This is a genomic window from Gordonia aquimaris (genome assembly GCF_026262595.1).
GTDB classification, from domain to species: domain Bacteria; phylum Actinomycetota; class Actinomycetes; order Mycobacteriales; family Mycobacteriaceae; genus Gordonia; species Gordonia tangerina.
This window is the reverse complement of record NZ_JAPKFM010000005.1, coordinates 1-230,686: the sequence shown is the minus strand read 5'-3', so window position 1 is coordinate 230,686 and position 230,686 is coordinate 1. Positions and strand designations below refer to the sequence as shown.

At 67.0% G+C, this 230,686-nt stretch carries 207 protein-coding genes, 1 tRNA gene, 1 other RNA gene, 3 pseudogenes and 1 riboswitch (1 of these 213 cut by a window edge); of the genes and pseudogenes, 63 read left to right on the top strand and 149 right to left on the bottom strand.

Annotation, left to right across the window (positions count from 1 at the left end; all coding sequences use genetic code 11):
• The 4 genes from OSB52_RS07795 to aztD form a co-directional block, all read right to left on the bottom strand.
• Window positions 1–374: the 5' portion of a hypothetical protein gene (locus OSB52_RS07795; protein WP_266061097.1), read on the bottom strand. It extends 121 nt beyond the left edge of the window; only the first 374 of its 495 coding nucleotides appear in the window; the start codon lies at window positions 372–374; its stop codon lies beyond the left edge, outside the window.
• A 150-nt stretch (window positions 375–524) separates the two neighbouring features.
• Entirely contained in the window at window positions 525–938 is a 414-nt protein-coding gene (locus OSB52_RS07790; protein ID WP_266061095.1) for a hypothetical protein, read from the bottom strand.
• A gap of 256 nt (window positions 939–1,194) precedes the next feature.
• The gene (gene coaE, locus OSB52_RS07785; protein ID WP_266061093.1) at window positions 1,195–2,382 is read right to left on the bottom strand and encodes a dephospho-CoA kinase; all 1,188 of its coding nucleotides are present in this window, start codon (window positions 2,380–2,382) and stop codon (window positions 1,195–1,197) included.
• Between the two features lie 116 nt (window positions 2,383–2,498).
• Window positions 2,499–3,740, bottom strand: a complete 1,242-nt coding sequence (gene aztD, locus OSB52_RS07780; protein ID WP_372512365.1) for a zinc metallochaperone AztD — start codon at window positions 3,738–3,740, stop codon at window positions 2,499–2,501.
• A gap of 135 nt (window positions 3,741–3,875) precedes the next feature.
• On the opposite strand from aztD, the gene OSB52_RS07775 reads away from it, so the two are divergent.
• The gene (locus OSB52_RS07775) at window positions 3,876–4,316 is read left to right on the top strand and encodes an Rv1443c family protein (protein ID WP_235723092.1); all 441 of its coding nucleotides are present in this window, start codon (window positions 3,876–3,878) and stop codon (window positions 4,314–4,316) included.
• 140 nt (window positions 4,317–4,456) lie between these two features.
• Here OSB52_RS07775 and rpsA read toward each other — a convergent pair whose 3' ends face one another.
• A complete protein-coding gene (gene rpsA / locus OSB52_RS07770; protein WP_235723093.1) occupies window positions 4,457–5,920 on the bottom strand; it encodes a 30S ribosomal protein S1 in 1,464 nt (487 codons plus the stop codon).
• Between the two features lie 384 nt (window positions 5,921–6,304).
• Between rpsA and OSB52_RS07765 the strand changes: the two genes are divergently transcribed.
• Together OSB52_RS07765 and OSB52_RS07760 are read left to right on the top strand one after the other, a co-directional pair.
• Entirely contained in the window at window positions 6,305–6,862 is a 558-nt protein-coding gene (locus OSB52_RS07765; RefSeq protein WP_266061090.1) for a 2'-5' RNA ligase family protein, read from the top strand.
• A gap of 57 nt (window positions 6,863–6,919) precedes the next feature.
• Window positions 6,920–8,074, top strand: coding sequence for a class I SAM-dependent methyltransferase (locus OSB52_RS07760; RefSeq protein WP_266061088.1), 1,155 nt, complete (start codon window positions 6,920–6,922; stop codon window positions 8,072–8,074).
• Here the strand turns inward: OSB52_RS07760 and OSB52_RS07755 are convergent.
• Window positions 8,061–11,015 carry an ATP-binding protein gene (locus OSB52_RS07755; RefSeq protein ID WP_266061086.1) on the bottom strand — a complete coding sequence of 985 codons (2,955 nt, stop codon included), beginning with the start codon at window positions 11,013–11,015 and terminating at the stop codon, window positions 8,061–8,063. The genes OSB52_RS07760 and OSB52_RS07755 overlap by 14 nt on opposite strands.
• A 71-nt stretch (window positions 11,016–11,086) precedes the next feature.
• Between OSB52_RS07755 and OSB52_RS07750 the strand changes: the two genes are divergently transcribed.
• Window positions 11,087–11,929: a class I SAM-dependent methyltransferase gene (locus OSB52_RS07750; protein ID WP_266061085.1), complete on the top strand. Its 843-nt coding sequence runs from the start codon at window positions 11,087–11,089 to the stop codon at window positions 11,927–11,929.
• Between the two features lie 89 nt (window positions 11,930–12,018).
• Here OSB52_RS07750 and OSB52_RS07745 read toward each other — a convergent pair whose 3' ends face one another.
• From OSB52_RS07745 to OSB52_RS07690, 12 genes are all read right to left on the bottom strand, one after another.
• Window positions 12,019–12,792, bottom strand: a complete 774-nt coding sequence (locus tag OSB52_RS07745; protein WP_272492741.1) for an amino acid ABC transporter ATP-binding protein — start codon at window positions 12,790–12,792, stop codon at window positions 12,019–12,021.
• A complete protein-coding gene (locus tag OSB52_RS07740) occupies window positions 12,779–13,741 on the bottom strand; it encodes an amino acid ABC transporter permease (protein ID WP_235723098.1) in 963 nt (320 codons plus the stop codon). The genes OSB52_RS07745 and OSB52_RS07740 overlap by 14 nt, the downstream gene beginning before the upstream one ends.
• Before the next feature lie 3 nt (window positions 13,742–13,744).
• Complete coding sequence (locus tag OSB52_RS07735) at window positions 13,745–14,659, bottom strand: ABC transporter substrate-binding protein (RefSeq protein ID WP_235723258.1); 915 nt, start codon at window positions 14,657–14,659, stop codon at window positions 13,745–13,747.
• Between the two features lie 164 nt (window positions 14,660–14,823).
• Complete coding sequence (polA, locus tag OSB52_RS07730; RefSeq protein ID WP_266061084.1) at window positions 14,824–17,571, bottom strand: DNA polymerase I; 2,748 nt, start codon at window positions 17,569–17,571, stop codon at window positions 14,824–14,826.
• 80 nt (window positions 17,572–17,651) lie between these two features.
• Window positions 17,652–18,221: a GNAT family N-acetyltransferase gene (locus OSB52_RS07725; RefSeq protein ID WP_235723100.1), complete on the bottom strand. Its 570-nt coding sequence runs from the start codon at window positions 18,219–18,221 to the stop codon at window positions 17,652–17,654.
• Window positions 18,222–18,246: 25 nt separating this feature from the next.
• Window positions 18,247–19,137 (bottom strand): DUF5995 family protein, encoded by an 891-nt coding sequence (locus OSB52_RS07720; protein WP_266061083.1) that lies wholly within the window; start codon window positions 19,135–19,137, stop codon window positions 18,247–18,249.
• Window positions 19,137–19,886 carry an ABC transporter ATP-binding protein gene (locus OSB52_RS07715; protein ID WP_266061082.1) on the bottom strand — a complete coding sequence of 250 codons (750 nt, stop codon included), beginning with the start codon at window positions 19,884–19,886 and terminating at the stop codon, window positions 19,137–19,139. The genes OSB52_RS07720 and OSB52_RS07715 overlap by 1 nt, the downstream gene beginning before the upstream one ends.
• A complete protein-coding gene (locus tag OSB52_RS07710; protein WP_266061081.1) occupies window positions 19,870–20,865 on the bottom strand; it encodes an ABC transporter ATP-binding protein in 996 nt (331 codons plus the stop codon). Before OSB52_RS07710 ends, OSB52_RS07715 begins: the two co-directional genes overlap by 17 nt.
• Complete coding sequence (locus tag OSB52_RS07705; RefSeq protein ID WP_266061079.1) at window positions 20,862–22,085, bottom strand: branched-chain amino acid ABC transporter permease; 1,224 nt, start codon at window positions 22,083–22,085, stop codon at window positions 20,862–20,864. Before OSB52_RS07705 ends, OSB52_RS07710 begins: the two co-directional genes overlap by 4 nt.
• The gene (locus tag OSB52_RS07700; protein WP_266061078.1) at window positions 22,082–23,122 is read right to left on the bottom strand and encodes a branched-chain amino acid ABC transporter permease; all 1,041 of its coding nucleotides are present in this window, start codon (window positions 23,120–23,122) and stop codon (window positions 22,082–22,084) included. Before OSB52_RS07700 ends, OSB52_RS07705 begins: the two co-directional genes overlap by 4 nt.
• 86 nt (window positions 23,123–23,208) lie before the next feature.
• Window positions 23,209–24,438: a branched-chain amino acid ABC transporter substrate-binding protein gene (locus OSB52_RS07695; protein WP_266061077.1), complete on the bottom strand. Its 1,230-nt coding sequence runs from the start codon at window positions 24,436–24,438 to the stop codon at window positions 23,209–23,211.
• Between the two features lie 184 nt (window positions 24,439–24,622).
• A complete protein-coding gene (locus OSB52_RS07690) occupies window positions 24,623–25,243 on the bottom strand; it encodes an ANTAR domain-containing response regulator (RefSeq protein WP_235723107.1) in 621 nt (206 codons plus the stop codon).
• A 138-nt stretch (window positions 25,244–25,381) separates the two neighbouring features.
• Between OSB52_RS07690 and OSB52_RS07685 the strand changes: the two genes are divergently transcribed.
• Window positions 25,382–25,458 (top strand) — tRNA-Leu (locus tag OSB52_RS07685).
• Window positions 25,459–25,559: 101 nt separating this feature from the next.
• Here OSB52_RS07685 and OSB52_RS07680 read toward each other — a convergent pair.
• The 6 genes from OSB52_RS07680 to OSB52_RS07655 form a co-directional block, all read right to left on the bottom strand.
• Window positions 25,560–25,778, bottom strand: a complete 219-nt coding sequence (locus tag OSB52_RS07680) for a hypothetical protein (RefSeq protein WP_235723108.1) — start codon at window positions 25,776–25,778, stop codon at window positions 25,560–25,562.
• Complete coding sequence (locus tag OSB52_RS07675) at window positions 25,779–27,149, bottom strand: ammonium transporter (protein ID WP_235723109.1); 1,371 nt, start codon at window positions 27,147–27,149, stop codon at window positions 25,779–25,781.
• Window positions 27,150–27,398: 249 nt separating this feature from the next.
• Window positions 27,399–28,148: a succinate dehydrogenase/fumarate reductase iron-sulfur subunit gene (locus OSB52_RS07670; RefSeq protein WP_266061075.1), complete on the bottom strand. Its 750-nt coding sequence runs from the start codon at window positions 28,146–28,148 to the stop codon at window positions 27,399–27,401.
• Between the two features lie 20 nt (window positions 28,149–28,168).
• Window positions 28,169–30,097 (bottom strand): fumarate reductase/succinate dehydrogenase flavoprotein subunit, encoded by a 1,929-nt coding sequence (locus OSB52_RS07665; protein ID WP_266061074.1) that lies wholly within the window; start codon window positions 30,095–30,097, stop codon window positions 28,169–28,171.
• Between the two features lie 58 nt (window positions 30,098–30,155).
• On the bottom strand, window positions 30,156–30,980 hold the full coding sequence (sdhC, locus tag OSB52_RS07660) for a succinate dehydrogenase subunit SdhC (RefSeq protein WP_266061073.1): 825 nt from the start codon (window positions 30,978–30,980) through the stop codon (window positions 30,156–30,158).
• Window positions 30,977–31,267: an Rv0250c family protein gene (locus OSB52_RS07655; protein ID WP_235723113.1), complete on the bottom strand. Its 291-nt coding sequence runs from the start codon at window positions 31,265–31,267 to the stop codon at window positions 30,977–30,979. Before OSB52_RS07655 ends, sdhC begins: the two co-directional genes overlap by 4 nt.
• Window positions 31,268–31,384: 117 nt before the next feature.
• On the opposite strand from OSB52_RS07655, the gene OSB52_RS07650 reads away from it, so the two are divergent.
• Window positions 31,385–31,807, top strand: a complete 423-nt coding sequence (locus tag OSB52_RS07650; protein WP_266061071.1) for a DUF1801 domain-containing protein — start codon at window positions 31,385–31,387, stop codon at window positions 31,805–31,807.
• A gap of 41 nt (window positions 31,808–31,848) precedes the next feature.
• On the opposite strand, the gene OSB52_RS07645 is transcribed toward OSB52_RS07650, so the two are convergent.
• Window positions 31,849–32,616, bottom strand: coding sequence for a glutamine amidotransferase (locus OSB52_RS07645; RefSeq protein WP_266061068.1), 768 nt, complete (start codon window positions 32,614–32,616; stop codon window positions 31,849–31,851).
• Window positions 32,617–32,750: 134 nt separating this feature from the next.
• Here OSB52_RS07645 and OSB52_RS07640 point away from each other — a divergent pair, with 134 nt between their 5' ends.
• Window positions 32,751–33,404, top strand: coding sequence for an MBL fold metallo-hydrolase (locus OSB52_RS07640; RefSeq protein ID WP_266061066.1), 654 nt, complete (start codon window positions 32,751–32,753; stop codon window positions 33,402–33,404).
• On the opposite strand, the gene OSB52_RS07635 is transcribed toward OSB52_RS07640, so the two are convergent.
• The 3 genes and pseudogenes from OSB52_RS07635 to OSB52_RS07625 all read right to left on the bottom strand — a co-directional run bounded on the left by OSB52_RS07635 (window position 33,388) and on the right by OSB52_RS07625 (window position 36,376).
• Window positions 33,388–33,837 carry a DoxX family protein gene (locus OSB52_RS07635; RefSeq protein ID WP_235723117.1) on the bottom strand — a complete coding sequence of 150 codons (450 nt, stop codon included), beginning with the start codon at window positions 33,835–33,837 and terminating at the stop codon, window positions 33,388–33,390. The two genes, OSB52_RS07640 and OSB52_RS07635, sit on opposite strands and share 17 nt — an antisense overlap.
• Window positions 33,838–33,942: 105 nt before the next feature.
• Window positions 33,943–35,555: pseudogene (locus OSB52_RS07630) on the bottom strand (SLC13 family permease).
• A gap of 143 nt (window positions 35,556–35,698) precedes the next feature.
• Complete coding sequence (locus OSB52_RS07625; protein ID WP_266061064.1) at window positions 35,699–36,376, bottom strand: phosphoribosyltransferase; 678 nt, start codon at window positions 36,374–36,376, stop codon at window positions 35,699–35,701.
• A gap of 114 nt (window positions 36,377–36,490) precedes the next feature.
• Between OSB52_RS07625 and OSB52_RS07620 the strand changes: the two genes are divergently transcribed.
• Complete coding sequence (locus OSB52_RS07620) at window positions 36,491–37,117, top strand: DUF2461 domain-containing protein (RefSeq protein WP_266061150.1); 627 nt, start codon at window positions 36,491–36,493, stop codon at window positions 37,115–37,117.
• Between the two features lie 3 nt (window positions 37,118–37,120).
• Here OSB52_RS07620 and OSB52_RS07615 read toward each other — a convergent pair whose 3' ends face one another.
• On the bottom strand, window positions 37,121–37,531 hold the full coding sequence (locus tag OSB52_RS07615) for a YchJ family protein (RefSeq protein ID WP_266061063.1): 411 nt from the start codon (window positions 37,529–37,531) through the stop codon (window positions 37,121–37,123).
• Window positions 37,532–37,666: 135 nt separating this feature from the next.
• On the opposite strand from OSB52_RS07615, the gene OSB52_RS07610 reads away from it, so the two are divergent.
• The 3 genes from OSB52_RS07610 (at window position 37,667) to OSB52_RS07600 (ending at window position 41,270) form a co-directional block, all read left to right on the top strand.
• Window positions 37,667–38,008, top strand: a complete 342-nt coding sequence (locus OSB52_RS07610) for a Rossmann-fold NAD(P)-binding domain-containing protein (protein ID WP_235723136.1) — start codon at window positions 37,667–37,669, stop codon at window positions 38,006–38,008.
• A gap of 137 nt (window positions 38,009–38,145) precedes the next feature.
• Window positions 38,146–38,964: an SDR family oxidoreductase gene (locus OSB52_RS07605; RefSeq protein WP_266061061.1), complete on the top strand. Its 819-nt coding sequence runs from the start codon at window positions 38,146–38,148 to the stop codon at window positions 38,962–38,964.
• Window positions 38,965–39,155: 191 nt separating this feature from the next.
• The gene (locus tag OSB52_RS07600; protein ID WP_266061059.1) at window positions 39,156–41,270 is read left to right on the top strand and encodes a glucose PTS transporter subunit IIA; all 2,115 of its coding nucleotides are present in this window, start codon (window positions 39,156–39,158) and stop codon (window positions 41,268–41,270) included.
• Between the two features lie 21 nt (window positions 41,271–41,291).
• On the opposite strand, the gene OSB52_RS07595 is transcribed toward OSB52_RS07600, so the two are convergent.
• From OSB52_RS07595 to OSB52_RS07585, 3 genes are read right to left on the bottom strand one after another with little or no spacing between them, the layout of a single operon-like run.
• Window positions 41,292–42,182 carry a ferredoxin family protein gene (locus tag OSB52_RS07595; RefSeq protein ID WP_266061058.1) on the bottom strand — a complete coding sequence of 297 codons (891 nt, stop codon included), beginning with the start codon at window positions 42,180–42,182 and terminating at the stop codon, window positions 41,292–41,294.
• Window positions 42,175–43,431 carry a cupin domain-containing protein gene (locus OSB52_RS07590; protein WP_266061056.1) on the bottom strand — a complete coding sequence of 419 codons (1,257 nt, stop codon included), beginning with the start codon at window positions 43,429–43,431 and terminating at the stop codon, window positions 42,175–42,177. The genes OSB52_RS07595 and OSB52_RS07590 overlap by 8 nt, the downstream gene beginning before the upstream one ends.
• A gap of 8 nt (window positions 43,432–43,439) precedes the next feature.
• Window positions 43,440–43,694: a BatC protein gene (locus OSB52_RS07585; protein WP_235723141.1), complete on the bottom strand. Its 255-nt coding sequence runs from the start codon at window positions 43,692–43,694 to the stop codon at window positions 43,440–43,442.
• 210 nt (window positions 43,695–43,904) lie between these two features.
• Between OSB52_RS07585 and OSB52_RS07580 the strand changes: the two genes are divergently transcribed.
• Window positions 43,905–45,542: an MFS transporter gene (locus tag OSB52_RS07580; RefSeq protein ID WP_266061055.1), complete on the top strand. Its 1,638-nt coding sequence runs from the start codon at window positions 43,905–43,907 to the stop codon at window positions 45,540–45,542.
• A 7-nt stretch (window positions 45,543–45,549) separates the two neighbouring features.
• Here OSB52_RS07580 and OSB52_RS07575 read toward each other — a convergent pair whose 3' ends face one another.
• The 27 genes and pseudogenes from OSB52_RS07575 to nadA all read right to left on the bottom strand — a co-directional run bounded on the left by OSB52_RS07575 (window position 45,550) and on the right by nadA (window position 75,956).
• Entirely contained in the window at window positions 45,550–45,858 is a 309-nt protein-coding gene (locus OSB52_RS07575; protein ID WP_235723143.1) for an SHOCT domain-containing protein, read from the bottom strand.
• 44 nt (window positions 45,859–45,902) lie between these two features.
• Entirely contained in the window at window positions 45,903–46,340 is a 438-nt protein-coding gene (locus OSB52_RS07570; protein ID WP_235723144.1) for a DUF6325 family protein, read from the bottom strand.
• A 115-nt stretch (window positions 46,341–46,455) separates the two neighbouring features.
• Window positions 46,456–48,272 (bottom strand): annotated as a pseudogene (locus OSB52_RS07565) (AMP-dependent synthetase/ligase).
• A gap of 160 nt (window positions 48,273–48,432) precedes the next feature.
• On the bottom strand, window positions 48,433–50,286 hold the full coding sequence (locus OSB52_RS07560; RefSeq protein WP_235723146.1) for an ABC transporter ATP-binding protein/permease: 1,854 nt from the start codon (window positions 50,284–50,286) through the stop codon (window positions 48,433–48,435).
• A 127-nt stretch (window positions 50,287–50,413) separates the two neighbouring features.
• The gene (locus OSB52_RS07555; RefSeq protein WP_266061053.1) at window positions 50,414–50,890 is read right to left on the bottom strand and encodes a hypothetical protein; all 477 of its coding nucleotides are present in this window, start codon (window positions 50,888–50,890) and stop codon (window positions 50,414–50,416) included.
• A 25-nt stretch (window positions 50,891–50,915) separates the two neighbouring features.
• Window positions 50,916–51,791 carry an acyl-CoA thioesterase gene (locus OSB52_RS07550; RefSeq protein ID WP_266061051.1) on the bottom strand — a complete coding sequence of 292 codons (876 nt, stop codon included), beginning with the start codon at window positions 51,789–51,791 and terminating at the stop codon, window positions 50,916–50,918.
• A 227-nt stretch (window positions 51,792–52,018) separates the two neighbouring features.
• On the bottom strand, window positions 52,019–53,452 hold the full coding sequence (pyk, locus tag OSB52_RS07545; RefSeq protein WP_266061050.1) for a pyruvate kinase: 1,434 nt from the start codon (window positions 53,450–53,452) through the stop codon (window positions 52,019–52,021).
• 104 nt (window positions 53,453–53,556) lie between these two features.
• Window positions 53,557–55,062 (bottom strand): glutamate synthase subunit beta, encoded by a 1,506-nt coding sequence (locus OSB52_RS07540; RefSeq protein WP_266061049.1) that lies wholly within the window; start codon window positions 55,060–55,062, stop codon window positions 53,557–53,559.
• Window positions 55,055–59,626, bottom strand: a complete 4,572-nt coding sequence (gltB, locus tag OSB52_RS07535; protein WP_266061048.1) for a glutamate synthase large subunit — start codon at window positions 59,624–59,626, stop codon at window positions 55,055–55,057. The genes OSB52_RS07540 and gltB overlap by 8 nt, the downstream gene beginning before the upstream one ends.
• A gap of 208 nt (window positions 59,627–59,834) precedes the next feature.
• Entirely contained in the window at window positions 59,835–61,172 is a 1,338-nt protein-coding gene (lgt, locus tag OSB52_RS07530; protein ID WP_308203658.1) for a prolipoprotein diacylglyceryl transferase, read from the bottom strand.
• A gap of 34 nt (window positions 61,173–61,206) precedes the next feature.
• The gene (gene trpA / locus OSB52_RS07525) at window positions 61,207–62,028 is read right to left on the bottom strand and encodes a tryptophan synthase subunit alpha (RefSeq protein WP_235723152.1); all 822 of its coding nucleotides are present in this window, start codon (window positions 62,026–62,028) and stop codon (window positions 61,207–61,209) included.
• Window positions 62,025–63,341 carry a tryptophan synthase subunit beta gene (gene trpB / locus OSB52_RS07520; protein WP_235723153.1) on the bottom strand — a complete coding sequence of 439 codons (1,317 nt, stop codon included), beginning with the start codon at window positions 63,339–63,341 and terminating at the stop codon, window positions 62,025–62,027. The genes trpA and trpB overlap by 4 nt, the downstream gene beginning before the upstream one ends.
• Window positions 63,342–63,402: 61 nt before the next feature.
• Complete coding sequence (gene trpC / locus OSB52_RS07515; protein ID WP_235723154.1) at window positions 63,403–64,221, bottom strand: indole-3-glycerol phosphate synthase TrpC; 819 nt, start codon at window positions 64,219–64,221, stop codon at window positions 63,403–63,405.
• 93 nt (window positions 64,222–64,314) lie between these two features.
• The gene (locus OSB52_RS07510) at window positions 64,315–65,196 is read right to left on the bottom strand and encodes a TIGR02234 family membrane protein (RefSeq protein ID WP_235723155.1); all 882 of its coding nucleotides are present in this window, start codon (window positions 65,194–65,196) and stop codon (window positions 64,315–64,317) included.
• Complete coding sequence (locus OSB52_RS07505) at window positions 65,193–66,746, bottom strand: anthranilate synthase component I (protein WP_266061046.1); 1,554 nt, start codon at window positions 66,744–66,746, stop codon at window positions 65,193–65,195. Before OSB52_RS07505 ends, OSB52_RS07510 begins: the two co-directional genes overlap by 4 nt.
• On the bottom strand, window positions 66,743–66,922 hold the full coding sequence (locus OSB52_RS07500; protein WP_066162994.1) for a tautomerase family protein: 180 nt from the start codon (window positions 66,920–66,922) through the stop codon (window positions 66,743–66,745). Before OSB52_RS07500 ends, OSB52_RS07505 begins: the two co-directional genes overlap by 4 nt.
• A gap of 82 nt (window positions 66,923–67,004) precedes the next feature.
• Window positions 67,005–67,352, bottom strand: a complete 348-nt coding sequence (hisI, locus tag OSB52_RS07495) for a phosphoribosyl-AMP cyclohydrolase (protein WP_235723157.1) — start codon at window positions 67,350–67,352, stop codon at window positions 67,005–67,007.
• The gene (gene hisF / locus OSB52_RS07490; protein ID WP_235723158.1) at window positions 67,352–68,125 is read right to left on the bottom strand and encodes an imidazole glycerol phosphate synthase subunit HisF; all 774 of its coding nucleotides are present in this window, start codon (window positions 68,123–68,125) and stop codon (window positions 67,352–67,354) included. The genes hisI and hisF overlap by 1 nt, the downstream gene beginning before the upstream one ends.
• Entirely contained in the window at window positions 68,122–68,982 is an 861-nt protein-coding gene (locus tag OSB52_RS07485) for an inositol monophosphatase family protein (protein WP_235723159.1), read from the bottom strand. The genes hisF and OSB52_RS07485 overlap by 4 nt, the downstream gene beginning before the upstream one ends.
• Before the next feature lie 14 nt (window positions 68,983–68,996).
• Window positions 68,997–69,740: a bifunctional 1-(5-phosphoribosyl)-5-((5-phosphoribosylamino)methylideneamino)imidazole-4-carboxamide isomerase/phosphoribosylanthranilate isomerase PriA gene (priA, locus tag OSB52_RS07480; protein WP_235723160.1), complete on the bottom strand. Its 744-nt coding sequence runs from the start codon at window positions 69,738–69,740 to the stop codon at window positions 68,997–68,999.
• A complete protein-coding gene (locus tag OSB52_RS07475) occupies window positions 69,733–70,086 on the bottom strand; it encodes a hypothetical protein (protein ID WP_235723161.1) in 354 nt (117 codons plus the stop codon). The genes priA and OSB52_RS07475 overlap by 8 nt, the downstream gene beginning before the upstream one ends.
• Window positions 70,083–70,727: an imidazole glycerol phosphate synthase subunit HisH gene (gene hisH, locus OSB52_RS07470; protein ID WP_235723162.1), complete on the bottom strand. Its 645-nt coding sequence runs from the start codon at window positions 70,725–70,727 to the stop codon at window positions 70,083–70,085. The genes OSB52_RS07475 and hisH overlap by 4 nt, the downstream gene beginning before the upstream one ends.
• On the bottom strand, window positions 70,727–71,353 hold the full coding sequence (hisB, locus tag OSB52_RS07465; RefSeq protein ID WP_235723163.1) for an imidazoleglycerol-phosphate dehydratase HisB: 627 nt from the start codon (window positions 71,351–71,353) through the stop codon (window positions 70,727–70,729). The genes hisH and hisB overlap by 1 nt, the downstream gene beginning before the upstream one ends.
• Window positions 71,350–72,489 carry a histidinol-phosphate transaminase gene (locus OSB52_RS07460; RefSeq protein ID WP_266061042.1) on the bottom strand — a complete coding sequence of 380 codons (1,140 nt, stop codon included), beginning with the start codon at window positions 72,487–72,489 and terminating at the stop codon, window positions 71,350–71,352. The genes hisB and OSB52_RS07460 overlap by 4 nt, the downstream gene beginning before the upstream one ends.
• Window positions 72,486–73,826 carry a histidinol dehydrogenase gene (gene hisD / locus OSB52_RS07455; protein WP_266061041.1) on the bottom strand — a complete coding sequence of 447 codons (1,341 nt, stop codon included), beginning with the start codon at window positions 73,824–73,826 and terminating at the stop codon, window positions 72,486–72,488. The genes OSB52_RS07460 and hisD overlap by 4 nt, the downstream gene beginning before the upstream one ends.
• Before the next feature lie 158 nt (window positions 73,827–73,984).
• Window positions 73,985–74,899: a carboxylating nicotinate-nucleotide diphosphorylase gene (gene nadC, locus OSB52_RS07450; RefSeq protein WP_235723166.1), complete on the bottom strand. Its 915-nt coding sequence runs from the start codon at window positions 74,897–74,899 to the stop codon at window positions 73,985–73,987.
• Entirely contained in the window at window positions 74,892–75,956 is a 1,065-nt protein-coding gene (nadA, locus tag OSB52_RS07445; protein ID WP_266061038.1) for a quinolinate synthase NadA, read from the bottom strand. Before nadA ends, nadC begins: the two co-directional genes overlap by 8 nt.
• Window positions 75,957–76,206: 250 nt before the next feature.
• Here nadA and OSB52_RS07440 point away from each other — a divergent pair, with 250 nt between their 5' ends.
• Together OSB52_RS07440 and OSB52_RS07435 are read left to right on the top strand one after the other, a co-directional pair.
• Window positions 76,207–76,770 (top strand): response regulator transcription factor, encoded by a 564-nt coding sequence (locus tag OSB52_RS07440; RefSeq protein ID WP_266061037.1) that lies wholly within the window; start codon window positions 76,207–76,209, stop codon window positions 76,768–76,770.
• A gap of 54 nt (window positions 76,771–76,824) precedes the next feature.
• Entirely contained in the window at window positions 76,825–77,538 is a 714-nt protein-coding gene (locus OSB52_RS07435) for an NUDIX hydrolase (protein WP_266061036.1), read from the top strand.
• Window positions 77,539–77,591: 53 nt separating this feature from the next.
• On the opposite strand, the gene map is transcribed toward OSB52_RS07435, so the two are convergent.
• Complete coding sequence (map, locus tag OSB52_RS07430; protein ID WP_266061035.1) at window positions 77,592–78,365, bottom strand: type I methionyl aminopeptidase; 774 nt, start codon at window positions 78,363–78,365, stop codon at window positions 77,592–77,594.
• A gap of 126 nt (window positions 78,366–78,491) precedes the next feature.
• Between map and OSB52_RS07425 the strand changes: the two genes are divergently transcribed.
• Entirely contained in the window at window positions 78,492–78,767 is a 276-nt protein-coding gene (locus OSB52_RS07425; protein WP_266061034.1) for a helix-turn-helix domain-containing protein, read from the top strand.
• An 86-nt stretch (window positions 78,768–78,853) separates the two neighbouring features.
• On the opposite strand, the gene OSB52_RS07420 is transcribed toward OSB52_RS07425, so the two are convergent.
• From OSB52_RS07420 to OSB52_RS07395, 6 genes are all read right to left on the bottom strand, one after another.
• The gene (locus OSB52_RS07420) at window positions 78,854–79,492 is read right to left on the bottom strand and encodes a DUF2567 domain-containing protein (RefSeq protein ID WP_266061032.1); all 639 of its coding nucleotides are present in this window, start codon (window positions 79,490–79,492) and stop codon (window positions 78,854–78,856) included.
• Window positions 79,489–79,776 (bottom strand): biotin synthase auxiliary protein BsaP, encoded by a 288-nt coding sequence (bsaP, locus tag OSB52_RS07415; RefSeq protein ID WP_266061149.1) that lies wholly within the window; start codon window positions 79,774–79,776, stop codon window positions 79,489–79,491. Before bsaP ends, OSB52_RS07420 begins: the two co-directional genes overlap by 4 nt.
• Window positions 79,777–79,792: 16 nt before the next feature.
• A complete protein-coding gene (gene bioB, locus OSB52_RS07410) occupies window positions 79,793–80,833 on the bottom strand; it encodes a biotin synthase BioB (RefSeq protein WP_266061031.1) in 1,041 nt (346 codons plus the stop codon).
• Window positions 80,834–80,935: 102 nt separating this feature from the next.
• Window positions 80,936–81,679 carry a dethiobiotin synthase gene (bioD, locus tag OSB52_RS07405; RefSeq protein WP_266061028.1) on the bottom strand — a complete coding sequence of 248 codons (744 nt, stop codon included), beginning with the start codon at window positions 81,677–81,679 and terminating at the stop codon, window positions 80,936–80,938.
• Entirely contained in the window at window positions 81,676–82,887 is a 1,212-nt protein-coding gene (locus OSB52_RS07400) for an 8-amino-7-oxononanoate synthase (protein ID WP_266061026.1), read from the bottom strand. The genes bioD and OSB52_RS07400 overlap by 4 nt, the downstream gene beginning before the upstream one ends.
• Entirely contained in the window at window positions 82,887–84,188 is a 1,302-nt protein-coding gene (locus tag OSB52_RS07395) for an adenosylmethionine--8-amino-7-oxononanoate transaminase (protein WP_266061024.1), read from the bottom strand. Before OSB52_RS07395 ends, OSB52_RS07400 begins: the two co-directional genes overlap by 1 nt.
• Before the next feature lie 136 nt (window positions 84,189–84,324).
• On the opposite strand from OSB52_RS07395, the gene OSB52_RS07390 reads away from it, so the two are divergent.
• The 4 genes from OSB52_RS07390 to treY all read left to right on the top strand — a co-directional run bounded on the left by OSB52_RS07390 (window position 84,325) and on the right by treY (window position 92,205).
• Entirely contained in the window at window positions 84,325–84,921 is a 597-nt protein-coding gene (locus OSB52_RS07390) for a TetR family transcriptional regulator (protein WP_266061022.1), read from the top strand.
• Window positions 84,922–85,099: 178 nt separating this feature from the next.
• The gene (locus OSB52_RS07385) at window positions 85,100–87,295 is read left to right on the top strand and encodes an acyltransferase family protein (RefSeq protein WP_235723178.1); all 2,196 of its coding nucleotides are present in this window, start codon (window positions 85,100–85,102) and stop codon (window positions 87,293–87,295) included.
• Between the two features lie 148 nt (window positions 87,296–87,443).
• Complete coding sequence (gene glgX, locus OSB52_RS07380) at window positions 87,444–89,849, top strand: glycogen debranching protein GlgX (protein ID WP_372512374.1); 2,406 nt, start codon at window positions 87,444–87,446, stop codon at window positions 89,847–89,849.
• Window positions 89,850–89,859: 10 nt separating this feature from the next.
• Window positions 89,860–92,205, top strand: coding sequence for a malto-oligosyltrehalose synthase (treY, locus tag OSB52_RS07375; RefSeq protein WP_266061019.1), 2,346 nt, complete (start codon window positions 89,860–89,862; stop codon window positions 92,203–92,205).
• Window positions 92,206–92,257: 52 nt separating this feature from the next.
• On the opposite strand, the gene OSB52_RS07370 is transcribed toward treY, so the two are convergent.
• The 9 genes from OSB52_RS07370 to OSB52_RS07330 are packed head-to-tail and all read right to left on the bottom strand — an operon-like array spanning window position 92,258 to window position 101,658.
• Window positions 92,258–93,106 carry a hypothetical protein gene (locus OSB52_RS07370; protein WP_266061018.1) on the bottom strand — a complete coding sequence of 283 codons (849 nt, stop codon included), beginning with the start codon at window positions 93,104–93,106 and terminating at the stop codon, window positions 92,258–92,260.
• 14 nt (window positions 93,107–93,120) lie between these two features.
• Window positions 93,121–94,305 carry an MlaD family protein gene (locus OSB52_RS07365; RefSeq protein ID WP_266061017.1) on the bottom strand — a complete coding sequence of 395 codons (1,185 nt, stop codon included), beginning with the start codon at window positions 94,303–94,305 and terminating at the stop codon, window positions 93,121–93,123.
• On the bottom strand, window positions 94,302–95,438 hold the full coding sequence (locus OSB52_RS07360) for an MlaD family protein (RefSeq protein ID WP_372512373.1): 1,137 nt from the start codon (window positions 95,436–95,438) through the stop codon (window positions 94,302–94,304). The genes OSB52_RS07365 and OSB52_RS07360 overlap by 4 nt, the downstream gene beginning before the upstream one ends.
• A 14-nt stretch (window positions 95,439–95,452) precedes the next feature.
• A complete protein-coding gene (locus tag OSB52_RS07355; RefSeq protein WP_266061016.1) occupies window positions 95,453–96,574 on the bottom strand; it encodes an MlaD family protein in 1,122 nt (373 codons plus the stop codon).
• Window positions 96,568–97,557, bottom strand: coding sequence for an MCE family protein (locus OSB52_RS07350; RefSeq protein ID WP_266061015.1), 990 nt, complete (start codon window positions 97,555–97,557; stop codon window positions 96,568–96,570). The genes OSB52_RS07355 and OSB52_RS07350 overlap by 7 nt, the downstream gene beginning before the upstream one ends.
• On the bottom strand, window positions 97,554–98,588 hold the full coding sequence (locus OSB52_RS07345; RefSeq protein WP_266061013.1) for an MCE family protein: 1,035 nt from the start codon (window positions 98,586–98,588) through the stop codon (window positions 97,554–97,556). Before OSB52_RS07345 ends, OSB52_RS07350 begins: the two co-directional genes overlap by 4 nt.
• Window positions 98,585–99,925, bottom strand: a complete 1,341-nt coding sequence (locus OSB52_RS07340; protein WP_266061011.1) for an MlaD family protein — start codon at window positions 99,923–99,925, stop codon at window positions 98,585–98,587. The genes OSB52_RS07345 and OSB52_RS07340 overlap by 4 nt, the downstream gene beginning before the upstream one ends.
• Before the next feature lie 10 nt (window positions 99,926–99,935).
• Entirely contained in the window at window positions 99,936–100,802 is an 867-nt protein-coding gene (locus OSB52_RS07335; RefSeq protein WP_266061009.1) for an MlaE family ABC transporter permease, read from the bottom strand.
• Window position 100,803: 1 nt separating this feature from the next.
• Entirely contained in the window at window positions 100,804–101,658 is an 855-nt protein-coding gene (locus tag OSB52_RS07330; RefSeq protein WP_266061008.1) for an MlaE family ABC transporter permease, read from the bottom strand.
• Between the two features lie 290 nt (window positions 101,659–101,948).
• On the opposite strand from OSB52_RS07330, the gene treZ reads away from it, so the two are divergent.
• Window positions 101,949–103,766 (top strand): malto-oligosyltrehalose trehalohydrolase, encoded by a 1,818-nt coding sequence (gene treZ, locus OSB52_RS07325; protein WP_235723189.1) that lies wholly within the window; start codon window positions 101,949–101,951, stop codon window positions 103,764–103,766.
• On the opposite strand, the gene ilvA is transcribed toward treZ, so the two are convergent.
• Complete coding sequence (ilvA, locus tag OSB52_RS07320) at window positions 103,754–105,139, bottom strand: threonine ammonia-lyase IlvA (RefSeq protein WP_235723190.1); 1,386 nt, start codon at window positions 105,137–105,139, stop codon at window positions 103,754–103,756. The genes treZ and ilvA overlap by 13 nt on opposite strands.
• Before the next feature lie 246 nt (window positions 105,140–105,385).
• On the opposite strand from ilvA, the gene OSB52_RS07315 reads away from it, so the two are divergent.
• Window positions 105,386–106,327: an SMP-30/gluconolactonase/LRE family protein gene (locus OSB52_RS07315; protein WP_266061145.1), complete on the top strand. Its 942-nt coding sequence runs from the start codon at window positions 105,386–105,388 to the stop codon at window positions 106,325–106,327.
• 15 nt (window positions 106,328–106,342) lie between these two features.
• Here OSB52_RS07315 and OSB52_RS07310 read toward each other — a convergent pair whose 3' ends face one another.
• From OSB52_RS07310 to lspA, 4 genes are all read right to left on the bottom strand, one after another.
• Window positions 106,343–106,597 (bottom strand): hypothetical protein, encoded by a 255-nt coding sequence (locus tag OSB52_RS07310; RefSeq protein ID WP_235723192.1) that lies wholly within the window; start codon window positions 106,595–106,597, stop codon window positions 106,343–106,345.
• 112 nt (window positions 106,598–106,709) lie between these two features.
• On the bottom strand, window positions 106,710–110,255 hold the full coding sequence (dnaE, locus tag OSB52_RS07305) for a DNA polymerase III subunit alpha (protein ID WP_266061005.1): 3,546 nt from the start codon (window positions 110,253–110,255) through the stop codon (window positions 106,710–106,712).
• A gap of 250 nt (window positions 110,256–110,505) precedes the next feature.
• Entirely contained in the window at window positions 110,506–111,432 is a 927-nt protein-coding gene (locus OSB52_RS07300; RefSeq protein WP_235723194.1) for an RluA family pseudouridine synthase, read from the bottom strand.
• On the bottom strand, window positions 111,425–112,021 hold the full coding sequence (lspA, locus tag OSB52_RS07295) for a signal peptidase II (RefSeq protein ID WP_235723195.1): 597 nt from the start codon (window positions 112,019–112,021) through the stop codon (window positions 111,425–111,427). Before lspA ends, OSB52_RS07300 begins: the two co-directional genes overlap by 8 nt.
• Window positions 112,022–112,075: 54 nt before the next feature.
• Between lspA and OSB52_RS07290 the strand changes: the two genes are divergently transcribed.
• Window positions 112,076–113,002, top strand: coding sequence for a hypothetical protein (locus tag OSB52_RS07290; RefSeq protein ID WP_235723196.1), 927 nt, complete (start codon window positions 112,076–112,078; stop codon window positions 113,000–113,002).
• A 98-nt stretch (window positions 113,003–113,100) separates the two neighbouring features.
• Here the strand turns inward: OSB52_RS07290 and OSB52_RS07285 are convergent, their stop codons facing one another.
• A complete protein-coding gene (locus OSB52_RS07285) occupies window positions 113,101–113,643 on the bottom strand; it encodes a WKL family lipoprotein (protein ID WP_235723197.1) in 543 nt (180 codons plus the stop codon).
• Between the two features lie 240 nt (window positions 113,644–113,883).
• Here OSB52_RS07285 and OSB52_RS07280 point away from each other — a divergent pair, with 240 nt between their 5' ends.
• Window positions 113,884–114,840 (top strand): asparaginase, encoded by a 957-nt coding sequence (locus OSB52_RS07280; protein WP_266061003.1) that lies wholly within the window; start codon window positions 113,884–113,886, stop codon window positions 114,838–114,840.
• A 25-nt stretch (window positions 114,841–114,865) separates the two neighbouring features.
• Here the strand turns inward: OSB52_RS07280 and OSB52_RS07275 are convergent, their stop codons facing one another.
• Together OSB52_RS07275 and OSB52_RS07270 are read right to left on the bottom strand one after the other, a co-directional pair.
• The gene (locus OSB52_RS07275) at window positions 114,866–116,260 is read right to left on the bottom strand and encodes a DNA polymerase IV (RefSeq protein ID WP_372512371.1); all 1,395 of its coding nucleotides are present in this window, start codon (window positions 116,258–116,260) and stop codon (window positions 114,866–114,868) included.
• 104 nt (window positions 116,261–116,364) lie between these two features.
• On the bottom strand, window positions 116,365–116,814 hold the full coding sequence (locus tag OSB52_RS07270) for a nitroreductase/quinone reductase family protein (RefSeq protein ID WP_266061000.1): 450 nt from the start codon (window positions 116,812–116,814) through the stop codon (window positions 116,365–116,367).
• Window positions 116,815–116,926: 112 nt separating this feature from the next.
• Between OSB52_RS07270 and OSB52_RS07265 the strand changes: the two genes are divergently transcribed.
• A complete protein-coding gene (locus tag OSB52_RS07265) occupies window positions 116,927–117,628 on the top strand; it encodes a TetR/AcrR family transcriptional regulator (RefSeq protein ID WP_266060999.1) in 702 nt (233 codons plus the stop codon).
• A gap of 13 nt (window positions 117,629–117,641) precedes the next feature.
• Here OSB52_RS07265 and sigJ read toward each other — a convergent pair whose 3' ends face one another.
• The 24 genes from sigJ to OSB52_RS07145 form a co-directional block, all read right to left on the bottom strand.
• Window positions 117,642–118,544: an RNA polymerase sigma factor SigJ gene (sigJ, locus tag OSB52_RS07260; RefSeq protein ID WP_266060998.1), complete on the bottom strand. Its 903-nt coding sequence runs from the start codon at window positions 118,542–118,544 to the stop codon at window positions 117,642–117,644.
• Window positions 118,541–119,734: an NAD(P)/FAD-dependent oxidoreductase gene (locus OSB52_RS07255; RefSeq protein WP_266060997.1), complete on the bottom strand. Its 1,194-nt coding sequence runs from the start codon at window positions 119,732–119,734 to the stop codon at window positions 118,541–118,543. The genes sigJ and OSB52_RS07255 overlap by 4 nt, the downstream gene beginning before the upstream one ends.
• 83 nt (window positions 119,735–119,817) lie before the next feature.
• A complete protein-coding gene (gene ileS, locus OSB52_RS07250; protein ID WP_266060995.1) occupies window positions 119,818–123,045 on the bottom strand; it encodes an isoleucine--tRNA ligase in 3,228 nt (1,075 codons plus the stop codon).
• Between the two features lie 364 nt (window positions 123,046–123,409).
• A complete protein-coding gene (locus tag OSB52_RS07245; RefSeq protein WP_266060993.1) occupies window positions 123,410–124,204 on the bottom strand; it encodes a hypothetical protein in 795 nt (264 codons plus the stop codon).
• Between the two features lie 24 nt (window positions 124,205–124,228).
• A complete protein-coding gene (gene wag31, locus OSB52_RS07240) occupies window positions 124,229–125,059 on the bottom strand; it encodes a DivIVA-like cell division protein Wag31 (RefSeq protein ID WP_266060991.1) in 831 nt (276 codons plus the stop codon).
• Between the two features lie 381 nt (window positions 125,060–125,440).
• Window positions 125,441–125,761, bottom strand: coding sequence for a YggT family protein (locus OSB52_RS07235; RefSeq protein ID WP_235723206.1), 321 nt, complete (start codon window positions 125,759–125,761; stop codon window positions 125,441–125,443).
• Between the two features lie 90 nt (window positions 125,762–125,851).
• Window positions 125,852–126,589, bottom strand: coding sequence for a cell division protein SepF (locus OSB52_RS07230; protein WP_235723207.1), 738 nt, complete (start codon window positions 126,587–126,589; stop codon window positions 125,852–125,854).
• A 93-nt stretch (window positions 126,590–126,682) separates the two neighbouring features.
• On the bottom strand, window positions 126,683–127,438 hold the full coding sequence (locus tag OSB52_RS07225) for a YggS family pyridoxal phosphate-dependent enzyme (RefSeq protein ID WP_266060990.1): 756 nt from the start codon (window positions 127,436–127,438) through the stop codon (window positions 126,683–126,685).
• Window positions 127,425–128,159 (bottom strand): peptidoglycan editing factor PgeF, encoded by a 735-nt coding sequence (pgeF, locus tag OSB52_RS07220; RefSeq protein WP_266060989.1) that lies wholly within the window; start codon window positions 128,157–128,159, stop codon window positions 127,425–127,427. Before pgeF ends, OSB52_RS07225 begins: the two co-directional genes overlap by 14 nt.
• 8 nt (window positions 128,160–128,167) lie before the next feature.
• Window positions 128,168–129,340, bottom strand: coding sequence for a cell division protein FtsZ (gene ftsZ / locus OSB52_RS07215; RefSeq protein WP_235723210.1), 1,173 nt, complete (start codon window positions 129,338–129,340; stop codon window positions 128,168–128,170).
• A gap of 190 nt (window positions 129,341–129,530) precedes the next feature.
• A complete protein-coding gene (locus tag OSB52_RS07210; protein WP_266060988.1) occupies window positions 129,531–130,247 on the bottom strand; it encodes a cell division protein FtsQ/DivIB in 717 nt (238 codons plus the stop codon).
• Complete coding sequence (murC, locus tag OSB52_RS07205; protein WP_266060986.1) at window positions 130,244–131,830, bottom strand: UDP-N-acetylmuramate--L-alanine ligase; 1,587 nt, start codon at window positions 131,828–131,830, stop codon at window positions 130,244–130,246. The genes OSB52_RS07210 and murC overlap by 4 nt, the downstream gene beginning before the upstream one ends.
• A 64-nt stretch (window positions 131,831–131,894) precedes the next feature.
• Window positions 131,895–133,154 (bottom strand): undecaprenyldiphospho-muramoylpentapeptide beta-N-acetylglucosaminyltransferase, encoded by a 1,260-nt coding sequence (gene murG / locus OSB52_RS07200; RefSeq protein WP_372512360.1) that lies wholly within the window; start codon window positions 133,152–133,154, stop codon window positions 131,895–131,897.
• A 67-nt stretch (window positions 133,155–133,221) separates the two neighbouring features.
• Window positions 133,222–134,898, bottom strand: coding sequence for a putative lipid II flippase FtsW (gene ftsW / locus OSB52_RS07195; protein WP_372512359.1), 1,677 nt, complete (start codon window positions 134,896–134,898; stop codon window positions 133,222–133,224).
• Window positions 134,895–136,466, bottom strand: coding sequence for a UDP-N-acetylmuramoyl-L-alanine--D-glutamate ligase (gene murD / locus OSB52_RS07190; protein WP_235723215.1), 1,572 nt, complete (start codon window positions 136,464–136,466; stop codon window positions 134,895–134,897). The genes ftsW and murD overlap by 4 nt, the downstream gene beginning before the upstream one ends.
• Window positions 136,459–137,553 carry a phospho-N-acetylmuramoyl-pentapeptide-transferase gene (mraY, locus tag OSB52_RS07185; protein WP_235723216.1) on the bottom strand — a complete coding sequence of 365 codons (1,095 nt, stop codon included), beginning with the start codon at window positions 137,551–137,553 and terminating at the stop codon, window positions 136,459–136,461. The genes murD and mraY overlap by 8 nt, the downstream gene beginning before the upstream one ends.
• A 168-nt stretch (window positions 137,554–137,721) precedes the next feature.
• The gene (locus OSB52_RS07180; protein ID WP_266060982.1) at window positions 137,722–138,177 is read right to left on the bottom strand and encodes a UDP-N-acetylmuramoyl-tripeptide--D-alanyl-D-alanine ligase; all 456 of its coding nucleotides are present in this window, start codon (window positions 138,175–138,177) and stop codon (window positions 137,722–137,724) included.
• Window positions 138,177–139,811 carry a UDP-N-acetylmuramoyl-L-alanyl-D-glutamate--2,6-diaminopimelate ligase gene (locus OSB52_RS07175; RefSeq protein WP_266060981.1) on the bottom strand — a complete coding sequence of 545 codons (1,635 nt, stop codon included), beginning with the start codon at window positions 139,809–139,811 and terminating at the stop codon, window positions 138,177–138,179. The genes OSB52_RS07180 and OSB52_RS07175 overlap by 1 nt, the downstream gene beginning before the upstream one ends.
• 150 nt (window positions 139,812–139,961) lie before the next feature.
• A complete protein-coding gene (locus OSB52_RS07170; protein ID WP_235723219.1) occupies window positions 139,962–141,866 on the bottom strand; it encodes a peptidoglycan D,D-transpeptidase FtsI family protein in 1,905 nt (634 codons plus the stop codon).
• 21 nt (window positions 141,867–141,887) lie between these two features.
• Window positions 141,888–142,784, bottom strand: coding sequence for a cell division protein FtsL (gene ftsL / locus OSB52_RS07165; RefSeq protein WP_266060979.1), 897 nt, complete (start codon window positions 142,782–142,784; stop codon window positions 141,888–141,890).
• A complete protein-coding gene (gene rsmH / locus OSB52_RS07160; protein ID WP_266061141.1) occupies window positions 142,781–143,728 on the bottom strand; it encodes a 16S rRNA (cytosine(1402)-N(4))-methyltransferase RsmH in 948 nt (315 codons plus the stop codon). The genes ftsL and rsmH overlap by 4 nt, the downstream gene beginning before the upstream one ends.
• A gap of 312 nt (window positions 143,729–144,040) precedes the next feature.
• A complete protein-coding gene (gene mraZ / locus OSB52_RS07155) occupies window positions 144,041–144,481 on the bottom strand; it encodes a division/cell wall cluster transcriptional repressor MraZ (RefSeq protein ID WP_235723221.1) in 441 nt (146 codons plus the stop codon).
• A 511-nt stretch (window positions 144,482–144,992) separates the two neighbouring features.
• Window positions 144,993–145,397 (bottom strand): SCO2097 family morphological protein, encoded by a 405-nt coding sequence (locus tag OSB52_RS07150; protein ID WP_235723222.1) that lies wholly within the window; start codon window positions 145,395–145,397, stop codon window positions 144,993–144,995.
• Between the two features lie 162 nt (window positions 145,398–145,559).
• On the bottom strand, window positions 145,560–146,033 hold the full coding sequence (locus OSB52_RS07145; protein ID WP_266060978.1) for an SAV_6107 family HEPN domain-containing protein: 474 nt from the start codon (window positions 146,031–146,033) through the stop codon (window positions 145,560–145,562).
• A 314-nt stretch (window positions 146,034–146,347) separates the two neighbouring features.
• Here OSB52_RS07145 and OSB52_RS07140 point away from each other — a divergent pair, with 314 nt between their 5' ends.
• The 3 genes from OSB52_RS07140 to OSB52_RS07130 all read left to right on the top strand — a co-directional run bounded on the left by OSB52_RS07140 (window position 146,348) and on the right by OSB52_RS07130 (window position 149,603).
• On the top strand, window positions 146,348–147,022 hold the full coding sequence (locus OSB52_RS07140) for a GNAT family N-acetyltransferase (RefSeq protein WP_235723224.1): 675 nt from the start codon (window positions 146,348–146,350) through the stop codon (window positions 147,020–147,022).
• Complete coding sequence (locus OSB52_RS07135) at window positions 147,019–148,659, top strand: phytoene desaturase family protein (protein WP_266060977.1); 1,641 nt, start codon at window positions 147,019–147,021, stop codon at window positions 148,657–148,659. Before OSB52_RS07140 ends, OSB52_RS07135 begins: the two co-directional genes overlap by 4 nt.
• A 62-nt stretch (window positions 148,660–148,721) precedes the next feature.
• The gene (locus OSB52_RS07130) at window positions 148,722–149,603 is read left to right on the top strand and encodes an LppM family (lipo)protein (RefSeq protein ID WP_266060976.1); all 882 of its coding nucleotides are present in this window, start codon (window positions 148,722–148,724) and stop codon (window positions 149,601–149,603) included.
• A gap of 24 nt (window positions 149,604–149,627) precedes the next feature.
• Here OSB52_RS07130 and metF read toward each other — a convergent pair whose 3' ends face one another.
• Window positions 149,628–150,584 (bottom strand): methylenetetrahydrofolate reductase [NAD(P)H], encoded by a 957-nt coding sequence (gene metF, locus OSB52_RS07125; RefSeq protein ID WP_266060975.1) that lies wholly within the window; start codon window positions 150,582–150,584, stop codon window positions 149,628–149,630.
• Window positions 150,585–150,687: 103 nt separating this feature from the next.
• Here metF and OSB52_RS07120 point away from each other — a divergent pair, with 103 nt between their 5' ends.
• Together OSB52_RS07120 and OSB52_RS07115 are read left to right on the top strand one after the other, a co-directional pair.
• A complete protein-coding gene (locus tag OSB52_RS07120) occupies window positions 150,688–151,827 on the top strand; it encodes a polyprenyl synthetase family protein (protein ID WP_266060974.1) in 1,140 nt (379 codons plus the stop codon).
• 68 nt (window positions 151,828–151,895) lie between these two features.
• Complete coding sequence (locus tag OSB52_RS07115; protein ID WP_266060972.1) at window positions 151,896–153,446, top strand: alpha-(1->6)-mannopyranosyltransferase A; 1,551 nt, start codon at window positions 151,896–151,898, stop codon at window positions 153,444–153,446.
• 10 nt (window positions 153,447–153,456) lie between these two features.
• Here the strand turns inward: OSB52_RS07115 and OSB52_RS07110 are convergent, their stop codons facing one another.
• Complete coding sequence (locus tag OSB52_RS07110; RefSeq protein WP_235723230.1) at window positions 153,457–153,822, bottom strand: Rv2175c family DNA-binding protein; 366 nt, start codon at window positions 153,820–153,822, stop codon at window positions 153,457–153,459.
• Between the two features lie 73 nt (window positions 153,823–153,895).
• Between OSB52_RS07110 and OSB52_RS07105 the strand changes: the two genes are divergently transcribed.
• The gene (locus OSB52_RS07105) at window positions 153,896–155,059 is read left to right on the top strand and encodes a protein kinase domain-containing protein (protein ID WP_266060971.1); all 1,164 of its coding nucleotides are present in this window, start codon (window positions 153,896–153,898) and stop codon (window positions 155,057–155,059) included.
• 55 nt (window positions 155,060–155,114) lie between these two features.
• Here OSB52_RS07105 and OSB52_RS07100 read toward each other — a convergent pair whose 3' ends face one another.
• Window positions 155,115–156,509 (bottom strand): class II 3-deoxy-7-phosphoheptulonate synthase, encoded by a 1,395-nt coding sequence (locus tag OSB52_RS07100; RefSeq protein WP_235723263.1) that lies wholly within the window; start codon window positions 156,507–156,509, stop codon window positions 155,115–155,117.
• Window positions 156,510–156,576: 67 nt separating this feature from the next.
• Window positions 156,577–157,059: a polyadenylate-specific 3'-exoribonuclease AS gene (locus OSB52_RS07095; RefSeq protein WP_235723232.1), complete on the bottom strand. Its 483-nt coding sequence runs from the start codon at window positions 157,057–157,059 to the stop codon at window positions 156,577–156,579.
• Window positions 157,060–157,105: 46 nt separating this feature from the next.
• Here OSB52_RS07095 and OSB52_RS07090 point away from each other — a divergent pair, with 46 nt between their 5' ends.
• Entirely contained in the window at window positions 157,106–158,479 is a 1,374-nt protein-coding gene (locus OSB52_RS07090) for a glycosyltransferase 87 family protein (protein WP_266060970.1), read from the top strand.
• Window positions 158,480–158,539: 60 nt separating this feature from the next.
• Here OSB52_RS07090 and OSB52_RS07085 read toward each other — a convergent pair whose 3' ends face one another.
• The 6 genes from OSB52_RS07085 to OSB52_RS07060 all read right to left on the bottom strand — a co-directional run bounded on the left by OSB52_RS07085 (window position 158,540) and on the right by OSB52_RS07060 (window position 163,022).
• Window positions 158,540–159,241: a lysophospholipid acyltransferase family protein gene (locus OSB52_RS07085; RefSeq protein ID WP_266060968.1), complete on the bottom strand. Its 702-nt coding sequence runs from the start codon at window positions 159,239–159,241 to the stop codon at window positions 158,540–158,542.
• Between the two features lie 137 nt (window positions 159,242–159,378).
• A complete protein-coding gene (locus OSB52_RS07080; RefSeq protein ID WP_266060967.1) occupies window positions 159,379–160,359 on the bottom strand; it encodes an ROK family protein in 981 nt (326 codons plus the stop codon).
• Window positions 160,359–160,799 carry a hypothetical protein gene (locus OSB52_RS07075; RefSeq protein WP_235723236.1) on the bottom strand — a complete coding sequence of 147 codons (441 nt, stop codon included), beginning with the start codon at window positions 160,797–160,799 and terminating at the stop codon, window positions 160,359–160,361. The genes OSB52_RS07080 and OSB52_RS07075 overlap by 1 nt, the downstream gene beginning before the upstream one ends.
• An 80-nt stretch (window positions 160,800–160,879) precedes the next feature.
• A complete protein-coding gene (locus OSB52_RS07070) occupies window positions 160,880–162,106 on the bottom strand; it encodes an ArsA family ATPase (RefSeq protein ID WP_235723237.1) in 1,227 nt (408 codons plus the stop codon).
• Between the two features lie 20 nt (window positions 162,107–162,126).
• Window positions 162,127–162,564 (bottom strand): SRPBCC family protein, encoded by a 438-nt coding sequence (locus OSB52_RS07065; protein ID WP_235723238.1) that lies wholly within the window; start codon window positions 162,562–162,564, stop codon window positions 162,127–162,129.
• Entirely contained in the window at window positions 162,564–163,022 is a 459-nt protein-coding gene (locus tag OSB52_RS07060; RefSeq protein ID WP_235723239.1) for a hypothetical protein, read from the bottom strand. Before OSB52_RS07060 ends, OSB52_RS07065 begins: the two co-directional genes overlap by 1 nt.
• Window positions 163,023–163,127: 105 nt before the next feature.
• On the opposite strand from OSB52_RS07060, the gene OSB52_RS07055 reads away from it, so the two are divergent.
• The gene (locus OSB52_RS07055) at window positions 163,128–164,927 is read left to right on the top strand and encodes an AMP-dependent synthetase/ligase (RefSeq protein ID WP_266060965.1); all 1,800 of its coding nucleotides are present in this window, start codon (window positions 163,128–163,130) and stop codon (window positions 164,925–164,927) included.
• Between the two features lie 34 nt (window positions 164,928–164,961).
• Here the strand turns inward: OSB52_RS07055 and OSB52_RS07050 are convergent, their stop codons facing one another.
• The 5 genes from OSB52_RS07050 to OSB52_RS07030 all read right to left on the bottom strand — a co-directional run bounded on the left by OSB52_RS07050 (window position 164,962) and on the right by OSB52_RS07030 (window position 170,322).
• Window positions 164,962–166,080, bottom strand: a complete 1,119-nt coding sequence (locus tag OSB52_RS07050; protein ID WP_235723241.1) for a glycosyltransferase family 4 protein — start codon at window positions 166,078–166,080, stop codon at window positions 164,962–164,964.
• Complete coding sequence (locus OSB52_RS07045; protein WP_266060964.1) at window positions 166,080–167,615, bottom strand: gluzincin family metallopeptidase; 1,536 nt, start codon at window positions 167,613–167,615, stop codon at window positions 166,080–166,082. The genes OSB52_RS07050 and OSB52_RS07045 overlap by 1 nt, the downstream gene beginning before the upstream one ends.
• A 27-nt stretch (window positions 167,616–167,642) precedes the next feature.
• Window positions 167,643–168,635 carry a C40 family peptidase gene (locus OSB52_RS07040; protein ID WP_266061138.1) on the bottom strand — a complete coding sequence of 331 codons (993 nt, stop codon included), beginning with the start codon at window positions 168,633–168,635 and terminating at the stop codon, window positions 167,643–167,645.
• A 220-nt stretch (window positions 168,636–168,855) separates the two neighbouring features.
• Window positions 168,856–169,563, bottom strand: a complete 708-nt coding sequence (locus OSB52_RS07035; protein WP_266060963.1) for a C40 family peptidase — start codon at window positions 169,561–169,563, stop codon at window positions 168,856–168,858.
• Window positions 169,564–169,577: 14 nt separating this feature from the next.
• Window positions 169,578–169,758, bottom strand: a riboswitch (cyclic di-AMP (ydaO/yuaA leader).
• A 108-nt stretch (window positions 169,759–169,866) separates the two neighbouring features.
• The gene (locus OSB52_RS07030; protein WP_266061152.1) at window positions 169,867–170,322 is read right to left on the bottom strand and encodes a hypothetical protein; all 456 of its coding nucleotides are present in this window, start codon (window positions 170,320–170,322) and stop codon (window positions 169,867–169,869) included.
• Here OSB52_RS07030 and OSB52_RS07025 point away from each other — a divergent pair.
• Both OSB52_RS07025 and OSB52_RS07020 read left to right on the top strand, forming a co-directional pair.
• On the top strand, window positions 170,263–172,101 hold the full coding sequence (locus OSB52_RS07025; RefSeq protein WP_266060961.1) for a DEDD exonuclease domain-containing protein: 1,839 nt from the start codon (window positions 170,263–170,265) through the stop codon (window positions 172,099–172,101). The genes OSB52_RS07030 and OSB52_RS07025 overlap by 60 nt on opposite strands.
• Window positions 172,102–172,129: 28 nt before the next feature.
• The gene (locus OSB52_RS07020; RefSeq protein ID WP_160901131.1) at window positions 172,130–172,408 is read left to right on the top strand and encodes an Lrp/AsnC family transcriptional regulator; all 279 of its coding nucleotides are present in this window, start codon (window positions 172,130–172,132) and stop codon (window positions 172,406–172,408) included.
• 46 nt (window positions 172,409–172,454) lie between these two features.
• On the opposite strand, the gene trpD is transcribed toward OSB52_RS07020, so the two are convergent.
• A complete protein-coding gene (trpD, locus tag OSB52_RS07015) occupies window positions 172,455–173,528 on the bottom strand; it encodes an anthranilate phosphoribosyltransferase (protein ID WP_266060958.1) in 1,074 nt (357 codons plus the stop codon).
• A 25-nt stretch (window positions 173,529–173,553) separates the two neighbouring features.
• Window positions 173,554–174,066, bottom strand: a complete 513-nt coding sequence (locus OSB52_RS07010) for a hypothetical protein (protein WP_266060957.1) — start codon at window positions 174,064–174,066, stop codon at window positions 173,554–173,556.
• 143 nt (window positions 174,067–174,209) lie between these two features.
• On the opposite strand from OSB52_RS07010, the gene ctaE reads away from it, so the two are divergent.
• The 5 genes from ctaE (at window position 174,210) to OSB52_RS06985 (ending at window position 180,166) form a co-directional block, all read left to right on the top strand.
• Window positions 174,210–174,821: an aa3-type cytochrome oxidase subunit III gene (gene ctaE / locus OSB52_RS07005; protein WP_266060955.1), complete on the top strand. Its 612-nt coding sequence runs from the start codon at window positions 174,210–174,212 to the stop codon at window positions 174,819–174,821.
• A 52-nt stretch (window positions 174,822–174,873) separates the two neighbouring features.
• A complete protein-coding gene (gene qcrC, locus OSB52_RS07000; protein WP_235723249.1) occupies window positions 174,874–175,794 on the top strand; it encodes a cytochrome bc1 complex diheme cytochrome c subunit in 921 nt (306 codons plus the stop codon).
• Window positions 175,791–176,951, top strand: a complete 1,161-nt coding sequence (gene qcrA, locus OSB52_RS06995) for a cytochrome bc1 complex Rieske iron-sulfur subunit (protein WP_235723250.1) — start codon at window positions 175,791–175,793, stop codon at window positions 176,949–176,951. The genes qcrC and qcrA overlap by 4 nt, the downstream gene beginning before the upstream one ends.
• On the top strand, window positions 176,948–178,567 hold the full coding sequence (gene qcrB, locus OSB52_RS06990) for a cytochrome bc1 complex cytochrome b subunit (RefSeq protein ID WP_235723251.1): 1,620 nt from the start codon (window positions 176,948–176,950) through the stop codon (window positions 178,565–178,567). The genes qcrA and qcrB overlap by 4 nt, the downstream gene beginning before the upstream one ends.
• 75 nt (window positions 178,568–178,642) lie before the next feature.
• Window positions 178,643–180,166: a bifunctional phosphatase PAP2/diacylglycerol kinase family protein gene (locus OSB52_RS06985; RefSeq protein WP_266060954.1), complete on the top strand. Its 1,524-nt coding sequence runs from the start codon at window positions 178,643–178,645 to the stop codon at window positions 180,164–180,166.
• Window positions 180,167–180,262: 96 nt separating this feature from the next.
• Here OSB52_RS06985 and OSB52_RS06980 read toward each other — a convergent pair whose 3' ends face one another.
• Both OSB52_RS06980 and ctaC read right to left on the bottom strand, forming a co-directional pair.
• A complete protein-coding gene (locus OSB52_RS06980; protein WP_235723253.1) occupies window positions 180,263–180,679 on the bottom strand; it encodes a cytochrome c oxidase subunit 4 in 417 nt (138 codons plus the stop codon).
• Window positions 180,676–181,803, bottom strand: a complete 1,128-nt coding sequence (ctaC, locus tag OSB52_RS06975) for an aa3-type cytochrome oxidase subunit II (protein WP_372512357.1) — start codon at window positions 181,801–181,803, stop codon at window positions 180,676–180,678. Before ctaC ends, OSB52_RS06980 begins: the two co-directional genes overlap by 4 nt.
• Window positions 181,804–182,106: 303 nt before the next feature.
• Here ctaC and asnB point away from each other — a divergent pair, with 303 nt between their 5' ends.
• Complete coding sequence (gene asnB, locus OSB52_RS06970; RefSeq protein WP_266060948.1) at window positions 182,107–184,032, top strand: asparagine synthase (glutamine-hydrolyzing); 1,926 nt, start codon at window positions 182,107–182,109, stop codon at window positions 184,030–184,032.
• 150 nt (window positions 184,033–184,182) lie between these two features.
• On the opposite strand, the gene OSB52_RS06965 is transcribed toward asnB, so the two are convergent.
• The 4 genes from OSB52_RS06965 to OSB52_RS06950 all read right to left on the bottom strand — a co-directional run bounded on the left by OSB52_RS06965 (window position 184,183) and on the right by OSB52_RS06950 (window position 187,823).
• The gene (locus OSB52_RS06965; protein WP_372512356.1) at window positions 184,183–185,172 is read right to left on the bottom strand and encodes a carbohydrate kinase family protein; all 990 of its coding nucleotides are present in this window, start codon (window positions 185,170–185,172) and stop codon (window positions 184,183–184,185) included.
• 105 nt (window positions 185,173–185,277) lie between these two features.
• On the bottom strand, window positions 185,278–185,637 hold the full coding sequence (locus OSB52_RS06960; protein WP_235722770.1) for a HesB/IscA family protein: 360 nt from the start codon (window positions 185,635–185,637) through the stop codon (window positions 185,278–185,280).
• 116 nt (window positions 185,638–185,753) lie between these two features.
• On the bottom strand, window positions 185,754–186,725 hold the full coding sequence (rarD, locus tag OSB52_RS06955; protein ID WP_266060944.1) for an EamA family transporter RarD: 972 nt from the start codon (window positions 186,723–186,725) through the stop codon (window positions 185,754–185,756).
• Between the two features lie 6 nt (window positions 186,726–186,731).
• Window positions 186,732–187,823 carry a glycerate kinase family protein gene (locus OSB52_RS06950; RefSeq protein ID WP_235722768.1) on the bottom strand — a complete coding sequence of 364 codons (1,092 nt, stop codon included), beginning with the start codon at window positions 187,821–187,823 and terminating at the stop codon, window positions 186,732–186,734.
• Between the two features lie 103 nt (window positions 187,824–187,926).
• Between OSB52_RS06950 and OSB52_RS06945 the strand changes: the two genes are divergently transcribed.
• Genes OSB52_RS06945 through OSB52_RS06935 form a run of 3 tightly spaced genes read left to right on the top strand, consistent with a single transcriptional unit; the run spans window position 187,927 to window position 191,278 of the window.
• The gene (locus OSB52_RS06945) at window positions 187,927–188,616 is read left to right on the top strand and encodes a DUF3043 domain-containing protein (protein ID WP_235722767.1); all 690 of its coding nucleotides are present in this window, start codon (window positions 187,927–187,929) and stop codon (window positions 188,614–188,616) included.
• Between the two features lie 3 nt (window positions 188,617–188,619).
• On the top strand, window positions 188,620–190,491 hold the full coding sequence (gene cobT / locus OSB52_RS06940; protein ID WP_266060941.1) for a nicotinate-nucleotide--dimethylbenzimidazole phosphoribosyltransferase: 1,872 nt from the start codon (window positions 188,620–188,622) through the stop codon (window positions 190,489–190,491).
• Window positions 190,492–190,501: 10 nt separating this feature from the next.
• On the top strand, window positions 190,502–191,278 hold the full coding sequence (locus OSB52_RS06935; RefSeq protein WP_266060939.1) for an adenosylcobinamide-GDP ribazoletransferase: 777 nt from the start codon (window positions 190,502–190,504) through the stop codon (window positions 191,276–191,278).
• Between the two features lie 21 nt (window positions 191,279–191,299).
• Here the strand turns inward: OSB52_RS06935 and OSB52_RS06930 are convergent, their stop codons facing one another.
• Together OSB52_RS06930 and gcvT are read right to left on the bottom strand one after the other, a co-directional pair.
• A complete protein-coding gene (locus OSB52_RS06930) occupies window positions 191,300–192,406 on the bottom strand; it encodes a branched-chain amino acid aminotransferase (protein WP_266060937.1) in 1,107 nt (368 codons plus the stop codon).
• A gap of 62 nt (window positions 192,407–192,468) precedes the next feature.
• Window positions 192,469–193,578, bottom strand: coding sequence for a glycine cleavage system aminomethyltransferase GcvT (gene gcvT, locus OSB52_RS06925; protein ID WP_266060935.1), 1,110 nt, complete (start codon window positions 193,576–193,578; stop codon window positions 192,469–192,471).
• 95 nt (window positions 193,579–193,673) lie between these two features.
• Here gcvT and OSB52_RS06920 point away from each other — a divergent pair, with 95 nt between their 5' ends.
• From OSB52_RS06920 to OSB52_RS06895, 6 genes are all read left to right on the top strand, one after another.
• Window positions 193,674–195,200, top strand: coding sequence for a leucyl aminopeptidase (locus tag OSB52_RS06920; protein ID WP_235722759.1), 1,527 nt, complete (start codon window positions 193,674–193,676; stop codon window positions 195,198–195,200).
• Between the two features lie 166 nt (window positions 195,201–195,366).
• Complete coding sequence (sucB, locus tag OSB52_RS06915) at window positions 195,367–197,145, top strand: 2-oxoglutarate dehydrogenase, E2 component, dihydrolipoamide succinyltransferase (RefSeq protein WP_235722758.1); 1,779 nt, start codon at window positions 195,367–195,369, stop codon at window positions 197,143–197,145.
• Window positions 197,146–197,151: 6 nt separating this feature from the next.
• The gene (locus OSB52_RS06910) at window positions 197,152–198,036 is read left to right on the top strand and encodes a TIGR01777 family oxidoreductase (protein WP_266060932.1); all 885 of its coding nucleotides are present in this window, start codon (window positions 197,152–197,154) and stop codon (window positions 198,034–198,036) included.
• On the top strand, window positions 198,029–198,754 hold the full coding sequence (gene lipB, locus OSB52_RS06905) for a lipoyl(octanoyl) transferase LipB (protein ID WP_266060930.1): 726 nt from the start codon (window positions 198,029–198,031) through the stop codon (window positions 198,752–198,754). The genes OSB52_RS06910 and lipB overlap by 8 nt, the downstream gene beginning before the upstream one ends.
• A 2-nt stretch (window positions 198,755–198,756) precedes the next feature.
• Entirely contained in the window at window positions 198,757–199,815 is a 1,059-nt protein-coding gene (lipA, locus tag OSB52_RS06900) for a lipoyl synthase (protein WP_372512370.1), read from the top strand.
• Between the two features lie 131 nt (window positions 199,816–199,946).
• The gene (locus tag OSB52_RS06895) at window positions 199,947–200,687 is read left to right on the top strand and encodes a DUF4191 domain-containing protein (protein WP_266060928.1); all 741 of its coding nucleotides are present in this window, start codon (window positions 199,947–199,949) and stop codon (window positions 200,685–200,687) included.
• A gap of 30 nt (window positions 200,688–200,717) precedes the next feature.
• Here the strand turns inward: OSB52_RS06895 and OSB52_RS06890 are convergent, their stop codons facing one another.
• Window positions 200,718–200,957: a hypothetical protein gene (locus OSB52_RS06890; protein ID WP_266060926.1), complete on the bottom strand. Its 240-nt coding sequence runs from the start codon at window positions 200,955–200,957 to the stop codon at window positions 200,718–200,720.
• Window positions 200,958–201,098: 141 nt separating this feature from the next.
• Between OSB52_RS06890 and OSB52_RS06885 the strand changes: the two genes are divergently transcribed.
• Window positions 201,099–201,554, top strand: a complete 456-nt coding sequence (locus OSB52_RS06885; RefSeq protein ID WP_266060925.1) for a TetR/AcrR family transcriptional regulator — start codon at window positions 201,099–201,101, stop codon at window positions 201,552–201,554.
• A gap of 50 nt (window positions 201,555–201,604) precedes the next feature.
• Here OSB52_RS06885 and OSB52_RS06880 read toward each other — a convergent pair whose 3' ends face one another.
• Window positions 201,605–202,102, bottom strand: coding sequence for an RDD family protein (locus tag OSB52_RS06880; RefSeq protein WP_235722751.1), 498 nt, complete (start codon window positions 202,100–202,102; stop codon window positions 201,605–201,607).
• A gap of 346 nt (window positions 202,103–202,448) precedes the next feature.
• On the opposite strand from OSB52_RS06880, the gene glnA (OSB52_RS06875) reads away from it, so the two are divergent.
• From glnA (OSB52_RS06875) to OSB52_RS06860, 4 genes are all read left to right on the top strand, one after another.
• A complete protein-coding gene (gene glnA, locus OSB52_RS06875; RefSeq protein WP_235722750.1) occupies window positions 202,449–203,882 on the top strand; it encodes a type I glutamate--ammonia ligase in 1,434 nt (477 codons plus the stop codon).
• A 155-nt stretch (window positions 203,883–204,037) separates the two neighbouring features.
• Window positions 204,038–204,229 (top strand): hypothetical protein, encoded by a 192-nt coding sequence (locus OSB52_RS06870; protein ID WP_235722748.1) that lies wholly within the window; start codon window positions 204,038–204,040, stop codon window positions 204,227–204,229.
• 58 nt (window positions 204,230–204,287) lie between these two features.
• Window positions 204,288–204,590 carry a GlsB/YeaQ/YmgE family stress response membrane protein gene (locus tag OSB52_RS06865; RefSeq protein WP_235722747.1) on the top strand — a complete coding sequence of 101 codons (303 nt, stop codon included), beginning with the start codon at window positions 204,288–204,290 and terminating at the stop codon, window positions 204,588–204,590.
• 129 nt (window positions 204,591–204,719) lie between these two features.
• The gene (locus OSB52_RS06860; protein WP_266060922.1) at window positions 204,720–205,130 is read left to right on the top strand and encodes a phage holin family protein; all 411 of its coding nucleotides are present in this window, start codon (window positions 204,720–204,722) and stop codon (window positions 205,128–205,130) included.
• Here the strand turns inward: OSB52_RS06860 and OSB52_RS06855 are convergent.
• The 4 genes from OSB52_RS06855 to OSB52_RS06840 form a co-directional block, all read right to left on the bottom strand.
• Window positions 205,127–205,759 (bottom strand): biliverdin-producing heme oxygenase, encoded by a 633-nt coding sequence (locus OSB52_RS06855; RefSeq protein WP_266060921.1) that lies wholly within the window; start codon window positions 205,757–205,759, stop codon window positions 205,127–205,129. The two genes, OSB52_RS06860 and OSB52_RS06855, sit on opposite strands and share 4 nt — an antisense overlap.
• Window positions 205,756–208,770 (bottom strand): bifunctional [glutamine synthetase] adenylyltransferase/[glutamine synthetase]-adenylyl-L-tyrosine phosphorylase, encoded by a 3,015-nt coding sequence (locus tag OSB52_RS06850; protein WP_266060920.1) that lies wholly within the window; start codon window positions 208,768–208,770, stop codon window positions 205,756–205,758. Before OSB52_RS06850 ends, OSB52_RS06855 begins: the two co-directional genes overlap by 4 nt.
• A gap of 49 nt (window positions 208,771–208,819) precedes the next feature.
• Window positions 208,820–210,160 carry a type I glutamate--ammonia ligase gene (gene glnA / locus OSB52_RS06845; protein WP_235722742.1) on the bottom strand — a complete coding sequence of 447 codons (1,341 nt, stop codon included), beginning with the start codon at window positions 210,158–210,160 and terminating at the stop codon, window positions 208,820–208,822.
• 84 nt (window positions 210,161–210,244) lie between these two features.
• On the bottom strand, window positions 210,245–211,780 hold the full coding sequence (locus tag OSB52_RS06840) for an alpha/beta fold hydrolase (protein ID WP_266060919.1): 1,536 nt from the start codon (window positions 211,778–211,780) through the stop codon (window positions 210,245–210,247).
• 163 nt (window positions 211,781–211,943) lie between these two features.
• Between OSB52_RS06840 and panB the strand changes: the two genes are divergently transcribed.
• From panB to OSB52_RS06825, 3 genes are all read left to right on the top strand, one after another.
• Window positions 211,944–212,807 (top strand): 3-methyl-2-oxobutanoate hydroxymethyltransferase, encoded by an 864-nt coding sequence (gene panB / locus OSB52_RS06835; RefSeq protein WP_235722740.1) that lies wholly within the window; start codon window positions 211,944–211,946, stop codon window positions 212,805–212,807.
• 59 nt (window positions 212,808–212,866) lie between these two features.
• Complete coding sequence (gene pip / locus OSB52_RS06830; protein WP_235722739.1) at window positions 212,867–213,841, top strand: prolyl aminopeptidase; 975 nt, start codon at window positions 212,867–212,869, stop codon at window positions 213,839–213,841.
• Window positions 213,842–213,930: 89 nt separating this feature from the next.
• A complete protein-coding gene (locus OSB52_RS06825) occupies window positions 213,931–215,427 on the top strand; it encodes a CYTH and CHAD domain-containing protein (RefSeq protein WP_266060917.1) in 1,497 nt (498 codons plus the stop codon).
• Window positions 215,428–215,459: 32 nt separating this feature from the next.
• Here OSB52_RS06825 and OSB52_RS06820 read toward each other — a convergent pair whose 3' ends face one another.
• The 6 genes from OSB52_RS06820 to cobC all read right to left on the bottom strand — a co-directional run bounded on the left by OSB52_RS06820 (window position 215,460) and on the right by cobC (window position 221,145).
• Window positions 215,460–216,887, bottom strand: a complete 1,428-nt coding sequence (locus tag OSB52_RS06820; protein ID WP_235722737.1) for an RNB domain-containing ribonuclease — start codon at window positions 216,885–216,887, stop codon at window positions 215,460–215,462.
• Window positions 216,888–216,939: 52 nt separating this feature from the next.
• Window positions 216,940–217,368, bottom strand: an RNA gene (rnpB, locus tag OSB52_RS06815) — RNase P RNA component class A.
• Between the two features lie 35 nt (window positions 217,369–217,403).
• Window positions 217,404–218,072 (bottom strand): bifunctional RNase H/acid phosphatase, encoded by a 669-nt coding sequence (locus OSB52_RS06810; RefSeq protein ID WP_266060915.1) that lies wholly within the window; start codon window positions 218,070–218,072, stop codon window positions 217,404–217,406.
• Between the two features lie 3 nt (window positions 218,073–218,075).
• A complete protein-coding gene (locus tag OSB52_RS06805; RefSeq protein WP_235722733.1) occupies window positions 218,076–218,813 on the bottom strand; it encodes a zinc ribbon domain-containing protein in 738 nt (245 codons plus the stop codon).
• A 161-nt stretch (window positions 218,814–218,974) separates the two neighbouring features.
• Window positions 218,975–220,093 (bottom strand): Nif3-like dinuclear metal center hexameric protein, encoded by a 1,119-nt coding sequence (locus OSB52_RS06800; RefSeq protein WP_266060914.1) that lies wholly within the window; start codon window positions 220,091–220,093, stop codon window positions 218,975–218,977.
• Window positions 220,069–221,145, bottom strand: coding sequence for an Rv2231c family histidinol phosphate aminotransferase CobC (gene cobC / locus OSB52_RS06795; RefSeq protein WP_266060913.1), 1,077 nt, complete (start codon window positions 221,143–221,145; stop codon window positions 220,069–220,071). The genes OSB52_RS06800 and cobC overlap by 25 nt, the downstream gene beginning before the upstream one ends.
• 30 nt (window positions 221,146–221,175) lie before the next feature.
• On the opposite strand from cobC, the gene OSB52_RS06790 reads away from it, so the two are divergent.
• On the top strand, window positions 221,176–221,892 hold the full coding sequence (locus OSB52_RS06790) for an HAD hydrolase-like protein (protein WP_266060912.1): 717 nt from the start codon (window positions 221,176–221,178) through the stop codon (window positions 221,890–221,892).
• Window positions 221,885–222,364 (top strand): low molecular weight protein-tyrosine-phosphatase, encoded by a 480-nt coding sequence (locus OSB52_RS06785; protein WP_235722728.1) that lies wholly within the window; start codon window positions 221,885–221,887, stop codon window positions 222,362–222,364. Before OSB52_RS06790 ends, OSB52_RS06785 begins: the two co-directional genes overlap by 8 nt.
• 8 nt (window positions 222,365–222,372) lie before the next feature.
• Here OSB52_RS06785 and OSB52_RS06780 read toward each other — a convergent pair.
• A pseudogene (locus tag OSB52_RS06780) lies at window positions 222,373–222,908 on the bottom strand (putative zinc-binding metallopeptidase); the annotation flags it as partial.
• A 103-nt stretch (window positions 222,909–223,011) separates the two neighbouring features.
• On the opposite strand from OSB52_RS06780, the gene OSB52_RS06775 reads away from it, so the two are divergent.
• Complete coding sequence (locus OSB52_RS06775; RefSeq protein ID WP_235722727.1) at window positions 223,012–223,977, top strand: SURF1 family cytochrome oxidase biogenesis protein; 966 nt, start codon at window positions 223,012–223,014, stop codon at window positions 223,975–223,977.
• On the opposite strand, the gene OSB52_RS06770 is transcribed toward OSB52_RS06775, so the two are convergent.
• On the bottom strand, window positions 223,955–224,929 hold the full coding sequence (locus OSB52_RS06770; protein WP_266060911.1) for a cobalamin biosynthesis protein: 975 nt from the start codon (window positions 224,927–224,929) through the stop codon (window positions 223,955–223,957). The genes OSB52_RS06775 and OSB52_RS06770 overlap by 23 nt on opposite strands.
• A 60-nt stretch (window positions 224,930–224,989) precedes the next feature.
• Between OSB52_RS06770 and OSB52_RS06765 the strand changes: the two genes are divergently transcribed.
• Window positions 224,990–225,805: a spermidine synthase gene (locus OSB52_RS06765; protein ID WP_266060910.1), complete on the top strand. Its 816-nt coding sequence runs from the start codon at window positions 224,990–224,992 to the stop codon at window positions 225,803–225,805.
• Between the two features lie 127 nt (window positions 225,806–225,932).
• Here the strand turns inward: OSB52_RS06765 and OSB52_RS06760 are convergent, their stop codons facing one another.
• Entirely contained in the window at window positions 225,933–226,757 is an 825-nt protein-coding gene (locus tag OSB52_RS06760) for a maleylpyruvate isomerase family mycothiol-dependent enzyme (protein ID WP_266060909.1), read from the bottom strand.
• A gap of 45 nt (window positions 226,758–226,802) precedes the next feature.
• Window positions 226,803–228,137 (bottom strand): family 1 glycosylhydrolase, encoded by a 1,335-nt coding sequence (locus OSB52_RS06755; RefSeq protein ID WP_372512354.1) that lies wholly within the window; start codon window positions 228,135–228,137, stop codon window positions 226,803–226,805.
• A gap of 96 nt (window positions 228,138–228,233) precedes the next feature.
• On the opposite strand from OSB52_RS06755, the gene OSB52_RS06750 reads away from it, so the two are divergent.
• Window positions 228,234–229,250, top strand: coding sequence for a CE1 family esterase (locus OSB52_RS06750; protein ID WP_266060908.1), 1,017 nt, complete (start codon window positions 228,234–228,236; stop codon window positions 229,248–229,250).
• Between the two features lie 50 nt (window positions 229,251–229,300).
• Window positions 229,301–230,179: an aldo/keto reductase gene (locus tag OSB52_RS06745; RefSeq protein ID WP_235722722.1), complete on the top strand. Its 879-nt coding sequence runs from the start codon at window positions 229,301–229,303 to the stop codon at window positions 230,177–230,179.
• Between the two features lie 11 nt (window positions 230,180–230,190).
• Here OSB52_RS06745 and OSB52_RS06740 read toward each other — a convergent pair.
• A partial coding sequence (locus OSB52_RS06740; RefSeq protein ID WP_277614988.1) for an IclR family transcriptional regulator occupies window positions 230,191–230,686 on the bottom strand: 496 nt, incomplete at its 5' end.

Sequence of the window (230,686 nt, the reverse complement as noted above, 5' to 3'; positions counted from 1 at the left end):
GTCCAATCCGGTGTTCCAGTGGACTGAATCGCTTGCAGCGTATACGTGCCCGGCACCTCCGGCGCAAAGGTGAAGCCAGCCGTGTTTCCGCTGGGAACCTTGCTGGTAGCGGTACCGGGGACCACGACGTCTTCGCCGTCAAGCACTCGATAGTAGACCGGATCGCCCGGTGTGGCGTTATTGACGCTCACTTCCACTGCGTAGGAGCAGCTAGCACCATAGCGATCGGCGACCGACCCATATCCAGCGGGCGTCGTGATCTCAACACCGGTGACGGCAGCGTTTGCCGGTGCCGCCATCAACATTCCGGCGGCACCAACGCCAACAAAGGCAGCAGCGGCGCCGAACGCGCGGCGGGTCTTACTAACAGCCATGTGCTTCTCTCCCTCGGTAAATCCTGGGTTCACGATCGCATCCCGACGATTGCGATCAGTTCAGGTATTCCACAGAAATCACGATTCGGCAACTTTCAAGAGGCAGAATCGCCGTTTTGTTCCTGACTGTTCACGCAAGCTGCTAGCGCATCAGTAGAGGATGATGCATGAACTGCCGGTGTAGACACCGACTCCGACGTTGAGTGGGCCGATCGACTCGCCCTCATCGCCCGCGCCCTGAGTCGCCTTGATCGTGTATTGCCCCGGATTGAATGGGAACCAGGGATACACCGCCTTGCCGCCGTCGGGCTTGATTGAACCGACCTGGTTGCCGTTGATCCTGAACACGACGTTTTCAGTGCTGTCCTCGGGCACGGTGGCAATTACGCCGTACCCGCAGCTCGCTCCATACCGCTGATCGAGCGACCCGAGTAGCGCAGAGTTGTCGATCTCGAGCTTGCTGACGTCCGCACTCGCAGGCGCGGCCATCACCGCCCCCGCGGCCGCAACACTGGCAAACGCTACGGTCGCCGCCGCGGCGCGCCCCTTCGTGCGTGCACCCATGGCTGTTCTCCCTCGACTAGAGCAGTGATGTAGGTCGCACCCGTGGGTGCGGCTTCACGCTAGCAAAGGTTCACGTCATGCACGATGCCGAAATGGGTTTCTGCGCACACCCGTTGCCAGAGTTCATCCGATTGTGTGAATCGGTGCAGGTGCGAGCCCTTCGTGACGCTCGGCTGGCGCCTCGCTCCTCAGGGATCAGGAACAACACGCGGTAGGTTCCCCGGTCCGCAAGCAACACGAACAACGCACACCGGCGTCAAGACTTTGTGGCCTTCCAGGCGGTGACCCGCCGGTAGGCATCGTCGAACCACTGCTCTTTGGCCGCGACATAGCGACCGAGATCGCCCTCGGCCGCCTGCAGCGCCACCCGCTTGACCTCGGCGTACTCCGCTCGGGCCGCGGCGTCGTCACGGAGCCAATCGCGGAAATCCAGCGCAAACGCGCGGCCCGGCGAGTCCGCCGCACGCAGGTGTACATTCACCGGTCGCCCCGGGTCGGCCGATCCGTGCAGCCGCCTTCCCCAATCCCCCTCGTCCACCGACCCGGTCGCCGGATCGGGTTTCGGATTGTCGCCGTCGATACCGGGCACTCGGGGAAATCCGCCGTCGGCGAGCACTTCGGCCAGTTGATCCGCGACACCAAGGTCGGCGACAGTGATCTGCAGATCGATCGTGGGCTTGGCGGCCAGACCCGGAATCGCGGTCGATCCGATGTGATCAACGGCCGACACCTTGTCGCCGACCACCGCCCACAGTCGGTTCACCAGGCGGATGCCCTCGGCGGCCCAGCCGGGATCGGGATCGGCCAACTCCAACGGACCTGCTACCACCGTCCGCGACCGGACGTTCTGCTCGAAGGGAACCAGACGTTCCTCCCAGAGCGCTGCCGCCGCAGCGGCGAGATCCTCGGGACTACCGGAGTTGTCGAGCCACACATCGGCCACCGCTCGGCGCTGCTCGTCGCTGGCCTGCGCCGCAATTCGCGCACGCGCGTCATCTTCTGGCATGCCGCGCGCCGTGGTCAGACGCTGCACACGTGTCTCGGCGTCGGCGTGCACGATCAGCACGAGATGGAAGAACGGAGCCATGTTGCCCTCTACGAGCAACGGGATGTCCTGCACCACGATGGCGTCGTCCGGCGCGGCCTCGAGTAACTCCTGGGTGCGCGCACCCACCAGCGGATGGGTGATCGAATTCAGCTTCTGGCGCTGTTCGTCGTCCACGAAGGCCCGGGCGGCCAACGCGGGTCGATCCAGGCTGCCGTCATCGGCCAGGACCTCGTCGCCGAATGCCTCCACCAGGGCGGCCAGTCCCGGTGTCCCCGGTTCCACCACTTCACGCGCGATCTTGTCGGCGTCGATGTGGTAGCCACCGCGGTGGATGAATGTCGTGGCCACGGTTGATTTGCCGGCCCCGATTCCGCCGGACAGCCCCAGTCTGATCACCCGACCAGTCTGACAAATCCTCCGCGAACCGATCACCGCTCCCTCGTTTCGTTCGCGCTGCATCGTTCCGAGCAGGTGGAACGAAAGGAGGGGGCGACGATCAGCGCTGCTCGAGCTCAGCCGGTGACACCGGTGAGTTCGATGGTCGGCTGCGGCAGTTCGGCCTGCGCCGTCTGCTCTCCGGTGGCCAGATCGACCGCGGTCACGGTCCTCGCATTCGGGTCGGTGACGTAGGCGACGCCCTCCTGCACATGAACGTTCGGCATCGGCGACTGCCATTCATCGGGCTCGGTCCACGCGTCGATGACGTCGATCTTGCGCACCTGATCCCCGGTCATCGGGTCATAGACGTACAGTGCACCATCGGTGCCGAGGATCACGGCTTCACCATCGGGTCCGCGTTCGATCGACCGGAAGCTGTAGCTGGCCGGGAAGTCGACGATGCGAAGATCGCCGGTCCGAGTGTCGGTGAGAGTGAACCGGTTCGGCCGCTCGAGTTCGGCGTCCTCGTCGGTCTTGTAGTCACCCAGGACGATCGGCGATGTTGCCGAGCCGGCCTGGTTGCCGATGCGTCCGTAGCCGTCGGGGCTGGCCACCTTCTCGATCTCGTTGCCGCGCACGACGAGAATGCCGTCCTGGCAGCCGAAGGTGAGGACACCGTCGGCGGCGGCGGCCTCACCGTGGACCCCGGGGCACTCGTCGGTGCTCGCGATCTCGTTGCGCTCCTTGTCGAGGATCGCGATGCCGCTGCGCTCAGCCTCGTTTCCTCGTGTCACCACCAGGCTGCCGTCCGCGCGGAAGACCGCCACGCCATGATGAGGCTCAGGCACCGTGTACTCGGTCGATTTCGCATTGCCGCGCAGCAGCTCCGCCGGTTCGACGATGTCGACCTCCCCCGTGCCGTCGCTGAACAGCGTGATGCGGGAATCGTGCGGCACCACATGGCCCGGTTCCTCGCCACCGAAGGTCATGTCGGTCAGCTCGGGTTCTGATGTGTAGTAGTGCCCGTGGTCGCCGTGCTGGACGGTCCAGGTCCCCATGTCCAGAACGCGGAAACCGCCCGATTCCGAGACGAATACGTTGCGTCCGTTATCGGCGCTGTTGAGTCGGATGAACCCCTCGGTGGGGATGTCGGCCACCTGCTCCAGGTTTTCCGCGTCCAGCACCAGAATGCCGCCGTCGTAGCTGAGCGCCAGACGCGGTGTGGCGCTGTGCTGTTCAACTCGTTCACCAGAAGCGTCGGCAGTGCTGCTCGGCGCAGCATCGTCGGTGCTATCGGTGCCACACGCGACCAGCGCGAACGATGCGGCAGCACACAGCGCCGCCACCCTTGTCAGATTTGTCTTCTTCACATGCACGGGAGACAGTCAACGTGTTAATGAAAATTATTGTCAACTGCTAATGGTTCGATTCCGCTGACCCAGGTCGACCAGCATTGGCAGGCTGGTCGAGTGGGTAGCGATGCTCCGCTCCGGTCACTAACTCAGCGGTCCGTGATACCGGCACCGATCGACGCGGTGTGGGATCGCGTCAGCCGAATGGAGGGCATCAACGATGAGCTGATGCCCTACCTCAAGATGATGCTGCCGCGCCGGCATCGCGGGAAAACACTGGCCGACATCGAGGTCGGCACGAGCGTGGGCAAGGTGCGCTTGCTGTTCGGCGGTTTGTTGCCGCTCGACTACGACGAACTGACCATCGTCGAACTCACACCTGGGCGCGGATTTCGCGAAGAGTCCTCGATGGCCTCCATGCGGGTGTGGCATCACGCCAGAACACTGACACCGCTCACTCTCGAGCGCACCGAGGTTGTCGACACCGTCGCGTTACGCCCACGTCTGCTGCTGAGGCCGGCCGCACCCCTGCTCGCCCGGTTCGTCGAGCATCTGTTCCGGCACCGACACCGGCGGTTGGCCGCGCACTTTGGCGGTTGAGTGCGTCGGGTACAGACGCGACCACCATCAGGGTCATCTCCGCTGCTGCCGACGACACCTGGGCTCAGGACGATCAGCACGAAGAACAGAACTCCCCGACTCGTGATGAGCCGGGGAGTTCTGTGTCAGTGAGATTCGAATCAGGCGTTGCCCGACAGCTTCTCGCGCAGTGCGGCGAGCTGCTCGTCGCTGGCCAGCGAGCCACCCGACGATGCCGGAGCGCTGCTGCCGGTGCTGCGGCTCTCCGATGCCGACGAGTAATCCGACGGGGCGTTGGCGGCCTCGGCGGCGGCAGCGGCGAACTTCTCCATCTGAGCGGTGTGCATCTTGTGGCGACGCTCGGCCTCGGCGTACCGGGCCTCCCATGCCTCACGCTGCTGCTCGAAGCCCTCGAGCCACTCGTTGGTCTCCGCGTCGAAGCCCTCGGGGAAGATGTAGTTGCCCTGCTCGTCGTAGCTGTCGGCCATGCCGTACTTCGACGGGTCGAACTCCTCGGTGTAGTCCTCGTTGGCCTGCTTGAGGCTCAGCGAGATCCGGCGACGCTCCAGGTCGATGTCGATGACCTTGACCATCGCGTCGTCGCCGACGGAGACGACCTGATCGGGCACCTCGACGTGGCGCTCGGCCAGCTCGGAGATGTGGACCAGGCCCTCGATGCCCTCGTCGACACGGACGAACGCACCGAACGGCACCAGCTTGGTGACCTTGCCCGGCACGATCTGACCGATCGCGTGGGTGCGGGCGAACTGACGCCACGGATCTTCCTGGGTGGCCTTGAGCGACAGCGACACACGCTCGCGGTCCAGGTCGACGTCGAGGACCTCGACGGTGACCTCATCGCCCACGGCGACGACCTCGGACGGGTGATCGATGTGCTTCCAGGACAGCTCGGAGACGTGGACCAGACCGTCGACGCCGCCGAGATCGACGAACGCACCGAAGTTGACGATCGAGGACACGACGCCCTTGCGGACCTGTCCCTTCTGCAGCTGGTGCAGGAACTCGCTGCGGACCTCGGACTGGGTCTGCTCGAGCCATGCACGACGCGACAGGACCACGTTGTTGCGGTTCTTGTCGAGCTCGATGATCTTGGCCTCGATCTCCTTGCCGATGTACGGCTGCAGATCGCGGACGCGACGCATCTCCACCAGCGACGCCGGGAGGAAGCCGCGCAGACCGATGTCCAGGATCAGGCCGCCCTTGACGACCTCGATGACGGTGCCCTTGACGGCCTCGTCCTTCTCCTTGAGCTCCTCGATCGTGCCCCAGGCGCGCTCGTACTGCGCACGCTTCTTGGACAGGATCAGGCGGCCTTCTTTGTCCTCTTTGGTGAGAACCAGGGCCTCGACCTCGTCACCGACGTTGACGACCTCGTTGGGGTCGACGTCGTGCTTGATCGACAGTTCGCGCGACGGGATCACGCCTTCGGTCTTGTAACCGATGTCGAGCAGAACCTCGTCCCGATCGACCTTGACGATGGTGCCTTCGACGATGTCGCCATCGTTGAAGTACTTGATCGTGGAGTCGATGGCGGCGAGGAAGTCCTCAGCCGAGCCGATGTCATTGACGGCTACTTGCGGCGAGGTGATCGTGGGGGACGACATATTTGTGAGTTGCTCCGGACAGGTGTGTTGTAGGTACAGTTCAGTTGCCGCCGTCGGTGAACGGATGCTGAACTCCGGGCACGACGGCCGCACGCGCCGAGGGCGCATGCGCGTAGAAGGTTACGCCAGTCCGCTTGCCCTGGGCAAATACGCTCTCCCCGGCCGGTCCGGTGACGCCCGACGACCCGGTGCCGCGGGGTCTTCTCGCGGGCGAAGGGTCACCGTCCTCGAGGTGGGCGGTCCCTCATTTCGGCTGGTCAGCAGCTATCGGGCGCGGCTGAGAACACTCACCGGCCACGACGAACCGCTCACCGGCACTGCCTGCTCCCTCACCTCGATACCCACTCGATACCCAGGTGCTCGCCATTCTGGTTGACTGGCGCCGTGGCGCATTCCATCGAGCTCCTGCCCGATGAGTCGATCGACGCCCGTGTCCGCGCCGAATGGCAGGCGCTGGCCGACGCCGGGCTGCCCAGCGCCGCCTGTATCCGCGCCTCGACCAATCGCCCACACGTCACATTGATCGCGGCCGGGCACATCGACGGCGGTGTCGATGACGCACTCGGGGCCTGTGCGAAAGACCTGCCTCTGCCGTGCCGGATCGGCGCTCCGGTGCTGTTCGGCCACGGGACCCGCCGCACGTTGGCTCGAGTGGTGGTGCCGAGCGCCGCGCTGTTGGCGCTGCACCGCCGGGTGTGCGACATCGCCACACCTTTCCTCGGTGACAACGGCGCCTTCGCTCATGCCGCCCCGGGCGACTGGACCCCGCACATCACACTCGCCCGGCGCGTCGACACCACGCAGCTCGCCGCGGTCCTCGACGTCCTCGACGCCGTCGGCTCGCTCGAGGATTCCGGCTCGTTCACCACGGTGCGTCGTTGGGATCCCGACAACCGTCGCGACCACATCGTCGCCGGCGGACCGGCCGCGTCGACACCGTGAGAGAACCTCACCACCGCGTGAGAGCGAACTGAGAGCGAGGAGACGCATCGTTGCCCCATGAGCACAACAACACCTTCGACAACGACACCCTCCACATCAACGACCACGACTTCCCCCTCCCCCGGACCGACGCACTCCGACGACCGGCCGGTCACGGCCGACGCCTTCGCCGAGCGCATCTTCACCTCAGCACTGGCGACCGCCGAGACGATGAGTATTTATCTCGGCGAACGCCTCGGGTGGTACGACTGCCTCGTCCAACACGGCCCGGTGTCGGCTGACGAGTTGGCCGACCGCACCGGCACTCATCGGCGCTACGCCAGAGAATGGCTGGAGATGCAGTCGGCCTTCGGGATACTCGACGCCGACCTGGATGCCGACCCGATCCGCTTCGGCATCCAACCGGGGGTGGCCGAAGCCCTCACCGACACCGCCAGCCTCGCGTATTTGGGCACGCTGCCGCGGATGTTCGCCGCATCGTTCGGCCAGCTTCCGGCCCTGCTCGACGCCTACCGCACCGGCGGCGGTGTCAGCTGGGCAGAACTGGGCGCCGACGCCCGCGAATGCCAGGCGGCACTCAACCGCCCGTGGTTCGACCGTCAACTCGCGCCTGCGCTCGCCGGCGTCGACGGCCTGCACGCGCGGCTCTCCCGTTCCGGCGCCCGCATCGCCGACGTCGGATTCGGCGCCGGTTACTCGACCATCGCGCTGGCCAAGGCCTATCCGGAGGCGACATTCGTGGGCCTCGATGTCGACGAGGCGTCGGTGCAGATGGCGCGTCACGCAGCAGCGGAGGCCGGCGTCGACGATCGGGTGGAGTTCGTGCTGGCCGACGCCTCCGACGCAGGGCAGCGCGGACCGTTCGACGTGGTGTTCGCCTTCGAGTGCGTCCACGACATGCCCCGCCCGGTGGAGGTGTTGGCCGCGGCGCGGGCGGCGCTGGCGCCCGACGGTGTCATGGTGATCATGGACGAGGCGGTCTCCGATGAGTTCGCCGGCCCCGCCGACGATCTGGACAAGATCATGTACGCCTTCTCGCTGTTCGTCTGTTTGCCCGACGGAATGAGTTCGACACCCTCGGCAGGCACCGGAACGGTGATGCGCGCGTCGACACTGCGCGCCTACGCCCAGCAGGCCGGGTTCGCCGAGGTGGAGGTACTGCCGATCGAGGAGTTCAGCTTCTTCCGGTTCTACCAACTCACGCCGGGCTGAGCGCTGCCAGCGCCGCGGCCACCACATCGACCCGCGGTCGATCGGCGCCGCGCATCATCGCCTCGTCGAGCGTCGGGTCCCCGAGACGCTCCCGCAACCGACGATGCGCGGCGTCGAGCCGTTGCGCGTCGCTGCCGTAGGCCCCCGCCCCGGTGATCTCATCGGCCCGGCGCATCGCACCCAGCAACTCGGCCGCCGCCTCAGGCCGATCGAGTTGTAGCAGTACGTCGACAACGGTGCGCAGCGACACCCACTGGTGTGTCCAGTTGCCGGCGTCGCGCCAGTGGTTGAGCACATCGGTGAACAGACGAGCGGCCACCTCCGGTGTCCCGCAACGGGCTTCGATGGATGCCCGGGACACCAGTGCCACACCCATCAGATAGCGGTCACCCGTGTGCGCAGCAGAAGCGATCGCATCGTCGAGCAGCTCGCCGGCTCGACTCGGATCGTCGTCGAGAATGCACTCACCGGCACCGTAGCGCGCCCATCCTTCGACGACGGTCTCCCCTGTCGCGGTGCATAAATCGGCGATCCGCAGCGAAGCCCGATGCGCGGCGGGCCCGTCGCCGGCGTAGGCGTTCATCAGCAGCACGCAGAGGTCGGCCATGCGGCCCGCGCCGGCCATCCCCGCGACCGTTCCCGCTGCCCGGAAATCGCGGGCCAATCGCGACGTCGCCGTCACATCCCCTTGGAACAGGCCGACCTCCACGAGCATCATCCGCAGGTAGACCTCCACGGCGGGTGCGGGGCTGCACGCCAGCCCACACCGAACATACTCCTTGGCGGTCAACAGATTCCCGTCGAAGCGGGCCCCGGCGGCGGCCACCGCCCACGCCGCGGGCAACTTCGGAGGATCTTCCACCGACACATCGGCGGCTGCGCGAAGCCGGCGTGACCAGGCGGTGGCCTCGGTGCTCATGGTCAGCTCCAGGAATGGGATCACCCCCGCCATCATCCGGTCGCCGAGCGTCGGATCGACCTCGCAGGCATGGTCGACCGCCTGTCTCACATCGTCGAGGCGCGCCGCGACCAGACCGGCTGCCGCGACGTGGCCGGGGCCGAAGAGATCCCGGACGAGTGGCGCGATCCGATCGGCCACCAGGTGCGCATGCGCCGCTCGCGCCGATGTGCGGCGACCGTTCTCGTCGAGTCGTCGAAGTCCGAAGGCGCGCAGGGTCTCGAGCATTCGGTAGCCGGAGTCGTCGGCCGAGAGCATCGAATTGTCGACGAGCTCACTGACGATATCGGCCACGTCGTCACGCGGTACCACCTCACTGTGCCCCGCGAGCGCTTCCGCGTCGTCGAGGTCGAAGCGCGCCGGAAACACCGCCAAGACATCGAACAAAGCGCGACCCGCATCACTCAACAGCGCATACGACCAGTCGACCAGCGCATGCAGACTCCGGTGCCGGGGGTCGGTGTCCCGGGGACTGTGCAGAATCCGGAATCGCCACTGAAGGCGGTCCACCAGCGCCGCCGGAGCAATGGCGCGGGCTCTGGTCGCGGCGAGTTCCACGCCGAGCGGCAGCCCGTCGAGTCGTCGGCAGATCTCGGCCACTGCTGCGGCGTTCTCCTCGGTGAGCACGAATCGATCGTTGCGGGCGTGCGCACGAGTACAGAAGAGCTGCACCGACGGGCTCTCGGCGATGGCGGCCGACGACGCGTTCGCCGCCGGCACCGTCAGCGGCTCCAGCACGCTGACCTGCTCGGCGGTCAACCCCAACGGAACACGCGACGTCGCCACCACCGATAGGTCGGCACATCGACTGATCACCGATTCGACCAGCTCGGCGGCCGCGTCGACCACGTGCTCGCAGTTGTCGAGGACAAGCAAACCGACTCGGCCCGAGAGTGTTTCGACGAGCGCCTCGAGATCGCCGAGATCCCGCCGCGGAGCGGCCCCGGTTGCCGACACGACGCTGTGTACCACGTCGGCCGGCGACGCCACGCCCGACAGCTCTGCGATCCAGGTGGCCCCTTGGTGACGAGCATGTTCGCGCACCAGCGCGGTCTTGCCCACTCCGCCTGGCCCCACTACCGTGACCACCGTTCCCGGGCGGATTCGAGCCGCGAGATCGGCCAGCTCGACATCACGGCCGATGACTCTCACGGACGCCTCCGGTGTGGGTCTGCGGCGTGTCGGCGGCGCGGTGCCCGTGGGCGTTGCAGGGGCGGTGGGTGTCGGCGCCCGTTCGCCGGCGAGGATACGTTGGTGCAGGTCACCGAGCCGAATGGTGGGTTCGGTGCCGAGGTCGGTCGCCAGCCGTGCCCGCAGTCGTCGGAACACCGCGAGCGCCTCGGCGGGGCGGTCGGCTTGCCAGAGGGCGAGCATCCGCGCCTGGTGCACACTTTCCCGGTACGGGTGTGCCGCGGCGGCGGGCTCGAGTCGACTCGCGGCATCTGCCGGTCGTCCCGAACGCAGCAGCGCATCGGCGGTCGCCTCGACGATCCGTACCCGGGTTTCCTGCAGCGCCTCGACATCGCCACGCACCCATGGCTCATCGGCGAACTCGCCGAATGGTCTTCCACGCCAGAGACTCTCCGCAGAATCGAACAGCGCCACCGCAGCGCCCGGGTCGGCCTCGGTCACCGCACACCCGGCATGGAAGCGGTCGGCGAACGCGAGGAGGTCCAGTTCGTCGCGGTCGACCCGAAGCGAGTAGCCGGGAGCGGCGGTGACGATCGCCAGTTTGTCGGTCACGCCGTGCTCGCGCAGTTGCGCACGCAAGCGGAACACCAGGTTGTGCAGCGCAGCCTCCGGATTGGTCGGCGGACTCTGCCCCCAGAGGATCTCCGCGAGCCAGTCGGCGTCGGCAGCGGCATTGGCACGGGCGCCGAGCGCGGCCAACAGGCACCGCAGCCGTGGACTACCGAATTGAGCAGCGCGCGCTTCCGTCGGTCCCGACACATCGATCGGGCCCAGGAGCAGGAGGCTGACCACGCGCGATTTTATCACCGTGTGCGCTGCTGGCGGCTCCGATCCAGCCGATACCAGTCGCTAGACTCACCGGCATGAGTGAGGAGCGCACCGACGATGCCGGCTCGACGCATCGACCTCCGCGCATTCTCGGGCCCGTCGACTCACCGACGAGTGACCGCGCCAACCGATGGTGGTGGGACCACGACGCCGACAACTATCACGCCGAACACGGCGCCTTCCTGGGAACCCATGCCGCCGGCGGGGACTTCGTGTGGTGCCCGGAAGGCCTGCGAGAAGCTGACATCGGCCTGCTCGGTGACATCGCAGACCGCGACATCCTGGAGGTCGGCTGCGGCTCGGCACCGTGTGCCCGGTGGCTGGCCGGACAGGGCGCTCGTGCGGTCGGCGTCGATCTGTCGCGTCGCATGCTCGGCATCGGACTCGCCGCGATGGAGCAAGACCGCAGCCGGGTCCCGCTGGTGCAGGCGACCGCCGAGGCACTTCCCTTCGCGGACAGTTCGTTCGACGTGGCGTGCTCGGCCTTCGGCGCGGTACCGTTTGTAGCCGACTCGGCGCATGTGATGGCCGAGGTGGCCCGGGTCCTGCGCCCCGAAGGACGCTGGGTCTTCGCGGTCAATCATCCGATGCGCTGGATGTTCCTCGACGACCCTGGACCCGACGGCCTCATCGTGCAGATCCCCTACTTCGACCGCACCCCTTACACCGAGGTCGACGACGCCGGCGCCATCACCTACGTGGAACACCATCGGACCATCGGCGATCGCGTCCGGGAGATCCGCGCGGCCGGGTTGGTGCTCGACGACATCGTGGAACCGGAGTGGCCGGAGGGTTTCGAGGAGGTGTGGGGGCAGTGGAGTCCTTTTCGCGGACAATACTTCCCGGGCACCGCGATCTTCTGCTGCCGAAAGGTGTGAGGTCGGGGCCCTTCGTGACACTCGGCTGGCGCCTCGTTCCTCAGGCAACAGTTGGTGACACTCACAGGACGCGCTCGGAAGCAGTTTCCTCACAACAACTTTGACAGGAAACCCTGAGTACGTTCGTGTTGCGGGTTGGCCAGCACCTCACGCGGATCACCCTGCTCCACCACCACACCGCCGTCCATGAACACCAGTTGGTCGGCGACCTCACGGGCGAAGCCCATCTCGTGGGTGACGACCACCATCGTCATCCCGCTGGCCGCGAGTTCACGCATCACGCCGAGCACCTCCCCGACGAGCTCCGGATCCAGCGCGGACGTCGGCTCGTCGAACAGCATCAGCTTGGGTTCCATCGCCAGCGCACGGGCGATGGCGACACGTTGCTGCTGTCCGCCCGACAGTTGGGCGGGGTAGGTGTCGGCCTTGTCGGCCAAGCCCACCCGAGCCAACAACGTGCGGGCACTCTCGGTGGCCTCCCGTTTGCTCTTCCGTTTGACCTGTGTCGGCGCCTCGATCACATTCTCCAACGCGGTGCGATGCGGGAACAGGTTGAAGTGCTGGAACACCATGCCGATGTCGCGGCGCTGTTTGGCTGCGTCCTTCGGGCTCATCTCGTGGAGCTTGTCACCACGTTCGCGGTAGCCGATTAGATCACCATCCACGTAAAGCCGTCCCGCATTGACCACTTCGAGATGGTTGACGCAGCGCAGGAACGTCGACTTCCCGGAACCAGACGGCCCGATGAGGCACAGCACCTCGCCACGGCCCACCTCGAGAGTGATGCCCTTGAGCACCCGCAGGGAGCCGAAGTTCTTGCAGACCCGGTCGGCGTAGACCATGGGGCGTTCAGCGACGCTCATCGCTCTCCCCTTCCGCGATCGTTGTGTTCGGTTTGGCAGCCATGGCCTTGAGCTGTCGGGCGGTCATCTGCCGGCTGGCACCCTTCGAGTAGTACCGCTCGAGGTAGTACTGGCCGACCATCAGGATGCTGGTGATCGCCAGGTACCAGGTGGACGCCACCAGCAGCAGCGGAATCGGCTCGAAATTCACCCCGGAGATGTCCCGCGCACGCCCGTACAGATCCCCGGTGAAGGGCACCGCAGCCACGAGGCTCGTCGTCTTGAGCATGCTGATCACCTCGTTGCCGGTCGGCGGGATGATCACGCGCATGGCCTGCGGTAGCACCGTGCGCCGCATGGCAAGCGACCATGACATACCCAATGCGACGGAGGCCTCCATCTGACCCTCACCGACCGACGAGACACCCGCCCGCACGATCTCGGCCATGTAGGCCGCCTCGTTGAGCGCGAGGCCGATCATCGCGAAGATGAACGCCGAATACAGTGCCTGGATATCGAAATGCGCGAACTGCACGACGAACGGGATGCCGAGGTCGATCTGCTTGTAGATCGCCGGCAACAGCCCCCAGAACACCAACTGCACATACACCGGTGTGCCGCGGAAAACCCAGAGATAGACCCACGCGGTCGACCGCAACACCGGATTCGACGACAGTCGCATCACGGCGAGCAGCACGCCCAGCACGATCGCGATGATCATCGACAGCACGGTGAGCACGAGCGTGTACCACATGCCCGTGAGGATGCGGGTGTCGAAGAGATAGTTGGCGTAGGTGTTCCACGCGTACGCGCTGTTGGTGGCCGCGCCGTAGACGAACAGCACCACCAGCACGAGCACGATGGCGGCGGCGAACCACTGGCCCGGGTGACGCAGTGGCACCGCCTTGATGGGTTCGGGCTCAGCGGAGACGCGGTCGGCCCCGCTCGGGCCAGTCGCTGGTGCCGTCACCGGTCAGCTGACCGCACCGTTGATGACCGACGTCGGGATCGTGCCCGCTCCGAGACCCCAGTGCTCGGCGATCGTCTGGTACTGGCCGTTGTCGATCAGGTACTGGACCGCCTGCTGCAGCGCCTGCGCCAGCTGCGATCCCTTCTGCACGGGATAGCCGTACGGCGCCGAGTCGAACACACCACCGGCCGGCTCGAGCTCGCCGTTGGACCGCTCGATCGCGTACGAGGTGACCGGCGAGTCCGCCGACATCGCGTCGACGCGGCCCAGCATCAGTGCGTTGGTCGCCTCGTCCTGGCTGTCGTAACGCACCTTCTCGATGGCGGGCTGACCGGCGTCGGTGCAGGCCTGGCTCTTCGCCGGGATCTCGTCGGTGTCCTCATAAGTGGTGGACTGCACCGCAACCCGCTTGCCGCAGGCATTGTTGGGATCGATACCCGCGCCGACCTGCTGGGCCCACTGCACACCCGCGCTGTAATAGGTGACGAAGTCGACCTGTGCTTCGCGCTCCTTGGTGTCGGTGAACGACGACATGCCCACGTTGTAGGTTCCGGCCTGGACCGACGGAATGATGGTGTCGAACTGAGCTTCTCGGTATTGCGGCGTCAGGCCGAGCACGCTGCCTACCGCGTTCATCAAATCGACGTCGAAGCCGATGATGTCGCCATTGGCGTCCTTGAACTCGTTCGGCGCGTACGGCACATTGACGCCGACGATCAGCTGTCCGGACTCACGGATCGGGGCGGGCACCAGGTCGGCGATCTCGGCCACCGGTTCCACCTCGACGCTGGTCGGCGAGATGTCGGCACCCAGGCCCTCACTCTCCTCGTTGTTCGAACAACCCGCCAGTGCGAGGACCAGGATCGACAACAGTGCGATGAGCACACCGACCGGTCGCGACGATCGCAGAAAACGCATCAGATACCCCATCTGTTCTCTTCCCCACCATGCAAGCGCATGATCGGGCGCGCACTCGAGACGCCGGCGGCAGCCATCGACGCACTGTTCGAACACTAGTGGCTGGCAAGCCGTTCCACCTGACGGTTACGAGAGATTTACGCCGCGGCGACCAGACGCATCGGTCAGTGCGCTGCGTCGTCCCATGACCGGCCGAAGCCCACCGACACCTCCAGCGGCACCGACAGGGTGATCGCGCTACCCATCTCGTCGCGGACGACGGCCTCCACCGCTTCGCGTTCCCCGGCCGCGACCTCGATGACGAGTTCGTCATGTACCTGTAGCAGCATGCGCGACTGTAGCCCCTCCCGCCGGAGCCTGCCGTACACATTGATCATCGCAACCTTGATGATGTCGGCCGCGGTGCCCTGGATCGGCGCGTTGAGAGCCATCCGTTCCGCGGACTGGCGACGCTGCCAGTTGTCGCTGTTGAGGTCGGGTAGGTAGCGGCGCCGACCGAACAGGGTCGCGGTGTATTCGTTTCGGCGTGCCTCGTCCACGACGTTGTGCAGGTAATCACGCACTCCGCCGAACCGCGCGAAGTAGGCCTCCATCTGTCCCTTGGCCTCGTCGCGACTGATCTTGAGTTGGGCGGCCAGCCCGAAGGCGCTCAACCCGTAGGCGAGCCCGTATGACATGGCCTTCACGCGATGACGCATCTCGGTGGTGACCGCGTCGATGGGCACGCCGAACGCCCGCGAGCCGACGAAATTGTGCAGATCCTCGCCGGTGTTGAACGCCTCGATCAACCCGGCGTCCTCGGACAGGTGCGCCATGATGCGCATCTCGATCTGGCTGTAGTCGGCGGTCATCAGACATTCGTGGTCCGATGCCACCACGAAACCCTCGCGGATCTGTCGGCCGGCCTGCGTGCGCACCGGGATGTTCTGCAGGTTGGGCTCGGTCGACGAGAGCCGACCGGTGGCCGCGATCGTCTGATTGAACGTGGTGTGCACCCGCCCGTCGTCGGCCACCGATTTGAGCAATCCATCAACGGTGACCTTGAGCCGGGTGGCGTCACGGTGCTCGAGCAGATGCGCCAGGAACGGATGCTCGGTTTTCTCGTAAAGGCTCTGCAGCGCATCGGCATCGGTGGTGTAGCCGGTTTTGGTCTTCTTGGTCTTCGGCATGTCCAGTTTGTCGAAGAGCACGGTCTGCAACTGCTTGGGTGAACCCAGGTTGATCTGTTCGCCGATCACCTCGTAGGCGGAGTCTGCCGCGGTGCGGATGCGTTGGGCGAAGTCGGCTTCCAGTTCGCGGAAGTGCTCGACGTCGACAGCGATGCCGGCGGCCTCGAGTTCGGCCAGGACGAAGGCCAGCGGCAGCTCCATCTCGGTCAACAGGGCCAGCGAGTCGATGCGCTCGAGCTCGGTGTCGAGGGTGTCGGCCAGCTCAGCCACCGCCCGGGCCTCCAGCATCTGCTGCTCGGCGTGCTTGGCGTCACCGCCGTCGTCGTCCAGCAACGACATCTGACCGTCGTCGGGCGCGGCGTCGTCGCGTAGTTCACGCCGCAGATATCGCAACGTGAGGTCGTCGAGGTTGAACGTCCGTTGCCCGGGTCGCACCAGGTAGGCCGCCAGCGACGTGTCACTGGTGACCCCTCCCAGGGTCCAGCCGCGCGCTCGGACCGCGTGCACGCCCCATTTCGATTCATGCATGGCCTTCGGTCGCTCGGTGTCGGCCAGCCACCCCGCCAAGGCCTGCTCGTCGTCGGCGTCGACGGACGTGACGTCGATGTAGGCCGAGACGCCGTCGGCAGCGGCAATCGCGATCCCGGTCGCATCGGCGCCGACGACCTGATGGGGTGAGGTGACCGCGATGCCGCTGCGGCCCGTCGTCGTGTGGTCGGCCAGCCAGGCGCGGACCTCGCCCGGTTGCAGTACCGCGCCATCGAGGTCGAAGCCGGCTTCGGCTTCCGGTTCCACCGACGTCAACGTCGAGAACAACCGATCACGCAGGACACGGAACTCGAGATCGTCGAAGAGCACGTGGATGCGGTCGCGGTCCCAGCCCACCATCGCGAGGTCGTCCGGCACGGACGGAAGCTGCATGTCCCGGACGAGCTCGGTGAGCTGCCGGTTGGTCTGGACCGACGCCAGATGCGTGCGTAAGGCATCGCCCACCTTGCCCCGGACCTCGTCGACATGATCGACCAGGCCGGCGAGCGACCCGTACTCCCGAATCCACTTGGATGCGGTCTTCTCCCCCACTCCGGGAATCCCGGGCAGGTTGTCGCTCGGGTCGCCGCGCAGAGCGGCGTAGTCGGGATACTGCGCGGGCGTCAATCCGTACTTCTTCTCGACCTCGGCCGGGGTGAAACGGGTGAGGTCGGAGACACCTTTGCGGGGATAGAGGACGGTGATCGAGTCGTTGACCAGCTGCAATGAATCGCGGTCGCCGGTGACGACCACCACCCGGTAACCCGCGGCGTCTGCCTGTGTCGCCAGGGTGGCAATGATGTCGTCGGCCTCATAGCCCTCGATGGCCATCACCGGGATGCCCAGCGCGTCGAGCACCTCTTTGGTCAGATCGACCTGACCGTTGAACTCGTCCGGTGACTTCGAGCGCTGCGCCTTGTACTCCGGGAACATCTCCGACCGGAAGGTCTTGCGGGAGACGTCGAAGGCCGCCGCGATGTGGGTGGGCTCCTCATCACGCAACAGATTGATAAGCATGGAGGTGAAGCCGTACACCGCATTCGTGGTCTGGCCGGTCGCGGTCTTGAAGTTCTCGGCCGGCAGCGCGAAGAACGCCCGGTAGGCCAGCGAATGCCCGTCGAGCAGCATCAGCAGCGGGCGTCCGTCCGAACCCGACTTGCCGGCGGCGCTGGCGGACTTCTTCGCGGGCACGGTGGAACTCTTGGCAGGACTCACGGTGCTGAGTCTAGTGACCCGGCCTGACAGGTCGGCGGGGCCCGCAGGCGTGCGGGGCCACCTGAACACTCCCGTACAGCTCAGCCCCGGCGAAACATCGGCCAGACCGTCGGCCCATCCATCGGCAGCGTGATCTCGCCGGTCACCGCGAAGCCGTACCGCTCGTATAGCGGCACGTTGGCCTCATTGGAACTCTCCAGGTAGGCCGGTCCGTCGACGCGGTCGATGCCGGTGCTCAACAATGCGCTACCCACGCCCGCTCCCTTGATGGTGGCACCCACCTGCCCCAGGTACCAATGCGGCTCGCGGGGCCTCACCTTCGCGAATTCACGTTCCAGGGCTGCGCCGCGAGCCACCCGACCACGCAGAACACGAACGAACCCCACCATCGAGCCCACCTGTTGAACCGTCGACAGCTTGTGCCCCGGTCGATCCCAGACCGCGGTGCCCACGGGAACGCCGTCGCGAACGGCCAGGTCGATCGACGCGGCCTCGCCATGTGCCCACCGCAGTAACGTGTGGAAGATCTGTTTGTCCCGCGCCGGGTCGGGATTCATCCAGCGCACCACCGGGTCGTCGGCGAAGGCCTGCGCGAGCAACGCACTCACGAGGCCGAGGTCCCGGGAGCTCGTCACGGCAATCGACGTCATGCCCCCACGGTAGAGCCCGGTCCGGTCAGAAGAGCCCGATCGCATCAGAGGTGTCCAGGACGCCTTCAGCGGTCAGCCATTCCGCCCACATCGCGGCATGGGTGGCTGCGGTGGTGGCGGGTTCGGCGAGGCCACGGCCGCTGACCCAGGCGGCCGCCCGGACACTCTGGAAGAACAGGCCGGTCGCACGTTCCTCGCCGATCGTGTCGCCGACGATGGACGCGGTGAACAACTCGCTGAGGTCCGTGCCGTAGTCGGCCTTGATCGACGCGACGATCTGCGGGGTCGCTTTCCCGAGGATCTCGCCATAGAGGTTGAAATCGGCCCACCGTTGCCGGCTGGTGTCGACGGCGTCGAGCGCGGTCGGCAGGTCCAGTATCAGATGCGAGTTCATGCCGGAGGTTGCAACGCGTCCGCCGCTGTGGCGGCAGTCGGTCGCGTACTGATAATACCGCTGCCATTCACGAGGGACATCGGCGCCCGTCGCGTGCGCGTGAACCAAGGCGAGGTAGCGATTGACGAAGTTCAGCGCGAGCCGGCGAGCCCACTCCGAATTTGTATAGACCCCTTGGCGGATAGACGGCACGGTGGTGTCCAGGATCGGCGCGTACACGTCGGCGAAAGCGCCGCGCGGATCACCCTGGTCACCCCAGATGTCCGCGATCTGATGCACGTTGGACTGGGCATCGACCAACGTCCGGTTGGCGGATGGAGCCGACAGCGCGGCGATGTGCTGCGCTTCGACGCCGGGTAGCTGCGGGCGGCACGTGGTGGTGCCGTCGGCGGCGTGGGCGGGCACGAGAACCCCGGTGACCGTGAGCAACACGAGCCCGAGGACGACGGTGGATCTGCGTAACAAGGTCTTGGTGTGCGGACTGTAACGAGCAGCACCTCGCGTCTCAACCCGAGCGGACATCAGGCGACCCCGAGGTACGCCTCGCGCACGGCGTCGTCGACGAGAAGGTCTGCGCCCGCGCCTTCTTTGGTGATCGATCCGGTCTCCAGGATGTAACCGCGAGTCGACCGACTCAGGGCCTGTTGGGCGTTCTGCTCCACCAGCAAGATGGTGGTGCCCTCGGAATTGATCGTGGTGATGATCCGGAAGATCTGTTGGATCACCATGGGGGCCAGACCCATCGACGGTTCGTCGAGGAGCAGTAGTCGAGGCCGGGCCATCAAAGCCCGCCCGATGGCCAGCATCTGCTGCTCGCCACCCGACATCGTTCCGCCGAACTGCTTGCGCCGCTCACCGAGCCGCGGGAACAGCTCGAAAACATGGTCGATCGATTCGCGGTAGGCGGATTTGGACGAGAATCTCCTTCCGTAGCAGCCCATGTCGAGGTTCTCCAGAACCGTCATCCCGGGGAAGATGCGCCGCCCCTCCGGAACCTGGATGATGCCGCGTTTCACCCGCTCGTGCGGCGCGAGACCGGCGATGGACTCGCCGTCGAACAGAATGTCGCCCGACGACAGGCGGTTGAGTCCGGATATCCCCCGCATCGTGGTCGACTTGCCGGCGCCGTTGGCCCCCAACAGCGTCACCAACTCGCCGGGCGCCACGTGCAGGGAGATACCGTGCAGCGCACGGATCCGACCGTAGTAAATCTCCACATCCCGCAGTTCCAGGACCGCTGTGGCCGAGGTGGTCTCAGGCGAGTTCGTCATCGGGCACTCCCAGGTAGGCGGCGATCACGGCAGGGTCGTTACGCACCCGTTCCGGGCTGCCCTCGGCGATCTTGCGACCGAACTCGAGCACCACGATCCGGTCCGTGACCCCCATCACCAACCGCATGTCGTGTTCGATGAGCAGCACCGTGTAGCCGTCGTCGCGGATCTTCTGGATCAACTCCATGAGTGCGGTCTTCTCGATCGGGTTGAATCCGGCGGCTGGTTCGTCGAGGCACAGCAGTTTCGGTTCGGTGGCCAACGCGCGCGCGATCTCCAGCCGACGCTGGTCTCCGTAGGGCAGGTTGGCCGCCTTCTCTGCGGCGCGCGGTCCGATTCCGACGAACTCGAGCAGGGCCATGCCCCGGTCCACCGCGTCGCGTTCTTCGCGGTAGTGGCGAGGGGTGCGCACGATCCCGCCGAACACCGACGTCTTGTGTCGCGCGTCGGTGCCGACGCACACGTTCTCGAGCGCCGTCATCTCACCCCAGAGGCGTACGTTCTGGAAAGTCCGAGCGATTCCGAGCCGGGTGATCTTGTGGCGCTTGATTTTCCCCAGCGGAGAGCCGTCGAACAAGACGCGTCCCCGGGTGGGCCGATAGACGCCCGTGATCGCGTTGAAACACGTCGTCTTGCCGGCCCCGTTGGGCCCGATCAGCCCGAGGATCTCCCCGCGCCTGATGTCGAAAGTGACGTCGTCGAGTGCGGCGAGACCACCGAAGTCCACCGTCAGTCCCGACACCTCGAGCAGGACATCTCCGGCGGCAGTGTGGATGTCGCGCTGGGGAGCGACCGCGTCGGCGACCGCATCGGGATCGGCGAGTTCGGGATCGATCGCGGCCGGGTCGACGATCGCCCGGGCCTGCGGGTCGGCCACGGCGTCGGCCAACTGTTCCTCGTTTTCCGACCTCGCGACGGTATCCGGGCGTCGGGCCGGGGCTTTCGGTGTCGAATCGTCGTCGCGCCGATGGCGGCTCATGCCTCGGTCTCCTGCCGCTGGGACTGCGCGGCGATCGGGGCGCGGGTGACCGCACCATAGATCCGACGGCCGAAGGTGACCAGTCGCGCTCGCGCCGGGAAGAGCCCCTGAGGTCGGAAGATCATCAGGACCACCAGAGCGAGCCCGAAGAACAAGTACTTGAACTCACTCAACGATTGTCCCCCGATCTCGACGCCCTGCACACGAGCAGGGAGGTAGACGATGATGAACGCGCCGGCGATCACACCCAACTTGTTGCCTTGTCCGCCGAGCACCACGGCGCACAGGAACAGCATCGAGTTGATGACGGTGAACGCTTTCGGGTCCACATACTGCACCTGCCCGGCGTACACCGCTCCGGACAGACCGCCGATGCCGGCCCCGATGACGAAGGCCCACAGCTTGTATTTGAACGTCGGCACACCCATGATCTCGGCGGCGTCCTCATCCTCGCGGATGGCCACCCAGGACCGACCGACGCGGCTGCGCTCGAGGTTGCCGACCACGATGAGGACACCGATCACCAAGACGATGCCCAGCCAATACCACCACACCCCGTAGTTGAGGGTGCCGGCGTTGTTGGCGGTTGAGAACACGCCGTTCGGGTACTCGGCGGTGCGCGCGATCTCGGGGTACAGCACACCTTGCAGTCCGGATGCTCCATTGGTGATGTCGCTGAGGTTGTCGGCCAGCAATCGGACGATCTCACCGAAGCCCAGGGTCACGATCGCGAGGTAGTCGCCGCGAACACGCAGCGTGGGAGTGCCGAGGATGACACCGGTGACGCCGGTGAGAACGATGGCCAGCGGTACGCACGCAAGCCAACCCCAAGGACCCGAGAAGATACCGTGGTCGGCCGTGTCCCACAACGGGCTGGCCGGGCTCGTCAGCAAGGCGACGACGTATGCACCGACAGCGTAGAAGCCGACATAGCCCAGATCGAGGAGGCCGGTTTGCCCGACCACCACGTTGAGCCCGATCGCGATGAGTGCCGTCATCGCGAAAGTCGCCATGACGACGCCGAAATCTGTTGCCGTGGTGGTGATCAACGGTGGATTGAGGACCGGAAGCAAGGCGATCAGGATGATAGCGGGAACACCGACCAACCACTGCATCACGCGAGGCAGGCCGTTCCACCATTGGCGGATGACGTCACCGATGCCGCGCGGCGGCGTGGCATGTGAGGGCTCCGGAGCGGACGGTGGTTGCGCTGAGGTCATACCCGTGCCTTCCCGAGTTTCTCGCCGAGGATGCCGGTGGGGCGGAACATGAGCACCAGGATCAGCAGGACGAAGGCCACGACGTCGCGCCACTGGTTGCCGAGCACCACCGACCCATAGTTCTCCATCACGCCGAGCAGCAGGCCGCCCAACAGCGCACCCCGGACATTGCCGATGCCACCGAGGACCGCCGCGCAGAACGCCTTGATACCGAGGATGAATCCGCCGTAGTAGACGATGTTGGTGGGGACACGCAAGGTGTAGAGCAAGGCTGCGGCGCCGGCGAGCAGACCACCGATCAAGAACGTGACCATGATGATCCGCTCTCGCGAGACCCCCATGAGCAGCGCCGCGTCCGGGTCTTGGGCCACCGACTGGATACCGCGGCCCAGGCGCGTCCGGTTGATCAGGAAATCGGTCCCCAACGCGAGGACAAGCGCGGAGATGATGATGATCAGCGTCAGGTTGTAGACCGGCGCGCCGAAGATGTTGAACTCCTGCACGGGCTGGACCAGCCGGATGGTCGGTTGGGCGCTCGATCCGCCCAACGGCGGATCCACCGGCACCTTGGGCAGCAGGTAGTGCACGAATTCCTGCAGGACGAACGACATGCCGATCGCCGTGATCAGGAAGGCCAACGGCTTCGCCTTGCGTTTGCGCAGCGGGCGGTAGGCGACGAACTCCAAACCGACTGCGGCACTGCCTGACACCGCCATGCCGCACAAACCCGCCAGCAGCAGGTAGAGCACGGTCATGACCGTGCCTTCGGAATAGGTGTTGCCCGACGGTGTGAAGCCGAGCAACAGCAGGCCGATGTACTGCCCGAACATGCCAAGCATGAACACCTCGGAGTGGGCGAAGTTGATCAGCCGCAGAACTCCGTAGACGAGGGTGTACCCCACGGCGACGAGCGCATAGATCGCGCCATAGGTGAGTCCCTCGATGGTGAGTCCCCAGAACCCTTCCCGGAGTGGGCCGAGATCGAACCCGATGGTCGAGGCCACCGCGGCCGTCTCGGCCATCGAGTACACGATCATACGTGCCTTTCAGCCACGAAACACCACAGAGACCACGGTGCGCCCGGGCCCGACCACCGCCCGGACGCACCGTGTTGTGCTGTGTCTTATTTGACCTCGTACACCCAGATCAGCGAGGACGTCAGCTCGCCGGTGGGACTCCACTCGTATTGACGCGCCAGGCCGGGGCCCTGGTAGTCGCTGACGTAGGAGAGGAGCTCGGGACGGGTGCGATTGCCCTCGGCGATGCCCTTCATCAGGATCGAGGCGAGGTCGTAGGCCTCCACCGAGTACACGCCAGGCGCCTGGTTGAACGCCGCCTCGTATTCGGACTTGAACTGATCCGGCGCCGGACCACACGGGCACGACAGAATCGCGCCCTTGGCGCTGTCGCCGGCCTGGGCGGTGAACTGCGGATCGTTGGCGCCGTCGCCGGAGACGAACGTCTCCTGGAATCCGGCCGTCTTCAGCTGCTGAGCGAGCGGCGCGGCCTCGGCGTAATACCCGGAGTAGAACACCGCATCCGGGTCGGCGGCGGTGACCTTCGAGATGATCGCCGAGAACTCGCGGTCGCCCTTCTTGACGTCACCGGAACAGTTCGCGTCAGCGGCCGGACCGAGCGACTCGGTCATCGCCTGGGCGAGGCCCACACCGTAATCGGTGTCATCCTTGATCACACAGACCTTCTTCTTGCCCATCGTGCCGGTGAGGTACTTGGCGACGGCGGGACCCTGCACGTCGTCGTTGGCGAGGCCGCGGAAGAAGGTCTTCCAGCCGTTGTCGGTCAAGGTGGGGTTGGTGGCCGAGGCGGTGACCGACACCAGGCCGGCCTGGTTGAAGATGCCACCGGTGGCCTTGGTCTCGCCCGAGAACGCCGGCCCGATCAGGCCGACGATCGAATCGTCGTTGACGATCTGCGGGGCCACCTGGGTGGCCTTCTGCGGGTCCCCCTCGGTGTCGAAGGTCCGTAGGACGATCTGGCAGTTCGGGTTCGCTTCGTTGTGTTGGTCCACGGCGAGTTGCGCGCCGTTTTTGATGTTGATGCCGAGCGCGGCGTCCGCACCGGTCAGTGCGCCGGCCATCGCGATGGTGGTCTCGAGGCAGTCGGCGTTGCCGTCACCCGCCGGTGTGAGCGCGTCGGCTTCCGAGGCCACCGGCACCTCGTTGCCCTGAGTATCGATCTGAGCGAGCGGAGCGATCGTCAAACCGGAACTCGCAGCAGCTGATCCGCTGGCCCCGCCCGATCCGGAGTCGCTCGATTTGTCGCTACACGCGGATACGGCGAGCACGCCCGCCAGCGCCACCGCGAGGGCACCTGTCGTCACACGACGATGCATTTCGTACCTTCTTCACTTTTCCCACCCTTCCGGCACAGGACGTTTCGCCCGTGCCGGCCGATCTGCTGAGGAGACCTTGAGAAAACATAGACCCAAACCCGGCAACGCGCGCTGGATTGAGAAGGAAGCCGCATGACACCGACGGCGGATTTTCACAGATTTAACGACGACCCCGCCCCAACCGTCAGTTGGTGGCTCCCAACGTCTCCACGACCACCTGCGCGACGGCCTTCATGGTGGTGCGACGGTCCATCGCGGCACGCTGAATCCATTTGAACGCTTCGGGTTCGGTCATCGAATGCTTCTCCATCAGCAAACCTTTGGCGCGTTCGACCAGTTTGCGCGTTTCGAGACGATCGGTGATGGTGGCGACTTCCTTCTCGAGCGCGACCACCTCCTGATACCGGCTCACGGCGAGCTCGATGGCAGGCACCAGGTCGGCTTTGGTGAACGGCTTGACCAGGTAGGCCATCGCACCGGCGTCACGCGCCTTCTCGATGAACTCGCGCTGACTAAAGGCGGTCAGCATCACCACCGCGGCGAGCTTGCGGCTCGCGATCTCCGATGCCGCATCAATGCCATCACGTACGGGCATCTTCACGTCCATGATCACCAGGTCCGGGGTGAGGCTCTCGGTCAGTTCGACGGCGACCTGGCCGTTGGGGGCCTCCCCCACAACGTCGTAACCCTCTTCGCGGAGCATCTCGATCAGATCCATCCGGATCAGCGAGTCATCCTCGGCCACGAGCACCCGGTGCGTCGTCTGTTCGCCGGTCCGAGCCGCAGCCCTGTCTGCCACCGTCACATCCCCTCCTCGGAACGCCTACCCCTGACCAGCATTATTCGTCAGAGCTGATGCGTGCAGAGTACCGGTTGGCCCGCGCATGGGCTGATCATCTAGAGTGGACTGTCGCGGCTGCCACACAGTGGCAGCGCAGCACACGCCCTCGTAGCCCAATTGGCAGAGGCAACGGATTCAAAACCCGTCCAGTGTGAGTTCGAGTCTCACCGAGGGCACCACGAAACCCCTGGTAACAGGGTTTTGTGCCGTTGATCGGAGTCACATGTTGACTCGGATCAACGGCACAATTTCACCAGGGACCGACCGTCGTCGGCTGCGTTCAGTAGACGGGCGGCTCCCCCTCCGCCGCAGGTCCCTTCTCGATCGGTTCGTGTTCGATGATCGCCTGGTACGCGTGGTTCTCGTGGCGGACCATTGCGACGAAGAAACCGATGAACAGCGCCACCGCGAGGATGAAGACGATCCACACACCCACCGAGAAGCCGCCGAAGGTGAACACCACTCCGGGGTCGTCGTAGGAATCGATCGGACTGAACATCTACTTCACCTCTTCTTTGGGAATCGTGACGACTTCGCCCGCATCGTCGGCCGGCACGGCGACGATGTCACCGGTGTCGCCGCGCATGACGGTCACCGGAATGCCTTCGGGGTAGGGCGTGGCCGGGACCTCGGCGAGGTCGAGGCCCTGCGCTTCGACCTCCGGCGGGATACGCAGCATGCCGATCTTCTTCATACCCAGGGACACCAGGTAGGCCGGGATGAAACCGAGCGCCATGAAGACCACGGCGCCGACGAGCTGGCCCCACAGCGAGATCGACGGGTTGCCATCGGTGTTGGGATACCCGGACAGGAAGACTCCCACCATGACGACCGAGTACAGACCGACACCGCCGTGGACCGCCACCGCGCCCACCACATCGTCGATCTTGAACTTCTCCAACAACTTTCCGATGTACGGGATGAGGCCGCCGGCACCGAGCGCGATGATGAACGCCAGGGCGGGATGGTAGAGGTCCAACCCGGCAGCGACGCCGATGACACCGGCCAGGCCACCCGAGATGGTCCAGAACGGCTCACCACGCGACATCAGGTAAGCACCGATGATGCCTCCCGCCAGACCCATCAGCGTGTTGAATGCGAAGGCGGACAGGGTCGTCGGACTCCCGTAGATGGTGGCGTAGCCCTCGTTGCTGTAGATGACGCAGCCCATCAGGAAGCCGAAGAAGCCGGTGAAGATCAGCATCAGTCCGACCATGGTCAGCGGCAGGTTATGCGGCCGGATCGTGACCGGGGTGCCGTCAGCCTTGAACCGACCCAGCCGTGGGCCGAGGTTGATCAGGATGCCGAGGGCGGCGAATCCGGCGATCATGTGGACGCAACCGGCGGCGCCCACGTCGTGGAAGCCGAGTTCGGTCAACATCCAGCCGGCGCCGTGCCAGCCCCACGCCGCGCCGATGATCCACACGACCGAGCCGACGAGCACGGTCAGCACGAGGAAGGCGCTGGTGCGAATCCGCTCCAGTACGGCACCGGACATGATGGAGCCGGTGGTGGCCGCGAACAGCGCAAAAGCGCCCCAGAAGATGCCGCTGGCGGAGTCCGCGGTGTTGGGCCCCATGTTGTCACTCCAGGGCAGGGCCGCCTGTGCGGCGTCTGTCATCTCGATGAACCCGCTGGGCATCGCATTGTACAGGAACCAGCCGACGAAGAAGAATGAGGCGATGATCGTCGCGAAGGCAAGCAGGTTCTTCATCGCCGTGGCGAGCACATTCTTCGAGCGTGATGCACCCACCTCATAAGCGAGGAACCCCGCGTGGATGAGCATCATCAGCGCGATGGACATCCAGTAGAAGAATTCGTTGTTGACCGACCCCATCGTGGTGATGGCGCCCTCTACATCTGGCGGCAATGCAGGACCTCCGCAGGCAAGGAGTGGGAAAAGGAGCGTTTCGCATCAGTGTTCGGTGCGCACTACCGGTGTACGCACGATTGACCATAAATTAGCGAACGTTCCTGTGCAGTCCTCGATGGTAAAACCGACGTAAACGGCGCGGCGCGGCAGAAGTTGCTGTTGCACAACCAGACCTGCGGATCGCCCGTGGCTATGTGCAACCCCGTGTTCACCAGAACAAAGTGCCGGGTTTCGCAGCGGCTACGCCTACTTGCGCCGGAAGAGTTTGTTGCCCAACCACACGAGTGGATCGTAATGACGATCGGCGACTCGTTCTTTCATCGGAATCAGGGCGTTGTCGGTGATCTTGATGTGCTCGGGACAGACCTCTGTACAGCATTTGGTGATATTGCACAGCCCCAATCCGTGCTCGTACTGGGCCGAATCCCGCCGTTCGGCCACATCGAGGGGATGCATGTCGAGTTCGGCCACCCGCATCAGGAAGCGTGGCCCGGCAAAGGCCTGCTTGTTCTCCTCGTGGTCACGGACGACATGACAGGTGTCCTGACACAGGAAGCACTCGATGCATTTACGGAACTCCTGCGAGCGTTGCACATCGACCTGTTTCATGCGGTACTCCCCCGGCGCCAGACCTTCCGGGGGTGTGAACGCCTGGACCTCACGAGCTTTCGCATAGTTGAACGACACGTCGGTGACCAGGTCACGGATGACCGGGAAAGTTCGCATCGGTGTCACGGTGATGACCTCGTCCTCGGTGAAGGTCGACATCCGGGTCATGCACAGCAGTTTGGGGCGGCCGTTCACCTCTGCAGAACACGATCCACACTTGCCGGCCTTGCAGTTCCAGCGCACCGCCAGATCGGGCGCCTGGGTGGCCTGCAACCGGTGGATGATGTCGAGAACCACCTCGCCTTCGTTGACGGGCACGGTGAAATCCTGGAGGTCACCGTCGTCGGCGTCCCCACGCCATACCCGGAACTTCGCGTCATAGCCCATATCGGTTCTCCTCGTTGCGGTCAGTTCTCCCTGGCGCCTCCGGCGTCTGGATGACCGGCGATCTCGTCGGCCGTGTAGTACTTCACGATCTCGTCGAACTCGAACACCTTCAACAGATCCGGACGCATCGGGACCTGTTGCTCGGTGACCACGGTGACCTCTGGGACCGGCGAATCGTCGCCGGTCACGGTCCTACAGACCAACAACGTGTTGCGCCATGCCGGGTCCATGTCCGGATAGTCGTCGCGGGTGTGCCCGCCGCGGCTCTCGGTGCGCATGAGCGCCGCCTTGGCAACGCACTCGCACACCAGCAGCATGTTGCGGAGGTCGACGGCCAGGTGCCAGCCCGGATTGAACTGACGATGCCCCTCCACCTGCATGCCGCCCAGGCGGGCGCGCATCTCCTCGAGCGCGGTGATCGCCTGCTGTACCTCCGCCTCCTTTCGGATGATGCCGACCAGATCGTTCATGAACTGCTGGAGCTCGGTATGCAACGTGTACGGGTTCTCCGGCGTCCCGTCGACGGGCGGATCGAAGGGCGCCAATGCGTACGCCGCCGCTCGCTCAATGTCATCGGCAGCGACCGTCGGGCGGTTGTGCAGCGACTCCACATACGACGCCGCACCCAGCCCCGCCCGGCGACCGAAGACCAGGAGATCCGACAGCGAGTTGCCGCCCAATCGGTTCGACCCGTGCATGCCGCCGGAGCACTCTCCGGCGGCGAACAACCCTGGGACGCGGGACGCCCCGGTGTCCGGATCGACCTCGATACCGCCCATCACGTAGTGACAGGTGGGCCCCACTTCCATCGGTTCGGCGGTGATGTCGACGTCGGCGAGCTCCTTGAACTGGTGATGCATCGACGGCAGCCGGCGAATGATCTCCTCGGCGGGCATACGAGATGCGATGTCGAGGTACACACCGCCGTGTTCGGTGCCGCGCCCGGCCTTGACCTCTTCGTTGATCGCGCGGGCGACCTCGTCGCGCGGTAGGAGATCCGGTGTGCGCCGGGCGCTGTCGTTGTCGGCCAGCCATTTGTCGGCCTCGTCTTCGGTTTCGGCGTATTGGCCTTTGAAGACGGGCGGGATGTAGTCGAACATGAAACGTTTGCCGTCGGTGTTCTTCAGGACGCCACCATCGCCGCGCACCCCCTCGGTGACCAGGATCCCTTTGACGCTCGGTGGCCACACCATCCCGGTCGGATGGAACTGGACGAACTCCATGTTGATCAGGCTGGCACCGGCTCGCAGGGCGAGTGCATGACCATCGCCGGTGTATTCCCAGGAGTTCGACGTCACCTTGAAGGATTTGCCGATACCGCCGGTCGCGAGCACCACCGCGGGCGCCTCGAACAGCACAAACCGACCCGACTCGCGCCAGTACCCGAAAGCCCCGGAGATGGCGTCACCGTCCTTGAGCAGTTCGGTGATGGTGCACTCGGCGAACACCTTGATGCGTGACTCGTAATCTCCGGTTGCCGCATGGTCTTCCTGCTGCAATGAGACGATCTTCTGCTGCATGGTCCGGATCAGTTCCAAGCCGGTCCGGTCGCCGACGTGGGCCAGCCTCGGATAGGTGTGGCCGCCGAAGTTGCGCTGGGCTATCCGCCCGTCCTCGGTTCTATCGAACAGCGCACCATAGGTTTCCAGCTCCCAGACCCGATCGGGCGCTTCTTTGGCGTGCAGTTCGGCCATGCGCCAGTTGTTGAGGAACTTGCCGCCCCGCATCGTGTCCTTGAAATGCGTCTGCCAATTGTCCTTGGAGTTGGCGTTGCCCATCGACGCGGCACACCCGCCCTCGGCCATCACCGTATGGGCCTTGCCGAACAGCGACTTGCACACCACTGCGACCGAATAGCCCTTCTGACGGGCTTCGATAACCGCACGCAGACCGGCACCGCCGGCACCGATCACGACGACGTCATACTTGTGGCGTTCCGGTTCGGTCATCTGGCAGAAACTCCCAACGTCAGATCGATTGCGCAGCAAACGCTGCGCGTCAAGCGAATCACCCCACGAACCTCAGGTCCGAGATGGTGTTGCTGGCGACCAACATGATGTAGAAATCGGTGAGCACCAGGGTGCCGAGGGTGATCCAGGCGAACATCATGTGCCGGGTGTTGAGCCGAGTCACCTGAGTCCACATCCAGTACCGAACCGGATGTGCGGAAAAGTGTTTGAGCCGACCACCGGTGGCGTGACGACACGAATGACACGACACCGTGTAGGCCCACAGCAGGATCACGTTGACCACCAAGATCACGTTGCCCAGGCCGAAGCCGAACCCCCCGTCCTTGCCGTGGAATGCGGTGATGGCGTCGTAGGTGTTGATCACCGTGACGATCAACGCGACATAGAAGAAGTAGCGGTGCGCGTTCTGCAGGATCAGCGGCAGCCGCGTCTCACCGGTGTACCCGCGGTGAGGTTCGGCGACCGCGCACGCCGGCGGGGACTGCCAGAACGACCGGTAGTAGGCCTTGCGGTAGTAGTAGCAGGTCAGGCGAAAGCCGAGCAGAAACGGCAGCACCACGAAGCCGAGGGGAATCCACATCGGCAGTTCCGGAAACGGTGTGCCGAAATGACTTGATCCCGGCACGCACGAGTCGCTCAGGCATGGCGAATAGAAGGGTGTCAGGTAGTGATAGTCGGCCACCCAATAGGCGCTGCGAACAAACGACCGGACCGTCGCGTAGACGACGAATGCCGAGAGGCCCAGGACAGTAAGCAGCGGCGACAGCCACCATCTGTCCGATCGAAGAGTACGCGCTGCGATGCGCGCCCGACCCGGGGAGAAAACCCCGGCAGTGTCCCGCTCAGCTGCGGGCGCGCTCACTTCGTCCGCTCACGCGAGTGGAAGCCCAGCCCTTCATCCTGCGCGCCGAGCCACGCGGCTTCGTCCGACTTGCTGTCCGGGACGTAGATGACGTCGTCCTTGCCTTTCGCGCGAATCCGCGGTGGTAGTGCGTGCTCGAACTCATGCAGGTCGATCTCGAGTCGGTCGAGGTCGTTGGCCATCCGTCGCACGGCATCGACATCCCCGTAATGCGCCTTCAGCGTGACGAGGTGATGCCGCAGCGCCCCGATGCTGCGATGGAGATCCTTCATGTCGGCCGCTACCATGGTTTTCCCTCCAGAATGATGTGACAAACACCACACTACTGGGTGGGTCGGCCGAGTCAACGGCTTTGCCCGAACGTGTCCCGTGACTTCTCGACCGGCGCACAATACGTTGTTGCCATGACGATCAAGACCCAGCCGACCGATGCGTCGGTGCAGGAGTTCCTCGATCGCGCCACACCCGCCCACCGGGTCACCGAAGGGCACCGCGTCGACGAGATCATGCGTACGGAGACCGGCGTGGAACCGGTGATGTGGGGGCCTTCGATCGTCGGGTACGGCTCGTATCACTATGTCTCACCGTCGAAAACCTCTCGTACGGAAGGAGACTGGCCCAAGGTTGGTTTCTCCCCCCGCAAGTCGGCACTATCCTTCTACGGCCTGAAGGATCTCCCCGAAGGAGCTGCGCTGCTTCCCGACCTCGGCACCTACACCGAAGGCGCCGGGTGCGTGTACGTCAAACGCCTGGAGCAGATCGACCTTGATGTGCTACGCCGACTGATCCGCATCGCCTACAGCCGAGGCGACGATCCACGTAGCTGACCACCGAGGTGTATGTGTCCGATTCACTTGCGGCGTGCCACTCAACGCCGGTAGCGCTCGGTGAAGCGCTTCAGAATGGTGGGCGGGTGCTGTGCGTCGGTCGCCCGCGCGGTGGCCTGTAGCGCGCTCGCCTCGCTCGGGTCGAAGTAGCCGAAGTCGCGGTAGACGTCGATGCGCGTGCACAGACTCTCCGCGTCGAGTTCAGGGTGGAACTGGGTGGCATAGACATTGGTCCCTACCCGAAAGGCTTGCACCGGACAGTCAGGTGAGGAAGCGAGGTGTACCGCGTGCTCAGGTAGCCGCGTCGCTGCTTCTTTGTGCCCGCCGTAGGCCGCGAAGCCGGCCGGTAGATCGGCGAACAGCGGATCGTGGTGCGCAGCGTCGGTCAGGGTGACCATCAGCGGCCCGACCGGCTCGCCGTGGGTGCGGTCGATTGCGGCACCGATCGCCGAGCCCAGTGTGCCCACGCCGTAGCAGCAGCCCAAGAAAGGGAAATCCGCGGCGACGATCCGTTCGGTCAGCTCAGACAGCTCCGCCTCCACGCGACGCTGGGTCGCGTTCTTCGCCGCGATGGGGTCGCTCACGTTGTACGGTCCGCCGCCGAGGATGATGCCCGACCAGTCGTCGAGATCGACGTGTCCCAACGGCCGCTGGGTCAGATTGATCGCGCGTAGTTCGTTCTCGGCCAAGGCACCCAACCGCAACACAGACCGATGCTCGTCCACGGCGGCCGCCGGCTCGGCGCGGATGGACAACAGCAGGAAAGGGCGCGCACCAGCTGTCGGCGGCGGATCCTCTCGTCTGGGCACGAACAATCATTGTGCCCTGACCGATCATCGTTGCCGCCCGAATTGCCAACGGCAGACCCGAATTGTCTCCGGCAGACTTTGTAGAGTCGGTTATGACAGTCAACCGACGATTCAACCCTCACGCCGGAGGAATCATGCGCCTCACCAAGCACACTCACGCGACCGTCACCCTCGACAAGGGTGCGGGCGTGCTGCTGATCGATCCGGGGGCGTTCACACCGAATGCGGCAGAGCTGCTGAGTCAGGCCGACACCGTACTGATCACCCACGAGCACTTCGATCATTTCGACGGTGACGCGATCGTGGCGGAGATGCAGCGCCGACCTGAGTTGCAGCTGTACGGGCCCGCCGCCGTCACCCGCACGCTCACCGACGTCGCCGACCGCGCGCATGCGGTCTCGAGCGGGGATACGTTCACCACAGCCGGATTCGACGTCGTCGCCTTCGTCGCCGATCATGCCGTGATCCACCCGGAGATCCCGATGGTCGACAACGCGGGCTTCCTCATCGACGGGCACGTCTTCCATCCCGGCGATGCGTACCTCAACCCCCACTGCGCGGTCGAGGTGTTGCTTCTGCCCATCAGCGGTCCGTGGATCTCGACGGAGCAGGCGATCGACTATGTACGAACGCTCGCCCCGAAACGCACGATCGCGATTCATGACCTCATGCTCAGTGACACCGGCAAGACCAGTTCGGAGATGTTCCTCGGCGAGAACTCGCTGACGAAGACGCCGATGGAGATCATGGGTGTCGGCGAGGTCACCACACTTATCGTGTCGGGCTGATCTGCTCGACTCGTCGATCACCTCGCCTGCCGTCGGACCCGGCGATCAGCGCCCACAGGACCAGTACCGGCTGGAAGAAGAGACGCACCAGTCGCTTGGTGTCGGTGTCGAGCCCGAATGCGTCGATGTGCTCGAGGTATTGATATACGTTGCCCGGGAACACGGCGACGAAGAACGCGGCCGCGATCCAGGACACGAGCTTGCGATACCTGGGCAACGCGATCAGCGCCAGACCCAGCACGATCTCGACACCACCCGACGCGAGCACGACGAAGTCCTTGTCCAACGGCACCCAGTCGGGCACCTGCGCCTGGAACTCGGCCCGTTGGGCCGTGAGATGCCCCACGCCGGCGACCACCAGCACGACGCCGAGCGCCACGCGTGCGATCGCTCGTCCGAGTGACTGACGAGTGGTGTTCGGTGACAACAACATTGATCCCCCAGACGCTCGTTCTCGGACGTCGCGACACCGTCCCGGCACGTCATCGACGGTAGCCGAGATTTATGTGGTGCACAACAATGTTGCACACCATAGAGATCAGAAGGAGATTCCTAGCGACCAGGCGAACAGCGTGTACCCGGCAAGCGTGATCAACACGATCCCGATGAGGTTGAGCCAGACCCCACCGCGGATCATCTGACCGATCGTGACGTATCCGCTGCCGTAGGCGACCGCATTGGGTGGGGTGGCCACCGGCAGCATGAACGCACACGTCGCCGCGAGGGCGACCGGCACCGTCAACGCCAGTGGGTCGATCCCCATCCCCATCGCCACCCCGCCCGCCACCGGCAGGAAGGTCGCCGCTGTCGCGGTGTTGCTGGTGATCTCGGTGAGAAAGATGATCGCCGCGGTCACCACGATGATCAGGACGATCACCGGGATGGCGTCGAGGCGTGCGGCGACGTCACCGATCCATGTGGTCAGGCCGCTGGAATCGAACTGTTCCGACAAGGCCAACCCACCGCCGAACAGCAACAGGACACCCCACGGCAGCCGCACCGCCGTCTCCCAGTCGAGTAGCCGGACTCCTGGTGTGACGCCACTGGGGAGCAGAAACAACAGGACCGCGGCCGTCATGGCGATCCCGGTGTCGGAGATGGGTGGGTCCTCATCCCAGATCAGCGGAACCGCAATCCACGAGGCAGCGGCGAGGGCGAAGATCACCGCCACCCGGATCTCGCCCTGTGACATCGGTCCGAGGTCGTCGAGTTCACCTCGGATCAGCTTCCGACCTCCGGGAATGTCATCGATCTCCGGCCGGAACAGGACGTGCGACAACAGAAACCAGGCGATGACGAGGAACACCACGGCCAGCGGCACCCCGGCGATCATCCACTCCAGGAAACCGATGTCGATGCCCTCACCCTCCAGGTACCCCACCAACAGTGTGTTCGGCGGGGTACCGATGATGGTGCCCAGCGATCCGATCGATGCGGCATACGCGATGCCCAACATGAGTGCGGTGCCGAAGTTGCTGGTGATCACAGCCTGGGTGATCGCGTGCTGATCGCTTGCTGTCGCCGCATCGGTGTCCTCCGTCGAGTTCGACGTCTCGGTGTTCGACCGCAGATCGAGGACCAGGATGAGCACCGACACCCCGATCGGGATCATCATCACCGCGGTGGCCGTGTTCGAAACCCACATCGACAGGAATGCGGTGGCGATCATGAAGCCCGCGATCACCATCGTGGGCTTGGTTCCATAGCGCTCACCGTGAGCAGGGCGATGCGGCGGTGCAGGTTCCACCGTTGCATCGCCAGCGCGAGGATGAAACCGCCCATGAACAGGAAGATGATGTTGTTCCCGTAGGAGGCGCCGACGTCGTTGACCGAGACGTCGGAATCGAACACCGGGAAGATGACCAGCGGAAGCAGCGCCGTAGCCGGGATCGGGATCGCCTCGGTCATCCACAGCACGCCCATCAGCACGGCCGTGGCAGCGGTCAGTCGCGCCGGATGTTCGACGTCTGCGGGCAACACGAGGTAGACGATGACCGCGAGGAGTACGCCGGCCCCGACTCCGAGCCACTGACGTCTGCGCCGGCCCGGCTTCACCTCCTCGGCCCGCTCGCCGGCGGATCGGCGGTCGACCTCGTCGAACTGATCCGCCGATCGCTGACCGTTGTGATCGCCACCGCCAGCCTGTGCCATGCGACCTCCTCGTCTGCGGTCACCATGGCACGTTTCCTGTCCGCAGCACGCGGGAATGGCCATAACATCGTTGCCAACCAGGTGGCGAGATCGCTCCTACCAGCCGGTACGAGGTGCGATCGACGCGTCGGGCACGACCGTGCTCAACGGGTGCCGGCGTAGCTCAGCAATTCCCGGATGTCCGCATCGGTGATCGGCTCGAATTCGTCGTAGGCCGCGCACGCACCGCGGAAGGACTCCAACAGAGTCGGGCAGATGACGTGGTCGACATCGCCGAACCTCTCCGACATTCCCGGCGGCCCCACGGGGACCGCAACAGTCACCTGTGCCGCACCGAGACGGCGTAGCGCGCCGACCGCCGCGCGCATCGTCGCTCCCGTCGACACCCCGTCATCGACCACGACGACGTGGGTGTCACGGACCGCAATCCCGGCACGTCCATGACGATGGACTCGGGTGCAGCGTTCGAGTTCGGCCCGCGTAAGACGTACCAGCGTGTCCCATTCATCCGGAGTGATGCCGAGGCCGCCGATGATCTCGTCATTGATCACCATCACCCCCGGGTACGCGATCGCACCAGCCGCGAGCTCCGGTTGATCCGGTACACCGATGGTGCGCACGGGCAAGACGTCGAGGGGGGCGTCGAGGTGTTCGGCAACTTGTCGAGCCACCGGCACTCCCCCGCACGGCAGCGCAATCACGGACGTCTCGGCGGCCGGTGCGGGCAGAGCGGAGAGGTGCCGCTCGACGTACTCGGCGAGGATTCGCCCGGCATGCACCCGATTGCGGTACGCCCGCCCGGCGAAGATGTGGCTCGTCATGACAACCTCGTTTCAGCTCAATGCCACGCGACCGGTTGTCTGAAGCCGCACCAACGCAAATGAGACTACCCGCGACGAACGGTCCGAAACATGACTGCGCGTAGGCTGCCGGTCATGGCCTTCACCGGTTTCCCCGAGGCTGCACTCGACTTCTACGACGACCTGGAAATCGACAACTCCAAGGTGTATTGGGAGCTCCACAAAGGCACCTATCGCACTGCGGTCGCCGTGCCGATGGCTGAACTCACCGACGAGTTGGCCGCCGAGTTCGGCTCAGCCAAGATCTTTCGCCCCTACCGCGATGTTCGGTTCTCCAAGGACAAAGCCCCTTATAAGACCCATCAGGGAGCGTTCGTCGCGGTCGGTCCGGCGACCGGCTACTACGTCCAGATCGGAGCGCCCGGCGTGCGGGTGGGCGCCGGGTTCTACGAGGCTTCCGGCGAACGTCTCGCCGCTCTGCGATCGGCTATCGACAATGCGATTCACGGCGCCGAACTCGAGCAACTGGTCAACAAGTACACCCGAACCGGATGGGAACTCGGCGGTGACGTGCTCAAGACCGCGCCGCGGGGTTGGTCAACCGATCATCCGCGTATCGAACTGTTGCGACACAAATCGTTGACGATCGCCCGCGACTACGGCTTCGACGAGATCATCCACTCGGCGGCCCTGGTCAAGCAGATACGCAAGGACTGGCGTGCCGCAACGCCGCTCATCGACTGGGTGTGCCGGCACGGGTGACGCTCAGCCTTCGACGGTTCCGTCCAGGTAGACCCACCGACCGTCGCGCCGTTCGAACCGGCTGCGCTGGTGCAGCGCTCTGCGCTCGCCGTCCGCCCGATAGTGCGCGGTGAACGTCACCTCGCCGGTGTTGTCGAAAGGCGTTCCCCCCGAGGCGGACTCGACATCGAGTCGATACCACTGGATGCCGTCGTCGACGACGAGCCGACGCGGACGGGTCCGCGGGTGCCAACTGTCGAGGATGTGGTCACGATCGCCGATGGCGAAAGCGCTGAACCGCGACCGCATCAATGCCTCGGCGGTCGGCGCGCGGCGTGCGCCACTCAGGATCGGACCACAGCATTCGCCGAACGTGAGACCCGAGGTACAGGGGCAGCGTCGATCTCCATCCGCAGCACCGGTCACGTCACTCATGTCGGCGAGGATAGCGTCGACCGCCGGGGTCGCCCGCCCCAGGTGCTCGCACAGACGTCCCCGGCCGGGCAGTGCGCAGCGAACTGACAGCCACGCCACACGTCCATCGCAGGGCGCGACGATGACATGGGTGCCATGAACAACACACGACAGCTCCATACGACCACTCCCACCGCCACCACAGACAGCATGCTGGTCGTGATGGACGGCAGTACCCGGGCGCAGTCGGTGGTGCACGAGATCCTGCGGTCTGGCCGTCGAGTCGTGTTGACCTCCGCCATCTCCCACGACCTCGTTCCGTTCATTGACGCGTCGGTCAGCGGCCGGGTGTGGGCGGTGGTGTCCGACCCGTCCGATCCGGTCCAGATCGAGTCGATCATCGAGCGCGCCGAGGACCGGATCGGTCCGGTGGTGATGATCGTCGATCCGGGTGGTCTGCTCACAGACGTGGCGGCCGCCGATCGTCGCGTGGCCTGACCGCGAGTCGTCTGACCGCGAGTCATCTGACCGGCTCACCGGCCCCGTACGAGGACATAGCGGGACCATCGACTCTGGTGCCACACATGCGAGATGACAGACTGTCGAAGGTGATTCGTCGACAGTGAGGAAGCGACATGCCGGACAGCATCGTGGTGGTCATCGGTTCGGGCGGCATGGGTCTGGCCATCGCCCGACGTCAGGCCTGCGGGCGTAAGGTCGTCCTCGCCGACGTCGACGACGCCCGCCTCGAACGGGACGTCGCCGCCCTCGGCGACGAGGGCTTCGATGCGGTCGGACGCACGGTTGATGTCGGATCGGCGGACTCGGTGACAGCGCTGGCGGAGTTCTCGGCGTCACTGGGCAACGTCGACCAGGTGATCCACACGGCTGGGCTCTCCCCGGTGCAGGCACCGGTGGAGGCGATCCTGCGGGTCGACCTGCTGGGCGTGGCGTTGTCGCTCGACGCGTTCGGCGCCGTGGTCGCCCAACGCGGTGCCGGGGTCGTCGTAGCCAGCATGGCGGGCCACATCTATCCCCCACTCGCGGCCGACCACGCCGCCGCGCTCGCCATCACCCCGAGTTCCGAGCTGCTGTCGCTTGACTTCCTGACCGAACGGGCCGGGGACCCGGGAAGCGCCTACGCGATTGCCAAACAAGCCAACCATGTCCGGGTGCGTGCCGCGGCCGGCGTATGGGGTGCGCGTGGCGCCCGCGTCAACAGCATCAGCCCCGGGGTCATCGCGACCGCCATGGGGCAAGCCGAGCTCGGCGGCGACAGCGGTGATGCCATGCGTGCCATGATCGCGATGTCGGGAACCGGCCGACTCGGAACCGCCGCCGACATCGCCGACGCCACCGCTTTCCTGTTGAGTCCGGCGGCCTCCTTCATCACCGGGACAGATCTGTTGGTCGACGGTGGCGCCGTGGCAGCGATCGCCACACCACGCGAGTGAGTCGATTCGCGTCGCAACAGCACTGAACTGCGCCACGGATGGTCACTGTTGGCCATCTCCTTTCCGATCCGCCCTCGCAGGTCCGGTGCCACGGGATAGCATCCAGAACGCCGTCGATGCCGCTCCGGACATGACTGCCGGCGGGCTTCGCGGTCGCCCACACCTGCAGACTGGACAGCTCAAGGAGAGTCATGTCTACCTCGACCAACACGGCATCCGAGATCGTCACGGGCGTCGGCGGCGCCGGCAACATCGAGAGTCTGACGCACTGCGCGACCCGTCTGCGTTTCCAATTGCGCGATGCCTCCGAGGTCGAGCAGGGCACCCTGGAAGCGATCGACGGCGTCATGGGCGCGGTACCCCAGGCAGGCAACCGCTACCAGATCGTCATCGGCGGTGCCGTACAAACGGTCTACAACGAGATCATGGCGCTGCCACAGATGGCCAACGCCGGCGGTGACGCGGCGGCCATCAAGGCGGCCGCACGGGCGAAGGGACCGCGCGGCAAGAACGCGTGGTTGGATTCCCTGTTCGAATACCTGTCGGATTCCTTCCGACCGATCCTGGGCGCTTTGCTCGGCGCCTCCTTGTTCATCACGTTCATGTCGCTGATGAGCACCCTGGACATCATCGGCAACTGGGCCGACCCCCGCACCGACCTGTCCCCGTCGTGGCAGTTCGTGAACCTCTGTTGGCAGTGCGTGTTCGTGTTCCTGCCACTGATGATCGCCTACAACGCGTCGAAGAAGCTGGACGCGGATCCGTGGGTGGGATTCGCCATCATGGCCGTACTCATGCTGCCCGGCTTCACCGCGTTCATGGATCAGGCGACCACCAACACCGTCTTCGGCTTCGAAGTCCAGACCATCGATATCTTCGGCATACCGCTGACGGTCTTCGACTACAGCTCCCAGGTGTTCCCGCCGCTGCTGATGGCAGCCGTTCTGGGCCCGCTGTACAAGTACCTCAAGAAGATCATCCCGGAGAACGTGCAGCTCATCTTCGTGCCGTTCCTCGCCATGCTCATCATGATCCCGTTGACGGCGTTCATCATCGGGCCGATCGGCGTCTACGTCGGTGCGGGTCTGGCCGACGTCCTCAAGTCGATCAACGACTTCTCCCCGTTCATCTTCGCGATCGTGATCCCGCTCGCCTACCCGTTCATGGTCCCGCTGGGTCTGCACTGGCCGATCAACGCGATCATGCTGCTCAACATCCAGACCATCGGCTACGACTTCATCCAGGGACCCATGGGCGCCTGGAACTTCGCGTGCTTCGGGGCCACTGCCGGTGTGCTGCTCATCGCGTGGCGCGAACGCGACATGCAGATGCGGCAGACCGCCACCGGCGCGCTGGCCGCCGGACTCCTGGGCGGCATCTCCGAACCCTCGCTCTACGGTATCCATCTACGCTTCAAACGGATTTATCCGAGAATGTTGGTCGGTTGCTTCGTCGGCGGACTGATCATCGGAATCGGCGGCGGCGTGACCACGAACGCCTTCGTGTTCACATCGCTGCTGACGATTCCCGCATTCGACAGCATCGTGCTCTACGGCATCGCGGTCGCCGCCGCATTCGCCGTGGCGATGATCCTGGTGGTGTTGTCCGGGTACCGCACTGCCGAACAGCAGGCGCAGTTCGAGGCCGCCCGCGACGCCGGGCTCGAACGTGCCGGCGCGATCCCGATCGACGATTCCGCTGAGGGGGTGGCCGCGGCCGCCGCAGCCGCCGCGGTGCCGAGCGGAAGTACCGCCACCGCCGTCAGCACCGCACCCACCGCGACCGCCGCCGCGGCGACCACAGCGGAGTCGGCCGCCCCCACCGAGCGCCGCGTCGTCACCGAGATCGGCGCTCCGCTCGACGGAACCGTAGTGGCGCTGTCCGATGTACCCGATCCGGTGTTCGCCAAGGGCACCATGGGGGGCGGCGTGGCGATCGAACCGTCCGGCGATACCGTCTACGCTCCCGCAGCGGCGATGGTCGTCGCCGCGCAGCCCACCGGTCACGCCTTCGGCCTGGTACTCGACGGTGACATCGAACTGCTCATCCATGTCGGCATCGACACCGTGCAACTCAAAGGCGAAGGGTTCGACGTCAAGGTGAAGGCGGGACAGAAGGTCGATGCGGGCACCCCGCTGGTGACCTTCGACCGAGCGGTGATCGAGAGAGCAGGCTACCCGCTGATCACACCCGTGGTGGTGATGAACACCAAGAAGTTCGCGTCCGTCGATCAGATCGCCGAGGGCACCGCCACCGTGGGCACCCCGGTGATCGCAGTCGAGGCCAAGCCCCGGCCGCCGGCCTGAGCCGCCGCCCGACCGGACGGCTCAGCTTGTCACCCGGTTCATCCTCACCATCACGAACTGCCGGACGCGCCCGGCCACCGATGCCGCACACGTCGAGTGCAGCGGATCAGACATGTGCTCTGCCAGGGTCACTCCGATGGGTCCATCCGGCCCCGACAGCACGACCTCGATCTGGTGGTCGCCTCGGCGGACGTCGACCGGACTGAGCGCATCGATGCGGTCGTCGCCGGTTGCGCGACGCACGAAATACTGGGCGGCCTGCACCGCGTGTGGCAACGACGTACGGCCGCGAAGGAACTCGTTGTCGAGCCGACCATGCGTGTAGCGACGCACGATGGCCGACGGTTCGTCAGCGGAATCGACTGCGCCATAGCAGAGCCCATGCGGAAACAGGATCATCGTCGCGGCAAATCGATCCCCACCTAGGTGGGAGCATTCCCACGTCCACTCCGGGTACTCCGCCGCTATTGCCGCGGTGGCGGCGCGCCCCCGCACCGCGCAGCACTGGTCATGTTTGCCGTGCGCGCACACGGCCACGAGCGGATCATCGGACCGTTCGCCGTCCGTCCCATCGAGCGCCAAGTCGAGATACTCCGCCGGTGAGGCGACCTCACCGTGGTGCACCGTTTCTGATCCAGGACGCGCGTCGACGATGAACCACCGCCACCGGGGCACCGATGGGCGCCGACCGGGACGACGAATCGCGACGATCCGCATTCGCTCGGTCTCCACGCGCCGCACGATCGCGCGGCCGAGCCGGGGGTCGACGATCCGCGGGGATTCCAGGAACGCTGACGGACCCCACGCACCGCTCATCTCGAGGAGCACCCACTTGTTCCCGGCCGACGCGGTGCCGAACATCGGATCACCGCGGTCGCGGGCGGAGTCGCTGCACGGGAGACGATCACCCATCGGACTCAGTGCTGTCGTGGGGCGTCGGCTCGATCGGGCACGGCTCGACGGGCACCAGCACGGCCTCACGCAATAGTCTGCGCACCAGCACACATCCGTCGGAACCGTCAAGCCCGGGCAGGTTTCCTGCCATCAAGGGTTGCCCGGACCGGATCGCCACGAGCGCGTCGGCGCATGAGGCCGGAAAGGTGATGCTACGGTCCGGAAGCCGAAGTGTGACAGAGCTGTTGGAATGCCGGAGGGAACCGATCAAACCGGGTCGCCAGCGGAACGCCGTCGTCGTGTCCACTCGTCCGATCGCGTCGAGCGTCGCCAACGGTGCCACCGCCACCGCACGGGTTCGTTCGGCGTGGCGTCGTGACAGACGGGTCGCTGCTGCATCGGCGAGTTCGTCGGTTTCCTCGCGCAGCACGTCGATCACCGAGGTGAGTACCGAGCGGGCGGTGACCGCGGCCTGATCGTGATCGGCCAAATCCAGTGGAATGGCCAGTGATTCGCGAAGCATGTCGTTGTCGCCGAGCGCGTCGACGATGGCTCGGACGACGTCGTGTCGGGTCACTGCGGAGACGCCCACGGTGAGGTGAATCGAGGTCTCCCCCATCGCCTGCGCCGAATGCACCCAACCGCGCGGCAGGTACACCGCATCGCCGGGCTCGAGGACCGTGTCGATCACCGGCTGTTCGCGCGCCCGCGCTTCGATGGCGGGCCGGTGATCGGTCCACGGCTGGGTGTCGAGCGGATCGCGGTGCACCGGATCGTGCACCAACCACCGTTTGCGGCCGGAAACCTGAAGGACGAACACGTCGTGGACGTCGTAGTGCGGGTCGAATCCACGATTGGCGGGTGGGGTGATGTAGGCGTTGGTCTGCACCGGGTGGCCGAGATCGTCGACCATGCCCCGCGCGAAGTCGATCACCGGCGGCCACAACCGGTGCAGTCCCTGCAACACGATCGTGGCACCCTCGGCAAAACGCGACAGCACCTTCGCCGAATCCACCTGATCGCCGATCTCCGCTCCGAAGCCTGCCGGACCGACATAGCAGTCCCGAGCCAGCAACCCGCCGTCCTTGGCCATCCGGATGAAAGGGGCACGCACCCCGCGTGCGGTGAGCAGTTCGTCGACGGTCGCCGGCGAGAGCAGATCACCGAAGTCACGCGGGAGCGTGTCGGCCCGGCTGAGCAACGGGCGCCGGCCCCAATGATCGCGTGCGAAATCCGCGGCACCGATCGAGATACAGCGGCTCAGCATTCCGTCGTTCAGGCGGTGCCGTCGGCGCCGCCGTCATGACCGTCCGGGTTGGAGCCGCCGTCGGCAGGACCCTCACCGGCATTCGCGGTGCCATCGGCCCCACCGTCGTGTCCACCCGGATTGGAGCCACCATCGGCAGGACCCTCACCGGCATTCGCGGTGCCATCGGCCCCACCGTCATGTCCACCCGGATTGGAGCCACCATCGGCGACGCCTTCGCCGCCGGAGTCGGATGTCGTGATGTCATCGTCGTCGAGGGCCATCGATCGTCCTTTCGTCGGCGGAGCCGTGGCTGTCACGACTCCTCTTCCACTATGGGCACTGCCTCGGGCGCGCGGGTCCGGTTCACGAGATCGCCTCCGGGCCGACGCATCGACCTACCGGCGTACCGGGCTCACCCGTTTTGGATGATTCCCCGCGGCCAGCCGCGACAAACATCCGGCGCGCGCGAAACCGGGCGTAGCGTGAACGCGGTGCGAAAGTGGAGCGTTCTCATCATCTTGTGCGCCGCACAGTTCATCATGGTGCTCGACACGACCGTGATGAACGTGTCGGTGTCCAGCGTGGTGGAGGACCTCGACACCACGCTGACGCAGGTTCAGTTGGCAATCACCCTGTACACGCTGGTGATGGGCTCGTTCATGTTGTTCGGCGGACGGCTCGGCGATCTGTTCGGCCGGCGGAGGGTGTTCGCGATCGGGTTGCTGGTCTACGGGACCGGTTCACTCATCACCGCCTTCAGCCCCAACATCGGTGTGCTGCTGTTCGGTTGGTCGTTTGTCGAGGGCGCCGGTGCGGTGCTGGTGATGCCGGCGATCATCTCGTTGACCGCCGCCAACTACGAGGGGCGCGAGCGTGCCACCGCCTACAGTGCCCTCGGCGGGATCGCGGCCGCAGGCGCCGCCGCCGGCCCGCTCATCGGTGGATGGGTGACCGAGACGTTGACCTGGCGGGTCGTTTTCGCCGCCGAGACGGTGGTCTGCATCGTCGTCATCGCATGCGTGAGGGTCATCGCCGACACCAAAGTGTCGGGCTCGCGTCGCCTCGACTGGGGCGGCACGGCGCTGTCGGCACTCGGGCTGGGTCTGATCGTGATCGCCCTGTTGCAGGCCGGTTCGTGGGGCTTCATCCGTCCCTCCGGCGCATTGACCGTCGCGGGGACCGAGATCACGCCGTTCGGTTTCTCGGTGGTGCCGTTCATGATCGCGGCAGGCGTCTTCGTCTTGATCGGGTTCGTCGGTTGGGAGAACCATGTCATCTCGCGCGACGGCACACCGCTGATGCATCCTCGGCTGCTGCGAACACTGCATCTGCGCAACGGATTGGTGATGCTCATCGCCCAGCAGACCATCATCGGCGGCATGTTCTTCGTCATCCCGATCTATTTGCAGTATGTGCTGCTGAAGGACGCGTTCGACACCGGCCTGGAGTTGGCTCCCATGTCGGTGGCGATGCTCATCGCCGCCTTCGCCAGCCCGAAACTCGCTGCGACACAGTCGCCGCGGCGAATGGTCCGGATCGGTTTGGTACTGGTGATAACCGGATCGTTCACCTTGGTGAGCACCATCGAACCGCAACTCCAGGGTGTGCCCTTCGCCATCGGGATGGCGGTATTCGGCGCCGGTTTCGGCTTCATCGCATCGCAGTTGGGCAATGTGATCATGTCGTCGGCGAGTGAACGTGACCGCGGTGAGGCAGGGGGATTGCAAGGGACCGCGCAGAACATCGGAACCTCGGTGGGGGTCGCGATGCTGGGTGCGCTGCTGATCGCCTCCCTCAGTAGCGGCTTCAACCAAATGGCACAAGCCGACCCCGACTTGTCCGAAACGACCAAGAGCCAGATCGCCGACGCATCTACCGACGGTATCGAGATCATCAGCAGAGATCAGCTCGATGATGTCGCGGCGGCGAACGCGATCCCGGAGCAGGAGGTCGCAACGCTCATCGACAGTTATGTCGACGCGCAACTCACCGCGATCAAGGGAGCGATCCTGTTGGTGATCTTCCTCGCTGCGCTCGGCCTGGTGATAGCGCGACGACTGCCGCGGATTCCAGGGGCCGAACTCGGCGCCCCGGATACCGACGACAGTCGTCGCGTCTCGAACGGCTGAGGACCCGTCAACTCCCGAGGATCTTGGCCTTCTGGGCAGCGAATTCCTGCTCGGTCAAGATGCCCTGCTGATAAAGCGCACCGAGTTCTTTGAGTTGTTCGATGGTGTCCTGTTGCGGTGCCGCTGCCGGGGCGGGTGCAGGAGCCGGGGCGGGTGCGGGAGCGGGAGCCGGCGCGGGCTGTGTGTAACGCTGCTGGTTCTCGTACTCCTGTTGCGCCCAGCGGTTTGCCTGGCGACGTGAGACACGATTGCTGACCGAGGTTGCGGTACCGGCGATGACCGCGGTGCGTGCGGCCGCGCGGATGAGTCCGGGCATGAGGTTCTCCTTGCTGTGAGTGGTCAGGGGGGACGGCCGAAGCGTCAGGCGTCCGCGGCGTCGGCAGCCTCGACGGCTTCGACGAAGGCATCCATCGGGATGCGACCGGACGCCACCATCTGGGCACCGTTTCGGCGTAGGGCACCGGCAAACGGTGCGGCCCAGGCATTCTCGTAGACCATGATCGCCGCGGCGGTCCCAGGTTGCAGGACCGATGCGGCCTCGGCGATGTCGTCCTCGCCGATCAGATCGCTCGCCGCACCGTCGAGAACCTCGAAATCGACGCCGAGTTGGTCGATCTCGAGGTGCGTCAGGGTCCCGTCCTCACCCTTCTGCACGAACGCGAGATCGATGACGCGGATGATGCCGCGGTCGACCAGTTCGACGAGGTACGGGATGGCTTCTCCGGTCGGCTGCTGCCCACTCCACTCCAGAACTATGTAATCGATGGGTCCGATGTCGGGAACGACTTCTTCGGTCATGACGACTTCCTCGCTGCGTCGCGATTGACAGGGCAGTGTCCGGTCGCGGCATGACGCACCTACCCCGACCGTCCTCCACGATCCTAGTGTCCCGCGCGACGCGCGTGGGTACTTCTCAGCGCAGGTCGATCACGTCGGCGTCGCCGGCATCGTCGTACAGCTTGCCGATCCGCTCGGCGTACTTGGTCGCAATCGGCTTACGACGCAGCTTCATCGTCGGGGTGAGTTCGTCCCCACCCGGGTCCCATGCCGCCGGGACGATCGTGAACCGCTTGACCTGCTCGACCCGAGAGAGTTTGCCATTGCCCTGCCGTACCGCCGCGTGACCTCGTCGATCACCTCAGTCCTGCTCGACAGGGTCGCCATGTCGGCGTCGGGGATGTTGAGCATCTTCGCCCGGGCAGCCGCCGCGTCGGGGTCGAGCACCACCAAAGCCGAGATGTAGGGCCGCCCATCGCCGATCGCCACCACCTGGCCGATGAGTGACGAGGCGGCCTTCATGGCGTTCTCGATGTTGGTCGGCGACATGTTCTTGCCCGACTCGTTGATGATCAATTCTTTCTTGCGATCGACGATGGTCACGTTGCCCTCGTCGTCGATCTTTGCGATGTCGCCGGTCGCAAGCCACCCGTCCGCGTCGATGGTCTCCGCGGTCTTCTCGGGTTGCTTGCGGTAACCCCGCATCACCACGGGCCCTCGGATGAGCAGCTCGCCGTCGTCGGCGATCTTTGCCTCCACCCCGGTGACCGTCTTGCCGACGGTACCGATCCTGAGGTTCTCCGAGGTCGTCATGGTCGAGACACCGGTGGTCTCCGACATCCCCCACACCTCCAGGACGGGGACGCCGAGGCCGAGAAAGAACTCCAGCACCTCTGCGGGGATGGCCGCGGCACCGGAGCCGGCGAAGTGGACCTGGTCCATGCCGATCGCCTCACGCACCTTGTGCAGGACCAGCTTGTCGGCCAGGCCGTGTTGCAGCCCGCCGACCCGCCCCGGGTCGCGGCCTTCGAGGTGGGCACGTGCGGCCGAGGCGCCGGCACCCAGAGCCCATGCCGCCAAGTTCTTTTTCACGGGGCTGGATTCCTCGGACATCTTCGCCTCGATACCGGCGCGGATCTTCTGCCACACACGCGGCACGCCGAAGAAGAACGTGGGACGCACTTCTGGCAGCGCAGCGGCGATCTCGCGCGGATCGGGCACCGTGGTGATCTGGATACCGCGCACCATGTTGGCGGCGTGCGACGATACGCGATCGGCGATGTGCGCGGCGGGGAGATACGAGATCACCCGGTCGTCGAAGCCTGCCTGGACATGCTCGGCGAGTGCCGCGAGTTCGGCGATGATGTTGCGGTGGGTGATCTCGACACCCTTGGGCGGCCCGGTGGTTCCCGACGTGTAGATCAGGGTGGCGAGGTCGTCGGGTTGCACCGCGCGCCACGACGCCTCGAAGTCGAAACCCTCAGGTGCGGTGGCCTGTTCGAGGTCGGCAAGCGACATCGCATCACTGGCCGTGCCGTCGACGACGATCGTCGTGGTGACATTCGTGTTCGCCGCGCGAAGCGCCGGCAGGAACACCTGTTCGGTGACCACGACTGAGTTCTCCGCGTTGCCGAACAGGTACTCGATCTGGTCCGACGCGCTGGTGTTGTAAATGGAGAACGGAATTGCACCCAGGTGCAGGGCGGCCGTGTCGACGAGATGGAATTCGGGGCGGTTGGTCAGCATGATGCCGACGGTGTCGCCGTGGCCAACACCGAGTGTCGCGAGCCCACGGGCGATCGCCTCCACCCGCCGCCCGTACTCCGCCCACGTGATCTCCTGGATTCCGCCGACTGTGCGCAGGGCTACTGCGTCGGGGCGGACGGTGATCGACTGTTGGAACGCCTCGGGCAATGTGGCCACCTGGGCCCCCGTCTCGTGGGGAAAGGTGATCTGTTCTGTCTACGTCATGACCGATGTCCTCGCTCGCCTGGTCAGAGTGGTCGACATCACAGTACCGAGCACTGTGCGGCGCCGACAGACTTCCGTGAGATTAGTAATCAGAAAGTAAAACGACGTCGTCAGACGAACATTCGCGATCGGCCGAGCAGACTCAGGTGGTCACCGGGCGCAGCTCCCACTCGCCACCGCCGGTGAGTTCAAGGACCTCTGTGTGGTGCTGATCGGTGGTACTGCGATGACTCACCGACACCAGGATCGTCTCCGGCAGTTCCGCCCGGATCAGCGAGTACAGCGAGTACTCGAGCCCCTCGTCGACCGCCGAGGTCGCCTCGTCCATGAACACCACCTCCGGACGGGTCAGCAAGATGCGCGCGAATGCCACCCGCTGCTGCTCCCCCGGTGACAGCACCTTCGACCAGTCCTCTTCCTCGTCGAGGCGGTCGACGAGATGCGGAAGGAAGACCCGCTGCAAGGCGGAGCGGATCGCGTCGTCGCCGACGTCGTCGGGCGCGGCCGGGTAGGCGACCGCGGTGCGTAGGTCGCCGAGCGGGATGTACGGGATCTGGGACAGGAACAGGGTGCGTCGTCCGAGCGGACGATCGACCTCGCCGTCGACGAACGGCCACATCTCGGCAATGCCGCGCAGCAGCGTCGTCTTTCCCGAACCGGAACTGCCCTTGACCACCAGTGCGTCTCCAGGTGTCATCGACAGCGACAACGACCTCACCAACGGACGGTCATCAGGTGTGGTGATGTCCACGTTCTGCAGCGCAAGACGCCGCTCTTGGCTCTCCTCCGTCGGTATCCGCCTCAGCTCGCGTGACTTGTTGTTCGCGTCGTGCAGACCGTCGAGACGGATCAGCGACGCTCGCAGTTCGGTGAACTCGTCATAGGACTCGCGGAAGAACGAAAGCGAGTCATGCATGTTGCCGAAGGCTGTCGACGACTGCATCACCGCTCCGAGGGTGATCTCGCCGGCGATGAACCGAGGAGCCTGAACTATCAGCGGGAAGACGACAGCGGTCTGATTGACCGTGAGGTTCCACCCGTTGAACTTCAACGTCCGGAAGACAATTCGCCAGAAGTTCCGAATGACCTCAGCAAAGCGAGAGAGCAGGCCCGCACGCTCCACCCCCTCCCCGCGATAGAACGCCACGTTCTCGGCGCCATCGCGAATGCGGACCAACGCGTAGCGGAAATTGGCGGTGAGACGTTCGTTCAAGAAGTTCAGTCGAATCAACGGTCGGCCGATATAGAACGCGATCACTGTGGTCACCAAGACGTAGCTGAGGACGATCCACATCATCGCGCGCGGGAACGTGACACCGAGGATCGTCAACGGTCCCGAAAGGTCCCATAAGATCTTGGTGAACGACACGATCGAAACGACGGCGGAGACGGCACCAAACGCGAGGCCTCGCGAATACGTGACGAAGTTGGTGATGTCTGCTTCGATACGCTGATCCGGGTTGTCGATGTTGGCCTCGCCGACGAAACGGTTGCGGTAGTAGGCCTGTCCGTCGAGCCAATCGGCCGTCATCCGGTCGGTCATCCACGTTCGCCATCGAATATCAAAGGCCTGACCGGCATAAAAGTCGACGAGAGAACGAATGACGTGGAGGGTGGCCAACAAGCCAAAGATCCCGATCGCACGCCAGAACGCGGACGCGGCGGAGTCGCGCGCAGCGAGATCGCCCTGGACGAGTCCCTCGGCGATACCCTGCATTGCGGTGTACATGTCGTTGTACTGGTAGGAAATCAGAACGTTGAGGCGCACGCTGAGCAGGGTCAACAACAGCAGCCCGGCAAGGATGGTCCACGTGAGCCACTTGCCTGGGCCGGTGAAAAAGCCCCGAGACAGACGCCAGAATTGACGGCCCCACTTCGTGTATCGCGCAAGCGCGGCGCAGATGGCGATTCCGGCGGCAGCCGAGATCGCGAACGCGATGGCCAGCCAGATCGTCGAGGCAAGCCACTCGTGGCTCCAGTCGATGCTCTCGTCCACGCATCCCCTCCATGCACACGTCAGCGCAAGCCGACGACCGACAGATCGCCGAAGTCTAACCCGGGTGAACGCCACGCACCGGACAACGGCACATGGGACAAGGGCACATGGGACAAGGGCACACGCGTCACGACACGGGGCGCAGCACTGCCCCTTCGCTGAGTGCGGACTCAGAAACGGTCTCCTGGAACGAATCTCCGATGCGTACAACGTAGCCACCCCGCGCGGCGGGCACATCGTCTGCGGTGAACGGCATCTCGCAGCGCCCGTCCTCGGTTCGCGGGGCGCCGAGTCGGGTGGACGCGAGTTCTTCGCCGGTCTCGTCATAGATCCGCACCGGCGATCGCGGTGCCATCTCGGTGGCACCGGTCGCGCACAGCACCACGCCGCGCGCTTCGAAGGAGGCCGCGGCGACCGAACCCACCATCAACGCGATGACGGCGACCGCTGCCAGCACCAATCCTGCGAGCGCACTGACCAGAATGATCGGCGAGCGTGTGCGGCGCTGCCAGGTGCGCTGCGGAAGCATCGGTCCGGGCTGCAGCCAGTATTCCGGCTGTGTATGCGGCCACCCATCCGAACGGGGCGGCGGGGCTGAGGTCATGGCGACCAGTGTGCCATCCGGGGGTTCAGCTTTTCGGTGGGAAGTATTTGATCAGCGCTTCTTGCACCACCGAGGTAGCCAGAGTGCCGTCGCGCATCCAGAAGCGTCCCGATCCCATGCCGCGCGAGCCCGATGCCACCGGAGAACGGGTGGCATAGAGCAGCCAATCATCGAAACGGAACTCGCGGTGAAACCACATCGAATGGTTCACCGTGGCGGCGAAAAGACGGTCGATCCCCCACGACAACCCGTGCGTGGTGATGATCGAGTCGAGGACGGTGGTATCCGAGGCATAACACATGGCGGCCACATGCATGATCGGATCGTCGGGCATCTCACCGTCAGTCTTCATCCAGACCCGATTGTCCTTGAGCTTCTCCCCTGCGTCGCGCACCTTCCAGGTCGGGTCGTTCGCGAAGCGGATATCGATCGGGTGCATAGCGTTCACGAAGGTCGCGATCCGATCCTCGTAACCCTTGAAATGCTCACCCAACGGTGGCAATTCCTCCGGGTAGGGCACCTGCGGGATCTCCACCGCGTGCTCGAGCCCGGCCGCATTGTCCTGAAAGGCCACCAGCATCGTGAACACCTCGGCACCGTCCTGCATGGCGGTGACCTGACGGTTTGCGAAGGCTTTCCCATCGCGGAACCGCGCGACGTGGTATTCGAGCGGCTTGTTCACGTCACCACCGCGGATGAAATGCGCGTGCAACGCGTGGATCGGCGGGTTGCCCCGGGTGAGGGTGCGCGATGCCGCGACCACACCCTGCCCAAGGAGCTGTCCGCCGAACGTGCGAGCCGTCTTCTGCTCGGGGTGCTGCCCGATGAAGATGTCGTCGTCGCGCTGTTCGACGTCGAGCAGGGCGAGCAGTTTACCGAGGTCCTCGGATTGTGCGGTCATGAGAGCACACCCTATGTGTTGAGGGTGCGGGGTCTCGATACGCCTCCTCGCTGCCGCTCGTCGGCTACTCGACCAGCGGAAAGGGCGCGCACTCCTCGGCTACCCGACCAGCGGAAAGGGTGCGCACTCCTCGGCTACCCGACCAGCGGAAAGGGCGCGCACTCCTCGGCTACCCGACCAGCGAAAAGGGCGCGCGCTCCTCGGCTACTCGACCTGCGGGAGGTGGGTCAGTGATCCTGTTCGCCGATGCGGTGGACGTGGATCATGTTGGTGGAGCCGACGGTGCCGGGCGGTGCGCCCGCGACGATCACCACCACGTCACCCTCCTTGAGGCGACCGATCTTCAGGAGCTGATGATCCACCTGGTCGATCATGTGGTCGGTGGTGTCGACGTGATCGACGATGAACGTCTCCGTGCCCCAACTCAATGCGAGCTGACTGCGCACCGCCTGGGTCGGGGTGAACGCGAGCAACGGCAGCCGTGAATGCAGCCGGGCCAGGCGCCGCACGGTGTCACCGGACTGGGTGAACGCCACGAGCGCCTTGACCTCCAGCCGCTCGCCGATGTCGCGGGCAGCATAGGAGATGATGCCCCGCTTGGTTCGCGGCACATGCGACAGCGGCGGCACATCACGCGAGCCGCCCTCGACGGCGCGGGCGATCTTGTCCATGGTCAGCACCGCATCGATCGGCCACTTGCCCACCGAGGTCTCACCGGAGAGCATTACCGCGTCTGCACCGTCGAGCACGGCGTTGGCGACATCAGAAGCCTCAGCGCGGGTCGGGCGCGAGTTCTCGATCATCGAGTCGAGCATCTGGGTCGCCACGATGACCGGCTTGGCGTTCTCGCGCGCCATCTGAATGGCCCGCTTCTGCACCAGCGGCACTTCTTCGAGGGGCAACTCGACACCGAGATCGCCGCGGGCGACCATGATGGCGTCGAAAGCCAGGACAATCGCCTCGAGGTTGTCGATCGCTTCCGGCTTCTCGAGCTTCGCGATCACCGGCACGCGCCGCCCGACACGGTCCATCACCTCGTGCACGATCTCGATGTCGGCCGGGCTGCGCACGAACGACAGAGCGATCATGTCGACGCCGAGTTTCAGGGCGAATTCCAGGTCGGCAATGTCCTTTTCCGACATCGCGGGCACCGAGACGTTCATCCCGGGCAGTGATAAACCCTTGTTGTTACTGACCGGACCGCCTTCGGTGACCCGGCAGACGACGTCGTTGCCGTCGATCGCGGTCGCGGTCAGCCCGACCTTGCCGTCATCGACCAGCAGGCGATCGCCCACCGATGCATCCTCGGCAAGCTGTTTGTAGGTGGTCGACACCCGATCCTGGGTACCTTCGATGTCGTCGACGGTGATCCGCACTTCGTCGCCGGTGTCCCACATGACCTCGCCGTTGAGCGTCCCTTCGTCGCGGAACTTCCCCAGCCGGATCTTGGGTCCCTGCAGGTCAGCCAGCACACCCACCGCTTTGCCTGCGGCGTCGCTGGCCTTGCGCACACGCGCATAGACCTCTCGATGGACATCGTGGGTGCCGTGGCTCATGTTCATCCGAGCCACATCCATGCCCGCCTCGACGAGCTCTTTCAGTTTCTCGTCCGAGCTTGTGGCCGGTCCGAGGGTGCAAACGATCTTTGTACGACGTGTCACTGTGATCACCTTAGTCCCGTTGCCACGCCATCTCTATCCCGGTGACGATTGGTCATCCGCTCGCCATGTCGGGTTGTCGAAATCACCATCGGACGAGTGAACACTCATCGCACTGACAGCGGCAAGGCCGACGGCCGGACCGGTGACGGCAGGTCCGATTCACCCATCAGGAACTCATCGACGGCCCGGGCGGTGGACCGTCCCTCCGCGATCGCCCACACCACCAGCGATGCCCCACGATGCGCATCCCCACACACGAACACCCCGGGCGCGTCGGTTTGCCAGTCGCTTCCACACGAGAGCGCCCCGCGCCGATTCGGCTCGATACCGAGGTCGTCGAGCAACTGACCCCTACGCACACCGGCAAAACCGATAGCGAAAAGGGCCAATTCACAAGGGATCTCGAACTCCTCACTGACCGGTGTCACCACTCGGCGACCATCGGGTTCCCGGGTGACCTCGACTTCCGCGAGGACCATCGCCGCAACGTTGCCGTTGGCATCGCCGACGAAACGCTGCACTGCCACCTCGTACTTGCGCACACCGCCCTCGGCGTGGGCCGAGGATGTGCGCATCACCAGTGGCCAGGTGGGCCACGGTGATCGGTCGTCGTCGCGGTCCTCGGGCAGCGCCGGATTGTAGTCGAGCTGCACCACCGATGCGGCACCTTGGCGATGTGCCGTACCCAAACAGTCCGCACCGGTGTCACCGCCGCCGATGATGACCACGTGTTTACCGGCCGCGGTGACCGGCGAGAGCCCGTCACCTTCGCATTCCTTGTTGGCCGGCACCAGATGCTCCATGGCCAGATGTACGCCGGCCAGGTCGCGTCCGGGGACAGGGTTGTCGCGTGCCTCCATCGCACCGATGGCCAAGACCACCGCGTCGTGCTTCGCCTGCAGATCGGCGACAGACAGATCAACACCCACATCACAATTGACGACGAATTCGGTACCTTCGGCTCGCATCTGCGCGACCCGGCGATCGATGTCGGACTTCGGCAGTTTGTACTCCGGGATGCCGTAGCGCAGCAATCCGCCGATCCGATCGTCCCGCTCGTAGACGGTCACGTCGTGACCGGCCCGGGTGAGCTGCTGAGCGGCCGCCAGACCCGCCGGCCCCGACCCCACCACACCGACCGACTTGCCCGATCGCGATGCCGGCGGCTCGGGCCCGATGATCGCCTCCGCCCACGATTCGTAGGCGATGGTCTTCTCGATGCGTTTGATGGTGACGCTGCCGCCGGTGGTGGCCTCCGAGATCGACAACACGCATGCGGCCTCACACGGTGCCGGACACACCAACCCGGTGAACTCGGGAAAATTGTTGGTGGCGTGCAACCTTGCGCTGGCCGCATCCCATCGTCCGCGACGCACCAGATCGTTCCACTCTGGGATCAGATTCCCCAGCGGACAACCGGCAGTGCCGGAGTGACAGAACGGGATCCCGCAGTCCATGCACCGGCGGGCCTGTTCGGACACATCAGTGAGCTCGAGCATCGGGTTGTCGGGATGGGCGTACACGTCGCCCCAGTCCTGCACCCGCTCGGCGACGGGACGGTACTTCGATTCCTTCTTCGGAACCTCCAGAAATCCGCGCGGATCAGCCACGTGCCGCCTCCATGATCGCTGAATCGACGTCGCGGCCTTCGGCTTCGGCCATCCGCGCCGCATCGAGAACCCGTTTGTAGTCGGTCGGCATCACCTTGGTGAAGCCCAGGCATCGCCGCGGCCAGTCGGCCAGCATCGACGCACCGATCGCCGAGCCGGTCAGTTCGGTGTGTCTGGTGATCGTGTCGTGCAGGAACTGTAGGTCGTCGGGATCCGGGCGAAGCAATTCGACCATGGCCATGTTCACCTTGGACTCGTCGAGGTCGTAGACGTATGCAATGCCGCCGGACATACCCGCCGCCAGATTGCGCCCGGTGGGTCCGAGGATCACCACCCGACCGCCCGTCATGTATTCGCAGGCATGGTCACCCACACCCTCGACCACCGCTGTGGCACCCGAATTGCGGACGGAGAACCGCTCGCCGACCCGTCCGCGCAGGTACACCTGACCCGACGTCGCGCCGTACAGGATGGTGTTTCCCGCGATCACCTGGTCTTCGGCGATGAACCACGCGTCGGGATTGGGCCGGACGATGATCTTGCCGCCACACAGCCCCTTGCCGACGTAGTCGTTGGTGTCGCCGGCAAGGCTGATGGTGACGCCCGGGGGCAGGAATGCGCCCAGCGACTGTCCGGCCGAACCGGTCAGGTTCACCGTGATGGTGTCCTCGGCCAGCCCCTCGGCACCGTAGCGGCGGGTCACCGCCGATCCGAGCAGGGTGCCGACTGTGCGGTTGACGTTGCGCACCGGCAGCTCCAGGGTGACCGGGTGGGCGTCCTCGAGCGCTCCTTCGGCGAGCTGGATGAAGGTCTGATCGAGCGCGCGGTCCAGGCCGTGATCCTGGCCGCGCAACCGGCGGGTGGGACCTTTGTCCTCGAACTTACGGAAGATAGGAGCGAGGTCGAGGCCCTTACTCTTCCAATGCGCGACGGCCTCATCGGTGTGCAGCCGCTGCGACTGCCCGATCGCTTCATCAAGAGTCCGATAACCCAACTGCGCCAGATACTTCCGGACGTCCTCGGCGACGAAGCGGAAGAAGTTGACCAGATGTTCGGCCTGACCGGTGAAACGTGAACGCAACACCGGGTTCTGCGTTGCGACACCTACCGGGCAGGTGTCGAGATGACAGACCCGCATCATGATGCAGCCGGCCACGATCAACGGTGCGGTGGAGAATCCGTACTCTTCGGCACCGAGCAGCGCCGCCATGATGACGTCGCGGCCGGTCCGCAGCGCACCATCACACTGCACGGTGATGCGGTCGCGTAACCCGTTGAGCATCAATGTCTGTTGAGCATCGGCGAGACCGATCTCCCAGGGGGTGCCGGCGTGTTTGAGCGACGTCAGCGGCGACGCGCCGGTGCCTCCGTCGTGACCGGAGATCAGCACCACGTCCGCGTGTGCCTTCGATACACCGGTGGCCACCGTGCCGACTCCGACCGCGCTCACCAGTTTCACGTGGATCCTCGCGTCGGCGTTGGCGTTCTTGAGGTCGTGGATGAGCTGGGCGAGATCCTCGATCGAGTAGATGTCATGATGCGGCGGCGGTGAGATGAGTGCAACGCCGGGCGTGGAATGACGGGTCTTGGCAATCCACGGATACACCTTGTAGGCGGGAAGCTGGCCGCCCTCACCGGGTTTCGCACCTTGGGCCATCTTGATCTGGATGTCGGTGGCGTTGGTCAGATAGTCGCTGGTAACGCCGAAACGCCCAGAAGCGACCTGCTTGACCGCACTGCGCCGCTCCGGGTCGTAGAGCCGGTCGACGTCTTCGCCGCCCTCACCGGAGTTGGATCGGCCGCCGATCCGGTTCATCGCGATGGCGATCGTCTCATGCGCCTCGGCCGAGATCGATCCATAGCTCATCGCGCCGGTGTTGAACCGCGTCATGATGGCTTCGGCCGGCTCGACCTCTTCGAGCGGGATAGGGTCGCGGGCACCGAGGTCGAAGTCGAACAGCCCGCGCAGTGTGCCACCTTCGCGGGACAGTTTGTCGACCTCGTCGGAGTACTTCTGGAAGACCTCCGCCTGGCCGGTCTTCGTCGCATGCTGCAGGAGGAAGATCGTCTCGGGGGTGAACAGATGCAGTTCACCCTCGCGGCGGTACTGGTATTCACCACCGACGTCGAGGCGCCGGTACACCTGTTCGGTCGGGTTCTCCGGGAACGCGCGGTGATGCCGCATACGTACTTCTTCGGCGAGTTCGTCGAGGCCCACACCCTCGATGCGCGACACGGTCCGCGTGAAGTACTCCTTGACCACCGCCGACGACAGGCCGACGGCCTCGAAAGCCTGTGCCCCGGTATATGAGCTGATGGTGGAGATACCCATCTTGCTCATCACCTTCAGCACGCCCTTGCCGAGCGCTTCGAGATAGTTGCGGGAAGCCTTCGACGGCGACACACCGATGAGTTCACCCTCGGCGATGAGGTCGTCGATCGTCTCCAACGCGAGGTACGGATTGACTGCGGCGGCACCGAAGCCGATGAGGGTGGCGATGTGGTGGACCTCGCGGGCATCGCCGGATTCGATCACCAGCGCGACCTTCGTGCGCTCCTTGGTGCGCACCAGATGGTGATGCACCGCCGATGTCGCCAGCAGCGACGGGATGGGGGCATGGTCGCGGTCGGTGTGGCGATCGGAGATCACCAATGTGGAGTGCCCCTCGGCGATCGCCTGACTCGCCCGGGTACGCAGATCTTCGAGGCCGGCGGCCAACCCGGCACCGCCGTCGTCGACGTCGTACAGGCTGTGCAGCACCTTCGCCGACAAACCGGGGTTGTCGCCGTCGTCATTGATGTGCACCAGTTTGGCGAGGTCGTCGTTGCCGATCACCGGCCAACGCAGCAGGATCTGGCGGCATGAGGCCGCGGTCGGGTTCAGCAGATTCTGTTCGGGTCCCATCACCCGTGCCATCGAGGTGACGATCTCCTCGCGGATGGCGTCCAATGGTGGGTTGGTGACCTGCGCGAACAGTTCGACGAAATAGTCGTAGAGCAGCCGGGAACGTTGGGACAACACGGCGACGGGGGTGTCGGTACCCATCGAACCGAGCGGCTCGTAGCCCGACGCGGCCATCGGTGTGAGCAGGACACGGAGATCTTCTTCGGTGTACCCGAACGACAGTTGCCGGCGGACCACGGTGTCGTGGTTGGGTTTGTACACCGGTCGCGCCGGCAGCGTTGCGATGTCGAGAAGTCCGGCGTGCAGCCACTCGTCGTAGGGTTCGGCGTCGATGAGGTCGGCCTTGATCTCCTCGTCGGGGACGATCCGGCCCTGCCGGGTGTCGACCAGAAACATCCGGCCGGGTTCGAGTCGCCCCTTGGCGATCACGTCGTCGACCGGGACGTCGAGGACGCCGGCCTCCGATGCCAAGATGACGCGGCCGTCGCGGGTCTGCCACCAGCGTCCGGGGCGCAGTCCGTTTCGGTCGAGGACGGCGCCCACCACCGCGCCGTCGGTGAAGGTGACACACGCGGGACCGTCCCATGCCTCCATCATCGAGGCGTTGAACTGCAGGAACGCGCGGCGCTTGGACTCCATGTGGGGCACGTTCTCCCATGCCTCGGGCACCATCAACATCACCGCGTGATGCACGCTGCGACCGCCGAGGTGTAGCAGTTCGAGTACCTCGTCGAGGGACGCCGAGTCCGACGCCTCCGGTGTGCAGATCGGGAATGCCCGCTTCAGGTCTCCGGGGATGAGGTCGGTCTCGAGCAGCGCCTCGCGCGCCCGCATTCGGTTGCGATTACCGCGCACGGTGTTGATCTCACCGTTGTGGGCAACGAACCGGAACGGGTGGGCCAGCGGCCACGAGGGAAAGGTGTTGGTGGAGAAGCGCGAGTGCACGATCGCGATGGCGCTGTGGCAGCGATCGTCGCGTAGGTCGTCGTAGTACAGCGGCAGCTGCATCGTGGTGAGCATGCCCTTGTAGACCATGGTCCGACTCGACAGCGACGGGAAGTACAGCCCGGTCCCGGCTTCGTCGATCTCGGCGGTGACACGTTCGGCCTGTTTGCGGAAGGGGTAGATGAAGCGGTCGAGTTCGAGGCCGCCAATGCGGCCGGCGCCGGCGGCGGGCTCGACGGTGACGAACAGCTGCATCATGTAGGGCATGCAGCCCAGTGCGGTTTCACCGATGTCGGCGCCGTCCGGGTCGACGGGCAGGTCGCGCCAACCGAGGATCGTGATGCCCTCGTCGGCGGCGAGTCCGGTCACCCGCTCGATCGCGCGTTCCCGCAACGCCGGGTCGACCGGCAGGAAGCAATTCCCGGCGGCGTAGGTGTTGTCGCCGGCGGCGGTGGGTGCGGGCAGGTCGAAGTCGACCACTGCCCGCAGCAACTCGTCTGGCAGCTGGATGAGGATGCCCGCACCGTCGCCCGAGTTGACCTCCGCGCCGGCAGCGCCGCGATGCTCGAGATTCTCAAGGGCGAGCAACCCGTCGGCGACGATCGAATGGGACCGACGGCCGTACACGTCGGTCACCATGGCAACGCCACAGGAATCGACTTCTGCTGCGGGGTCATACAACCCCTGTTTGGCCGGCAGCGCAGAAAACAACATCTCGAACCTCCACTCGACTCGTGACGAATCGCAATGCTCGATTGTCCTCAGGGACAACGCTGGCCCGTGGAGCAACATCGGCGACCGAGTCGGATGGGCTGATCCGGGACGCCGTGAAAAACCACTCTATCCGACCGAAACCAGCGGTGCCGATTTCCGCGCTGTGATCGATGCCGGATCGTCGTCCGGACGTGTGCCGGGCGGGCTGCTACTTGGCGTCGGTGTCGTCGGCGGTGTTGGCGGCGGTGTTGTCGGCGCCGTCCGAGGTTCCCTCGACGACATCCGGGGTTCCGTCGGCGTCGTCGGGGGTTCCGTCGGCGTCGTCGGGGGTTCCGTCGGCATCCTCGGGGGTTCCGTGGGCGTCGTCGGGGGCTCCCTCGGCCTGCTCGGCGGTGTCGCGGTCGGACTCGAGGACCCACGCGTCGCTGCTGCTCGACGACGTGATCGGTTCACCTTCCGCGTCCCGTGGGGTGTGCCGGGCGATCGCGGCAGCCAGCGCGTCCTGCGCAGAGCTCGGTTGTCGGTCGGCGGCGCGCGCTTGTTCGTCGACCTCATGATCGGGGCCGTCGGCGCGGTCATCGATGTAGCCGACCGCACCCATCGCCTCGAGTTCCTCGGCGCGGTCGGCGTGGTAGATCTCGAGCCCCTGCTCGCGACCCTTCGGCGCGACCAGGAAGTAGGCGGCCGCACAGGCGAACACCAGCACGGCGGTGAACACGTTGATGCGGGTGCCGAAGATATGGGTCGCGGGGTCCGAGCGCATCAGTTCGATGCCGAATCGGCCAACGCAGTAGCCCGCTACGTACAACGCGAACAGGCGCCCGTGGCCGATCCGGAACCTCCGGTCCACGGCGACGAGCACGATCACCACCGCGACGTTCCACAGCAATTCGTAGAGGAACGTCGGGTGCACCACTGCGACGACGGTCCCGTTCGACGTGCCCGAGATCAGGCCGGGGTCGGCGAAGCCGTTGGCGTCGACCCGCTCGTAGATCTCCAGTCCCCACGGCACGGTGGTCTCGCGGCCGTACAGTTCCTGGTTGAAGTAGTTGCCGAGTCGACCGATGGCTTGGGCCAGCAGGATCGCCGGGGCCAGTGCGTCGCCGAACGGCGGCAATTTGATGCCGTGGTGGCGCGCGCCGATCCAGGCCCCCAGCGCACCGAGCAGGACCGCACCCCAAATGCCGAGTCCGCCGTCCCAGATCTTGAGGGCGTCGATCGGGTCCTTGGGCCCGTCCCCGAAGTAGGTCTGCCAGTCGGTGGCGACGTGATAGAGCCGTCCGCCGATCAGGCCGAACGGCACCGCCCAGATCGCGACGTCGAGGACCTCACCATCCTGGCCGCCGCGGGCGATCCAACGCCGGTTGCCCCACCACACGGCGACGATGATCCCGACGATGATGCACAACGCGTACGCCCGGATCGGCACCGGACCGAGATGCCAGACACCCTCAGGAGGGCTCGGGATGTAGGCCAGGATCGTCGATGTCGGATGCGTCGATCCGGTGATCGTCGTCGGCCCAGCGAGGAGTGTCGGCACCGTCACGCTGCCACCCTAGCCGACCCGTGGTCGGCCCAGATCAGGGTGCCGTCGAGACCGGGGAACGCACCCCGTCGGCCAATTCGGAGACAAGAGATGCGAGGGCGTCGACACCTGTCTTCGCCGCGCTGACCAACGCCGACCCGACGATCACGCCGTCCGCGTAGCCCGCAATCTGCGCCGCCTGCACCCCGCTGCGCACACCGAGACCCACGCCGATCGGGATGTCGGAGTGGGTGCGAACCCGCGCGCACAGTTCCGGTGCCGCGTCGGACACGGCGTCGCGCGCCCCCGTGACACCCATCGTGGACGCGGCGTAGATGAATCCGCGCGAGGCGTCGACCGTCATGGCCAGGCGCTCGGCCGTCGAGGACGGGGCGACCAGATAGATCCGGTCGAGGTCGTGCTCATCGGAGGCGGCATGCCATTCGGCGCCCTCTTCGGGAATGAGGTTCGGGGTGATCATTCCGGCCCCACCGGCCGCAGCCAGGTCGCGCGCGAACCGATCCACCCCGTACTGCAGAACTGGATTCCAGTAGCTCATCACCACGGCCTGCCCACCGGCATCGGCAATGGCCTGCACGGCGGTGAACACGTCTCGGACGCGGACCCCGCTGCTCAGGGCGGTGTCGGCAGCCTCTTGGATGGTCGGTCCGTCCATCACCGGGTCGGAGTACGGGACGCCGACCTCGATGATGTCGCAGCCGGCGGCCACCATCGTGCGGAAGGACTCCAGCGACGTCTCCACGGTGGGATAACCAACCGGAAGATAGCCGATCAGGGCGCCGCGGCCTTCGTCACGGCACCTCGCGAAAGTGGCGCCGAGCCGGGACGGAGCGGTGTGTCGGATCGTGGCGGTCATACCGTCTCCCCCGTCTGTTCGCCGCCCGCGGACGCCTCGTCCTGTGACGGCGGTTTGTCGAACAGCTCGAACCAGCGGGCAGCCGTGTCGACGTCCTTGTCTCCGCGACCGGACAGACTCACCACGATGATCGCGCCGTCACCGAGCTCACGGCCCAGCTTCAGCGCACCGGCCACCGCGTGCGCGGACTCGATCGCGGGGATGATCCCCTCCCGACGACTCAACAGGGCCAACGCATCCATCGCTTCGGCATCGGTGATCGGCCGGTACGTGGCCCGCCCGATGTCTTTGAGGTAGGCGTGCTCGGGTCCGACCCCGGGATAGTCGAGTCCGGCCGAGATCGAGTGCGACTCGGTGGTCTGCCCGTCTTCGTCCTGCAACAGATAGGAGTACGCGCCCTGAAACGCGCCCGGGGTGCCGCCGGTGAACGTGGCCGCATGCCGACCGGTCTCGACGCCGTCGCCGGCCGCTTCGAACCCCACCAGGCGGACGTCGGTGTCGTCGATGAACGGGTGGAAGATGCCGATGGCGTTGGACCCGCCACCGACACAAGCGGTCACCGCGTCGGGGAGCCGCCCGGCCTGCTCCAGGATCTGTGCGCGTGCCTCCAACCCGACCACCCGCTGCAGATCGCGCACCATCATCGGGAACGGGTGCGGGCCGGCGGCGGTGCCGAAGCAGTAATAGGTGTTGTGCGCGTTGGTGACCCAGTCACGCATGGCCTCGTTGATGGCGTCCTTGAGGGTCGCCGAGCCGTTGTCCACCGCGATCACGTCCGCGCCGAGCAGCCGCATCCGCGCCACGTTCAGGGCCTGCCGGTCGGTGTCCACGCGGCCCATGTAGACCACGCACTCCAGGCCGAGCAGTGCACACGCGGTCGCCGTCGCCACCCCGTGCTGTCCGGCACCGGTTTCGGCGATGACCCGGGTCTTGCCCATCCGCTGCGCGAGCAGCGCCTGACCCAGCACGTTGTTGATCTTGTGGGATCCGGTGTGGTTGAGGTCTTCGCGCTTGAGGAAGATCCGCGCCCCACCGGCCGCCTCACGCAGCCGCTTCGCCTCGTACATCGGAGACGGCCGTCCGGTGTAGTCACGCTGTAACCGGTCGAGTTCGGCGAGGAAGTCGTCGTCGGACCGGACCTTCTCGTAGGTGGTGGTGACCTCGTCGATCACCGCCATCAGGGCTTCGGGTACATGACGGCCGCCGTACACACCGAAATGCCCGCCCTGATCGGGTTCGATGGAGGTGCGCGATGCCAAGCCGGCGCTCGCTGTCGGATACCTGACGTCTGAGCTGTGGGTGTTGGCGGTCACTGTTCTCTCGTCGTACTGGCAGGGGTGGGAAGCAAGGGTTTCGCCGGGACCGAACCGCCGGTCAGCGAACCGGTTTCGGGCAGGACGGATGCGTACCGGCGGTAACCAACTCCGAGACGGCGGCCCGCGGATCACCACTGGTGACGAGTCCCTCGCCGACCAGCACGGCGTCCGCGCCGGCACCGGCGTAGGCGAGCAGGTCTGCCGTGCCGCGTACACCCGACTCCGCTATCCGGATCACCTGGGTGGGCAAGCCGGGGGCGATCCTGGCGAAACTGTCGCGATCGACCTCGAGGGTCTTGAGATTGCGGGCGTTGACGCCGACCACCGATGCTCCGGCCTCCAGCGCGCGGTCGGCCTCTTCTTCGGTGTGCACCTCCACCAGAGCGGTCATGCCCAGACTCTCGGTGCGGTCCAGCAGTGCGGCGAGAACATTCTGTTCCAAGGCCGCCACGATCAGCAGGATCACATCGGCGCCGTGCGCGCGGGCCTCGTGAATCTGGTAGGGCCCGACGATGAAGTCCTTGCGCAACACCGGGATGTTCACCGCGGCGCGCACACTGTCGAGGTCGGCCAGCGACCCGCGGAAGCGCCGTTCCTCGGTGAGCACGCTGATGATGCGCGCACCACCGGCTTCATAGGCGCTCGCGAGATCCGCCGGATCACCGATGGCGGCCAGATCACCCTTCGATGGGCTGGCCCGCTTGACCTCGGCGATCACGCCGATGCCGGGCTGACGCAATGCGGCCATCGCGTCCTTGGCTTCTGGAGCCTTGGCCGAGGCCGCCTTGATCGCGGCATAGTCGATGACGGCCTCGCGTGCGGCCACGTCGGCTCGCACTCCTTCGATGATGGAGTCGAGGACAGTTGGCGTACTCACGCGGGTGGCCCCCTTTCGGTGTTCGTGTGCTCTCAGCGTAAACCGGTGCCGGATCTGCGTTGTGCCCGGGTTGGCCGATCAGCCGCGGTCGGATCATCGGTTGTCGGGCTCGTCGGATCGACCGTCCGATGGCGCCTGTGGCGGGTCCGCGCGGGGCCCGGCCTCGGGACCGGTGGCCGAGGTGTCGCCGTCGACGTCGGTGGGGTCGATCCCGGTGTCCAACGCGTCCCACATCATGCGTTCGTTCGCGGGCGGTGCGTCGTTACCTCCCGCAGGGTCGTCGGCACGCGCGGGGCGGCTCGCGGGCGCCACACCACCGTCCTGGCCGTCCGGCTGGTGTCGGCGCTGCTCGTGCTCGGCGAAGATCTGGCGTTCCAACTCTTCCCGACGCGCGCCCGGCGTCTGGTACTTCGATGACATGCCCGACGCCCCGCCGGCAACCCGCAGCAGCAGGACCCCGGCCAGCACCGAGCACAACGACCCCACCAGAACGACAGCCGCAGCCCAGTCGACAGTGGTGATGAGCAGCACCTGAAAGCGCCCGGGGATGTCGGCGGCGCTCGCGGCGTAGTCGGAATCGGCGCCGCCGGTGATCAGGGAGAGCGCCGGTACCGCCGAGAGCACTCCGGCCGCCGCCACAAGGATCGCGATCACGCGCAATCCCCAACCACGCAGCGAGAAGGCGGCCAGGATAGCCGCCAGCAAGACCAGCGCGAGCGGGGTCAGCCAGGGACTCCAGTCCGAGCCTTTGACCTCGAATGTCCGCGGCGGCGCCAACCCGTCGGAGGCGAGCACCCGACACCACACCAGCCGCGACGCCGACCACAGCGCGAGCGCCGACACCGCCAGCAGAACGGCGGCCAGCACCTGGCGCCGACGCAGATACGCCTTGGTCGACTCGGCCGGATCGAGACGCGAGGGCGCCGAGCCCGACGGCGTCCGCCCGGCGGATTCGGCCGGCTCCGGGGTGCTCATTGCGACGCCTTCCCGGTGCCGGACCCGACCCGCTCCATCGTCGCGGCCGCCGCCACCGCATTGAGGACCGCGGTGGCCTTGTTGCGCGCCTCGTTGTATTCGTATTCGGGTTCGCTGTCAGCGACCACACCGCCGCCGGCCTGCACGAAGGCCCGACCGTCGGCCATCAGGGCGGTACGGATCGCGATGGCCGTGTCCGCGTCGCCGGCAAAGTCGAGATAGCCGACGATGCCGCCATACAGTCCGCGGCGCGTCAGTTCGTGCTCATCGATCAGTTCCATCGCGCGCACCTTGGGCGCCCCGGTGAGTGTGCCCGCCGGAAAGCATGCGGTGACCGCGTCGAGCGCATGCTGATCGTCGCGCAGTTCGCCCGAGACCGTGGACACCAGGTGCATGACGTGGCTGTAGCGCTCGACGTGACGGTAGTCGCCGACCTTGACGGTGCCCGGGCGGCAGACCCGGCCGAGGTCGTTGCGCCCGAGGTCGACGAGCATGAGGTGTTCGGCGTTCTCCTTCTCGTCCTCCACGAGTCCCTTGGCGAGCAGGTGGTCCTCTTCCTCGGTGGCACCCCGCCACCGGGTGCCGGCGATCGGGTGGGTGGTGGCGACGCGGTCCTGCACCGTCACCAACGCTTCCGGGCTGCTGCCGACGATGGTGAACGGCCCTCCGCCCACGGGTCCGCTGCCGAGCGCACCGGGCATGCGCAGCAAATACATGTAGGGACTCGGATTCGATGCCCGCAACACCCGGTAGACGTCGATCGGGTCGGCGTCGGTGGCCATCTCGAAGCGCTGGGACGGCACGATCTGGAAGGCTTCGCCTGCCTCGATCTCGCCGACCAGGTCGGTGACGATCTCGCTGTACTCCGCGAGGGTGCGCTGCGCCGAGTACTCCGGGGTGGGCCGATCGTAGTGCGACACGGTCGACGGAGCCGGCGCGGCGAGTGCCTCGGTCATCCGGTCGAGCCGGGCGACCGCGTCGACGTAGGCCTCGTGGACCCGGTCGTCGGACCCGTCCCAGTTCACCGCGTTGGCGATCAGGGTGATGGTGCCCTCGTGGTGATCGACTGCGGCGAGGTCGGTGGCCAGCAGCATCATCATGTCCGGTAGGCCGAGATCGTCGACGGTGGTCTCGGGGAGGCGCTCGAGTCGTCGCACCATGTCGTAGGCGAAGAATCCGACGAAGCCGCCGGTGAGCGGTGGCATGTCCGGGAACCGGTCGGTGGCCAGCAGTCGCAGCGACTCGGCGAGCACCGCCAGCGGATCGCCACCGTCAGGCGCGCCGTTGGGCACTTCGCCCCACCAGCGCGCTTCGCCATCGACGACGGTGAGCGCGGACGGCGACCGCACCCCGATGAACGACCACCGCGACCACGAGCGGCCGTTCTCCGCCGACTCGAGCAGGAAGGTGCCCTCCCGGTCACCGGCGAGTTTGGCATATGCCGACAACGGGGTCTCGGAGTCGGCGAGGACCTTTCGGGTAACCGGCACCACTCGATGATCGGCGGCCAGATCCAGGAACTCGTCGAGGGTGGTGGTCGCGGCGCTCATCCCAGCGGCTCGCCGCCGACGCCCCACTGCTGGCGGGGTACCTCGGTGATGGTCACCCACACCGAGTCGGGGTTCTTCCCGGTCGCCTTGGCATACGCCTCGGTCACCGCCGCGATGGTCTCGCGCTTGACCCGGTCGGACAGGCCCGGGGTCTGCGAGATCTGGATCAGTGGCATGGACGCCGTCACCGCCTTTCTGGTGGAGGACAGGGCTCGTTCATTCTCCCGCGGTGCCGGACTGCCGACCGGCAGGGGTGGTTCAGTCGGTCGACGTCAACAGCGAAGGGGTGTCGAAACAGCTGTGATTGCCGGTGTGGCACGCCGCGCCCACCTGGTCGACGACCAGCAACACGGTGTCGCCGTCACAGTCGAGGCGGACATCGTGCACGTACTGGGTGTGTCCGCTCGTCTCCCCCTTGACCCAGTACTGCCGGCGCGAGCGCGAGTAGTAGGTCGCGCGCCGGGTGGTCAGGGTCTGTTCGAGGGCGGCGTCGTCCATCCACGCCATCATCAGCACGGTGCCGGTGCCACGTTCCTGGGCGATGGCGGCGAACAGCCCATCGTCGTTGCGCTTGAGCTGTGCGGCGAGGTCGGGGTCGAGGGCCATCACCGCACCGTGATTCCCTCGGCGTTCATCGCGGCCTTGACCTCACCGATGCCGAGTTCACCGAAGTGGAAGACCGACGCCGCCAGAACGGCGTCGGCTCCGGCCTGGACTGCGGGGGCGAAGTCGGCGACAGCGCCGGCACCGCCGCTGGCGATCACCGGGACCTCGACGGCTGCCCGCACCGCGGCCAGCATCCGGAGGTCGAATCCCCGTTTGGTCCCGTCGGCGTCCATGGAGTTGAGCAGGATCTCCCCCACGCCCAGTTCCTGACCGCGTCGCGCCCACTGCACCGCGTCGATCCCGGTCCCGCGCCGGCCACCGTGAGTGGTGACCTCCCAGCCCGACGGTGTGGGCTGTTCCCCGGCCGGGACCGTGCGGGCATCCACCGACAAGACTATGCACTGGGAGCCGTAGCGTCGGCTCATCTCGCCGAGCACCTCCGGCCGGGCGATGGCCGCGGTGTTGACGCTGACCTTGTCGGCACCGGCGCGCAGCATCGCATCCACGTCGTCGACGGTGCGGATGCCGCCGCCGACGGTGAGCGGGATGAAGATCTGGTCGGCGGTGCGCTTGACCACGTCGATCATCGTCGCGCGACCGGAACTCGATGCGGTGACGTCGAGGAAGGTCAGTTCGTCTGCCCCCTCGGTGTCGTACCGGGCGGCGAGCTCCACCGGATCACCCGCATCGCGCAGGTTCTGGAAGTTGACCCCTTTGACCACACGGCCGTCGTCCACGTCCAGGCACGGGATCACACGGATCGCGACAGTCATGAGGCTCCTCCGGTTGTGTCGGGTCGGGCACTGTGCGGCTGCGCGCCCCATTCGTCTCCGACGACCTCGGCGATCACCGCCATCAGTTCGGTGTGCAGGCGCGGCGCCGCGCACACCAGCGACGGCGACGAAGCGGTCCAAGGCGCTCCGCTGAGATCTGTGGCGACCCCACCTGCGGCGCGTACGAGTGCCGCTCCGGCGGCGTTGTCCCACGCGTGCCGGCCGAATGCGATCGCACCGCCGAAGACGCCCGCCGCGGTGTAGGCCATGTCCACGCCGGTGCTGCCGGTCATCCGCAGTCGGGACACCCGTGAGCTGAGCGCGCTCAACACATCGGCGCGACGCGCACCCGGGTAGCGGCCGTGGCCCGCCACGTTGAACGGGCCGTAGGAGACCACCGAAGACGCCAGTTCGGTGGGCTCCAGCGGTGCGACGGGGTGGCCGTCGACGTACAGCGGGCCGTCGACGTGTCCGGCGTAACGACGGCCCAACAACGGTAGCCAGGTCAGCCCGAGCACGGGTTCGCCGTCGACGAGCAACCCGAGCAGTATGCCGGTCAACGGCATCCCGGACGAATAGTTGTAGGTGCCGTCCACCGGGTCCAGCACCCAGACGGCGCCCTCGGTGACCGGCGGTCCACCGAACTCTTCGCCGTGCACCGGGATTGCGGTGCGTTCGGTGAGGTCGGCGGCGATCCGGCGTTCGAGATCGAGGTCGACCTGGGTGGCGAAGTCCGTCGCCCCCTTCTCGACCGCGCTGGGCGCCCCGAGGCCGTCGACGAAGTACTCGGCCACCGAGTCCAGGATCTCGCCCGCGGTGTGGAGCAGGGCCGTGTGGTCGGTCACGCTGCCATCCATCGCGCTGTCATCCATCACGCCCCGGCGACGGCGGTCAGTGCGTCGGGCAGGGTGAAGCGGCCGGCATAGAGGGCCTTGCCGACGATCGCGCCCTCCACCCCCTGCTCGACGAGACCCGAGATCGCGACGAGGTCGTCGAGTGCGGACACACCGCCCGAGGCGACGATGGGTGCGGACGTGGCAGCGGCAACCTCCGCGAGCAGGTCGAGGTTCGGTCCGCCGAGAGTGCCGTCCTTGGAGACGTCGGTGACCACGTAGCGGGCGCAACCGTCGCGGTCGAGTCGGGTCAACACCTCCCAAAGGTCACCCCCGTCGGTGACCCAGCCGCGGCCACGCAACCGATACGACTCGCCGTCCCGGATGACATCGAGACCGACGGCGATGCGGTCGCCGTGGCGGTCGATCGCTCGCGCGCACCAGTCCGGGTTCTCCAGCGCGGCGGTCCCGAGATTCACCCGCGCACACCCGGTGGCCAACGCGGCGTCCAGCGAATCGTCGTCGCGGATACCGCCGGAGAGCTCCACCTTGACGTCGAGCTCGCCGACGACCCCGGCGAGGAGCTCACGATTGTTACCCCGGCCGAAGGCCGCGTCGAGGTCGACCAGGTGGATCCACTCGGCTCCGTCGGTCTGCCAGGCCAGTGCCGCGTCTCGTGGCGACCCGTACGACGTCTCGGTGCCTGCGGCACCCTGGACGAGGCGGACGGCCTGACCGTCGGCGACGTCGACGGCCGGGAGGAGTTCAAGGGTCTTACCCATCGGTGGCGGAGTTCCTGTCTGTCGGTTCGGTGCGGCCCGGGTTCGGGTTGGGCGGTATCTGGGGCGAGGTGGGCGGCGCCTGAGGCGGTCGGGCGGTGGGCTGTTCGGTGGCCGCGCGCGCCGCAAGGATCTCGCGTTCGGCCGTGGCGATGATCCGGCGAGACACCGTACCGATCGCCGCGATCATCGCCAACACGGCGATCAGCGCGACGACCAGGCCGGCGACGGGTGACCACTGCGCGATGAGCAGGATGATCGGGATCGACACCAGTAGCACCAGCACCCCGGCACCCAGGGAGTACAGCACCATCTTGCCGAAGGAGAAGTGCGTGTCGTGAAGGCTCATCGGAGCGATTGCACCCAATTGCGGAGCAGATGGGCCCCGGCGTCTCCAGATTTCTCGGGATGGAACTGTGTGGCTGCGAGCGCACCGTTCTCGACTGCGGCGAGGAAACGGCCGCCGTGGTGGGCCCAGGTCAGTTTCGGCGCAGCCAACGGGGTGCCCTCGTTGTCCATCTCCCAGCTCTGTGCGGCGTAGGAATGCACGAAGTAGAAGCGGGCGTCGTCGTCGAGGCCGTCGAACAGCAGCGAGTCGGCCGGGGCGTCGACGGTGTTCCAGCCCATATGGGGCAGCACCGGGGCGGGCAGTCGGCTGACTGTGCCGGGCCACTCGCCGCAGCCGTCGGCCTCCACCCCGAACTCGACGCCGCGTTCGAACAGGATCTGCATACCCACGCAGATACCCAGAACGGGCCGTCCGCCTGCGAGGCGCTGGTCGATGATCCAGTCGCCCTTGACCTCCACCAGGCCCTCCATGCAGGCGGCGAACGCACCCACACCGGGTACCACCAGGCCATCGCAACCGATGGCGGTGTCGCGGTCGTCGGTGACCGTGACGTCGGCGCCGGCGCGTTCGAGCGCCCGCTGGGCCGACCGCAGATTGCCCGAGCCGTAGTCGAGGATCGTCACCGCGGGGGCGCCGGCCATCACAGCGCTCCCTTCGTCGACGGCACACCGGTAACGCGGGAGTCGTACTCGGTGGCCGCGCGTAACGCGCGGGCGACCGCCTTGAACTCGGCCTCGGTGATGTGATGCTGATCGCGTCCGTAGAGCACGCGGACGTGCAGTGCAATCCGTGCGTTGAGCGCGATCGACTCGAAGACGTGGCGGTTGATGACCGTCGAATACGGCACGCCCGGGTAGCCGCCGATCACCGCGGTCAGCAGGTGATCGGGTTCGCCGGTGTGCACGCAGTACGGCCGGCCGGAGACGTCGACGACGGCGTGCGCAAGCGTCTCGTCCATCGGGATGAAGCAGTCACCGAAGCGGCGGATGCCCTTCTTGTCACCCAGCGCCTCCCCCAGAGCCTGCCCCAGCACGATGGCGGTGTCCTCGATGGTGTGGTGACCCTCCACCTCGACGTCGCCGGTGGCCTCGACAGTCAGGTCGAAGCTGCCGTGCTGACCGAAGGCGGTCAGCATGTGGTCGAAGAACGCGATCCCGGTCGACACGTTGGTGATGCCGGTGCCATCGAGGTTGAGCTCGACGACGATCGACGACTCCTTGGTGGCGCGTTCGACGCGCGCGATCCGCGGTGCGGGCGTGGTGGTCACTCGGTTCTCTCCAGGTCGGTGGCTGCCAGGGTGCGGCTGACGGCGAGAAACGCGTCGTTCTCGGCTGCCAGTCCGATGGTGACACGCAGGTGTCCGGCGATGCCGACGTCACGGATCAACACGCCGTCGTCCAGGTAACGCTGCCAGCTCGCCGGGGCATCCCGGAACGGGCCGAACAGCAAGAAGTTCGCGTCGGAGTCGATCACCCGGTACCCGGCGGCCTCGAGTTCGGCCGCGACCCGCTTGCGTTCGACGATGATCGCCGCGACACCGGCGAGGGTGTCGTCGCGGTGGCGGAGTGCGGCGCGCGCGGCCGCCTGGGTGAGCACCGACAAGTGATATGGGAGCCGCACCAACTGCAACGCGTCGACGATGGCCGGCGACGCCGCGAGGTAGCCCAGACGTCCGCCGGCGAAGGCGAACGCCTTGCTCATCGTGCGGCTGACGACCACCTTGGTCGGGTACTCGTCGATCAACGCCACGGCACTGGGTTGTTCGGAGAATTCGCCGTAGGCCTCGTCGACGACGACGATGCCGGGTGCCACCCCGACGATGGCGCGCAGTTGGTCGTTGTCGATCGATCCCCCGGTGGGGTTGTTCGGCGAGGTCACGAAGACGACGTCGGGGCGCCGATTGGTCACCTCGGCGACCGCGTAGTCGACGTCGAGCGAGAAATCGGACGCGCGCACCGCGTGCAGCCAGGTGGTGTCGGTGCCGTCGGAGATGATCGGGTGCATCGAGTAAGAAGGGACGAACCCGAGTGCGCTGCGGCCCGGCCCGGCGAAGGCCTGCAACAGCTGCTGCAGGATTTCGTTGGAACCGTTTGCCGCCCAAAGATTCTCGGTGGTGAGCGCAACCCCGGTCGCCTCCGTGAGGTACTGGGCCAGGTCTGCGCGCAACGCGACGGCGTCACGGTCGGGGTAGCGGTGCAGTTCCGCGGCCGCCGTGCGTACCGATTCGGCGACGTCGGCGATCAGGGCGTCCGACGGCGGGTGCGGGTTCTCATTGGTGTTGAGCACCACGGACACCTTGAGTTGCGGTGCGCCGTAGGGGCTCTTGCCGCGCAGATTGTCGCGCAACGGCAGGTCGTCGATGGTCACGCCGAGCCCGGGAACCACCGTCTGCGGAGTGCTCACGCCTGCCCTCCGACGAATCGCTGCTTGATCGCATCACCGTGCCCGGGAAGATCTTCCGCATCGGCCAGGGTCACGACGTGGTCGGCGACATCGCGCAGCGCAGCTTCGTCGTAGTCGATGACGTGCACGCCTTTGAGGAAGGTCTGCACCGACAGCCCGGAGGCGAATCGAGCCGAGCCCGACGTCGGCAGAACGTGATTGGACCCGGCACAGTAGTCGCCGAGGCTCACCGGAGCGTAGGGCCCGACGAAGATCGCGCCCGCGTTGTGCACCCGGTCGGCGACTGCGGCGGCCTCACGGGTCTGGATCTCGAGGTGTTCGGCAGCATAGGCGTCGACCACGGCGAGGCCCGCCTCGAGGTCGTCGACGAGCACGATGCCGGACTGCTTGCCCGACAGCGCGGTGGTGACCCGTTCCCGGTGCTTGGTCGCGGCCACCTGCGCATCGAGCGCCTCGTCAACGGCGTCGGCGAGTTCGGCACTGTCGGTGACGAGCACCGAGGCCGCGAGCACATCGTGCTCGGCCTGACTGATCAGATCGGAGGCGAGGATGCCCGGATCGGCGCTGTCGTCGGCGAGGATCGCGATCTCGGTGGGTCCTGCCTCCGAGTCGATGCCGACCACACCTCGGCAGAGCCGCTTGGCGGCGGTGACATAGATGTTGCCCGGACCGGTGATGAGGTCGACCGGGTCGAGAACCGAGCGCGGGTCGTCGGCCGCATCGGTGTCGATGCCGCCATAGGTGAGCAGTGCGACACCCTGCGCACCACCGACCGCCCACACCTCGTCGACGCCGAGCAACGCGCACGCGGCGAGGATCGTCGGATGCGGCCAGCCACCGAACTCCTTCTGCGGCGGCGAGGCGATGACGAGCGAACCCACCCCCGCTTCTTGTGCGGGGACGACGTTCATGATCACCGACGACGGGTACACGGCGTTTCCGCCGGGCACATAGAGCCCGACCCGACGGACCGGAATCCACTTCTCGCTGACCACACCCCCGTCGACGACCTGTGTGCGCGTGGTCTCACGGCGTTGATCGGCGTGCACCATCCGGGCGCGGCCGATCGACTCGCGCAGCGCGTCGGCGACCGCCGGATCGAGCCGGTCGAGGGCGTCGGCGACAACGGCCGCGGGCACCCGCACCGACGTCGGACGCACACCGTCGAACTTCTCGCCGAAGCCGAGCGCCGCGTCGGCGCCCTGCTCAGAGACCGCGTGCACCACCGGCGCCACCGTATCGAGGACGGCGTTGACATCGGTGCCCCCGCGCGGCAGCGCACGTCGCAGCTCGGCGAGCGTGGGCGCGGTGCCGCGCAGGTCGGTTCGGGCGAGCATGATCATCTCCTGTTGTGCTGGGATTTCCCGTCCAGGATATGGGGTGACGCCACCCGGTTTCGAATCCGGTCGGTGGCGCCAACGCAATTGCGCAGCCGCCGAGTTCCCGCGCATGTCGCGAGGTGCGCCCGAACGCGATGGCGGCGCGGATGATCCGGTCAGTTCACCGGCGTCGGCGCGGCGATGTCGAGCCCGAGATCGAGTGCGGTCACCGAATGCGTGAGTGCACCGACCGCCAGGTAGTCCACACCGGTGCGGGCGTAGTCGGCGGCCATGTCCAGCGTCAGGCCACCGGAGCTCTCCAGTTTGGTCTGCGGCGAACGCGTGTTGCGTCGCTGCACGGCCATCTGCGTCTCCCAGAGAGCGAAGTTGTCGAGCAGAACCAACTGCGGTTCGAGTGCCAACACCTCGTCGAGCTGGGCCAACGAGTCGACCTCGACCTCGACGGGGAGGCCCGGCGCGGCCGCCCGGACCGCGGACAGGGCCGCGCTGACCGATCCGGCCGCGGCGACGTGGTTGTCCTTGATGAGTGCCGCATCGCCGAGCCCCATGCGGTGGTTGACTCCCCCGCCCGAGCGGACCGCGTACTTCTGCAGGTGCCGAAGCCCCGGCAGGGTCTTGCGCGAGTCGCGGACCTGCGCTGCGGTGCCGTCAACAGCCGCCACCCACCGGGCAGTGGCGGTCGCGATTCCCGACAGGTGGCAGATGATGTTGAGCGCAGTCCGTTCCGCGGTGAGCAACGAACCAGTGGGTGCATGTACGCCGAGCACCACCTCACCGGGCCCGACGTGCGTACCGTCCACGACTGCCGAGGTGACCTCATAGGCACCGGCACCGATGACCTCATCGAAGACGGCCAGCACCACCGGAAGCCCCGCGATGACACCGGCGCCACGGCTCGCGATGGCGGCATCGGTCATCGCGTCGGCGGGCACGGTCGCCGCAGTCGTCACATCCGGCCCGTGACGCAGGTCCTCGTCGAGGGCCGTCCGGATCAGCGTGCGGACCTCGTCGGTGATCTCCAGACCGAGTTCATCGACGGCACCGAGTTGTCCGACGAATCCCTCACTCACCGGAACCCGGATTTCCGATGGCGATCATCCGTTCCACGCTCTTACGCGCTCGCTCGGCCACATCGTCGGCGACGAACACCTCGTCGCGCCCCTCGCGCAGTGACCGCAGTAGCGCGGCGGGCGTGATCATCTTCATGTACGGGCAGGATGCGCGGTCGTTGACGGCCTGGAAGTCCACCCCCGGCGCCGCCTTGCGCAGCTGGTGCAGCATGCCGATCTCGGTCGCCACCAGCACCTGCTTTGCGCCGGTTTCGCGAGCAGCGTCCAGCATGCCGCCGGTGGACAGGATCTTGACCTTGTCGGCGGGCACCGCACCTTCGCCGGCGAGGTACAGGGCCGAAGTGGCGCAACCGCATTCGGGATGGATGAACAGGTCGGCGTCCGGATGACTGCCGGCCTGGTCGGCCAGTTCGTCACCGTTGATGCCCGCGTGCACGTGGCATTCACCGGCCCAGATGTGGATGTTGTCGCGCCCGGTCACGCGCTTGACGTGCGCGCCGAGGAACTGATCTGGCAGGAACAGCACCTCGCGGTCGGGATCGATCGACGCGACCACGTCGACGGCATTGGACGAGGTGCAGCAGATGTCGGTGAGCCCCTTCACCTCGGCGGTCGTGTTGACGTAGGAGACGACGACGGCGTCGGGGTGCTCGGCCTTCCACTCGCGCAACTCGTCGGCGGTGATCGAGTCGGCCAGCGAACATCCGGCGCGCTCGTCGGGGATCAGCACCCGCTTGCGGGGGCTGAGGATCTTGGCGGTCTCGGCCATGAAGTGCACACCGCAGAAGATGATCTCGTCGGCGTCGACCTCGGCGGCGATGCGAGACAGCGCCAACGAGTCGCCCACGTGGTCGGCGACGTCCTGGATCGCCGGCAGTTGATAGTTGTGCGCCAGCAGCTTCGCATTGCGCGCTCGGGCGAGACGGCGCACCTCGTCGGCCCATTCCGGTGTGGGCTCCACTCCGGTGTATCCGCCCGGACCGTCGGTCCAGTGCGCATCGGGCAGTCCCACGGTCTGCGTCTCGACCATGACGGGGCGGTCGCTGGTGATGCTCATCTGACACTCCTCACACGTGCGGGTTCCGGGTGGCTGTTCCCGGCACCAGAGTTTTCGACTGGCAATCGAAAACGCTGCCCATGGTAACACCGGTCACAGCTGCGGCATTCCCGTGCACGATTCGAGTAGTCGACTACGCGTTTGCTTCGCACGAGCGAAACCTAGCGTCGGGGATGTACCACTCATCCGCCCAGGTCCGGCCGCAACAACCCTGGCCAGGCGGGCCGTAAAGAAGATTGCGAGCAGCGTGATGACCGTTTCCCCGTACGACGACGCACTGTCCACTCCGCCGCGCACCATCCTGCCGCCACGGACATCGAATCCCGCGGATCGCCGCGCCGACGCCGCCGTCGCGCGCCGTGAGGCGGCGCTGGCGCGGCTGGCCGCTCGCCGGATGCCGTTGCCCGGACAGCCCGCACCACCGCACGCCCAGCATCGCCCGACGGTACGGCGCCCCCTCGACGACGCACGTGGTCGAGGACATGTGCGGCTGGTCGTCGAGCCGCGCGACATCGTCGAGCAGTCGGCTGCCATCCCGGCCGCCACACCCCGCTCGGCCACAGCCGTGCCCGAGGCGGCGCCCCGACGCCGACCGGGGCTGACCGAGCGCGAGATCCAGGTGTTGCGGACCTGGTTGCTCACCGACTCCAAGATCGTGGTCGCCGAGGAACTGTCGATCTCGATCGGCACCGTCAACACCCACCTGACGCGTATCCGCGCCAAATACACCGCGGTGGGACGGACAGCACGAACCAAGGCCTCGCTCGCGGCACGCGCGATCCAGGACGGCATCATCGCTCTCGAAGATCTCTGAGACCCGGATGGTCGGTGCGGGTCGGCGCGACGTCGCCGCCATACAATCGACGCCATGCCGACGCCCCCGCCGAGTGCGCCATCTACCGGCGGGCCGCCCGTCGAAGTCGAGACGCTGACCGCTGTGTTCCAGGTCCGCGACATCGGTGCGGGCGCCGAGCCGGCGCTGTGTGTCCTACTCGCCGATGACGGGAACTCGGCTTGGCGCCTGCCCGGCGGCGCCGTGGCGGCCGAGGAACCACTGGACGTCAGCGCACGCCGGGCCGTGGCCGACACGGTGGAGATCACCACCATCGCCCACCTCGAACAGCTCGCCGTGTTCTCCGATCCCGCCCGGGTCCCCGGCATCCGCACGATCGCCTCGACCTACCTGGGCCTGGTGCCCAGCGATGCCCCGACCGAGCTCGCCGTCGACTCGGCGTGGCACGCCGTCGATCACCTCCCTGCCCTGGCCTATGACCACGATCGGATCGTGGACGCCGCGCGCCACCGGCTGGCCGCAAAGCTCTCCTACACCAACATCGCCTTCGCCCTGGCCCCCGCTCGCTTCCCGATGTCACAGCTTTCGGAGATCTACTGCGCCGCTTTGGGTTATCCAGTGGACACCACCAACCTGCTCCGCATCCTGAGCCGCCGCGCCGTAGTGGTGGCCACCGGCACCGTCGGCAAGACCGGACGCACCGGCGGGCGGCCGCCGGCGCTGTATGCGTTCGCCGACGCACAGTTGCGCGTCACCGACGAGTTCGCGACGCTGCGGCCGCCGATGTGACCGGACGTGCGACCACACGTCCCGCTGATCACCCGCGCACAAGCCCTATCTCCTCACCGACCGCTGGACCGCGTCAGTATCTCGGCGGCCCCGTCGGTGACGGCGATCGTGTGCTCGCTGTGCGAGGTACGGGACCCATCGGCCGACCGGATCGTCCAGCCGTCCGGGTCATAGATGATCCGCGAGGTGGATTGGGCCAGCCACGGTTCGAGCGCCAGGGTGAGCCCGGGCCGCAGCGCCAGCCCTTTGCCTCGACGTCCGAGGTTGGGCACATGCGGGTCCTCGTGCATGGTGCGACCGAGGCCGTGGCCGCCGAACTCGGTGTTGACCCGAAAGCCACGCGAGGTGCAGACCTTGCCGATCGCCGCCGAGATGTCGCCGAGCCGATTACCCGGGCGTGCCGCGTCGATTCCGGCGGCCAATGCCAGCTCGGTGGTCTGCACGAGAAACTCATCCTCGTCGCGGGCGGCGCCCACGATCACGGTACGAGCCGAATCGGCCACCCAGCCATCAATCGAGACGGCGATGTCCATACTCAGCACGTCGCCGTCGGCGAGCGCGCAATCAAACGGAAGGCCATGCAGCACAGCATCATTGAGGGATAGGCAGATCACATTGCGAAACGGCCCACGCCCGAAGGACGGCGCATAATCCCAATAGCAGGACACCGCACCACGCCGACGGATGAGCTCGCGGGCCCGCATCTCGAGGTCGAGCAGATTGACCCCGGGAGCCGCCAGACCAGACAGGTCATCGAGCAGGTCCGCGATGAACCCACCGGTGGTTCGCATCGCGGCGATTTCGTCACGCGACTTCAGTTCGATCACAACGCCCTCTCCAAGTCACCCGCCCATGGTCACCCGATGGCGGTCGGTATTTAAATACCACAGTAGAAGAGGTGGTGGTATTTTCATACCGGTGCAGCTCAGCGGCTGGGCCACTAAGGTGAATGCATGGTTCGCGCACCACTGACCCCAGAGCAGATCGCCGCCGGACGCCGGCTCGGCGCGGTGCTGCGGGAATGGCGCGGCCCGCGCACCGTGGCCGAGGTCGCTGAAGGCGCCGGCATCTCACCCGAGACGCTGCGCAAGATCGAGAGTGGGCGGTTGCTGACCCCGTCGTTCGCCACCGTCGTCGCACTGGGCCGTTCACTCGATGTACCGGTGGAACTGCTCGCCGACGCGGTTGCCGGGGCCGCCCCGATGCCGAGTGCCCGGTCGACCGTCTAACGGGTACTACTTGCCCCTTCGTGACGCCCTCCGCAAGCTCCGGGCTCCTCGGGAACAGTAATCACGCTCGGCCAATGCCCCGCTACTCAGGGAGCGGGTGCCGACAGCGTGTTTTCTGGTATCGAGGGCAGATCTCCGACGCCGAGATCGGCCCGACGAGCCGCGAGCGTGACGCCCAGATACACCAGCGCGGCGGCCAGCGGCGCGCACACGAACAAAACCCAGGGACCGCCCGCACCGCCACGGACCGCACCGTCGAGCCAGAGGTCGGGCACCACGTCGAAGGTCGAGCCGACCGGCAGGGCACGCGGGTCGTCGAAACGCCAGTCCGCCACCCAGGTGCCGACGGCGGCCGCGATGAGCGACCCGATGGTGGTGGCCACCGCGAGCACCCCGAACCCCACCGGCCCGCGCCATGATCGAGCAGTTGTCCACCCGATGATCACCGACACCACGCCGTAACCGAAGAGCAGGAGGGCAAAAGTACCGACAGCCGCGAACTCGGACCCGAATGCGCTGGCCGGTACCACGGCGGAGCCCTCCGACACCACGCGCCCACTGAGCGCCGGGGTCACCGCCGCCCAGAGCGCGCCGAGCACGACTCCGAGTAACATCACCGTCACGGCCACCGCCACGAGCCCGGACACCGACCGGTGGACACCGCGGCGTGCATCCGCACCGCCAGACAGATCGTCGTCGGAGACGACCGGTGCCGGATCGGTCATCGTTGTCCCAGCTCGGTCGAGTCGACCGTCCCGTGCCGCGAACATCGTGCTCCCCAGCCGTCCGGGCGTACCTGCACCACCATGCGCCGGCCGCATTGCCCGCAGAAGCGCGGTGGCTCCAGACCGAGGCGGGCGGCCGCCGGTATCGCGTCGGCCGACTGCAGCTCCAGTTTCAGTCCCGTGTACACACCGAAGCGGCAGGGCTGCGCAAGCGGGCCGGGGACCTCGAGCGTGGAGTGCAACGGTCGGGGCGTTGCACCCGAACCCGGATTCGTCATCGACATGGTCACCTGTTCGAGCCTAGATGCTGTCGTTGAGTGCCTTGATGGGCATCGACAGATCGGTCAGCAGGTCGAGGTCTTCCTCGGCGGGCCGCCCCAGGGTGGTCAGGTAGTTGCCGACGATGACGGCGTTGATGCCGCCCAGGATGCCCTGCTTGGCGCCGAGGTCACCGAGGGTGATCTCGCGTCCGCCCGCGAAACGCAGGATGGTGCGCGGCAGCGCCAGACGGAACGCGGCCACCGACTTCAGCGCCTCGGCCGCCGGGAGCACGTCGAGGTCGCCGAACGGGGTGCCGGGACGCGGGTTGAGGAAGTTCAACGGCACCTCGTCGGGCTCCAACGCCGCCAGGTCGGCGGCGAACTCGGCTCGCTGCTCGAGACTCTCACCCATCCCCAGAATGCCGCCACAACACACCTCCATGCCGGCTTCACGCACCATGCGCAGCGTGTCCCAGCGCTCCTCCCATGAGTGGGTGGTCACCACATTCGGGAAGTGGCTGCGCGCGGTCTCGAGGTTGTGGTTGTAGCGGTGCACGCCCATGTCCTTGAGCTGATCGACCTGCTCCTGGGTGAGCATGCCCAGGCTGCAGGCGATCTGGATGTCCACCTCGTTGCGGATGGCCTCGATTCCCGCGGCGACCTGGCTGAGGAGTCGCTTGTCCGGGCCCCGCACGGCGGCGACGATGCAGAACTCGGTGGCGCCGGTCTTGGCGGTCTGTTTGGCGGCCTCGACGAGCGATGGGATGTCGATCCAGGCACTCCGCACCGGGGAGGTGAACAGACCGGACTGCGAACAGAAGTGGCAGTCCTCCGGGCAACCGCCGGTCTTGAGCGAGATGATCCCCTCCACCTCGACTTCCGGTCCGCACCAGCGCATCCGCACATCGTGCGCGAGCTGCAGCAGTTCGGTGAGTCGATCCTCGGGCAAACGCAGCACCTCGAGCACCTGGGCCTGATCGAGCGCCTGGCCCTTCTCGAGAACCTGTTCACGGGCGACGGCAAGAATGTCGTCGGCGGTCTGCGAATGCGATGTGCCGGGGGCGACGGGGGCCTGGGTCACGGGAGAACTCCTTGTCTGGACTGTTGATCGATGGGCTGGGTTGCTGTCGGCGAGAATCGGGTGCCGTCGGCGAGAATCTGGGAGGCTTCGGCGGGCAGAGATCTACAGTGCCGTCGGGGCGACGTGGGTTGCCGCCGGCCGGGTGGGTGCGAGTTCGCGGGCCGTCCATTCCCGGTCGAACCAGGCCGGCGCCCGCCGACGGAACTCCGCCGGGTCGAGGGCACCGGCACCGTCCGGGATGACCCCGACGACAGGGGCTCCGCTCAGTCGGGGCAGGTCGTCGCGGTTGCAGCGCATGGCGAGATCGGGTTCCGTCGGCCAGGAACCGATCACCAGACCCGCGACGCGCAATCCGCGGGCGCGGACGGCGCCGACGGTCAGCTCCGCATGATTGAGGGCCCCGAGTCCGGCCGGGACCACCACCAGAACCGATGCGCCGACATCGGCGCACAGGTCGAGCAGGGTCAGCTCCGGCGCCAAGCGCACCATGACCCCACCGGCGCCCTCGACGAAGGTCACGTCGTGGTTCGTGGCCAGGCGATCGATGGCTGCGCGGGCGACGGCGCGCTCGAGCGGCGGCACACCGGCCAGCCGCGCGGCGGTCTCCGGCGCGAGGGGATCCGGATAGCGGGCACACTCGGCGGTGCCCAGCGGCCCGACGAGGTCCTCGATCACAGCCAGATCGCCGGGTTGTCCGGGCATGACGCCGGTCTGCGCGGGTTTGCACACCGCAGGGTTCACACCCGCCGCGCGGGCGGCGGCCACCAGCGCAGCGGTCACGATCGTCTTGCCGACGTCCGTCGAGGTGCCCGCAACCGCCAGCACGTTCTCCGACGCCGCGATCATCGGGCACCCACCGTGCGCAAGGCATCGAGCACGATGCGCGCGACCCGGTCGATCGTCACGTCGTCGAGATCGGCACGCACTGTCAGCCGCAACCGCGAGGTCCCGGCGGGCACCGACGGCGGACGGAAACACCCGACGAGCACACCTCGTTCGCGGCACGCAGCAGCCGCGGCCACCGCGGCGTGCGGATCCCCGACGATCAGCGAGACGACGGCAGCAGCGGGCGCCGGGGCACCGATGGCCTCAGCCAGTCGAGCCGCGTTCTCACGCAGTCGGTCCGGCATGGCGGGATCGGCACGTAGCAGCCGCAGCGCGGTGTGGGCCGAGCCCACCGCGGCCGGATTGAGGCCGGTGTCGAAGATGAACGTCCGCGCGCGATCGACGAGATGCGATCGCAACAACTCGGGTCCGAGCACGACTCCGCCCTGGGCACCCAACGACTTGGACAGCACGGTGGTCATGATCAGGTCAGGGGCACCGGACAGGCCGTGTTCGGCGATGAGCCCACGCCCGCCCGGACCGCGCACGCCGAGCGCATGCGCCTCGTCGACGAGCAGCGCCGCCCCGCAGTCGCGTGCGACGGCATACAGGTCGGCCACCGGTGCCGGTTCGCCGTCGATGCTGTACACCGAGTCGGTCACCACCAGCGCGCGCTGCTCGGTGCGAGCGCGCAGGGCGTCGTGAACGGCCTGGTGATCACCGCGGTCGACCACGACGACGCGTGCGCGCGAGAGCCGACATCCGTCGATCAACGACGCGTGGGTCCCGGTGTCGCTGACGATCAGGTCGCCGCGTCCGACGAGGGCGGTGATGGCGCCGACGTTGGCGAGATATCCCGACGAGAAGGCCAGCGCGCTGTCGAACCCGAGGAAATCGGCGAGGTCGTTCTCCAGCTCGATGTGGGCCTCAGTGGTTCCAACCACCAGTCGCGAGGCTGTGGCACCGGCCCCCCACTGCGCCAACGCCGCCTGCCCACCGGCGACGACCTCGGGGTGCGTGCAGAGCCCGAGGTAGTCGTTGGAGGCGAGGTCTACGACCGGGGTGTCGGCGCGTCGAACGATGGGATCGCGATGCAGACCGGCGGTCCGCACCCGGTCGGCCTCGTCGGCGAGCCACCCGAGCGCCCCCTGTTCGGTGGCGCCCGCGCCGATGGCCGGATCGGCTCCACGAGTGGCGATGTCGGTATCGGTGAGCTCGGTCGTGGTCATCAAGACATCACTCCCACGGTGTGGTCGGCGGACAGACTGGCGGCGACGGCGGCGTGAACTCCACGGCAGATGGTGGCGATGTCGTCGGCGGTGCAGATGAACGGCGGCATCACGTAGACGTTGTTACGGAACGGCCGCAACCAGACCCCCGCGTCGACGGCCGCGGCCGTGGCAGCGACCATGTCGACCGGGCGGTCGAGTTCAACGACCCCGATGGCTCCGCGGACGCGGACATCGGCAACCCCCGGCCGCGCCGCGAGATCGCCGAGCCCGGCGCGCAGACCCGATTCGATGGCCTGCACGCGGGCCCGCCAGTCCGAGGCGAGCAGTTCCTCCACGGAGGCGACGGCCACCGCACAGGCGAGTGGATTGGCCATGAAGGTCGGGCCGTGCGCGAGCCCACCGGCCTCCCCCGCGCTGATCACCCCGGCGATCTCACTGGTGCACATGGTGGCCGCCAGCGTCAGGTAGCCGCCGGTCAGCGCCTTGCCCAGGCACATGATGTCGGGGGTCACGCCGGCATGGTGGGCGGCGAACAGTTCGCCGGTACGACCGAATCCGGTGGCGATCTCGTCGAAGATCAACAGCACACCCGACTCGTCGCAGATGCGCCGGAGTTCGGAGAGATAGCGCGGGTCGTGGAACCGCATACCGCCCGCCCCCTGCACGACGGGCTCGACGATTACCGCGGCGAGCCGTTCCCGGTGCTCGGCGACGGCTGTTTCCAGGACGGCGACGTAGCGCTCGTCGAAGTCACGCGGGGGCGGGGGCACGAACACCTGATCGGTGAGGACGTCGGTCCACATCGCATGCATCCCGCCGTCGGGATCGCACACGCTCATCGGGGCGAAGGTGTCACCGTGGTAGCCACCCCGCCAGGTCAGCAGTCGATGTCGCCGGGGTTCGCCGCGGCTACGCCAATACTGAACGGCCATCTTGACCGCGACCTCTACCGACACCGAGCCGGAGTCGCAGAAGAAGATCTTGCGCAGGTCGGGCGGGGTGATCTCGACCAGCAGTTGAGCCAGTCGCGCCGCGGGTTCATGGGTGAGACCGCCGAACATGACATGTGACATCGATTCGACCTGCCCGGCGAGCGCCGCATCAAGCACCGGATGCCGGTACCCGTGGATCGCCGCCCACCACGAACTCATCCCGTCCACCACGTGTCGGCCGTCGGCCAATTCGATCCGGACGCCCCGGGCACCCCGAACGACGATCGGCGCCACTGCCGCCGGCAGAGCGCCGTACGGATGCCAGATGTGCTCGGCATCGATGCGGCTGATGGTGGCATCGTCCACGCCGGATCACCCTCACGAGTTTGTCGGGGCGCGTATGCGCCGGGATTACCTGATCCTGAACGCTGTACAGGATCGATGTCCTGGACACTGTACAGGTATTTTCCTGAACGGTGTACAGGACCCTTATCCTGGCCGGGTGAGCAACAGTCGAGCAGACGTCCTGCAGGCGGCGCGGGAGATCCTCGCCGAGCACAGCCTGGCCGATCTGTCGATGCGGCGTCTGGCCGCCGATCTCGGCGTCCGCCCGAACGCCCTGTATTGGCATTTCCCCAACAAGCAGACCCTGCTGGCGGCGCTGTCCGACGACATCCTCGAGCAGATCCCAGCGGCACCGCAGGATCTGGGTTGGGATCAGCGCCTGGCCTACCTCGCCACGGGCCTGCGCGCTGCCCTGCTCGACGTCCCCGACAGCGCGGAGATCGTGTCCTCGAGTTGGGCCAGCGGACTGTCGGCGCGGACCATTGCGGGGCAACTGGCGGCGGTGGCGCGGGACGGCGGACTCGACGAGCGTGACGCGCAGGCCGTGGCGACCGCCGTGTGCCAGCTGACCATCGGGCTGACGATCGAGGAGCAGACCCGGTCGCAGATGGAACGACTCCAGGTGACCGGACCGTCCGGACGCGACTTCACCGCGGAGTTCTCCGGCGGTCTGAGCGTGATCCTCGACGGTGCCCGGATGCGGGCACAACGTCTGACGACCGCCGCCAGCGTACCGCAAGGTAAAGAAAAGTAAAGGTCAGCGCGGGTACGACACTCGCCTCGGCACGCCGCGTCGAATCGAGATCTCGGTGCGGCGGCATGTAGATTGCTGGGCGGACCTACGGCCTCTATCACGTGATGACCACCGGTCGGGTCCGATTGCGACAACCCGGCCCCAGCGGCCACCGATAACAGAAGGACGCATCCAGGCAGTGGCAGCCCCTATCCACACCGCCACCCCGGCCGGTCCGGCTCCGGCGGACAACGTGCCCGCGTACCGCACCGACCTCGACGGTCTGCGCGGCATCGCGATCGCGCTGGTCGCCTGCTTCCATGTGTGGTTCGGCCGGGTGTCGGGCGGGGTGGACGTGTTCCTGGCCCTGTCCGGCTACTTTTTCCTGGGCTCGCTGCTGCGTCATGCCATCCACAGCCAGGCCACCCATGTGACGCTGCGCGACACCATCAATCCGTGGCCACGTCTCAAACGCCTGCTGCGGCGCCTGATCCCGGCACTGTTCACGGTACTGATCGCCGTTGCCGTCCTGACCGTGATCATCATCCCGCAAACCCGCTGGGTGAGTATCGGGCGCGAACTCATCGCCAGCGCCCTCTACTACCAGAACTGGCATCTGGCCTTCAATTCCCAGGACTATCTGGCGGCGAGCTCGGCGAACAGCCCGTTGCAACACATCTGGTCGATGTCGGTGCAGGGCCAGTTCTTCGTGCTCACCATGCTGGTCGCGCTCGCCTTCGCGGCATTGATCAAGCTCTGCGCGCGGTTCCTCGCGCCGGTGGCCGAACCCCGGGTGATCCGGGTTGTGGTGGGTGTCGCCGTGCTGGCGGTGGCGCTGGTCTCCTTCTATTGGGCGCACATGCGGATGGGCGTCAACCAGCAGTTCAACTACTACGACACCTTCTCCCGCGTCTGGGAGCCGCTGGCCGGTGGCCTGCTCGCCATCTGGTTGCCCAGTTGGCGGGTCCCGCGATGGCTCCGGACGGTTGCCGCGATCGTCGCGCTGGCCCTCATCGTGACCTGCGGCTGGTGGATCGACGGCGTGAACGCGTATCCGGGGCCGTGGGCGCTGGTCCCCGTCGGTTCCACGCTGCTGATCATCTGGGCGGGTGCCACCGCGTTGGAGCGTCCGCGACCCGGCTCCGATGGTCCGCAGGGGCTGCCGCCGGTCAATCGCATGCTCGCCAGTCGGTGGCCGGTGTGGCTGGGCAGCATCGCCTACGCCCTCTACCTCTGGCACTGGCCGCTGTTGATCTTCTATCTGACCTGGCGAGAGAAGAACCACGCGAGCGTCCTCGAAGGTGTCGGCCTGCTCACGGTGTCGGTCGGGTTGGCATGGCTCACCAAGCGCTACATCGAGGACCCGCTCCGTGGCGGGCGCTCCGAGCCGTCGCATGCGCGTCGCGACGGTCGGTATCGGTGGCTGACCTACACATCGGTTGTGACATCGATTCTGGTCATCGGCACGTTGGTGACCGGCATCGGCATCAAGGTGTGGGACCACCGGGTGTCCACGATGGTGGTGGACACCAGAAACCTGGACCCACGGACCTACCCGGGGGCCCGCGCGCTGCTGAACGGGTGGCCCGTTCCCGCGGTCGACCCGCAGCCGTCGCCGCTGATGGTCACGCAGGATTTCCCGGAGACTTCTACCGATGGCTACATGAGCAACTTCGAGGACCCTGAGATCCATGTCGGCGTCTACGGTGACCCGAACGCCACCGAGACCGTCGCACTGATCGGCGGATCACACGCCGAGATGTGGATCTCGGCGCTCGACGAGCTGGGCCGGCGTAACCACTTCAAGGTCACCACCTACCTCAAGATGGGGTGCCCGATGTCGACCGAGCTGGTCCCGAAGCAAGACGGCGTACCGTATCCGCAATGTCACGACTGGGTGATGCGGGTGATGAAGAAGGTGATCGCCGACAAGCCGACCGCGGTGTTCACCAATTCGACCCGGCCGCGCGATTATCAGCCCGGCGACTGGGTGCCACCCACCTACACCCCCATCTTCGACGAGTTCCTCGACGCCGGCATCGAGGTGTTCGGCATCCGCGACACACCGTGGCCGCACAACGCGAAAGGCTTGATCGACACTCCGACGTGCCTGGCCGACGGCGGCACCGCGACGAGCTGCGCCACGCGCCGCGACGTCGCGCTCGCCCCGGAGGACCCCGCGCTGGCCCTGGCTGCCACCCGCCCGGGCTTCCATGCCCTGGACCTTTCCGACGGGGTCTGTGACGCCGAACTGTGTCCGGCGATCGTCGGCAACATCGTGGTTTACAAGGATTGGCACCACCTGAGCGCCACCTATGTTCGTAGCCTCACCGATGAGCTGGGACGGCAGATGGCCGCGGCCGCTCCATGGACCGGCCCAGCGGCGCCGAGATAGTCGCCCACGCCACACCAGCGCGCGATCGCTCCGAGATGAACCCCCGACCATTGACGGCTAGTGTCATGTCATGGAATCGCCGAAGGCCGAGATGACCCCGTCGCCGGCCCCCGACGCGGATGGGCGGGACTCAGCCGAACCCGCCGAGATGGTCGACATCCCCACACCCGGCACCTGGTCTCCCAGCAGTACGGAATCGACACCGTTTGTCGTCTGGCCGGGCAACGCGTACCCGCTGGGCGCCACCTATGACGGTGTGGGAACCAATTTTTCGCTCTTCTCCGAGGTCGCGACCGCGGTCGATCTCTGTCTGATCGACGCGACCGGCGTGGAGCAACGAATCCGGCTCGAAGAGGTCGACGGATACTGCTGGCATTGCTACCTGCCCAACATCGGGCCGGGTCAGTTCTACGGGTTCCGGGTACACGGCCCCTACGACCCGGCGCAAGGTTTACGGTGCGACCCGAGCAAGCTGCTGCTCGACCCGTACGGCAAGGCATTTCACGGCGATTTCGACGGCGACCCGGCGTTGTTCTCCTACGCCATGTCCGACCCTGACGAGCACGCCCCGGAATCCGAACCCGCCGCCGAATCCGGTGACGGGCCCTCGGGCACGGCAACGTCGTCCGCAGCACCGGCCGCCACTGTCGAGAACGCGGAAAATCAGGTCGATGCAGCAGTCGACGCCGACACGCCCGTGCAGACCGACCCCGTGCGAGCCACCAGCGGTGAACCGAGCCCGGCAACGACGAGTACCGCCACCCCCAGCGTGCCGATGGCGTCGGCACATCCCACCGACATGCCGCAACTCGACTCGCTCGGCCACACCATGGTCTCGGTGGTCATCAACCCATACTTCGACTGGCAGAACGACCGACCACCACGTCACCCCTACCACCAGACCGTCATCTACGAGGCGCATGTCAAAGGGATGACGGCGACTCATCCCGACGTACCCGAACATCTCCGCGGCACCTACGCCGGATTGTGCCACCCGGTCATCATCGATCATCTGAAATCACTCCGAATCACCGCCATCGAACTGATGCCGGTGCACCAGTTCATGCAGGATTTCGTCCTGATCGACAAGGGCCTCCGAAACTACTGGGGCTACAACACTTTCGGCTTCCTCGCGCCGCATCTTGAGTACGCCTCGCAACCCGAACAGCCGGCTGCGGCGGTAACCGAGTTCAAGGCCATGGTGCGCGAGTTCCACCGCGCCGACATCGAGGTCATCCTCGATGTGGTCTACAACCACACCGCCGAGGGCAATCACCTCGGCCCCACGATCTCGTTCCGCGGTATCGACAATGCCGCGTATTACCGTCTCGTGGACGGCAATCCCGAGATGTACATGGACTACACCGGGACGGGCAACAGCCTCAACGGACGTCACCCACACACCCTGCAATTGATCATGGACTCGCTGCGCTATTGGGTGCTTGAGATGCATGTCGACGGGTTCCGCTTCGATCTGGCGTCCACGCTCGCCCGCGAACTGCACGACGTGGACCGGCTCTCGGCGTTCTTCGATCTGGTGCAACAAGATCCGGTTGTCAGCCAGGTGAAACTGATTGCCGAACCATGGGACGTCGGCGAAGGCGGCTACCAGGTGGGCAACTTCCCACCATTGTGGACCGAATGGAATGGCAAGTACCGCGACACGGTTCGCGACTACTGGCGCGGGGAACCGTCCACGCTCGGCGAGTTCGCGTCCCGCCTCACGGGCTCCTCCGATCTCTACGAGGCCACCGGTCGACGGCCACTGGCGAGCATCAACTTCGTGATCGCCCACGACGGTTTCACCCTGCAGGATCTGGTGTCCTACAACGAGAAACACAACAGCGCCAACGGTGAGGACAACCGGGACGGGGAGAGCCACAACCGCTCGTGGAACTGTGGGGTCGAGGGACCGACCGACGACCCGGATGTGTTGGCGCTGCGTGGCCGCCAGCAACGCAACATCCTGGCCACCCTGTTCCTCTCCCAGGGCACACCGATGTTGGCCCACGGAGATGAACTCGGCCGCACCCAACAGGGCAACAACAACGTGTACTGCCAGGACTCCGAGCTCTCCTGGATGGACTGGGCGCTGGCCGAGAAGAACGCCGACCTGCTCGAGTTCACCCGCAAGGCGATCAACCTGCGCACCCGACACCCGGTGTTCCGTCGTCGGCGGTTCTTCGCCGGCAAACCGATCCGATGGGGCGAGCAGACGCTGGACATCTCCTGGCTGACCCCGGCCGGCCAGGAGATGACCTCCGAGGACTGGGACAGCGGGTTCGGCCGCAGCCTCGCGGTGTACTTCAACGGTGACGGGATCGGAGAGCCGGACGAGCGCGGAGAGAAGATCGTCGACGACAGTTTCATCGTCTGTTTCAACGCCCACGACGGCGACATCGACTTCACGCTCCCACCGTCCTCCTGGGGCACAGAATGGGTGGGCGAACTCGACACCACCGATCCGACCGGCACCACCGACATGACCGCCACCGCCGATTCGGTGGTCACCGTGGGCGCGCGCTCGGTGTTGGTCCTGCGCAGGACGTCGTGAGTCGACGGTGATGGCCACTCCCTCACCACCCGGCGTCGGCGGGCAGCGGGAGCCCGTCGCCACCTACCGGATCCAACTCACCCCCGACTTCGGTTTCGCTGACGTCATCGGCATCCTGGATCACCTGGTGTCCCTCGGGATCAGTCACGTCTACCTGTCCCCGATCGGACGGGCCACGGCCGGTTCGACACACGGCTACGACTGGGTGCCGCCCCCGGCGGTGTCGCCGACGCTCGGTGGACTCGACGGGCTCCGGGAGCTCCGCGCCGCGGCACGTACGGCCGGTCTCGGCCTGATCGTCGACATCGTCCCGAACCACACCGGGGTCGCCGACGTCACGCAGAACCCGTGGTTCAGCGACCTGCTGCGCTACGGTTCGGGGTCCCGCTATGCCTCGTGGTTCGATGTGGACTTCTCCACCGCCAACGGGGCCGATGGCAAGATCGCCCTGCCCGTCCTCGCGGCCGACGGCGACCTGTCCCCGCTCACCGTCTCCGATGGTCACCTGCACTATTACGATCACGCATTTCCCATCACTCCCGGCTCGGCCGCGGCCGGCAACCCGATCGACGTCCACGAGCGACAGCACTACCGACTGGTCCCCTGGAACAGCGGACTGATCGGGTACCGCCGATTCTTCACCGTCAACGAACTCGCCGGACTGCGGCAGGAGGAGCCGGCAGTCTATGCAGCAACTCACGACTGGCTGCTCGATCTGATCGACGAGGACCTCATCGACGGTGTGCGCGTGGACCATCCCGACGGACTCTGGGATCCGCAATCTTATCTGCGTAGGCTGCGCAGCGACGTAGGCGAACGCCGGTTGCTCTACATCGAGAAGATCCTCGCCCCCGACGAACCACTGGAACCGTCACTGCCGGTCGACGGCACCACCGGCTACGATCAACTGCGCATCATCGACGGGGTGTTCACCGCGCCGAGCGGAATCGTCGAACTCGGGGAGATCCATGAGCGGATCACCGGGCAACCCGGTGATTCCGACTGGCTGCACCGCACCGAACGCGCACGCAAACTGGCAACGTTGCGCGAGATGTTTCCCACCGAGCATCGTCGGCTGGTTCGGGCGATCACCCACTCCGATCCGTCTGCCGACGCGGCAGCCGTGGCCGATGCCACGGCCGAACTCATCGCCGAACTCGGCGTGTACCGCGCCGACTATCCCGCGCTGCGCTCCCGGCTCGAGCGGGTGGCCTCGGCCATCGCCGTGCGGATTCCGCGGCTCGCCGAGGCGCTGGAGTTGGTGGTCCGCGCCACCGCGAGCCCCGGTGCGGCAACCTCGCGACTGGCCCAGACGTGTGGCGCGGTGACCGCCAAGAGCGTCGAGGACAGCCTTTTCTATCGCACGGCGCGGCTGGTGTCGGCGCAGGAGGTGGGTGGCGATCCGGCCGACCCCGCGGTGAGCATACGAGACTTTCACGCCCACAACATCCGTCGTGGCACGCAGTGGCCGTGGGCGATGACGACCACCGCCACGCATGACACGAAGCGTGGCGAGGATGTCCGCGCTCGCATCGCGATACTGACCCAGGTGCCCGAGCGATGGTCGATGGTGGTGTCCGACCTGTGGAAGATGGCTCCGCCACCCGACGATCTCACGGGATACTTCCTGTTGCAGAACATCATCGGAGTGTGGCCAGTCCAGGGGCCGGTCGACGACATCCTGCGCACCCGCATCACCGATTACGCGACCAAGGCGGCCCGAGAGGCGGGACTGCACACCACGTGGACCGAGGTGAACGAGGAATTCGAGTCCGACCTCGCCGAGTGGATCATCGCGATCACCACCGGTACTGCGGCGCAGACGATCTCGGCGCTGGTCACCGAGATCACGCCGAGCTGGCAGTCCGAAACGTTGGGCCGCAAGTTGATCGCCCTACTCGGACCGGGCGTCGGCGACATCTATCAGGGCACCCAGTGGTGGGATGACTCGCTGGTGGATCCGGACAATCGCCGCCCAGTCGACCACAACCGCTCGACAGAACACCCGAAAACCCACCTGATCCAGGCTGCGCTACGGGCGCGCACCGCCCATCCCACCGCATTCGGCGCAGGCGGCGACTACACGCCGATCCACGCCGACGGTCGGGGTGCCGACCACGTGATCGCGTTCGCACGCGGAGCGAGCGGCCGCGCCGAGGTCATCGTGATCGCAACCCGACTCACCCACAGCTTGTCCGACACCGGCCGCGCGGCAACGACCCTCACCCTTCCCACCGGCCGGTGGGAAGACGTGCTCGGGCCCGCCCCCGGACGGACGATCGACGGCGGTGTGCCGACCGCACTCACTGAGCTCGCCACTTTTCACGGTGTGGCGTTGCTGACCCGAACCGACTGACAAACGGATCGTCACAGGCCAGCCGGTGGCCACGGTGCCGCCTTGGCCAACCTCAGCCGGCGGGAGCGGGCGCGGCAGGCGCCGGTTGGGCGCCATTCGCACCACCCTGTTCCTCGCCGATGCCGGCCTGGGCCCCACTGAGTTCCGACACCAGCCATCGCCCGTCCTCGTGGCGCAGATCGAGCCACAGCAGCATCAGACTCTTGCCACCTTCTGGGGCGATGGCGCTCTTGCCACTGACCTCCATCAGGACCGCCGTACGGGCGGAGTCGGTGTCGAAGGTCTCCACCGACACCGACTTGACCGCCGACTGGGCGTCCTGCAGGTTGAGTTGCTCGACGGCCTGCGCGGTATCGGACTGCTGCTGCTCGAGATGCTGTCTGAACTCGCCGGTCGACAACGGGCCGAGCAACTCCTTCATATTGCCGACACCGTCCTTGGTCATCGTGCTGACCAACTTCGTGACGAACTCCTCGGACGCGGCCTTGCTGCCATCGAAGGCGTCGAGTCGCTGCCGCTCCTGGTAGTAGCCCCACCCGAGCAGCGCCACCCCCATCACGGCCGCGATCACCACCACGACGGCGAGCACCTTGGCCAGTCCGGCAGTGGTGAAGGTCAGCGAGATCTGACGGGGTTGTGAGGTCGGCCCCGGTACCGCATCAGACGAATCGCGACTGTCGGCGCTGGGGCCGCCGGTGTCTGCGGTGCCACTGTCTGCGGTGCCACGGTCTGCGGCGCCGGAGTCGGCTGCCGACAACCCGGTCCCCGCCGCGCGATTTCGTGCGGACTTGGTTCGCGGTCGAGGCGGGGTCGGCGCGGTCTCGGCACCCCCGCTGTCGGAGTCCGGCTCGGGCACCTCGGGGGCGCGGTCGGGGTCAGTCGGCTTGTCCTGCTCGGTCATTCCTACTCTTCACGTCATTTGTCGAGCGGCACGGTCCGCGCGTTCGGGTCGAAATTCGGCGGCGGGCCGGCGGTGTCGTCGCCAGGCGGGCGCGGCGCATTGGCCGATCCGCGGATCTGCTGATTCGGATCTTCAGTGACACAGTACAGATTGGTCGGAACGCTCAATTCCAGGATCTTGGTCGGGCGCACCGGGGTGACCGCGTAGTTGCAGCTCGGCCGTGGGTAGACCGATCCGAACGCCCACCATGCCCCGTCGTGGAACATGCTCAGACTCTTGATGCTCGCGTCCCGGATCGACGGCAACAGATTGGCGATCGCGGGCGCTCGCAACGCACCTTGGCGCGCGATGTCGACGAACTGGGTAAGGACGTCGGTGATCGGATCACGGATCTGGTTCATCGAACCGGTCAGACTCGTCAGCTGCGTGGGTCCCTGATCGAGCAACACCCGTAGCTCTTTGTCGGCGGCCACAGCAGCGTTGACGAGGGTACTCATCGAGTCGACCGTGGTGCCCAGATCGGGTTGGATGTCGGCCGTCGTCTTCAGGATGGTGCCGGTGTCGGAGATCAGTTTCGTGGTCTGCGGCAACACCCGGGCCAGATCGGCGAAGATCGTTCCACCGGAGACGAACAGCGATCGCAGAACGTTGTCGCCCGAACCATCCGCCCCGAGAGCCACCTCCAAGTTGTCGATGGCCGAACGCAATTCGACGGGATCGATCTGGTCGACAACGTTGAGCGTCGCCTCCAGTGTCTGCGGGAACGGCGCGGTCACGCGAGTCTGGTTGATGGCGATCTCATCGCCGTTCACGAAGTACGGGCCGTCCGCCGTCGCGGGCTGGAAGTCCACGTACTGCTCGCCCGCCGCGGACAGCCCGAGCGCGGCCACCACCGCGTTGCGATTGATCTGGACGTCCTCGGCGATCTCGACGGTGACGTCCACCGATTCCGGTTGCACCCGGATCTGCTGGACATCACCGATCCGGGCGCCCCGCAAGGTGACTCCCGATGTCTCCTGCAGACCGCCGGAGTTCGGGAAGTGCACGGTCAACTGATAGGTGCCGCGGAACGGGTCCCAGCGCAACGCCCCGAAGGACAGATACGCCAAACCCACCACCATCACCAGGATCAGTCCGATGTTGCCGACCAGGATCGAATGCTTGCGCACCCAGGTGATCGGACCGGTCACCGCGCTCATCCGCAGCACCCCTTCGTTCCGGACAGTCGTGCCAGCAAGCGGGTCAGCGTCTGCTGCAACGACTCCGACGCCGAGTCGACGTCCTCCAACTCCGGCAGACGCGTCGCCGCGTCGAAACCGACGCCCGGATTGAGGTAGTACACCTTCGACGACAGCGCCGCCGCACTGCCCGGGGTCGCCTTCACCCATTTCGGGGTCAGCTCGGCCAGGTTGTCGGCCAGCGGACCCAAGGTCTTGGCGCCTTCACGCAAACCGCCGAGGGCGGTGTTCAGATTCGCCAGCAGTTCGACGAGGTTGCCGCCGTCGGACTGCAGGAAGTCGTTGGTGGCCGCCGTCACCTGATTGGTTTTGTCCAGCGTCGTCAGGATCTGGCCGATCTGGCCGTTGACCGCGTCCACGGCGGGACCGAGTTTGTCGATCGAGGCCATGATCTGAGCGCGGCCGGCGGCGAGCTGACCGGTCAGCACCTGGGTGTAGCGCATCGATTCGTCGACCCGGGCGGCGTTCTCGTTGAACTTGGTGATCGCGGTGGTCAATCCTTCGATCGAGCCGGACAGCGCATCGGGATTCGGGGCGACCGCATTGCTCAACTCGGTGAGGATCACCGTCAGCGAATTGAGCGATCCGCTGTCGACCACACCGGCCGTGCTGACCAGTAGGTCCTCGACTGTCGCGGCCGCCGACGTCGGGCCGGTCAGTTGGTCCCCGTCGCCGAGGTAGCCCTCCGGGCTACCCGGCGGTGGCAACAACGCGACGAACACGTCGCCGAGCGGGGTGGCCTGCCGTAGTTCGGCGCCGGTACCGACGGGCAATTTGGTCGCGGTCCCGACCTGCATCGTGACGATGGCGCTGTAGTTCTCCGCCTCGATCTCCGACACCTGCCCCACGTTCATGCCGTTGAGCTTCACCTTGGCGCGAGTGGGCAGGTTGAGCGCGTTGTCGAAGTCCGCGGTCAACGTGATGGAGTCACCGATGCCGCCGGGCGCCGGCAGCGGGATCTGCTCGACGGTCAGTCCGGGAACGACGCCGCATCCCGACATGGCCAGCGTGGCCGCAGCGGTGAATGCCACCACCCAGCGGCGCCCGATTCGGCGATCACGGCGCCGCCCATGCACGGTCCGGAACGGACGCATCTGATCACGGCCGGTCATTTCGTGAGCTCCAGCATCGCCGAGAAGACACCGAGGTCCGGGCCGAAGTCCTTGAGTTGACCGGTGCGACAACCGTTCTTCTGCAGGTTGATCGCCTGACAGAACGTCGACACGAGTTCGGTGTCGATCAGCGACTTGTCGAGCAGGACCTGTGCGCGCCAGGCACCCTGTTCCGCCGAGACCGAATTGCTGAGGTTCTGGAACAGCAGCGGTGCGATGTCGATGGTCTCGACCACCTGACGGGAGAAGTCGCTCAGGTTGGCGGTCAACGCCGCGAGCCGTCCCGTCGACGAGCTGATGGTGCCGGAGTTGTTCTGCAGGAACTCCGACGTGTTCCGCAGCGTGGCATTGACGTCGGCCAGAGTGGCCTGTAGCCCCGGTGCCTGCCTACCCAGCATCTCCGCCACGTCGTTGATGGAGTTGGAGAAGGCGGTCATCTTGGGATATTTGTCCACCAGCGTCGTGGTGAGCGCCTGAACGGTCCGGATGATGTCGACGAGCGCGTCCCCGTTGCCCGAGGCCACTTCGGCGGCCTTGCCCAGTTCGTCGAGGGCCACCCGCATCCGCTCACCGTTGCCACTCGTGATGCCCGAGGTGATGTCGATCATGTCGGCGATCGGGCCCTCACCGGGCGCATCCCCCGACAGCGACTCCATCAACCGGTCGATCGAGTCGAACAGCTCACCCACCGACACCGGGCTCTTGGTCTCGGGAATGACACCTCCGTCGGCGAGTTCTGGTCCCTCGGTGTAGGCCGGCGAGAGTTCGATGTGTCGCGTCGTCACGATGGACGTGTTCACAATGGCTGCGGTCGCGTCCGCTGGCACCGGCACGTCCTTGTCGACGGTGAAGGTAACCTTCACCCGGTTGCCCTGCTGCTGCACCGACGTCACCTGACCCACCGGCATCCCCAGCACGGCGACGTCGTTGCCTTCGTACAGCCCGGAGACATCGTCGAAGTACGCAGTGGCCTCGATCGCCGAGCCGAACGCGGCGGTCCACGACGCAGGGATCAGCGAGCAGCCGGACAGCCCGAGCACCGCTAACAACGAGACTGCGGTCAACGCCAGCGAGCGACGCATCCGGTTGGCACGCCCCCGCCTGGTGGTGATCAACATCCGTCCACCACCCGTGCGGTGCACAGCCAGTTGTCCGGGAAGATGCCCCACGGCAGATAGCCGTTCGCGTATGGACCGTCGCCCATGGTGTTGTTGGTGACCCGGGCCGTGACCGGCAGAATCTCGAGCATCTTGCGCAGATTCTCGCGGTTCTTCTCCAAGCCCTGCGACATCGTGTTGAGGTTGGCCATGATCGGTGCGAACTGATTGCCGTTCTCCGCGGCCACCGCACGCGCCTGCTCGGTGAGCTGGGCGATACCGTCGAGCATTCGGGTCACCAACGCCTCACGCGCGGCGATCTTCTCGGCCAGTTGCTGCCCCTGACCGACGATGATCGACAACTGCGCCTGACTGTCGTCGACGATCCCGGTGACCGCTTTGGTGTCACTGACCAATTGGTTGATCTGATCGCGACGATTGGTGATCACCTTCGACATCTCGGTCAGCGAGTCGAGGGTCGGTTTGGTCACCGCGGGCGCTCCGGCCAGTTGCCGGTTGAGCGTCCGAATACTCTCCGACAGTTCCACATCGTCGATTCCGGCGATGATCGGTGTCCCCTCCTCGATCGTCTTCTGCAGGTCGTAGGGTACCCGGGTGTCGGTGATCCGCTCGCCGTCGAGTGGATCGGGTGAATCACCCAGCGACACATCGACATAGCGCTGCCCGAGCAGCGTCGACATCTTGATCTCCGCCGATCCGTTCGCGGTGACGTCGACATCCTGGTCCACCTTCATGGTGACGTCGACCTGATTGCCGGCGAGTTCGGTCGCGCTGACCTCACCGACGTCGATGCCGGCCACCCGCACCTTGTCGCCCGGGCGGATTCCGCCTGCCTGGGCGAACTCACCGATATAGGTTTTCTTGCCGAGATGGGCCTGGGCGATCCCGACCACACCGAGCGTCAACAGGACGATCACCACCGCGCCTATCGCCCCGTACCACATGCGCCGGTTCTCGTTGTAGTGGTTGCGCCATCGTCTCATCGGCACACCTCCGAGTGTTTCGTCCCGCCGATCTTGTTGATGATTCCCGGAGGGAACAGGACGTCGCCGATGGCGATGTCGAGATCGCAGGCGTAGATGTTCAGGTACGCGCCCTGCCCCTGCACCAGCGGGAAGTGGCCGAGGAAGATCGGCAGCTGCTGTGCCATGTTGTCGAGTTTCGCGCCGTTGGCGATGAGGGTGTCGGTGGCAGCGCGCGCGTTGTCGGCGGCGTCGGCGAGCGACGACCGGCTCTGCGCCAGGACATCACCGAAACCGGTTGCGGTCTCACCGATCTGCGACACCGACTGGCCGAACGCAGCCGAGTTGCTGTTCAGGTTCTCGATGAGGCTGCCGATGCTGTCGATCACGGTACTCACCTGACTGCCCTGCATCGCGAGATCTCGCATCACGCCGCTCAGATTGTCGATGATCGCGCCGATCACCGCGTCGCGGTCGGCCATGTCACTGGCGACCTGACCCACCTCGGCGACGGTGTAGCTCAGCGAGACCGCGTTGCCCTGGAATGCCTGCACCAGTCCTTCGGACAGCGCGTTGACCTGTTCGGGGTCGAGCGTCTCGAAGACCGGCTGAAAACCAGCGAGCAACTTGGTCACGTCGAACGAGTCCTCGGAGGGTTGTTGCAAACTCGCACCGGCAGCCAACGGGGTACTCGGCTCATCCGGCACCAGCGTCAGCGACAGATATCGTTGCCCGATCAAGTTCTGATACCTGATCGCCGCCATCGTGTTGGTGAACACCGGCTGGTCGGTCTGCACCTCGAACGTGACACGGGCCCGCCCGTCATCGAGGGCGATGTCGGACACCCGACCGACCCGCACCCCCGCCATCCGGACGTCGTCACCGGAGGCGAGTCCCGAGGCGTCGTTGAAGTAGGTGCTGTACGACGCCGTGTCGCCGGGCAGGGACCGTTCCAGCGTGGAGTAGATGATGTAGGTCAACAGCAGTGCGACGACCGCGAACAGTGAGAACCCGATGAGCGGTTTGCGGATACTGGCCTGGCCGTGACTCATCGGCCCCCTCCCTCGGCCTGTGCGGATTCGCCCCGTTCGGACTCACCCGGCTTGATGGTCGAGGACTGCACGAGTGGCCCCAACATCAGCGTGTCCGCGGCGTTCGGTTGACGCTTGAGCGCCTCGGCCAACGTCAGATTGTCCGACGAGGTGCTCACCGCGCCGAAGGTCTGTGCAGCACGCCGCATCCCGTCGGACGGGTAGATCAGCAGCGGCCCCGAGCTCGTCGGTCCGGTGCCGGTGCCCGGACCCTGACAGTTCGGTCCGCGCATGGTGCCGTACTCGCCGGCGTTGTAGACCGGGCAGTTCTGGCGTGTGTATCGCTGGAACGCACCGAAGTTCACGCCGATGTTCAGCTGGGGGTGCCCGTTGACGCCGGTGAACACCGTCAGCACCCGCGCAGCGAGGTTGTTCAGCGCGTCGAGCGCCTGCGGTAGCGATTCCGGCTCCAACACCGCGGCCCCGACGGTGCGATTGAGGTCGCGCACGACGCTCTTGCCGCGGTCGCCGTTGGCGGCGAACAACGCCTGGGTCTCGTCGAGCAGGCCCTGGCCGGCCGACAGCATCGCAGTGAGATCCTGCTGCTTCTCGGCTATGGTCATCGCCGGGATGACGCTGCGGCCCAGAGTGTCCAGGAGCTCGGGAGTGCTCTCCGACAATCCACGTACCGCATTGTCGAAGTTGTCGAAACCGCCAGGTGCACCGGGTGGGAACTGGGCGTTGATCTTCTGCCAGTAGTTGTCCAGCAGCGGCACGAATGCGCCGAACACCGCGCCACCGCCTTCGAGCGCGTCGGCGATCACCCCCAGTACCGACGCGAGGTCTTCCGGCGGCACCGCACGCAGCAGCGTGCGCAGCTCATTCTGCGCGTCCTGGAGTTTCAGCGTCGCCATCGATTCGTCGGCGGGGATGACGTCGCCGGAGGACAGGTGCTCGGTGCTCACGTCGGCGGGCCGGACCAGCTGCACCGAGTTCACACCGAAGAGGTTGGCGGGCACCGTACGCGCCGTGACGTTGGCCGGAATTCCCTCGGCCTGCGCGGGATCGACGTCGATCTCGACGTTCTTGTACTGCAGATTGCCCGGGCCGACCTCGTCGCTGAGTTCGATCGACTTCACCGATCCGACGATCAGACCGTTGTAGCGGACGTCGGCCTGCGTGATCAGTCCGTCGCCGACATCGGTCAGTTTCGCGGTGACGGGAACCGTGGAGGTGAACACACCCTGATAGCGCATGAACAGCAGCACGAACAGGATGAGCAACGCCACCAGAAAGGCGACCCCACGCAGGATGTACTGCACCAGCGAGGGATTCCTGCCGTCGGTGTCGATTTGCATCGGTCTCCCCCTAACCCGAGATCTGGATTCCGGGTGACGTGCCCCAGAACACCAGTGTCATGACCAGATTGGCGAAGACGATGACGATGATCGCCATCCGGATCGCGTGACCGGCCGCCACGCCCACCCCCTCGGGACCGCCCGACGCGAAGTATCCGTAGTAGCACTGGATGAACGTGGTCAGCAGCACGAACACAATCACCTTGACGAACGAGAAGGCCATGTCCCCGGACACCAGGAACTGGTTGAAGTAGTAGGTGTAGGTGCCCGCGCCCTGTCCACTCTGTACCTGGAACATCAGCTGACAGGCGATGTAGTTGGCGGCCAGCGACACTGCGTACAGCGGGACGATCGCCAGCACGGCCGCCGACATCCGCGTGGTGACCAGATACGGCAACGGCCGGATCGCGATGGACTCCAGCGCGTCGATCTCTTCGCTGATCCGCATCGAACCGAGCTGGGCGGTGAAGCGGCAGCCCGATTGCGCGGTGAACGCGGTCGCCGCCAGCAGCGGCGCGATCTCGCGTGTGGTCGCGAACGCCGAGAGCCCGCCGGTCACCGGCCCCATGCCCAGCAAGTTGAGGGCGGTGTAGCCCTCGATGCCGACCGTGGCTCCGCCCATGACCCCGAGGATCACCATCACCCCGACCGTGCCGCCGCCCACGACGATGGCTCCATTGCCCCATGCGACATCGGAGAGCAGGCGCCACACTTCCTTGCGGTAGTGGGTGAACGCGATGGGCACGGCACCGATCGACTTGACCAGGAACGTGATGAGGTGGCCCATCGCGGCCAGCCCGGAGCGCGGTCCGCGGTAGATCGATTTGGCGGCCTCCAGTGGCCGCAGGGCCGGCGGGACGTACCGTGATGCCGTCAACTCACACCACCTTCGCCGGGAAGAGCATCGCGAACAACTGCGTGAGCACGACGTTGACGGTGAACAGCAGCAGCACCGAGTTCACGACCGCGGCGTTCACGGAGTTCGCGACGCCGGCCGGCCCGCCCTTGGTGCTCAGACCACGGTCACAAGCGACAATCGCCACGATCGCGCCGAAGATGACGGCTTTGGCTATTGCGAACACCAGGTCGGAGACCGAGGCGAAGGCCGCGAACGTACCGGTGTAGCTACCCGGGGTACCACCCTGGAAATAAACGTTGAACACGTAGCCGGTGATGAACCCGACGAAGCAAACGAAGCCGCACAGCAGAAAACTCACCACCATCGTCGCCAGCAGACGTGGCGAGATGAGCCGCTGGATCGGGTTGACCCCCATCACCCGCATGGCATCGATCTCGTCGCGAATGGTGCGCGATCCCAGGTCGGCAGCGATCGCCGACCCCACCGCGCCGGCGAGCAACAGCGAGGTCACCAGGGGTGCGCCCTGCCGGATGACGCCGAGACCGGTGGCCGCGCCCGAGAACGAGGTGGCACCGATCTGCCCGGCGATGTTGGAAACCTGGATCGACACGATCACACCGATCGGGATGGCGACCAGAAACGTCGGGAACACCGAGGTGCTCGACATGAACGCACACTGCCGGATGAACTCACCGAACGGGAAACGGCGCTTGACGATGTCCACGATCAGTACGCGGAACACCTCGACGAACATCCCCATCTGACGTCCGAACGTGTCGAACGACGCCAGCACGTGGTCACCGAACCACTTCCGTATCCCCCCGGCGCGTGCACGTGTTCCCTCGCCATTCGAGGTCACCGCGTCAGTAGTCACTCCCCTGCCCCTGCTGTCGGCTGCTTCCGCAGAAGGCTCGTCGTATCACATATATGTTCGGTGAAGGCACTGCTGCGTGCAGATGCTTTCACTCGTTCTCCCCCTCGAGGACGAACCCCCGGCCGGTAATATACCCCGCTTCGCCATCTCCGCTGTGCCACGGCTCACATTACCGATATCTGCGCCGCCATCACCGGCGACATACCTTGTGTTGGGTGACAGATCAGTCAGGGACTCCCGACACCATAACTGGGACGAGCGACCAAGGTGGCCAAAACACTCCCATCGAGGTGTCGACTGCGCCGTTCACCCCACCACGGACCGCCGCCGACATCACGGTCTGGGCGCCCACTGCGGCCTCGGTGACACTGCTGATCGGCGGAGACGTCGGTCAGGACGAGATCGAGGTGGGGCTCGTGCCGCTGTCGACGTCGCCGGGCTGGTGGGGCGCGGCACCGGGGTCGGCCGCCGCCTCGGCCACGAACTCCGCACCTGCGCGGTATCGGTTTCGCATCGACGGCCGCGACCCGGTGCCCGATCCGCGCGCGGTTCGACTACCCGACGGTGTACACGGCGCGGCCGAACTACACCGGCTCGACGAGTTCGGGTGGACCGATCACGATTGGGCTGGTCTCGACCTACGGGGTGCGGTGCTCTACGAACTGCACATCGGGACGTTCACCCCTGCCGGGACCTTCGACTCCGCGATCGAACAGCTGCCGCACCTGGTGGCGCTCGGCGTCGATGCGGTCGAGGTCATGCCCGTCAACGCGTTCAACGGCACACATGGCTGGGGCTACGACGGCGTCGCCTGGTACGCGGTCCACGAACCCTATGGCGGGCCGGATGGATTCGCGCGCTTCGTCGACGCCTGTCACGCGCTCGGCCTCGCTGTGGTCCTCGACGTTGTCTACAACCATCTCGGCCCGTCGGGGAACTACTTGCCCGAGTTCGGCCCCTATCTCACCAGCGGCACCAACAGCTGGGGATCATCGCTGAATCTGTCCGAACCGGATTCCGACGCCGTACGCGCCTACATCGTCGGCAACGCTCTGAGATGGCTGCGTGACTTCCATGTTGACGGCCTGCGGCTCGACGCCGTGCACGCGCTGATCGACCACCGCGCGCTTCACCTGCTCGAGGAGCTCGCGATCGCCACCGACGCACTCGCCGCCGAGCTGGGTCGACCGCTCACCCTGATCGCCGAGAGCGACCTCAACGACCCGCGGTTGATCATGCCGCGGGAGGTCGGGGGGTACGGGCTCGGCGCCCAGTGGGACGACGATATCCACCACGCGATCCACGCCACGGTCTCCGGCGAGCGACAAGGCTATTACGCCGACTTCGGCGGCCTCGACGGCCTGGCGAAGGTACTGACCGGGGGCTTCTTCCACGACGGCACCTACTCGTCGTTCCGGCGCCGACGACACGGTCGCCCGATCCCCACCGAGATCGTCGACGCCGACGCGCTGGTCGCCTACACGTGCAATCACGACCAGGTGGGCAACCGGGCGGTCGGCGACCGGCCATCGGCATACCTCGACGGCGGGCAACTGGCCATCAAGGCCGCACTGGTGCTGTTGTCGCCGTTCACCCCGATGCTGTTCATGGGCGAGGAATGGGCGGCCGACACCCCGTTCGCGTTCTTCACCTCACATCCGGAGCCCGAACTGGGCGAGGCCGTGCGCACCGGTCGGCGCAGCGAGTTCGCCGAGCACGGTTGGGATGCCGTCGATGTCCCCGATCCGCAGGATCCGGCGACATACGAGCGCTCCAAGCTCGACTGGTCCGAACCCACCGATGCCGGCCATGCCCGAATGTTGCAGTTCTATCGGGATGTGATCGCGCTGCGAAAGTCCACCGACGACCTGATCCGGGGCGACTTCGGTTCCGTGCGATGCACTTTCGATGCCGACGCGGGTTGGTTCGCGATGCTCCGCGGCTCATGGGCAGTGATCTGCCTACTCCGCGCAGACGAGGTGCCCGTGCCGATCGGGCTCGACCCGGTGCTGTGGTGGGACGAGGTGACGCCGATGGCCGGCGGGATACTCAGCGGTGGCCCCAACGTCGTGATCGGACGGCTGACCGACGTGGATCAGGTCAGGTAGTCATACGCCGGTGTGCCCGGTTCCAACCGCTCGCAGTGCAGGCGGGAATGGGCCATCCGGTCCATCAGGTCGGCGAGTCCGGCCGGCTCACCGAGTTCGATACCCACCAGCGCTGCGCCCGTTTCCCGGTTGTTGCGTTTGACGTATTCGAACAGGGTGATGTCGTCGTCGGGGCCGAGCACCTCGTCCAGGAAACGCCGCAGCGCGCCCGGTTCCTGCGGGAAGTCCACCAGGAAGTAGTGCTTGAGGCCGCGGTGTACCAGGGATCGCTCGATGATCTCGCCATAGCGCGAGACATCGTTGTTCCCACCCGAGATCAGGCACACCACGGTGGCATCCGGCGGCAGCTGAAGCGACGACAACGCGGTCACCGCCAGGGCGCCCGCGGGCTCGGCGATGATGCCCTCATTCTGGTACAGCGCCAGCATCGTCGTGCAGATCGCCCCTTCGTCGACATGGGTGATGTGCGCGGTGCCCGGCGAGGTCACGTGGCGTGCCGACGCGTCGACGACCGGTACCGCCGCCGGCGACGCGACCCGTGACAGCACCGGATGGTCGGTGATCGTCGCCCCGAGTTGCGCCATCACGCGGTGACCGATGGACCCGATACGTTTGACCGCGGCGCCGTCGACGAACGGATCGATCGTCTCCAGGGTGACCGGCTCCCCAGCGGCGAGCGCGGCACTCAAGGAGACCGCTCCGGTGGGCTCCACTCCGACGATGGCCACATCGTCGGACAGCGACCGCAGATACGTCGCCATGCCGGCGAGACAGCCGCCGCCGCCGACCGGCGCGACCACCACGTCGGGGACCGCACCGAGCTGTTCGACGATCTCATGGGCGATCGTGCCCTGCCCGGCCGCCGTCCGCGGATCGTCGAACGCGTGGATCCACGAGGCGCCCGTACGGATCACGTCCGCCTGCGCGGCTGCCGCGGCGGCGTCGTAGGTTTCTCCGACGGCGAGTAGCTCCACATAGTCGCCGCCGTGCCAGCGAATTCGGTCACGCTTCTGTTTGGGCGTGGTGGTCGGTACGTAGATCCGACCGGGCACGCGCATCGACCGGCAGGCGAAGGCGACACCTTGCGCATGGTTCCCGGCGCTGGCGGCGACCACCCCGCGGGCGAGCTCGGTGTCCGACAGCTGCGCCATCACGTTGTACGCACCGCGGATCTTGTAGGAGCGAACCGTCTGCAGGTCTTCACGTTTGAGCAGAACCCGGGCGCCCGCGGCCGCGGAGATGCGCGGCGCGTCCTCCAGCGGGGTGCGGGCCACCGCGTCGGCGATCCGCGCGACCGAGGCGCTGACGGCATCACCGGTCAGTGCGTGGTCGTGCTGATGAACCGGCGCCTGCTGAGTACTCACGATCTCCATGCTCTCACCTGCCGCGATCAGCGGCGCGGGGGAGGTCGGGCCACTACACTGCACGACAGGGGATCGACCAGATCGCCTCTTCGGGATACGTTCGATGGCGTCGGCTCAGGTCGACGCTGCCCGACCGGGGTGGCCACCATCGACGCGGAGGTCGACATGTTCGGACACGCTCACTCGAATCCTGCTCCCCCCGCCCGATCAGCCCCGGCGCCACGCTCGTCGCACCACTCGCGACGACGCCGTCAGATGATCTGCGCGGTGGCCGTCGGCACCCTGGCCGCCGGGCTGATCACCGCACTCACCCCGGCGAGCGCGTCGGCCGCTCCGGTGTGTCCGGGCGCCGGGCAGGCACCGCGCGTGGTGGGCACCGTACCCGGCGCCGCACTGGAAGGTCTGACGGTCGACCGGGCCGGTCGGCTCTACACCACAGATCTGATCTCGGGCAGGGTATTTCGCCTGTCGTCGCCGGGCGCGCCGGCCGTGCCGATCGCCCGCGTTCCCGACGGTGGGGCCGGCGCACTGGCCTGGGCTCGCGACGGGGCACTCCTGGTCGGCTACGGAGCCGACGCCCGGGTCATCGTGGGTGACGCCCTGCGCCATGCCGGGATAGCGCGGATCGACGTCGGCACCCGGACCCTGCGACCGTGGGTGCGTGGGTTCTCGGCCGCCAACGGCATGGATGTCGCGGGCAATGGGATCGTCTATGCCACCAACGACTTCGGCAATCTGATCGGACGGGCGTATCCGAACGGCGTGGTGCAGGCGGACTGGGGTTCGCTACCGAGCGCCAACGGCGCCGTGCTGAGTCGTGACGATCGGTGGCTCTATGTCTCGCGAACCTTCGTCAATCCCGGCGTGAGCCGGATCTCGACATCGAATCCGCGGGTTGTGCAGAGTTTGCTGAACCTGGGCGGCGACATCGCGGCCACCCCGGATGGCTTGACCCTGGACTCCCGGAACAGGCCGGTGGTGCCTTTCAATGCGGCCGGCCAGGTCGTGCGGATCACCTCGCCGGGACGGTACTGCGTCCTCGGATCAGGGATGCCACTGTCGAGTGTGGTCTCCTACGGCCGCGGGGACCGCGGCTTCTCCGCGGGACGGCTGTTCCGGGCCGGATTCGACGGACGAATCTATGAGGTGCCCGGCGGATTCGATCGTGGTGCGACCGCCGCGTACCCCGGTCGCTGACCGCGCCGCGGTCGGCTATACCCCGCGACGGTGCGAGAACCAGATCCGCTCTCCCCACCAGGTGGCGAGCAGCACGGCCGCCGACGTCCAGGCGACGACGAGTCCGGAGCCGGTGAGCGCGAACACGAGCACCGCGACGACGACGGCGAGCAGCACCGCATGCAGTTTGTGGACCGGCCAGCGCACCCCGGCGACCTCGACGGTCGGCGTCGGCGTGTGCCGCGCCTCGGAACGCACTTCGACAAACGCGGTCGGATTCGCTGCGGTCATCGTCACTCCTCGCGGTCGGCGGTGATCATGGGCTGGATGATCTCCACTGTCCCGAGTGTAGCGCGAAGTGAACTCAAATGTTCGGGCACCCGAACATTGCCGTTGGGGCCGCCTACTGCCCCAGGCAACTGGGCCCGAGCAACGCCTTGAGATCGCCCATCAACGCCGAACTCGGGCTGACCCGCAGCGCCTCGGTCAGCCGCAGGACCGTGGACCGCTGTTCGCTGACCAACGTGACGTGCACGTCCGCGGTACCCGGGTGGCGGGACAGCACCTGTTTGAGTGCCTGCACACGGTCCGGGGTACAGATACGTGCGCTGAGCGTCAGGGCCACGGGTTTCGCCGTCCCGACGGCAGCCAGATCGGGTACCGCGAGATCGTTGGCGCTGATCATCGTGGAATCGTCACGCACGTTGACCCGCGCCTTGATCAGCACGATGTTGTCGGGGACGATGTCCATCCCGTACACGGAGAACGAGCGCGGGAAGAAGTAGACCTCGACACCGCCGACCATGTCCTCGAGGGTCACCACCGCATACGGCTCGCCCTTCTTGTTCACCCGCCGGTTGACCGCCGAGATGATGCCGCCGATGGTGATCTGCGCACCGTCGGGCACCGTCCCCTCCAACAGCTGGGTGATCGACGTGTCGGTCTGCGCGGCGATGGCGTGCGCGACACCGGCGAGCGGGTGGTCGGACACGTACAGACCGAGCATCTCGCGTTCGAGAGCGAGTTTGTGCTTGGACTCCCACTCCTCCTCGGGGATCTTGACCGCGAACACCTCCGCCATCGAGTCATCCGCGCCCCCGGCATCGCCGAAGAGGTCGAACTGGCCGATGGCCTCGGCCTTCTTGGTGCCGATCACCGATTCGACCGCGTCGCCGTGGACGAGGAACAACCCCTTGCGCGGATGGTTGAGCGAGTCGAAAGCACCCGCCTTGATCAGCGACTCGGTGACCTTCTTGCTGCAGGCGGTCACGTCGATCTTGCCGAGGTAATCGGAGAAGCTGGTGAACTTTCCCTTCTCGTCGCGCGCGGCGAGGATGGAGGACACCACGCCGGTGCCGACGTTGCGCACCGCGGCGAGACCGAAGCGGATGTCACCGCCGACGGCACCGAAGTTGCGCTGCGACTCGTTGACGTCCGGCGGGAGCACGGTGATGCCGAGTTTGCGGCAATCCGACAGGTAGATCGCGGCCTTGTCCTTGTCGTCGCCGACCGAGGTGAGCAGACCGGCCATGTACTCGGCGGGGTAGTTCGCCTTGAGGTAGGCGGTCCAGAAGGAGACCAGCCCGTAGCCGGCGGCGTGCGACTTGTTGAACGCGTACCCGGCGAACGGGAGGATCGTATCCCACAGCGCCTTGATCGCGGCCGAGGAGAAGCCGTTGGACTTCATCCCCTCCTCGAAGCCCTCGAACTCGGCGGCGAGGACCTCGGCCTTCTTCTTGCCCATCGCGCGGCGCAGGATGTCGGCTCGGCCGAGCGAGTACCCGGCCACCTTCTGCGCGATCTGCATGATCTGCTCTTGGTAGACGATCAGGCCGTAGGTGTCGGCCAGGATCTCCTTGAGCGGTTCCTCGAGTTCCGGGTGGATCGGCTTGACCTGTTGGCGCCCGTTCTTGCGGTCGGCGTAGTCGTTGTGGGCGTTCATGCCCATCGGGCCTGGGCGATACAGCGCCAACACGGCGACGATGTCCTCGAATCCGGTGGGCTGCATACGTTTCAGGAGTTCACGCATGGCGCCGCCGTCGAGCTGGAACACACCGAGGGTGTCACCACGGGCCAACAGTTCGTAGGTCTTGGGGTCGTCGAGGGGCGCCGCATCGAGGTCGAGGTCGATGCCGCGGTTGGTCTTGATGTTCTCGATCGCGTCACCGATGACGGTGAGGTTGCGCAGCCCGAGGAAGTCCATCTTCAGCAGGCCTATCGCCTCACACGACGGGTAATCCCAGCCGGTGATGATCGCGCCGTCCTGTGCACGCTTCCACACCGGAATGGCGTCGGTGAGCGGCTCCGAGGACATGATCACCGCGCAGGCGTGCACGCCGGCGTTGCGGATCAGTCCCTCGAGACCGAGCGCGGTGTCGTAGATCTTCTTGACATCCGGGTCGGTCTCGATGAGGGTGCGGACCTCGGTGGCCTCGGCGTAGCGCTCGTGATCCGGGTCGGTGATGCCCCAGACCGGGATGTCCTTGGCCATGATGGGCGGCGGCAACGCCTTGGTGATGCGGTCGGCGATCGCGAAGCCGGGCTGGCCGAACTGGACGCGAGCGGAGTCCTTCAACGCCGCTTTCGTTTTGATGGTGCCGAAGGTGATGACCTGGGCGACCTTGTCACTGCCCCACCGGTCGGTGGCATACCGCACCATCTCACCGCGGCGACGGTCGTCGAAGTCGATGTCGATATCGGGCATCGACACACGTTCGGGATTGAGGAATCGCTCGAACAGCAGCCCGTGCGGGATCGGGTCGATGTTGGTGATGCCCAGCGCCCACGCGACCAGCGAACCGGCCGCCGAACCGCGCCCGGGGCCCACCCGGATGCCGACCTCGAGAGCGTGCTGGATGAGGTCGCCGACGACGAGGAAGTACGCCGGGAAACCCATCTGGATGATGACGTCGAGCTCGTAGTTGGCCCGACGCTGGTATTCCTCGGGCACCTCGGTGCCCGCGAAACGGGTCTCGGCGAGGCCCTTGGCGACCTCTTTGCGGAGCCAGGTCTGCTGCGATTCACCTTCTGGGACCGGGAAGATGGGCATCCGGTCGCGGTGGGTGAACACATCGGCGTAGCTCTGCACGCGCTCGCCGATCTCGACCGACGAGTCGCACCCACCCGGGACCATGGAGTCCCACAGTTCACGCATCTCGGCAGGTGACTTCAGGTAGTAGCCGTCGCCGTCGAACTTGAATCGGGTGGGATCGGACAGCGTCTTGCCGGTCTGCACGCACAGCAAGGCCTCGTGGCTCTTGGCGTGTTCCTGCGTGACGTAGTGGCAGTCGTTGGTGACCAGCGGCTTGATGCCGAGCTTGCGGCCGATGTCGAGCAGACCGTCGCGAACCCGTCGCTCGATCTCCAGACCGTGTTCCATCAGCTCGAGATAGAAGTTCTCCTTGCCGAAGATCTCCTGCCACTTCGCCGCGGCCTCGAGGGCCTCACGTTCGTGCCCGAGTCGCAGCCGGGTCTGCACCTCGCCCGACGGGCAGCCGGTGGTGGCGATGATGCCCTCGGCGTATTGCGCGATCAGGTCGGCATCCATGCGCGACCATTTGCCCAGCTGCCCCTCGATCGACGCCAGCGACGACAGCTTGAACAGATTGCGCAGACCGGTCGCATTCTCGGCGACCATCGTCATGTGCGTGTAGGCACCGCTACCGGAGACGTCGTCGGACTTCTGGTCGCGGGTGCCCCAGGTGACGCGCTTGGTGTTGAACCGCGACTCGGGGGCGACGTAGGCCTCGATGCCGATGATCGGCTTGATGTCGTTGGCGACGGCGGTGTTGTAGAACTCACTCGCGCCGAACATGTTGCCGTGGTCGGTCATCCCGATTGCCGTCATGCCGAGGCGTTTGGCCTCGGCGAACAGCGGCGACACCTTCGCGGCACCGTCGAGCATCGAGTACTCGGTGTGGTTGTGCAGGTGCACGAACGAATCGGCCACGGACGTCTCTCACCTCTGATGTTCGCTGACGTGTCGGTGCGCTTCGAACACGTCCGGTGTGTGCACCGCACGGTCTGAAGAAGCGTCCCCAACTCTATGTCCACGCCCCGACAGACCCGGGCATGGCACGCCCTATGTGACAGATGGGGCGACGCGGTGCGGTGTGTCGGCCCAGCGTGTCGACGCACCGCCCGGACTCCTCGGCGCGATTCGGGGTTCTCTCGGCGCGATTCGGGGTTCTGTCGGCGGGTCAGGCGTCGCGGAGGACGTCGAGAGCGTGCTGCAGGTCGGCGGGGTACGGGCTGGTGAACGTGACCTGCCGCCCGTCGACGGGGTGCGCGAACGACAGCGAGCGCGCGTGCAACCACTGCCGCGCCAGCCCGAGCCGCCCGGCGAGCACCGGATCGGCGCCGTAGGTCAGATCCCCGCAACACGGGTGGTGCAGCGCCGAGAAATGCACGCGGATCTGATGGGTCCGCCCGGTCTCGAGGTGGACGTCGAGAAGCGACGCCGAGGCGAACATCTCAACCGTGTCGTAGTGGGTGACCGACGGCTTGCCGGCTGCGGTCACCGCGAACTTCCAGTCGCTGCCCCGGTGGCGACCGATGGGTGCGTCGATGGTGCCCTCGGGCGGGTCGAGATGCCCCTGCACCAGGGCGTGGTAGCCCTTGTCGACCTCCCGCTCCTTGAACGCGCGCTTGAGCAGCGAGTACGCACGCTCGGAGACGGCCACCACCATGACCCCCGATGTCCCGACATCGAGACGCGACACGATGCCCTGCCGTTCGGAGGCACCCGAAGTGGCGATACGGTAGCCGGCCGCAGCCAGCGCACCGACAACGGTTGGACCCGTCCATCCCTGCGACGGATGGGCGGCGACGCCGATGGGTTTATCTACCACGATGATGTCGGAGTCGTGGTAGATGATGTCCATCCCCTCGACCGGGGTCGGCTCGATCCGCAACGGCTCGTCCGGTTCCGGCAGCGTGACGTCGAGCCAGCTCCCGGCGGCGAGCTTGTGCGATTTTCCGACCGTCACACCGTCGACGGTGATGTCGCCGTCTTCGGCGAGCGCGGCGACGACGGAGCGGGACAACCCGAGAATGCGCGCGACACCGGCGTCCAGCCGCATCCCGTCGAGCCCGTCTGGCACGGGCATCGATCGTGACTCACGCATCGGCGTCCTCCGCCGCGGACCGATCTCGGTCGCCGCGCCGCCGCGCCGCCCATCCGGTGCGCGAGCCGTCGTACTCGAATCCCAGCAGCGACAGGGCGACCAGCAACACCGCGCCGCAGACCACCGCCGAGTCGGCCACGTTGAACACCGGCCACCACCCCACCGACACGAAGTCGACGACGTGCCCGCGCAACGGCCCCGGCGATCGGAACAGCCGGTCGGCGAGGTTGCCCATCGCCCCACCCAGCACCAGACCGAGCCCGAGGACCCACCACATCGACCGCAGGCGACTGCTGTAGCGGATGATTCCGAGCACCACGAGCAGGGCGACGATGGTCAACACCCAGGTGTAGCCGGAGGCCATCGAGAACGCCGCGCCGCTGTTGCGGACCAACCGTAGCGTGACCGCGTCACCGATGATCCGGACCGGCTGCCCCGGGTCGAGCAGGTTGACCGCCAGCGTCTTGGTCAGCAGGTCCAGACCGATGACGGCGGCCGCGATGGCCAGCAGGGTCCCGACCACCCGGCGGCTCTGGTGGGTAGGCGACCGATCGCCTTCGTCGACCGGACCGGGTGTCGGTTCGCTCATGACTCCATCATCCACCCCATCATCATCCACGAGCCCTCCAATACGCTGACTGCCGTGTACCCCCGTCGCGCCGGCCTCATCATCACCGCAACCCTGCTGATCGGCCTCACCGCCTGCGGCTCCGACGACCCGAACTCCGACACCGCCGGCCCCGCGACGGCGTCGGCGGGTTGCGCACAGGAGTCGACCTCGGGACTCGACGGGGTGAACCTGCTGCCGATCCCACCTGCGAAGGTGACCGTCCTCGACGCCGGGACCGGCGAGAAGCGTCTCCCCGGCGCGGCACCCGATCGCAGCGCCGCGCAGACGGTGACCGTGACGACGACGTCGACCGTGCGATCGCCGGGTGCCGACGAGGCCCAGACCGTGGAGATGCCGCTGCGCGCACTCTTCCACTGCACCGACTCCACCGATCTGGAGATGACACTGGGCGAGGTCACCTCGCCCGATGCCACGTTGGCCGATCAGCTTGCCGCGACCTCCGGCTCCCGGGCCGGATTGGCGATCGGCCCCGGTTCCATGCCGATCTCGCTGCGTCTGTTGCCCGCCGAGGACGCCGGACCCGAGGCCCGCCTGGCGGTGGAGCAGACGCTGGTCCAAGCACTGCAGATGTCGGTACCGCTGCCGACCGAGGCGATCGGTGCAGGTGCGCGCTGGCGGATCGAACGCACCATCGATTCCGCGGTCACCGTCACCCAACAGATCGACGCCACTCTCACCGCCTGGGACGGCGATCGGATGACGATCGACGTGACCGTGGATCAGACCCCGGTGAATTCGGTTTTCACCGTTCCCGGCGCCGGCGGCTCATTGAACATCGCCCGGTTCAGCAACTCGGGCAACGGTGAGATGACCCTCGATCTGACCCGCGGTCTACCGATCTCGGGGTCGATCGAGCTCAGTGGCGCCCGCGAGCTCGTGGGTGCCGATCCTGCCCGACCGTTGATCCAGCAGACCGGGTTGTCGGTCGGCTGGCAGTGAACGACGTCGCTCCCCCGTTGCGCTCTGGCTGCTTCTGGCGAAGCAGCGGGGCGCCCCGAGGGAGCGACGTGTGGTGACGGGTCGTCAGCGACGAATGATCAGTTGCCCGATTCCGAAGCCGCTGCCGAATCCGTACACATCGGCGTCTGCACATTGTTCGCCGAGATCAGCGGGCAGACGGTGTCGCGCGACAGCTTCCAGCGACCGTCGACGTAGACGATGCTGGCATCGAGCTTCGTCGGCGGGTTGTCGGGGAGCTTGACCTGCACCTTGACCGTGGCCTTGTTGGGCCCGGCCGGGATCACCGGCGGGAAGATCTCGTAGGTGACGTCGGGATTGTCCTGCTTGGCCTTCACAAGTTCATCGAAGATGGCCGGGTCCGCCGCCGAGCCCTCGACGAGTTCGGTCTTCTCCGAGTTCGGCACGTTCGGGTCCAGGGCCTCTTCCAGCATCTGGTTCAGCACCGCCACCGACGGCTGGGTGTCGGGGTCGTTGACGCCCCCGCCCTCGCCCGAGGCGGCTGCGGTCGCCGACGACACCGTCGGGACCTCTGGGACGTCGCTGTCGTCACTGCCACAGGCGGCAACCGATGCCACTGCCCCCGCAATCAACGCGGCGGTCACGATCTTCGGAAACTTCACCGAACATTCCCCTCACTAGTCGTTCGTCCGGTCTGCGTGTTCGTCTCGCAGATCCCGGTGGATTCTGGACGCTCATCCCCTGCGGGGCCGCCAAAACTCCCACCACTATGCCAAACCGACGAGAACGCACCCAACATTCGATGCGGGTCGTCGCACGTCGGAAGCGCAACGGTCGGGAGGCGCCGTGGGTTCCCGGGCCCCGAGACAGTACGCCGCCCCGAGACCATACGCTTGGAACCCATGACGGCCACCCGCATCGTCCTGATCTCGACCGGCGGCACGGTATCGGCCCGGACGACCGCCGACGGCGCGGTTCCGGCCCTGTCCGGTCACGACCTCCTCGGCACGGCCGACGGCGATCACCTCGCGTTCGACGAGGTCGAGGTGACCACGACGGATCTGATGTCCGTGGACAGCTCGGCGATGTCGGTCGCCGACCAGTTCGCGATTGCCGCCACGGTCCGTGACGCCCTCGCCGATCCCGCCGTCACCGGCGTCGTGGTGACCCACGGCACCGACACGATGGAGGAGAGCGCCTACCTCGTCGACCTGTTCCACACCGATGACCGTCCGGTGGTCTTCACCGGAGCGCAACACACCGCGGACTCGCCCACCGCCGACGGTCCGCGCAACATCGCCGATGCGATCCGGGCCGTCGCGACCGCCGACCACCGGGGTCGCGGCGTCCTCGTCGCGATGGGTGGCCGAATCCATTCGGCACGTGGGCTGTTCAAATCCTCCACCACCGCGCTCGAGGCGTTCGACACCGTTCACGACGCCATACCGAGGGTCGTCCTCGACGTAGCGCCACCGGCCACCGGTCACGTCCGAGTCGACTCCTTCGGCCTCTACCCCGGCGTGTCCCCGGGACTCATCGCGGCCGCGATGAGCCAGCACGCGGCGGGAATCGTGCTGGCGGGCACCGGTTCCGGGAACACCCACCCGGACATCACGGCCGAGGTGAGCGCGGCGGTCCGGGAGGGGATCGCGGTCGTGGTGTCCACCCGGGTGCCGTTCGGTCGGGTGGTGCCGACGTACGGGGGCGGCGGGGGTGGGGTCGATCTCGAGCGCGCGGGCGCCATGGTGTCGCGTTGGCTGCGTCCGCCGCAGGCCCGGATCGCGTTGGTGGCGTTGCTCTCCACCGGTGCCACCACCGAGGAGGTCCGCGGCTTCTTCGCCCGGATCGACCCCGCCTGACCCTGCCGCGCTACGGTTCGGCGGATCAGTCGTCGTCCGCTGTGGGACGGACGTCGGGCCACGCGAGGCTGGCGATGGGGTCCGCGCGGGCGAGGGCCGGTTCGTCGACCGGGAACGTCACGGCCCGGCCGGGTCCGGTGGCCCGTGTCTCGAATCGCACCGTCACCACACCGTGCCCGCTGCCCTGCACCCAGCCGTGACCGTGTTCAGGGTGCGCCACGTCGGTCCCGGTCTCCCAGCGCGGGGCCGCCGTTTCGTCCGGCGGTCCGGCGGTCTGCTCCGCGACGTCGGGTGCGGGACCCGCGGTGACGAACGCCGCCTCCACGTCGTCGACGTCGCCGACCTCGACGGCGGCCTCATCGGGCCGGTCGTCCAGGTCGGTGAACAACGAGAACTGCTGCACCGCAGTCAGTCCCGAGTATCCGACGCCGACCAGTCGGATCGGTCCGATGCTGCGCGGATCGAGGGCCAACCGCTGGGCCGCCGTCGAGAGCACCGACAGTTCGGTGGTCGCCGCGGGCAGCGTCGTCGACCGGGTGAGGATCGAGAAATCCGAGCGGCGGAGTTTGAGCACCACGGTCCGCGCGCCCCGGCCGTCGGCGAGCAGCCGCCGGTGCGCGCCCTCGGCGGCGGCGTCGATGGCGGGCCGGAGTTCGTCGAGGTCGACGAGGTCGCGGGGAAAGGTCGATTCAGCGCTGATCTGCTTCGCCGATGCCCGTTCGGTGACCGGACGTTCATCGATGCCCTGGGCCAGTCGATGCAGCGCGGGGCCGAGCGTGGCCCCCAGCACCGAGACGACCTCCAGGTCGGACATCGCGGCGAAGTCGCCGATCGTCTCGATGCCGAGCCGATGCAGCCGGTCACCGGAGACGGGACCGATCCCCCACAGCTTGCGCACGGGCAGCGCGTGCAGGAACGCGAGTTCACGGCTCGGTGGAATCGCCATCACCCCATCGGGTTTGGCGAGGCCAGACGCGATCTTCGCGATCTGCTTGCCACTGCCGAACCCGACCGACGCCGAGATGCCCACGGTGTCGCGGATCTGCGCACGGAGCCGTTCGGCGAACGCGGTCACGTCCTCGACGCCGGCGCCGGAGAGTTCCGCGGGCTCGCCGAACGCCTCGTCGAACGACAACATCTCGATCACCGGTATCGCATCCCGCACGAGCCGGAACACCCGCGCACTGACCACCCGGTACACCCCGCCTCGAGGCGGCAGCACCACGACTCCCGGGCCCACGAGTCGTCGCGCCTGGTGCATCGGCATCGCCGACCGGGCACCGAATGCGCGCGCGGCGTAGCTGGCACCGGCCACCACTCCCCGACCGCCGGTGCCGCCCACCAGCACCGGCCGGCCACGCAGGGTCGGGCGAGTCAGCTGCTCCACGGAGGCGAAGAACGCGTCCATGTCGAGATGCATGACCCACCGCGCACTGCGTTCGGTATCGGCGTGCCCGGGCTCGACCTCGGGCGGGACGGCGGAGTCCACCCCCGCATCGTATGCGGCCGCAGATCGGTGATTCCTCAGCGGATCTCGAAGACGGGCAGGTCGTCGACGTGCCGGGCGAGGGTGGCGTCGTCGGGCTCGGTACCCATTCCCTCGGGCAGGAACCGCTTGACCTCCCATCCCCATTTGTCGAGGTAGGCGCGGATGATCGGTGCGCGGTCGACCGGTGCCACCTCGACCAGCCGGACCGACCGGCGACGACGGCCGCGGCGCAGCTCCGCCGCGTCGTTCACCCGGGCGTTGCGCGCCCATTGGGTGTTGCCGCGCGGCGAGACCAGGTACTCGCGGCCCTCGAACGGCATCGGGTTGACTGGGACGGTCTGGGGCGTGCCGGACTTGCGTCCGGTGACGGTCAGTGTCTGTGCGCCCGCGAGGTTCACCCCGCGTTCGACCAGCCATCGAGCGACGCGGTTGAAGGCGGCGTCCATCCCCTTGGGCCCGCGATAGTGCGGCTGAGCTGCGTGCATGATGAGTCCCCTTCGTGAGATCAGAATCGAGAGCACCGCTCTCTTTTTCTAGTGTGCGCGCCCTCGCGGGAAAATTCAAGAGCACTGCTCTCAGTTGTGCGACGATGTCCTCATGGCCACCACCACACGCGCCGCGAATCGGGCGGCGATGGAATCGGAGATCCGACGACTCGGCCGCGAGCACCTGCGCACCTACGGCGCCGCAGGCCTCTCACTCCGTGCGGTCGCCCGCGATCTCGGCGTGGTCTCCTCGGCGGTGTACCGCTATGTCCCAAGCCGCGACGACCTGCTCACGTTGCTACTGGTGGAGGCGTATTCCGACGTGGCGGACTCCGTCGAGCAGGCGGTGGAAGCAGTCCCACCGGACCGTCATCGGGACCGCCTATACGCCGCAACCCGCGCACTGCGCGCCTGGGCAGTCGACGACCCCGCTCGGTGGGCACTGCTCTACGGAAGTCCCGTCCCGGGATACGCCGCCCCCGCCGAGCAGACCGTGGAGCCTGGCACCCGGGTGGTCGCGATGCTCATCGACGAGGTCGCTCGCGCCGACGCCGACGGAGCACTGCAGTGCCGGCAGCAGGACCTGACCGCCGGCCTCCGCAGCGACCTCGCCACGATTCGGGACGAATTCGGCGTCGAACTCTCGGACGCCGCGCTCGTGGTGGCGACCACCCTGTGGTCGACCGCCATCGGTGCGGTCAGCCTCGAGGTGTTCGGCCAGTACGGCGCGAACACCTTCAGCGATCCGGCCGCGTTGTTCGACGTCGCCATCGAGCGCGCACTGGCTCCTCTCGCCGAGGCGCCCCGCGACTGAGCAACGCCGGTGCTCAGCGGGCGATCGGTCGCTCCGTCTCGATCCCGGTCAGCTTCTCCGGATTCCGGACGGCGAAGATGTCGTGCACCACCCCGTCCGCGAAGTCCAGTACGAACACGCCCTGCAGACGGCCGTCGAAGTAGATCCGCAGGCCGGGCAGGCTGTTGAAGATCCCGGCTTCGAGCCGGAAGTCGGGATGTATCGACCCGACCCGGTTGAAGCCCGACAGCAACCGCGCCACCGCGAGCGCGCCTTTGACCGGCCGCCGCACCGCCGTGGCCTTTCCGCCCGAATCGGCGGTGAAGACCACATCCGGCGACAGCAGGGTCATCAGCTGCTCGACATCGCCGGACGACGCGGCCGCCAGGAAGGCCTCGGTCACCTCGGCGGTACGCGCCGAGTCGACCGGCTCGAAGCGATGCCGGCGGGCGTGCACATGCTCCCGGGCGCGGTGTGCGGTCTGGCGCACCGCCGGCACGGACTTGCCGACCATGTCGGCGATCTCGTCGTGGGCGAACCCGAAGACCTCCCGGAGCACGAAGACGGCGCGCTCGTCGGGCCCCAGGCTCTCCAGCACGACCAGCATCGCCGTCGAGACCGATTCCGCGAGAACGACATCCTCGGATGCGTCGCGCTCGTCGAGCAGGATCGGTTCGGGCAGCCACGGCCCGACGTACTCCTCGCGCCTGCGCACGGACGTGCGCAATATGTTGAGTGCCTGGCGGGTGACCACCTTGGCGAGATACGCCTTGCTGTCGGCGACGGCGTCGAGATCGACGTCGGCCCACCGCAGATAACTCTCCTGCAGCACGTCGTCGGCGTCGGTGGCCGAACCGAGGATCTCGTAAGCGACGGTGAACAGCAGTGGCCGCAGTTCGGTGAACCGTTCGACGTGCGCGTCGGTACCGGCCGTCATCCGGTCGCCTCCAGGCGCGGTGGCTCGACGAGTTCGCGTGGCCGGCCGAACGACGGCGTGACACCCGGATGACGCCCTTCCAGGCGCAGGCTCAGGATGACGCCGCGGCACACGAGTTCCTTGATCGCAGCGGCGGTACGGCCGGTGATCGCGGTCTCGAGCGGGCTGTCGTCACGTCGCGTCGGCTGGACGACGGCGGCGTGGCGACCCAGGGAGGTGCATTGGCCTAGGAACGCGAGTGCGACGGGTTTCGGCAGCGCACCGGCCAGTCGCGCACGGACGGCGTCGGCGGCGTGCGGTCCGAGCTGATTGGCCGCCTGGCAACTCATCCGGAACGGTTGCCCCGACGGCGCCACGGAATCCCCGGCACCGACGATGCGCGGATCGTCGACACTGGTGAGTGCCTCGTCGGTGACCAGTCGCCCGATCCGGTCGGTGGTCAGGCCGCTCTTCGCGGCGAGGTCCGGCGTCCCGAACCCGGCGGCCACGACCGTGGTCGCACTCGGCAGTATCGCGGTGGACTCACCGGTGGACACCGTCACGGTGTCGGGGCCGATGCTGTGCACCCGGTGGTCTTCCATGATCTCGACGCCCAGCTTGGTCAGCCGTCGGCGGGTGGCGCGTCGCGCGCGCTGCCCGAACGACGGGGCGAGCACGCCGCGGCACACCAATCGAACCGGCCGTCCGGCGTCCGCGAGCTCGGCGGCCGTCTCGATCCCGGTGAGTCCGCCGCCGATGACGGTGACCGACGCATCGTCGGCGAGGTCGGCCAGCCGGGCACGCAGTCGCTCGGCGGTCTCCCATTCACCGATTGGATAGCCGTGTTCGGCCGCACCCGGAATCGTGTTCGCGGACAACGCGGTCGAGCCGACGGCGTAGACCAGATGGTCGTAGTCGAGCGTTTCACCGCCAGCAAGCTCGACCCGGCCGCCGGCCACGTCGATGCGGGCGGCAGAGTCGACGACCAGACGCACGTCGGGACCGAGCACCTGGTCGAAATCGCGCTCGGCCTCCCCGGTTCCGGTGGCCCACTGATGCAGCCGGATGCGATGGACGAAATTCGGCCGCGGGTTGACCAGCACCACGTCGGGTGCCGGTTCGGTACCTGCGCCCGCGATCCGGTTGGCGGCCATGGTCCCGGCGTAGCCTCCGCCGAGGACGACGACCCGCGGGCGTCGAGTGGTCTTCATGGGTTGCTCCTCTCGAAAAAGGTGGACAACCTCTCAGACACCGTACGCCCGCGGGACGTGACAGCGAGTGACTCAGATCACACTCAGGCGCGCGCCACCTTCGTGACGTCCGCGGTGATCCCGTCGCCGAGTTCGACGCCACCCGCCGCACCGGCTTCCGCGTCCACGACGTCGAAGGAGACCGCGAGAATCTCACCGGCGATCAGATCGGCGTGCGTGCGTGCCCAGTCGGCGCGGTTCGCCGGCACCACGAGTCGGACGCCGATCCGATCGGAGACGTCGAGACCGAGAGTGCGCCTGGCGTCCTGCAGTTCGCGGATGCGGTCCTTGGCCCAACCCTCGGCCTCGAGTTCCGGGGTGACGGCGGTGTCGAGGACGACCAGGCCGCGGCCACCCGGCAGTTCCGCGGTCGAGTCCGGCTCCACGGCGACGAGGCGGCGGGTGTATTCACCGTCGTGTAGTTCGATACCGCCGGCGATGACGACCTCGCTTCCGTCGGCTCCTGCACCGACTGTCCAATCCCCGCTCTTGACGGCCTTGATGGCGGCCTGGACATCCTTGCCCAGGCGCGGTCCGGCGGCACGCGCGTTGACCGCGATCTCGTAGCGCCCGTAGGCATCCGCGTCCGTGGCCAGTGACACCGACTTCACGTTCATCTCGTCGGCGATCAGGTCCCGATACGGCGTGAGTTGTTCGGCCGTCGGCGACGCGACGGTCAGACCCGGTAGCGGCAACCGCACTCGCAGTTTGTTGGCCTTGCGCACGCTGGATGCGACCGAGCAGACCTCCTGCACCTCGTCCATGGCCGCTACCAATGCGGTGTCCGCGGGCAGGTCGTCGGCCGCGGGCCAGTCCGTCAGGTGCACCGACCGGCCACCGGTCAGACCGCGCCAGATCGCCTCGGTGGCCAGCGGTAGCAGCGGAGCGGCCAGGCGAGCGGCCACCTCCAGCACCGTGTAGAGGGTGTCGAACGCGTCCGGATCGTCGTCCTGCCCGGCCCAGAACCGAGCCCGGGAGCGGCGTACGTACCAGTTGGTCAACGACTCGACGAACTCCCGGAACGCCTCGCAGGCACCGGCGATGTCGAAGGTGTCGAGTGCCTCGGTCATCGTGTCCCGGGTGACCGCGAGCTTGGCCAGGATGTAGCGGTCGAGGACGTGCGTGGAGTCCGTCCGCCACGTCGCGGGTCGCTCGGCGTAGAGCTGCAGGAAGCTGTAGGCGTTCCACAGCGGCAGTAGCGCCTGGCGAACTCCTTCCCGGATACCGCGTTCGGTGACCACGAGGTTGCCACCACGCAGCACCGGCGATGCCATCAGGAACCAGCGCATGGCATCGGAGCCGTCGCGATCGAACACCTCGTTGACGTCGGGGTAGTTGCGCTTGGACTTCGACATCTTCTGACCGTCGTCGCCGAGCACGATCCCGTGGGCGATGACGCTCTTGAACGCCGGCCGGTCGAACAGTGCGGTGGCCAGCACGTGCAGGTTGTAGAACCAGCCGCGACTCTGCCCGTTGTACTCGACGATGAAGTCGCCCGGGTTGTGCGGCACATCGCCCGAGTCGCTGTTGCCGTCGAACCAGTCGGCGTTCTCGAACGGATAGTGCACCTGCGCGAACGGCATCGATCCCGACTCGAACCAGCAGTCGAACACCTCCGGCACCCGGCGCATGGTGGAATTGCCGGTCGGGTCATCGGGATTGGGACGCGTCAGCTCGTCGATGTAGGGCCGGTGCAGATTGTCCGGCCGGACGCCGAAGTCACGTTCGAGCTCGTCGAGGGAACCGTAGACGTCAGTACGCGGGTGCTCCGGGTCGTCGGAGATCCACACCGGGATCGGCGCGCCCCAGAAGCGATTCCGGCTGATGTTCCAGTCACGCGCCCCTTCGAGCCACTTGCCGAACTGACCGTCGCGGATGTGCTCCGGCGACCAGGTGATCTGCTTGTTCAGCTCGAGCATCCGGTCCTTGATCGGGGTGACCGCGACGAACCACGACGGAACCGCCATGTAGATCAACGGCTTTCCCGACCGCCACGAGTGCGGATAGGAGTGCTCGATGGTCTCGTGACGCAGGATCTTCCCGATCGCCTTCAGGTCCTTGATGATCGCCGGATTGGCGTCGAACACCATCTGGCCCTCATAGGGCGGCACCTGCGCGGTGAACCGGCCGCCCGGATCCAGCGGCTGCACGACCTCGATGCCGTTGGCCATCGCGAGGTCCATGTCCTCCTCGCCGAACGCCGGCGCGAGGTGGACGACGCCGGTGCCGCTGTCGGTGGTCACGTAGTCACCGAGCAGCACCCGGTGCGCGTTGGGATGACCGACGAAGAAGTCGAATGGCGGCAGGTAGGACATTCCCTCCAGATCCGCGCCGCCGTAGCTGCCGAGGATCTCGGGCTCGACGATCTCCTTGGCATAGCCGGCCAGCAGTGCCTTCGCGAGCAGGTACTCCTGGCCGTCGGCCGCACGGACGTGTACGTACTCGACATCCGGGTTGACCGCGATCGCCAGGTTGGACGGCAGCGTCCACGGCGTGGTGGTCCAGATCAGTGCGTTGACGCCGTCGAGTTCGGGGTGGGCATCGGTGCCGACGAGCGGCATCCGCACGGTGACGGCCGGGTCCTGACGCATCCGGTAGGCGTCGTCGAGCTTGGACTCCTGGTTGCTCAGTGGCGTCTGCTCGTACCAGCTGTAGGGCAGCACCCGATAACCCTGGTAGACCAGACCCTTGTCGTGGAGACGTTTGAACGCCCACATGACCGACTCCATGAAGTCAAGATCGAGCGTCTTGTAGTCGTTGTCGAAGTCCACCCACCGGGCCTGGCGGGTGACGTAGTCGCGCCACTCACCGGTGTAGCGCAGCACCGAGTCACGGCAATAGTCGTTGAACTTCTCCATGCCCATCGACTCGATCTGCGACTTGTCGGTGATGCCGAGCTGACGCTCCGCCTCGAGTTCGGCGGGCAGACCGTGGGTGTCCCAACCGAAGCGACGCTCCACGCGCTTGCCGCGCATCGTCTGGTACCGCGGTACCAGATCCTTGACGTAACCGGTGAGCAGATGCCCGTAGTGCGGCAGGCCGTTGGCGAACGGCGGGCCGTCGTAGAAGACGAACTCCTCGGCGTCGGCCCGGTTCTCGATGGAAGCGGCGAAGGTGTCGTCGCCGGCCCAGTAGGCCAGAACATGCTGCTCGACGTCCGGGAAGGACGGAGCGCTGCGACCGCCGCCGGCGGTCATGTCGACGACGGGATAGACGCGGGCGTCGGCGGACGTATCCACCTGCGGGGCCTCGGGTCGGGCGGTGTCGGCCATGATGCTTCTCCTCGTGCCTGGCATGTGCGCAACTGCTCTGGCACGGGGACGCTCACCGGCTGATTCGACGATCAGCCGATCCGCGCGGTACCACCCCGCTTGCGGTGAACGCCTACTGAGCCGTTCACCGCCACTCACCGGCCCGCGATGCGGCGCGAGCCCACGGCTGTCACGGGCCGCTCCCGCCCGGTTCTACTGAGAACCTGCCACGCTGCGGTGTCGGTCCCGTTCTTCCGAGTGCTCCCCGGTGATGGCCGGATCCACGCAGCAACGAGTGTAGCCGTCACCGGCCGCGCACGACGAATCGCTGGTGCGACCGGCGGGGCCGAACGCCGAGGTGACGGCGGCGTGGACCCGACCGCGGTCAGTCGAGCGGCGGGCGCCAGTTGGGATCCAACGGATCGAACCGTGCCCGGCGCTGCTCCCGTGGCTCGTCCGACGCATCGGATTCCTGGCCGTGAGTCGGCGACGTGGACGACGCGGACGGGGATGGCGAAGAAGACGATGGCGAGGAAGACGATCGCGAGGACGGGAAGGACTCCGTGACGTCGTCGTCGTGACGGCCGGCACCACCGGTGGGTGCACCGTGGGTCCCGGGTGCCGGCTGCGGCGCGGGATAACCGCCCACCGACCTCAGATAGTCGTCATAACCACCGTCTCGACCGACCCCTGCTTGTGTCGGCGACTGCGGCGCCCGCCCGTGGCGGCCGACTCCCGGCGGACCCGGCGGCGGGACCGGACTCTGCGGGGTCGGCGCTGCGGCTGACCCGTACTGCGACGGCGGTATCGGTGCCTGGTGTGTCGGTGCCTGGGGTGTCGGTGACGGGGGCACCGGTGACTCGGGTGTCGGCGACTGGGGCACCGACGAATGCGGCCGGGCGACCGGCTCGTCGTCGATGCGACGATCGGCCGGGGTGCCCCGGTCACCCGACTCGCCGTCCGGCGTCTGCCCTTCGGCCTGATCAGAGTCGACGAAGTCGGCCAGTGTGGGCTCGTCGTCGCCGCGGCGCCCGGCCCCGACCACATCTGCGATCAGGAAGCCGAGGCCCGCCAGACAAACCACGATGCATGAGATCGCCAGCCATACGGTGCCGGTGATCAGGCCCAACACCAGCAACACGAACCCCACGAGCGTCGCCGCGAGGGCCAGTGTCAACACCAGAAACCTCCCGCTGGTCCCGGATCAGCTCGGGGAGTAGCTGGTGAAACCACCGTTGCCGGGATCTGATGAGAACGAATCGGACCGACCACCCTCCACCGGAGCGGCGCTACCGCGCTGCTGCAGTTCCTCGAGCTGGGACTCCAGGTAGGTCTTGAGACGGGTGCGGTACTCGCGTTCGAAGGTCTTCAGCTGCTCGATCCGACCCTCGAGCACGGTGCGCTGCTGATTGATCGTGCCCATGATCTCGCTGTGCTTGCGCTCGGCGTCGCTCTGCAGCGCGTCGGCGCGCTCCTGGGCCTGGCGGACCTGGGCCTCCGAGCGGGTCTGCGAGTCGGCGAGGATGGCCTCCGACCGCTGTCGGGCATCCGACAACAGGGCGTCTGCCTTGGACTGCGCCTCCGACACCATGGCGTCGGCACGCGAACGCGCGTCGGCGACCAGCGAATCCGCCTCTTGACGAGACGTCGAGGTCAACCGGTCCGCGGTGTCCTGGGCCAAGGCCAACACCCGCGCCGCGCGCACGTTCGCATCGTCGTCGCTGAACTCGGGCTGCGGTGCGGCCGCAGGGGCCGGCGCCTCGGCGACCGGGGCCGAGGCGAACACCTGGGTCCGCTCCTCGGCCGACGGCGCGGCGGCCGACTCGGCGGCGGGTGCGCCCGACCGTGCGTCGGCGAGGTCGCCCTCGAGCTCCTCGACGCGCTGCTTCAGGTCGCCGTTCTCCTCGATGAGTCGCGCCAGTTCGGCCTCGACAAAGTCGAGGAACTGATCAACTTCATCCTCGTTGTAGCCGCGTTTACCGATAGGCGGTTTGCTGAACGCGACGTTGTGCACATCAGCTGGTGTCAGCCGCATGTCGGTTCCCCTCATTTGTCAGTCGAACTGTCTGTATTTGGTAGGCCGGATCAAGCCCGTATTCAGTTGGCAGCATCACCCGCTCGACGACCGTCTCAGCCAGTGTTCGACACTCGCTGCTCTCCACATCGAGAGTCATGGGTCTGCACAGTCTTTGCTACAGGCTGTCACTGTTTATTCATACCAGTCCACTGGGTAACTGGCGTCAAATCCTGTCACACGAGAACCGTTCGTAGCAGACGATCGATACTGTCTCGCAATCGAACGGTCACTCGATGATGACACTCAACGGTAAACCACCGCGGGCCAATGGTCACGAAGTGGTCACGGTTGGCGTGTCGGAAACGACGTGTCAGCGAGCGCCAAGCGGAGTTGCAGAACTCACCCGAGCCCGACCAGAGCCGAGGCCGAACTGCGACTGAGCGAACTGACCACCTGCATCGCGATGAGCACCACGATCATCACGATCATCAGAGACAGATCCAGGCGCACCGGCCCCAGCGGGATGGGCGGCAACACGCGACGCAGAGCACGGATCGGCGGATCGGTCGCGGTGAACACGATCTCGATGACCACCACCGCCACACCGGTGGGTCGCCATTCACGCGCAAACGACCGGACCAGCTCCACGACGAGCCGCGCGAGCAGCAGCAGCCAGTAGATGAACAGGACGTAGTACAGAACCTGGAACAGAATCGTCACGACTCAAGGTTGCCTGATATGTCGCACCCGCGCCGCAGCCCCCCGTTGACCGGCGTCGGAGCGCATGTGGTGCGCGAGTGCGAGCGCGGATCAGGAGTGGTTGTAGAAGCCGGTCTCGGCGATCTTGCGTCGATCTTCCGGCGAGACGTCGACGTCGGCGGGCGAGAGCAGGAACACCTTGGTGGCCACCTTGTCGAAGGAACCCCGAAGCGCGAACGCCAATCCGGCGGCGAAGTCGACGAGCCGCTTGGCGTCGTCGTTGCTCATGTCGACGAGATCCATGATCACCGGGTTGCCATCGCGGAACCGCTCACCGATCGTGCGGGCCTCACCGTAGTCCGAGGGCCGCAGCGTGGTGATCTTGTGCAGGGGCCCGTCGGCGAAGACCCGCTCGAGCTCGGCGCGCTGATCCGAACCCGCGGCCGAACGCGCGACCCCGGCGGTGCGCATCCCCGATCGCTGCAACGGTTCGAGTCGATGCGGAGCCCGCATCCGATCGACCGGCTCGCCTCCGTGCCGCCCCCCGGCATAGGCGTACTCCGGGACCGGCTCGAAACCCGCGTCATAGCCGTTGGGGTCGTAGCCGGCAGGCGCGAAGCCCTGTGGTTCGAACTCCCCGGGAAAGCGTCGGTCGTCGACGTAGGCAAAGTCGGCGTCGCGGGGACCGTCGCGGAAGCCGGGTTCGCGATAGCTCGCGTCACCGTAGTACTCGTCCCGATAGGAACGTCCACCGCGAACAGGACCACCCGGCTCCTCCAGGTAGTCGTCTTCGTAGTCACCCGGAGGCACCATGCCGAAATATGCCTTGAACTTCTGCATCGTGGTCATAGCTGGCCTCTCTGTCGTCCAACGCTGCCGGGGAGCAGTGCAGTGGTGCAGTTGTTGATCTTGGTTTCGTTGGTTCTCGTGTGACCAATGTGATTACTGAGAGACTAACGGCCGCGGTCCCATGATCGCGGTACCGACACGCACGCATGTCGATCCGTGCGCCACCGCTTCCTCGAGATCACCCGACATGCCGGCAGAGAGCTCCCGGGCGTCGGGATGGTCGGACACGAACGCGGCGTGGATCTCCTGCGCGCGGGCCATCCATCGCTGCGCTGCACCGTCCACCGGCGCGATCACCATCAGCCCCTGCAGGGTCAGTCCATGAGCGCCCCGGACGTGTTCGGCCAGCTCCGGCAGCTCCTCCACCGTGACCCCGCCGCGGTGCGGATCACCATCGAGACTGACCTGGAGCAGGATGCCGAGGTCCGCGCTGCGCGAACCGGTGTCGCAGGCCTCCTGGACCCCAGACGACAGGGCGTCGACGACCTTTGCGCGATCGACCGAGTGCACCGTTCGCGCCCACCGCGCAACGGATTTCGCTTTCTTCGACTGAACACTGCCGATCATGTCGAACTCGGCGGCCGCCACCGCGGCGTCGGTCGCGTCGGCCTGCCGGAGTTCGGCGATCTTGCGGCCCGCCTCGGGCTCGCGCGACTCGCCGAAGGTCCGCACCCCGAGGCCGATCAGGTGGCGGACATCTGCAGCCGGGAAGAACTTCGTGACCACCAGCAATTGCACGTCACCGGGACTGCGTCCGGCGGCCGCGACCGCGGCATCGAGTCGCTCGCGAGCGGCCGTGTACCCGCGCGCCAGCTCCGCTCGCCGCGCGTCTGACTCAGGTAGGGTCATCGCCGTCCCCGGGCGCGACCGGGTCGATCCAGATCACCGACGCCAACCGGCCCGTCGGGGCGCCCCGCCGGTGACTGAAGAGCTCGGGGTCCTCGATCGTGCAACGCGGATCGGCAGCCACTGCGGCAACTCCGGCCGCGAGCAACTGCCGTCGCAATCCGGCGCGCAAGTCCAGTCCACTGGTCCCCTTCTCGGTGACACATGCACTGCCCGGGAGATGCTCTTCGACATCTCGCTGCATATGGGCCGGCACCTCGTAGTGCCGTCCGCTGGCGGCCGGTCCGAGCAGTGCTCCCATCCGTTCGGGCCGAGCACCGAGTCGAATCATCTCGCGCAGCGTCGCGGGCACGATCCCCACTCGGGCGCCGACCCGTCCGGCATGGATTCCCGCGATCACGCCTGCCTCGTCATCGGAGAGCAGCACCGGGACGCAGTCGGCCGACAGCACCGCCAGCGCCAGCCCCGGCTCCGAGGTGACGAGCGCATCGGTGGCCGGGACCGGTTCGTCGACCGGCCCGGTGACGACCGTGACGTTGCGGCTGTGGATCTGCTCCATCCAGACGATCCGCCCCGGTGCCAGACCGATCTGCTCGGCCAGCCGAGCGCGATTGTTCGCGACTGACTTCGGATCATCCCCCACGTGGTCGCCCAGGTTGAACGAATCGTAGGGCGCCACCGAGACGCCGCCGGATCGACTGGTGACCACTCGGCGTACCCGCACAGCGCGGCTCAGCGCTTCATGAACGACGGCACGTCGACGTCGTCATCGTCGAGGGTGACGTTGTTGCGGCGCGGCCGCTCGGGCTGCTCCTCGGTGAACGGATCCCCCGACCCGGTCGGCATCTTGCCGAACAGCGGGTCGTTGTCCTTCGACGGGGACGCCACGGACCCGGCCTGACCGGACCCGACCGTCGACTTGCCTGCCGCTGCCGGGACGTCGGTGCGCTTGCGCGGTGCGCCGCCGTCGAATCCGGCCGCGATCACCGTGACGCGGACCTCGTCGCCGAGGTTGTCGTCGATGACCGTGCCGAAGATGATGTTGGCGTCCTCGTGGGCCGCCTCCTGCACCTGCGTGGCGGCGTTGTGGATCTCGAACAGTCCGAGGTCACTGCCACCGGCGATCGAGATGAGCACTCCGCGAGCACCTTCCATCGACGCCTCGAGCAGCGGCGAGTTGATGGCCGCCTCGGCGGCCTTCTTCGCCCGGTCCTCACCACGGGACGACCCGATACCCATCAACGCGCTGCCGGCGTCACTCATCACGCCCTTGACGTCGGCGAAGTCGACGTTGATCAGACCGGGGGTGGTGATCAGATCTGTGATGCCCTGAACACCGTTGAGCAGTACCTCGTCTGCGCTGCGGAACGCGTCCATCAGGCTGACCTGCGCGTCACCGAGCTGCAGCAGCCGATCGTTGGGGATCACGATCAGGGTGTCACAGGACTCCCGCAGGGCAGTGATGCCCGCTTCGGCCTGACCGCCACGACGCTTGCCCTCGAAGGAGAAGGGCCGGGTGACCACGCCCACGGTGAGGGCGCCGAGTTTGCGAGCGATGGACGCGACCACCGGCGCACCACCGGTACCGGTGCCACCGCCCTCCCCCGCGGTCACGAAGACCATGTCCGCGCCCTTGAGGAGTTCCTCGATCTCGTCGCGGGCGTCCTCGGCGGCACGGCGTCCGACCTCGGGATCGGCACCCGCGCCGAGACCGCGGGTCGAGTCACGTCCGACGTCGAGCTTGACGTCGGCGTCACTCATCAGCAGGGCCTGCGCGTCTGTGTTGATCGCAATGAACTCAACACCTTTCAGCCCCTGCTCGATCATTCGGTTGACGGCATTGACGCCGCCGCCGCCGATGCCGACGACCTTGATCACGGCCAGGTAGTTGTGCGGTGGCGTCATGTGCCCGCCTTCCTCGTTCGATCCGAAACCCTAAACCTGAACCATAGATTTAGAGTTATGTCAAGTAGTTGGATGTTGGGGATGACGCTAGGCATCCGATGGCCGGGCCGCCAGCAAGCGCGCGGCGTGTCGCGAACTTGACCGGCATTTTTTGCTCAACCGGGCGATTCGGATGCGCCGCGCCACGGAATCACTTGAACGCGGGAAACTCCGGACTCGAGACGTTGTACGTGGAAGCGGGGCGCGTGAGGATGGCGGTGAGGGTGCGGGCCTTCTCCGCGCCGCGTTCGCTGTCCCCCCACACGACGGTCTTGTCACCCTTCAACGTGAACTGGATGTCGACCGGCGACGACGCCGTGACCGCGACGAGTTGACCGGAGATGGATTCCGGGAGTTCATGGACCGCACGCAGCGTGGCCACCGTGGTGGGGTCGCTGGGACCCGGGTTGGGTGTGGAGAACTCGGGCAAAGCGTTCACCTCGGGTGGCACACCGGTCGTGCTGTCGTAGGTCAGGTAACCGACCCCGGACCGGTCGAGCACGTGGACCTTCTGCCCATCGGTCACCTTGACCACCGGCTGACGCTCCACCACGGTGATGGTCAACGACGACGGGTAGCTGCGCTGCACCCGCACCGACTCGATGGACGGGATCGCCGCGATCCGCTGCGCGACAGCCGCGGTGTCGACCTGCAGCAGCGGAGTCCCGTCGGCCACGTCGGCAGCACCCACGATCTGATCTGCCGGCACCGCCTGGTTGTCTCGGACATCCGTCGAGCGGACGGCCATCAGCGGGGTGTAGTAGGCGATGAGCCCGAGCCCCACCACCACCACGATGACCGCCAAGGTGCCCAGCAGCAATCGTGGGCGAGGAAGAGTACGCCCGGTGCGTGCCCTGGGGGTGGTCACGGTGGGGATCCCGCGGCGTCAGCAGGTGCCGGTCCGCTCACGGTCGGCGGCATCTGTGCCTCGGCGCCGGGAGCGCGGCGCAGTTCGGCAAGGATCTCGGGCCCCTGCATGGTGATGTCGCCGGCGCCGAGTGTCAGCACGACGTCGCCAGGTTTGACCCGATCGACGACGAGCTGCGCCAACGTCGAGAGATCCGGCACGAAGAACGCCGGTCGGTGCACCCGATCGACGATCGTCGCGCCGCTCACACCGGGGATCGGTTCTTCCCGGGCCCCGTACACATCGGCGATCACCACCTCGTCGGCGAGGTCGAGAGCCGCCGCGAACTCGTCGGCGAACTCACTTGTGCGGGAGTAGAGATGGGGCTGAAAGACCGCGATCACCCGGCCACCGTCGTCGCCACCCGGCGCTTCGACCGCCTCGGCGGCTCTGGTCTCGACGGCCTGCCGTGCCGCGGTGAGCACGGCCCGTATCTCCGTCGGGTGATGCGCGTAGTCGTCGTACACCTCGACGCCGCCGGCGCGGCCACGCAACTCGAAGCGCCGATGCACCCCACTGAACGCCGCCACCCCGTCGATGACCGACGACAGCGCACTGCCGGTCACCCGACAGGCGACGGCGGCACCGATGCAGTTGAGCGCCATGTGCTTACCGGGCACCGTCAACTGCATATCGCGTTCGGCGGTGGGCTCTGCCACCGGCGCACCGAACCGCACCCGGGCCAGTCCGCCGGCACCGCGCGGCGACCAGGACACCAGCTCGGCGACATTCGACACCGACGGCGCGAGTGCGGCGTGACGACCCTCGCCATAGCCGAGGACGGCGACGCCGCGTTCGGCAAGCCCATCGGCACATCGTCCCGCGAAGGCCGCTGCGCCCTCGTCGTCAAGGCACACCACCAGCGACCCACCCGGTCGAATCCGCTCGGCGAAGGCATCGAAAACCTGCACATAGGCTTCCCGGGTCCCGAAGAAGTCGAGATGATCCGCCTCGATGTTGGTGACCACCGCAACATCGGGTTCGTACTCGAGCAGGGATCCGTCACTCTCGTCGGCCTCCGCGACGAAGATCGGGCCGCTGCCGTGGTGGGCGTTGGTGCCTGACTCGTTCAGCTCGCCGCCCACCGCGAACGACGGGTCCTGACCGCAATGCTGCAGGGCCACCACGGCGATCGAGGTGGTCGAGGTCTTGCCGTGGGTGCCCGCGATCAACACCGTGCGGTAACCGGCCATCAGCTGCGCGAGGACGTGCGGACGCAGCAGGATGGGGATGCCGCGTGAGCGCGCCGCGACCAGCTCCGGATTCGTCTTCGGGATCGCGGCGTGGGTGGTGACCACGGCGGTGGGCCCGCCGGGCAGCTGATCAAGCGCCGACGGATCGTGGCCGACCTGGATCCGGGCGCCCCGGGTGCGCAGGGCGAGGATGCCGCGGCTGTTCTTCGCGTCCGATCCCGACACCCGACCGCCGCGGGCCAGCAGGATTCGGGCGAGCCCACTCATCCCGGCGCCGCCGATCCCGACCATGTGCACTCGCCGCAGCATCTCCGGCAGGTCGCCGACGGGGGCGATCGGTCCGCTGCTCATCGTCTCACCTCCGCAGCCGAGCGCCGGCGAGCGCCGCCGGTCACGTCCAGTCCTCTGCTCATTGTCACCGTTCGTCCGGTGATGCGGGCGAACGAAACGCGGTTCGCAGACGCGCCCGGTACGTACCCGAGCGACGGCGGGCGGCGAGCTCGAGCGCTGCGGTCGCGACGGCGTCGGCTGCATCGCGGTGGCCGGTACGGCCGGCCGCGGTCGACATCGCCGACAGCCGATCGGTGTCGGCGAGCATGGCCGGCACCTCGCGGGCAACCCAGTCCGACGTCAGGTCGACATCGTCGACCAATACCCCACCGCCGCCGTCGACGACGGGCAGGGCGTTGAGTCGCTGTTCCCCGTTCCCGTGGGGCAAGGGGACGTAGATCGCGGGCAGGCCGGTCGCCGATATCTCCGCGACGGTCATCGCGCCGGACCGGCACATCACCAGATCGGCGGCGGCGTAGGCGAGGTCCATCCGTTTGAGGTAGCCCACCCCGCGATAGGGCGGCGCCCCCGGCGGCGAGACCGGAGAGATCGAGTTCTTCGGCCCGTAGGCGTGCAGGACACCGATACCGGCGTCACCCAACGCCCCGGCCGCGCCGGCGACCGCGTCGTTGAGTCGCTGGGCGCCTTGTGAGCCGCCGAAGACGAGCAGCGTCGGCGCATCGGCGTCGAGACCGAAATAGTGACGAGCCTTGGCGCGCAGCCCGGGACGGTCGAGTTCGGTGATGACCCCGCGTACCGGGATGCCCACGACCTCGGCCTCGAGACCGGAGCCGGCCACCGCGGCCATCACCCGATCGGCGAACCGGGCGCCGACCTTGTTCGCGATCCCGGCACTCGCATTGGCCTCGTGGATGATGATGGGCAGCCGGCTGCGGCCCCGCACCCGCATGCGGGCCGCGAGGTACGCGGGCAGCGACACGTAGCCGCCGAACCCGATCACCACGTCGGCGCCGACCGCGGCCAGCACCGATCGGGTCGCCGAGACCGCACCGACCAGCCGCGCAGGCGTCTTGGCCAGTTCCATCCCGGGCTTGCGCGGCAATGGCACCGGCGGAATGAGTTCGAGTTGGTAGCCCCGTTCGGGGACCAGCGTCGTCTCCAGACCACGGGTGGTGCCCAGCGCCGTCACCTGAGCCGTGGGGTCCAGCCGGGTCACCGCGTCCGCCACGGCGAGAGCCGGTTCGATGTGTCCGGCGGTCCCGCCTCCGGCCACCACCACCGACAGTGGTCGATCCGACCGCGACCGGCCTCGCTCAGCACTCACCGCTGCCCCACTCCATTCACGTTCACGTCGTCGTTCGCCGGTGCCCCCGCGGTTGCGCATGTCCCCGCGGTCCGGCCCCACGGTCGGTGCCGCGGCACGTCGACCGACAGCGGGGTCTCGACCGGTGTCAGCGCCGGGCGCCGGGGCCGCGTCGCGCCGATGCCCACGGGCCGGCCGATCCCGACCGGCTGCCCCACGCGTTAGCCGCGCCGGCACCGTCGGCTCCCCGACGGTTCGGCCCACCGCGCGTGCGTGGGCCGGCCGATGCGCGATCACCGCTGCCGCGGCTGCCGGAATACCCCGTACGGTAGTCGACCCGGACGGCGGAGGTGCGCGGTGCCCGGCTGCGTCCCGCCTGACGCCGATCGGCCGGGGCGCCGGGCTCGGGCGCACCGCCGGGCCGCAACCGCGACCAGACCGTCGCACCCGCAGTCACCGACGGCGTTCGACGGGCCCGCTCGGGCCGCTGCCGGTCGAGCCGGTCGCGCAGTGCGTCGGCACGACTGGGCCGGTATGGCACCGGAGCGGGCACCCGCAGCCATCTCCCGAACCTGCCACGTTCGCCGCCGGCGAGCGCCGCCACCGCCTCGGGTTCGTGTCGCGCGGCGTTGGCCAGCAGGCCCAGCATCGCGAGCACGGTCAACGTCGATGTACCGCCGGCCGAGAGCAGAGGCAGCTGAATACCGGTCACCGGCAACAACCCGATGACGTAGCCGATGTTGATGAACGCCTGCGCGGTGATCAGCACGGTGACGGTGGCCGTCATCAGACGTAGGAACGGGTCCACCGATCGCGCCGCGATCCGGAAGCCGATGAAGGCCAGGATCGCGAACAGGAGCACCACCAGCAATCCGCCGACCAGTCCGAGTTCCTCACCGATGATCGCGAAGATGAAGTCGTTGTGGGCATTGGGCAGATAGTTCCATTTGGCACGGCTCTGGCCGAGTCCGACGCCGAAGACACCACCGTTGGCCAGGGCGAACGTCGCCTGCCGGGCTTGATAGCCTGCGCCCTGCGGGTCGTCGATACTGCCGAGAAAGCTCATCACTCGCTGCGACCGGTAGCCCTCGACCAACGCCAGCACCACCGCCAGCGCGGCGCCGACGGCGGCAAAGGAGAGAAACACCTTCACCGGCAGGCCGGCGAACCACAGCAACGCACCGACGATGATCGCGATGGTGATGGTGGTGGACAGATTCGGTTCCAGGATGATCAACACACAGATCAGCAATGACACCGGCAGCAGCGGGATGAGCAGTTCCTTCAGCGATGCGTTCTCCCGGCGCCGCGACGCGAGCAGGTGGGCACCCCAGACACAGAGCGCCACCTTCACCAGCTCCGAGGGCTGCACCGACAAACCGCCCACGACGAACCAGCGCCGGGCGCCCTGGCTCAGCGTACCGATACCCGGGACGAGCACGAGCGCAAGCAGGACCGTGGTGATCACGATCAGCGGTGCGGCCACTCGACGCAGCAGCCGCACCGGTAGCCGCACCATCACGTAGAAGCCGAACAGACCCAGCAGCGCGAAGATGACCTGTGTCGCGAACAGCCCGTAGGCCGATCCCTGCTTCGAATAGCCCTCCACCGAGGAGGCCGAGAGCACCATCACCAGACCGAACGCGGTCAACAGGAACGCGATGGTCAGGATCAGGTGGTACGACGCCAACGGTCGCGAGAGCAGATTGCGGATGGCCTCGACCACGGCGGCAGGCCACGAGCCCTCGAACGTCGACCGGGAATCGGATCGTTTCGTCGACTCGGATCGACCGGCCGACGACGCCTGCTCGGTCGGCGAGCTCACTGCGACGACCCGCCCGCCCGTCGGGCGTCCGGCAACGCCCGGGCCGCGTCGGCGAAGGCGTCGCCGCGGGCACCGTATCCGGCGAACATGTCCAGCGATGCGGCTGCCGGCGCCAGCAGGACCGCGTCCGGGCGATCGACGGCACGTGTCGCGAGGTGGGTGGCCACCTCGACCGCGCGGGTCATCACCGCGCCCGCGGGCTCGACCGACCCTCCGAAGGGTCGGGAATCCGCCGTGATGATCGCCGGGAAATCCGCGGTGCGGTCGCTCACCGGGGTCGCAGAAGCGTGCTGAACGGTCACCCGCCCATCGTCCCCTGTGAACACTGTGACTGCTGGGACTTCTGGGGCGTGTCGCGCGATCGCCTCGACGATCAAGTCTCGGTCCCGGCCGATGGCCACGACACCGGCCAGTCGGTCCCGGGTGTCGCGGATCATGTCGTCGACGGCCGCACCCTTGAGCAGCCCACCGGCCACCAGCACCACCCGGCGATGGCCGAGGATCGCGGCGTGGGCGGCGTGCGGATTGGTCGCCTTGGAGTCGTCGACGTAGTCCAGACCCGCCGCCGTCGCCACGATCTCCCCGCGGTGGGCGGCCGGACGGAATTGCCGCAGGCCCGAGGCCACCTGGTCTGGCGTCAGACCCGCGGCCAGCGCCAACGATGCGGCGGCCAACGCGTCGGCCACCCCGGACGGCCCCGGCGGGTGGATCGCCGACGCCTCGATGAGGTCTCGCGACGAGTCATCGGGCCCGAATGCGCGGTCGACGAGGATGCCGTCGCGCACACCGAGTTCACCATGGCGCCCGGGTGGGCCGAGAGTGAAGCCAACTCGGCGGCCGACGACCGGCAGCCCCGACGCGATCGGATCATCGAGACCCACCACCCCCACGGCTCCGTGCAATGCGTTGGCCTTCGCGTGCGCGTAGGCGTCGAAGGACCCGTGCCAGTCGAGATGGTCCTCCGCCACGTTGAGCACCACGCCCGCCTCCGGCGCCACCGAGGGTGCCCAGTGCAACTGGAAGGACGACAGTTCGACGCAGAGGATGTCGACCCGCGGACGCCGGTTCATGGCGTCGAGGACGGGTAGGCCGATGTTTCCGCAGGCCGCGGCGGCGCGACCGGCACCGGTGACGATGTCGGCGAGCATCGAGGTGGTCGTGGTCTTCCCGTTCGTGCCGGTCACCACCAGCCAGGTGCGTGGCGGACCGAGCAGACCTGCCCGGTCGATCCGCCACGCCAGTTCCACCTCACCCCACACCGGCAACCCGGAGCCGTGTAGCCGGGCGATCAGCGGGTGCGTCGGCGCGAAACCCGGTGACACGATCACCAGTTCGAACGCATCAAGCCCACCGTCGGCATCGGCCAATGCGTCGATCGCGATCTGGTTTACGCCGGCGGCGGTGAGCTCGTCGTCGATCTGGTCGGCGAACCGGGCGTCGACCACGGTCACCTCCGCGCCCATGGCGATGAGGTGATGTGCCGCGGACCGGCCGGCGGTCCCGGCACCCGCCACCAACACGCCGGTCCCGGCGATGGCGGCGACGTCGATGTCGGCGCGCTCAGCCACTGACGGCCAGGAACTCGCTGTAGAACAGGGACAGGCCGAGCGCACACGCGATGGCGGTGAGCAGCCAGAACCGGATGATCACCGTCGTCTCCGCCCAACCGCCGAGTTCGAAATGGTGATGGAACGGGGCCATCCGGAACACACGGCGACCGGTGGTCCGGAAGAACGCGATCTGGATGACCACCGACACGATCTCGGCCACGAACAGCGCGCCGATCACCACGGCGAGCAGTTCGGTGCGCGTCGTGATCGACAACCCGGCCAGCATGCCGCCCAGGGCCAGCGATCCTGTGTCGCCCATGAAGATCTTGGCCGGCGCCGCATTCCACCACAGGAAGCCGAGGCAGGCCCCGCCACCGGCCACCGCGATCAGCGCGAGGTCGAGCGGATCGCGGACCACATAGCAGCCCGGCGTGATCTCCTGTGTCGTCTTCGGTCCCCCCGTGCATGCGTTGCGGTACTGCCAGAACGTCACGAGCACATAGGAACCCAGCACCATCGCCATCGAACCGGCCGCCAGGCCGTCGAGACCGTCGGTGAAGTTGACCGCGTTCGACCAGGCGGCGACGACCAGCCAGCAGAACACCACGAAGACCGCCGACCACATCGAGATCGCATCGATGTCGCGGACGTAGGACAGGTTCGTGCTGGCCGGGGTGTAGCCCGCGTCATTGCGGAACTGCAGCACGAGCACTCCGAACAGAATCGCTGCGGCGAACTGCCCGATGGATTTGGCGGTCTTGTTGAGCCCCAGATTGCGGTGCTTGCGGATCTTGATGATGTCGTCGAGGAAGCCGACTCCGCCCAGGGCGGTCGCGAGCCCGAGGACCAGCAGGCCGGAAGCAGTGACGCCCGTGCCGCCGGTGAAGAGGCCCACGAGGTGAGAACCGAAGTAACCCGCCCACAGGCCGACCAGGATCGCCACGCCACCCATCGACGGGGTGCCACGCTTGGTCTGATGGCTCTGTGGGCCCTCGACGCGGATCTCCTGGCCGAAGCCCTGTCGGGTGAATAGCCGGATCAAGACCGGCGTCAGCAGGATCGACACCGCCAACGCGATCCCGCCCGCGATCAGGATCTGGGTCACCGGCGCATCCCAGTCTGCCCGGGCGCCATGAGTCCCCCAGTCAACCTGCCTGCTTCCCGTCTGACCGCAGTCGTCTGCTCGAGGAGTCGGTCCCCTGTCACGCTCGTCACTGCCTCTCGTCCGTCGTCATCTGTCCCCGCCGCACGGTCCCCCACACGACTTGCCGGCTCATACCCGGCCCTCCTGCCAGATCCCGGCGAGCGCCGTGACGGCCGGGTCGGCGCCTGCCACGAGGATCACGTCATCGGGCCCGGGCCGCCACCCGGAGTCGTCGGCGAGCACCGCACCGGCCTCGTCGGCAGTCGCGACCATACGCACCTCGTCTCCCCAGGAGCCTTCCATCACCGCGCCCTGATGCAGCGCCCGCACCGCGCGCGATTCTCCCACGCACAAGGTCTTGTCGACTGCCAGACGGACAGCCTGGCGACCGATGCGGTCGTGCTCGATCACACGCTCGTTCTCCGACGTCTCGCCGCTGACCGTGAGTTCGCCGAGGACGGCCCACGTACGGACCCCGTCGGCGGACGTGCGGGCAGTGGCCGCGGCCTGCACCAGGTCACGCAACATCACGCGCACGTCCTCGACTCCGCCTCGGGCCGGCGCCACCAACACCGTGGGCGCCATCACGAGTCCTCGGCGCCGGTGGACGCTCGTATGGAGTCGAGTGCCTCGGCGGCCACCACGCGATCGTCGAACGGATGCTTCACCCCGTTGATCTCCTGTCCGGTCTCGTGTCCTTTACCGGCGATCAACACCGTGTCCCCCGGCTGCGCCCACTGCGTCGCCGCGCGGATGGCCGCAGCGCGATCACCGATCTCCCGGACCTCGGCGCCACCGGTCTCGTCGACCGACCGGGCTCCGTCGAGCATCTCCGATCGGATGGCGGCCGGGTCCTCGGTGCGCGGGTTGTCGTCGGTGATGATCGCGAGGTCGGCTGCGCGCGCCGCGATCTCGCCCATCATCGGCCGTTTCCCGGTGTCGCGGTCGCCTCCGGCGCCGACCACCACCGCGACCCTGCCACGGGTCTGCTGCCGCAGCGTCGCGATCACCGCCTCGAGGGCGGCGGGTTTGTGCGCGTAGTCGACGACGACGAGGAAATCCTGTCCCCGATCCACCCGTTCGAGGCGGCCGGGCACCGACACCTCGGCGATTGCCTGTGCCGCGGTCGTGGTGGGCACCCCCGCACCGACCGCGATCGCGACGGCCATCGTCGCGTTGGCGACGTTGTATCGGCCGGGCAACGGCACGGTCAGCTCATGGTGCGCGCCACCCGCCACGGCGATCTGTGCATGCTGGCGACCGTCGGCATCGATCGTCGAGGGCCCGGCATGCCACTGAGCCGGCACGGGACCGGTGGAGACGGTGACCGGCGCTCCCGGACGGTCCACGGTCCGCGGGTCGCCGCGCGCGACCTCGACCATGCGCCGGCCCCAGTCGTCGTCCACGCAGATGACCGACCGCACCGCCGCGGTCGGCGAACCGGGGGCAAACAGTTGGGCCTTCGCGTCGAAGTACGCGCGCATCGTCCCGTGGAAGTCGAGATGATCCTGCGACAGGTTGGTGAAAGCGCCGACCGCGAAATGCGCGCCATCCACCCGACCGAGCGCGAGCGCATGGCTGGACACCTCCATCACCACGGCGTCCACCCCGCGCTCGAGCATCGTCGCCAGCAAGGCCTGCAGAGTCGGTGCCTCCGGCGTGGTGAGGGTGCTCGGTTGCGCCACACCGTCGATCCGGGTCTGCACGGTGCCGATGAGCCCGACCGAGTGACCCGCCGCCAGCAGCGCGGCCTCCACCATGTAGGCGGTCGTGGTCTTGCCCGAGGTGCCCGTGATACCGATCAGCTTGAGGCGGCGTGACGGATGGCCGTAGATGCGCGCGCTGAGCTGACCGAGAACGGCGCGCGGATTCGGGTGGACGAGCACCGCGCACGCGACGTCGGGACCCAGCACCCCCGCCAACTCCGCGCGGCCCGCAGGGTCTGTCACTATCGCCGTCGCGCCGGCGGCAACGGCCTGATCGGCGAACCGGGCGCCGTGCGTCCGGTCGCCCGGCAACGCCGCGAACAGATCACCGGGGTGGACGTCCTGGCCACGCAAGGTGACCCCGGTGACCGCCACGTCTGTGGGTACCGTGCCGACGAGGTCCACGCGGGCCCCGGTGGACGCCGACAACACCGACACCGGGGTCGGGGACACGGTGGTCGGCCGAAGCATCTCCGCAGCGACCTTCGAACGCTTACGGCGAGTCGACGCCATCTCCTTGCTCCCGCCTCCTCGCTGATCTTCTCGTCACTACCCGGGTCGGGCACGCCGGAACTCACTCACGATACCGTCAGCCACACCGACCCCGTGTACCGGAGAGGCCGATCTGGACATGCGTGCGGCGGCCTGGACACCCGTGAGCCGTCAGTCCGCCTGCAGGGTCAGCCGCGCCTGCGGCTTGGCCGACAGCGGCACCCGGTCACGCTGCATCAACCAGGAGGCGAGGGTCCCGAACATCGGCGCGGCCGACTGGCCGCCGGAACCGTCCGAGCTGCGTTTGGGATTGTCGAGCATGATCCCGATCACGTAGCGCGGATCGTCGGCCGGCGCGATCCCGGCGAAGGTGATGTTGTAGCGCGAGTTCGAATAGCAGCCGCAGTCGGGGTCGACCTGCTGCGCGGTGCCGGTCTTGCCGGACATCTGATACCCCGCAACCGCACCCGTGTAGCCGGTCCCCTGCTGGACACCCATCGGATCCTTCTGGAGCACCGCTCGGAACATGTCCCGCACAGTGCCGGCCGTCTGCGGACTCACCACCCGCACTCCCGCCGGCCGGGTCATGTCGTCGACCGGTTGCCCGTCACGCTGCTCGGACAACAGGATTCGCGGCGGTATGCGTAAACCGTCGTTCGCGATCGCCTGATACATCCCGGTCATCTGCAGCAGAGTCATCGACAGACCCTGCCCGATCGGGAGGTTGGCGAAAGAGCCGCCGGACCATTGGCTCAGCGCCGGAACCTCACCAGCGCTCTCGGCCGGCAGGCCGACGCCGGTGCGTTGCCCCAGACCGAATCGGTTGACCATGTCGGCGAAGCGCTTCTCGCCGACCTTGCGGGCCAGCATGAGCGTGCCGACATTCGACGATTTACCGAAGATCCCGGTCGTGGTGTAGGGCTCCACCCCGTGCGCCCAGGCGTCGTTGACGGTCACCCCGGCCATGTGGATGTTGCCCGGAACCCGATGCACCTCGGTGGGCGTGGTGACGCCGTACTCGATTGCCGCGGCGGCGGTGATGATCTTGTTCACCGAGCCCGGTTCGAACGGCGAGGTGACCGCGCGGTTGCCCAGATCGGCGTCCTGCTGGTCCTCGAGCGGTTGCGCCGCGTTGAAGGTGCTGTCGTTGGCCATCGCGATCACCTCGCCGGTGTGTGCGTCGAGCACCACCGCCGAGGCGTTCTGGGCGCCGGAGGCCGCCTTGGCGGCGTTGACCTGACTCTGCACGAACCATTGCACGTCCGAATCGATGGTCAGGCGCACCGCAGCGCCATTGATGGCGGGATGGACGTTGCGGGTGCTGCCCGGGATGACCGCGCCGTCCGAACCGCGATCGTAGGTCTTGGAACCGTCGGTGCCGGCCAGGGTGGAGTCCAGTGACGCCTCGAGTCCGATCAGTCCGTTGCCGTCGTAGTTGACGTCGCCGATGATGTTGGCTCCCAACGACCCGCCGGGGTACAGCCGGATCGCCTGGGGATCGGCGCCGACTTCGGGGAACTCCGAGGTGATGGCGCCGGCCACCTCGGGGCTGACCGAGCGGGCGAGGTAGACGAACGTGTCATCGCTCTTGAGTTTGTCGAGCAGATCCTGCTCGGCGATCGATCCCCCGAGCGCTGAAGACACCCCGCGGGCAATCTCGGCGAGTCGTTCGTCCACGTCGGGTAGCGCGTCGTCCTTCTCGTGTGCCTCCGCGATCGACTTGCGTACCGCCTGTGGCAAGAACGTCAACGCCCGCGCCTCGTCGGTGTAGGCCAGAGGCCGGCCGTTGCGGTCGAGGATCGCCCCGCGTTTCGCGGTGAGCACCTGGGTGTACTCGCGCTGCAGCGCGGCTTCCGCCGAGATCGACGACGCCTCGATCGTGTGCACGACGATCATCCGGACAGCGACCGCGAGCACCGCCACGATCACGATGATCCCGGCGATCCGGCTGCGGCCGAGGAAGGAATCGGGACGGTTGGGTCTCCGGCCTGCCGAGCCCGAACCCCGACCGCGTGATCCACCTCGTCCACTCCCGGACCCACCCGCGTCGAGGCGCTGGAAGACGGCACGTGTCATGGTTGCCAATTGTCCGCTCGCTTACCGCGATTCCGCCGAATTTGCGCTCGGCGCGTTGCCGGCGGTGGGCAACACATTCGGGGCCGGTGCTACCACGCCGGCGCTCGGCGACGTGTCGGCCTCGCTATCGGCGCGCGATGTCGACGTGCCCCCGGATTCGGTGTCATCCGGTGAACTCGATTGTGACTGTTCGGAATTCAGCTGATCTCCGGCCGATTGGCTGCCATTCGACTCGGCCTGTTCGGCGGAGCCGACAGCGGTGCCGGGCAAACCCTGGGAGTCGTCGACCTTCTCGGGGTCGATACTGGCAACCGGGTCCGGCTCGGTCGGCGGATTGATCGATCGCAACACCTTGCCCTGCGCGGGTTCCGGATCGCCGACCACACGCGGTTTGCCCGGGCCGTTCACGATCATCCGGGCCGGGTTGTTCGCGGGAATCAAGCCGAGACGAGAAGCCTTGTCGGACAGTTCCGGCGCCGAATCACTGGATTCATAAGTCCGCTTGAGGGAATCCCGCTTGTCCAGCAGAGCCTGGTTCTGCTGTCGCTCCTCACCGAGGCGGTAGGAGTCGGCGGCCGCCTTCGTCGACAACCAGAGACTGAGCCCGAGCCCGACGACGAGCAAGGCGATGATCGGGACGACGAATGGGACCGATGCGATCCGGTGACGCAGACCCGAGGAGGGGGCGCGGCCGGAGAGTCTGGCAGCGGAGCGCTCGGCCACCCGGGCGGTGCGGGCCTCCCTTTCACGTCGTTTCGCGCGCCGGTCGATGGCTCGTTGCGCCGCAGCCGATCTGGTGGCACGCGAGGTGCGTTCGCCGGTCCGTCGTCGGGCCCGACCCGCACGCGGGGCATCGCCTGCTTCTCCGGCGGCGTCGGCGGTGGGCGTGGCGACGTCGGTGTCGTGCAGCACAGTCATCGGAGATCCTTTTCCTCGACCCGTTCGATCACCCGCACCCGGACCGGAGCCGATCGCGGGTTGCGGTCCTGCTCCGCCTCGTCGGCACGTTCCGCACCGCGGGTGACCAGCCGGAAGTCCGGCGCCGAACCCGGCAGTTCCACCGGGAGGCCTTTCGGCGATGTGGATGTGGTGCGGGACACGAACTCTCGTTTGACGATCTTGTCCTCGAGTGACTGGTAGCTCATCACCGCGACCCGGCCGCCGACGCGGAGCAGCGACAGCGCAGCAGGCAAGGCGCGCTCAAGCGCGTCGAGCTCGTGATTGACCTCGATACGCAGCGCCTGGAAGGTCCGCTTGGCCGGATGCCCGCCGGTCCGCCTGGTGGCTGCCGGAATGGTGTCGTAGAGCAACTGGACCAGCCGCGCACTGGTGTCGAACGGTCGGCGCTCACGTTCACGCACGACGGCCGACGCGATACGCCCGGCAAACCGTTCCTCCCCGTACTGCGACAGGATGCGCGCCAGGTCTCCGTGTGAGTACGTGTTGAGAATCTCCGCAGCGGTGAGCGTCTCGGTTGCGGTCATTCGCATATCCAGGGGCGCGTCGACCGCGTAGGCGAACCCGCGATCGGACTGATCGAGCTGCATCGACGAGACACCCAGATCGAACAACGCGGCGTCGATCCGATCGATGTCGAGGTCGGCGACCACGTCACCGATCTGGTCGAAGCGCGCCTGGCGGAGGACCAATCGGTCCGAGTGGCGCGCAAGCCGGTCCTCGGCGATGGCCAAGGCGGCACGATCACGGTCGATGCCGATCACGCGGACCCGGGGGTGCGCATCCAACAGGAGTTCGGTGTGGCCTCCCGCACCGAGCGTCGCATCGACCACCACCGGATCGATGTCACGCCGCGACCCGGTCAGCGCCGGCATGAGGAGTTCGATCATCCGGTCGGCCATCACCGGGAGGTGTCCGTGATCACCCGATCGGTGCCGCGGCGAGGAACCGCGGGATCGCCCGCCGGGCTCTCCCGGTTCCTCGTGACGTTCGTTCACCGACCCTCTCCTCGGACTGTGCGGTTCGGGAAGCTCTCGACGAGAGAGTCGACCCCTGTGACGTTGGCGTCGGCACCAGCTGTGCCGGCGTGTCCGATGGGGCGGGGTCTCGACCCGATCACGCACCTGGCGTTGGGGAAGTACGCCAGGGTCGCGCCGGGCCGAGGCCTCGACCCACCCGATCCGCTGTTCAAATGTCTGTCTGCTGGTGGACGCCGCTCAGAGCAAGGCATCCAGCGCAGCAGATCCCGCGGCGGAGAAGTCCTCCTCGTGTGCACTCTGGTAATCACGCCAAGCCTGTGCATCCCAGATCTCGAGGTGGTCGAAACCACCGATCACCACGCATTCCTTCGACAGGCCCGCGTATGTCCGGTGTTCGGCCGACAGGGTGATCCGGCCCTGCCCATCGGGGCGCTGCTCATCGGTACTCGCGAAGAAGTACCGCTGAAAGGCCCGCGCTTCGGGGTTGTTCCGCGAAGCCGCCATGGTCTGCTCGGCGATCGCATCGAACTCTTCGGCTCGATACACCGACAGGCTGCGGTCCTGGCCTCGTGTGACCATCACGCCTCCTGCCAACGCGTCGCGGAACTTGGCGGGCAACGTCAGTCGCCCCTTGTCGTCCAACTTGGGCGTGTAGGTGCCGACAAATCGCACGGACATGTCGCCACCTCCTGCCCCACCGGGTTCGACGTCCGGTCCGCCTCACCCAGTGATGCCACAGTACCCCACTTTCCACCACTTTCCACCCCAAACACCCCACGGTTGCCCCACACGATCGTAAAAGACCAGTTCAAACCCGTGATGTTTGGTGGCAGGAAGTTCGAACGCTCGGCGTGTATAGGTCGACAACGCCGTTACTGCTGATACTCACGACATCTCAAGATGCTGGTGAAGCGACTTTCGACGGCCGGTGGGGGAAGGTGGGGAATCGGGTGGGGGAAGGTGGGGAATCGGGTAGGGAATGGTGGCGACGACGACGGAATCCGACGGAGGACTCCATGGGGCCGCGCGGGACGACACGGGTCGCCGGTCGGTTCCGGTCACGCGGGTCGGTTCCGGTCACCACCGACGCCGACGCCGGCAACAAAGGCCGAGCACGACGAAGGCCGCACACCGTTACGGTGTGCGGCCTCTGCGCAAGTGTGACCGATCAGTCGGTCTCGGGAGTGGTCTACTCCTGTTCGAAACGACGGTTGAAGCGGTCCTCCATGCGCTCGGAGAACTTCCGCTTGGCCCCGCCGGCCTTCGGCTGCTTGGCGGCGGACCCACCCGCCGACTGATTGCCCGTGGAGCCGCGGCCGTCACCACCCCACAACGCCATCAGGCCCGCGCCGAACATCACGAGGAAGCCGATCAGGCTGATGATGGGGAACCCACCGACACGGACCTCGACGACGAGACCGCCGACGAGGAGTACCAGGCCGATGACGAAGATCGCCACCGCCTGCAGACGACGCCGACCACTGGACCTTCCGAGACGACGACGCTTGACGCTCGACGCGAACTTCGGGTCTTCGGCATACAGAGCGCTTTCGATCTGTTCGAGCATGCGCTGCTCGTGCTCCGAAAGAGGCACCGACCCTCCTTTATCCCAACTCCACCGACCCCGATCACAGACCCTGGAGGTCCGCGGTCGTCATCGACGCACCAAGAGCCGCTTGTACGGCTTCAATCCTCATGATACGAGCAGAATCATCCGCCGACCACCATTACCCGTGGTTGCGTCGAATCCCACGCCTCAGGCCGTCCGATCCGGACTGGTCTCCCGCTCGGACAACTTGCCCTGTTCGTGCGCGATGAGCAAGTCCTCGACATCATCGAGGAGCGCGAGCACCTGCCGACGAGTGAGCCGGAGGGTCGTCTCACCCACCGTACGGACGAGTCCGGACTCGATGTCGAGGCGGATGCCCGAATGGTGGGCGAAGTACTCGGCGTGGTCCGCGAGCTTGGGCACCACGATGGGCAGGCGGTTCCAGGCGCTGCGCGAATGCCGACGCCGAGTGGGCCGAATCGACGGCTCGTGGATCTCGAGCACGGCCCCCGCGGCTCGCAACGCGGTCAAGTAGTACTGACGGAAACGTTCTGCGGAGTCCTCGACCCCGTCGGCGTTGTCGAAAAGGATCAGCGCGCGATCGAACAGGTCGCGGCTGCGTCGGACCACGATCGGGTCGATGTCCGGCGTCGCATGGCGCGATGTGGGCGAATTCGGCATCTTCACCTCCCCTACTGATCACCGGTGATCGTGCTTGTAGAGACGATCACGGCACTGCCTGCTATCGCTGTCACCCGCACGCTTCTCGTGCCGGTGCCGTGTTCAACTGCTTTGTACAACGCCGGTCCGACAGCAAACGCTTCCCTCGTTCGCACATCGGACCGGCGCCGCAGCGTCGTCGGGGCCGGAGAACAGCTTGCGGAGGCTGGTTCATCGAACACCCGTTCGACATATTCAATATAGCTAGCGGGTGTGACAGCTTCAAGCGGTCGACGACCCGGATACCGAGAGTTCGACGAGAGGACAGATCTTCGTTGACGATCCGCCTCGTTGAGCTGACCGGGCAGGACGCCCACGCCTGGCTCGAGCCCGCATTGACCATCTACGTGACCGCGATGAACTATCCGCGCGGCACCGAGGTCCACCGTGCCGGGCTGTGGCGCGAGCACATCGGTCGCCCTGGGTGGCGTGCGGTGGGGGCGGTGGCGACCGTGCCGTCGGCCCAGCTCGACTCCCCGCTGATGGCCACGCGGCGGCTGGCACGGCCGGTGGCGGTCGCCGACAACGAGATCCTGGTCGGCATCGCCTACGGCTATCGCGGCGCTCGCGACCAATGGTGGAACCAGCAGTTGCGGATCGGGCTGCGGCAGTCCGGGCGCAGCGACACCGACATCGACGCGATCACCGAGGACTACTTCGAGCTCACCGAGTTGCACGTCCACCCCAGCGTCCAGGGGCAGGGGCTGGGTCAATGGCTGCTGGATCGCCTGTTGGCCGGCCGTTCCGAGAGCAAGGTCCTGCTGTCGACACCGGAGATCCCCGCCGAGGACAACCGGGCGTGGGCGCTCTACCGTCGCCTCGGCTTCACCGATGTGTTGCGGCACTTCACCTTCACCGGCGACCCGCGGCCGTTCGCATTCCTAGGTCGCGCGCTGCCCCTGCACCCCGACAACCCGACCGACCACCGCCGATCGGCATGGCCACGATGACAGGGCGCGTTGTCGGGGTGCAGGGGCTGCGCGCGGCGCCACGCACCCATCCGGTACGCGACGCCGTGGTCATCGGAGCGGGCCACAACGGGCTGATCGCGGCCGCATATCTGGCCCAGGCGGGCCGTTCGGTCCTGGTTCTCGAACGCGACACGGTCGCCGGTGGAGCGGTGTCGACCGTCGAACGCTTTCCGGGCTACCGCGTCGACCGGGGGTCGTCGGCGCACCTGATGATCCGTCACTCCCCGATCCTCGACGAGCTGGACCTGGCCACCCACGGACTGCGCTACGTGGACTGCGACCCGTGGGCCTTCGCCCCCGGCACCGCCACCACGGCGCCGATCATCTTCCACCGGGACCTCGAGGCCACCTGTGCGTCCATCGCGGCCGCTGTGGGCGTCGCGGACGCCGAGGCCTACCGACAGTTCGTGTCCGTGTGGCGCCCCCGCGCCCGCGCGGTCATGCGGTCGTTCTACGCGCCCGCCGCTCCCGGCCGATTCGCGACGGCGTTCACCGGCCTCACCGGTACCGCCGAGACCGCGCGTTCGGGCCCGATCGCGAGCAGGACCGGCGCTATGCTGTCGCTCACCCAGGAACTGATGGCTTCCGGTGATGCGCTGTTGGACCGGTGGTTCGTCGCCGAACCGCTCAAGGCCGCCCTCGCCTGGTTCGGCGCCCAGTCCGGACCACCGATGAACGCGCCCGGGACGGCCCCGATGATCGGTTTCGCCGCTCTCCAACACGATGTTCCCCCCGGCCGGGCGCTGGGTGGCAGCGGCGCGCTCACCGAGGCCCTGTTGCGTCGGATCGCCGACGACGGCGGCGAGGTGGCCACCGACTCGCCTGCGGTCGCGATATCCCGCTGCGGCGACCACTGGCGGGTCGGCACCGCCGATCGGGGTCACTGCGCCACGACCGTCATCTCCGCCTGCCACGTGCTCACCACATTGGATCTGTTGGCCGCGGGTGGATACGACCCGACGATCATCAACCGCTGGCGTTCGCAGATCGCGGTCGGCGACGGCATCGGGATGGCCGTCCGATTCGGCACCGACGCCCTGCCCGTCTACCCCGACCTGCCCTCGGACCTACCGACGCACGGGGTGCATTCCGCCCTGGGCCTGCTCGTGACCGATCGCGCACAATTGCGGCGCGCCCATACGGCCGCGAGCGTCGGCGAACTCCCCGATCGGCCCGCCGTGGTCGCGATGGGCTATTCGGCCATCGACCCGACGCTGGCGCCACCCGGCGAACACCTGCTCAACGTGTGGGCCCAATGGCATCCCCGTCGCCTCGCCGACGGCACCGACTGGCGATCTGCCGCCCCGGCCGCCGCAGCCGCGGTGACCGCCGAACTCGATCGATATGCCCCGGGTTTCAGCGATCACATCCGCCACACCCACATCCAGACACCGGAGGATCTCGAAACCGAACTCGGCCTGGTCGGGGGCAACATCATGCACGTGGAGATGAGTATCGACCAGATGTTCTTCTGGCGACCGCATCCCGATCTGTCGACGCACCGGGTGCCCGGCGCCGACGGCATCCTGCTCGCCGGCGCCTCGACCCATCCCGGGGGCGGGGTGACCGGGGCGAGCGGACGCATCTCGGCACACCTCGCCCTGCGTCGACGCTGATCGCGACCCGGCAGGGCGATGCCGGGAGCGTCGGCCACGTCGGCGCGGCGTCGTCTGGCACGATGATCACCGTGCGCCCGACATCCCGCTGGTCCGCGATCCTGCTGCTGCTGTCCTTGGTGGCCGCGACGCCGCTGCTCGCCGGGTGTCTCGAACGTTCGACAACCGTAGGTGACCGATTCTCCGGAACCGTGGTGGTGGCGACCTCGCCGGACAATCCCCGCGGAGCCCCTCAGCTCGACGTTCCCGAGTCCATGGCATCGCGGGTCACCCTGACCGACTACTCCACGGTGCCCGAGTCGGAATCGGCGGCACCGGACGGCGAGGGCTCGGCGGACGAGGGCGCAGCGGATGAGGGCGCCGAGGACGAGATCCCCTACGTCGGCACGCGTGCGGTGTTCACCGACCTCACCAGCGGCCAGTTCGGTCAGCTCGGTGACATCGTCGCGGCCGCGTACGGCGACTCGGCCATGAGCATGGACCTCACCGCCAAGCGCAGCGACGATGTAGTCCGATTCCGCGGCAACGCCGATCTCAGTGACCTGACCGCGGGTCGCGATCTGGTGGACCTGACCGTCGTCTTCGGCGGCCCGGTGACCGCGACCAACGGCGAACAGATCGGTGAGCGCACCGTCCATTGGACACCCGAAGCCGGCAAGCCCGCCGATTTCAGCGCCGACGCCACCTACCCGGATCCGGCAACTGCCGCCGTGAGCAGCTGGTCGTGGTTCATCGCGCTGCTCTGTCTGGTCGTCGTCGGCCTGGTGGTGCGGCTGGCCTTCGCCAACCGTGACCGCAGCCCGCGGCCCGGACGTCCGCGCCGCACTCCCCGTCGCGACCGCGAGCGCAGGCCGAGCAGCGCCTCGTCATCGACGGAGGCCCGACCGACGGAAGCCCCGCCGACGGCCACCGACGCCTCAACGGGTTCGGGGCCCCGCAGCTGAGCGCACGGGTCGTCCGCGCAACACTCAGTGCGACGCGGCGGGCAGGGCCGAGCTGGTGTCCACGCCCAGCCGTTCGAGGACCTCGCTGGTCGCCTTGGCGAAGTTGAGGCTGCAGAAATGCAGGCACGGGACGCCCTCGGCCACCAGCCGCTGCGCCATCTCGGTCGCGAAATCGATACCTACCGCGCGGACCGCCTCCCGGTTCTCCTCTGCGCCGTCGCCGGCTGCGGCAGCGAACCTCTCCTGGACGTCGGCCGGGATCACCGAGCCGGAGAGTTCGGCCATCCGTCGCACACTGGCCAACGAGGTGATCGGCATGATGCCCGGGATCAGCGGCTTGGCACCCTGTTCCGGGTCGGCGCGATTGACCCGGTCACGCAACCGCAGGAAGTCCTCCACATCGAAGAACATCTGGGTGATCGAGTATTCGGCGCCGGCACGGAGCTTGTTCACCAGGGTCCTGGTGTCGTGGTCGAGATCGGGTGCGCGGTGGTGCCCTTCCGGGAAGGAGGCGACCCCCACATGGAAATCCCCGAGATCGGCGATCAACCGCACCAACTCTTCGGCATACTCCACGCCGGCTGGATGGCGGACCCATTCGCCGAGCGGATCCCCGGGCGGATCGCCGCGCAGCGCCAAGATGTTCGTGATGCCGTTGTCCGCATACGAGCCGACCAGAGCGCGCAACTCGTCGACACTGTGGTTGACCGCGGTCAGATGAGCCACCGGCAGCAGGGTGGTCTCGGTCGCGAGTTCGCCCGCGATCCGCGCCGTGCGGTCACGGGTGGATCCGCCGGCGCCGTAGGTCATCGAGACGAACGCGGGTCCGAGGCGCTCGAACGCCCGGACCGCCCGCCACAACCGCGCCTCCGCCTCGGCATCACGCGGCGGGAAGAACTCCACCGAGAACGGAACCGGTCCGCGGTGCGGAGCCGACAGCCGGTCGACGATCGACGGGGCGGAGTGGGCGGTTGAAGTCACCTGAACAGTGTACGGACCGGCCGCGCGGCGTCGGTATCCGCGGGCGCTGGGACGGTCCACCCATGTCCTCGTGGTCACCGAGGCCTACCACTAGCCTGACAGGGTGACATCCGCGCTCCCGATCCCCGCCGGACTCGACGACGTCCCGGCCGCCGTCGACTCCGCGCTGACCGCGTTCTTCGACCGCGCGGTCCCGGCGGTGGCCGCGATCGATCCACGGGTCGGGACGGCCGGGGCGGCACTGGCCGACTTCGTCCTCGGCGGCGGAAAGCGTGTGCGCCCGGTCTTCGTCTACGCCGGTTGGCTCGCGGGCAGATCGTCGCCGGCGCCACGCGCAGCCGCCGGCCAGGATGATACCGATGCACTACGAGTGGCCGCGGCGCTGGAGTTGGTCCAGGCCTGCGCGCTCATCCACGACGACGTCATCGACCGCTCCGACACGCGCCGCGGCCGCCCCACCGTCCACCGCGACTTCGAGGAGCGCCATCGCACCGACCGCTGGGTCGGCGACGCGCCACATCACGGTGTGGCCACCGCCATCCTGCTGGGTGATCTCGCGTTGTCGTGGGCCGACGACATGGTTCACGGCCATCTACCCGGCGGCCCTGCCCCCGACGACGGCCCGATCCGTCCGCTGCCGGCCGCCGTCGGCCGCGTGTGGTCGTCGATGCGCACCGAGGTGCTCGGCGGGCAGTATCTCGACATCGTCAACGAGGCTGCCGGTGACGAATCGGTCGACGCCGCCTATCGCGTGATGGAATTCAAGACCGCCGCCTACACCGTGGCCCGACCGCTCGAACTCGGCGCAACGCTGGCCGCCGCCCCACAGGGGCTCATCGACGACCTGCGCTCGGTCGGTCACGACCTCGGTGTGGCCTTCCAGTTGCGCGACGACCTGCTGGGCGTCTTCGGAGATCCCGTCCAGACCGGCAAACCGTCCGGTGACGACCTGGTGGCAGGCAAGCGGACCGCGTTGCTCGCGGTCGGGTTGGCACGAGCCACCGAGCGCGACCCGGCGCTGGCCGACACCCTGCGACACAGCGTGGGCCGTGCTCTCACCGACGTCGAGATCGACACCGCCCGAACCATACTGACCGACGTGGGCGCGCTCGACGAGATGGAACAGCGGATCTCGGCGCTGCTCACCTCCGCCCTGGACACGCTCGCCGCAGCCGATCTCGGCGACACCGTGCGTGCCGAACTGGTCGCCTTCGCCAGGCGCATCGCCCACCGATCGACATGACCGCCCCAACGTCGCCATCCGCTTCCACAACCCCCGTCCGAGGTCACGACGGGGCGGCCTGGCGCCGGATGCTCGCACGTCCGGGCTTCGTCGATCTCCTGCTGGGAACGGCGGGTTCGGTCGCCGTGTGTGTCGGCAGTTTCGGGGTCGGTGACATCGCCCGCAACAACACCGTCGCGCAAGATCTCGGGCTGTCGATGATCACCTACGGTCACGGGAAGACGTTGTTCGGCACCATCTTCTGGCTCGGTGTCGCGACCATGATCATCGCTTGGGTGCGGCTGGGCCGGACACTGCTCGCAGCTCGCGGGAGTTCGGCGCGTGCCGCGCTGCCGACGGTTCGGACGATGCAGACCGGCGTGTTGATGTGGGCGGCACCGCTGGCGGTCGCGGTCCCGGTCTACAGCCGCGATGTCTACGCCTACCTCGGCCAGGGCGCCGTCTTCCGCGAGGGCTTCGATCCCTACGCCGACGGACCCGCGCACCACGCCGGTCCCCTGCTGGACAGCATGGCCCAGGTGTGGGCCTCCACCACCGCACCGTACGGGCCGTTCTTCGTCGGGGTCACCCGGGTGGTCACCGAGATCACCGGCGACCACGCGATCCTCGGCGTCTACGCGATGCGGTTGGTACTGCTACCCGGTCTGCTGCTCGCGTTGTGGTCGATTCCCCGTCTGGCCAACCACTTCTCGGCGTCACCGCAGAGCGGTCTGTGGTTGGCGGTGGCCAACCCGATGATCCTCATCCATCTCGTCGCCGGCACCCATGTCGAACTGCTCATGATGGGAATCCTGGTAGCAGGGGTCGCGCTGGCGGTCAGCGGACGTCACGCCGCCGGACTCGCGGTACTCGGGATCGCCATCTCGATCAAGGTCACCGCGGGGATCGCGATCCCGTTCGTGGTGTGGATCTGGTTGGCGCACATCCGCGCACGACGGCCGGCACGCGTCACAGACGTGGCGGGCGTGTTCGCCGCGGTGATCGTGATACCGGTGGCGGTGTTCACCGTGTGGACCGCCGTGGTCGGCCTCGGCCTGGGCTGGCTCACCGGCCTCGGGTGGGCAGATCGGATCATCAACTGGTTCACCGTGCCAACCCTTGCGGCGCATGTGGTGACGATCGTCGCCGCGCCCTTCACCGCATTGAACCTGCAACCGGTCCTGACGGTGACCCGAGCGGTCGGTGCGGTGGTGCTGGCGATCATCCTGGTCGCGTTGTGGTGGTGGGGACGCCGCGACGAACGCCGGGCGATGGCGGCGATGGTGTGGGCGATGCTCGCGGTGCTGTTGCTCGAACCGTCAACGCTGCCCTGGTATTACACCTGGGTGCTCGGCCTGGCGGCGGCCTTCACAGTCAGGCCGCGCATCTGTGCGGTGGTGGTCTTCGTGTCCACCTTCATGTTGATCGTGTTCCAGCCCGACGATTCGATCCTGTTCTACAAGCTGCCCGAGACACTGCTGGCCATCGCGCTGTCGGCGCTGGCGGCCACTGCGCTGCTGCGACCCGACCCGTTGCGACTGCGCCGCGTGGTGGACTGGTTCACCGCACGGCCCACGAGCACACCCGCGGTACGGGCCGAGAGCGGGTCGCCGTCATCGGACACCGCTGGTCGGACGTGACGCCCGGTATTCAGAACGCCTGGGCCTGAGCCCGGCGCACCACCTCGCGAGCGGAATGGGTGTGCAACGCCTCCGCCGGATGCAGACCGAGATCGTCTTGAACCGTGAACAGCCATCGCATCACGTCGTCACGTGAGTATCCGCCGTCGAACAACACGTCGACGAGACCCGTGAAGTGTTTGGCGATCCCGAGATCGTCGAAGAAGATCGCGGGTACCGCCGGCTGTCCCCCACGGGACACGGCAAGCAGGTGGTGATCGCGGATGAGGGTGCGAACCCGGTTCGGTGAGACCCGCAGTCGGGCAGCCACCTCGTCGACGGTCAATGTGGCGACATCGGTCGGCAGGTTGTCCTCGGACAACGGTAATGAACCCACACCGGGAAGCCTACCGGCTCGCCGACCGCTTCGGTCCCGAGTGGCCGGTGGTACGCCCGGTAGATTCGGCTGCGTGACATCTTCGGCCGATCCTCTTGTGGGCGCGACCCTCGAGAGCCGCTACCGCATCGACGCACCGATCGCGCGCGGCGGAATGTCGGCGGTGTATGTCGGTGTCGATCTGCGACTGGGCCGTTCGGTGGCGGTGAAGGTGATGGACGAACGCTACAGCGGGGATCCACTTTTCCTGCGTCGATTCGAGTTCGAGGCCCGGGCCGTCGCCGGGCTCAAGCATCCCGGCCTGGTCGCCGTCTACGACCAGGGCATCGACAACGGAATCGTCTTCCTGGTGATGGAGCTGGTGGAGGGCGGCAGCCTGCGCGAATTGCTGCGCGAACGCGGACCGATGCCACCGCACGCCGTCACCGCGGTGGTCGACCCGGTCCTCGGTGGCCTGGGCACCGCACACGCCGGCGGCCTGGTCCACCGCGACGTGAAGCCCGAGAACGTTCTGATCTCCGAGCGCGGCGAGGTCAAGGTCGCCGACTTCGGCCTGGTCCGCGCAGTTGCCGAGGCCGGTGTGACATCGGCGAGCGTGATCCTGGGCACCGCCGCCTACCTATCTCCCGAGCAAGTCGAGTCCGGCGACGCCGACGCCCGTAGCGATGTGTACTCGACAGGCGTCATGATGTTCGAATTACTCACCGGCCGAACCCCTTTCCGCGGCGACACGCCGTTGGCACTGGCCTATCAGCGGTTGAGCTACGACGTGCCGGCACCGGGTGACGTCGTCGACGGAGTACCCGAGGAGTTCGACGAGATCGTGTTGCGGGCCACCGAACGCAATCCGGCGGAGCGCTACGCGGACGGATTCGACATGCAACGGGCGTTACTCGCCGCGGCCGAGGACCTCGACCTTCCACCGTTCACCGTGCCCGCACCGCGTCGTTCGGCCGAGCGGGAGACCATGGCGCGCATGCGTGCCGGCGCTCCCGCCGGCGCGCCCCCAGCGACACCCGGTCCACCCCAGCACACCCGGGTCCAGTCGCAGGCCACCCCGGGGGTCCCGCCATCGCGCGGTCGGGCGGCACAGCCGACCCGCGCCGCCCGCGCGGTGCCGGCCGAACAGGACGACAACGGAGCGCTGCGCGCGGCCATCTGGATCGGCCTGGTCCTCGTGCTGGCCATCGCGATCGGCGCCGCAGCCTGGTGGGCGGGCCAGCAGTTCCTGATCTGACCGTGCACCGGCTACACCACATGGCACATACGACGTTCCCGGGGATCCCGATTCGTCAGCCGCGCAACATCTCTGCGACCAAGAAGGCCAACTCGAGCGACTGCTGGGTGTTGAGCCGAGGGTCACACGCGGTCTCGTAGCGGCCGGCCAGGTCCAGATCGGAGATGTCCTGGGCCCCACCGAGGCATTCGGTGACATCCTCTCCGGTCAACTCGATGTGGACCCCGCCGGGATGCGTACCGAGTGCCCGATGGACCTCGAAGAAGCCCTGGACCTCGTCGACCACCCGGTCGAAGTGACGGGTCTTGTAGCCGGTGGACGATTCGTGCGTATTGCCGTGCATCGGGTCGCATTGCCAGATCACCTTGTGCCCGCTGGCCTCCACCGCGGAGACGATGGCCGGCAGCACGTCGCGCACCTTGTTGTTGCCCATCCGAGACACCAGGGTGAGGCGGCCGGGCCGGTTGTGCGGGTCGAGACGTTCGACGTACTCGACGGCCTGCTCCGGAGTCGTCGTCGGCCCGATCTTCACACCGATCGGGTTGCTGATGAGTTCGGCCAGCGCGACGTGTGCACCGTCGAGTTGTCGGGTGCGCTCGCCGATCCACAAGAAGTGCGCCGACAGATCGTAAAGAACCTTCTCATCCGGATTGTCCGGGTCGTCCGCCAAGCGCAGCATCGCACGCTCGTAGTCGATCACCAGCGCCTCGTGCGAGGCGAAGATGGACGCGGAGTCCAACTTGGAGTCGGTCACTCCACACGCATCCATGAACCGCAACCCGCGGTCGATTTCCGACGCCAGGGCCTCGTAGCGGGCACCGGCGGGTGACGTGCGGACGAATTCTCGGTTCCACAGGTGCACGCGACGCAGGTCGGCCTCCGAGCCGGTGAGGGCGCGCACCAGATTCATCGCAGCGGCCGCGTTGGCGTAGGCCCGCACCAGCCGCGACGGGTCGTGCACGCGGGCGGCCTCGTCGGCGACGAAGCCGTTCACCATGTCGCCGCGGTAGGACAGCAAACCGAGCGCGTCGGTGTCCGACGATCGCGGCTTGGCGTATTGACCGGCGATCCGCGCCACCTTCACCACCGGCATACTCGCGCCGTAGGTCAGGACCACGGCCATCTGCAGCAGCGTTCGGATGTTGCCCTTGATGTGCGGCTCGGTGTTGTCGACGAAGGTCTCGGCACAGTCCCCGCCCTGCAGCAGGAAGGCGCGTCCCTCGGCCACCTCGGCGAGCTGGGCCGACAGCGCCTGGACCTCGACCGGCATGCAGATGGGCGGCACACTCTCCAACACGGTGCGCATCTTGCGCGCCTCATCGGCGGGCCAGCTGGGCTGCTGGAGCGCCGGACGGGCGATGGCATCATCGAACCGGGCCTGCAGGTCGCCGGGCAGCGGCGGGAGCTCCGGGAGATCTTCGATCGGAACGTCTACGGTCCAGTTGGTCACCACGGATACAGGGTAGTGGAGTCGTCGAGGTGCCCGATCGAGGGGCCGAGGCATGCCTCGGCGACCATCAGCGCTTCGACTGTTCGATGACCTGCCAGCGACGCAGGTTGTGCCGCGCGTCGGTCAACGCGTCGTGGGCATCACGGGGAGACGCCGGCAGACTCGGTCGGCCCGCCGCCTCCCAATGCTGTCGCAGTTCACGGGTGAAACGCGGCATCACCCGAGGTAGCGCGGTCATCGGCCCCCACAGCTGACACAGCACCACGTGGTCATAGGCGCCCACCCATGCCCACAGCTCCACCTCGTCGTCGGCCTCGGTGAGAAACGCCAGCAGGTCGTCGCGGATCTGGCGCCTGCCGCGCCAGGCCGGCGATGCAGGCGAGGGTAGTTTCGGCAACACATTGGCCCGCACCCAGTCCCCGGCCCGCGCCGGGTCGAACTCCGTGGAGACCGCGTAGAATTCCCGACCGTCCTCGGCGACGACACCGATCGAGATGAGCTCGATGGTGGTGCCGTCCTCGATAAACTCCGAGTCGTAGAAGAACCGCATAGCCACCAGTATTCACACACCCTGTGAGCGGAGAGACGCCGAGACCATGACTGTCCTGTCCGAGGCCGATGCCCGGCTGCACCGATGGGTACCGTCGGTGCCCATCCGCAGCGTCATCGCCGTGGCCTTCGCAACGTCGGTGACCCTGCAGATCGTGGGTGTTCCGTTCACCTCCAGCTTCGGTACCCGCACCCGTATCGATCTCGACGTCTACCGGCTGGGTGCGCAGATCTGGCAGCAGGGTCAGAGTCTGTACGCTGACGGTTCGATGCCATTCACCAGCGATGGGATCTGGCTGCCGTTCACCTATCCCCCGTTCGCGGCAATCGGTTTCGTTCCGCTCGGTCTGCTCGGTCTCGGCCTCGCCGGATTGTTGATGTCGATCCTGACGGCCGCACTCGTCGTGATCTGCGGGCACATCGTGCTCGGGGTGCTGTCGGTGGGTAACACCGCCAACCGGTGGTGGATCGCGCTGATGGTGGGCGGAGTCGCGGTCTGGTCCAATCCCTTGTGGATGACCCTGGGCTTCGGTCAGATCAACATCGTGCTGATGACGTTGATCATCGTCGACGTGTTCGTCGTCGGCCGGGGCCGCGCGCGGGCGGCCGGCCCGCTGCAGGGGGTGCTCACCGGCGTCGCGGCTGCAGTGAAACTCACCCCGCTGGTCTTCATCGCGGTCTTCCTCATCGCGCGTAGCTGGCGGCCGGCAATCGTCGCGGGCGTCACCTTCGTAGGCGCGGGAGTGCTGGCCTGGATCTGGCTACCCGCCGATTCGCTGACCTACTGGACCCACACCCTGTTCCACACCACTCGCATCGGCGACCCGGCCGGACGCATCAACCAGAACATCAATGCGATGTGGATTCGGCTGGTGCCGCACGCCGAGATGACCGAACAGTTGCTGTGGGTGGCCAGCTCGGTGGTGGTGACGGGACTGGCCGTCGTCGCGGCCCGCGCCTGTCGTCCGGTGTCGGCTTTTCGGGCGTTGCGCGCGCCCGGCACCCCCGCGCCCGACGCGTCGTCGGCGCCGGGGTCTGCCGGGGTCGCGCCCGTCCTGGTCACCTGCGTCGTAGCGACCTGGGGTCTGCTGGTGTCGCCGACATCCTGGGCCCACCACTGGGTGTGGGCGATTCCGACGATACTGGTCGCGACGGTGGTGGCTGCCCGTAGCACCGACCGCCGCGTTCAGGTGGCGCACATGTCGGTCGCGGCGAGCGGTGTCGTCATCTTTGCGCTCGGACCGTTCCAGTTCTTGTCGCCTGCGGTGCGACAGTGGTCGGTCGTCGATCATCTGATCGGCAACGCGTACACCCTGTGGGGTCTCGGGTTCCTGGTGGTGGTGTGGCTGCTGCCGCCGCAGTGGACCGAACGTCGCACCGCCATGCCACGCACGGAGATGGCCGGGACCGGCGCCGCATGATCCTTTGGCCATGCGGATCCGGCGGGCCCGGTTCGCGCGGTGGGAGTGAGGCGGTATGAGTCAGGCGGCAGCCGGCTCCGCCGGCGCGGTGGGCTTGTTCTTGAGCGACGCCGCGTAGATGTCCACGTACTGCTGCCCCGACAACTGCATCAACTCGTACATGATCTCGTCGGTGACCGCCCGCTCGATGAACCGGTTGCCCTGCATCCCCTCATACCGCGCGAAGTCGAGCGGCTCACCGACCTTGATGACGATGCGCGACGGTCGCGGAATGACGGTCCCCGGCGGGTTGAGCTTCTCGGTGTTGATCATGGCCACCGGGATCACCGGCACCCCGGTGTCCAGGGCCACCCGGGCCAGGCCCGTCTTGCCCTTGTAGAGCCGCCCATCCGGAGAACGTGTGCCCTCCGGGTACATCCCCATCAGGGTGCCCGCCTCGAGCTGCCGACGGGCGGCGGTCAACGCACCCGCGGCGGCCTCGGCGCCCGATCGGTCGATGGGGATCTGCCCGACCGCGGAGAAGAACCAGCGCTGGAACGCACCCTTGACCCCTGTGCCCGTGAAGTATTCGGCCTTGGCGAGAAAGTAGATCCGGCGGCGGACCATCAGCGGCAGATAGAAGCTGTCCATCACGGCGAGGTGATTACTCGCCAGGATCGCGGGCCCACGCTCCGGAATGTTCTCCAACCCCTCGATCCTGGGTCGGCCGAGGACTCGCAGAATCGGTCCGAGCAGCACGTACTTGAATGCGTAATACCACATCGATGACTCCGAACCTCGTCGATCGCCGCCGCCTCAGACACTACCCGCCGAGACCTGGACCACAGGATCGATATCCGCGCACAATTGGCGGTTACCGAAACCCGCTGAAACGATACCCGCAGAAACCATACACACCCTCAGCTTCGGGTGGGCGCCTCGGCGAGGTGCGTACTGATGGCCTGGCGCGCAACCTCGGCGGCACCCACCACACCGGCGCTCTCACCAAGCTGCGTGCCGCGGATTCGTGCCAGCTGCCGGTGTCCGGCACCGGTCACCAGACGCGCGTAATGTTCTCGCGCCTCGTCCAGGAACAGTCCCGACGCGGCCCCCACGCCACCGGCGAGCACGATCAGATCGGGATCGAAGATGTCGGCGATCATGGCGAGTCCCTGCCCGAGCGATTGCGCGAATTGCGCGAACGCCGCCAGCGCGACGGCGTCACCGTCGGCGGCAGCACCGGCGACGCGGCGGCCGGTGAGCGCACCCGGGTCTGCTGCGACATCTGCGGCCAGTTGACTGCGCCCCCAGTCCCCGTCGGCCAGCAGCTCAAGCACCGTGTCGACCAGAGCTGTTCCGCTGCAATACCGTTCCCAGCAGCCAAGCTTTCCGCAGGAACACGGCCGACCGTCCGGGACCACGGTGAGATGGCCGAGCTCGGGCGCCACACCGAAGCTGCCCCGATAGATCTGTCCGTCCAACAGCAGGCCCGCGCCGATGCCGGTGCCGATCGCGAGCACCAGCGAGTTCCGGCCGCCTGCCGCGGCCCCGAAACGTCGTTCGGCGACCGCAGCGGCATTGGCGTCGTGCTCGGCGAACACCGGGATGCCGATCCGGGTGGTCATGTCCTCGGCGACGGTGGCCTCCCGCCATGGCAGATGCGGCGCGAACCGGATCACCCGACGGTCCGGTGTCAGAAACCCGGCGATCGCCAGGCCGACAGCCTTGGCCGCCCACCGGGAGGTCAGCTCACCGACCAACCGGTCCAGACAGTGTTCGAGTGCCTGCGCGGTCGGCGGAGTTGCCGCACGCAACGTGTCGAGCATCGCACCACGGTCGTCGACCACCGACGCACGCACGCTGGTACCGCCGATGTCGATACCGATCGTCAAGTCCCCCATCAGTCCTCACCTTCGAACTCGCGATGGTGGACGTCCGACGGACCACGCGTGTCGATACGTACCGCGATCTGCTGATAACCGGTGTCGGCGCGCGGAGAAGTCTGTGGGGTCGATCGCAGCGCACTCGCGATCGCCTCCAACACCGCGATCAACGCGGAGATGAGGCGTGCGAGCAGGTCACCGAGCTCGGCGAGCAGCGACGTGATCTCACCGGACAGGTCGACGAGATCCGCCACATCGGCGGCGGACTCCGGCGAACCCGCTCGGCCCCGACCCGACGCGCTCGACTGGCGCTGGCCCGTACCACCGAACATCGCGGCCACCTGGTCGATCTGGGCGGCCAGGCCCAACAGGAAGTCGCGCAGCGGATCACCTACGGGACCGCGCGCGTGGCCGGCGACGTTGTCGTCACCACTCCCGGTCGTGTCGTCCGAGGTCATCTGGGCAGCTCCCCCTGTCCGGCTCGGCAGTAGTGTACGCGACGTCGGCCGCGCCGCTGTGTGGCAGGCAAACGACGACGTCAGCGACCTTTCGGCCACAGCTTCGGGTCCGGTACAAACCGCACGACGAGTTCGGTGCCGTCCCAGGCCGCGTCCACCACGACGCATCGCCGCAGCACCGAGGGCAACCGGACCGGATGGCGGAAGCCACCAACGGTGACCAGCAGGTCGTCACCGGATCGTCCGAGCTGCAGGGTGTCGGGTTCGGGAAGCCGTTGCCGCCACGTGAGTTCGAACACCCGATCCTGGCCGCGCACGGTCTCGGAACCGTCGTCGGCGCCGACCTCCGCCACGCGCGCGGCTCCGGTGCCACACCGGCGTCCGTCCGGGCGCGCGAACGTGACGCCGACCTTGCGAAGCCGGGCCGCCCGATCGATCGGCTCGTCCACCCGGTCGACGTTGATCACCTCGACGTCGCGGTCGTCGTGCACCACCGACCGTAGGCGCGCCACGCGACGGTCACAACCGTCACCGACCCCGCGGTTGACGATCACCGAACGCAGGGCAAGGCCCATCACATCGACATTTGCCAGCAAGGCCGGTAGCAGTCGCTCGGCGCGACCGTCGGTGCCGATCACCAGATGTACTGCGACACTGTGCGCATCGGTCGTCAGTTCGGCGATGTCGACACAGTCCCGGTCGATCGCGTCGACGGCCGCGGTCACCTGGGCCAGGACCGGCCGCTCTGCCGCAGCGGCCAGCCGACGGTGGCGCGGCCACAACCGATTCAGCGCCTGACTGAGCACCGAGGCGGCCCGCAGGAACTCGAACGGGTCGCCGAGTCCCGAGACGTCGACGACGATCCGTCGCCAGGTGCCGCCGGCGGCCTCGTCGCGGATCCGACGCAGCAGCAGGAAATCCTCGATACCCGGCAACGCGGCGAGTTCACCTGCGGAGATCTCCGATGCCACCCCGAGCCCCGGCAGCGATACCCGGGAACGGGCCACCGTCTCCGACAGCACGGCGGTGAAGTCGGACCACGACCGCTCCACCAGTCCGAGCCGATCCAACGACAACAGATGCAGTCGGGACGACACCGCCACCGGCTCCGCCGACGTTCGGTAGACACCGAACAGTTCCGCGGTCGGCGACCAGCGGTCCACGGTGATCAGCAGCGTGTCCTGCTCGGGCACGAGACCGCTTCCGGCGCCGCGGGTCCGGGGTCCGGCCCGCTGTCCGCGGGCCCGACCCAGTGCCCCCGATGCCGCGGCCACCGAGACCCCGGCGCCACCCGGCCCGATCACCACATGAATGGGCGTGAGATCGATCAGCCTTCGACCCTCTTCTTCAAGTCGTTCAGTGCGGCCTCGGTGATGGCCTTCTCCGCACGCCGTTTGAGTTGCCCGATCATCGGCACCAGCAGATCCACCATGAGTTCATAGGTGACCTTGGTGGAACCCGGGACCTGCTGGGACAACACATATCGCCCGCGTTGGTCACGTTGCAGATCGCTGCTGACCAATGTCCATGCCACCGTCCGGTCGTCGGCACCCCAGTCGTAGCTCAGAACATAAGTGTCCTGGAGCACGCCGGCATCGAGGACGAACCGCACCACTCGTGGCCGACCGTCGACCCCGGTCTCGATCACCTCCACCTCCCGCGCCGCGGACACCCAGTCGGGATAGTGATCGAAATCGGCGATAACCGCCATGATGTCGGAAGCGTCGGCGTTGATCACGATGGAACGCTCGGTGTGGTCGGCCATCACCGCACCACTTTCGTGGCCGTCGCGTTCGCCGACGTGGTGTCGGCGTCGGGGTCCCGGGTCGCCGGTCCGCCGACCACACGCCCGGACTCCAGGCGCGCCTTCACCTCGAAAGACATCGCCCGGCCGGCGGCGCGACGGCGACGGTTGGCGTTGGCGAGCCCATCCGCATCCCAGGCGCCGGCCCCGGTGTCCACCGGTTCGGCGTGCAGGAAGTAGTGCAGGGTGAACCCGTCGAGGACCGGTTCGCACCAGACCTCCATACTGCCCACCAGTGGACCGTCCACCGTCCAGCGAACGCCCTGCGCACCGCGATCCTCGATGACGCCGAGACGGAGATCGGGCCACCAGCGCCGCCAGTTGCCCTGGTCCCCGACCGCCTCGGCGGCCAGCGACGGAGCCGCCGCGACAAAGGTCTCGTCGGCCACCTGAATGCTCGTCACGTTCACTAGCTTCACATACTCTCGGTGGCCCCGGACAGCAGACCTGACGGGACGCGCGTACGGTTTGCGCGGCGACGGGACTACCATCGCTGATGAGAACCGAGGCTGAAAGGTGGCCCGATGACCGAGTTCAGCGTCCCGGCGCGCTTCTCCATCCCGGAGAATGCCGACTGCACGGACATCATCTTCCGGATCGCCGAACGCGAACCCGACAAGGTGGTCTTCCGACGCAAGGTCGACACGGATTGGCAGCCGGTCACCGCCGCCGAGGCGGCCGCGCAGATCACCGCCATCGCCAAGGGCCTGATCGCCGTGGGCGTGTCGCCCGGCGACCGCGTCGCACTCCTCTCGCGTACTCGCCTCGAGTGGAACCTGATCGATTTCGCGATCTGGTCGGCCGGTGCCATCACGGTGCCCATCTACGATTCGTCGTCCGGACCGCAGATCGAATGGATCATGCGCGATTCCGGGGCCGGGGCGATCATCGTCGAAGATGACGGCCATCGTCGGATCGTCGACGGCATCGACGGCCTCGATTCGGTGGACGTCTTCCAGATCGACGCGTCCGACGGTGACGGCGCGATCGCGCACCTCACTGCGGTGGGCGCCGAGGTCCACGACGACGAGGTACTCAAGCGGCGCACCGCCCTGCGTTGCGCCGATCCGGCCACGCTGATCTACACCTCCGGAACCACCGGTCGCCCCAAAGGATGCGAGCTGACGCACGCCAACATGCTTTCCGAGGTGCGCGGGGTCCTGGAGAGCCCGATGCACACCCTGCTGGGCCCGGGCAAACGTCTGCTCATGTTCCTGCCGCTGGCACATGTCCTCGCCCGCGCCATCACCCTGGTGGCCATCGAGGCCGGGGTGGAGGTCGGCCACCACGCCGATACCCGCACCCTGGTCGCCGAGTTCGCAACGTTCCGGCCGTCGGTGATCCTCTCGGTGCCACGGGTGTTCGAGAAGGTCTACAACACCGCACAGCAGTCCGCCCACGACGACGGGAAGGGCAGGATCTTCGACCTGGCCGCGGATGTGGCGATCGAGTACTCCTCCGCCGACGAACGCGGTTCGGTCGGACTGTTCCTCAAGTTAAAGCACGCAGTGTTCGATCGTCTCGTCTACGGAAAGTTGCGCGCCGCTCTGGGCGGGCAGTGCGAGGCCGCGATCTCGGGTGGCGCACCCCTGGGCGCACGCCTCGGCCACTTCTTCCGCGGCATCGGAATTCCGGTGTACGAAGGCTACGGACTCACCGAGACCACGGCGGCGTTCAGCGTCAACACCCCCGGCGCCGTGAAAGTCGGTACCGTCGGGAAACCGTTGCCGGGCAACCGCGTCCGGATCGCCGACGATGGCGAGGTAATGCTGTCGGGTGGTGTGGTCTTCGCCGAGTACTGGCAGAATCCGGAGGCGACGGCAACTGCTGTCGAAGACGGCTGGTTCCACACCGGTGACCTCGGCACACTCGACGAGGACGGCTACCTGACGATCACCGGACGGAAGAAAGAGCTGATCGTCACCGCCGGCGGCAAGAACGTCTCTCCGGCGGGTCTCGAGGACGTGATCCGGGCCAATGCACTCATCTCGCAGGCACTCGTCATCGGCGACGCGAAACCGTTCATCGCAGCGCTGGTCACGATCGATCCGGAGGCGTTCGGCGGCTGGAAGCAGCGCAACGGGAAGCCTTCCGACGCCACGGTTGCCGACCTGGTCGACGATCCGGACCTGCGGGCCGAGGTGCAGGGCGCGGTCGACGCCGCCAACGAGACCGTCTCGCACGCCGAGGCGATCAAGAAGTTCCGGGTGCTCGCCGACGACTTCACCGAGGCGACCGGCGAGATGACGCCGACGCTGAAGGTCAAGCGGAATGTGGTGGTCGACAAGTTCTCCGACGACATCGACGCGATCTACGCGCGGTAGCCGACATCGCACGGCGCCAGGCGGGCGGCTCGAGCTACAGCAGCTGACGTAGACGTGCCGCGATGGCACTCCACTGCCAGCTCTGCAGCACGTGTTCGCGTCCGTTGGCGCCCATCTCGGCGGCAGCGGAGCGATCGCTGAGGACCGCGGTGATGGCGAGCGCCACGGCGTCGATGTCGGTCCCGTCGACCACGGTGCCAGTGACGCCTTCCACCACGGTCTCGGGTGCTCCGCCGGATTGTCCGGCCACCACCGGCACCCCTGTGGCCGATGCCTCGAGGTAGACGATGCCCAACCCCTCCACGTCCAGCCCACCCCCACGGGTGCGGGCCGGCATGGCGAAGACGTCGGCGACATTGTGGTACTCGGGTAGCTCCGCCGACGGCACCGAACCGGTGAACACCACGTGGTCGGCGACCCCGTCGTCGTCGGCGAGCCGATGCAGGTGCTCCGCATAGGGGCCACCACCGACGATCACCAGCACCACGTCACCGACCTCGCGACGGATCAACGGCAGCGCCCGGATCAGGACGTCCTGACCCTTGCGCGGCACCAGTCGGGACAGACACAGCACCGTCGGACGATCGCCCAGTTCCAACCGGTCGCGTAGGCGCCGACGTGCGCCGGGATCAGGCGCGAAGCGGTCGGTGTCCACGCCCGGCGGTAGGTACTCCAGTGCGGCGTGCGCACCGAACGCGGATGCGAAACGGCCACGCGTATAACGACTCACGAAGGTCACCGCGTCGGTGTGTCGACCGATGTGGGCGAGCACCTGCCGGGCGACCGGCAGCATCGACCAACCGACCTCGTGCCCGTGCGTGCTCGCAACGACCCGTTGTGCCCCCGCCCGCCGCATCGCCGGGGCGAGCGTCGCCAATGGCGCGGCGGCACCGAACCACACCGTCGAGATGTCATGGGTCGCGATGAGCCGGGCGGCACGCCGCGCGACGGCCGGTGTCGGCAACATCAGCGACGTCGGGTGACGGACAATCGTGTAGGGCTGCGCGGCGTCGAACTCCTCGTGTCCCCGCCATCGCGGTGCGTAGACCACCACTTCCTCGGGCGGCAACAGATCCACCAAATTCTGCAGATACGACTGGATTCCGCCCGGCCGGGGCGGAAAATCGTTGGTCACCAACAAAGTACGTCGCATCAGCGCACCTGGGTGCTCAGCCAGCGCCGCCATCCCGCGACGAATTCGGTACGCGACACACCGAGCACGTCCACGATGGCCTCATCCTGCTGCGCGGTGTCGTCGGTGGCCGCGACTCCGATGTAGAGCTCACGCAGCCGGTCCTCGCCGTAGCGGTCGGCGACGTAGGCCGCCACCGACCACGCGGACTGGTAAGCACGTCGTGCGCCGTCGGAATCGACCGCGAAGTCGCGGTCGGCGGGTAGGTCCGCGGGGAGGTCGCCGACGTCCACGGCAGCCGCGAGATCCGGTGCCGCATCCGCGAACCGGGTATAGGTGCCGTTGCGTCCGACATATTCCGGTACTCCCTCGGTGATCCACAGCGGCGCGCCCGCCGCGGTGTCGACGCGCGCTGCGACATGGGTGAGCTCGTGGCGCAGCACCACGCCGAGTGCCGCATTCGACAGCCGCGCGGCACCCGGCGTGAGAACCACTCGCTGCCCCACCGCCACGCCGTCGTCAGTGTCGACACGACTGTAGACGGTTGCGGCGGCAGCTGCGGCGACGTCGGTCCCGGCGCTGCGCGTCAACGTCCGGAACTCGCCTGGGCGCGCGGTCGCCACCACGACCGCCCGCCGGGGCCAGTCCTCACCCCAGAACGCCGTCACCGCCTCCACCGAACCCGGCGCGAGTTCGCGGACACGCGCGACCACCTCGGCGGTCCCCGGATACGAGGCGATCACCGAGGTGCCGCCGGACGTCTGGACATCGGATGCTCCCAGACCGGGCAGATCCCACAACTGGGTGGGAGCGGCGTCACCACCGATCGCTGCGCCATCACCGACCACCGTCCAGTCGTCGCCGTAGCGCGCCATCACCAGCTGCATGCCCACCACCACATCCGGTTCGTCGACCCCCGGGGTGCTCGCGCCGCCGAGGGCGTATCGGAGTTCGATCGGCGCCACCCACGAGTCCGAACTCCCCTGCGCGTCGAGTCGCTGCTGCAGGTCCGCAGGCACCAGCACCTCCGCCTCCGTGGTGGGCGCGACCTCGTATCGGAAATCTTTGAGCCGTAGTACAGTTCCGCGCGGCGCCACGGTCGCGACCGTGGGGGACGAACCACTCGGCTGTGACCTGGGGGGCGCCGACGAGTTCGGTACGCGGCCGGTCGTCGGCGGCGACGAGAGCGGCGCGGTCGACGGCCGTGGGGCCGTTGGTCGCGGGGACTCCGCGCTCACGACGCTGCCGGAGAGGTTGACCGCAGCGGCGCGCAGTCGGGCACGGAACTCGGGTGTGGCGGCCGGATCGATGAGCCCGCCCACCCGATCTGCATCGCCTGCACTCAGCGCGCCACTGAGATCGTCGAGCGTTCGCTGTACGCCGTCCGCACGTTGTTGTTCAAAGACGTTCAGCGACGTCGTCGCGGTGGTGGACGCGCTGCTCGATGGCGTGCCCTGCTCGGCCGGGGCCGCACAACCGGCGAGGACCGCAACGGTGAGCACAGCGAGGAGTGCGCCCGGGGCTCGGCGCCACCGATCCGTCTGGTTGCCGGTCACCGGCACGCGTCCGTCGCCGATCGCCACTCAGTACCGACGGGCGGTGTTGTACGGTCCGGCATCGTCGATCGGCACGACCTTCACCGGCACGCCGAACGTCGAGGCATGGATCACGTAACCGTCGCCCACGTACATGCCGACGTGGTGGGCGTCGGAGTAGTAGATGATCAGGTCACCGGGCTTCAGGTTCTGTCGATCGACCGGTTGACCGGACCCGCTCTGCGCTTCACTGGACCGCGGCAATGTCTTGCCGGCCTGCTGGTAGGCCCACACCATCAGACCCGAACAGTCGAACGAACTGGGCCCGGTCGCGCCCCACACGTACGGATCACCGATACGAGTCAGCGCGGCCTGCACCGCGACGAGAGCCGACGAGGTTCCCTTGGGCACGAGCCGGGGGTCGAAGTCGAAATCTGGGCCGCGCAGGGCAGCGAGCTGCTTACCGGTCATCGATTCATAGACCGCCCGGATCTGCACCGCCTGCAGTTGCAGATTCGCCTGCTTGGCCTGCAGTTCCCCACGCGTTTTCTCCGCGGCGGCCACCGCCGCGGTCGCATCGGCCGCCGTCTTGTCTGCCGCCCGCTTGGCCTCGGTGGTGGTGGCGCGGGCGTCTTTGAGGCCCTGGAGATCTGCCGCGGATTGCCGGGAGATGAGCTCCAGACCGGACATCTGGTCGAGCAGCGCTTGCGGCGAGTCGCTGACGAGGACAGCGTAGAGCCGGTTGACCCGCGCACCCTTGTAGCTGGCACGTACGACCGAGTCGACCCGGGTCTGGTAGTTCTCCAGCCGTTGCTGCGTCGATGCCAGGGTGCGATCGGCCTCGGTCGACGCCTTCTTCGCCTGAGCCACGATGCGCCGCTGCTTGTCGTATTCGATCTGGGCGTTGTGCATCGCCTCGGCCGATTTCTCGGCGTCGTCGCTCAGCTTCTTGTACTCGGCGAGGAGTTGGTCAGGAGTGCGAACCGGAGCCGCCGCCGCCGAACCGGCGGTCATCGCGGCACCGAACTGCCCGGACACCATTCCCAGCGCGACCAGGACCGCGACGAGCAGTACCGGCACGGGTCGTCTGTGTGTCCCCGACCGGCCGGAAACCACGGCTGTCACCTCTTCACCACCATTTCCCCACATCACCGGGCGGTCGACGCCACTGGTCGGCCACGGACCCGCGTGATGTGTCGGGCGGATCACGTGATCACGTGATCCGCCCGACAAAGTCCACTCCGTGCTGCGACCCGCTCGCTCAGTAACGACGGATTCCGGTCAGCGACCAATTGCTGACGTTGTCCTTCTTCACGGGCGTGCCGTAGGTCGACGAATGCACGAATTTGCCGTTGCCGGCGTAGATCCCGGCGTGACCGCCACCGTTGAAGATCAGCACGTCTCCCGGCTTTGCCTGCGCGATCGAGGCGACCGGGGTGCCGCCGCCGAGCTGTCCGTAGCTGTCACGGGGGATGGTCTTACCGGCCTTCTTGTACGACCAGTAGACGAGGCCGGAGCAGTCGAACGCGTTCGGCCCGGCCGCGCCGTAGGAGTACGGCGAGCCGATCTTGCTCTCGGCGTTGCTCACGGCCTTCTGCGCCACGGTGGGCTGCACGCCGAGGATGCCGCCGCCGCCACCCTTGGGCTGGAACTGCTGCGGGATCTGGTCGTTGTTGAGACCCGGGACCGTGAAGGTGCCGATGTTCGGGATCTCGACGCTGGCAGCCGGGTTCTTGGCCACCGGGGCGGCCTGCGGCGCAGCGGCCTTGGGCTCCTGGAATTGCTGGGGGATCTGCTTGCTGTCGACCCCAGGAAGTTCGAAACTGCCGATGTTCGGCACGTGAACCGGTGCGGCGAGCGCGGGACCTGCCGCAGCGGCGAGTGAGCCGACCGTGATCGACCCGGCCACAACCGCGCGCTTGGCCACTTTGCTGCCCCGGTTGGGCTGCTCCAAACGATGTTTCGCCACGAAGCGACTTCTCCTTGCTCTCCCTTCGACCGCCGACCGGGTTAGCTGTCGGATTCGGGCCGGAAGAATGGCCCTACGCAGCACATCCGACGACAAACAGCGTCGTCGGGCATGCGCGATTCACCCCAATTCGGATTGCTCCGAAACTGATGGTTCCCCGGTTCGCCCAGATGGGCGATTGAGCGGTGACCGATCCAGACCACTCCTGTTGGAGCGGGACGCTCTGAAAAGGTCTCGGAAAGGTTACGAAATCGAATGCGGGTCTGTCCACCGACCGACTTAGGCCGGTCGCGCACCGAAATCTCAACCAGCGCGCAGAATCCGCAGGCGCTGCCCCGAAACAGCCTCTTGAACAGTGGTTTTACTCGTTCTTGCAGATACTGCAGACGCTCTGGTGACCATCGCAGCATCGACGAAGACATCGATCGCGGCGTCGATCACCGCGTCCGGCGAACGGCCCGATTCCGTGACCTTTCCTCCACCTTGACCCACCGGGTTTTCGCAGTTGGGGGCATCGAAGAGGACCTGCATCATGCATCCGTCACAGGCGGCCGGACGGCCCGGGCAGGTCTGGCAATCGACGTACATCTGTGATCTCCATCTCACTTGGCTACGGTCGGGATGTCGACGCGTGTCGGAGTCGCCCTCCGGCCCGATTCGTCGCTTGCGATGAAGCGTAGGAACGACCACCGACAGAAAATGCACGAAGGACACCAAACCCACCGTTCCCGCCTGCCACATCAGCATCTGTCGTTGCATCGAACTAATGTTCGGTGCGTGGGTATCAAGGCGGTGGGCGACGGACAACTCACCTTTTCCGACCTTGACGGTGACGCCGGTCTCGACGACGACGATTTCGACCGTTCACTGTTCGACACCACGATGGTCGTCGTCGACCTCGAGACCACCGGCGGCAGCGCGGCGAACGATGAGATCACCGAGATCGGGGCCGTCAAGATCCGCGGCGGCGAGGTGATCGGCGAATTCGCCACCCTCGTCGACCCCGGATGTCCGATCCCGCCCAAGATCGTCACGCTCACCGGGATCACTGAGGCGATGGTTGCGGATGCGCCCATGATCGGCGAGGTGCTCTCCTCGTTCGTGGAGTTCGCCCGAGGAGCGATCCTGGTGGCCCACAACGCACGGTTCGACATGGGCTTCCTGCGGCACAACGCCCGCGCCCTCGGCATCGAATGGCCGTTCCACACCAGCTTGTGCACGGTCACATTGGCGCGTCGCGTTCTCACCCGCGACGAGGCCCCGTCGGTGCGGCTGTCGGTCCTCGCCGACCTATTCAACGTCTCGGTTCGGCCCACCCACCGCGCGCTCGACGACGCCCGGGCGACCGTCGAGGTGCTGCACCATCTGCTCGAACGGGTCGGCAACCAGGGTGTCGGCACCTACCGCGAGCTGACCGCCTATCTGCCCCGGACCAATCCACGCCTACGTGCCAAGCGGTCGATGGCGCAGAGTCTGCCGGCGCGGCCGGGGGTGTATCTGTTTCGCGGGCCATCTGACGAGGTCCTCTATGTGGGTACCGCGGTGGACCTGCGTCGGCGGGTGTCGTCCTACTTCACCGGCAGCGACCCGCGTCCGCGGATGAGTGAGATGGTGGGGCTGGCCACACGGGTCGATCACATCGAATGCGCTCATGGGCTCGAAGCCGGAGTACGCGAACTGCGCCTGCTGGCTGCCCACGCACCCGCCTACAACCGCCGCTCGACGCAACCGCATCGTGGGTGGTGGGTGGTGCTGACCGGTGAACGGTTCCCTCGTCTGAAGGTCTCACGCACCCCGACCGAGGACAGCATCGGCCCCATCGGTAATCGCACCACCGCCGCCACCATTGCCGACATGCTCGCGGCGGCCACCGGTCTGCGGAGCTGCACGACACGCAGCGGGTCCGCCTCCCACCACTGGTGCCGTTCCGAGGCGGCCGGTGGGCCTCGCATCGGAGGCTGCCACGCCGCTTCGGATCGGCCGCTGACACTCCCCGACTATCTGCCTCGGGTCTCGGCTGTCCGCGATGTCATGACCGGCGATTCCGACGTGGCGCTCGCGACACTCACCGATCGCCTGACACACCTGTCCGAGATGCAGATGTTCGAGAGCGCCGCCCGCCACCGGGACCGCTTGTCGGCGACCATCGACGTGCTCGCGCGATGTCAGCGGTTGTCCGCACTGAATCGGATCGCCGAACTGGTGGTGGCCCGGCGTGACGAGCAGCACGGATGGGAGCTGGCGGTGATCAGACACGGCCGTCTCGCAGGTGCAGGCGTCGCGCGTCGCGGGGTGCCGCCGATGCCGGTGGTCGACACCCTCGTGGCCGCCGCCGAAACCGTCCTTCCGGATGTCGGCCCCCTGTTCGGGGCCCCCGCCGAGGAGTCCGCGCTGCTCTACCGCTGGGTCACCGAACCCGGCGCGCGCATCGTCGGGGCCAGCGAGCCGTTCGTTCTGCCGGGCGCATGCGCACAACGATGGTCGGCCTGGTCGCGTGTGGCCCACGACGCACGCGAGTCGCCCCGTCGCGCCGGGTGACTCGACGCACCGCACTACTGTGTCAACCATGATCACCGCCATCGTCCTGATCCACGCCGACGTCCACCAGATCCCGGAGACCGCGCAGGCAGTGGCCGACATCCCCGGGGTGTCGGAGGTCTATTCGTGCGCCGGTGACGTGGACCTGATCGCGAAGATCAAGGTGCGTGACCACGACCAGATCGCGGACGTGGTGACCGGCAAGATCAATCGACTGCCCGGGGTGACCCACAGCGCCACTCACATCGCATTCCGCAGTTACTCGCGGTCAGATGTCGAAGGCGGATTCTCCATCGGTGAGGAGTGAACAGGGCGCGTCCCCGACCAACCCGGGTCTCGGCCTGATGCGGATCTCAGCGCTGGTCGGCGAGTTCGGCGCTGAGCGACGCCCAGCGTTCGAGTAGACGGGCGACGTCACCGCCGTCGAGCACCGCAGCCGCGCGGGTCATCGCCTCGGCCATCGCATCCGTCAGCCCGCTGTCGGTCAGCACGGCGCGTTGTTCGAATGCGACCAGCGCCGCCGCCGCATTGAGGAGCACGGCATCGCGCACCGGACCGCGGGTGCCCGCGAACAGATCGCGGGCGATAGCGGCGTTGCGCTGCGCATCGCCACCCTGCAAGGCGGCCAGTTCGACGCGTTCGACCCCGAGGTCGGCGGGATCGAGAGCGAGCCGGGTGACCTGACCATCGACGACCTGCCACACCGTGGATGTGGTCGTGGTGGTCAGTTCGTCGAGTCCGTCGTCCCCACGCACCACCAGTGCCGAACTGCCACGGTCGGCGAACGCTTGCGCCAGTACCGGCGCGAGATCGTCGAACGCACATCCGATCAGGCCACTCGAGGGCCGCGCCGGGTTCGTCAACGGCCCCAGCACGTTGAACACGGTCGGGATACCGATCTGCTTGCGGGGCGGTCCGGTGAACCGGAAAGCCGGGTGGAACACCGGTGCGAAGCAGAAGCCGATGTTCACCTCGTCCACGCATCGCGCCACCGCGTCGGGCCCGAGCGTGATGTCGACGCCGAGGGCTTCGAGCACATCGGCACCGCCGCTCTTCGACGACGCCGCACGATTGCCGTGTTTGACGACGGGCACACCCGCAGCAGCCACCACCATCGAGGTCATCGTGGAGATGTTCACCGTGTGCGAGCGGTCTCCGCCGGTGCCCACGATGTCCACCGCCGGCCGACTCACCTCGACGAGGGCCGCGTGCTCCAGCATCGCCGACGCCAGGCCGCGTAGTTCGGCGGGAGCCGCGCCCTTCATCTTCACCCCGACACCGAATGCAGCGATCTGCGCGCCGGTCGCGGCATCGCTCATGATCTCGTTCATCGCCCACGACGCCTCGTCGACGGTGAGATCGATCCGGTCGGTGACGCGTCCGAGGATGTGCGGCCAGGTGTACGCGGAAGAGTCCGTGCTGCTCACAGAGAAAACAGTAGTGGCCCGCCGATCAGCGACCCGCCACCGGTGGCTGCAGGACCTGCCAGCGCAGCACTTCGCCACCGTGTCGCGAACCGAGACTGGCCATCCGTGAGCGCTCCTGCGACAGATGCATGGCATCGAGCAGCTGCACCCGAGCGAGCACGACGATCACCTCGTCGGCAGTGCCGGTGTCGGATGCGAGTCCGTCGACGGGCCCCACCTTGGCCGATTGGTACCCGTCCAGCCCGGCGAGCGCGACCGCGAAGTCGACCTGCGAGGAGGGCAGTCGCAGCACATGACGCAGCACCACCTCGTCGTCGGCCCGCCACGCCGAGTCGGCCAGGGCAGTCGAACTCGCCACGGCATCGTCTGCGGATTCGACGACCACCACCAGGCTCGGGTCGTCGACCTGCACCTGCGCGGCCACCTCACGTCGGCCCAGTACCCGGTCACGCAACCGCGTGAGTCGGCCCACCTCCACCGGGCGGCCGTTGAGGTCACGCCGCACCGGCGAGGCCTCCGGTCCACCAGCTCGATTCACCCGTCACACCTCCAGGAAACCATGCTCGTCCAGACACGCCGGAACAGTCGGCGACCGGCGACTACCAGCGACGAAACAAAAAGTTCCGGTGAATATCGGACCCAAGTGGTCAGCCCTTACTACGAACCGTCATACTTCATTTTGTGACTAGCGCTGTAGGTACCTCAGGAACAGCCATCACCTCGCGCGTGCACTCGCTGAACCGGCCCAACATGGTCAGCGTCGGCACGATCGTGTGGCTGTCCAGTGAGCTCATGTTCTTCGCTGGACTGTTCGCGATGTATTTCGTCGCGCGCGCCAACTCCTCGGTGGGTTGGCCACCGGAGCCGACCGAGCTCAACCTCACCCTCGCGATCCCGGTGACGACAGTGCTGATCCTGTCGTCGGTGACGTGCCAGATGGGTGTGTTCGCCGCCGAGCGCGGCGACGTCTTCGGGCTGCGCCGCTGGTATGTGCTGACGTTCCTGATGGGTGCGTTCTTCGTGGCCGGACAGGGCTATGAGTACTACCACCTGGTGCACGAGGGCACGACGCTGAGCTCGAGCGCCTATGGTTCGGTGTTCTACATGGCCACCGGTTTCCATGGCCTGCACGTCATCGGTGGTCTGGTTGCCTTCATCTTCCTGCTGATCCGCACGAAGTTGTCCAAGTTCACGCCGGCCCAGGCCACCGCCGCCATCGTGGTGTCGTACTACTGGCACTTCGTCGACATCGTCTGGATCGGCCTCTTCGTCACGATCTACTTCATCAGGTAGCCGTTCCCGGCACGCCTGCACAACAGTCCGCCCGCTTAGTAGAGAGTCACAGATGAGTTCATCTCCACCGCGACCGTCGGATAACGACGACGTGGACGCCGGTACGGATTCCCCGGTCGGCGCCACCCCGGCGCGCAAGGCGAAGTCCCGACGCAAACTGCGTCGTCGTGCGAGCGGCACTCTGCTGCTGCTCGTCGGTCTGCTGACCGCCGGTGTTCTGGCATCGGTCCTGACGCCCAAACCTCAGGTAGCCGTCGCCGACGAATCGAACGCCGCCCTGATCGCCGACGGCAAGAAGCTCTACGAGACCTCGTGCATCACCTGTCACGGCGCCAACCTGCAGGGTGTGGACGATCGCGGCCCGGCTCTGTTGGGCGTGGGCGATGCAGCGGTGTACTTCCAGGTCTCCACCGGCCGCATGCCGGCCGCGCGCGGCGAGGCCCAGGCCACCCGCAAGCCGCCGAAGTTCACCAAGGCCCAGATCGACCAGCTCGGCGCCTACATCCAGTCCGAGGGCGGCGGTCCGCAGGTCATCTACGAGCGCAACGCCGATGGCTCGGTCAAGATGGAAGACGGCCTACCCGTGCTCGCCCAGGAGTCGCTGCGCGGCGACAACCTCGGCCGCGGCAGCGAGTTGTTCCGCCTCAACTGCGCCTCGTGCCACAACTTCACCGGTCGTGGTGGCGCGCTGTCATCGGGCAAGTTCGCCCCCAACCTCGATGGCGTCGAAGAGCAGCAGATCTATACGGCGATGCTCACCGGACCGCAGAACATGCCGAAGTTCTCCAACCGGCAGCTGTCGCTGGAAGAGAAGCGCGACATCATCGGCTTCATCAAGTACGTCACCGAGTCCAATCCGCAGGGCGGCCTGAACATCGGCGGTTTCGGCCCCGTCAGTGAGGGCATGGTGATGTGGGCGATCGGCGTCACGGCGATCGTCGCCGGCGCGATGTGGATGGGATCACGGACATGAGTGCACACGACGGTAAGGACACCCCGTCGCAGGACGAGCTCGACCAGATGAGCAACGACGATCTGGTCAAACTCGGCACCAACCTCGACGGCGTGGAGATCATCCACCGCGCCGAGCGGTTCCCGGAGCCGGGCACCGGCGTGGAGAAGCGCGCCGAGCGTCAGGTCGCGATCTGGTTCACCATCGCCGGTCTGTCCGCGATCGCCTGCTTCATCATCTTCATCTGGAACCACTGGGAGTTCGCACTCCCCGATTCCGCCGACTACTGGCGCTACACCCTCAACACTCCCCTGTTGGGTATCACCTTCGGTCTGTCGGTGCTGTCGATCGGCATCGGCATGGTGATCTTCACCAAGAAGTTCATCCCTGCCGAGATCTCCGTGCAGGATCGCCACGACGGTGGTTCCAACGAGGTCGACAGGCGGACGGTCGCAGCGGAGTTCAACGACTCCCTGACCACCTCGACCCTGCCGCGTCGCAAGATGATTCTCGGATCGGCCGCCTTCGGACTCGGCGCCTTCGCGGTCACCGGGCTCGTCGCCGGCCTCGGCGGCATCATCAAGAACCCGTGGGCCAAGGGTGACGACGCGCCGCTGTGGCACACCGGTTGGTCGCCGATCTACAACCCCGCCGACGATCCCAACGAGACCGTCTTCCTACGCCGCGACACCGGCAACCCGCACCAGGTCGCCCTGGTCCGGCCGGAAGACCTCGACGCGGGCGCCATGGAGACGGTCTTCCCGTGGCGCGTGTCCGACGGGTACGGCGAGACCGAGGAGTCACGCCACAAGCTCGTCGAGGGTCTGCGTTACGTCAGCAACCCCGTCATGCTCATCCGCTTGCGCCCCGAGGACGCTGCCCGCGCCATCAAGCGCAAGGGGCAGGAGAGCTTCAACTACGGCGACTACTTCGCCTACACGAAGGTGTGCAGCCACCTCGGCTGCCCCACCTCGCTGTACGAGCAGCGGACCAACCGCATCCTCTGCCCGTGCCACCAGTCGCAGTTCGACGCGCTCGAGTACGCCAAGCCGGTCTTCGGTCCGGCCGCCCGGGCACTGGCGCAGCTGCCGATCACAGTGAACAATCAGGGATACATGGTCGCCGCAGGCGACTTCATCGAACCCGTCGGACCGGCATTTTGGGAGCGTAAGTCATGACCATCGCCGACCGTGTCGCGGCGCAGGCCAACGAGGTCGACTCGCGATATCACGCCGCCCCGGGCATCCGGCGGCAGATCAACAAGGTGTTCCCCACCCACTGGTCGTTCCTGCTGGGTGAGATTGCGCTGTACAGCTTCGTCATCCTGCTGGTCTCGGGTGTCTACCTGACCCTGTTCTTCGATCCGTCGATGAGCGAGGTCATCTACGACGGCGCCTATCAGCCACTCAATGGCGTGATGATGACCAAGGCGTACGCCACCACCCTGGACATCTCGTTCGAGGTTCGTGGCGGCCTGTTCGTGCGTCAGATCCATCACTGGGCGGCACTGCTGTTCGCGGCGTCGATCGTGGTGCACATGGCGCGCATCTTCTTCACCGGCGCGTTCCGTCGTCCGCGTGAGGCCAACTGGATCATCGGCTGCGTCTTGCTGATCCTGGCCATGTTCGAGGGCTTCTTCGGCTACTCGCTGCCCGACGACCTGCTCTCGGGTACCGGCGTCCGCGCCGCCATGAGCGGTATCGTCCTCGGTATCCCGCTGATCGGCACCTGGATCCACTGGGCTTTGTTCGGCGGCCAGTTCCCCGGCGACATCATCATCCCGCGCCTGTACATGATGCATATCCTGCTGTTCCCAGGGATCATCTTGGCGTTGATCGGCGCGCATCTGGCACTGGTCTGGTACCAGAAGCACACCCAATTCCCCGGCCCCGGCCGCACCGAGAAGAACGTCGTCGGTGTGCGTATCCTGCCGGTGTTCGCGGTCAAGTCAGGTGCGTTCTTCGCGATCACCACCGGTGTGCTGGCCATGATGGCGGGCATTTTCCAGATCAACCCGGTCTGGACCATCGGCCCCTACAACCCGGCGCACGTGTCCGCGGGCTCCCAGCCCGACATCTACATGATGTGGACGGACGGTCTGGCCAGACTCATGCCCGCCTGGGAGTTGTACCTGGGCAATTACACGATCCCGGCGATCTTCTGGGTGGTCGTGGTCATCACCATCATGTTCGCGGTGATGTTCGCCTACCCGTGGATCGAGAAGCGGTTGACCGGCGACGATGCGCATCACAACCTGCTGCAGCGTCCGCGTGACGTGCCGGTGCGCACCGGTATCGGCGCAATGGCACTGTCGTTCTGGATCATCCTGACCCTGTCGTGCATGAACGACATCATCGCGCTGAAGTTCGACATCTCGCTGAACGCGACCACCTGGATGGGCCGGATCGGTCTGATCGTGGTGCCGCCGCTGGCCTACTTCATCGCCTACCGGTGGGCACTGTCGCTGCAGCGCAGTGACCGCGCGGTGCTGGCCCACGGCATCGAGACCGGCATCATCAAGCGGCTGCCGCAGGGTGAGTACATCGAGGTGCACCAACCTCTCGGCCCGGTCGACGACCACGGCCACCCGATCCCGCTCCCCTACGAGGGTGCCGCACTGCCGAAGCGGATGAACAAACTCGGTTCGGCAGGAGCACCCGGTACCGGCTCGATCCTGCTCGAGGATCCGCCGGAGCAGCAGATCCGCAACACCGAGCGCGAGCACGAGGTGGAGAAGTCCGAGCAGCAGGCGCTGCGCGAACTGCAGGCAAAGGGTGGCAACCCGCTCGACTGATCTGCGGTGAGCATCGACCACGGCCGCCGTCGCACATCGCGACGGCGGCCGTGTTTGCGTGCGTAGGATCGAGGAGTGATCAGTCCGCGCCGCTCGCCCCGTGCCGCTCTCCGATCCCGCTGGGACTCCACGGGTTTGCGCGAGATCACCCGCGGACTGGGCACACTCGACGCGGAGATATTCGAGACCATTGCGCAGTCCCACTCCCCCGGACTCGACGCAGTGATGCCACGGCTGACCCGGGCCGCCGATCATTCGAAACTCTGGTTCGCGATCGCCGGCGCGATGGCACTCGGCGGTGGCGCGACGGCGCAACGTGCCGCGGTACGCGGAGTTGTGACGGTCGGCGTGACGAGCGTGCTCACCAACCAGATAGCCAAACGCATCCGCAGTCGTCCTCGGCCCGAGACGGCATCGGTTCCGCTGCAGCGGCGATCTCGGCGGACCCCGACCTCCAACTCGCTGCCGTCGGGACACTCGGCCAGCGCGGCCGCCTTCGCCATGGGCGTCGGCATCGAACACGCCCCGACGGGACTCGTCCTCGGTGGCCTTGCCGGCCTGGTCGGATTGTCCCGCATCGCCACCGGCGCACACTACCCTGGAGATGTCTTGGCCGGGTTCGGGATCGGGGCGACCATCGCAGTCATCGGCGGCCGTCTGGTGCCACCCATCACCACTCACGACATCGCGATCGCCCCGCCGTCGGATGTACCCGCGCCGGCGTGTCCGGCTGGGGCGGGCGTGGTGGTGGTCGGTAATCCGGAGTCGGGGTCCGGCAACGGACGACAGGTGCTCGACAAAGTGCGTGCACTACTCCCCGACGCGGAGATCATCGAAATCGGCCCCGACGACGACATGCCCGATCTCTTACGTCGGGCCGCGGAACGGGCCGACGTACTGGCAGTGTCCGGCGGCGACGGCACCGTCGCCTGCGCCGCGCCGGTGGCGCTCGAGGCGGGGGTTCCCCTGGCGGTTCTGCCCGGCGGTACGTTCAATCACTTCGCCCGGGATCTGGGCATCCGGTCGGTGGCCGACACCGTCGGCGCCATCACCGAAGGCCGCTTGACACGCGTGGACATCGTCAGGCTCAACGATGACACGGTCGTGTTGAACACGGCTAGTATCGGCGCGTACCCGCATTTCGTCCGCACCCGGACCCGCCTGCAGCACAAACGTAGTCGGCCTTTCGCCACCGCCGTCGCGCTCATGGCCACGCTACGCCGCACCCGTCCCGTCCGGATTCGTGTCGACGGCGTGGTCATGGAGACGTCGCTGTTCCTGCTCGGCAATTCGTTGTACCGGCCGTCCGGTTTCGCACCATCGCGACGACTGCGGATCGATGACGGACTACTCGATGTACGCATCCTCGAGGTCGGTCACCGATTCGCACTCGCACGTCTGGTGGGTTCCATGCTCACCGGACGGTTAGAGCGGTCGCCGCTGTATCACGAGTTGCAGGTGCCCGAGTTCTCGTTCTCCGCGGTGGACGAGCCGCTCGTGGTGGCCCACGACGGCGAGGTCGGTGAGAGCTACGACGAGGCCACATTCCGCGTCGATTACCGTGCGCTGTCGGTCTATACCCCGGCGCCCCGACGCTGACGGCGATCCCCGACGGGGCCAGTCGGCGTACGACGACAACGGCCGCCTCCGACCGGCGTGGTCAGGGAGGCGGCCGTTGTCAGAGGCTGCTGTGGGTCAGTGCTTCTCCGGACCCACGTGGTACTCGAAAACGAGTCCTGCCGCGGTGCCGATGATGACGAACCCCGCGAAGATCGCGAACCACAGGTTGTGGGTGGCGAAACCGATGCCGAACAGGGCGGCGCCGAAGGCCAACAGGATCGGCCACCAGGAGTGGGGGCTGAAGAAGCCCAATTCGCCTGCGCCGTCCTCGACCTCGGCGTCTTCGTAGTCCTCGGGACGGATCTCGACACGACGAGCGACGAACCGGAAGTAGGTGCCTGCGATCAGCGTCAGGCCGGCACTGAAGAACATTCCGGTCACGCCCACCCACTCGACGCCGCGACTAGCGAACGCAGTGCAGATCGTGTAGATGATGCCCGCGAGGAAGAAGAATGCCGTCAGCAATTCGAAGATTCGGGCTTCGATTTTCATCCGTTTGCTCCCACCGTGCAGTTAGGCAAGGACGTGTTGGAGGCATCACCGAGGTCGGTCGGGGTGTCGCCGTCGGTGGCGCGTCGCGTGTCGAACGGAACCGTCGTCACCGACTCGGGAACCTCGCAGATCTCTTCGAGCGCCTGCGCATTGGTCGCCTGCGGGTTGTCCTCCCGATAGCGGATGTAGGCGTCGAACTTCTCCGGCGAGACCGCACGGACCTCGAAGTTCATCATCGAGTGATAGGTGCCGCACATCTCGGCGCAACGCCCGACGAAGGCACCCTCCCGGTCGATGCTGGAGATCTGGAAGACGTTGTCGGAGTGGTTCTGCTCCGGGAACGGCATCACGTCGCGCTTGAAGAGGAACTCCGGCACCCAGAATGAGTGGATGACGTCGGCCGCGGCGATCTCGAACTCGATGCGCTGGCCCGTCGGCAGCACCAACACGGGAATCTCGTTCGACGATCCGACCGTTTCGATCTGGTTGAACTGCAGGTAGTTCCGGATATCGTCGTCGCGACCGCCGGCCGGGAGGGGCAGCTCCTCACCGTGGTGGCTGGCCTCGTTGCGTGCCTGCAGCTCGAACGGGCTGCCTTCGCCCTCGAAGCCGTCATAGCGCGAGCCGTCGGTGAACTCGACCTCGCGGTAGCCGAACTTCCAGTTCCACTGGAACGCGGTCACGTCGACGACGACCTTGGAGTCGTCGGTCTTGCTCTCGACGTCGTTCTGGACCACGACGGTGAAGTAGAAGAGCACGGCGATGATCACGAACGGGATCGCCGTGTAGGTCAGTTCCAGCGGCACGTTGTACGCGGTCTGCCGGGGGAAGACGTCCTTGCCGGGCTTGGCCCGGTGGAAGGTGATGGTCCAGAAGATCAGGGCCCACACCAGGATGCCCATGAGGAGTGCGGCGATGACCGACCAGGTCCACAGCTCGCCCATCTTCTCTGCTTCGGGGGTCACGCCTTCGGGCCAACCGAAGCGCATCGCCGTACGGGCGTCACATCCCGACAGCAGCAACGCCCCGATGCCGAGTGCGACGAGTGCACCGACCTGCTTGATCGTCCGCGATGCGGAACGGGCCCCTGTCGCCCGCGGCCGTCCACCGTGTGCCAATTTCACGCCTTCCCGCTCGCTCGATGTCGGCACACGTGCCGACCGAGTTGCCATGCCACATGACTCGCACAGGGCTTTCTTCGCCCGCGCCGAGTCAAGTCACACCCAGCGCCAAGGCAATTCTTGCACCTAGTACTACGCAGCGTAGACCAAGCCGTGCAACGTTTCGTGATTGGGGTTTACCTGCGTGCCTCGTCACGGCACCACGCTGAACCGACCCGCGGACCGTACGCCTTGCGTGGCGCGTACGTCAGGCATACTCGACGCGTCAGAACAGCATCGCGACGTCGACGAAATGGGGCCTGTCTGGTGTGTGGTTTGCTCGGTCTGCTGACCTCGGACGGTTCGGCATCCGACGCTGTCGGATCGGTGTCGGACGCGTCGCACTGCATGCGCCACCGCGGCCCGGACGAGCCGGGCACCTGGCATGATGCCGACCTCGTCCTCGGATTCAACCGGCTGTCGATCATCGACATCGAACACTCGCACCAACCGCTGCGGTGGGGACCGCCAGAACACCCCGACCGGTACGCACTCGTGTTCAACGGCGAGATCTACAACTATCTCGAGATCCGCGCGGAACTGACTCGCGATCACGACGCCGAGTTCGCCACCGAGGGTGACGGCGAGGCCATCGTCGCAGCGTTCCATCACTGGGGACCGGACGCGGTGCGTCGCCTGCGTGGCATGTTCGCATTCGCGATCTGGGACACCCGGCAACGCTCGTTGTTCCTCGCTCGCGATCCATTCGGCATCAAGCCACTGTTCATCGCGACCGGCCCCGGCGGTACCGCTTTCGGCAGCGAGAAGAAGAGCCTGCTCGAGCTGACCGGGTTGCTCGGGTTGGGCGACGACCTCGATCCTCGGGCCATCGAGCACTACACCGTGCTGCAGTATGTTCCCGAGCCGGAAACCCTGCATGCGGCGATTCGACGTCTCGAATCCGGGTGTCATGCGTCCATCCGCCCGGGCCAGGCGCCACAGATCCAGCGATACTTCACACCCCGTTTCCCGGTACGACCGTTCGGCAGCGGGGACTCCCAGGCACGCTACGACGAAATCGCCGAGGTCCTGTCCGATTCGGTGGCCAAACACATGCGCGCCGACGTGACCGTGGGGTCATTCCTGTCCGGCGGCATCGACTCCACCGCGATCGCTGCGCTGGCGATCCGCCACAACCCCGACCTGGTCACCTTCACTACCGGCTTCGAGCGCGACGGATACTCCGAGATCGACGTGGCGGTGGAATCCGCCGAGGCGATCGGCGCCAAACACGTCGTCAAGGTCGTCAGTCCGCGAGAGTTCATCGAGGCCATCCCGGAGATCGTGTGGTACCTCGACGACCCGGTCGCCGACCCGGCCCTCGTGCCGCTCTACTTCGTCGCCCGGGAGGCCCGCAAGCATGTGAAGGTGGTGCTCTCCGGTGAGGGCGCCGATGAGTTGTTCGGCGGCTACACGATCTACAAGGAGCCGCTGTCACTGAGTGCGTTCGACCGGCTGCCGGGCGCGTTGCGCCGGCTCGCGGGGCGGGTGTCCGACCGGATTCCGGAGGGGACCCGCGGCAAGAGCCTGCTGCACCGCGGCTCACTGACGCTCGAGGAGCGCTACTACGGCAACGCCCGCAGCTTCGACGATGCGCGACTGCGCGCGGTGCTCCGCGACTACCGTCCGGAGTGGACCCATACCGACGTCACCGCGCCCATCTACGCGATGTCGACCGACCTCGACCCCGTCGCCCGCATGCAACACGTCGACCTGTTCACCTGGTTGCGCGGCGACATCCTGGTGAAGGCCGACAAGATGACGATGGCCAATTCACTGGAACTGCGCGTGCCGTTCCTCGATCCCGAGGTGTTCCGCGTCGCAGAGGCACTCCCCTTCGGCGAGAAGATCGCCCATGGCACCACGAAGTACGCCCTTCGGCAGGCCCTCGAACAGATCGTTCCGCCCCATGTGCTGCACCGCAAGAAATTGGGCTTTCCGGTGCCCATCCGCCACTGGCTGGCCGGCTCCGAGATGTTCGACTGGGCGCACGAGGTCATCGAGCATTCGCAGACCGACCATATCCTCAACAAGAACGTCGTGGTCGAGATGCTCAACGAGCACCGCGACGGAGTCGTGGACAACAGTCGCCGGCTGTGGACGCTGTTGATGTTCATGGTCTGGCACGGGATCTTTGTCGAGAAGTCGATCGTCCCCGACATCACCGATCACCACTACCCGGTGCGGTTGTAGCGGGTCGAGTCCCTTTTCGCGCCGACAGAACCCACAAAATCGCCGACAGAACCCAGATTTCCGTCGAAAGAATCACTCGCACGCGTGCGGCTGGGTTCTGTCGGCGATTTTGTGGGTTCTGTCGGCTACTGTGCTGGGCGCGTCAGGGAGCTAGAGTGCGGCGGCGATCTCGTCGGCGGCCGGGTCGCCGTAGGCCTCGCCGATGCGTTTGAGCGCGAGTTCGCGATCCCAGGTCCAGTCCTGGGTGGAGACGGTCTCGAGCACCAACACGGCGATCATTGAACCGATCTGCGCGGAACGTTCGAAGCCGAGGCCTTTGTCGAGGGCGGTGAGGAAACCGGCCCGGAAGCCGTCGCCGACACCGGTCGGGTCCACCTTCTCGGTCTCCGGCACAACCGAGACGTGTGTCCTGGTGCCGTCCTTCTCCACGATCTCGACCCCGTCCTTGCCGAGCGTGGTGATCCGCACACCGACCACCTCGGCGACATCGGCCTCCGACAGGCCGGTCTTCTGCCGCAGCAGACCCCATTCGTATTCGTTGGTGAACAGGTACGTTGCGCCGTCTATCAGTGCGCGGGCTTGCTCGCCGTCGAGCCGGGCGAGTTGCTGTGAGGGGTCGGCAGCGAACGGGACGCCGAGCCGTCGGCACTCCTCGGTGTGCCGAATCATCGCCTCGGGATCATCGGCGCCGATCAACACGAGTTCCGGGGTACCGGTCCGTTCGAAGACCCCGGCCAGCGAGATCTCGCGCGCCTCACTCATCGCACCCGGGTAAAAACTGGCCAGCTGCGCCATCGCCTGGTCGGTGGTGCACATGAACCGCGCCGTGTGCTGGGTGTCGGAGATCCGTACCGACGAACAATCGACCCCGTGCGCTTCGAGCCACTGACGGTAGTCGTGGAAGTCGGCGCCGACCGCACCCACCAGTTGTGGGTCACCGCCGAGCACACCCATCGCGAACGCGATGTTGCCGCCCACCCCGCCACGTCGCACGACCAGGTCTTCCACCAGGAAGCTCAGCGAGATGTGCTCGAGGTGATCGCCGACGAGCTGCTCAGAGAACTTTCCGGGGAAGGTCATCAGATGATCGGTCGCGATGGAGCCACAGACAACGGTTGCCACGTGTGGAAGGCCCTTCATTCCGCAGGAGTTGGACAGCAGTCCACGCTACCCAGCCGCGCAGACGACATCGACCGCACCCCCGTGAGGCCGGAGATGCGGTCGATGTGTGAAAGGTTCGGTCGATCAGTTGAACGAGTCGCCGCAGGCGCAGCTGCCGGTCGCGTTCGGGTTGTCGATGGTGAATCCCTGCTTCTCAATGGTGTCGACGAAGTCGATGGTGGCGCCACCCACATAGGGTGCGCTCATGCGGTCCACCGCCAGGGTGACGCCGCCGAAATCGTCGGTGAGGTCACCGTCGAGGCTGCGGTCGTCGAAGAACAGCTGGTAGCGCAGTCCCGCGCACCCGCCCGGCTGAACGGCGATCCGCAACGAGAGGTCATCCCGACCTTCCTGCTCGAGCAGGCCTTTCGCCTTGGCGGCAGCTGCGTCGGTCAGAAGGACACCGGTCGTGGTGGCGGTTCCGGATTCGTTCTGAACGGTCATCGATGCTCCTGTATGTCTCGGATGGAGGTCCTGCGCTGTCGGGGTCCGACCGGGCCGAAGTCAACTCCGGCCCACTGTTGGGCCACGTGCTCGCTTCAACGGTACCTCGTCCGACTCTATTCCTGCCGAATCGGCGGTCCCGGCACACCGTCAGTGGTTCGTCTCCGGCTCGCGATGACCGCGTCGGTGGTGAAGATGGCCAGCGCGATCCAGACGATCGCGAACCCGGCCCATCGTTCCGGCGGCATGGGCTCGTCGAGGATCGCCACACCGATCATCAGCTGCATCGTCGGGGTGACGAACTGGGCGATGCCGAGCACCACGAGCGGCACCCGGCGCGCGCCCGCCGCGAACAACATCAATGGCGCGGCCGTCACCACACCGGCCATGGCAAGCAGGACCGCATGACCGGGTCCGGCCGAACCGAACGTCAAGCCGATGGTGAGCGCCACCACCACCAGTTGTCCGATCGCCAGCGGGGCCAGCCACAACGACTCGCACGTCAGTCCACTGGTGACGTCGACGTCTGCGCCGATCGTCTTCTTCACCAACCCGTAGAACCCGAACGAGAACGCCACGCCCACGGCCAACCATGGGAACGCGCCGTACCCCAGCACGATGACGAGCGTCGCCAGCACCGCCAATACCACCGCGACCCACTGCAGCGGCCGCAGCCGTTCCCGCAACACCAGCACGCCGAGGATCACGGTCACGATCGGGTTGATGAAGTACCCCAGACTCATCTGGATCACGTGGCCGGTGTACGTGGCGATCACGAAGATTTGCCAGTTCACGTAGATCAGCACCCCGGCCAACGCGGTCGCGCCCAGCAGTCGTGGCTGTCGCAGGATCCCACGCAGCCGGGGCCAACCGCCCGAGAGCGGGACCAGCACCGCGTAGAAGACCAGCGACAACAGTATCCGCCAGGCCACCACCTCCCACGGTCCGGTGGGTTCGAGAAGGACGAAGTACAGCGGTAGGAATCCCCACAGCGCGTAGGCACCGAGGGCGCAGAGGGCGCCGGTCAGATGGTCGCTCGAGCGCCGCGCGGATCGGTCGGAGGCAGTGAGGGCCGCATCGCCGCTCACGGCCGGTCACGCACCGCGCGACCCGCGTTCGACATCCCCCTCCGACCACTGCGCCGCAACCTGCTCTGCGAGTCGAGTCAACTGATGGTCGGCGTCGTTCATCGCCACCTCCACCGAACCGGCGATGTCGACGATGGCATGCGCACCGGCGATCCCGGCCGCAGCGATCTCATCCGACGTCAACGCCACCTGACCGGCGAACACCACTGTCGGAATTCCGGCCGCGGTCGCAGCTGCGGTGAGGGCGGCGACCACCTTGCCGCGCAGCGTCTGCGAGTCGAACTTCCCTTCGCCGGTGATCACCAAGCCCGCGGCCTCGACATCCGCGGCGCGGCCGGTCGCATCGGCCACCACGGTCGCACCGGAGATCCGTCGTGCGCCCAGCGCGAGCAGAGCGGCCCCGAGGCCGCCCGCGGCTCCCGCACCTTCCTCCACCGAGATATCTCGGCCGGCGATGGTGGTCAGTGTCGCGTTGTGATCGGTCATCCGGCGTTCGAGGAGCTCGACTGTGGCGGGGTCGGCGCCTTTCTGCGGCCCGAAGACCGACGCCGCTCCCCACTGCCCGAGCAACGGGTTCTCCACGTCCGACGCCGCCACCAGAGACACGTCGGCCAATCGCGCCGCCGCCTCCCGAGCACCGCCGAGCGCGTCGATCATCCCGCGTCCACCGTCGGTGGTCGCCGACCCACCCAGACCAACCACAATCGTCGCCGCGCCCGCGCCGAGTGCTTCGACCATCAGTTCGCCGACCCCGGTGGTGTCTGCTGACACCGCGGTACGCGGCGTCGGCCGGCCCCCGAGTTGATGGAGCCCACACGCCTGCGCGCATTCGATGTAGGCGACCGGACGCGACTCGGAATCGTCGAGCAGCCACCGGGCATCGACCGCCGCGCCGAGTGGGCCGGCCACAGTCGCGGTGCGCATGGTCCCCAGACGCGAGGCCAAGACGTCCACGAAGCCCGGTCCACCGTCGGATTGCGGAGCGCAACGCACGTCGTCGGCCGGTCTGGCAGCAGACCATCCTCGCGCGATGGCCCGGCTCGCCGCCACCGCCGACAGCGTGTCCCCGAACGAGTCCGGTGCGATCAGTACGCGCATGTCGCCTGCCGAAACGGTTGCTGTCCGAGGCGTGCTCTCATGCGCACGAAGTATAGGGAGGTCGGCAAACCTCGGCAGCACGGAATCGCCTAGGCTCGATGGTGTGAAGTTGCCATGGAAGTCAGACGACGACGCCGCCACGAGCACCGACGATGCGGCGTCCGAGGCCACCGAAGCCGGTGCATCCCTCACCGAAGAACCCGACTCCAAAGGCAGCGCCTACACCCCGGGCAAAGGCCGCGCGACCCCGTCGCGACGCCAGGCCGAAGGCCGACGACGCGGCCCGGTGGCACCGCCGCCCACCAACCGCTCGGAAGCACGTGCGCGCAAGAAGGCCCTGAAGTCGACGCTGTCGAAAGACGAGAAACGCAAACTCGCCGACGATCGACGCACACAGCGCAACGAACAGCGCGAGAAGATGATGGCCGGTGACGAGCGGTACCTGATGCCGCGCGACAAGGGTCCGGTGCGCCGTTTCGCGCGCGACATCGTCGACTCCCGCCGCAATTTCGCGGGCCTGTTCATGCCGTTCGCGATCGCACTGATCGTGGTGATGTTCGTCCCGCAGCTCGCGGTCTACGCCAACATGGTGCTGCTGGTGTTCGTGCTGTTCATGGCCATCGACGCCGTGGTCCTCGGTCGGCTGGTGAACCGCCGTGTCCGAGAGCGCTATCCCGACACCGATTCCTCGCAGACCGGCTTTCGGCTGGGCTGGTACTCCTTCACCCGTGCCATGCAGTTGCGGATGATGCGTGCCCCCAAACCGCAGGTGTCGCCGGGCGACGAGGTCTGATCGGTGGTGTCACGGGGGACGTCGACCGGTGAGGTGAACTCGCAGCCCACTCGCGCCGGCGTGCGCACTCTCGTCCTGGGTGGGGTGCGATCGGGCAAGTCCGGGCACGGTGAGTCGCTGCTGCGCGCGCACACCGAGGTCCGATATCTCGCCACCGGCCCCACCACATCGACCGACGCCGAGTGGGTGGCACGTGTCGCCGCTCACCGCCAACGGCGCGATGAGCGGTACACGACTCTCGAGACCATCGACATCGGCGGCGCGCTGCGATCCGACCCGCACACCCCGACGCTGATCGACGACCTCGGGACGTGGCTCGCCGCCGAACTCGACGCACTCGGCGGATGGGGTCCCGAACCGGTGGACCTAGCCGAGTTGCGCGCCACGCTGTGTGCCGCGATCGCGTCGTTCACCGGCGACCTGGTGATCATCAGCCCCGAGGCCGGGTTGTCGCTGGTGCCACCCACCCCTGCCGGACGCCGCTTTCAGGACGAACTCGGCACGCTCAACGAGGCTGTCGCCGCCGCGTGTGATCGGGTGGTACTGGTCGTCGCGGGGCGCGTGGTCGAGTTACCCGCCAACGCCGAAGCCGCCGCGCCGACCCCGGTCACCCCCGTCGTCTCCTCCCCACCCTCCCCACTTGCCCCTCGGCCGGCACCCGGCCGACCGGAACGCACGAAGCCTGAAACCCCAGCCGAACCCGGTGCGAATCCCACGACGGCACCACAGAAGTCGAGTTCGGTCGACCCCACCGATGCCGAGGTCTTCGAAACCGTGGCCACTCCGGATCTCGGCATCGCGCGCGCGGCCAGGGAACGGCATCTCACCCTGACCAAACCGGCCGGCTCGCTGGGCCGTATGGAGGACATCGGGGTGTGGCTGGCGTCGTGCCAAGGCGTGTGTCCGCCGCGTCCGGTCAGCGCGCCGACGGTTGCGGTGTTCGCCGGCGACCACGGTGTCGCCCGTTCCGGGGTCTCGGCCTTCCCGCCGGAGGTGACTGCCCAGATGGTCGCCAACATCGCCGGTGGCGGCGCGGCCGTGAACGTACTGGCCCGACGTTCCGGCGCCACGGTGCATGTGTTCGACATGTCCGTCGACGCCGACACCGCACCCGATGTGTCCCGGTTCAAGGTGCGCCGCAGCAGCGGCGATCTCACCACCACCGACGCGTTGTCCCTCGCCGAGGCCCGCACGGCCCTCGCGGCCGGACGGGCGATCGCCGACGAACTGGTGGATTCGGGTGCTGATCTGCTGATCGGCGGCGAGATGGGCATCGGCAACACCACCCCCGCGACCGTGCTGATCGGCACGCTGTCGCGCCGTGAACCCGTAGAGATCGTGGGACGGGGCACCGGTATCGACGACGCCGGATGGATTCGCAAGACTGCGGCGATTCGCGACGGGATGCGCCGCGCGCGACGCCATGTGCACGATCCGTTGTCGTTGCTGGCCTCGGTGGCCGGAGCCGACCTCACCGCGCTGGCCGGATTCCTCGCTCAGGCGGCGGTGCGCCGGACCCCCGTCATCCTCGACGGGATGGTCGTCACCGCTGCTGCGATGGTGGCTGCCGAACTCGCCCCGGGCGCATCCCGGTGGTGGTTGGCCGGGCACCGCTCGGTGGAACCGGCACACACCATCGCGCTGCATCATCTCGACCTCGAACCCGTGCTGGACCTGTCCATGCGCCTGGGCGAGGGCAGTGGCGCGCTGGCCGCCCTCCCCCTCGTGGCGTCGGCAGTCGACATCCTGTCCACGATGGCGACCTTCGACGAGGCTGGCGTCAGCGATCGCGACGCGTCGCCGACCGTTACCGACTCGCCGTCTGCGACAGCGCCCGGCGAGCCGTCACCCACAGCAGTCGCCGTGACCCGCTGACCGGGCGATCATGCCGTCCCCGGTCCGGGCTGTTTACGTCGCGCTGAGCTGGCTCACCGTCGTCCCACTTCCTCAGCCCGCGGTGGCGATGGACCGACGGGTGGGGGCTGCGGTGATGGCCGCGGTGCCGGTGGTCGGGGTCACCCTGGGCGCACTCGGTGCCGCGTTCGCCGCGGCGCTGTCGTTCACCGAGCTACCCACCGCGCTGATCGGGCTCCTGATCGTGGCGGCGTTGGCACTGCTCACCAGGGGGATGCACATCGACGGCCTCGCCGACACCGCAGACGGGCTCGGCTGCTACGGGCCGCCCGACCGCGTCGCCGAGGTGATGAGGAGCGGGTCTTCGGGGCCGTTCGGCGTGGCGTCGATCGTCGTGGTGCTCGCGATTCAGGCGGTCGGGTTCGGCGCGCTGACCGACCAGCACCGTTGGTATGAACTGGCCTACGCGATTGCGCTGGGTCGACTGGTCGCCGTCATCGGTGCACGCCGCGGACTGCACCCGGCGCGTGCCGAAGGGTTCGGCGCCCTGGTCGCCGGCACGCAGCGAATGTCGATCGCCGTGTGGACGGCCGCAGCAGTGGTGGGCGCCATCGGCGCCGGATGGCAGGCCGATGGTCTCGACTTCCCGGCGGCGGGCTGGGCAGTGGCCGTCGTCGCAGTGGTGGTGACGTTCGGCTGGTTCGGTACCGCCCACTGCGCCCGCCGGATCGGCGGTATCAACGGTGACGTCCTCGGGGCGGGAACCGAGGTGGGCGTGGCGATCGCGGTGATCGGCCTACTCATCTGAGACCGACCACCGGGCACCGACTCAGCGGCGATACAACTCCGTCATCCAGCCGTGGGTGTCGGCGAAGGTGCCCCGCTGGATGCCGGTCAGTGTGTCGCGTAACGCCTGGGTGACCTCGCCGGCCGCGCCGTCGCCGATCAGGTAGTCCTCGGTGTCGCCCTTCACCCGGCCGACCGGCGTGATAACGGCCGCGGTGCCGCATGCGAAGACCTCGGTGATGTCGCCGGAGGCGACTCCCTTGCGCAGCTCCTCGGTGCTGATGCGACGTTCCTCGACGGTGAAGCCGGCGTCGGTGGCCAACTGCAACAACGAATCCCGGGTGATTCCCGGCAGTAACGACCCCGTCAGTTCGGGCGTCACCAGGCGGGCGTCGGCCCCGGATCCGAAGACGAAGAACAGGTTCATGCCGCCCATCTCCTCGATGTAGCGACGTTCCACCGCGTCGAGCCAGACGACCTGATCGCAGCCGTGCGCGGTTGCCTGCGCCTGCGCCAGGAATGCGGCAGCGTAGTTGCCGCCACATTTGGCGAATCCGGTGCCGCCGGGCGCAGCCCGCACGTACTCGGTGGACAGCCAGACACTGACCGGCTTGATACCGCCGGTGAAGTACGAGCCGGCCGGAGAGGCGATCACGGAGTAGATGTACTGCGCCGACGGTGCGTTGACACCGAGACCGGCCTGCGAGGCGAACATGAACGGGCGCAGGTAGAGCGCTTCCTCGCCGCCGGCGGCGGGCACCCACTCGTTGTCGGCGTCGAGCAGCACACGCAGGGAGGCGATGAAGTCGTCCACCGGCAGCGGCGGCATCGCCAGCCGCTCGGCCGAACGCTGCAGGCGCAGTCCGTTGGACTCCGGCCGGAAGGCCGCGATGGACCCGTCCGGCTGCCGGTAGGCCTTGAGCCCCTCGAACACCTCCTGGCCGTAGTGCAGCACCATGGCCGACGGGTCGAGCGCGATCGGCCCGTACGGGCGCACCTGCGCGTTGTGCCATCCGCGGTCCACGTCGTAGTCGACCATCACCATGTTGTCGGTGAAGTACTTGCCGAAACCGGGTGCGGCGAGGATCTCCGCACGACGATTCTCCGACACCGGGTGGGGATGTTCGGTACGCGTGAACTGCAAGGTCATTGGCCAATCGTACCGCCGGGGGGCAAACGGATAACCGCGGCCGTCAACGGCGACGCCGCGCCTCAGACGTGCGAGGTGACGAACGGTGGGATGACGACTTCACATGCCAGGTCGCGGCCGCGGACGTCGACCACCACCTGATCGCCCTTGCCCACCCCGGAATCAGTGGCCAACAGGGCCAACGCGATGCCCTGCTTGAGGGTCGGTGAGAACGTCCCGGAGGTGCAGACGCCGATGTCGGCACCGCCGGATTCGGCCAGAACACGGCAGTCGGCGCGCGGTACTCCCCGGCCGGTCGCCTTGAGTCCGTACAGACGTCGCGCCGGTCCGGCCGCCTTCTCGGCACTGAGCGCCTCACGCCCGACGAACTCCGGCTTCGTCCAACCGACCGCCCACCCCGTCCGCGCCTGGACCGGGCTGATCTCCGGGCTCAGTTCGTGACCGTGCAAGGCGTAGCCCATCTCGGTGCGCAGGGTGTCCCGAGCACCCAGCCCGGCCGGCGATCCGCCGAGTCGCTGCACCACCGTCAGCAACGCGTCGAACACCGGGCCGGCATCGGCCCACCGCGGCAGTATCTCGAAGCCGCGTTCCCCGGTGTAGCCGGAGCGACACACCCGTACCGGCACCGCGCCGTCGGGGGTGGACAGTTCCGCGTCGGCAAACGCCATGTATTCCATCTCCGTGGGCAGCCCCAGCTCGGCCACCGCATCCGGCGACTTCGGGCCCTGCACTGCGAACACCCCGAAGTCGCGATGCGCATCGGTGATCGTCACCCCGGCGGGCGCCGCGTCCGAGAGTTGCGCAACCACCGCCGCGGTATTCGCCGCATTCGGGATCAGAAACACCTCGTCGTCGCTGACGAGGTAGGCGATCATGTCGTCGACGACTCCACCGGAGTCGTTGCAGCACAACGTGTATTGAGCTTTTCCGGGACCAATCTTGGCGAGGTCGTTGGTGAGTACCCGGTTGACGTGTTCCGCCGCTCCCGGCCCGGCCACCACCGCCTTGCCCAGATGACTCACGTCGAACAGGCCCACCGATTCGCGTACGGCTGTGTGCTCGGCGACGGTGCCCGCGTAGGACACCGGCATGTGCCAGCCACCGAAGGCCGCGAAAGTGGCACCGAGGGCAGTGTGACGGTCGGCGATCGGTCCGGCGAGAAGTTCGGTCATACCGACAACCTTAGGGTCCTCGCGGCGACAACCGCGTCGACATCGACGTCGCCGGACTCCGCGTGACCCGAGTCGACGTGACTAGAGTTGACGCCGTGAGCAAGAACGACAGCATCGACCGCGTGCGCGGCCCGGAACTGGCAGTGGCAACCTCTCTCGGCAAGTCGGATGACGCTTTGGTGATCGGTCTCATCAAGCCCGACACCGACACCGACACCGAACCGACCCTGGTCATCGGCGACGGCATCCTCGACGACGCGCAGGCCGACGCGATCGCCACGGCGGTCGGCCGACTCGGAGCGACCGGTGCGCATGGGGAGGTCACCCGTCTCCCCGCACCGGACGGACTGCCGGTGGACCTGGTGGTTGCGGTGGGGCTCGGCGAATCCGCCGACGTCGACGATGCTGAACGGCTGCGTCAGGCCGCGGGCGTGGTGATCCGCGAACTCGACGGGGTCGGCACCGTCGCCACCACGTTGTCGACGCTGCAGCTGCAACCCGTCGCCGAGGGACTCTTCCTGGGCGCCTACCGTTTCGACACCTTCCGGTCCGACAAGACCCAGCCCAAGAAGACACCCCCGACACGCATCACGCTGCTCAGCGACGACAAGGACAAGGCGACCAAGTCTGACCTCGAGCACGCCGCCGCGGTGGCCGACGCCGTGGCGATCGCACGAGACTTCGTCAATACCCCGCCCAGCCACCTCTACCCCGAGGAATTCGCCGAGCGGGCCCGCCGCCTGGGCAGTTCGGTCGGACTCAAGGTGGAGGTGCTCGACGACACCGCGCTGGAGAAGGCCGGCTACGGCGGCATCATCGGTGTCGGCAAGGGTTCCTCGCGCCTGCCGCGGCTTGTCCGACTCAGCCACGCCGGCAAGAAGGGCGCCAAGAAGGTGGCCCTGGTCGGCAAGGGGATCACCTTCGACACCGGCGGCATCTCGATCAAGCCCGCCGCCAACATGGATGCGATGACCTCGGACATGGGGGGCGCGGCCGCCGTCATCGCCGCGACGATCCTGGCCGCACGACTCGACCTCGACGTGTCGGTCACCGCCACGGTGCCCATGGCCGAGAACATGCCCTCGTCGACCGCCCAGCGCCCCGGCGACGTCCTGACCCAGTACGGCGGCACCACCGTCGAGGTCCTCAACACCGACGCCGAAGGCCGGCTGATCCTCGCCGACGCCATCGTCCGCGCGTGCGAGGACGAACCGGATTACCTCATCGACACCGCCACCCTCACCGGCGCCCAGATGGTGGCGCTCGGCGCGCGTACGCCGGGGGTCATGGGCACCGACGAGTTCCGCGATCGGGTTGCCGCGCTGTCGCGGGAGGTCGGCGAGAACGCCTGGGCGATGCCCCTGCCCACCGAGCTCCGCGCCGACCTCAAATCACGGGTCGCCGACCTCGCCAACGTGACCAATCATCGCAACGGCGGGATGCTCGCGGCCGGCATCTTCCTCAAAGAATTCGTGCCGGAGTCGGTTGCGTGGGCGCATATCGACATCGCCGGACCGGCATTCAACACCGGCGGCGCGTGGGGCTACACCCCCAAGGGCGGCACCGGCGTTCCCGTCCGGACCATCGCGCGCGTCCTCGAGGACATCGCGGCCGACGGCTGACCGCCGCACAGACAAGTCCGGCCACACCACATCTGTGTGACGCGATTTGGGTAGGGTGATCGGGGACGGTCGGCTCACCCGCCTCAGCCCGTCTCGGTGCACCGACGGCGCACACACCGCGGCGCGCAGACCAACGACAACACCTCGAGTTCAGGAGTCAACAACGATGGCCTTCTCCGTCGAAATGCCCGCCCTGGGTGAAAGCGTCACCGAGGGAACAGTGACCCGGTGGCTGAAGGAGGAGGGCGACACGGTCGAGGCCGACGAACCACTGCTCGAGGTCTCCACTGACAAGGTCGACACCGAGATCCCTGCGCCTACTTCGGGTGTGCTCACCAAGATCATCGCGCAAGAAGATGATGTGGTGGAGGTCGGCGGGGAACTCGCCCTCATCGGCGACGCCGATGAGCAGGCCGGTGACGACTCGAGCGGTGACGACTCGGCGGGTGGCGACGAGCCGACCGACGCCGGTGAACCCGAGCAGGCCGACGAGGCCCCCTCCACCGAGGCCGAGGCGCCTGCCGAGAAGCCGTCCGCGGAGTCCACCCAGGGCGGCGGGTCGGCCGAGGGCACCGATGTGGTGATGCCCGAACTCGGCGAGTCCGTCACCGAGGGCACCGTCACCAATTGGCTCAAGTCCGTCGGCGACAGCGTGGAGGCCGACGAGCCGCTGCTCGAGGTGTCCACCGACAAGGTCGACACCGAGATCCCCGCGCCGATTGCCGGCACCCTGCTCGAGATCGTCGCTCAGGAAGACGACGTGATCGAGGTCGGCGGGAAGCTCGCAGTGATCGGCGACGCGTCGGCGGCACCGACTCAGAAGTCCGAGCCCGAGCCGGAACCCGAGCCTGCGAAGACCGAGCCCGAGCCGGAGCCGGAACCGGAACCCGCGAAATCTGAGGCGAAGCCGGCCCCCGAAGAGAAGTCGGCCCCGGCCGCCGAGTCCGACACCGTCACGGTGTCGAAGGCCGATCCGGAGACGATGTCGTCGACACCGTATGTCACGCCCCTCGTCCGGAAACTGGCTGCCGAGAACGACATCGACCTGAATTCCATCAAGGGCACCGGCGTCGGCGGTCGCATCCGCAAGCAGGATGTGCTCGCGGCGGCTGAGTCGGCGAAGGCTCCCGAGCCGGCACCGGCGGCGTCACCGGCCGCGTCCGCGCCATCGGCGCCGGCGTCGTCGGCCCCGGAGATCAAGCCGGAGTTGGCCGAACTGCGCGGGACCACGCAGAAGATCAACCGCATCCGTCAGATCACCGCGAAGAAGACCCGCGAATCGCTGCAGACCAGCGCGCAGCTGACGCAGGTCTTCGAGGTGGACATGACCAAGATCGTGTCGCTGCGCAAGCAGGCCAAGGAATCCTTCAAGGCCTCCGAGGGTGTGAATCTCACCTTCTTGCCGTTCATCGCCAAGGCCGTCGTCGAGGCGCTCAAGGCGCATCCGAATGTCAACGCGTCGATCGACGAGGACCGCAAGGAGATCACCTACTACGACAAGGTGCATCTCGGCATCGCCGTGGACACCGAGCAGGGGTTGCTGTCGCCGGTCATTCACAACGCCGACGACCTGTCGATCGCCGGGTTGGCCCGCGCCATCGCCGACATCGCGGCCCGCGCCCGCAAGGGCGCCGGCGGCCTGAAGCCCGACGAGTTGGCCGGCGGCACGTTCACCATCACCAACATCGGCAGCCAGGGCGCACTGTTCGACACGCCGATCCTGGTCCCGCCGCAGGCGGCGATGCTCGGCACCGGTGCGATCGTTAAGCGTCCGGTCGTGATCACCGGCGACGACGCCTCGGAGTCGATCGCGGTGCGTTCGATGTCCTACCTGCCGTTGACCTACGATCACCGTCTGATCGACGGCGCCGACGCCGGCCGCTTCCTGACGACGATCAAGAAGCGGCTCGAGCAGGGCGGCTTCGCGGCTGATCTGGGACTCTAGGGCGAGATGCGCATCGCCGTCGCCGGCTCGCAGGGCCTGATCGGCACCGCGGTGGTCGCCGCACTGCGCGAGGCCGGCCACACGGTGGTCCGACTGGTGCGACGCGAGGCACTCGATGACGACGAGTTCAGCTGGGACCCTGAAACTTTCGGGGTCCCAGCGGAGAGTCTCAATGGCGTCGACGCGGTGATCGGCCTCGGCGGTGTCGGGGTCGGTAACCAGCGTTGGAGTGGGCGGTTCAAGCAGGAGTTGCGGGATTCCCGGATCACGCCCACCGAGGTGCTGGCCGAAGCAGTGGCCGCCGCAGGCGTGCCCACCTTTCTCAGCGCTTCGGCGACCGGGTTCTATGGCAACACCGGCAGTCACGTGGCCACCGAGGCCGACGGCGCCGGTGGCGGATTCCTCGCCGGCCTGGTCACCGACTGGGAACACGCGGCGACGGCCAACGCCGGCAGCAGTACCCGCGTGGTGCTGCTGCGGACGGCACCGGTGCTCTCGCGCCAGGGCGGTCTCTTGGGTCGGCTGCGGCCGATATTCTGGTTCGGCCTCGGCGGTCCGATCGGCAGCGGTGAGCAGTACTTCTCCTGGATCACCTTGCCCGACGAGGTACGCGCGATCGCGTTCCTGCTCGAATCCTCGATCAGCGGTCCGGTGAACCTGTGCGCCCCGGGTGCGCTGCCGTTCGGTGAGTTCGCCTCGGCCGTGGGCCGCTCGATGCATCGTCCGACAGTCCTGAAGGTGCCTGCCTTCGCGGCGAAGGCGGTGGGCGGCGAGATGGCCGAGGAAATGATTCTGTTCAGTCAGCGCGTTGCACCTGACGTGCTCACCGAACATGGATTCTCATTCCGCCATCCCGACATCGACACCGCACTCGGATACGCCAATGCGTGAGGGTTCGATCCGCGCCTCGAGCGATCCGATCGAGGTCCGACTACTCGACGGCCTCGTCGACTACCGCACCGCGTACGACCTGCAGCATCAACTGGCCGGTGACCGTGCCGACGGAGTCCTCGACCACGACGTGCTGTTGCTGCTCGAGCACGCCTCGATCTATACCGCGGGCAAACGAACAGAGGACGCCGACCGACCGACCGACGGATCGCCGGTCATCGACGTCGACCGGGGTGGCCGCATCACCTGGCATGGGCCGGGGCAATTGGTCGGCTACCCCATCGTGAAGCTCGCGGAACCCCTCGATGTGGTCGAGTACGTCCGTCGCCTGGAAGAAGCACTGATCACCGTCTGCGCAGATCTCGGTGTCGCGACGACCCGCGTCGAGGGTCGGTCAGGTGTGTGGGTTGTCGACACGCCTGCGAGCGTCACGAAGACCGACGAACGCAAACTCGGTCAGATCGGCATCCGCGTCGCCCGCGGCGTCGCATTGCACGGCGTCGCACTCAACGTCGATCCCGACATGTCCGCCTTCGACGCGATCGTCCCGTGCGGCATCGCCGACGCCGGCGTCACCTCGCTGGCCCGCGAACTCGGCAGACCACTGGGCCTCGACGCGTTCATAGATCCTGTCGCCGCGGCCATCACCAACGCACTCGACCACGACCATCGCGCCCCGGATGCCCTGAGCACCACGGGCGTAGCATCGGAGCAGTGACTGTGTCCTCATCCACCGACCACACGACCGCCGCCAACGGTTCCTCGGCCACCCCCGAGCCGGCCGGCCGCAAACTGCTCCGCCTCGAGGTGCGCAACGCGCAGACCCCCATCGAGCGCAAGCCGAACTGGATCAAGACCCGCGCAACCATGGGGCCCGAGTACACCGAACTCAAGGGCTTGGTGAAACGCGAAGGCCTGCATACCGTCTGCGAAGAGGCCGGCTGTCCCAACATCTACGAGTGCTGGGAGGACCGCGAGGCCACCTTCCTCATCGGCGGTGAACAGTGCACGCGTCGCTGCGACTTCTGCCAGATCGACACCGGCAAACCCGCCGAACTCGACCGCGACGAACCGCGTCGCGTCGCCGAGAGCGTCCAGGCGATGGGTCTGCGCTACTCCACCATCACCGGTGTCGCCCGCGACGACCTGCCCGACGAGGGCGCGTGGCTCTACGCCGAGACCGTACGGGCCATCCACCGTCTCAACCCGGGCACCGGTGTGGAGAACCTGATCCCCGACTTCCACGCCAAACCCGATCTGCTGGCCGAGGTGTTCGAGGCCCGTCCCGAGGTCCTGGCGCACAACCTGGAGACCGTGCCGCGCATCTTCAAGCGCATCCGACCGGCGTTTCGGTACGAGCGGTCGCTCGACGTGCTCACCCAGGCCCGCGACTTCGGACTGGTCACCAAATCCAACCTGATCCTCGGGATGGGCGAGACGCCAGAAGAGGTGCAGTCGGCCATCGTCGACCTGCACGAGGCCGGTTGCGACATCCTCACCATCACCCAGTACCTGCGCCCCTCGCCGCGGCACCACCCGGTCGAGCGGTGGGTCAAGCCCGAGGAGTTCGTCGACCACTCCGAGTTCGCGACCGAGGTCGGCTTCGCCGGGGTGATGGCCGGACCACTGGTCCGCTCGTCCTACCGCGCGGGACGGCTCTACGCGCAGGCCATGGCATATCGCGGCCGTGACCTGTCCCCCGCGCTGGTGCACCTCGCCGACGAGGGTTCGGCCAGCCAGGAGGCATCCAGCCTCCTCACCCGCCTCGCCGGCAGGTAACCGGGCTCGACACCGACCCCTGGGTTCGCCCCTCGGCCATCTCCGCCTCCGCGCGCGTCCGGAGGACCTGCGTACCACGTCCGGAGGAACCCTTGCGAGGGGTGGTGGCGTGGCGCCGTAAACTGGGCTCCATGGCAAAGGCGCAAGACAAAGAGGCGAAAGCCGCGGCGAAGAAGGCTCGGAAGCAGGCGTCGAAGGAACGTCGCCAGCAACTGTGGCAGGCCTTCCAGATGCAGCGGAAGGAAGACAAGCGGCTGATCCCGTACATGGTCGGCCTGTTCGTGCTCATCGTCGCCATTTTCGTCGGGCTCGGCCTGCTGTTCGGTTCGGTGTGGTTGCTGTTGCCCCTCGGTATCGTCCTGGGCCTGCTCGCCGCGTTCATCCTCTTCGGCCGTCGCGTGCAGCGCACCGTCTACACCCGGGCCGAAGGCCAGCCGGGAGCCGCCGGATGGGCGTTGGGCAACATGCGCGGCCAATGGCGGGTGAAGCAGGCCGTCTCGGGCAACGCCCATCTCGACGCCGTCCATCGGGTCATCGGCAAGCCGGGTGTCATCCTCGTCGGCGAGGGTTCGGCCACCCGCGTCAAACCCCTGCTCGCCCAAGAGAAGAAGAAGGCCGCGCGGGTCGTCGGCGACACCCCTATCTACGAGATCGTGGTGGGCAACGACGACGGGCAGATCCCGCTGAACAAGCTCGAGCGCCACATCAACAAGCTGCCCAAGAACATCGACGGCAAGCGGATGGAGACCCTCGAGGGTCGGTTGTCGGCGCTGGGCGGACGCAATCCGCAGGGGCCGGGCATGCCCAAGGGCCCGATGCCCGGCAACGCAAAGGTCCGCGGGATGCAGCGCACCGCGCGGCGTAAGGGCTGATCCGCGGGGCGTGCGGTCACCCACGCGCCGTCACGTGGCCTGTGCCTGATCCAACACGTAGAAGACGAAACCGCCCGGGTCGCTGTAGGCGGCGATCGAACCGTCCGGGATCTCCGACGGCTCCGCGACGACGCCGAGTTCACTCGGCCGGTCGGCGTGAAAAGCGGCGACGCTGTCGATTGCGAACACCGGACCGCTCGGGGCATCCGGGTCGGCTGCGTCCAGCATGATCCCGACATCGGAATCGGGCAGCGCGAGCGTCACAGTCATATCGCCTTCTCGCCACTTTTTCGACGAAGCCCGATCCGTCGCGATACAGGCTCAGCGAGGCCTGTAGGTCGCGCGTCGGAGCCAGTAAGAATTCCAGCTTCATAGTGGTTTCCGGTATCGACCTCGGCCAAGGGCCGATTGGTGCTGTCTGCGGTCGAACTGTTCGGCGCCCGACCGTATGCAGAGGTCACCGTGGGTGATCTCGCCGGGGCCGCCGACGTCACCACGGGGGCCCTGTATCACCATTTCCAGAACAAGCTCGGCCTCTACCGGGTGGTGCGCACCGATGTCGAGCAACGACTGCTGGACCGCATGACGGGCGCGGCGGCCGGTCGGGACTCGTTCCGGCTACGACAGGCGCTCGTGGTCGGGTTCGACTTCGCCGTCGACAACGAGTTCACGCGCATTCTCGGCGAAGCGGCGCCCTACGCCGACGAAGACCGCGTGGCGGAGTTCCTGTCCGACATCACGCGTGGCGGAACGAGCACCGGCCGAGTCCTCGCCGCGACGTGGCGGGCCTCGGTCCTGACGGTCACCGACGCCGAGTCGGCGGCGGAGTCGCGAGAGGTGCTCGCGCGCTTGGGCGCGGCCTTCTGACGGGCGGCCGGTGGCCCTTTACGAGGTGGCACCGGCGCCCATCACCTGGCTCATCGGCTCCGGACCAATGCCGTGCCGGTGGCGCGATCGTGCAGAGCACGCCCGTTGTAGTCGTTGATCAGCGCCGGCACCAGGAACACGATCAGCACCTGCCGACCGAGAGCTCGCAGGATGCCGACCGCGGCAACAGGGACCTCGCCGGTCACCTCCGCCTCGGTCCGATCGGGTCCGTAGTCGACGCGCGCCACCCGAAGGCCGACAGCGAACTGCCCTGGAGTGAAGCCGAACAGCGTCAGCGACACCACTCCCAGCACGAACCACACGAACAACACCGTCGTGCCCAGATTCGGCGAGTCGAACGAGACGAACAGCAGTGAAACCCCACCGGCCAGAATCCAATCCACACCGAGTCCCAGGGTCCGCAGCCAGCCACCGGCCAGGGATCCGGGTCCCGACTCCGGTAGGCCCAAATCCTGCCCACGGTAGTCGCCACCGCCGCCCGGACCGATCTGTGGTCCCGACAGCCACGTTCCCGTTGCGCGGCCCATCAGAACCACTCCCCCACACCGGGCGAGGGCGAATGATCGGACGGAGTCGGTACGCGCATGTTCTCCATGGTATCGGCCCGTGTGTGCCGACCTCCCCGACGACCGTTCGCGACGATTCGGGGAGTTGCGTGGTGCGTCGGGGACGGGCATGGCATTGTTGCGATGCGGGACACCCGTGTTGTCGAGGCATCAAGGGCGTGTAACACAGGAGAAACATGCCCTTGACGGCTAGGCAACCTCGCGTCCATACGGTTCCAGCTGAGATCCGGCGCTGCATCTCGTGGTGCGGCGGATTGAGTCGGGCCAGGTCGCTGGCCACCCGAACAAGTTAAGGAGTCACCGCACGGTGTACAGCAGCAAAGAAGAACTACTCGAGGGCATCAAGAAAGAAGGTGTCGAGTACGTCGACATCCGCTTCTGCGACCTGCCCGGTGTGATGCAGCACTTCTCGATCCCGGCCTCGGCGTTCACCGAGGACGTGTTCGAGGACGGCCTCGCCTTCGACGGCTCGTCGGTTCGCGGCTTCCAGTCGATCGACGAGTCGGACATGATGCTGCTACCCGACCCGGCCACTGCGCGGATCGATCCGTTCCGCAAGGCCAAGACGATGAACATCAGCTTCTTCGTCCACGACCCCTTCACCCGTGAGGCCTACAGCCGCGACCCGCGCAACGTCGCCCGCAAGGCCGAGGACTACCTGGCCTCCACCGGCATCGCCGACACCTGCTTCTTCGGCGCCGAGGCCGAGTTCTACATCTTCGACGGCGTCTCCTTCGGATCGGAGATGAACGGCACCTTCTACGAGGTCGAGTCGGAATCGGGCTGGTGGAACACCGCCTCGCCGACCGACCCGGACGGCAGCCCGAACCTCGGCTACAAGGTCCGCCCGAAGGGTGGCTACTTCCCGGTCGCGCCGTACGACCACTACGTGGATCTGCGCGACGAGATGTCGACCAACCTGCAGAACGCCGGTTTCGAGCTCGAACGCGGCCACCACGAGGTCGGCACCGGCGGCCAGGCGGAGATCAACTACAAGTTCAACACCCTGCTGCACGCGGCCGACGACGTGTTGCTGTTCAAGTACATCATCAAGAACACCGCGTACGCGAACGGCAAGACCGTCACCTTCATGCCGAAGCCGCTCTTCGGCGACAACGGCTCGGGCATGCACGCCCACCAGTCGCTGTGGAAGGACGGCAAGCCGCTGTTCCACGACGAGGCCGGCTACGCGGGTCTGTCGGATCTGGCGCGCTACTACATCGGCGGCATCCTGCACCACGCGCCGTCGCTGCTGGCCTTCACCAACCCGACGGTGAACTCCTACAAGCGCCTGGTCCCGGGTTACGAAGCCCCGATCAACCTGGTCTACAGCCAGCGCAACCGCAGCGCCTGCGTGCGTATCCCGATCACCGGCAACAACCCGAAGGCCAAGCGCCTCGAGTTCCGCTGCCCGGACAGCTCGGGCAACCCGTACCTGGCGTTCGCGGCGATGATGATGGCCGGCCTCGACGGCATCAAGAACAAGATCGAGCCGCACGAGCCGGTCGACAAGGACCTCTACGAGCTCCCGCCAGAGGAGGCCAAGAGCATCCCACAGGCGCCGACCTCGCTGTCCGCGGTCATCGACAAGCTCGAAGAGGATCACGAATACCTCACCGCCGGTGGCGTGTTCACCGAGGACCTGATCGAGACCTGGATCGCGCTCAAGCGTGAGAACGAGATCGAGCCGGTGCAGATCCGTCCCCATCCGTACGAGTTCTCGCTGTACTACGACTGCTGAGCGCAGCACCTGCGCAGCACGCCTGACGCGAAGGGCGGCCGGGATATCACCCGGCCGCCCTTCGCCGTCTGCGCAGCTCAACATTCGCGTGATTGACGTCACGTTAAGGCCTTTGTACCCTGCCGTTTCACTCCGATTCGATTTAAGTTGAGGACATGAGCCGCACCAGATTCGTCGAAGACCTCACTCCGGGCGACCGCATCAGCGTCAACGGCATCCGAGCCGTCGTCCGCACGCCCGCGACCCGGACCGCCACCGATCAGCTCCTGCTGGAGCTCGTCACCAGCTCCGACGACGACCGCAGCGAGATCCTGCTCGACTCCGGCGCCAAAGTCGAAATCTTGTAGTCACCGAATATCGGTGTCGCCGTGACCCGGCGCGATTAGTCTGCGTTCAGGAGGTGTCATGGACATCGGGAGTCTGATCGCAGCGCTGCTACTCGGTTTCGTGTGTGGAGCCATCGCCCGCGCGTTGGTCCCCAACGACGCATTCAAGGCGATGAGCGGATGGAAGTCCTGGGCGGCTTCAACCGTCTTGGGTCTACTGGGCGCACTGCTGGGTTATTGGATCTTCACCGGCCTGCTGGGCATCGGCGATGAGGACAAGTTCGACTGGGGCGGCATCATCGGTGCCCTGATCGGCTCGGTCATCGTCGTCGCGGTCGGTTCGGCAATCCTCAAGCGCACCGGCACCGGTCGTCGCGTCTGATCGTGACCTGATTCACCGGTCGCGCCGCCCGGCCCGATCGTTGCGCGTCGGCGTCGTTCTGGCGACGACACGGTCGAGCAGGCCGGCGAATGCTGCAGGTGCCAGGCCTGCGGACACTAGGATGACGTCATGATCCGCATTCTGGTGCGCACGCTCACCTATCTCATCTCCGCGGCGATCGGGTTGCTCGTCGCGACCTGGATCCTCGACGACATGACCGTCCACTTCGCGGGGTTCCTCATCGCCCTGGCGGTTTTCGCCGCCGCACAGTTGATCCTGAGCCCGTTCATCACCAAGTTCGTCCACCGCAACGCCGAGGCGTTCATGGGCGGAGTGGGTCTGGTCTCCACCTTTGTGGCATTGCTGTTGGCGACGCTGCTGGGCGGCAACGGGATAGAGATCAGCGGCGTCGAAACCTGGATCGCCGCAACCGTCATCGTCTGGCTGGTGACCGCCGCCGCGACCCTGGTGGTCCCCTACCTGCTGGTGAAGGCAGGGATCACCAGCGCTCGGGAGAACCGGGCGGATTCCACGAATTAGCGTCCCGCCAGCTCGGCGAACATCTGTTCGTTGTGCTCGAACGCCCGGACCGCCTCATCGAGGAGGCTGCGCACCTGGCGGTCGTCGAGCGGAAGGCCATCCAGAGTGTCCCGGTACGTGTCTTTGTAGCGCTTGAGCTTGTCGATCTCGTCGAACACGTAGAAGCTCAGCGCGTCGTCGGTCAGCCCGTAGTGCAATTTCATCCGGCTGCGGATCACCTGTCCGCCACTGAGATCACCGAGGTAGCGGGTGTAGTGGTGGGCGACGAATCGGACCGGATCGGTGCGAGTCCGCTCGATCGCAGCCACATACGCGGCCACCCCGGGCAACGGAGTGATCGTGGTCGGGTCCACGCCGAGTGCCGCCAAGTCGGCCGTCAGGCGCGGCAGCCGGCGCAACCGCTCGTCGACCACCGCTCCGGCGACCTCGTCGCCGGAGAGTTCGTCACCGACCGATTCCAACGCGCGATAGATGAAATAGAGCTGCACCGCCATCCGCAGGTACCCGGCGGCGTCGAGACGTCCCGACATCAGATCGTCGACGAAGTGCGCTCGTTCGGCGCGATCGTGGGCCACCGCGGTTGCTGAACGCAGACCCGCGGACACCGACTGTGCGTTGTGCCCGCTCATGCGCCGAACACCTTGCGCACCACGACCTTCGCTCTACGCGTCACCCGCAGGTAATGCTCAAGGAACTCCGCGGCCTGGTCTTCGGGCCACCCCGCGGCGTAGGCAACCGCACGCAGCTGGCTGCCGGGGGCCGGCAATTGATCGACCGGTTTGCCCCGTACCAGCACCAGCGCATTGCGCGCCTGGGTGGCCGTGAGCCACGCTTCCTTCAACTGCGCCACGTCGTTCTCGCCGAGCAGTTCGACCGCCCCAATGGCGTCCAACGATTGCAGGGTGGACGTGTTGTGCAGCGACATGTAGCGATGCGCGTGGCGCAACTGCAGGAGCTGGACCGTCCATTCGACGTCGGCCAATCCGCCTCGACCCAGTTTGGTGTGCGTCGCCGGGTCGGCACCGCGCGGGAGCCGTTCGGCGTCCACGCGCGCCTTGATCCGGCGGATCTCCTTCACCGCATCCGCCGACACCCCACCCTCGGGGTAGCGGATACGGTCGGCCATGTGCAGGAAGTCGACACCGAGCTGATCGTCGCCGGCAACCTGATGCGCCCGGAGCAGTGCCTGGATCTCCCAGGGTTGTGCCCACTGGTCGTAGTACGCCGCATACGCCGCGAGCGTCCGCACCACCGGCCCGTTACGACCCTCCGGACGCAACCCGGTGTCGACCTCGAGCGGCGGGTCCTCACTGGGCGACCCCAGCATCGATCGGACCTTCTCCGCGATCGTCTGCGCCCATCGCACTGCGGCCGACTCATCGGCGTTCGGTTGCGGCTGGCAGACGAACAGCACATCGGCGTCGGACCCGTAGCCCAGCTCTCCCCCGCCGAGCCGGCCCATACCGATCACCGCGATCCGCGCGGGCGCGGGTTCACCGCGGTCGCGTTCGGACTGCGCGATCGCCACGCTCAGTGCCGCGTTCAGCACCGCCGCCCACACACTCGACAGGGCCGCGCACACCGCCGGCACATCCATCAGTCCCAGGATGTCGGCTGAGGCGATCCGCGCGAGTTCGAACCGGCGATGCGAACGAGCCACCGCCACCGCACGTTTCAGGTCGGTTTGCCGCACCGTCGACGCGATCAGCCCCTTGGCGACGTCTTCTGGTCGCACGTCGCACAGTTTGGGTCCGTTGGCGCCGTCGGAATAGAGGTGGATGACCTCCGGCGAACGCATCAGCAGGTTCGCGATGTACTCCGAGGTGCCCAGGACGTGCATCAACCGCTCGGCGACCACACCGTCGTCGCGCAGCAGGCGGATGAACCATTCGGCGTCGTCCATCACGTCGCACAGCCGCCGATAGTTCAGCAGGCCGGCATCGGGATCGGGGGTGTTGCCGATCCACTCCAGCAACGACGGCAGGATGAGCAGTTGGATCTGGCCCCGTCGCCCGGGCGACGACGCCAGCGCGCGGATGTGACTCAGTGCGCGTTCGGGTTTCGCGTAGCCGAGGGCGGACAGCCGACGCTCAGCCGACTTGTCGGACAACGTCAGTTCGTCGGTGTTGAACCGGGTGGCCGCCTCCAACAGCGGACGGTAAAAGAGCTTCTCGTGCAAGCGACGGATACGGGCCTTCTGCCGGGTCAGTTCCTCGCGCAACACGGTCGTGGCGTCTTTGTCACCTTCTGGGCGGATGTGCGCCGCCCGCGCCAGCCACCGCATGTTGCCGGTGTCCTCGAAGGCGGGCAACAGGTGTGTCCGCGACAGGCGTTGCAGTTGGAGACGATGTTCGAGGGCACGCATGAACTGATAGGACGCATTGAGATTGGCGCCGTCGTCGCGACCGACGTAGCCACCGGCGGTGAGGGCGGTCAGCGCGTCCACGGTGGCCTTCTCGCGGATGTCCTCGTCGACACGTCCGTGCACCATCTGCAGCAACTGCACCGCGAACTCGACGTCGCGGAGACTGCCGCTGCCGAGTTTGAGGTTGCGTTCACGCAATTCCTCGGGCACCAGCGATTCGACGCGCCGTCGCATCGCCTGCACCTCCGGAACGAAATCCTCCCGTTCGGCAGCCGTCCACACCATCGGGTTGACGGCGTCGACGTAGTCGGCGGCGAGCTGCATGTCGCCGGTCATGGCGCGCGCCTTCAACAGCGCCTGGAACTCCCAGGTCTTCGCCCATCGTCGGTAGTAGGCGACATGGGATTCCAGCGTGCGGGTCAACGCGCCCGCCTTGCCCTCGGGTCGCAGCGCCGCGTCCACGTCGAAGAACGCCAACGACCCGACGCGCATCATCTCGCCGGCGATCCGGGCGGCCACGCCGTCGGCCGGTTCGCTGACGAAAACCACGTCGACATCGCTGACGTAGTTGAGCTCACGCGCACCGCATTTGCCCATTGCGATCACGGCGAGCCGTACCGGCAGCGGGTTGTCGCCGCACACCTCGGCAATCGCGACGGCGAGCGCAGCCGTCAAGGCCGCGTCAGCGGCGTCGGCGAGAAATCCGCCGACCTCGGGCAGATAGTGAACCGGTTCGTCTTCGACTGTCGGCGCCAGATCGTGCGCGGCCAGCTCCAGCAGCAGATTCCGATACGCGATCCGCAGAGCGACCACAGCTTTGGGTCCGGTGACCGCCGCGCGATAGAGCTTGTTGCCCTGCTCCACCTCGCCGGGTTCGGCCCTGGCGTCGACCGATGCCAGCATCCGGGTATAGATCTCGTCGAGGGTGGGTAGCGTCGACGACGTCAGCAACCGCCAGCTCGCCGGTTCGGCGACGAGGTGATCGCCGAAGGCATCGGACGCCCCGAGCACCGCGAACAGGCGTCCCCGGAAGCCACGATCGTCACGGATCAGCCGGTCGATCTCCGACCACTCGTCGGCGGAGACCACGCCTTTGATCCGCATCAACGCACGCAACGCCAGATCCGCGTCCGCCGCGCGCGACAGGGCCCAGAGCACGTCGACCGATTCGTCGTTGTTCCAACCCAACTCCGAGAGGTGGCCCGGAGCGGTGTCCTCGAGCAGCCCCAGCCGTCCCGCGCTGGGCAGGCGGCCTCGTCCACGAAGTGAAGTCACAACCCAAAACTAGCGGGCGGAGCCGACCACCTCTCACTCAGGTGGCGGGTCAGAGAGGCAGGTAGCTCTTGAGTTCGTAGGGGGTGACCAGGCTGCGATAGTTGGCCCATTCGGTCCACTTGTTACGCAGGAAGTAGTCGAAGACGTGCTCCCCGAGCGCCTCGGCGACCAGCTCGGATTTCTCCATCTCGGTCAGCGCGTCGGCGAGGCTGCCGGGAAGTTCCCGGTAGCCCATCGCCCGGCGTTCACCTGGGGTGAGCGCCCACACGTCGTCCTCGGCCTCGTCGGGCAGTTCGTAGCCTTCCTCGATCCCCTTGAGCCCGGCCGCCAGCAGCACGGCGAACGTCAGGTACGGATTGCAGGCCGAATCCGGGCTGCGGACCTCGATTCGGCGCGAGGATGCCTTGTTCGGCGTGTAGAGCGGTAGCCGGACCAGCGCGGACCGGTTCGCGCCACCCCAGGTGGCCGCCGTCGGCGCCTCCCCGCCGTGAATGAGCCGCTTGTAAGAGTTCACCCACTGGTTGGTGACCGCGGACAGTTCACTGGCGTGGTGCAGAATGCCTGCGATGAACTTCTTTCCGGTCGCCGACAACTGCATCGGGTCGTCGGGGTTGTGGAATGCGTTCGAGTCGCCCTCGAACAGGCTCATGTGGGTGTGCATTGCCGAGCCGGGGTGCTCGCTGAACGGTTTGGGCATGAACGTGGCCCAGACACCCTCTTCGATCGCGACCTCTTTGATCACGTACCGGAAGGTCATGACGTTGTCGGCCATCGACAGCGCGTCGGCGTAGCGCAGGTCGATCTCCTGCTGGCCGGGTGCGCCTTCGTGGTGGGAGAACTCCACCGAGATCCCCATCGACTCGAGCGCCTCGATCGCGTGCCGCCGGAAGTTGGGCGCCGCGTCGTGCACGGCCTGATCGAAGTAGCCGCCGGTGTCAGCCGGTGTGGGCACGCTGCCGTCGAGCGGGGCGTCCTTGAGAAGGAAGAACTCGATCTCCGGGTGCACATAACAGCTGAATCCCTGGTCGGCCGCCTTGTTCAGCTGGCGGCGCAGCACATGCCGGGAATCGGCCCAACTCGGCGTGCCGTCGGGCATCGCGATGTCACAGAACATCCGGGCCGAGTGGTGGCGGCCCGCCGACGTGGTCCACGGCAGGATCTGGAACGTCGATGGATCCGGCTTGGCAACCGTGTCCGCCTCGGAGACGCGGGAGAACCCCTCGATGGCCGAACCGTCGAACCCGATACCCTCTGCGAAGGCTCCTTCGAGTTCGGCCGGCGCGATCGCCACCGATTTGAGATAGCCGAGTACGTCGGTGAACCACAGCCTGACGAATCGGATATCGCGCTCTTCGAGGGTCCGCAGCACGAATTCCTTTTGGCGATCCATGTCCGGGACATTAGAAGTACGCTGTTAAATCTGTGTTACACGCGCAAGTCAAACCCGACACGCTGGGCTTTTTCGGATGCCATCTCAACATGTGAGACTTCGTGACGAGTTGGTGGGATCAGCCAGATAGCTGTCGACCGCCTCGTCGACGCAGCGGTCACCGACGAAGACCGCCGTGTGGTCGGCGCCGACCACGGTGACCGTCTGCGCCCCGATCCTGTTGGCCACCGACATCGCCGTCCGATACGGCGTCGCCGGGTCCCCGGTCGTCGCCACGACGAGAGGAGTCGGCGCCGTCGCCGGCCAGGCCACGCTCGCCGGATCGGCGCCAGGCTCCGCCGGCGACCGGGCCGGTGGAGGCAGAAGTTCGCAGATACTCACCGGGCCCCGACCGGTGCCACGTCCGTCGTCGAGGAACGGCGCGGCGATCCTCATCCGCCGGTCCAGCTCGCCGGGGTCGGCTCCCGCGTCGAGCGGCGGTTCGTCGGCGCAGCTGATCGCCAGGAACGCATCCTGCATCGGACCGTAGCGACCATCGTGGCCGCGTCCCTCGTACGCATCGGCCAACTGCACCATCGGAGTGCCGTCGGCGCGCTCGAGCGAGCCGAGCGCGCGACGCAGATCGCCCCACCGGGACCGCTGGTACAGCGCGAAGATGGTGCCCGACTCCGCATCCCCGGCGGTCAGTGATCGATCACCGGCGGGTACGGGCCGGGTGACCAAGGGCCCTACGAGGCCGCGGTAGACCTCGACCGCGCGATCGGCGCGATCACCCAGCGGACACCCCGCCCGGGCCACGCAGTCGGCGGCGAATGCGTCGAACGCAGCCTGGAAGCCGGCCATCTGCTCAACCGTCGCATCGTCCGGGTCCTGCGTGGGATCCACCACCCCGTCGAGGACCATCGCGTGCAGGCGGTCCGGATACCGCTGCGCGTAGGCGAAACCAAGACGCGTGCCATAGGAGTGACCGAGAAACGAGATCTCCTCGACGCCGAGCAGTTGGCGGACACGGTCGAGGTCCGCTGCCACGAAGTCCGTGCCGACCCGCGTAAGGAACTGCGTGCCGATCCGATTGGCGCATCGTTGAGCGATGCTGCGCCGGTAGGACTCGATGCGTCGCACACCGGTGGTCGACCGGTCACCGAAGTCCATCGCTCGTTCGGCGTCACGCTCGGCATCGGTGCGACACCGCAGCGACGGCCGCGAGGCGCCCACCCCGCGCGCATCGACCGCCACGAGATCATGGGTGGCGGCGATCGGTTGCGATGCCAGCGCCGCCGCCGCGCCGACGAGATGGCCGACGCCCGACGCCCCCGGGCCGCCCGGGTCGATGACCACCGTGCCGTTGCTCGGGCCCGCAGCAGAGATCCGCGCGACGGCGAGATCGACGGTCCCCCGACCCGTGTCGGTTGGGTCGAGCGGAACCTCGACCCAACCGCACGACACACGCCCGGCGAGCATGCCGGGTACCGCGCCGGCGGCCACTGCGAACTCCGGACCACAGGGCCGCCAGTCGATCTCGGCGTCCGCCGGGTTCACGCGACAGCCACTGACGACCGTCACCAGCACCAGCAGGACGAGCAATCCGGCGCGTCGAGGTAGCGTCCCGGAGCTCGCCATGGCACAGATCGTACGGTCACCGCTCGCCGCAACCATTCGCCGGATGTGAGAAAAACCACAGGTCACCGGCAGGTATCGGGGCACTCCCCGGTGCCACAATGGCAGTGTCCAACCCCAACCCGGGTACCTGCACGGCAGGACTCGAGGCAGAAAAGAGACAACGATGTCCGAATCTTCGGTCTATGGCGCCACGGGCCCCGCTGCGGGCGATTCGTCCGCCTCGGCCCCCCGTCGCCGCACCACTCGCGTTCACCATCTCGGCCAGATGAAGGCTGACGGCGAGAAGTGGTCGATGCTGACCTGCTACGACTACTCGACGGCCCGCATTTTCGACGCCGCCGAGATCCCGGTGCTACTCGTCGGTGACTCCGCGGCCAATGTGGTTCTGGGCTACGACACCACGATCCCGGTGACCGTCGATGAACTCATCCCGCTGATCCGCGCCGTGGTTCGCGGCGCGCCGCATGCCCTGGTCGTCGCCGACCTGCCGTTCGGCAGCTATGAGGCCGGCCCGCAGCAGGCGCTGGAGTCCGCGGTGAAGGTGTTCAAGGAGACCGGCGCGCACGCGATCAAGCTCGAAGGTGGTGAGCGGGTGGCCGATCAGATCGCCACGCTGACCGCGGCCGGGATTCCCGTGATGGCGCACATCGGTTTCACTCCGCAGAGCGTGAACGGGCTCGGCGGCTACCGCGTCCAGGGACGGGGCGACGCCGGCGATCAACTCGTCGCCGATGCCATCGCAGTCCAGGAAGCCGGCGCGTTCGCCGTCGTGATGGAGATGGTGCCCGCCGACCTCGCGGGACAGATCACCCGCAAACTCACCATCCCGACCGTCGGGATCGGCGCGGGCAACGAGACCGACGCGCAGGTGCTGGTCTGGCAGGACATGGCTGGCCTGACGCACGGCAAGACGGCGAAATTCGTCAAACGGTTCGCCGACGTAGGGTCGGAGTTGCGCTCTGCGGCAGAGCAGTACGCCGACGAGGTGCGTCGCGGAGCGTTCCCCGCACCCGAGCACAGCTACTGAGGCGCCCCCTCGCGCAGGAACGGGTGAGCCGGTTCTCGACCACGCTCTAGGCTTACCCCATGCGCGATTTCTATCCGCCGATCGAACCGCACGACCACGGCCATCTCGACGTCGGTGACGGTCAGCAGGTCTATTGGGAGGTCTCGGGCCGTGCCGACGGCAAGCCGGTGGTGTTCGTGCACGGTGGCCCGGGTGGCGGCACGTCGCCCGAGCAGCGGCGATTCTTCGATCCGACGCGCTACCGAATCGTCCTGTTCGATCAGCGTGGGTGTGGTCGGTCGCGGCCGCACATCGCCGACGGTGCCGACCTGTCGGTCAACACCACCGGCCACCTCATCGCCGACATGGAACGGCTGCGCGAACATCTGCAGATCGACCGGTGGCAGGTGTTCGGGGGGTCCTGGGGGTCCACGCTCGGTCTCGCCTACGCGCAGGCTCACCCCGATCGCGTCAGTGAACTCGTGCTGCGCGGAATCTTTCTGCTACGCCGCAGTGAGATCGACTGGTACTACAACGGTGGAGCCGCGCACATCTATCCCGACCTGTGGGAGTCCTACCTGGCTCCGATCCCGGCAGCCGAGCGCGACGGCGACCTGGTCGCGGCCTACCACCGGTTGCTCACCTCCACCGACCGGGACCTCGCGCAGGCCGCGGCGACCGCGTGGACAGGCTGGGAGCAGGCCACCAGCTATCTGCTGCCGAAAAAGCCCCAGGACAATTCCGGGATGGCCGCCGGCGACCCGCGATTCGACCTGGCCTTCGCCGCGATCGAGAACCACTACTTCGTCAATCACGGTTTCCTGCGTGAGGGCCAATTGCTCGCCGACATCGACCGCATCGCGCACATTCCCGGGGTCATCGTGCAGGGCCGCTACGACGTCGTCTGCCCCACCCGCAGCGCGTGGGATCTACACCGCGCCTGGCGGTCCGCGACGTTGCACATCGTCGACGACGCCGGTCACGCCTCCTTCGAACCGGGTATCAAGCACCACTTGATCACTGCTACCGACGACTTCGCGAATCGGTCGCGGTGACGATGACCGGTGCACTCTAGACTCGTCAGGACGACGTATGCGCACGCCGGGCCACGCCGAGCCCCGGCCGGTGAACAGGAGGATCTGGGGTGGCCCCATCCGAGCAGATCGAAGTGGAACTGAAGTTCGACGTGGACGCGGGCCACACCGCCCCGGACCTCCGGATTCTGCCAGGTGTCATCGGCGCGTCGGCACCGGAGACCTTTCAGCTCGACGCCACCTATTTCGACACCGAGAACCTCGACCTCGCCGGCAACCGGATCACCATGCGCCGGCGCACCGGCGGACACGACGCCGGCTGGCATCTCAAGCGCCCCACCGGCATCGCCGGTGCCCGACGTGAGCTGCGGATCGGCTTCGGCGACGCGCCCGCCGACGCCGACGTCCCCGCCGAGCTGATCACCCCGGTCATCGCGTTGACCCGTACCCGCAAGCTGATCCCGGTCGCCGCGCTGTCCACCACGCGCACGGTGACCACGCTGATGGGCGCCGACGGTCGGCCCGTTGCCGAATTCGCCGAGGACCTCGTGTCCGCGCAGTCGATGCTGCCCGGCGGCCACTACCAGGAATGGGCAGAGTGGGAGTTCGAACTCCTCGACGGTGGCCGCGACACCCGTCTGCTCAAGGCGGCCGAGAAGTTGCTGCGCAACTCCGGCGGGCGAACCGCATCGTCGGCGTCCAAACTTGCTCGTGCCATCGGTTCGACGCCGACCGTCGTCGAACCGCACCTCGGACGGCGCCCCACCGCGCTGGATCTGGTCGTCACCGACATCGCCATCCATCGCAACTCCCTGGTCGCCTACGACCCGCAGGTGCGCATCGACGCCGAGGACGCCGTCCACCAGATGCGGGTGGCCTGCCGACGACTGCGTAGCATCTTCGCCGGTTTTCCCACTGTGCTCGACCCGGCGCGTACCGCCCATCTGAACGAGGAACTGAAGCTGCTGGCGCGCATTCTCGGCGACGCTCGCGATTCCGAGGTTCAGATCGCCATCGACCAGGGACTGCTGCGCTCGGAAAACGCCTCGGCCGCACTGGTCGCCGAACTCACTGGCACCGAGACCACCATCCACGATCGGGCCATCAAAGCCGCGCACTCCGCGATGAATTCGGCCCGCTATTTCGCCTTGCTCGACTCGATCGACGAACTCATCGCCTCCCCGCCGCCGGGCCCCGATGCCGACATCGATGCCGTGACCGCCGTGGACCGGTCCATCGAGAAGAACCGCAAGAGCATCCGCAAGGCGCAGAAAACGCTGGCCGCGATGACCGAACGGTCCCCCGAGTGGGAGGAACAGCTGCACACGATCCGTAAGCGCGCCAAGCGGTTACGGTACAGCACCGATGCCGCGGAGCCGTTGGGTCGCAAGCGCTACAAGGCCGTCGCCAAGGCCGCCAAGCGACTGCAGAGCTCCCTCGGCGACTACAACGACACCCGCATCAACCGTCAGCGTCTCGGCGAACTCGCAGCCACCAACACCCTGTCGGGACCGGACATGTTCGTCCTCGGGCGCATCGACGCCCGGCAGGAGGTCGACGGCGAACGGGCGTTGGCCGACTACCGCAAGGCGGCCAAGGACCTCTGACGTTTGTCGGTGGTACCGATTCGAGGCACCAGCTACTGCCCCGAATCGGGGATGAACTCGAACCGCACCACCCGCGCGGACGGGTCGGCAGCCCGCAGCACCACCGGCAACCGACGCCCCGGTGGCGGGTCACCATCGCACGGAGCGATCACCGGGACCTCGGTGAGAAACACCTGGGCAGGCCGATTCTGCGTGGTCGAGTGCAAGACCACCGCCTCGAACGTCTCCCCCACTCGGTCGGCCAGTACGGTTGCCTCCGCTAAATCGATGCCGGCCCGGTCGGCAGCCGACGCCAGCGAGCCCGCCGACCGCAGCAGAGTCGGCAACGTCGGTAGCGCCCGAGTCACCCAGTTGGGCACCGGCTCGCCGGCTGTGACCGCCAGACACACCTCGGTGGCGAAGCGATCGCCGAGTCGACGCAGCGGCGCGGTCACATGCGCATACACCCCGCCGATTGCGGCATGACTCATCTTCTCCGCAGTCGCATGTCCGGTGTCACCGCCGAGCACGAGATGATCGGCTCCGCGCATCAGGCCCGCCCCGGCCGACATCAACGCAAGTGTCGCGGGTGCATCGCGTGGCAACCCGGCGAGGAACTGGCCGGGCGTCGCTCCGGGCGGCCACGGGACACCGAGGGCTGCGGCGGAGCTCTGCAGAGCCACCACCGCAGCATGATCGGCCGGCGGCAGGGTGCGCAGCAGGCCCACGCCCGCCTCGGCCATGATCCGCCCCGCACACATTCCGGTGAGCAGCGACAGCTGCGAGTTCCACATGTCGGCCGGGCTGTGCGGCGCCAGCCGCAGCATCCACCCACGATCGGTGCGCGTGACCTCTTGGTCGGGCAGGTCGAGTTCGACGGCGCCGCGTTCGAGTGCGACCCGGTGCCGCAGTTCGCCGAAAGCCGGTAGCGCCGCGATCGACGGATGCAGCCGGCCGCGCGTGGCATCGTCGGACACGCCGGCATAGGTCAGTTTGGCGACCGAACGGATCATCGTCCGACGCAGCGACACCTGCGTGACAGCACCCTCCGGGGTGACCCGGATGGTCCACATCACCGCCGGCCGACGCTGGTCGGGTAACAGCGAGCCGGCTCCCTCCGACAGCGCCCGGGGATGCAGTGGCACCGATCGGTCAGGGAAGTAGAACGTGGTGCCCCGCCTGCGGCTCTCCTGATCCAAGGCACCTTCGGGGGCCACGAGCGCAGCAACGTCGGCGATCGCGTAGGAGATGACGAAACCGTCGGCGTCGGCGGCGATGTGCACCGCTTGGTCCAGGTCCATCGACGTCGGCGGATCGATCGTGACGAACGCCAGGTCGGTACGGTCCTCCCGCTCACCCGCATACCGGTCCACCGGGTGTTCGGCCTCGGCCTGTGCGTCGGCACCATAGTCCTCGGTCACGCCGAGTTCGGTACGAACCGCGTCGAAGTCGAGATCGGGGGCCGACAGTACGCGCTGCACGCCCCCGACTGTATGCGAGCAGGTGCCCGACCGGTGGATTCCGGCCGCGGGGCGAACGAGTCGGCGTGTAAGCCGGATCCTGTTCCCGATCACGAGGACCGGGTGGCGACCATCCATCTGGGCACACCGTCGCCGGGTACCTCGAGCGGCCCACCCGCGGACTCGGGCGAGCAGCCCTCTGCCATCCGCGCACCCGCACACACGGTCTCCCGCGGTGCGAGCTTCGGCCTTGCTCCGGGTGGGGTTTACCGAGCCGGCACGGTCACCCGTGCCGCTGGTGCGCTCTTACCGCACCGTTTCACCCTTACCGCCGCCGATCTCGAAAGATCCGCGGCGGCGGTCTGTTCTCTGTGGCACTGTCCCGCGGGTCACCCCGGGTTGCCGTTGACAACCACCCTGCTCTGTGGAGTCCGGACTTTCCTCGATGTCGGCGTACCCGTTGTCGGGCCGTTCCGCGCACCGCGGCCGCCCGGCCGACTCGTTCGCCCATACAGGATACCGGTGCGCGGCAGCACCTCAGTCGAGGTGGCCCGTGTCGTTGACCAACCGGACCACCGATCCGCCATCGGGAAAGAACTCGGCGATCGACAGTGAGGCGAGGTCGAGGTGCAGGCGGAACAACAGTTCCGGGCCCGAACCGAGAGCCTCGCGCAGCAGCGACTTGATCGGGGTGACATGCGACACCACCAGCACCGTCTGGCCTGAGTACCGTTGCAGCAGTGAATCTTTGGCTAATCGGACGCGCTCGGCGACCTGGGCGAAGCTCTCGCCGTCAGGCGCGGGAACGCCGGTGTCGGCCAGCCATCGGGAATGCAGGTCGGGGTCGCGTTCGGCGGCCTCGGTGAAGGTCAGCCCCTCCCAGGCACCGAAGTCCGTCTCGATCAGCCCATCCGAGACCGTCACCTCCAGCCCCAGCCGGTCGGCGACCGCACGTGCGGTGGTCTGCGCCCGACTCAGCGGCGACGACACCACCGCGGCGATCTCGGGGTCGGCCCCCAGTCGTGTGGCCGCCGCCGCCGCCTGACGACGTCCGAGCTCCGTGAGTTCGGGGTTGCCTCGCCCGGAGTAGCGGCGCTGCACCGACAGCTCGGTCTGACCGTGCCGCAGCAACAACAGCCGCGTCGGCCGCACCCGCTGCCCCTGCCAGGTGGGTGATCTGTCGCCGGTCGCGGTGGCGTTGGTCATCTACTACAGACCCGACTCTGCGGTCCGCACCAGGACCGCGCCACACTCCTCGCAGCGGATCACGTCGTCGGCAGACGCGCCGGAGATCGATGCGATGGTGCCTCGGTCGAGTTCCATTCGGCAGGCGCCGCACCGGCGTGCGCGGAGCAAGCCGGCGCCGACCCGACCGGACGCACGCTGCCGGTCGTAGATGGCGAGCAACTCGGGAGCGATGTCGGCAATCAAGGCCGTGCGCCGAGCGTCGGCCGCCTCGCGGTCGTCGGTTGCCGCGGCCAGCGCACGGTCGCGCCGCTCACGCACCGTCGCAACCTCGGCGTCGACCTGATCGATGGTTGCCGCGGCGCGTTGCTGTTCGGCGGCGACGGCCTCCTGCTGCTCCATCACACCGAGCATGTCGTCCTCCACCGCCGCGCGACGGCGAGCCAAACCGTTGAGCTCGTGTTGCAGTTCGGAGAGCGCCTTGGGTGCGAGCCCACCGGCGGTCAGCTGCGCGGAGTCCTTGGCCTCGCGCGCTGCCATCCCGTTCGCCTCACCCTCCATTCGGCGGTACTCCCGGGTCAGATCCTCCGCGGAGATCTCGGCGCGAACCAGGTCATCGCGCGCCACCTCGACGCGTTTGGACAGTTCAGCGAGCTCGGCATCCTCCGGGAGTGATGCCCGGCGATGGTCGATGCGAGCGATTTCCGCGTCGACGTCGGCGAGGTCGAGCAGGAGCCGCTGCGCTCCCGGATCCGCCTTCACCGTGCCCACCTCCGTCGTTGGCTGTCGTGCTGTGCAGTCGTCACCAGTGCCTCATCCCTGCGCCGTTCACTGTTCTGTTCTCCCGACGCGGGGCCCGCGGTGGGGCGCCGTGCGACGGTCCCCATACCGTACGCGTCCGCCCATGACGCCGGACGCGGCCGTCAGTATCTGGTGACGACCGCGAACGGATCGGTCGGTTCACGGTGAACCGAGACCGTGACATGCAACTCGGCGGCCAACATTCGCGATACCTGACCGCACCACGGGAACTCGGTGGCCCAATGCCCCGCATCGATCAGCGCCGGTCCGCCGCGACGTCGGTTCTCATCGGCCGGATGGTGGCGTAGATCGGCCGTGACGTACACATCCGCACCGGCCGACGCGACCGCCTCGAGCAACGAATCGCCTGCGCCGCCGCAGACCGCGACAGTGCCGACGGCGGTCTGTGACGACCCTGCCACCCGCACTCCGGACGGGGTGTGCAGACGCGCGGCGACCAGTTCGGCGAAGCCCGCGAGCGTGGTCGGTTCCCGGAGCCGTCCGATCCGGCCCAACCCGGTCGACATCTCGGTGTCGGCGAGCTCGAGGATGTCGAACGCCGGCTCTTCATACGGGTGCGCTCCGCGCAGCGCGGTCAGCACCGCGCGACGCAGTCGGCGCTGGGCAACCATCTCGAGCCGTTCCTCATCGACCCGTGTGCGCGATCCCACCTCGCCGATCGTCGGATCGGCCGATCCCTGCGCCTCGAACTGCCCCGTACCGACCACCGACCAGCAGCAATCCCGGTACTCGCCGACCTCGCCGGCCCCGGCGGCGAACATGGCCTCGCTGACCTGCTCGGCGTTGCCTTCGGGCACCATCACCACCCACTTGTCCAGAACAGTCGACGACCGCGGCTCGATGGGGAACGTGTCGACCACGTCGAGTACGTCGGCGAGTGCATCGGAGACTCCGGGGCGGGCGCTGTCGGCGTTGGTGTGCGCGGTGAACAGCGCAATCCCCGACCGGATGAGCCGATGCACGATCCGCCCCTTGTCGGTGTCGGCCGACACCGAATCCACTCCGCGCAGCAACAGCGGATGATGGGCGACGATCAGCTGGGCCCCCATGCCGATCGCGGCCGCCACCACGTCCTCGGTGACGTCGACACAGGTCAGGATCGTGTCGACCGGCTCACCGGGATCGCCGCAGACCAACCCGACCGAATCCCACGGCTCGGCCAGCCCTCGCGGGTAGGCGCGGTCGAGGACCTCGATCACCTCGGCGACGGTTGTGGACATGACGCGATCTCCTCTCGAATGGCCGTGATGGTGTCGACGAGCGTTCGGGTGGTGGCGATGTCCCGCACGGCCAGACGTATGTGGTCGTCGTCGAGGCCGACGAAGTTCGCGGCGCTGCGCACCGCGAAACCCCGATCACGCAGTCGTTGTTTGACCCGCAAGGCCCGTGGCACCCGGATCAGCAGGAATGATGCACGTGGCTGCCCGCAGACCTCGAGGCCCGCCGACGACAGCATCGCGACCATCTCGGCGCGATCCGCGGCGAGCCGGCGCGCCTCACCGTGCGCGTACTCCTGACCGGTGGGTCCGACACAGGCGGTCAGCGCGGTCAGCGCCAAGGTGCCCAGCGGCCACGGTCGTCGGCCGACCGTCAACCGCGCGATCACCTCCGGGGCGGCGAGCAGGTATCCGGCCCGCAGTCCGGCGAGACCGAATGTCTTCGTGACACTGCGGATGACGATGAGGTCTGGGTGCGACCGGTAAGCGACGGACTCCGGTTCCGGAATGCCCGTGGCGGGATCGATCGTGATGTCGGCGAAGGCCTCGTCGACCACCACGAAACGTCCTGGTCGCCGCAGACGTTCGATCGCGGCGGCGGGGTGCAGCACCGAGGTCGGGTTGGTGGGGTTGCCCACCACCACCAGGTCGGCGTCATCGGGCACGGCGTCCGGGTCGAGTTCCCACGGGTCGGTCAACACTACGTCGGTGATGGGGATCCCGGCGGCGCGCAACGCGATCTCCGGTTCGGTGAAGGACGGCTGGACGAGCGCGGCGTGGCGCGACCGCAGTCGCGGCAGGAGCTCGAAGCCCTCGGCCGCACCGGACAGCAAGAGCACCTCATCGGAGGTTCGGCCATGGGCCACGGCAACGGTTTTCACCGCCCGCTGCTCGTCGTCGCCCGACGGGTAGGCGGCCAGATCACCGATCCGGCTGGTCAGGGCTTCTGCGACGAACGGCGGCGGCCCGCCCCGCACGTTGACCGCGAAGTCGACAAGTCCCGGTTCGGCGTCGGCATCGCCGTGACGGTCCCGCGCGAACAGCCCCGATGTCATAAATCCCCAGCCTACGTGCACCATGGAACTGTGACCGACACGCCTGGAACACCCGACCTCGCCGCCCCTCTTGCTGATCCTCGTGATCCCTCGACGGTGCTGCTAGTCGACCTCGACGGGACGATCACCGACAGTTTCGACGGCATCGCCAACAGCTTCCGGCACGCGCTGGCCGCGGTTGGTGCCGACGAGCCCTCGCCCGAGGTCGTGGCTGGTATCGCGGGACCGCCGATGATCGACACGCTCACCGGCCTCGGGCTCGACGGCCCCACCGCCGACGACGCGATGCGTGCATACCGGGAGCGCTACACCGACGTGGGCTGGCTGGAAAACTCGGTGTTCGACGGTATGGGCGACCTGCTCGCCGACCTGCGGTCCGGCGGTCGCACCCTCGCGGTCGCCACGTCGAAGAACGAGAAGACCGCCCGCGCGATCCTCGAACACTTCGGGCTCGCCGAGCACTTCCACGTCATCGCCGGCGCCAGCGATGACGGCAGCCGACGCGCCAAATCCGATGTGATCGCACACGCACTCGCCCAGCTCGGCATCACCGCGGATCCCGGTTCTGCCGTGACCGATTCCCCTGTGGTGATGATCGGTGATCGCGCTCACGATGTGGAAGGTGCCGCCGTGTACGGGATCCCAGCAGTGATCGTCGCATGGGGTTACGCTCTGCATGGGGAGGAGGACTCGGCGGCCTGGTCGGTCGGGTCCATTGCAGATCTGCGCGAGGTACTTGGTGTCTGATCAACTACACGTGTGTTTCGTGTGCACCGGCAACATCTGCCGGTCACCTATGGCACAGAACATCTTTCAGTCGGCACTCGACGACTCGGGCCTGGGCGCGCGGGTCCGGGTGACCAGCTGCGGGACCACCGGGTGGCACACCGGCGAACCGGCCGACAACCGCGCGCGGACCGAGTTGCTGGCACACGGGTACCCGGACGCCCACGTGGCATCCCAGTTGTCCCCCGAACACTTCGACGCGGACCTGCTGGTGGCCATGGACGCCGGACACGTCCGCGAATTGGAACGCAAGCGGTTGGGAGAGCGGGTGCGTCTGCTCCGCAGCTTCGATCCCGATGCGGACCCCGACGACCTGGATCTCAACGATCCCTACTACGGGACCGGCGAGGATTTCGAGGAGACCCGCGAACAGATCGAGGCCGCCATCCCAGGCCTGCTGGCGTGGGTTCATGCGACGCTGGACGGCAACTGAGCCGACCGTCACCCCGGCGACACGAGATTGTGCACGAAACGGATCTTGTCCAACACGCGGTCGGGCAGCAGATACGGATACAGATCGGGATGTCCCATCGAGCGGTTGATCTGATTCAGGGCCCAGCTCAGCGGTAACCAGCACTCCACCAGCTGTTCGAATCCCATGTCGCCGGGCATCACGCTCTCCGGCATCGAGCCGTCGGGGGCCACCGCGAACGATGCCGCGGTGTCGAGGGTGTCCCGGATGTGCAGGTAGTGCGCGAACGTCTCGGCGAAGTCCTCGGCCGGATGGGTGGCGGCTGCGGCCGACACGTAGTGCTGTTCCCATCCCGGCGGCGCTGACGGCGGCCGGCGCCGACCCGACAGAGCCTGATGGTTCTCGTCCGGGTCCCCGAACAGCTCGACGAACCGCGCGCGTGCCGCGGCGTCGGTCAGGACCAGCTGGTAATAGTGGCCGACGTCGTGAGGAAGATGCCCCAGCACGGCGCGGTACGGCTCCGACAACTCCACCTCATCTGGTCGCGGTGCACGTCATCACCTTCGCCCGGTCGCGTTCGAGTGAATTGCGACAACGCTACCGCGGGCCGCCCCCACCGAGCGTCACGCCGGGCCGAGTCGATTTTGTCCGCTCGGTACCGTTGTGGTGTGCATGTGTTGCGGACGTTCCTACGCCCGGGGTGGCTGGCCCTGGGTGTGGTGGTCGTGGCGTTCGCCGCGATGTGCTTCACCCTGCTCGCACCATGGCAGCTGGGCAAGAATTCTGACACCGAACATCGCAACGACCTGATCACGTCCGCCATGTCGCAGTCGGCAGTGCCGATCGACGAGGTCGCACCGGCCGGGGCCGGGTTCGACCCCTCGACCGAATGGCGTGAGGTCACATTGCGTGGGCGCTATCTGACCGATCGCGAGGTCCTGGTACGCCTGCGGTCGGTGGACGAACGGCCGGCCGTCGAGGTACTCACCCCGTTCGCCACCGACGACGGTTCCCGCGTGGTCCTCGTCGACCGCGGGTACGTCCGCCCCGAGCAGGGCGCGTTGCCGTCGATTCCCGCCGCGCCCTCCGAGTCGACCACGATCGACGCGCGAATCCGGAAGGGTGAGGGCACATCTCCGGGCCGCGGCGCCCATACCGAAGCGGGACGAGCGGCCGTCTACACCATCGACCCGGCCGAAGTCGGCCGCGCGGTCGATACGTCGCTGGACCCGTTCTATCTGCAACTGTCGCCCGACCAGCCCGGTTCCCTGGGCGAGATCTCGCTTCCCCAACTGGATTCGGGCCCCTACCTCTCGTACGGCCTCCAGTGGCTGGCGTTCGGGATCATGGCGCCGCTGGGCGCCGGATACTTCATCTATTCCGAGATCCGGCAGCGACGTCGGGCAGCACGGATGGCATCCGAGACCGAGTCCGGCATCGCGGTCGGCTCACCCGACCCGACCGCGGACCCGTCCGCTGCGGCCCGCAGCCGCCGAGAGCGCGTCCGCGCTGATCTGCGTGAGGCGGGCACCGCATCGGGTGCCCGGCAGCGTCATCAGATCGGCAACGCTCCGGAATCGGAAACAGCGGACGCTGACGTGCGCGCCAAGCTCAGTCGCCGCTACGGCGATTGACCAGAATCGCGATCATCGCCGAGGTCAGCGCGGCCCCCACCTGAACCCGGCGCGACAGGTGTACCGCGGCCCGCAGGTCGGTCGTCGTCGGCGCCGCCCCGGTCCCCAACAGCGGGCGGTTCTCGACGCCATGTCGATACTCGGTGCGCCCGCCGAGTCGGACGCCGATGGCCCCGGCGAAGGCGGACTCGACGACCCCGGCATTCGGGCTCGGATGGCGACCGGCATCGCGACGCCAGGTGGCGACGGTCCGCGTCGGCGCACCGCCGAGCGCCACCACCAGCAGGCCGGACAGCCGGGCGGGCACCAGGTTCGCCAGGTCGTCGAGGCGCGCGGACGCCCATCCGAATCGCTGGTAACGAGGATTGCGATAGCCGACCATCGCGTCGAGGGTGTTGGCGGTGCGGTATGCGAGCAGGCCGGGCACGCCGGCCACCGCGCCCCACAACAGTGGCGCCACTGCGGCGTCGGAGGTGTTCTCGGCGATCGATTCCACCGCAGCGCGGATCATTCCGGCCTCGTCCAGAGCGTCCGGGTCGCGACCGCACAGGCTGGGGACCAAGCGCCGTGCCGCGTCCAGGTCGCCCGCGTCGAGGGCGTCGGCCATCGCCACACCCACCCTGCACAACGTCGTCCCGCCGAGCACCGCCCAGGTGGTTGTGGCGGTGACCAGAACCGTGCCCCTTGCACCCGCCCGTCTCGTCGCGAGCGCGCCGATGCCCCACGCCGCCGCCACACTCAGCCCGGTCAGCCCGGCACCCCGGGCGTGCGAATCCCCGTACAGCTGTTGCTCGAGTACCGCGATCGCGCGGCCGATGCCGGCCACTGGATGCCAGCGCGGCGGATCGCCCAGCAACCGATCGGCGAGGGCGCCGAGCACGAGGCCGCTCGCGATGCCACGCCCCGATCGGGCACGGCGGATGGGCGCAGGTGGGAGCGATGGATGCGGCACGTCGGCGATCGTATCCGCGCTCGATCCTGCGACCGTCGGCGGCGGCATAGACTCACCGCAATGCCCAGATCCCAGGCCGAGCCCGTCGCCGGCACCTATTCGATCGACACCGGCGTGGCCGAGTTGATGCCGGACACCATTGCCGGTGGGTGGCTGCTCACTGTCAACGGGTCGCAGAGTTCCCACATCCACCCCGACCCCGCGGTCCTCGACTTCGAGTACATGCGGCAGATGAGCGCGGTGATGGCGGAGAGGTTTCCGTTCGACAGCCCGGTGCGCGTTCTGCACCTGGGTGCGGCGGCCTGTGCGTTGCCACGGTTCATCGCCGGCCGATACCCGGCCTCGAAGCAGGTGGCGGTGGAGATCGACGGTGAGCTCGCCCGCCTGGCCCGCGAGTGGTTCGATCTGCCCCGCGCCCCCCGGTTACGCATCAGGGTCGGCGATGCCCGCGAGGTGGTGACGTCGCTGACCGCGAACACTCGCGACGTGATCGTGCGGGATGCATTCGCCGGCGCCCGCACTCCACGCCACCTGACCAGCCGGGAGTTCCTCGAGCAGGCCCACCGTGTGTTGGCCCCCGGCGGCCTGTACCTCGCCAATTGTGGCGACAACCGGGATCTCGCGCTGGCCCGCGCGGAAGTGTCCACCGCCACGACCGTGTTCCGGCACGTCGCATTGATCGCCGATGCGGCGATGTTCAAGGGCCGACGCACCGGCAACATCGTCCTCGCGGCCGCCGATCAGCCGATCTCCGCGACCCCGGAACTCGTCCGAACGCTGCTGAGTGATCCACAACCCGCCCAGATCCTCGACGGCCCACGCGCCCGCGAGTTCGGTTCCGGCGCGATCATCACCGACGCCCCCACCGCTGGTTGACGAAACCGGCCAGCACCGCACCCAACTCATCCGTTCAGACGACACCGGGTTCTCGACAGTGAACCTTCGGATTCCGAACTCGAAACCTGCCTCGCACACACGTTCGCATGCGACGCGCTCTCGATCGTCAGATCACGTAGTTGAGGGCGCCGACGATGGCTCGACCGATGTCGTCGTCCCCGGCGATCGCGACCCGGCTCGGGTCCGCACTTGTCCGTCCGCCGGCCAACCGGGCGAGGTCGATCGAATCGACGGTCAGCGTGACATCGGCGGAGTCGTCGCCGTCCGGGAACTGATCGACCTTGGCAGCCCGGTCATCGACGTAGATCCGGATGCGCCGGGCCGCGAGGCCCTCGAGCACGAACAGCACGCAGCTGCCCTTTGGAGTCGCGGCTCGCTTCCCGACCACGAACGGCAGCGACGCGGCGATCTCGTTGAGTGCCACACCGGCCGGCCCCTCGTCCGAGGGGGCCGACCCACCGGTGCTGTCGCGTAGGTCGATCTCGTGCATCCAGCAGTCGAAGACCCTGATGCGCATGAATCGCCCGTACGTGTCCTGGCCGGCGGGGGTGAGCGCGTCGGAGTCGAACTGCTCTTGGGTCATCGCACGCAGATGTTCGGTGCGGACACCGACGATCTCCCGGAACGCCTCCATCACATCCGCACGCGGCGATTCCCGATAGTGGTCGAGCCATCGTTCGTTGAGTTCACCGATGGGATTGCGGACATGCTCGAGTGCACTGACGTCGCGGGCGGCGGTTACGTCGCGCCCCTCGAGGATGCTCTCGGTTCCGATCACGTGCGCCACGATGTCGGCGATCGACCAGCCCGGCAGTATCGAGTCCGCCGACCATTGTTCGTCGCTCAGCGCAGACACCACATCGTCCAACGTCTGCCACTGCGCGATGAGCGCGTCGACGATGGGCTCCGCGGGCAACACGGTCTTGGCCATGGGTGGCCTCCTTGGTCATCGAAGGGTCTGTCATCGAAAGGTCTGTCATCGAACCGGTTCCAGGCAACTCGAGGGCGCCGCGACCAGCGAACAGACCTCGGCGCTGCGGGTCGGCCGGTACTCGGCCGGAACCCCGTTGGCGGCCGTGATCCGCCGGTAGGCCTCGACCGCATCCGTCGGCCGGCGGGTCAGTGTCGGGTCGGTCCCCACGTCCACCGTGTAGAGCCCGAACCTCGGTGTGTAGCTTCCCCACTCGTAGTTGTCGGTGAGACTCCAGTAGTTGTACCCGATGACGTCGACGCCGTCGCCGCGGGCCCGTTGCAGCCAGTAGACGAGATCGCGCAGATGGTCCCCACGCCGATACCCGTCCGGCCGGTCGGCGCCGTCGCGTGTGGGCATACCCGACTCCACCACATACAGCGGGATGCCCGGGAAGCGCCGGGCATAGTCACGCAGCGCGTAGTAGAGACCGTCGGCCGCAACGGGGGCCAGCCACTGTTCCTCGGTCGCCGCACGCCAAGCATTCGTGTCACCCGGCGACACCGAGTAGTAATAGTCGATCCCGATGAAGTCGAGGGCGCCGCGGAGCCGATCGAGGTAAGCGATGTCGAGAGCCGGCTCCACCGTGGGAATGTAGGCGACATTCGACGACACCATGGCTTTCGGGTCGCGGCGGTGGATGTAGCGGTAGATCGCCCGATGCACGTCGACGAGACCGTCGACCATCGTCGGGACGGCTGCAGGCGTGATCCCCCCGATGCGCAGCTCGTTGGTCACGTAGGTGAACGGTTCGTTGATGGTGATCCAATAGGGGTGGAACCGGTCGTAGCGGTTCACCACGCGCCGCGCGTTGCGCAGCCAGTCCTCGCGTGTGGCCGGGTCGGCCCACCCACCTCGGTCGGCGATCCAGCCGGGATACACCCAGTGGTCCAGCGTGATCATCGGGCGCATGCCGGCGGCGACGATCGCGGCGACCACATCGTCGTAGTAGGCCAGCTCGTCGTGGTCGATCACGCCCGGCCGCGGCTCGATGCGCGCCCATTCCACTCCGATGCGGTAGACGCCGACACCCAGCCGGGCGGCACGTGCGATGTCCTCGCGGTAGCGGTGCCGAAAGTCAACCGATGTCCCGACCCGGTCGTGCGTGCGGCCCGAGTGGGTGTGGCGCCGCCAGTTGCTGTCGGGCGACGACCCTTCGCTCTGGAATCCGCTCGATGACACGCCCCACGCGAACGTGCTCGGTAGACGCGCCGGCGCTGCACCGGCGGGCGGTGCGATTGTCCCGAGGAGAAGTATCACGGCGACAACGACGATGGCCGACAACACTGTGGTCGAGCGCGCGGCGGGTCGGGCGGCATGGGACGCTTTGCCTCGGAGCACCAGCCAAGGATTCCAGATGCGGCGCGCGTGGGAGGAGGAAACCGCAGTCCGGCCAACACCACCCGATGCCACCGAACCGCGCCGTACTCTGTGGCGATGTCCGGCTCCCGACGTCGCATCCGGCGGCGCCTCTCCGTCGTCTGGTTCGGTCTCATCCTGGCCTCGGGACTGAGTGCGAGCCTCGCCCCCGCAGTGACCGCAACACCCCTACCGCCGTTCGACGCTCCTGCGCCGCACGGCCACCACGCAGCCGTCCACCCGGTGTCCGGATGCGCCGGGAACTCTGTGCGACCGGGGTCGAGCATGGTGCGGTCGGTGTCGGTGGGTGGTGTGACGCGCCGATTTCGTGTGCACGTTCCCGCGTTCTATCCCGGCACGGTGCCGGTGCCGCTGATCCTCGCCTACCACGGGCGAGCCGAACGCGCCGCTGCCTTCGAGCGCTACACCGGCCTCTCGGGTCTGCCCGCGGTGGTGGTGTATCCGGTCGCCGCTCCCGGCCGGGGTGGCGCGTCGGCGTGGCAGGGCGCACCCTATTCGTCGCCGCGGGCCGATGATGTCGGATTCACCCGCGCCATGCTGCGCGACCTGCGGTCACGGTTCTGCGTGGATCGCGGTCGCACGTATGCGATCGGCCGGTCCAACGGCGGTGGGCTCGTGGCGATGCTGGCCTGTCGGCTTCCCGCGGACTTCGCCGGCTTCGCGACCGTCGGGGCGGCGGTATATCAGCAGGCCGTGGCCGGGTGCGCCCATGGCCCGGCCATCTCGCTGATCGACTTCCACGGCACCGCCGACCGCACGATCGCCTATCGAGGCGGTACGAAACTCGGTGCTTCCTACCTCTCGACCTCGAGTTGGCTACGACGGTGGACCCAGCGCGCAGGCTGCGTGGACGCACCGCTGGTGGTGCCGATGAACCGCGCCGTCGACCGGATCTCGTGGCCGCTGTGTGCACGTCCGGAGGCCGCGGTGGTGCACTACCGACTGGGTGGCGGAACCCATCGCTGGCCGGCGCCGATCCCCGGCCACAGCACCGGCAGCGTCGGCGACACGGTGTCGGCCACCGAGCTGATCTGGCAGTTCTTCCTCACCCATCCGCGCTTGGGTTCGTCGTGATCTCGCAGTCATGTGCCTGGCGTCCCGCGCGGGAACACTAGCCTGAAGTGATGAGCACCGACGTCCCGACCATCGAGTTGTCCACTGGCACGCTGATCCCTCAGCTCGGCCTCGGCGTGTGGCAGGCCGATGACGCCGACACCGAGCACGCGGTCGGCTACGCCATCGGCGAGGCCGGGTACCGGCACATCGACACCGCGGCCGCCTACGGCAACGAGGCCGCAGTCGGACGGGGCATCGCCGGCTCCGGCGTCGACCGATCGGATGTGTTCGTCACGACGAAGCTCTGGAACGCCGACCACGGCCGCGACCGGACACACGCGGCGCTCGACGCCAGCTTGGCGCGTCTCGGACTCGACCACGTCGATCTGTATCTGATCCACTGGCCACTGCAGAACCGCGAACGGATGATCGAGACCTGGGGCGCGATGGCCGAGCTCCGCGATACCGGTAAGGCGCTGTCGATCGGTGTGTCGAATTTCGAACCCCATCACCTCGACGCCATCATCGACGCGACCGGTGTGGTGCCCGCCGTCAACCAGATCGAGTTGCATCCGCGGTTGGCCCAGCGCGAACTGCGCGACTACTGCAAATCACGCGGCATCGCCGTCGAGGCGTGGAGCCCGTTGGGCGGCAGCGGCGCCGGCTGGGGTACCGACTCGTCGCCCAACACCCTGCTGACCGACCCGACCCTGACCCGCATCGGCGAACGGTACGGCCGATCGGCGGCCCAGGTGATGATCCGCTGGCATCTGCAGAACGGCGTGATCGCGATCCCCAAGTCTGTGCACGACAAGCGCATCGCGCAGAACATCGACGTCCTCGACTTCGAGTTGGGCGCCGACGACCTGGCCGCTATCGCCGAACTGGACACGGGCACCCGCGTGGGGGCCCATCCGGACGAACTGAATCTCGGGGCGCGCGAGTAGCCGCCGGGGAGTCAACCGCGGTTCTGCAGGCGGACCGACAACGCCTGCGCCTGATCGAGGAGCAACTCGCCCATCATCGCTCGGCGGTCACGGCCGAACCTCGTCTGCACGCCGGTCACACTCAACGCCCAGGCGGGCCGTCCGGCCCGATCGAACACCGCGGCCCCCAGTCCCCAGCTCCCCTCCACCAGCAGCGCCGGGTTGGTGGCATACCCGTCGCGACGGGTGCGGGCGATCCGCCTGCGCACTTCGTTCTCGGAATGCTCGTCCCCCCAGTAAGATTCGAGTGCGCTGCGGGAGAAGTACTCGTTCACCTCCCGATCCGGTAGGTGACTCAGGATGGCCAGGCCCGCGGTGGCCACGCCGAGCGGAAACCGGATGCCCACATACAGCACATGTGAGCGCAGTGGGAAGCTGCCCTCGCGGCTCAGCACACACACTGTCTCGTCACCGCGCCGAGCCGAGAGAAACGCACTCTCACCGGTGTCGCGGGCCAGACGCTCCACT

Bases quoted from the DNA above. Each gene is read 5' to 3' on its own strand.
- OSB52_RS07790 (WP_266061095.1), bottom strand. From the start codon at position 938: ATGGGTGCACGCACGAAGGGGCGCGCCGCGGCGGCGACCGTAGCGTTT.
- rpsA (WP_235723093.1), bottom strand. From the start codon at position 5,920: ATGTCGTCCCCCACGATCACCTCGCCGCAAGTAGCCGTCAATGACATC.
- OSB52_RS07760 (WP_266061088.1), top strand. From the start codon at position 6,920: ATGAGCACAACAACACCTTCGACAACGACACCCTCCACATCAACGACC.
- OSB52_RS07750 (WP_266061085.1), top strand. From the start codon at position 11,087: ATGAGTGAGGAGCGCACCGACGATGCCGGCTCGACGCATCGACCTCCG.
- OSB52_RS07745 (WP_272492741.1), bottom strand. From the start codon at position 12,792: ATGAGCGTCGCTGAACGCCCCATGGTCTACGCCGACCGGGTCTGCAAG.
- OSB52_RS07735 (WP_235723258.1), bottom strand. From the start codon at position 14,659: ATGCGTTTTCTGCGATCGTCGCGACCGGTCGGTGTGCTCATCGCACTG.
- OSB52_RS07725 (WP_235723100.1), bottom strand. From the start codon at position 18,221: ATGACGTCGATTGCCGTGACGAGCTCCCGGGACCTCGGCCTCGTGAGT.
- OSB52_RS07720 (WP_266061083.1), bottom strand. From the start codon at position 19,137: ATGTCCGCTCGGGTTGAGACGCGAGGTGCTGCTCGTTACAGTCCGCAC.
- OSB52_RS07715 (WP_266061082.1), bottom strand. From the start codon at position 19,886: ATGACGAACTCGCCTGAGACCACCTCGGCCACAGCGGTCCTGGAACTG.
- OSB52_RS07710 (WP_266061081.1), bottom strand. From the start codon at position 20,865: ATGAGCCGCCATCGGCGCGACGACGATTCGACACCGAAAGCCCCGGCC.
- OSB52_RS07705 (WP_266061079.1), bottom strand. From the start codon at position 22,085: ATGACCTCAGCGCAACCACCGTCCGCTCCGGAGCCCTCACATGCCACG.
- OSB52_RS07700 (WP_266061078.1), bottom strand. From the start codon at position 23,122: ATGATCGTGTACTCGATGGCCGAGACGGCCGCGGTGGCCTCGACCATC.
- OSB52_RS07695 (WP_266061077.1), bottom strand. From the start codon at position 24,438: ATGCATCGTCGTGTGACGACAGGTGCCCTCGCGGTGGCGCTGGCGGGC.
- OSB52_RS07680 (WP_235723108.1), bottom strand. From the start codon at position 25,778: ATGTTCAGTCCGATCGATTCCTACGACGACCCCGGAGTGGTGTTCACC.
- OSB52_RS07670 (WP_266061075.1), bottom strand. From the start codon at position 28,148: ATGGGCTATGACGCGAAGTTCCGGGTATGGCGTGGGGACGCCGACGAC.
- OSB52_RS07665 (WP_266061074.1), bottom strand. From the start codon at position 30,097: ATGACCGAACCGGAACGCCACAAGTATGACGTCGTCGTGATCGGTGCC.
- OSB52_RS07655 (WP_235723113.1), bottom strand. From the start codon at position 31,267: ATGGTAGCGGCCGACATGAAGGATCTCCATCGCAGCATCGGGGCGCTG.
- OSB52_RS07650 (WP_266061071.1), top strand. From the start codon at position 31,385: ATGACGATCAAGACCCAGCCGACCGATGCGTCGGTGCAGGAGTTCCTC.
- OSB52_RS07640 (WP_266061066.1), top strand. From the start codon at position 32,751: ATGCGCCTCACCAAGCACACTCACGCGACCGTCACCCTCGACAAGGGT.
- OSB52_RS07635 (WP_235723117.1), bottom strand. From the start codon at position 33,837: ATGTTGTTGTCACCGAACACCACTCGTCAGTCACTCGGACGAGCGATC.
- OSB52_RS07625 (WP_266061064.1), bottom strand. From the start codon at position 36,376: ATGACGAGCCACATCTTCGCCGGGCGGGCGTACCGCAATCGGGTGCAT.
- OSB52_RS07620 (WP_266061150.1), top strand. From the start codon at position 36,491: ATGGCCTTCACCGGTTTCCCCGAGGCTGCACTCGACTTCTACGACGAC.
- OSB52_RS07615 (WP_266061063.1), bottom strand. From the start codon at position 37,531: ATGAGTGACGTGACCGGTGCTGCGGATGGAGATCGACGCTGCCCCTGT.
- OSB52_RS07610 (WP_235723136.1), top strand. From the start codon at position 37,667: ATGAACAACACACGACAGCTCCATACGACCACTCCCACCGCCACCACA.
- OSB52_RS07605 (WP_266061061.1), top strand. From the start codon at position 38,146: ATGCCGGACAGCATCGTGGTGGTCATCGGTTCGGGCGGCATGGGTCTG.
- OSB52_RS07600 (WP_266061059.1), top strand. From the start codon at position 39,156: ATGTCTACCTCGACCAACACGGCATCCGAGATCGTCACGGGCGTCGGC.
- OSB52_RS07595 (WP_266061058.1), bottom strand. From the start codon at position 42,182: ATGGGTGATCGTCTCCCGTGCAGCGACTCCGCCCGCGACCGCGGTGAT.
- OSB52_RS07590 (WP_266061056.1), bottom strand. From the start codon at position 43,431: ATGCTGAGCCGCTGTATCTCGATCGGTGCCGCGGATTTCGCACGCGAT.
- OSB52_RS07585 (WP_235723141.1), bottom strand. From the start codon at position 43,694: ATGGCCCTCGACGACGATGACATCACGACATCCGACTCCGGCGGCGAA.
- OSB52_RS07575 (WP_235723143.1), bottom strand. From the start codon at position 45,858: ATGCCCGGACTCATCCGCGCGGCCGCACGCACCGCGGTCATCGCCGGT.
- OSB52_RS07570 (WP_235723144.1), bottom strand. From the start codon at position 46,340: ATGACCGAAGAAGTCGTTCCCGACATCGGACCCATCGATTACATAGTT.
- OSB52_RS07555 (WP_266061053.1), bottom strand. From the start codon at position 50,890: ATGACCTCAGCCCCGCCGCCCCGTTCGGATGGGTGGCCGCATACACAG.
- OSB52_RS07550 (WP_266061051.1), bottom strand. From the start codon at position 51,791: ATGACCGCACAATCCGAGGACCTCGGTAAACTGCTCGCCCTGCTCGAC.
- gltB (WP_266061048.1), bottom strand. From the start codon at position 59,626: ATGTTGTTTTCTGCGCTGCCGGCCAAACAGGGGTTGTATGACCCCGCA.
- trpA (WP_235723152.1), bottom strand. From the start codon at position 62,028: ATGACCGCCACGATCCGACACACCGCTCCGTCCCGGCTCGGCGCCACT.
- OSB52_RS07510 (WP_235723155.1), bottom strand. From the start codon at position 65,196: ATGAGCACCCCGGAGCCGGCCGAATCCGCCGGGCGGACGCCGTCGGGC.
- OSB52_RS07505 (WP_266061046.1), bottom strand. From the start codon at position 66,746: ATGAGCGCCGCGACCACCACCCTCGACGAGTTCCTGGATCTGGCCGCC.
- OSB52_RS07500 (WP_066162994.1), bottom strand. From the start codon at position 66,922: ATGCCACTGATCCAGATCTCGCAGACCCCGGGCCTGTCCGACCGGGTC.
- hisI (WP_235723157.1), bottom strand. From the start codon at position 67,352: ATGGCCCTCGACCCCGACCTCGCCGCACAGCTCAAGCGCAACGACGAT.
- hisF (WP_235723158.1), bottom strand. From the start codon at position 68,125: ATGACTGTCGCGATCCGTGTGATCCCGTGCCTGGACGTGGACGACGGC.
- OSB52_RS07485 (WP_235723159.1), bottom strand. From the start codon at position 68,982: ATGGATGGCAGCGTGACCGACCACACGGCCCTGCTCCACACCGCGGGC.
- priA (WP_235723160.1), bottom strand. From the start codon at position 69,740: ATGGGTAAGACCCTTGAACTCCTCCCGGCCGTCGACGTCGCCGACGGT.
- OSB52_RS07475 (WP_235723161.1), bottom strand. From the start codon at position 70,086: ATGAGCCTTCACGACACGCACTTCTCCTTCGGCAAGATGGTGCTGTAC.
- hisH (WP_235723162.1), bottom strand. From the start codon at position 70,727: ATGGCCGGCGCCCCCGCGGTGACGATCCTCGACTACGGCTCGGGCAAT.
- hisD (WP_266061041.1), bottom strand. From the start codon at position 73,826: ATGCTCGCCCGAACCGACCTGCGCGGCACCGCGCCCACGCTCGCCGAG.
- nadA (WP_266061038.1), bottom strand. From the start codon at position 75,956: ATGAGCATCACCAGCGACCGCCCCGTCATGGTCGAGACGCAGACCGTG.
- OSB52_RS07440 (WP_266061037.1), top strand. From the start codon at position 76,207: ATGACCGTTTCCCCGTACGACGACGCACTGTCCACTCCGCCGCGCACC.
- OSB52_RS07435 (WP_266061036.1), top strand. From the start codon at position 76,825: ATGCCGACGCCCCCGCCGAGTGCGCCATCTACCGGCGGGCCGCCCGTC.
- OSB52_RS07425 (WP_266061034.1), top strand. From the start codon at position 78,492: ATGGTTCGCGCACCACTGACCCCAGAGCAGATCGCCGCCGGACGCCGG.
- OSB52_RS07420 (WP_266061032.1), bottom strand. From the start codon at position 79,492: ATGACCGATCCGGCACCGGTCGTCTCCGACGACGATCTGTCTGGCGGT.
- bsaP (WP_266061149.1), bottom strand. From the start codon at position 79,776: ATGTCGATGACGAATCCGGGTTCGGGTGCAACGCCCCGACCGTTGCAC.
- bioD (WP_266061028.1), bottom strand. From the start codon at position 81,679: ATGATCGCGGCGTCGGAGAACGTGCTGGCGGTTGCGGGCACCTCGACG.
- OSB52_RS07400 (WP_266061026.1), bottom strand. From the start codon at position 82,887: ATGACCACGACCGAGCTCACCGATACCGACATCGCCACTCGTGGAGCC.
- glgX (WP_372512374.1), top strand. From the start codon at position 87,444: ATGGTCGACATCCCCACACCCGGCACCTGGTCTCCCAGCAGTACGGAA.
- treY (WP_266061019.1), top strand. From the start codon at position 89,860: ATGGCCACTCCCTCACCACCCGGCGTCGGCGGGCAGCGGGAGCCCGTC.
- OSB52_RS07370 (WP_266061018.1), bottom strand. From the start codon at position 93,106: ATGACCGAGCAGGACAAGCCGACTGACCCCGACCGCGCCCCCGAGGTG.
- OSB52_RS07365 (WP_266061017.1), bottom strand. From the start codon at position 94,305: ATGAGCGCGGTGACCGGTCCGATCACCTGGGTGCGCAAGCATTCGATC.
- OSB52_RS07360 (WP_372512373.1), bottom strand. From the start codon at position 95,438: ATGCGTCCGTTCCGGACCGTGCATGGGCGGCGCCGTGATCGCCGAATC.
- OSB52_RS07355 (WP_266061016.1), bottom strand. From the start codon at position 96,574: ATGTTGATCACCACCAGGCGGGGGCGTGCCAACCGGATGCGTCGCTCG.
- OSB52_RS07350 (WP_266061015.1), bottom strand. From the start codon at position 97,557: ATGAGACGATGGCGCAACCACTACAACGAGAACCGGCGCATGTGGTAC.
- OSB52_RS07345 (WP_266061013.1), bottom strand. From the start codon at position 98,588: ATGAGTCACGGCCAGGCCAGTATCCGCAAACCGCTCATCGGGTTCTCA.
- OSB52_RS07340 (WP_266061011.1), bottom strand. From the start codon at position 99,925: ATGCAAATCGACACCGACGGCAGGAATCCCTCGCTGGTGCAGTACATC.
- ilvA (WP_235723190.1), bottom strand. From the start codon at position 105,139: ATGGAGATCGTGAGTACTCAGCAGGCGCCGGTTCATCAGCACGACCAC.
- OSB52_RS07315 (WP_266061145.1), top strand. From the start codon at position 105,386: ATGATCTGCGCGGTGGCCGTCGGCACCCTGGCCGCCGGGCTGATCACC.
- OSB52_RS07310 (WP_235723192.1), bottom strand. From the start codon at position 106,597: ATGACCGCAGCGAATCCGACCGCGTTTGTCGAAGTGCGTTCCGAGGCG.
- OSB52_RS07300 (WP_235723194.1), bottom strand. From the start codon at position 111,432: ATGCGTGAGTCACGATCGATGCCCGTGCCAGACGGGCTCGACGGGATG.
- lspA (WP_235723195.1), bottom strand. From the start codon at position 112,021: ATGAGCGAACCGACACCCGGTCCGGTCGACGAAGGCGATCGGTCGCCT.
- OSB52_RS07280 (WP_266061003.1), top strand. From the start codon at position 113,884: ATGACGGCCACCCGCATCGTCCTGATCTCGACCGGCGGCACGGTATCG.
- OSB52_RS07275 (WP_372512371.1), bottom strand. From the start codon at position 116,260: ATGCATCTCGACATGGACGCGTTCTTCGCCTCCGTGGAGCAGCTGACT.
- OSB52_RS07270 (WP_266061000.1), bottom strand. From the start codon at position 116,814: ATGCACGCAGCTCAGCCGCACTATCGCGGGCCCAAGGGGATGGACGCC.
- OSB52_RS07265 (WP_266060999.1), top strand. From the start codon at position 116,927: ATGGCCACCACCACACGCGCCGCGAATCGGGCGGCGATGGAATCGGAG.
- sigJ (WP_266060998.1), bottom strand. From the start codon at position 118,544: ATGACGGCCGGTACCGACGCGCACGTCGAACGGTTCACCGAACTGCGG.
- OSB52_RS07255 (WP_266060997.1), bottom strand. From the start codon at position 119,734: ATGAAGACCACTCGACGCCCGCGGGTCGTCGTCCTCGGCGGAGGCTAC.
- ileS (WP_266060995.1), bottom strand. From the start codon at position 123,045: ATGGCCGACACCGCCCGACCCGAGGCCCCGCAGGTGGATACGTCCGCC.
- wag31 (WP_266060991.1), bottom strand. From the start codon at position 125,059: ATGCGGCTGACACCAGCTGATGTGCACAACGTCGCGTTCAGCAAACCG.
- OSB52_RS07230 (WP_235723207.1), bottom strand. From the start codon at position 126,589: ATGACCACGATGCAGAAGTTCAAGGCATATTTCGGCATGGTGCCTCCG.
- OSB52_RS07225 (WP_266060990.1), bottom strand. From the start codon at position 127,438: ATGACCCTACCTGAGTCAGACGCGCGGCGAGCGGAGCTGGCGCGCGGG.
- ftsZ (WP_235723210.1), bottom strand. From the start codon at position 129,340: ATGACGCCACCGCACAACTACCTGGCCGTGATCAAGGTCGTCGGCATC.
- murC (WP_266060986.1), bottom strand. From the start codon at position 131,830: ATGAGCAGCGGACCGATCGCCCCCGTCGGCGACCTGCCGGAGATGCTG.
- murG (WP_372512360.1), bottom strand. From the start codon at position 133,154: ATGCGCAACCGCGGGGGCACCGGCGAACGACGACGTGAACGTGAATGG.
- OSB52_RS07180 (WP_266060982.1), bottom strand. From the start codon at position 138,177: ATGGCGCCCACGGTGTTGGTGGCGCCGGCCCGAGGCGGAGTCGAGGAC.
- OSB52_RS07175 (WP_266060981.1), bottom strand. From the start codon at position 139,811: ATGGCGTCGACTCGCCGTAAGCGTTCGAAGGTCGCTGCGGAGATGCTT.
- OSB52_RS07170 (WP_235723219.1), bottom strand. From the start codon at position 141,866: ATGACACGTGCCGTCTTCCAGCGCCTCGACGCGGGTGGGTCCGGGAGT.
- ftsL (WP_266060979.1), bottom strand. From the start codon at position 142,784: ATGACTGTGCTGCACGACACCGACGTCGCCACGCCCACCGCCGACGCC.
- mraZ (WP_235723221.1), bottom strand. From the start codon at position 144,481: ATGTCCGTGCGATTTGTCGGCACCTACACGCCCAAGTTGGACGACAAG.
- OSB52_RS07145 (WP_266060978.1), bottom strand. From the start codon at position 146,033: ATGCCGAATTCGCCCACATCGCGCCATGCGACGCCGGACATCGACCCG.
- OSB52_RS07135 (WP_266060977.1), top strand. From the start codon at position 147,019: ATGACAGGGCGCGTTGTCGGGGTGCAGGGGCTGCGCGCGGCGCCACGC.
- OSB52_RS07130 (WP_266060976.1), top strand. From the start codon at position 148,722: ATGATCACCGTGCGCCCGACATCCCGCTGGTCCGCGATCCTGCTGCTG.
- OSB52_RS07115 (WP_266060972.1), top strand. From the start codon at position 151,896: ATGCTCGCACGTCCGGGCTTCGTCGATCTCCTGCTGGGAACGGCGGGT.
- OSB52_RS07095 (WP_235723232.1), bottom strand. From the start codon at position 157,059: ATGCGGTTCTTCTACGACTCGGAGTTTATCGAGGACGGCACCACCATC.
- OSB52_RS07090 (WP_266060970.1), top strand. From the start codon at position 157,106: ATGACTGTCCTGTCCGAGGCCGATGCCCGGCTGCACCGATGGGTACCG.
- OSB52_RS07085 (WP_266060968.1), bottom strand. From the start codon at position 159,241: ATGTGGTATTACGCATTCAAGTACGTGCTGCTCGGACCGATTCTGCGA.
- OSB52_RS07080 (WP_266060967.1), bottom strand. From the start codon at position 160,359: ATGGGGGACTTGACGATCGGTATCGACATCGGCGGTACCAGCGTGCGT.
- OSB52_RS07075 (WP_235723236.1), bottom strand. From the start codon at position 160,799: ATGACCTCGGACGACACGACCGGGAGTGGTGACGACAACGTCGCCGGC.
- OSB52_RS07065 (WP_235723238.1), bottom strand. From the start codon at position 162,564: ATGGCCGACCACACCGAGCGTTCCATCGTGATCAACGCCGACGCTTCC.
- OSB52_RS07055 (WP_266060965.1), top strand. From the start codon at position 163,128: ATGACCGAGTTCAGCGTCCCGGCGCGCTTCTCCATCCCGGAGAATGCC.
- OSB52_RS07050 (WP_235723241.1), bottom strand. From the start codon at position 166,080: ATGCGACGTACTTTGTTGGTGACCAACGATTTTCCGCCCCGGCCGGGC.
- OSB52_RS07040 (WP_266061138.1), bottom strand. From the start codon at position 168,635: ATGGTGTCCGGGCAGTTCGGTGCCGCGATGACCGCCGGTTCGGCGGCG.
- OSB52_RS07025 (WP_266060961.1), top strand. From the start codon at position 170,263: ATGCACGAAGGACACCAAACCCACCGTTCCCGCCTGCCACATCAGCAT.
- OSB52_RS07030 (WP_266061152.1), bottom strand. From the start codon at position 170,322: ATGCAACGACAGATGCTGATGTGGCAGGCGGGAACGGTGGGTTTGGTG.
- OSB52_RS07020 (WP_160901131.1), top strand. From the start codon at position 172,130: ATGATCACCGCCATCGTCCTGATCCACGCCGACGTCCACCAGATCCCG.
- qcrC (WP_235723249.1), top strand. From the start codon at position 174,874: ATGAGTTCATCTCCACCGCGACCGTCGGATAACGACGACGTGGACGCC.
- qcrA (WP_235723250.1), top strand. From the start codon at position 175,791: ATGAGTGCACACGACGGTAAGGACACCCCGTCGCAGGACGAGCTCGAC.
- qcrB (WP_235723251.1), top strand. From the start codon at position 176,948: ATGACCATCGCCGACCGTGTCGCGGCGCAGGCCAACGAGGTCGACTCG.
- OSB52_RS06980 (WP_235723253.1), bottom strand. From the start codon at position 180,679: ATGAAAATCGAAGCCCGAATCTTCGAATTGCTGACGGCATTCTTCTTC.
- OSB52_RS06965 (WP_372512356.1), bottom strand. From the start codon at position 185,172: ATGAAGGGCCTTCCACACGTGGCAACCGTTGTCTGTGGCTCCATCGCG.
- OSB52_RS06960 (WP_235722770.1), bottom strand. From the start codon at position 185,637: ATGACCGTTCAGAACGAATCCGGAACCGCCACCACGACCGGTGTCCTT.
- OSB52_RS06950 (WP_235722768.1), bottom strand. From the start codon at position 187,823: ATGCGCGTACTGATCGCACCGGACTCGTTCGGGGACACGCTGTCGGCG.
- OSB52_RS06935 (WP_266060939.1), top strand. From the start codon at position 190,502: ATGCCGTCCCCGGTCCGGGCTGTTTACGTCGCGCTGAGCTGGCTCACC.
- OSB52_RS06930 (WP_266060937.1), bottom strand. From the start codon at position 192,406: ATGACCTTGCAGTTCACGCGTACCGAACATCCCCACCCGGTGTCGGAG.
- gcvT (WP_266060935.1), bottom strand. From the start codon at position 193,578: ATGACCGAACTTCTCGCCGGACCGATCGCCGACCGTCACACTGCCCTC.
- sucB (WP_235722758.1), top strand. From the start codon at position 195,367: ATGGCCTTCTCCGTCGAAATGCCCGCCCTGGGTGAAAGCGTCACCGAG.
- OSB52_RS06910 (WP_266060932.1), top strand. From the start codon at position 197,152: ATGCGCATCGCCGTCGCCGGCTCGCAGGGCCTGATCGGCACCGCGGTG.
- lipB (WP_266060930.1), top strand. From the start codon at position 198,029: ATGCGTGAGGGTTCGATCCGCGCCTCGAGCGATCCGATCGAGGTCCGA.
- OSB52_RS06895 (WP_266060928.1), top strand. From the start codon at position 199,947: ATGGCAAAGGCGCAAGACAAAGAGGCGAAAGCCGCGGCGAAGAAGGCT.
- OSB52_RS06890 (WP_266060926.1), bottom strand. From the start codon at position 200,957: ATGACTGTGACGCTCGCGCTGCCCGATTCCGATGTCGGGATCATGCTG.
- OSB52_RS06880 (WP_235722751.1), bottom strand. From the start codon at position 202,102: ATGGGCCGCGCAACGGGAACGTGGCTGTCGGGACCACAGATCGGTCCG.
- OSB52_RS06870 (WP_235722748.1), top strand. From the start codon at position 204,038: ATGAGCCGCACCAGATTCGTCGAAGACCTCACTCCGGGCGACCGCATC.
- OSB52_RS06865 (WP_235722747.1), top strand. From the start codon at position 204,288: ATGGACATCGGGAGTCTGATCGCAGCGCTGCTACTCGGTTTCGTGTGT.
- OSB52_RS06860 (WP_266060922.1), top strand. From the start codon at position 204,720: ATGATCCGCATTCTGGTGCGCACGCTCACCTATCTCATCTCCGCGGCG.
- OSB52_RS06855 (WP_266060921.1), bottom strand. From the start codon at position 205,759: ATGAGCGGGCACAACGCACAGTCGGTGTCCGCGGGTCTGCGTTCAGCA.
- glnA (WP_235722742.1), bottom strand. From the start codon at position 210,160: ATGGATCGCCAAAAGGAATTCGTGCTGCGGACCCTCGAAGAGCGCGAT.
- OSB52_RS06840 (WP_266060919.1), bottom strand. From the start codon at position 211,780: ATGGCGAGCTCCGGGACGCTACCTCGACGCGCCGGATTGCTCGTCCTG.
- panB (WP_235722740.1), top strand. From the start codon at position 211,944: ATGTCCGAATCTTCGGTCTATGGCGCCACGGGCCCCGCTGCGGGCGAT.
- pip (WP_235722739.1), top strand. From the start codon at position 212,867: ATGCGCGATTTCTATCCGCCGATCGAACCGCACGACCACGGCCATCTC.
- OSB52_RS06810 (WP_266060915.1), bottom strand. From the start codon at position 218,072: ATGACCAACGCCACCGCGACCGGCGACAGATCACCCACCTGGCAGGGG.
- OSB52_RS06800 (WP_266060914.1), bottom strand. From the start codon at position 220,093: ATGTCCACAACCGTCGCCGAGGTGATCGAGGTCCTCGACCGCGCCTAC.
- cobC (WP_266060913.1), bottom strand. From the start codon at position 221,145: ATGACATCGGGGCTGTTCGCGCGGGACCGTCACGGCGATGCCGACGCC.
- OSB52_RS06765 (WP_266060910.1), top strand. From the start codon at position 224,990: ATGCCCAGATCCCAGGCCGAGCCCGTCGCCGGCACCTATTCGATCGAC.
- OSB52_RS06760 (WP_266060909.1), bottom strand. From the start codon at position 226,757: ATGGCCAAGACCGTGTTGCCCGCGGAGCCCATCGTCGACGCGCTCATC.
- OSB52_RS06750 (WP_266060908.1), top strand. From the start codon at position 228,234: ATGTCCGGCTCCCGACGTCGCATCCGGCGGCGCCTCTCCGTCGTCTGG.
- OSB52_RS06745 (WP_235722722.1), top strand. From the start codon at position 229,301: ATGAGCACCGACGTCCCGACCATCGAGTTGTCCACTGGCACGCTGATC.